Origin of the sequence: Mycolicibacterium lutetiense, from assembly GCF_017876775.1 — a bacterium.
In the GTDB taxonomy this organism is placed as follows: domain Bacteria; phylum Actinomycetota; class Actinomycetes; order Mycobacteriales; family Mycobacteriaceae; genus Mycobacterium; species Mycobacterium lutetiense.
Map to the genome: position 1 here is coordinate 906289 of NZ_JAGIOP010000002.1, position 226166 is coordinate 1132454.

The window sequence follows — 226166 nt, forward strand, 5'->3', positions numbered from 1 at the left end:
GGTGAAATGCCCAGGTCACGGCCGTGTGGCTCAGGAACACCGGTTTGCGTTCAGCTGCGCACATCCGACAGTTCTGTCATTCTGTCGACGGTAAATCCGACGGCCTTCGATACCCGACCGGCGGCCTGACCATCACGCAGTCGTGCTCTCCACACCGAAGAATCGAGGCAACCTGCGATGGCGACAACTCTCACCCGCCCGTTCGTGGTGTACGGAGTCGGGGCGATCGGGGGCGTGATCGCCGCTCGACTGCGGCTGGCCGGGTACGACGTGACGGCCGTCGCCCGTGGTGCGCACCTCAATACGATCCGCACCTGCGGACTCACCCTGGTGACGCAGGCCGGCACCGACAACATCGACCTGCCGGCCGCCGCCGGTGCCGGTGAGGTCGACTGGTCCACCCGGCCGGTGGTGATACTGGCGGTCAAGAGCCACCAAACCGACACGGCACTCGACGATCTCAGCGCCCACGCCCCCATAGAGACACCGGTGTTCGTCGCCGAGAACGGGGTGGCCAACGAGGCCGCCGCACTTCGCAGGTTCGCCAATGTCTACGGCGTCACCGTGATGCTCCCGGCGGCGCACCTCGATCCCGGTGTGGTCATCCAACAGAGTGATCCGGTGGCGGGCATCCTGGACGTCGGCCGCTACCCGGCAGGTCGCGACGAACTGGCCGAACAATTCTCCGCCGCATTACAGGTGGCCCGGTTCGAATCGCAGGTCCGCGACGACGTCATGGCGTGGAAGTACCGCAAGCTGATCGCCAACCTCGGCAACGGCGTGATCGCGGCCTACCGTCCGGGACCCGAGGCCGACACCCTGATCTCCCGCGCCCGCGACGAGGCCGAGCACATCCTCACCGCCGCCGGGATCCCCTTCGTCACCGCAGCGCAGGATGCGCAACGTCGCGGGGATCTGCTGCAGGGCCAGGTTCACGACGACTACTTCAGTTCCACCTGGCAGAGCGTGGCCAGGGGACACACCAAGGTCGAAACCGACTGGTTCAACGGCGAAATCGTGCTGCAGGCCCGCCTGCACCACCAGAACGCTCCCGTCAACGAGTTGATCCAACGCGTCACTGCCGAACACGCACGAGTGGGCCGCCCCGTACGTTCACTGGACGCCGCCGCCGCACTGAAGAAGCTGGCGTCGCATCCGAGCGCGCTAGAGGCTGTCGAGTGCCGCCTGCAGGCGTCGGCCGACCTCGGCAGCGACATCGACCAGCGCAGGCTCGTCGGTCACCTCGGCCATCAGGCTGGGGTTCATCGCCTCGACGACGACCACCGCATCACTGCCACGAGGTGTCCGTAACACCACGTTGCACGGCAACAGCACGCCGATCCGCGGAAACGCGCGGAGCGCCTGCTGAGCGAACTGGGGGTTGCACGCGCCCAGGATCAGGTACTCCCCCAACTCGTCGCCGGCACCATCGCCCAGCTTCGCGTTGAGCGTGGACCGGATGTCTATCTCGGTGAGCACGCCGAACCCCTGCTCGCCCAATGCGTTTCGAGTGCGGGCAACAGCCTCGTCGAACGGTCCTTGCGTGGTGGTCGCTAACGCGATGTCCATCTCGTGGTTCCTTTCATTTCCTCGGCCAAGGCCTCAAACTACCCGCGGCGGCAGAGTGCCACGCGGGTTTGGATCTCACGCCCCGCCGGCCGACACCTTCTGACGAGGCGGCGTCATCGTGCTCCGCCGCAGCGGGCAGCGGGCCATGCGGGCGCACACCGCGTTCGCCAGCGCGGCGAGCACGGTGAGGCCGCCGACCGTGGCGCCGAGTGCCGGGTGCACCTCCTGAGCGAAGATGACCGACGACATCAGCAGGACGAACCAGCCGAAGCCCTTGCGCAGCACATCGGGTTTGATCAGCGCGGTCAACCGGGCACCGATCAATCCACCGACCACCGCCGCGGCGGTCACCATCAGGGCCAACCTCCAGTCGATCTGCACGGTGGACAGGTATCCGGCCAGACCGGCGAACGATTTCATGGCGATCACCACCAACGAGGTGCCCACGGCCGCCGGCATCGAGAGCCCGCCGAGCAGCACCAGAGCCGGCACTACCAGGAAGCCGCCACCGGCACCGACCAGGCCCGTCACCAACCCGACCACCAGGCCCTCGGCCAGGATCTTCACCACCGGCAACTGCCGCTGCCGGCCATCGGCTTCTGCGTTGTCGGTGGCTCTGCGGCCGCGCAGCATGGCCACCGCGGTGGCGACCATCATCAGGGCGAACCCGATCAGCAACACCGTGCCCGGAATGAACCGTGACAGCAGGCCACCCAGATACGCCCCGGCCATGCCGGCCGCACCGAAGATCAGGCCGACCCGCCACTGCACCCGGCCCGCCCGGGCATGCGCGATCACGCCGACGGCACTGGTCACACCCACGACCAGCAATGACGCAGCGATAGCCTGCTTGGCATCCATGCCCGCGACGTAGGCCAGCAGTGGAACCGTGAGGATCGAGCCGCCGCCGCCGAGCACGCCCAGCGTGATCCCGACGACGACAGCCAGTGCCAGCGTCAAGCCGATCATCGTGGCCTAGTGGCCGGGCAGCTGGAGAGTTGGCCGACGACCGACTCGACGTCGCAACTGGCGCCGCGGTTGTAGGGAAGCTTCGACAACAGCATGCCCATGGCACACGTGTTGGACAGTGCCGCAAAGGTCAGCCCGCCACCGATGGCGCCTGCCAGCCATTTGAGCTTGGGGGCGGCAATGCTCCCCAAGATCGAAGTCAACACGATCGATCCGGCCACCAGTCGCACCTGGCGTTCCAGGTCCCACTTCGCAGCACCGCGATTGACCTTGAATCCTTTTGCCTCCCAGTCGACAATGCCGCCCATAAGGATGTGGACATTGGGCAGCCCGTGCTGCCGCAGCGCCTCTTCGGCCTGGGTTGCCCGCTGACCTGAACGGCAGACCAGAACCCACTCGTCGACGCCGTCGGCCTGTGCGGTGTTCGAGATCTCGTCGCGGTGTTCGCGGAGCAGATCCAGCGGCACGTTGTAGGAGCCGGGGATGTGCGCGGTCTCGAACTCCGCGGCGGTACGGACGTCGAGCAGCCTGGGCGGGTTGGCCGTCTGCAGAAGTTCGGCAAGACCGTGGGAATCGATGGTCTTGGGAGTGGCGACGTCAGTCATGGGACACCTTCAGGTCTAGGAGAGACATTGATTTCTATACCCCCTGGGGTATGTTCACAGCCAGGTTACCACATACCGGTAGGGGTATCTGCACGATGGAATAAATACCCCTGGGGGTATGGTTGAATCAGTCGAATGCTTCCCCGCAGTACCCGAGCGCGGCGGAAAGAACCAAGGAGTAGTCCAAATGATCCTCGAGCAGTACTACATCGAATGTCTCTCGCACGCCTCGTATTTGATCGGCGACCCCACATCAGGCCGGGCAATCGTGGTCGACCCCCGCAGAGACATCACCGAGTACCTGGCTGACGCCGATCGCTTCGGGCTGACCATCGAAGGTGTGATCAACACGCACTTCCACGCTGACTTCGTCTCCGGGCACCTCGAGCTCGTCGAAGCCACCGGCGCATGGATCGGATTCGGTGAGGCAGCCGAGACCGACTACCCCATCCGGCGGCTGGCGGCCGGCGAACACATCTCGTTGGGCGCCGTCGACCTGGAGATCCTGACCACCCCGGGCCACACCTGGGAGTCGATCAGTGTGCTGGTCCGCGAACGTTCCGGGGCCGTCCCCACCGCCGTGCTGACCGGTGACTCGATGTTCATCGGCGATGTCGGCCGACCCGATCTGGTCAACCTGGGTAACGGTTCGACCAGCGACCTGGCCCGGGCCATGTACCACACAATCCACGACACACTGCTCACGCTGCCCGACGAGGTGACCGTGATGCCCGCCCACGGCGCCGGCTCCTCCTGCGGCAAGAACCTGTCCACGGAACTGACGTCGACCATCGGCGAGCAACGCCGCACCAACCCGTCGGTGCAGCCGATGAGCGAGACGGATTTCGTCGAGTTGATCACCGACGGTCAACCCGCGGCACCGTCGTACTTCTCGGTGAACGCCGCGATGAACAAGCGGCAGCATCCGCTGCTGGACCAATCCCGGTCCATCCCCGAGTTCAGCCCGGCTCAGGTGCGCGAAGCGCTCGCCGCCGACATGCGGGTGGTCGATGCCCGCAGCGTGGACGATTTCGCCGCCGCCCACCTGCGCGGCTCGGTCAACGTCGGGTTCGACGGCCGCTTCGCCGAGACCGGCGGAATGGTCGCCGAGGTGGGCGAGCAGATCGTGCTCATCGCCTACCCGGGCGAGGAACAGGAGGCCGCGCTGCGGTTGGCCCGCATCGGTTCCGACAACGCCATCGGCTACCTCAACGTGGCCGCCGACGGCACCTTCCCCGCGGAGCTGTCCGACCTCATGGTCGCCGCACCGCGGGTCGGGATCACCGAACTCGACCGCATGCTCGACCAACACGAGGTGACGCTGATCGACATTCGCAACCCGGGTGAGCGCGAATCCGGCGCCATTCCCGGCTCGATCGCAATTCCGTTGGCGCAGTTGCGGACCCGCTTCGCCGACATCCCCACCGATAAGCCCGTCGTGCTGCACTGCGCGGGCGGCTGGCGTTCCAGCGTGGCGGCATCACTGCTACGCGCCGAAGGTTTCGCCGGCGCCGCCGACCTGGTCGGTGGTTACAACGCCTGGGCCGAATCACACATCAGTACCAACTAATCCGTCTCAAACCAAGGAGAACATCATGACCACCCGCAACCTCAGCTACGCGGATTTCGAATCCACCATCCGCGACAACGACATCGTCCTGGTCGACTTCTGGGCCTCATGGTGCGGCCCGTGCCGGGCCTTCGCCCCGACCTTCGAGAAGTCCTCGGCCGCCCACCCCGAGATCGTGCACGCCAAGGTCGACACTCAGGCCGAAAACGAACTTGCCTCCGCCATGGCGATCCAGTCCATCCCGACCATCGCCGCATTCCGCGAGGGAATAATGATCTTCCGCCAGGCCGGGGTCTTGCCGCCGGCGGCCCTGGAGGACCTGATCTCCCAGATCGCGGCCCTCGACATGGACGAGGTCCGGGCCTCGATCGCCGCCGAAACCGCCAGCACCCACTGAAAGGTACGACATGTGCTACCCCGCGAAATGTCCGCGCTGCGCGAAGACCACCTGGGACGGCTGCGGACAGCACGCCGACGAGGTGATGGGGTCGGTGCCACCGGCCCAGCGCTGCAATTGCGCCCACAGCACCGAAAATCCCCGCACAAACCGGTAACTGACGGCCCGCCGAGGTCGCGACGGTAGGGAAGAATCGTGGCCGCCATGACTGACAGCGACGATTCTCCCGGCACCGATCGACGACCGCACATCCTGCGGCTCGTCGCCTTCGCGGCATTCCTGTTCGGACTGTTCTATCTGGTGGCCGTCGCCCGGGTGATCGACGTCGGCGACATCCGGGGCGCGGTGGCCGCCACCGGACCCGCTGCCCCGCTGGCGTACGTGGTGGTCTCGGCCTGCCTGGGTGCGCTGTTCGTCCCCGGCCCGATCCTGGCCGCAGGCAGCGGCGTGTTGTTCGGCCCGGTGTTGGGCACCTTCGTGACCCTGGGCGCGACCGTGGGTACCGCCGTGGTGGCCAGCCTGATCGGCCGACGGGCCGGACGCGACAGCGCCCGGGCCCTGCTGGGGGCGCAACGCGCCGACCGGCTCGACCGCCAGATCCAACGGGGCGGCCTCTGGGCGGTGGTCGGGCAGCGATTCGTCCCCGGCGTGTCCGACGCGCTGGCCTCCTACGCCTTCGGCGCCTTCGGGGTTCCGTTGTGGCAGATGGCCGCCGGCGCATTCATCGGGTCGGTGCCCCGCGCGTTCGTCTACACCGCGCTGGGTGCCTCGATCGGCGACCTGTCAGCGCCGCTGGCCTATACCGCGATCGGCGTGTGGTGTGTCACGGCCGTCATCGGCGCGTTCGCCGCCCACCGCGGCTACCGATCCTGGCGCCGCCATCACCCCGGGGCCGATCAGGCCCCGGAGCAGACGCCGTAACCGCTACTTACCGAACCCGGCGTTGCGCAGCGCGTCGGCCATCGAACCCGACGGCTGACTGGATTCCCGGCGACCAGAGCTGTTGCCGCGCTTCTGGTTCTGATTCTGGTTCTGGTTTTGGTTCCGCCGGTCGCCGCCACGACCCTGATTGCCGCCACCGTCACGACGATTCGGCCCACCCTGACCGCCACGGTCGTTGCGATCGGGCCGCTTGCCCTCCTGCGGGGTGTCGTTGAGCCGCAGCGTCAATCCGATCCGCTGCCGTTCGACGTCGACTTCGACGACCTTGACCTTGACCACCTGTCCCGACTTGACCACCTCGTGCGGGTCGGAGATGAACCGGTCGGCCATCGCCGAGACGTGCACGAGCCCGTCCTGATGCACACCGACATCGACGAAGGCGCCGAAGGCCGCCACGTTGGTCACCACACCCTCGAGCACCATGCCGGGCTTGAGGTCGGCGACCTTCTCGACACCGGCGGCGAAGGTGGCGGTGGAGAACGCCGGTCGCGGGTCACGCCCGGGCTTCTCCAGCTCGGCCAGGATGTCGGTCACCGTGGGCAGACCGAAGCGTTCATCGGCGAAATCAGCGGGCTTCAGCCCCCGCAGGGTGCGCTCGTCACCGATCAACTCGGCCAGCGTCACGCCTGAGCGGTCCAGGATGCGCCGCACCACCGGGTACGACTCGGGGTGCACCCCGGAAGCATCCAGCGGATCCTCACCGTCGCGGATCCGCAGGAAGCCCGCGCACTGTTCGAAGGCCTTGGGACCCAGGCGCGGAACGTCCAGCAGCGCCTTGCGGCTATGGAAGGCCCCGGCGCTCTCCCGGTGCGCCACGATCGCCTCGGCCAGCGACTCGGTCACTCCCGACACCCGGGCCAGCAGCGGCACCGAAGCGGTGTTGAGATCCACCCCCACCGCGTTCACCGCATCTTCGACAACGGCATTGAGACTGCGCGCCAACGAGCCCGGCGTCACGTCGTGCTGGTACTGCCCCACCCCGATCGACTTGGGATCGATCTTCACCAGCTCGGCCAGCGGATCCTGCAGACGACGGGCGATCGAGACCGCACCGCGCAGCGTCACGTCGAGGTTCGGCATCTCTCGCGCCGCGTACTCGGAGGCCGAGTACACCGATGCGCCGGCCTCACTCACCATGGCCTTGGCCGGCGCAGTGGCTCCGGCCGACCGGATATCGGCGATCAGCTCGGCGGCCAACGCATCGGTCTCCCGCGACGCGGTCCCGTTGCCGACCGCGATCAGCTCAACGTCGTGCCGGGCGCACAGCGCCGCCAGGATGGCCTTGGCCTGGCCCCACTGCTTCTGCGGCTGGTGCGGGAAGATCGCGCAGGTGTCGACGACCTTGCCGGTGGCGTCGACGACGGCAACCTTGACCCCGGTGCGGAAACCCGGGTCCAGCCCCAGCGTGGCGCGGGTACCGGCCGGGGCGGCCAACAGCAGGTCCTTGAGGTTGCGGGCGAATACCGCCACCGCCTCCTCCTCGGCCCGCTGACGCAACCGGATGCGCGCGTCGACGGAGGCCGAGATCATCAGTTTGGCGCGCCAGGCCAACCGCACGGTGGTGGTCAACCACGGGGTCGCCGGGGCCTTGGAGCCCATGTCGATGCCGAGCGATTGGGCGATCATCGCCTGATACAGCTCGTCCTCGCCGCCGTCGAAGGTCAGTGACAGCGCCTGTTCCTTCTCGCCGCGCAGCACGGCGAGAACCCGGTGCGACGGCATGTTCTCCAGCGGTTCGGAGAACTCGAAGTAGTCCCGGAACTTCTGCGCAGCCTGACTTTTCGCGGCCTCCTCGGACCACGGGCCGGTGCGCAACGCGCCGTCGGCCCAGAACTTCTCCCGGGTCGCACCGACCAACTCGGCATCCTCGGCGGCACGCTCGATGATGATGTGCCGGGCGCCGTCGAGTGCAGCGGCCGCGTCGGCGACGTCGTCGTTGAGGAACTCGCCGGCCGCCTCGTCGGGCACCAGCGTCGGATCGGTCAGCAGCCGGTCGGCCAACGGCTCCAGGCCGGCTTCCCTGGCGATCTGGGCCTTGGTGCGCCGCTTGGTCTTGTACGGCAGGTAGATGTCCTCGACCCGGGCCTTGGTCTCGGCAGCCATCAAGGCCGCCCGCAGCTCGTCGGTGAGCTTGCCCTGCTCCTGGATCGAGGCCAGCACAGCCTCACGACGCTGGTCGAGCTCACGCAGGTAACCCAGGCGCTCCTCCAGGGTGCGCAGCTGGCCGTCGTCGAGGCTGCCGGTGACCTCCTTGCGGTACCGGGCGATGAACGGGACCGTCGCGCCCTCGTCCAACAGGGCCACCGTGGCCACGACCTGCCCCTCACGCACGGCGAGTTCCTCGGCCAGACGGGCAGTTACGGATTTGATGGTTCCGACGGTCACGCTCTGAGTCACGTCGGAGGACCCTACCGAATCGAACCGACAACACCGGGTCACGGTGAGCTGTGTGTCCCGCCACGAAAAGTGTTCGGCCACGAAAAAACAGCCCCGGATATCTCCGAGGCTGTTTGTGACGATGGTGGTCCCGGCTGGTATCGAACCAGCGACCTTCCGCGTGTGAGGCGGACGCTCTCCCACTGAGCTACGAGACCGTGGGAACGACGTCGAACACTAGCACGCGTCCGCGGTCAGGCCCGAATCGGCGCCCGTCGATCCAACTTGTTTGATTTGCCAAATATGCACCCCGATGCGGGCGTATGGTCACCCGTCATGGTTCACCTGCGGGTCCGCTGGCCAGCCGTCAGTGGCACTGTTTTTGCTGCTAGTGCACTGTTTTCCGGTTGCCACAGCACCCCGGCCCCCGTGACAGAATCAGCTCCGGCCGTAACTCCGAACTTCCGCAGCGTCTCCGAGGTGGTGAACCGGCAGGTCACGGGCCCGACCAGCTTCAGCGCACCGTCGGGCAACGTGCGGTGCTACCTCGATGCCACTACCGCGCGCTGCGACATCGCCGAACGTAACTGGGCCCCACCACTGCGACCGGCCAGTTGCGCGTTCGACTACGGCCACGGGATCACCCTCAACTCGGGACGTCCCGCGCAGTTCGTCTGCGCCGGCGGCACCACACCGAGTGCGGGTGTCCAACTGGGAGACCGCGACTCGGTTACCGCCGGGACGCTGCGCTGCGAGAGCGTTGCGACGGGGATCACATGTCGCGACACGAAGACCCGGCACGGATTCACTCTGTCGCGAGCTGCCTATCACCTGTTCTGAAAGACCGTTTTCAGCCGCACGTTGCCCTCTCGTCATGGGGATTTGTGTCTGCAAGCATCGGTGGACTAATGTTCTGCATCGCGACGGGCGACGATCTCGCTCGTGGCGCGCGGATGTAGCGCAGTTGGTAGCGCATCACCTTGCCAAGGTGAGGGTCGCGGGTTCGAATCCCGTCATCCGCTCGAAGGTGCGATTGTGGCATCAACCCCAGCGGTGGAGTGGCCGAGTGGTGAGGCAACGGCCTGCAAAGCCGTGCACACGGGTTCGATTCCCGTCTCCACCTCCAAGGAATAATTTCGACCCGCGCGATTAGCTCAGCGGGAGAGCGCTTCCCTGACACGGAAGAGGTCGCTGGTTCAATCCCAGTATCGCGCACCATAGTTTTGCGAGGTGAGGCCCGGTTTTTACCGGGCCTTCGCCGTATCCGCGCAATAGGGCTCGCGGGTGGTCACCGAGGAGGCGCACCAGCCGAATGACGCGGGCTTCCGCCCCCCACACAACTTGCCAAGCTGGGCAAGTAATCCACTTTTTGATTCGCCGGGAATCTGCGGGAAGGGTGGTACCCGTAACCGGGTAGCCTGAACATGTAGCTAACACTGCTTGCTGAGGGGGAAGCAATGTCGCAGTCGCTGAAAGTTGATCCGACGCACCTGTTCATGTCCGCTGATCACCTCGATATGCACGAGGCCGACCACACCGAGGCACAGCAATCGGCAAACGCCGATATCGCAGCCGCCGGCTCGGGATGAGTCGGATCATCGGGTGACGCGCTCAAGGGCAAACTGAGCCACCTTCAAACCGTCGCAGACCACATCAGCGCCGAGCTGACCCACCACCGTGACGCGTTCCGTCACATCGGCAACAAGTACGAGACCATCGACCAGGACGCAGCGGTCGACTTGCTCCGCATCCGCCAGAACCTCTGATGCCCCTGACGCTCGCCGACGTCGAACGGTGGAATGCAGGACAGGTCCGGGAAGTATCGACTGCGCTAGACGCCAGCTCCAGTTCGATGGACGGGGTCAAGGACGGTCTCCGAGATCTCCCGATCCTCGGCACCTGGAGCGGCCAGGCCGCGGACGCTGCAAACGACAGCCTGGATAAGCTCGGCGCCTATCTGTCGAGCCACGTCGCTGCCCGCCAGGAGGCATCGAAGGTGATCTCCAAGGCTGCCGATGAGATCGACGGTCTCAAATCGTTTCTGCAGAACGTGCAGGAAATGGCGCGCGGCAAGTTCGGCATCAACCTCGAAACCGGCACCGTTACGCCGCTGACCGATGACGTCAACCAGAACGACCTCGACTACATCACCACCACGCTCAAGCAGCTTCTGGCGTCTGCCGAAATGATCGACCGCGAACTGGCGCACGGCCTCAACCTGCTCGACGGCACGGATGAACCGGGCAATCCGCCCACCATCCCGATCAACCAGAACGACGAGCGGTCGCGCAATCAGATCGAAGCGTTCAAGAGGGTCTACGGTCGTGAGCCGGTCACTGCAAACGATTGGCGGATGGCTGCTGGACTGGACCCCCACAGCTACAACCCGAAGAACCATGGAAAACCTGCCAGGATCGTCGCGGGCAGGTTCACTCCGCAGCCAGGCAAAGGCGTGGTCCGTTCCAATTGGTTCATCCCCTCGGCCGAGGTGCAGAATCTGCCAAAGGACGTGCAGGACCTAATCGACTTGCGGCTGCTTCCGAAGAACTTCGGGGACAATCGCGGCCCTAGTGCCACCATCGATCCCGAACACTCTCGTGTATCACTGTTCGTGGACTACGAGAACGGTGTTGTCGCCATCCGGCAGAACCCCACCACCACTGTCGACGGGGCACGCGGCGGCGCCGACACCGCACCACCACAGATCCACGTCGTCGAAGCTCCTGACGGACGAATGACGATCGACTACAACACCTGGGATGCCTACGAGTTTTCCGGAGCCGTCGCGCTAGATATGACAGTCCACGGCCGGATCACGCTGGACCCGCTAGACAATGGCAAAGTCAACCTCGGCGGTAACACAACGATCTACCCCAGCATGGAGACGTACCAATATCGCGAAGGGATACCACCGGAGGTGCTGCAATGGACTCCCGCGAACTCGGGCAGTGACCTCGGCCCGGCAACCAGCCTGATACGCGAGCACTGGATCGGCGACGCCTCACTCCCACCCGTGCGGCCCGGCATCCCGGACTGGCGGTGGCAGCTAGAGAACGCGATTCCGTTCGCGCCGGACCCGTTCACCCAGCACACCACGAAGCTCACTGATCCCTCAGAAGGCCTGATTCCCAAAGTAAGTGAGGGACGATGATCACATTCTCCAAGCCGACCAAGCGGCGGGTCTTTCGGTCGCTGGCCGCCGTGGTGCTAGCGAGTTGCGTACTGACTGGTATCGCGGTCTGCATCGGGTTCATCGTCAACCACGAGGGCGAGCCGGTATCGGGCGGTGAATATGTGCGCCTGGCACTGCTTAGTCTGACGCTATGGGGACCGATGTACCTCGTCATCGCCTGGCCGCTTAGCGTTCCACTCATCGCCGGCATCACAGCCCTGGTCGCCTACACCCACGTGGGCGACGACGAAGCCAAACTGCCTGATGACTCGAAAGTCACCTTGCCAGAAGACAATCCCGAGCAATAACCGTTCCCCGAGGACTCTTACATCTCGTTATTGGTCCTCGAACTGCTCATCGATCCACTTCTCAACGTCGGATCGCCGGGCCATCACCCGCCGCCCGATACGCGAACTACGGCCCGTACCCGATCTGCCGCCAGTAGCGGACGGTGATGATGGCTGTGCTCAGCGATCCCCCGCGCGATAACGCTGCATGGCCGGCCCCGTCTCGATCCGCACCCTCAGCATCCGCGTGTACCCCCGCATCCACGGCTTCGCGAGGACCAGCGACCGGTCGGCATATGGGTTGCGGTCGCCGGGCTCGGCGAGTGAGCCGGAGTAGAGCGCGAAGGTGTATGCCGCCCGCTTCATCATCGGCCGATCATGCGGGCACGCGGGCCGGGTCCGGCGGATCCCACACCGAGTTCAGCTCGGCGGAGCGACGGGCGGGATGGGGTTCGGCACGATCGGGCCGATTGACGGTGGTGCAGGAGGCGGCGGGGCAGGCGGCGGCGCGAGCGGCGGAGGGCCGGGCGGCAACGGCGGCGCGAGCAGCGGAGGGCCGGGCGGCAGCGGATCGGGAACCGCGGCCGGGTCGGCGACCGGGCTCCCCGGTGGGACGCCTTCGAGTCGGGTGGCGCGCACGGGCACGGTGATCACCGCACCCTGCAGCCCGCACTCGTTGGATTGGATGGTGGTGGTTTGCGCGCCGGCCAACACACCGTCCGGCTGCGGCGCCAGCGCCAACGCTGTATCCATCGCCTGCGCTTGCATGACGTTCGGCGCCTCACAGGGAAGCGAGCCCCCCGCCGGATCACCTTGCCAAGAATCGTTGATGAAGCGGAATACCGCTGTCATGCCGCCACCTTCGATGAAGGGGACGGCATGGTTGCTGCTATCCATGCGCGTCGACGTCGCAACACACCCCGAGGGTTTGCAGGTCGATCGGAATGCCCACCAGTAGCTGGCGATCTGGTTGCCCGCCGCCGGCCAGGGGTTGCCATTGAGGGTGGCGCCGGGGTTGTCGTAGTCGAGGCGGTAGAGGCCGTCAACGACGGGACCGTCGGGTGACGGGACTGCCGCGTTCGTGGCGCTCGCCGTCGCTGTGCTCGGCACTGGGCTCGTCTGCTCACTCGCTGCGGCCTCAGCCGATGGCCGAAGCTGCCACACGCCGACGCTGCCGATGACGGCGACGGCGACGGCGGCCATCGCCGCGACGGGCACCCAGCCCGGCTTCCCGGGCAACCGAAACCCGGGCGTGGGCACCGGTGCGGCCGGTGTCTGCACCGAAGTCAGTGCGGGCACCGGGGTTTCATCGGCCAGGGCATGCGCGAAAGCGCCGCAGCTGACGAATCGGTCAGCCGGGTTCTTGGCGAGGGCTTTGGCCAGCGCCGGATCGAGGTCGCCCAACTCGGGCCGGGCGTCGGCCAATGCCGGCGGTTTGGAGTTGACGTGGCGACTGACCACGACCGCGGGATTGGGGTGCGCGAACAGTTGCGTCCCGGTCAAGAGGTGGTACGCGGTGCATGCCAGGGCGTACTGGTCAGCGCGGCCGTCGACGTCCTCCCCCATCAGTTGTTCAGGTGCGGCATATTCGGGTTTGTCCACGGCCGGCGTATCGCGGGCAATACCAAGGTCGGCGAGAACCGCGCGCAACTCCGCCTCATCCTCGACGTCGGCGACGATGATGTTGGCCGGCCTGACATCGCGATGCAGCAAACCATGCTTGTGTGCGTAGTCGAGCGCACCGGCAACCGCGATGACCATGCGGAAAACCTGTTCGCGCGGTAGGCCGTTCGGGTATCGCTGCTCGAGAAGCCCAGCCAGATCCACACCGTCGACGAAATCCACCGCCATCCAGAGCTGACCGTCGTGTTCACCGCAACCATGGACCCTGGCGATGTTGGGATGCCACAACGTGGCAGCCGCATCGGCTTCGCGGCAAAACCGCTCCCGGTACTCGGGGTCAGCCGAACGATCCTCGGACAGCACCTTGAGCGCGTCGAGTCGGGGTCGCCTGGGATGCTGAGCGAGGTAGACATCCCCCGCCCAGCCTGAGCTCAGCGGTCGAATAATCCGGAACACGGAGAACGTCTCACCGACGTCGAGCGGCATCCAGGAATCCTACGAACTGCCCCCTGACGCCTGACGCCGGCATCCCGATCACCGACACCCTTTCCACGTTGCGCATTGTTTACGTTGCCCCGCAATGCAAATCAGAATGACCGATTTGTGTCTGTGTGCAGCGGTGAACTAGTGTTCTGCATCGCGACGGGCGACGATCTCGCTCGTGGCGCGCGGATGTAGCGCAGTTGGTAGCGCATCACCTTGCCAAGGTGAGGGTCGCGGGTTCGAATCCCGTCATCCGCTCTCAGTCCCGGCTATGGCGTCCTGGATCCTTTGGGTCAGGGCGGGATCCCACCCTCGCGGCGCGAGGATGTCGACCCAGAGGTCGGCGGCATCGGGGCCGAAGGCATGGCCGTACCCGTAGGGCACGTCGGCGGAGAAAATCATGTCGAGCGTCACCTGCCAGAACGTCACGATCGGCAGCCACCGCATCCCCGGATCGACGTCGGGCCCCAGCGGTTCCCGCAACCAGTCCGGCCGGTGCAGCAGCAGATCGAACGACCACCAGGTGATCGGATCGCCGGCATGCTGCCAGAACACCACGCGCGGAAACTCCCAGGGCCCCGAAAGATTCACATCGGAGGTCCGGGACGCGAAGCGGATGTGACGTCCTTCGTCGATTACCGGCAGACGCTCCAGCGAGCCGGGGTCCCGGTCAGCGGTGAGCCTGCCCCAGGGCTGTGCGAAGTTGGGCGTGCCGACCAGCAGCGCCCCGTCGGTACGGGCGACGATGTCCGCGCCGGAGGCAAATGCCGACTGTCCGCCGAAGGAACCCAAGCTCTCCCCGAACACCACCAGTTTCGGCCGCTTGGCCTCCGGAAGTGCCGCCCACACCCGATGCACCGCTTCGAACAGCGCCTGTCCGGCCAACGGCGGAGTCTCCCGATCGGCGATGAAGGACAGCGCGCTGGGCAGGAACGAATACTGCATCGACGCGATCGCAGAGTCGCCGCCGTTGACGTATTCGAAGGCGGCCGCGACATTCGGGTTCACCCAGCCGCGCCCCGTCGTGGTGACCACCGCCAGTACCTTGCGCTCGAAGGCGTGGGTGCGGTGTAGCTCGGCGACCACCTGCTCGGCGATACCTTCGACATTGTCGGCGGAGGTGCGACCGGCGTACACCCGGATCGGGGTACGCGCCGGGGTGCCGGTCACCTTCGAGATCTGTTCGGCGCTGGGGCCACCGGCCACGAAATTCCGACCTTCGCTCCCGAGGGTGTCCCACGCCTGCATCGAGGCCGGCGAACCGGAGCGTTCGGGTGCGCTCGGCTGGGTCACGCCCTCGGCCGTGCTCTTGTCGGCCACCTTCGCAGAACGTTCGGCCATGCTCAGCAGGCCGCGGTGCAATGCACCGTCGAGCCCGGCCACCGCCAGCACCACCACGATCACCACCGCGGCCAGCCGGGCCACCGGACCGGGTACGACCCGACCACCGAGATCGGTCAGGCGATTGGTGGCCCAACGCAATCCGCGCCCGATCGCCACGAGGGCCAACGCGATGGCCACCGCGATCAGCAACACCAGGATGTAGAAGGACCGCTCAGCGCGCGGCATGCCGATCAGGTCGCGCAGGATCTGCTGCCACCAAGATCCGAGCACCAGAAACGTCGGAACGACCACGACGGCGGCACCGGCCAGCGTCCACCACCCGATCCGCCGGACGCGCGCGGACCATTGCGGACGGACGCCGCAACGTCGCACCACCCACGCCGTCGCGCATCCCAACCCGTACCCGATCCCGACGCTGATGCCCGTCGCGACCCCCTGCAGATACCAGGCCCGCGGTAGCAGTGACGGGCTCATCGACCAGGCGAAGAACAGCAGCGCGCCGGACAATCCGACTGGATTCAGAGTGCGCGCGGCAGTTGCCACGCGTCCACCGATGGGTAAGTCCCGCAACGCACGCAGCACGAAGTACCGCCCTTCACTCGGTTGGGTATCGAGACTGTAGTGGAATACGCGGTCACCGCCGGAGCAGCTAAGCCTGCACTAACAGAATCCGCTGGCAGAGCCGGCGTTAGAGTCGGGCGTGCCCAGGATCAACGCCTCATCGGTAGAAGAACACCGCGAGCTGGTCCAACAGCGCATCTTCGAGGCCTTCGCCGCGCTGATGGCCGACCAGAGCTTCGACGCGATCACGATGGCCAAGCTCGCCGCCGAGGCCGGGATCGGGCGCACCGCGATCTATCACCACTTTCCCGACAAGGAGTCGGTGGTGATCGCGTTCGCCTCGCACGAGACGACCCGTTACCTCGACGGATTGCGGGCCGCGCTGTCCGAGATCGACGATCCCGTCGAGCGCCTGAGGGTCTACATCCGGCATCAGTTGGAGGCCGGGCAGGAATTCCATATGGGCATGGGCATGCAGCTCTACGGCGCGCTGTCCACCGAGACGATGCTGGCAATCCGCGACCATGTGGTGGCCGTCGAGGATGTGCTGCGCGAGATCCTGGCCCAGGGTGTGACTTCAGGGCAGTTCGCCGTCGACGACGAGGCCGTCACCATGTCGTTGATACATGCGTGCCTGGCCCCGCGCCATCTTCCGGTTGCGGCAATCGAGGAGTTCGTCCTGCGCGCACTGTCCGCGCGAACGTAGGACCCCACGGCGCGCGACCCGGTGCTAGGTTTCCTGACAGATTGTCGGCATGATGTTGACAACTTGTCGTTAAACACCTGGAGTCAGAGTATGCCGAGCACCATCGCCCCCGAGTCCGTCCGATCGCTGTCCGTCGCAATGCGCGAGGACTCGCGAAGCGAACACACTGCCGCCGAGCAGTCGTCGTTCATGTCGGAGTTGCTCAGTGGGCGGGTCAACGGCCAGGGCTACGTCGATTACCTGCTGCGACTGCGCGCGGTCTACAGCACGCTTGAGGAGACGGTCCGAGCCCGACAGGCCGACCCCCTCGTCGCCGCTTTCTACGACCCGATGCTGGAGCGGTTGGCCACCATCGATGCCGATCTCGAGCACTGGGCCCCCGGTGCAGCGCGCGACGTCGACTCCCCCGCCGCCCGCGCCTACTGCAGCCGGATCGCCGAATCCTCCTGGGGCGGCGCCCTTGTGGCCCACCACTACACCCGTTACCTCGGCGACCTGTCCGGCGGCCAGGCCATCGGCCGGGTGCTCGACCGCGCGTTCGACCTACAGGGCAACGGCCTGTCCTTGTACGAATTCCCGATGCGCGCCAAGCCGTACAAGGATGCCTACCGGGCCCACCTCGACGGCCTCAACCTCGACCACGACGGCATCGACCGCGTCGTCGACGAGGTCAAGGTGGCGTTCGCCCTGAACCAGGCATTGTTCGACGAACTCACCGCCAACCTGTCCGACTACCGGCGCTGATCTCGCCCCTGCCATTTCCCTAGGACGTCTTCCTGGGACGTCCACACCCCAATTCGGTGCTACTTAGCTTATGCTAACCATAGTTAGCCTGTGGGGGAGCACAGCGATCGAGAGGAGACCCGGGCCGCCGGCACGCACTGCATCCCGGATAACGCGATGACCATCTGCACCCCCAGCACGTCGACAAACGACGCCACTTCACCCGACTTCGGCGGTCTGCGATGACCGCCCCGGTGTGGATGGCACTGCCACCCGAAGTGCATTCGGCCCTGCTCAGCAGCGGCCCTGGCGCTGGGCCCCTGCTGGCAGCTGCAGGGGCATGGAGCGCCTTGAGTACCGAATACTCCTCGGCAGCAACCGAATTGACGACGCTGATGGGCACGGTGCAGGCCGGGGCGTGGGAGGGTGCCAGCGCCGAGCGGTATACGGCGGCACACCTCATCTACCTGGCCTGGCTGGGCGCCACGAGTGCGACGAGCGCACAGGTGGCCGCCCAGATCGAGACTGCGGCGGCGTCCTACACCGCCGCCCTGGCAGCCATGCCCACGCTGGCCGAGTTGACCGCCAACCGCATGTCGCTCGGGGTGCTGGTAGCCACCAACTTTTTCGGGATCAACACCGTCCCCATCGCCGTCAACGAGGCCAACTACGTTCGGATGTGGATTCAGGCCGCCACCACGATGACCGTCTACCAGGCGTCCTCCGAAGTCGCGGTGGCGACCGCACCGCCGTCCACGGCGGCACCGATGCTGGTGGCGCCCGGAGTCGGAGAGGCAGGGGCCGCGTCGGCAACGTCGTTGCAGTCCGCAGCCCAGGCTCGGGCCGCCGAGTCGGGCCAGGCCCTCACCTTGAGCAATCCGTTCAAGGACTGGATCGAAGCAAACGATCCGATCGGCAATTGGCTGGCCGGGCAATCTGAGCATTTCTACGGGATGTATGACCAGCTCAGGGAATTCATTCTCGAGCCCTGGAGGATTCCGCAGGTCCTCGGCGAGATTATTGCCGACCCGTCCTTGTTGTTCAGCACCTATATGAATGTGTTCTTCCTCGGCGCATACTCGGCGGTCTTCGCCGCGTTGGGAACACCGTTGTTCGCCGCCGCAGTCGCTGCGGCCTCCCCCGCAATGCTGGGCATGCTCGGGATCGTCGGACTGGCGCAGGCCTACGACATTCCGCTCGACGCGCCCGCCGAGGAGATCGCCCCGCGCGCCGAGCAGCCTGCGGCCGCCGCGCTGCCCGGCTCACCGGCACCGGCATCGGCGGCTGCCGGCGCCGCACCTACGACGGCACCTGCCTCCGCGCCTGCCGCCCCTGCCCCGGCAACCCCCACTCCGATGCCGGCCGGGGCCGAGACCGCGCTCTACGCGGTGCCGGGCGGCGGTGCCGGGTTCGGTTTCGGCGCGACGTCGCGGTACAGCGCCACCGCCAAGGCTTCGGACTCCGTCGGGGCTTCCGCGGCAGCCGCTGCCACCGCGGCAGCGATCAACAAACGACGGGCACAGGCCCGCAAGCGACGCGGCGGAACCGCCAAGGACCGCGGCTACCGCTACGAGTTCATGACGGCCGACGGCACCGCTGCCGAGCTGCCGAACGAGCAACCCGTCACCACGAGCGCCTCCGACAGCGGTGTCGGAAACCTGGGGTTCAGCGGCACCGCGGTGAAGTCCACCCTGGTCGGGCCGGTCGGCATGACCACGTTGGCCGACGACACCTTCGGAAACGGGACGACGATCCCGATGATGCCGGGAAGCTGGCAGGTCGACACGGAAGCCCCGCTCGGAGCCGACCCCGAAGGCGATACCTAACCGATCCGTGTTGAGGCGGTGAACAATTCGTGAGAACCGGCGAAATCGGCCGGCCACGAGGCGCAATCCCCGGGAACTCACCGCAATACTGGTGATTCCGAGCTGAAGGGGGCGCCGGATGGCCAGCGACACCACACCACAGTCCTTCTCCTGGGACAGCACCCTCCCGCACTTCTCCACCGTCGAAAAGCACGGCCGTATCACCGTGCCGATCACCCAGCCGTCGGAAACGCTGCGGCTCTTCGCTGCGCTGACCTTCTTCCTGTGCGTACCGATCGCCGTCGGCGCGGCATTCTGGATTCACGGCATGCAGTCCCAGGAACCGTCGACGTGGCTGGGCATTGCGGTGATCATGGGTTCGTTCCTGCCCACCATCCTTGCGGGCATCGTCGCCGACGAAGCGCGCGATACCTTCGGCCAGCGCAGTACCGGCCACCGGATGGCCGTCATACCCGCTCTGGCCGGCGTCGCGGTCGGCCTACTGGGCGCCGCACTGTGGATCAGGGGCGTTACCGGCGGGGCGCTGGCCCTGACCAGTGTGGTGTGCTCGGCCGGCGCAGCACTGGCCACTGTCACGGCCTGGCGGGGCGTCCGCTACACCCGTCGCCGCCAGGACTGGTTGGCGGCCCTTCGCCGGCACGGTGTGCGCTCGCCCGGGGTGCTGCGCGAGGTGGAGTTCCGGCAACGCTGGACCGGCGACGATCCCGAATTCACCGTCACCGTCGTATTCGAGGGTCCGACCGGGCGCCGGACGGTGACCGCGAACATGGTCGCCAACCGCGCCCGGGTTCCGCTGGCGGGGTCACGCGTCGTCGTCTTCGGCACACCCCACGACGCCGGCGACGTTCTCATCGAGCTCGACCCCGGCACCCCACCCAAGTTCGACCGTGACCCCAGCGGCCGGTACTGCAAGCCGAGCGGGAATTAGCCCTCGCGCTTGGCCAGCTCCCTCAGCACCAGATCGGTTGCGTCCCAATCCATGCACTTGTCGGTGACCGACTGGCCGTAGGTGAGCGGCCGAGCCTCGGGCGACTGTGCGCCCGCGACCAGGAAGCTCTCCAGCATCACACCGCTGATCGGCAATCCGTCACGCACCATTCGAGCGATCTCGGTGGCCACGGACGCCTGCCGGACATGATCCTTGCCGGAATTGGCGTGGCTGCAATCGATCACCACGCGGCCGGGCAGCCCGGCCGCGGTCAACTTGGCCGCCGTTCCCGCCACGGCGTCGGCCCCGTAGTTCGGGCCGTCGGTGCCACCGCGCAGGATGACGTGGCAGTCCTCATTGCCCGCGGTGCTCACCACCGCGCCACGGCCCAGGTCGTCCATGCCGAAGAACACATGTTGGGCCGCAGCGGCTTTCACACCGTCGACCGCGACCTGAATGTTGCCGTCGGTGCCGTTCTTGAATCCGACCGGCATCGACAGACCCGATGCCAACTGGCGATGCACCTGCGACTCGGTGGTCCTGGCCCCGATCGCGCCCCAGGCCACCGCGTCGGCGATGTACTGCGGGCTGGTCGGCTCCAGGAATTCGCACCCGACCGGCAGGCCGATGTCGATGATGTCGAGCAACAACCGGCGGGCGACGCGCAGTCCGCGGGTGACGTCGAACGTCCCGTCCATGCCCGGATCGTTGATCAGGCCCTTCCAGCCGATCGTGGTGCGCGGCTTCTCGAAGTACACCCGCATCACGATCTTGAGCCGATCCTTGAGCTCATCGGCCACCTTGACCAGGAGGCTCGCGTACTCCAGTGCGGCCGCGGGATCGTGCACCGAACAGGGTCCGACGACGACCAGCAGCCGATCGTCACGACCGGCCAGAATGTCGGCGATCTCGTCGCGGTCGCGAGCCACCCGCTCGGCGCGGCGCTCCCCCAACGGGAATTCGGTCAGCACATCGTGCGGGCTGGGGATCGCGCTGAAACTTCGGACGCGCCGGTCCGATGTGGCGGGGGTGTTGGCGATCTGCGCCAAATTCATTGTCAGGTGCCTTCCTGGTGGTGGGCACCTGGCAAGGATTCCGGCGCCCTGTAACGACGAAAGGCAGCGACCGATGGTCACTGCCTGGGCTCCGGGTGGATGCGTGCTTAGTGCTGCGCTTTATCGGCTCCGCCCGGAGCCTCGATAAAGCGCCAATAGCTGGCGCACACGCCGATAGTCACGTCGCCAGGCTACACCACGGCCAGGGCAGCACCCGCAACCGGCACTCACACGTAGCGGCTGCGACCGGCCAGCGCCCCCGCCACCATCTGCACCACGTAGACGACGAGCAGCATGGCGAACGGCGCGGCCCAGCCGGCGGTCATGTTGTGGAGCAGGCCGAAGAAGAACGGACCGACACCGGCCAGCAGATAGCCGAAGCCCTGCACCATCCCGGACAGTCGGGCGGTGTCCTCGGCATTGCGGGCCCGCAGCGCAATCACCGTGAGCGCCAACGAGAAGACGCTCATCCCGATGCCGACGAGGATGCTCCACAGCAACGGCGCGGCCCCCGGATCGACGAGCAGTCCGACGGTGCCGGCCATCCCGATCACGCCCAGCCCCACGATCCAGCCGCTCTGGTTCTTCTGCTTGGCCGCCAGCGGCGGAACGATCAGGCTGATCGGGACGGCAAGGATGGACACCAACCCGAGCAGCAGGCCGGCGTTTGTCTTGCTGACTCCGTTGTCGATGAACACCTCCGGTAGCCACCCCATCACGACATAGGCCAGGAACGACTGGCAGCCGAAGAACAGCGTGACCGTCCAGGCCAGCGGACTGCGCAGCAGCGAGCGGCCGGCAGTCCCCGACGTGGACCGCTCGGTGCGGGCACCGCTGATTCCCCTCGCCCCCACCAACCAGAACAGCAGCGCGACGGTGGACAGCAGCGCCCAGGAGCCCAGCGCTCCCCGCCAGCCGCCGAGCAGTGGCTCCAGTGGCGGCGTGATGGCCGAACCCAGCGCTCCGCCGCCCTGCAGGGCGGCGGTGTAGATACCTGTCATCAGGCCGACCTGCGCCGGAAACGATCCCTTGATCACCACCGGGATCAGCACATTGACCAGCGCGATACCTCCGGTGGCCACCAGCGTTCCACCGATCACCACATACGGCCCGTCGAGCACGCGGATGACCAGGCCGATGCTCAGAATCACCATCGCGATCGAGATCGCCCGCCCCAAACCGACGCGGCGGGCCAGCCACGGGGCCGCCAGCCCCGCCGCCGCAAAGCACAATCCAGGCAGGGTGGTCAGCGCGCCGGCCCACACCGCCGACGCACCCAGCGACTCGCGCATCTCACCGAGGACCGGGCCGATGCTGGTGATCGCGGGGCGCAGGTTCAGGGCGGTCAGGATCACCGCAACGACGAGCAGGGTGCCACCGGCAGCCATCGCTGCAGGACGGATCTCTACGGCACCGTCCAGCTCGAGCTCAAGATCATGCTCGTAACTGTTCAGGGATTTCTTGCCGTCGGTCCGTCTCACCCGGCTATGATGCCATACATCCCATGATTGGATGAAAGGGTTTTTCCGTGCCACTCGCCACAACGCGTCGGACCGGCCTGGTCGACCAGGTGATCGACCAGCTGCGCGCCCTGGTCACCTCGGGCGAATGGCCGGTCGACAGCCGGATTCCCACCGAACCCGAACTGGTCGAGGCGCTCGGCGTGGGCCGCAATACGGTCCGCGAAGCGATCCGCGCGTTGGCGCACAACGGCATTTTCGAAGTACGACAGGGCGCCGGCACCTACGTGCGAGCCACCAGCGAGGTATCAGCAGCCCTGCGCCGACTGTGCGGGTCCGAGATGCGCGACGTGCTACAGGTCCGACGCTGCCTTGAGGTGGAGGGCGCCCGCCTGGCCGCCGGCGCCCGCACCGAAGAGGACCTGGTCGAGCTGCGCGCCCACCTGGCCCACACCGACACCACCGACCACGCGCGATTCACCCACTCCGACACCGAATTCCACCTCGCCGTGGTGCGGGCGTCACACAACCCGGTGCTGATCGAGATCTACCGCGGGCTCCTGGAGGCGATCACCGCCAGCGTCGCGACCGCGAGCGCGGGCCCCGGCGGGATGTTCGCGCACGACGATCTGGTCGAAGCGATCGCAGACGGCGACGTGGACCGCGCCGGCCTGGAGGCCGCGGGGTTCCTCGACGAGATCCTGGCCCGGACGTCACCGGGCACCGCCTCAGAACGGGGCGTCGTCCATCCGGCCCCGGGTCAACGGCAGCCGTAGCAACAGCCGCGCACCCCCCAAGGGGCTCTCCACCAAAGCGGCTGTGCCACCGTGCAATTCCGCCTGCTGAGCCACCAGAGCGAGACCCAGGCCGGAACCTGACCGGGACGCCGTCGATCCACGGGCGAACCGCTCGAACACCTCGGCCCGCTCGGCCTCGGGCACACCCGAGCCGTTGTCATCGACGACGATCTGCACATCGTCGGCCGAACTGACCGCACTGAGCCGGATTTCGGTGGCACCGCCGTGCTTGACGGCATTGGCGATCGCGTTGTCGATCACCAGCCGCAGACCCGCCGGCATGCCCAGCATCAACACGGTCGGCGAGGGCATCAGCGTGGCGCGCAGACCCGGATAGGTCCGCAGAGCATCATGCGCCGCGCGGTCGAGCAGCTCGGTGACATCCATCGGCACGAAATCCTCGACTGTGGTCAACTCCCCCTGAGCCAATCGCTCCAGGGCCGTCAGGGTGCCCTCGATCCGGCTCTGTGTGCGCAGCACGTCCCCGATCACCTCATCGCGCTGCTCGTCGGTCATGTCGAGGGTGGACAGCACTTCCAGGTTGGTGCGCATCGCGGTGAGCGGGGTCCGCAGTTCATGGGACGCCACCGCGGCGAAGTCGCGGGCCGATTCCAGGGCGGCCTTGGTGCGTTCCTGCTCATCGCCGATGCGCGCCAGCATGCCCTCGACCGCCTCGGCGATCTGCACGGCCTCGCGCACACCGCGCACCTGCACCTCGTCGGGCTTGGACTGGGCGTTGATGGCACGAGCCTGCTGTGCCAACAGCCGGAACGGGGTGATCATGACGAGCGAGATCATCCAGCCGACAACGATGGTGCTGCCGATGACGCCACCGCAGATCAGCAATACCCGCAGGTGCAGTTCATCGATGCGGCGCTGCGTCTCGGCCAGCGGCGCCCCCAGCGCGATGACGGCCGGGCCCGCGGTGAACGTGCGGACCCGATACTCGACGCCGTCGATAGTCGTGTTCGTGTAACCGTTCTCCAGCTTCGGCAGCACGATGTCGCTGGGCACCGAGACGCTCACGCCGCCGATGTGCGCGGTGCGGACCAGCCCGCCGTCGTCGGTCAGTGGCTTGTCGGTCGCGCCCTGCCTCGTGGCGGTGAGAAGCGTGCTCACGTCACCGAGGCTGCTCAACGAGTCGAGCCGCCGGTCCAGCTGGCTGTACTGGTCGTTGGTGACGCCGATCCACACCCAGGTCCCGAGCGTGATGACAGTGACCACCACCGATAACGCACCCACGATGACGATCGTGCGCAGCGACAACACGCGCATCACCGGCCGCAGCACCGGGCGCAGCAGTTGAAGGACGCGATCTTCGAGATTCACCGCCGTTATCTTGCCCGATCCGCGCGGGTCGGCTCCTCCAGCACCGCGCCGACGACCCATTCAACGTCAACCCATGGTTGACGATCAGCTACCGTCAACCTACAGTTGACGCATGAGCAAGCCCATCACCATCACCAACCCCGTCCGCCTCGACGACCTCATCGGTGCGATCAAGATGGCTCATACCGAACCGCTCGAGCAGCTGATCGACGCCGTGATCGCCGCCGACGCCCTCGGCGACATCGCCGACCACCTCATCGGACACTTCGTCGATCAGGCCAGGCGCTCGGGCGCATCCTGGACCGAGATCGGCAAGTCCATGGGCGTCACCAAACAGGCCGCCCAGAAACGCTTCGTGCCAAAGGTTCCCGATTTCGACCCGGCCACCCTTGACCCCAATGCCGGATTCGGCCGGTTCACCCCGCGGGCCCGCAACGTCGTCGTGGCCTCCCAGAACACCGCCCACGGAGCGGGCAACGCCGAGATCGCCCCCGAGCACCTGGTCCTGGCACTGTTCACCGAACCCGACGGACTGGCCGCCAAACTCCTTGCCAACCAAGGCATCACCGCCGAGACCGCCCGCGCCACCATCACTCTGCCACCGCCCGCCGAGTCGGTCCCGGCCTTGATCCCGTTCAATCCGGGGGCCAAGAAGGCGCTCGAACTGACCTTCCGCCAAGCCCTGCGGCTGGGACACAACTACGTCGGCACCGAGCACATCCTGCTCGCCCTGGCCGAGGCCGAAGGCGACGACGGCCCGCTACACCGACTCGGCGCCGATCCCGACCGGTTCGAAACCGAGTTGACCGCAGCCCTGGCACAGCTCACCGCCCCGAATCCAGACGACGGCGAGGACTGAGCCGGGAATCCAGATCGACAAGGTCGGCGGCGGCGGGTCCTGGTGTGTCCTGACCCATCCGGCTGTAACACGTTTCACTTTGTGCGATCATGCCTGGCATGCCTCGCTGGTTTGCGCTCATGTTCACGGCCATGGTGGTGGCGGTTACCGCCCTGGTGGCCCCGCCGGCGGCCTCGGCCGAAGGAACCCCGATCGGCAACGTCGGCCAGACGTTGCGGGTGACGACCGCCAACGGCATCGTCGCCGACGTCACTGTGCACGACGTGCTCCCCAGTGACGTTCCGCCCGGCTGGGGCTGGAACGGCTCGCCGCGGTGGCGCGCACAGGGCGGCCCGTGGCGGGTCCCGATCACGGTGACCACCATCGCGGCACCCAACCCCTACGCGATGGCGCTGGCGTTCACCTTCAACGGCGTCACCCCCTACGCCGACGCGTACGCACCCAAGCACACCGATGCGCCCAACCGCCTCGAAGCAGCGCTGCGCAATGCGCCCCCGGGGGCCACCGTCAACGGCGACATCTACTGGGACGTCTACCGCGCACTGGTCACCAATGTGGTGTTGACCGACACCAAGACCGGTGCGCACCTGGGGCAGTGGAATCTGTGGCAGCCGGGCGCACCGCTTCCTTGATAGACCGCGCGACGGCGGCTGACCTTGCGGAACTGGTCGCCGTCGCAGCCATCACCTTTCCGCTGGCATGTCCCCCGTCGGCCACCGACGAGAACATCGCCGCGTTCATCGCTGGGACGCTCTCGGAGGACCGCTTCCGCGAGTACCTCACTGATCCGAACCGGATCGTGCTGGTGGCCCGCGACACCTCGATCACCGGCTACGCCATGCTCATTCACGGCGTCCCCGAGGACGCCGATGTGCAGCGGGCGGTGACGCAACGGCCCGCACTCGAGCTGTCCAAGATCTATGTCCTGCCGGATCGGCACGGCGGCTGGGTGGCCCAGGCCCTCATGACCGAGGCCCTGCAGACCGCGGCCGATTCCGGCGTGGGGTGTGTATGGCTGGGGGTCAACCAGCAGAACCAGCGCGCGCAGCGCTTCTATGCCAAGAACGGTTTCACCGTCAGCGGCACCAAGACATTCCGACTCGGGAACGGTGTGGAGAGCGATTACGTGATGGTGCGGCCGGTCTAGATGGTCTTCTGCGCGGCGGCGGTCAAGGCCAGCAGACGCGAGGTCGCCCGCAGATACTTCTTCCGGAAACCACCGGCCACCATCTCGGGGCTGAAAATGGTGTCCAGCTTGGTCCCCGACGCCAGCACCGGCACACCCGCGTCGTAGAGCCGATCGGTCAGCGCCACCAACCGCAACGCCACACTCTGATCCTCGATCGGGTGCACCCCGGTGATGAACACCTCGGTGACACCCTCGATCAACGCGTGATAGCGCGACGGATGCATGGTCGCGAGATGCGCACACAGCACATCGAAGTCGTCGAGGGTCGCGCCGACGACGCCCTCGGCCCGTTGCGCCACCTCATCATCGGACAGCGGCTCGGGCGCCGGCGGCAGGTCACGATGCCGGTAGTCGGGCCCCTCGATCCGCACCGTGGTGAAGATCTGGCCCAGCGTGTTGATCTCACGCAGGAAGTCCTGGGCGGCGAACCGGCCCTCGCCGAGCTGCTCGGGCAGCGTGTTCGAGGTGGCCGCGACCGACACGCCGCGCTCCACCAACGCCGAGAGCAACCGCGAGATCAGCGTCGTGTTTCCCGGGTCGTCGAGCTCGAACTCGTCGATGCACACCACCGAGTACTCGGAGAGCAGCTCGATGCACTCGTTGTAGCCGAACACACCGGCCAACTGCGTCAGCTCACCGAAGGTGGCGAACGCGGTCGGGGCATCGCCCTGCGACAGCAGGTAATACGTCGAGGCCAGCAGGTGGGTCTTACCGACGCCGAACCCGCCGTCCAGGTACAGACCGACCCCGGGCAGCACCTCGCGCTTCCCGAACAGCTTCTTCTTGCCCGCGCGTCGAATGGCGGCCTGTTCGCAGAAACTGCGGCAGGACTGCACCGCCGCGGCCTGGGACGGTTCGGCCGGGTCCGGCCGGTAGGTGTCGAAGCTGACGTCGGCGAAGGTCGGCGGCGGAACCAACTGTGCGACCAACCGCTCCGGTGTGACGGTGGGATGACGATCGGCGAGATGAGAGACGCCGGTGGACCCATGCATGCAGGCAGCGTAGCCACGTGGTCCAATTCAGTTCATGTCCGATAACACCGCCGGAGCAGATCTGACCGTGCTGGGAAACGTCGACAAAATCGCCGACGGCCAGCTGGCCGACTATTACGCCTACCCCGATGACCTGCAGAAATGTTGGGTGCGAGGCAACATGATCAGCAGCCTGGACGGCGGCGCCACCGAGGACGGCAAGTCCGGCGGACTGGCCGGTCCGGGTGACCGGGCTGTGTTCAATCTCATGCGCCAGACCGCCGACGTCATCCTCATGGGCGCGGCGACGGTACGTATCGAAAACTATTCCGGGGTCCAGCTGTCCGTCGCGCAACGGCAGGAACGCCAGCGTCGCGGGCAGGCCGAAGTTCCACCGATCGCCGTCATCACCGCATCGGCCAAACTCGAATACGACGCCAAGTTCTTCACCCGCACCGAGGTGCCGCCGCTGATCCTCACTGCCACAAAGACAGTGGCCGACGCGCAGCGCCGGTTGGGTGCGGTCGCCGAGGTGCTCGACGCGTCCGGCGCGGACCCGACCCGCGTCGACCCGGCAGTCGCACTGCGAATCCTCGCCGGACGCAAGCTCTTCCGGGTACTGACCGAAGGCGGCCCGTCGCTGCTGAGCCTGTTGATCGAAAACGATCTGCTCGACGAACTGTGTCTGACCGTGGCGCCCGTCCTGGTCGGCGGGGTGGCCCGACGCATCGCCACCGGACCCGGCCAGGCGTTCACCCGGATGCGGCCCGCGCACCTGCTCACCGACGGCGAGGGCTACCTCTACACCCGCTACGTCCGCGGTTAGCACACCAAGCAGGTCGCTACTGTGGTCATCATGCGTCAACAGCTGGTGAAAGCCCTGCGGAGGTCGGCGGTCGCCGCACCCGTCCTGTCACTACTGCTCACCGCATGCGCACCCCTGCTGGCCGCAGATCCGCACTATGCCACCGACTCCGGCGCCCATCCGCAGGGACAGCCTGAAACCACCGTGGCGCTCCCGCCCGGTCCCCCCGGCATCGAAGCACCCAAGAACGACCTGTCGTGGCGGGACTGCACCCCGCGGGTGTTCAACGGCGCAGGCATCCCGCCGCTACCCGACATCACGCTGGACTGCGCGACCTACGATGCCGACCTCGACTCGATCAACGGGGCAACCGGCACGATCAGCATCGGCGTGGTGCGGGCCCGCTCCACGCAGACCCCGGCCGATGCCGGCCCGCTGGTGATGACCACCGGAACCGACATCCCCACCTCGGTGCAGCTGCCGGCCTGGCTGGCGCGCTCGGGAACCGACATCCTCAAAACGCATCCCATCGTCGCGGTGGATCGGCGCGGCATCGGAATGTCGGGCGCGGTGGATTGCCGCGACGCCTATGACCGTCAGGAAATGCTCGACCAGACACAGTTTCAGGCCGGCGACGATCCGGTGGCCAACCTGGGTGCAGTCACCATGACCGCCACCACCAGTTGCACCGACACCATCGCCCCGGGCGACTCGGCCTACGACAATGCGCACACCGCCGAAGATCTGGAGCAGCTGCGCAGCACCTGGGATGTGCCCGCACTTGCACTGCTGGGCGTCGGCAACGGCGCCCAGGTGGCACTGGCCTACGCCGGCTCGCACCCCAACAAGGTGTCCCGGCTGATCCTGGACTCCCCGCTGCCGCTCGCAATCGGTGCCGAGGCCGCGGCCGAACAACGCGTCAAGGGCCAGCAGGCGGCGCTGGACGCGTTCGCCGCGCAGTGCGTGGCGGCGAACTGCCCGCTGGCGCCCGATCCGAAGGCGGCCGTCGACGCGCTGATGGCCGAAGCCCGGGCCGGCCGCGGCCCCGGCGGGGCCTCGGTGGCCTCCCTGGCCGACGCGATCACCACTGGAATGGGCTTCCCGCAAGGTGACCGGGTGGCCGCCACCAACAACCTGGCCGGTGCTCTGGCCGCGGCCCGCGCCGGGGACGCCGGCCCGATCTCGGGCCTCATCACCCAGGCCGACAACCTGCGCCAATCCGACGGCCAGTTCGTCAACTCCTGCAGCGACGCACTCAACCGACCCACCCCGGACCGCGTCCGCGAACTGGTGGTCGCCTGGGGCAAGCTCTACCCGCAATTCGGTGCCGTCGGGGCGCTGAACCTCGTCAAATGCCTCAACTGGCCCAGCGGCTCGGCACCGAAAGACCCGCAGGATCTCAAGATTCCGGTGCTGCTGCTCGGCGTGCGCAACGATCCGATCGTCGGCAACGAGGGCGTCGCGGCCGTCGCGGCGACCATCATCAACGCCGGCGCCAACAACCGGCGGGTGATGTGGCAGGGCATCGGCCACGGCGCCAGCATCTACACCCCGTGTGCGCTCCCGCCGCTGACCGGCTATCTCGAAAGCGGCCAACTGCCCGAGACCGACACGTACTGTCCTGCCTGACGCCGGGCTCGATCGGCGTCGGTGTACGGTTCGCTGGTGGCCGAAGCAGAATCCCCGACCAATTCAGTCAGAGTCGGTCTTCTGAACGTCTTCCGTCCCCGCACCTCAGCGCCGAGCACTGCTTCGGTGCTGCGCTCGGTGCTGTGGCCGATCGCGATCATGTCGATCATCCACCGCAGCTACGTGCTGGCCACCAACGGCTACATCACCGACGACTTCGGTCCGGTGTACCGCGCGGTCTCGAATTTCCGTCGGCACTGGGCCATCTACAACGAGCATTTCAACTTTGTCGACCCGCACTACCTGTACCCACCGGGCGGCACTCTGCTGTTGTCTCCGTTCGGGTTCCTGCCGGAGTTCGCCTCGCGATTCTGGTTCGTCGCGATCAACGCGGTGGCCATCATCATTGCTGCCTGCATTCTGGTACGGCTGTTCAAGTTTTCGCTGACGTCGGTGGCGCTACCGGCCCTACTGCTGGCCATGTTCTGCACCGAATCGGTCACCAACACACTCGTTTTCACCAACATCAACGGCTGCATCCTGCTGGGCGAGGTGTTGTTCTTCTGGTTCCTCCTCAAGGGCGGCACCCGCAACGAACTGCTCGCCGGGGCGGCGATCGGCCTGACGCTGGTACTGAAACCGTCCCTGACGCCCCTCCTGCTGTTGCCGTTGCTCAACCGTCAGTGGCGGACCATGATCACCGCCTTCGGTGTGCCCCTGGTGTTCAATGCGGTGGCGTGGCCACTGTCAGCCGACCCGATGGGCTTCGTGCGCAACACGGTCCCCTACATCCTGGAGACCCGCGACTACTTCAACTCCTCGATCCAGGGCAACGGCGTCTACTACGGCCTGCCGATCTGGCTGATCGTGGCGCTGCGGTTGACGGCGCTCGTACTGGCGGTTGTCAGCCTGTGGCTGCTGTACCGCTACTACCGCCAACGCGATCAACTTTTCTGGATGCTGACCTCATCGGGGGTGCTGCTGATCAGCTCATGGCTGGTCCTCGGACTGGCCCAGGGCTACTACTCGATGATGCTGTTCCCGTTCCTGATGACGGTGGTGCTGCCGAACTCGGTGATCCGCAACTGGCCGGCGTGGCTGGGCATCTACGGGTTCATGACCATGGACCGCTGGCTGATGTGGCGCTGGCCGACGACCGGTCGCTACCTGGAGTACATGAAGATCACCTACGGCTGGTCGCTGCTGCTGGTAGTGGTGTTCTGCGCGTTGTACTTCCGCTACCTGGACGCCAAGCAGGACGGCAGGCTCGACGAGGGCATCGACCCAGCGTGGCTGAGCCCTCCCAAGGAAGCCGCATCAGTCTGAGGTGAACTGCATGACCTGACCCGCCAGCCGGGTTCGGGTCCGCATCGCCAGGCCGTGCCGCGCACAGACCCCGTCGAGTTCATCGGGGTTCACCAGCCGGAACGGTGACCGGTCGAGCCGGTGGATCGCCGTCGCCATCGGCGTACGGGTCAGGTCATATCCGGTGAACACACCGCCGGGCCGCAGCACCCGGGCGATCTCGGCGATCGCCTTCTCCCAGTCCACGATGTGGTGCAGCATCAGGCAGCTCAGCACCGAATCGAACGAGTCGTCGGTGAACGGCAGGTCGGTGGCGTCGGCCCCGCGCACGGTCACATCGCCGAACGACTGCAGCCGCCGGGCCGCGGTGCGCACCATAGCCGGATCGAAGTCGGTCGCGGTGATGGCCAGCTCCGGATTGGCCTGCCGCAGGCGGGCCGCAATATCACCACTGCCTGAACCGATTTCGAGAACATCGCGGCCCAGGCGATCGACCGGAATGCTGCCGAACACGGCCTGCCCGGTTCCGCCCCGCCACAGGGCCGTCTTGCAGAAGGCGCGCTCGATCTGTGACATTGCCGGCATATGGGCTCCCCTGTCGGTGTGTGAGTCGGTGTCCCTGCTTCAACCTCGAGCATCGCGCAAACTCCCGGCTCAGCGCTTGTACGGATCCGTCCGGTCGGCCAATGCGCGCGCCACGTCGCTCGGTGCGACGCCGGTCAACTCGCGGCACACCCGGGTGGCATGAGCGCCGTCGGCAAATCCGGCCAGATGAGCGGCATCGGTGATCGATTCACCGGCGCCAAGGTGCTCCAGAGCGGCCAGAAGTCGCGTCCACCGCGCCGTCGCCGCGAACGAGGTCCCGGTCTGCTTGCGAAACAGCCGGCCCAGATAGTCCGCTGATAGCGCCACTTCACCGGCCACCGAACCGAGATCGGTACGGCCGGGAATCCGGGACGTGACGAGTTCGATCGCCTGGCTCACCTGCGGGTGTGTCGCCGACGCGGTCAGGCCAGCCGCCCTGCCGAGCAGGGCGTCGATCACCAAATCCGTCGCACCGGCGAGGTCCTCGGCCCGCACCGTCGCCGCGACCGCCGCGGCGAGCGACTCGGCACCGTCGACAGACCACAGTCCAGGGTGGGCGCCGCACGCCCGGATCACAGCGTTGAGCGTTGTCGCAGCGCAGGTTTCAGGGCTCAGGTAGATCGACAGTGCCGCACTCGCGCCGTCCGGGCACAGGGCATGGCGGGTGCCGCCGGCCACCGCCGCGATCGTGCACCGCTGACTGGTGCCATCGTCGGCTACGAGCGCCAGCGGGCCATCGATTCCGACCGCGAGCTGCACCGCGGGATGGTGGTGCAGCTCGATGTCCCCGAACGAGCCCGCCACCGCCATCACGCCGGGCCGGGTGATCCAGCTGCCGCGCATAACGCAGGCTACCGCGGGCGCAACGGCCCAACCAGGTCTACATTCTCCTCGAAATAACCATCCCCCGGTCCGAGGGTGTGCACCAAGCTGTTCAGCGCACCCCACCTTTCCCGCACCGCCTCGAATCCTGCCGCAATCGAATCAGCGTCGGTCATGTCGACACTGATGCCGATGGCGGCCGGCGCGCCGGCCGCCAATGTCTCGGCGATCGCCAACCCATACCTTTGCTTCCACCGGTGACGACAGCCGCCGAACCAGCCAGACCCAGGTCCATGTTCTCCCCATCTCGATCTTGGTGGCACGCACCTATTTGGATGCGTTGCTTCTCAACGGTTTCCGCGTCGACCGCTGTTCGTTCACGACAGCTTGGATCGTTTCAGGAGCAACACCGAGACCGCGCAAGCAGAAGCGCTGTACGTGCTGCCGGATTTCCTTGACGTCGCAACCTGGCGTTGCCCATTGGCGTTCGACGCTCGACCACACGACGCCCTGGATCGAAAGGGCCTCGACCTCGGGGACAATGTCGTTGAACAGCCCTGTGTCCCGCCCATTTTCGAGCTGGACGACCAGCGGACGAAGCATTTCGCGGTAAGCGGGGCCGACCAGCTCGGGCGCAGCGAACATCTGTGACTGGGCGTCCATCGACATCTGACGCAGATCCGACCTGAGCTCTACGTTGAACGCCAGGTCCAGTCGACCATCGATCCAAGCGGCCACGGCGCGAACCGCATCGGGGGCGGTCGCCATGTGCGACTCCAGCCGTTGCACCTCGGAACGCGCCATGTCGAGGAACAGAGCAGAGACGAGTTGGTCTTTCGAATCGAAGTGCCGATACAACGCCCTGGTGCCCAGCTGCGACCGATTCAGTACCTGGGCGATGCTCAGCGCACCGACGCCGTCTTCGCGCACGATCTCGTTGGCGGCGGCCAGAATTGCGGTCCGGACCCGTGGATCTGGCTCGAGCTTCTTGCGTCCGCCCGCATTACCGGGCTCCATCAGGCCGTTGCATCGTAGGTCGCCAGATACTCGCCGAACGCCTCCCGGACCTGCCCTTCGGTGAGCCCATAATCGGCCAACTCGTAGCTGTGCATTCCGCGTTGGCCGGGCTTGTGCCCTGTTGCCCATTCCTGCACCTTGGCGCGGGCGGCGTCGGTGAAGGTGAGGCCCAGTTTCTCGTAACTGTTGGCCACCGTCTTCACCGCGTCGGACTGCAGATCCGCGAACGACACGTCGACAAAGCGGTCATCGCCGAATCTCCTGCGAAAATCCATGGCTCGGCCCATGCCCTCGACCCACCATGCCAGCTGCTCCGCGCCGAGCTCCGCCGGGTCCTTGTAGTCGCTGCTCCAGCCGCGGATGTACCCGATCAGGCTGCATACCGACCCCAGGACTTTCGCCGGATCACGGTGGCTCCACAGGAATTTCGCGTCGGGGTACGCATCGACGAAGGCGTCGAGTGCGAACATGTGCACCGGTGTGCGCAGATGCCACAGGTTCGGCTTGCAATGCCACTGCAACAGCTTGAGCACCTGCTTGTGATACTCGTACGTTTCGCGCATATCGGTCTGTAGCAGCCACTCCACGTAACTCGGCACCCGGACCACGCCGTCGAAGTGATAGGTGCGGAAGCTCATCCCCATCAGATCCTGGCACTCGGTCGCAGCCTCGGGCTCGTTGCTCATCATGGTCTGGAACTCGGGGAACATCTGATTGATCATGGCGATGCCCTCGGCGGCCTGGGCGATCCTCGAATCGGTGTGCTGAGTAGCAGCCTCCGGCGGCGGCGTCGGCGCCTGCGATTCCCAGGCACGCAACGATCGGAACTGCGGATCGTTGGCAATCAGCTGACCCAAAGCTGTTGTGCCCGTGCGCGGTAGGCCGAGGATGACGACGGGCCCCTCGATCACCTCGTCATCGATCTCTGGATGTTGTTTGTAAACCTCGATGACCTTCAGCCGTTGAATCAGGGCGTTGCTGATGGTCGCGTGCTGCATCACCCCACCCAGGTCGTTGAGTCGGGCCTCGTTGTTCAACGCGTCCACAGTCCGGTCGAGGCCCTCGCGGTAGTAGGACGTACCGAAGTCGTCCAGACCGGTGGCGGCGCGTGCACCCGCTTCGAGATCGTCGGCGGACAAGCTCATCGGTAGAACCTCTCGTGTACGGCGCGGAGCCGCGCTGCGACGACCCGGGCCCGCTCTACGGAGGTCGTCGTGGTGGTATCGGCCGGTAACGCCGCCACCACCTCGTCGACGTTGATGACGCGCGTCTCGGGTACCGGCGCGGTTTCGGTTCGCACACAACGCAAAAGCATCGCGCCGTTGCTGTGTCCGGCGGTGTCCAGCCAGTTGGCCACGCCGGGATCGGTCGCCGACAGCACAAACCGGACCTTGCCGTCGCCATCTTCGACGGCCTGGTGACCGTTGAGGCTGGACTGGTGCCGTCCGTAGTTGATCGTCTCCAGCCACGGGTTACCAAGGGAGATGCTCCAGTACACGCCCTTAGGTGGTTCGAACTCGAGAATCAGCGCCTGATCGGGATCCAGCTCGAATCGCCCTATGACAGGGCGATTCTCGGCGGCCGCGCCCATCGAGCTCATGTCCATCGGCGGGACGAATCCATTGGCCTCGGCCATCGCACCGAAGTCCAGGAAGAATTTCAGGTTGTCGTAGACGAACTCGCCCAGAGCGAACAGCTGACGCGCAACCGAGACGTCCGGGTCGACCGAACGATCCTCTGGTTCGACTTCGTCACCGATGCGCTCGATCTGCAACGTCGCCAGAGTCTCGGAATCCCAGTCGTAGAGGAAGTTCCGCACCGTCAGCGTGGGGTGGTCGCCGGCGAGTTGCAGCCAGTTTCCCTCGTGTTCGTCGGCCGACAGAATGGCCTCGAAGTTCCCGTCCGCGTCTACCTCGAGTTCGTCGACGAGACGGTTGGCGGTCGCTGCCATCCCGTCCATCGTCTGCAGTCCGACATAGCGCGCCGTGCCCCGGTTGCCGAACAGGCGATAGGTTTCACCAGCGCGGAGGTCGGCGTTCAGGTACACGCAGTCCGGGCACTCCAGCCCCCACGTGACAACGTCGTCCATCCTGGCGCGGGTGACCCTGAGGACCGGATCAGGGTCCACGCGCAACGCCATGTCGATCCCGACGGCCAACAGAATCATCAGGTGGCGCATGCCCGAGGCGTAGTCCAGCCGGTTCTTGTTGACCGGCGTCGACACCACGAGTTGCTCGGCCGCGGACAGACGCTCCTGGAGGTGTTCCCAGGCCGCGGCCATCTCGACATCCTGGCCTCCGATCCCCGAAAGGGCCGCCTCGGCAATCGAGTGCGGTAGCCACGCCATCGGGTTCTTCCACGCCGTCGGCGCCTGCGCATCAGCCACGGGTCCTCCGCCTCCACCGCGCGCGCCGCAGCGGTTTTGAAAACACCATTTTCGATTCGTGCCTAGGACTATCACACCGAGGGTGCGCATTGTCAATGAATCGCTGCCGCTGGCTGATTGGAGCAACCCGCCGCAACGCGTGAGCGTCGACGAACGCAACATCGACCGAGTCAGACGGCGCAGGCGTTCAGGATTCACGCAATGCGGGCAGCGTCACTCCGGTCACTGCAACTCGCATATCCGGATACGCCGCACCCGGCACCTGGCGCGCACCGGCGGACAGCCCGTAATTTGGGGTAATGACGACCGAGGGCCCAAAGCTGGAACTGACCGATGAGCAGTGGCACGAGAAGCTCACCCCCGAGGAGTTCGCGGTGTTGCGCCGGGCGGGCACCGAACGCCCATTCGTCGGGGAGTACACCGATACCAAGACCGAAGGCGTGTACGAGTGCCGGGCCTGCGGCACCGAGTTGTTCCGCAGCACCGAGAAGTTCGAATCCCATTGCGGTTGGCCGTCATTCTTCGACCCGGCTGATTCGGCCGCGGTGATCCTGCGCTCGGATACCTCGCTGGGGATGCGCCGCGTCGAGGTGGTGTGCGCCAACTGCCACAGCCACCTCGGACATGTTTTCGAGGGCGAGGGCTATCCCACGCCGACCGATCAGCGGTACTGCATCAACTCCATCTCACTGAAGCTGGTGCCCAGGGCCGACTGACAAGCCGACCTCCGGCTGACCTGGCCAACCCCGGCCGACCGTGCGTTCGGCCGAGCCGACCTAGTCGACCTAGCCGACCGAATGTCACGCTGGAGTGGCTGTGGACCTCGGGCGCCACTCTGGCGTGACAACGTGAAGGCCGGGGCCCACCTGACAACGTGGGGCCGGGGCAGGGCCGAATAGGAAAACCTAGGGCAGCTTGGCGACCAGATTCTCGACGCTGACCCGCGGGCCGGTGAAGAACGGCGTCTCCTCGCGGGTGTGGCGGCGGGCGTCGGTGGCCCGCAGATCGCGCATCAGGTCGACGATGCGATCGAGTTCGGGAGCCTCGAAGGCCAGGATCCACTCGTAGTCGCCGAGCGCGAACGCCGGCACCGTGTTGGCCCGCACATCCTTGTAGCCGCGGGCGGCCATGCCGTGCTCGGACAGCATCTGGCGGCGCTCCTCGTCGGGCAGCAGGTACCACTCGTAGGACCGCACGAACGGGTACACGCAGATGTAGTCGCCCGGATCCTCACCGGCGATGAATGCCGGAACATGGCTCTTGTTGAACTCGGCCGGGCGGTGCAGCGCCACGCTGCTCCACACCGGGTCGCTGATCCGGCCCAGCGCGGTGGTGCGGCGGAAGTCCGAATAGGTCGCCTGGAGGGCCTCGATGGTCTCGGCGTGGGTCCAGAACATGAAGTCAGCGTCGGCACGCAGGCCCGCCACGTCGTACAGGCCGCGCACGACCACACCACGCTCTTCCTGGGCTTTGAAGAAGGCCGCGGCCTCTTCGGTCACCTCGGCGCGGTCCTCACCCAGCTCCCCCGGGCTCACCGCGAACACCGAGAACATCAGGTAGCGGAGGGTGGAGTTCAGTTCGTCATAGTCGAGCTTGGCCATAGGCCTATCGTGCCACGCCGCTGCGCACCAGTTCCGCGGCCGCCCGAGTGGCGGTGCCCACACATGCCGGCACCCCGATCCCGCCGAGATATGCACCGGCGACCGTCAGGGTCGGGGGCAGTCCGGCGCGCAGTTCGGCGACCAGATCGCCGTGGCCGGGCCCGTACTGCGGCATCGAGTCGATCCAGCGGTGCACATGGCAATCCACCGGATCCACCGAGACGCCGAACAGCGTGTTCAGGTCCCGCAGCGACCACGCCAGCAGATCGTCGTCGCCGATGTTGGTAGCCATGTCATCGCCATACCGGCCGAAGGACAGCCGCACCATCTCGACGTTCCCGCGCCGTCCCCACTTGCGGGACGACATCGTGACCGCCTTGGCGTTGAGGCGCTCCCCCGCGGCTACGAGCACACCCGACTGCTGCGGCAACGGTGTTCCGCCCGGCAGTGCCAGGGCCACCACCGCCGCCGACGCCACCCGGATGCGGCGGGCCGCGGCGGCCGTCTGCGGTGCAATGTGTTCGATCAGCGAGGGCAGGTGCGGCGCCGGAACCGCGAGCAGCACCGCGTCGGCATGCCAGCTCGCGCCCTCGTCGTCGAGCACCGACCAGCCGCGTCCGCGGCGATCCACCCGCACCGCGGCGACCTGGGCCCACCGCACATCGGCCCGCCGCCGCAACTCCTCCAGCAGCACGGTGTAGCCGCCGTCGACCGCGCCGAACACCGGTGCGGTCGACGGCGGCGGCAGCGCCTCGCGCACCGCCTCGGTGAGGCTGCGGGCCCCGCGGTCCAACGCGGCGGCCACCGACGGCACCGCCGAACGCACCCCGATGGTGGCCGATGACCCGGCGTATACGCCGGTGAGCAGGGGGTCGACCGACCGCGTCACCACCTGCGGGCCGAACCGGTCACCGACCAGCTCGGCGACGGACGGATCGGCGCCCGGGGTCCATTTCAGTGGCCGGGCGCGCTCGTCGAGGATGCGCGCCACGGTCTCGTCGTCCACGAGGCCGAGCAGCGACGACGCCTGCGCCGGAATGCCCTGCACGGTGCCCTGCGGCAACTGATGGAGCCGCGCGCCGCTGTAGATCAAGGGGCGGGTGCCGGTGGGACTGAGCCGGCGGCCGGCCAGACCCAGCTCACCGAGCAGGTCGAGCATCTCGGGTCTGCGCACGATGAACGCCTCGGCGCCGACATCGAACGGCTGCCCGCCGACCCGTTCGGTGCGCAGCACGCCGCCTAGCCGGTCAGCCGGATCGAGCAGCGTGATCTGCGCCCGAGGTCCGGCCGCAAGTCTCAACCGATACGCCGCGACGAGCCCTGAAATACCGCCGCCGACAACGCAATAGGAAGCACTCACAGGGAGTGCACCAGGGTCACCGCCTCGGTGATGATGCCGGGGTCGGTCGCCGGCAACACACCGTGGCCCAGATTGAAGACGTGCCCGGCAGCTCCCGCGGCCACGGCCGCCCGCCCGTCGTCGACCACGCGGCGCACCGCCGCCTCGGTCACCGGCCAGCCCGACAGCAGCACCACCGGATCCAGGTTGCCCTGCAGGGCCGTGCCGGGCTTCACCCGGGCGGCGGCATCGACCAGCGAGGTTCGCCAATCCACCCCGACCACGGTGGCCGGTGCGGAACCCAGCGCCTCGGACATGGCCCCGAGCAACTCCGCGGTGCCGACGCCGAAGTGCGTCATCGGCACGCCTGCGGCGGCCATCGTGGCGAACACCCGGGTGGTGTGCGGAAGCACGTAGGTGCGGTAGTCGGCCAGCGACAGCGTCCCGGCCCAGGAGTCGAACACCTGAAGGGCATCGACACCGGCGTCGACCTGGGCCTGCAGGAAGGTGATGGTCAGATCGGTCAGCGTGCTCATCAGGGCGTGCCAGGTGGCCGACTCGCCCAGCATCATCGCCTTGGTGCGTTCGTGGTGACGGCTCGGACCGCCCTCTACCAGGTAAGACGCCAGCGTGAACGGGGCGCCCGCGAAGCCGATCAACGGCACCTCGCCCAGCTCGCGCACCAGCATCGACACCGCTTCGGTGACCGGCGAGACCTGCTCCGGATCAAGCGCTTTCATACCCTCGACATCGGCCTGCGTCCGGATCGGCTGTTCGATCACCGGGCCCACGTCCGGGACGATGTCCAGGCCGATCCCGGCGGCCTTCAACGGCACCACGATGTCGGAGAACAGGATCGCGGCGTCCACGCCGTGCCTGCGTACGGGCTGCAGCGTGATCTCGCAGACCAGTTCGGGGTCGAAGCAGGCCTCGAGCATGCGGTGCTGGGCACGCAGCGCGCGGTATTCGGGCAGCGACCGGCCGGCCTGCCGCATGAACCACACCGGCACGCGGTGCGGGGTGCGGCCGCTGGCGGCGGCTAGGTAGGGGGATTCGGGCAGCTCCCGGCGGGTACTCATCGGGTCCTATGGTGCCATGTGTCCCGTGACGGGGGCCGTTGCCGGTTCGTGACTGCCCCATACCGGCGCGCCTGCGTACCGTGCTGGCCTTATCAGCTAGCGTCAAATCCCGTGACCTCTGCCGAACCGGCCCAGTTCCGGACGGCGGTGGCGGCGATGAGTGCCACCACCGTGCGGCCGGAAATCGAACTGGGTCCGATACGACCGCCCCAGCGGCTGGCGCCCTACAGCTACGCGCTGGGCGCCGAGGTTCGCCATCCTGAGACAACGGTCGTCCCGGAGCGTTCCGAGGGTGACGCCTTCGGGCGGTTGATCCTGCTGCACGACCCCGACGGCGCCGAGGCCTGGGACGGCACCATGCGACTGGTCGCCTACATCCAGGCCGACCTGGACTCCAGCGAAGCCGTCGACCCGCTCCTGCCCGAGGTGGCCTGGAGCTGGCTGGTTGATTCCCTGGAGTCGCGCGCCGAGCACGTCACTGCCCTGGGCGGCACCGTCACCGCCACCACCTCGGTGCGCTACGGCGACATCTCCGGCCCGCCACGAGCGCACCAGCTCGAGCTGCGGGCCTCCTGGACCGCCACCGATCTGGAGTTGGGGCCGCACGTGGAGGCATTCTGCGAAGTTCTCGAGCACGCCGCCGGCTTGCCGCCTACCGGCGTGACCGACCTGAATTCCCGTACCCGCGCGTAAATGATGGACGAGGACCCCGAAGTCTCAGCAGACCTGGACGCCACCGAGCCCGACGAGTCCGAATCGACCCCCCTGCTCTCCCCTGCCGACGGGGTACCCGAGGTTTGCATCACTGCCGGCGAAATATCATCTGCCGCAACATCTCTGGCGAACGGCAGCGGTCCGTTCGCGATCGACGCGGAACGCGCATCGGGCTTCCGCTACTCCAACCGCGCATACCTGGTGCAGATCCGCCGCTCGGGTTCGGGCACCGCACTGATCGACCCGGTCAACCACGGCGGCTCCCCCATCGACGCGATGGCTCCGGTGGCCGATGCCCTGTCCCAGGGCGAATGGGTGCTGCATGCCGCCGACCAGGACCTGCCGTGCCTGTCCGAGATCGGCCTGCGCCCCGGCAAGCTGTACGACACCGAACTGGCCGGGCGCCTGGCCGGTTTCGAGCGGGTCAACCTCGCCGCGATGGTGCAGCGGTTGCTCGGCCTGCAGCTGATGAAGGGCCACGGCGCCGCGGACTGGTCCAAGCGCCCGCTGCCGGCCGAATGGCTCAACTACGCCGCCCTGGACGTCGAGGTGCTGCTGGAATTGCGCGACGCGATCGCCGCGGTACTCGATGATCAGGACAAAACCGATTGGGCGGCACAGGAATTCGAGCACCTGCGCACCTATGTCGCGCAACCCACCCGGCGTGACCGCTGGCGGCGCACCTCCGGTATCCACAAAGTGCGCAACCCTCAGGCACTTTCGGCCGTACGTGAGTTGTGGACCACCCGCGACACCATCGCCCGTGGCCGCGACATCGCACCAGGCCGGATCCTGCCCGATGCCGCGATCATCAACGCCGCCACATCCGACCCCAAGACGGTCGACGAACTGATCGCACTACCGGTCTTCGGCGGCTCCAAGCAGCGCAAGAGCGCGAAAGTCTGGCTGGATGCGCTGGCCAGGGCCAGAGACAACGCCGACCCGCCCGAGGCCAACGACGCCCAGAGCGGCCCGCCACCAGCGGCGCGGTGGGCCAGACGCAAACCGGAAGCCGCGGCCCGCCTCGAAGCCGCCAAGGCCGGCCTGGCCGAACTGTCCCAGCGGGTATCGGTACCCGCCGAGAACCTCATCACCCCGGAAGTGGTGCGCCGGCTGTGCTGGGACTGGCATCCGGTCGGCGATGTGGCCACCGCGGTGGAGGAATTCCTCGTCGACGCCAAGGTCCGACCGTGGCAGCGGGAACTGACGGTGCCGGTGCTGACCGCTGCACTCAAAACCGACTGAATCTCCCACGCCGGCTTCGGAGCTTGACGGTGATTTCGCACGTGGGCCGGGACAGACCGGAATAACGTCAGTGCGGTGGCGCAGTCGAAAGAAACCGAAGCCGAGCAGGAACGCGAGCGCTTCGCCGACCGCGTCCTGAGTATCGCCGAGGACGCGATCTACTGGTCGATCGCCATCCTGCTATTTGCGGGCTCGGTCGTGCTGATCGCCGCGCAGGTCAACCTCATGCTGCAGTTGAGGAGCGCACCCGCCGCGCAGATCATGCTGGAACTACTCGACGGCCTGCTGCTCGTCTTCATCTTGGTAGAGCTGCTCTATGCGGTGCGGACCTCGTTGCGATCCCGTGAGCTCGTTGCCGAACCGTTCCTGATCGTCGGCATCCTGGCCTGCATCAAGGAGATCGTGGTGGTGTCCGTCGATGCGGCCAAACTGCTCGACAAGGGGCCGGAGTTCGCCCGCGCCATTGTTCAGGTCGGCGTGCTGGGCGCCTTGGTGCTCGTCCTGGCGGCCGCCATCTTCATACTGCGGCTACATCCTTTCGCCGCGGACCACATTCGCGACAGACCGGACCCCGACTCCTAGTCGACCTCTTGACTGACTTCCTGCTCACCCACCGGCGCACCGATCGCGGCGATCCACCCGGTGACCTGGCGGGCGATGTGCTGGTCGGTCAGACCGACCGCGGCGAGCACCTCCCCACGCGAGGCGTGCTCCTGAAACACCTGTGGGACACCGAGATCCCGGCACGGCACGTCAATCTCTGCGTGGCGCAGTGCGGCCGACACCGAGGAACCGATGCCGCCGTGTACACCGTTGTCCTCCACCGTGACCACCAGTTTGTGACGGCGGGCCAGCGTACCGACAGCTTCCGGAACCGGTAGCACCCAGCGGGGATCCACCACCGTGACGCCGATGCCCTGATTGCGCAGCCGCTCGGCGACCGCAAGCCCCATCGACGCGAACGACCCCACCGCAACCAGAAGCACGTCCTCGGTCATACCGTCCTCCGGGACGGCGAGCACATCGACACCGCCGAGCCGCTGAAGCGCGGGAATATCTTGGCCTACTTCACCTTTGGGGAACCGCAGCGCCGTCGGGCCGTCATTGACCGTCAGCGCCTCGCCGAGTTCCTCCCGCAGGCTGGCGCCGTCGCGGGGGGCGGCGACCCGAATACCCGGGATGATGCCGAGAACCGACAAGTCCCAGACCCCGTTGTGGCTGGCCCCGTCGGGCCCGGTGACACCGGCCCGGTCCAACACCATGGTGACCGGCAGCTTGTGCAGCGCCACATCCATCATCAGCTGGTCGAACGCCCGGTTGAGGAACGTGGAGTACAGGGCCACGACCGGATGCAGACCACCCATGGCCAGGCCGGCCGCCGACGTCATGGCGTGCTGCTCGGCGATACCCACGTCAAAGAACCTGTCCGGGAACCGATCCCGGAACGGACTCAGCCCCGTCGGCCCGGGCATGGCCGCCGTGATCGCCACGACATCGCGGCGTTTGGCGCCGATCTTCACCAGCTCGTCGGAGAACACCGACGTCCAACCGGGGGCCGAAGCCTTCGTCGGCAGTCCCGTCTCCGGGTCGATGATGCCGCAGGCGTGCATCTGCTCGGCCTCGTCGTTCTCGGCATGCGCGTATCCCATGCCCTTGCGGGTCACCACGTGCACGATCACCGGGGCGTTGAAGACACGGGCGTTGCGCAGTGCGCTCTCCACCGCATGCTCGTCGTGACCGTCGATCGGACCGACGTACTTGATGCCCAGATCGGTGAACATCACCTGCGGGGAGATCGCGTCCTTGATGCCTGCCTTGATGCTGTGCATGCACTGGTAGCAGAACTCACCGACGACCGGTAGCCCGCGGACGGCCTTGCGACCCTCTTCCAGGATCCGCTCATAGCCCGGCTGCAGCCGCAGACCGGCGAGATGGTCGGCGAAGCCGCCGATGGTGGGCGCGTAACTGCGGCCGTTGTCGTTGACGACGATGACCACCGGCCGACCACCCGTGGCGATGTTGTTCAGCGCCTCCCAGCACATGCCGCCGGTCAGGGCGCCGTCACCGACGACCGCCACCACATGGCGATTGCGGTGCCCGGTCAACTCGAAGGCCTTGGCCAGACCGTCGGCATAGGACAGCGCCGTGCTGGCGTGGCTGGACTCCACCCAGTCGTGCTCGCTCTCGCTGCGCGACGGGTACCCCGACAGGCCGTCTTTGCTCCGCAGGGTGTCGAAATCCTGTGCGCGCCCGGTCAGCATCTTGTGGACATAGGCCTGATGGCCGGTGTCGAAGATGATCGGATCATGTGGCGAATCGAACACCCGGTGCAGCGCCAAGGTGAGTTCGACAACACCCAGGTTGGGGCCAAGATGTCCCCCGGTTGCAGCGACCTTGTGGATCAGGAACTGACGGATTTCCTGTGCCAGATCAGTCAACTCGGACTGTGACAGGTGCTGCAGATCAGCGGGACCGCGGACCTGTTCAAGCATCCAGCCAGTGTACGCACGCATGCGGGATCAGTCGTGGCGAGGCTGATACACGTCGGGCACTCCGTCATGGTCGGCATCGACGGTCTCCCGCCGGTGAATCCGGCGGTACGCGGCATTACGCGACACCAGAACCACCGACGCGAGCAGCCCCGCCACCACCGATCCGGTGACCACCGCGATCTTGACGTCATCATCGGCAACGCTGCCCGGCCCGAATGCCAGCTCGCCGATGAGTAGCGACACCGTGAAACCGATCCCGGCCAGCAACGCGACACCGAGCACGTCCCGCCAGGCAAGGTCCTCGTCGAGGCTCGCGTGGGTGAAGCGGGCCATGAGATACGTCGTGCCCAGCACGCCGATGGGTTTGCCGAGTACCAGGCCGGCGATCACCCCGATCGTCACAGGGTGTGACAAGGCGTCGGCGAAGCCCGACCATCCGCCGACCGTCACGCCCGCGGCGAAGAACGCGAACACGGGCACGGCGAACCCTGCCGAGAGCGGCCGTACGAGGTGTTCGAAGTGTTTGGCCGAAGCGTGGCGGCCCAGCACCGGCACGGTGAACCCGAGCACCACCCCGGCCACCGTGGCGTGCACACCACTGGCGTGTACGAGCGCCCAGGCCGCGATGGCCGGCGGCATCAGGATCCACCACTGGCGCACACCCCGCTGCACCGCAAACCCATACAACGCGATCGGGATCAGCGCCCCGGCCAACGGCCCCAGCGCCACGTGATCGGTGAAGAACACGGCGATCACCAAGATGGCCAGCAGATCATCGACGACCGCCAACGTCAGCAGGAAGATCCGCAGCGCAGCAGGCAAATGGGTGGACACCACCGCCAGTACGGCCAGCGCGAAGGCGATATCCGTGGCAATCGGCACCGCCCACCCGTCGATGGTCTCCGGATGGCCCGAGAACAGGTTGATCCCGACGAAGATCGCCGCAGGCACCACCATGCCGCCGACAGCGGCCGCGATGGGCAGCGCGGCGCGGGCCGGGTCCCGCAGATCTCCGGCGACGAACTCACGTTTGAGCTCCACACCGACGACGAAGAAGAAAATCGCCAGGAGGCCGTCGGCGGCCCAGGCCGACAGGCTCAGATCGAGGTGCAGGGACTGCGGGCCGACGACGAATGCCGACAGCCGGTGATAGCCGCCCGACCACGGCGAATTCGCCCATACCAGCGCCGCGCCAGCCGCCGCCAGCAGCAACGCCCCGCCCGTCGTCTCGGTGCGCAGCAGGTTCGAGACCCGCTGCCATTCCAGCCACGATCCCCGCGCCAGCAGGCGCCGGTTGGCGGGTTCACGGCGGTCACGCATTCGGGCTCCTGAAGTCAGCGAGGGATGCACGCCGACCAGACTTCCCGGCACACCTGCGGTTTACGCTAACAGGCCGAGTCCACTGGCAAACGCCGGCAAAATCCGTGGCAGCGCGTCAAACCGGCGGCAGATCCCCCACCGTCATGATTACGTAAGGTGTTGAGGAAGTCGATTACTCCGGGGTGCGGGTTGAGTCCATTCGATAATTACTACGCGCGTACGGCGCTGCTTGCTGCGCAGGGCAAGCGCACCCGGATGCAACGCACGATCGGGGTCACGATCGTCGGGTTGAGCCTCATCCCGCTGCTGGTGTTGACCAGTCCGAAAGGTCCCCACGGCGGCCTCCAGTACGTGGCGGTGGGCGTCAGCATCGGCGGACTGGTCCTGGCGCAGTGGTGGTGGCGTCGGCAGTGGCCCAGCCGCACGCAGTCCTGGATCGTCGTGTCCATCGGCACGGCCTGTATCGCGGCCACCTGCATCCTGCTGGTGGACCCGGTCGTCGGACTCATGGGTTCCAGCGCATTGAGCCTGATCACCGCCTACACCGCATTCCTGCACAGTCGCCGGGTGCTGCGCCTGACCTGGCTGGCCTCCGGTGTGGTGGTGGGATTCCTCGCATACCGGGTGGCGCTGGTCGACGCCTGGCTAGCGATCGCCGGCACGCTGGTGACAGTCCTGGTGATCCTCTGCACCTCGGCGTTGTGCCGGATGGCCGTCGAGTTGATCGAACCCGACCGCGTCCAGCACCCGGGCGAGATCGACCCGCTGACCGGGCTGCTCAACCGGGAAGCATTCGACATGCACACCGCCACCATGCTGGGCTCGCACAGCCGTCACGATGATCAATACCTGGTGGTCGTGGCGGTCGGCATCGATGACATGGCGCTGCTCAGCGACATGGACGGCAACCACAGCACGTTGCACGCCCGCGTCGCCGTCGCGCAGGCGATCCGCGAAACCGTGCGCCACAAGGTTCCGCTCGCCCACGTGTCCGACAGCGAATTCCTGATCGCCGACGTGTTCAAGACCAACGACCCCTCACCGCTGGTCAATCGGATCCGGATGGCCCTGACCACCACGCCCATGCGCCTCACGGCCAGCATCGGCTCGGCCTGCAGCCAGTTGCGCCCACTGACCGAACTGCCCACCCCGCAGATCGTCGACGCCCTGGTGGCATTGGCGGTCACCGCGATGAAGCAATCGAAGGCTGAGGGCGGAAACCGCGCCACCTACGCCCACTTCCCCACCCCGACGGTGGGTCCCGACGCCCAGGAGTGAGGCCGGTGCGACGGCCGCGTCAGCGGGTCAGCACCGCGATGCACTCCACGTGGTGGGTGAGCGGGAAGGAATCGAACACCCGCAATTCCTCCACGGTGTAGCCGTGCCGTAGATACAGCCCCACGTCACGGGCGAATGATGCAGCCTCACAACCGATGTGGATGACTCTCGGCACCTCGGTGGCAGCCAGCGCGTCGATCACCTCGCGGCCGGCACCGGTCCGCGGCGGATCGAGCACCACCACGTCGGCGCGCCCCGACTGGGCGGACAGGGCCCGACGCACCGAATCGGTGACCACCGAAACCCAGGGCAGGTCGGCCAGCGCGCTGCGCGCCGCGCGTGATGCCCCGCGGGACGTGTCGACGGTCAGCACCTGCCCGTCCGGACCGACCTGTTCGGCCAGCGCGGCGGCGAAAACCCCGGCGCCGCCGTACAGATCCCATGCCGTCATGCCCGGCTGCAGCCCGGACCAATCGGCCACCAGCCCGCTGTAGAGGGCCGCCGCGTCGCGGTGGGCCTGCCAGAATGCCGTCACCGGCAGCATCCACTGCCGCCCGCCGATGCGCTGCACCGCCTCGTACTCGCCCTCGACGACGCGCGTGGCATTCTTGGGAGTCCCCCCACGGCTGCCTTTACGGCCGGCCGCCTTGGGACCTGATTGCACGACGTGCCTGCGGCCGTCGGCGTCCAGCACGACATGTACATGCGAGCCCGGCGTCCAGCGCATCTCGGCCAGTCCGTCGATCAGCTCCGCCGGCAGTTGTCCGCAGCGCAGATCGGTGACCAACTCGGCGCTGTGGTAGCGGTGAAATCCGGCCCGACCGTCGGCGGAGGTGTCCAGCCGCACCCGGGTGCGCCAGCCGCGTACCTCACCGGCACCGACCGGTTCGGCCACCGCAGTCTGCTCATCACGCCAGGTGTATCCGCCCAGCCTGGCCAATTGGTTGGCCACCACCGAGCCCTTGAGCCGCCGCGCGGCACCCGGCTCGGCGAATGCCAGATCGCAACACCCGGCACCGTCGACGCCGGCGATCGAGCACAGCGGATCGATACGGTCCGGGGATGCCTCGATGACCTCGACAACCTCGGCGTGCCAATACGATCCGCGTTCGTCGAGCACCTTGGCCCGTACCGTCTCGCCGGGCAGGGCATAGCGGACGAACACCACCCGGCCATCGTGACGGGCCACGCAACTGCCGCCGTTGGCCGCCGGCCCCGTGGTCAGTGTCAGTTCGGTCATTCCAGGAACCCCCGACGTGCGTCGCCCGGGATGGCGCGAGGCTGTAGCGCCTTCAGCCGCTCCGACGAATTCAGTTGCCACGGAACGGATGTCACCATCACGTTGGGGATGAACAGCAGCCGGCCTTTGAGCCGCAGCGCACTCTGGTTGTGTAGCACCTGTTCCCACCAGCGCCCGACCACGTATTCCGGGATGAACACCGTCACCACGGTACGCGGAGATTCCTTGGTCACCCGTTTGACGTAATCGAGAACCGGCCGGGTGATCTCACGGTAAGGCGAGGCGATCACCTTCAACGGCACGCTGATGTCACTGTCCTCCCACTGGTGCACCAGGGCGCGGGTCTCGGCGTCGTCGACGCTGACCGTGATCGCCTCCAGCAGGTCCGGCCGGGTGGCACGGGCGTAGGCCAGCGCCCGCTTGGTCGGCAGATGCAGCTTCGAGACCAGGATCACGGCGTGGTTGCGGCTCGGCAAGACGATGTCACCCGCGTCCTCGTCCTCCTTCTCAAGCTCACGGGACACGGTGTCGTAGTGCTGGTGAATCATCTTCATCACGACAAACATCGCGGCCATCGCCAGGATGGCGATCCAGGCACCGGCGACGAACTTGGTGACCACCACTACCACCAGCACCGTGCCGGTGGCAGTCAGACCGATCGCGTTGATGACCCGGGACCGCATCATGCGCCGCCGCACCGCGGGATCGGTTTCGGTGCGCAACAACCGCGTCCAGTGCCGGACCATCCCGATCTGGCTGAGCGTGAACGATACGAACACCCCGACGATGTAGAGCTGGATCAGCGCGGTCGTCTCCGCGCGGAACGCCACCACGAAGGCGATCGCGGCAAGGGCGAGGAACAGGATGCCGTTCGAGAACGCCAGCCGGTCACCGCGGGTGTGTAGCTGGCGCGGCAGGAACCGGTCCTGGGCCAGGATCGACCCGAGCACCGGGAATCCATTGAAGGCCGTGTTGGCGGCAAGCATCAGGATCAGTGCGGTAACGAGTGCGATGAGAAAGAGACCCGGGCCGAAATTGTGGAAGACCGCATCGGCGAGCTGAGCGATCAAAGTCTTCTGGTGGTAGTCCGCCGGCGCACCGATCAGCTGTTCGTGAGGCCGCTCGGCAATCTGCACCCCGGTCGCCTTCGCCAACAGGATGATGCCCATGAACAACGACACGGCGATGACACCAAGTAGCAACAGGGTGGTGGCAGCGTTGCGCGACTTGGGCTTCCGGAACGCGGGTACACCGTTGCTGATCGCCTCGACACCGGTCAACGCCGCCGAACCGGATGAGAATGCCCGGGCCACCAGGAACACCAGTGCGAAGCCCAGCACCTCGCCGTGCTCGGGACGCATCTCGAAACCGGCGGATTCCGCGCGCAGCGGATGGCCCAGCACGTAGATCTGGAACAGACCCCAGCCCAGCATGATGTACATACCGACCATGAACGCATAGGTGGGGATGGCGAACGCCGTGCCCGACTCCCGCAGCCCGCGGAGGTTGAGCGACGCCAGGACGACGATCGCAATCACCGCGAACATCACCTTGTGCTGGGCGATGAACGGAATCGCCGAACCGATGTTCGACATCGCCGAGGACATCGACACCGCAACGGTCAGCACGTAATCCACCATCAGCGCGCTGGCCACCGTCAACCCCGCCGTGGGCCCGAGGTTTGTGGTGACGACTTCGTAATCGCCACCACCGGACGGATAGGCGTGCACGTTCTGCCGGTAGCTGGCGATCACGATGAACATCACAGCCGCCACCGCCAGGCCGATCCAGGGCGTGAGGGAATAGGCCGTCAGCCCGGCCACCGACAGCACCAGGAAGATCTCCTCCGGTGCGTAGGCCGTCGACGACAACGCATCGGAAGCGAACACCGGCAGGGCGATCCGTTTGGGCAACAGGGTGTGCGACAGCTTGTCGCTGCGGAACGGCCGCCCGAGGACCAGACGGCGCGTCGCCGTCGAAAGCTTGGACACGAGAGCCAAGACTAAGCCCGAAGGGGAAAAGTCGTCACAAAGCTGTAGCGTTCGAGTCCAACGGATGAGCGCAACAGCGCTCGTCTGCCACCGGAAAGGACCGTCGGGTGCGTGTAGTCGTCATGGGATGCGGCCGGGTGGGCGCCTCCCTCGCAGACAGCCTGGCCCACATCGGCCACGAGGTCGCGGTCATCGACCGCGACAGCACCGCGTTCCACCGGCTCTCGCCCGAGTTCACCGGTGAGCGTGTGCTGGGCATGGGCTTCGACCGCGATGTGCTGCTGCGTGCCGGCATCGAGGAGGCCGGTGCGTTCGCCGCGGTGTCCTCCGGTGACAACTCCAACATCATCTCGGCCCGGGTGGCCCGCGAGACGTTCGGTGTCGAGCGCGTGGTCGCGCGTATCTACGACGCCAAGCGTGCCGCGGTCTACGAGCGGCTGGGCATCCCCACCGTGGCCACCGTGCCGTGGACCACCGATCGTCTGCTCAACGTGCTGACCAAGGAGACCGAGACCACCAAGTGGCGGGACCCGTCCGGAAACGTGGGCGTGGCCGAACTTCCGCTGCACCAGGATTGGGCCGGGCATCTCGTCACCGACCTGGAGGCGGCCACCGGCGGCCGGGTGGCCTTCATAATCCGGTTCGGCAGCGGTTACCTGCCCGAGCACAAGACCGTGATCCAAGCCGGCGATCAGGTGTACATCGCCGCGGTATCCGGGCACATCGCCGAGGCGCTGGCCATCGCGGCACTGCCACCGAGCGAAGACCTGGAGTCCCACTGATGAAAGTTGCGATCGCCGGGGCCGGCGCCGTGGGCCGCTCCATTGCCCGCGAACTGCTCGAGAACAACCACGACGTGACGCTGCTGGAGCGCAACCCCGGTCACATCGACGCCGACGCCATTCCGGCCGCGCACTGGCGGCTGGGCGATGCCTGCGAGCTCAGCGTGATGGAGTCGATCAAGCTCGAGGAATTCGATGTGGTGATCGCCGCGACCGGCGACGACAAGGTCAACGTCGTGGTCAGCCTGTTGGCCAAGACCGAATTCACGGTTCCGCGCGTGGTGGCCCGCGTCAACGATCCCCGCAATGAGTGGCTGTTCGACGAGAACTGGGGTGTGGACGTGGCGGTGTCGACGCCGCGCATGCTCGCCTCGCTCGTCGAGGAGGCCGTCGCGGTCGGCGATCTGGTGCGCCTGATGGAGTTCCGCAAGGGACAGGCCAACCTGGTCGAGATCACCCTGCCCGACGACACCCCGTGGGGCGGCAAGCCCGTCAAGCGGCTCGAGCTGCCCCGGGACACCGCACTCGTGACAATCCTGCGCGGAGCCAGGGTGATCGTGCCCGAATCCGACGACCCGCTCGAGGGTGGGGACGAACTGCTGTTCGTTGCCATCACCGAGTCCGAGGACGAACTGCGCGAGCTGCTGCTGCGTCCCGCGCCGCGTTAGATCTCAGTCGGCGCTCTGCGCCGCATCCTGAGCGTGCACGGCGCGCTGGGCGGCCCTGATGGCCAGATACGTCACCAGTGCGGCCACGGCCGTCAGCGGCCAGCCCATCGCGATACGTGCGAAACCCAACCAGCCGGTCTGGTCCGAGTCGTACAAATACTGCTGCACCAGAAACCGAGACCCGAACACCGCAACCCAGGTGAGGGTGGCGATGTCGAATGCCACCACCGCCTGTCGGACGTCGCGCCAGGCCCGGTCGTGCGAATTCACCCAACCCCAGATGTAGCCGACCACCGGGCGCCGGATGATCACCGATACCCCGAACAGCACTGCGTACACCAGCGAGCTCCAGATGCCAAGCAGGAAATAGCCTTTCGACTCCCCCACCACGTACGCGATCAGGGCGCTGACGCCCACCGCGAAGAATCCCGACACCGCGGGCTGGACGGATTCGCGGCGGATCAACCGCCAGATCAGGATCAGTGTCGCCACGCCGAGCGCGGCGGCAATCGCCGGCATCAGGCCGAACGTCGTGGACACCGGAACGAACACCACCACCGGCAACGACGAATAGATCAGGCCGCTGATGCCACCCATCTGGTCCAGCACCGCACGTCCGCCGCCATGGGCAGGGGTCAGCGCCGGGTCATTCTCGGGGGGTTCAGGTGCGTTGCCTGTGTCCTTTTCGGGCTGGCTCACTTCTGAATTTCGTACCGGGGGTTGTAAATCGCCTTGGTGCCGTTCTCCAACTTGCCCACCCGGCCGTGCACCCTCAGGGTGCACCCGGATTCGATACCCGGAATGCGGCGCTGTCCCAGCCACACCAACAACACCGTGTCGGTACCGTCGAACAACTCGGCTTTGATGCCGCCGGAACAGCCCTTGCCGTTACATTCCACGCTGCGCAGAGTGCCGACCATCGTGACTTCTTGGCCACGTCGGGCGTCGATCGCCTTCAGCGCGCCGGTATTGGCGGCCTCGTCGCTGAGCTCTTCGACATCAAGCTGTTCGGGGTCTTCTGTCAGGCGTCGCGTAAGTCGGCGCAGATACCCTTCGGCCGTAGCCATGGCCTCTCCTGACCTTCTGCGGATCCACTGTGAATCCGCCCAACCAACGCCACCGTAGACCTCTTGTGCACCGAATGCCACGTGGGGTGCGGGTCGGCACGCCGACGATTTGACGGGGCAGGCACGATCGTGTGATGAGCGTCATTCTGCGCGGCGTCCCAACCGTTCTCCTGCCTGGCACCGGGTCCGACGACAACTACGTCTACCGGGCATTTTCGGATGCCTTGCATGATGCAGGCGCGCTGGTGGTGACACCGCCGCCGACTCCGGACCGGCTCGTCGAGGGCTATCTGCGGGCACTGGACGACGCCGCCCGGTCGGGCCCCATCGCGGTCGGCGGGGTGTCCATCGGCGCTGTCGTGGCAGCGCGGTGGGCATTGGATCATCCCGGCCGGGCCGTGGCGGTACTGGCCGCCCTGCCGCCCTGGACCGGCAGCTCCCAGCATGCCCCCGCCGCGCTGTTGGCCCGCCAGTCGGCGGATCTGCTGCGCCGCGACGGACTGGCGGCCACAGTGGCGCAGATGCGGGCCTCCAGCCCGCCGTGGCTGGCCGACGAACTGGCCCGTTCCTGGGTCTGTCAGTGGCCCACGCTGCCCGACGCGATGGAGGAAGCGGCCGGTTACCGCGCACCCGGCAGTGGCGAACTCGAACAACTTCGGGTGCCGATGGGTGTCGCGGTGGCGACCGACGATCCCGTGCATCCGGCCGAGGTCGGCTACGAATGGGTGGCCGCAGCGCCGCAGGCAGCGCTGCGCTCGGTCACGCTCGAACAGATGGGGCGTGACACCGGCGTCTTGGGGGCCGCGTGCGTGGCAGCGCTGCTGGAGGCCGCCAGCGATACCGTCGCGACCTGAGGTGCTGCCCTACTAGCCGCCGGTGATGGTGCGCAGCTGCTGCATCGCCGAGCCCTGCACGCTGCGCCGCGCCACCGGCTCGGCCGGCGGCTGGTCCTGCGGTTGGTCCGGCGCCGCAGCGGCGAGCTGCTGGGCAGCCTGCTGCGCCGCGGCCTGTTGCGCCGCGGCGCGAAGTTGGGCTGCCATCGGCTCGGGTAGCTCCACCTGCAGCGGCGTGCGCACCGGCAGCGGAGTTTCCCCGCGACGGATCACGGTGTCGGCCAATGCGGTCCGCGCCTCGGCAGCGAGCGCATCGATGGTTTCGGGAGCACCGTTGACCACACACCGCACCATCCAGCGGTAGCCGTCGACACCGATGAAGCGCACCACGCCGCCGTTACCCGCGCCGACTACCTCGCGACCCCACGGGCCGTCCTGGATGGCCACCGAGCTGGCGTCCTTGCGCAGCGACTCGGCGAGCTCACCGGCCACCTCACGCCACAGGCCGGCGCTCTTGGGTGCGGCGTAGGCGGCGATCGTGAACCGCCCGTTGGGGGTCACCACCCACACCGCGCTCGGGGCCCCGGCCTCGTTGAGCTCAACCTGCACCTGGCCGCCGTCGGGCATGGGAATCAGCACCGAGCCGAGATCGAGCCGACCCTGCACCGCGACGGCGGGGTCGTCGAAGTCCTCGACCTCGAACGGGCCCCGGTCGTCGTCGGCCTTGTCTTCCGGCGCCGACTGCTCAACCTGCTCTTCGTCGTTCTGATCAGCCGTGTCATCAGCTGCATCGTTCTTGCGTTTTCCGAATGCCATCACAAACTCGCATGTCCGCCGGAGGAACCGTGGCCACCGTCGCCACGGGAGGTGTCAGCCAGGCCGGCCTCGTCGAACGAGGTCACCTCAACCAACTCGGGCAGTTCTACCCGCTGAACCAACAGCTGGGCAATCCGGTCACCCCGATTGATCACGATCGGCGTGACCGGATCGAGGTTGATCAGCGAGATCTTGATCTCGCCGCGGTAGCCGGCGTCGACGGTGCCCGGACTGTTGACGATCGAAAGGCCCACGCGTGCAGCCAAACCCGATCGCGGGTGGATCAGGCCCACCATTCCGTGCGGGATGGCCACGGCGAGGCCGGTGGGCACGAGCTCCCGCTGCCCGGGGGCCAGCTCGACATCGCGCGCGCTGTAGAGGTCTACGCCCGCGTCACCATCGTGCGCCCGCGTAGGCATCGGTAGTTCGCGGTCCAATCGGACGACCGCCAGAGAGGTGGACACGACGTCACAGATTACTCTGAGCCCCGTGTCAGACACGCGCGCAACTGCCCAAAACGTTCACTACCGCGAACGTTTGTGGGTTCCGTGGTGGTGGTCGCTGCCCGCTGCGGTGCTGGCAGGGGTGATCGCATTCGAGATCACCCTGGCCGCCCCGGCCATTCCGGCGTGGTTGCCTTACGCGCTGCTCTTCGGCGTGGCGGCGGCCGTGCTGATGTGGTTCAGCAAGACCGAATTGAAGGTGATCCGCGACAGCGGGGGCGACGCCGAGTTGTGGGTCGGTGACGCGCACCTGCCGACGAGCGTCATCTCCCGCACCGCGGAGGTGCCGCGGTCAGCGAAAACGGCCGCGCTGGGGCGCCAGCTCGATCCCGCTGCCTACGTCGTGCACCGGGCCTGGGTGGGCCCGATGATCCTGGTGGTGCTCGAAGATCCGGACGACCCCACCCCGTACTGGTTGATCAGTTCGAGGTATCCGGATCGCGTCCTGGCCGCGATCCGCGGCTGAGCCGCGAATCAGGCGGCGCAGTCCGTGCAGATCATCACGCCGTTCTTCTCGCTTGCCAGCCGGCTCCGGTGGTGCACCAGAAAACAGCTGGAGCACGTGAACTCGTCGGCCTGCTTCGGAACCACCCGGACGGACAGTTCCTCGCCGGACAAGTCTGCCCCCGGCAGCTCGAACGACTCGGCCGATTCCGTTTCGTCAACGTCCACCACGGCGGACTGCGCCTCGTTGCGGCGCGCTTTGAGCTCCTCGAGTGAGTCCTCAGAAACCTCGTCTGCTTCGGAACGCCGCGGGGCGTCGTAGTCGGTAGCCATCGTATGTGTCCCCTCCCTTACCCTGCAGCAGAGCTTTGTACCAGCGTCGAACGCATTCCCCAAATGATTCGTGCCCGTATTGCCACGTGTTTCAGTGTGATTTACATCACACTACCGTCTGAGCTCTGCTGTAACAGCAGACTCGATTGCGCTTAGAGTGCTCGTGTGGTCGCACAAATCACCGATGGCACCGCCTTCGACCGGCACGGTCGACCGTTCCATCGGCGCAGTTTCGTTCCCGGCATTGTGCTGTTCGTCGCACTTGCGGTGGTGACGATGATCGTGTGGATCATCGCGCTCAACCAGCCGACCGATGTGCACGAGGCCGCGGTGTGCAACCCGCCGCCCGCCAGCGATCCGGCAGCCCCCAAACTCGGCGAGCAGGTGGCCTTCTCGGCGATGACCGACGTCACGCCTGCACCACTGGCCGAGACCAGGATCCGGGTGCTCAACGCCAGCGGCCAGGGCGGCCAGGCCGGCGAGGTGGCCGGTGCGCTGCGCGATCTGGGCTTTGCCCAACCCGAGGCCGCGAATGACCCGATCTACGCCAACACACGGCTGGAATGCCACGGCCAGATCCGGTTCGGCCCGTCCGGCCGCACCGCCGCCGCCGCGGTATGGCTGGTGGCTCCGTGCACCGAATTGTTCCAGGACGAAAGGCCCGACGCCACGGTCGATCTGGCACTGGGCACCGAGTTCAGTGAACTCGCCAGCAACGACGACATCAAGGCCGTGCTGGCCAGCCTGCGACCCGACGCCACCGCACCATCGGATTCCGCGCTGCTGTCAAAGATCCATACCGGCGCCTGCTAGCGCGGCACGCAGATCGTCGGCGATGCCCGGCGCCGATGCCGCCGCGTACTCGGCGCCGGGAGCGCTCGGCAACCACACCGTCGCGCCGGCCTCGGCCGCGATCAGGGCCGCCGCAGCCCAATCCCAGACCTGGACACCGTCTTCGTAATAGGCGTCCAACCTGCCGGCAGCAACCATGCACAGGTCGAGCGCACACGAGCCGATGCGGCGCACGTCACGCACGGCGGGCAGAACCCGGGCCAGCACGCCGGCCTGCCGCGCGCGCCGGACGGGGTCATAGGCGAATCCGGTACCCAACAGCGCCATCGACAATTCCCCGACGGCACTGCACCGCAGCGGGGTCCGCACCCCGGCCCGCACCACCTCGGCGCCGTACCCCAGGGCAGCCGAGTACACCTCACCGGCAGGCACATTGGCGACGGCTCCGGCCACCGACCGGCCGTCGTACTGCGCGGCCACCGACACCGCATAGGCCGGGATTCCGTAGACGAAATTCACCGTGCCGTCGATCGGATCGAGCACCCAACTCAGTCCGTCACGGCCCTCCCGCTGACCGCCTTCCTCCTCCCCCAGAATCGCCTCTGACGGCCGCAACCCGGCCAGCCGCTCACGCAGCCACCGTTCGGTTTCGGTGTCGACGATCGTGACGGGATCGGTCGGGGTGCTCTTAGATCTGACAGTCCGCGCATCGTCACGTAGCCGGGCGCCGTCGGAGCTCGCGACGGCGCCGAAAACCTCGGCACGCCGGCGCGCGACGAATTCTGCGGCTTCGGTGGCGAGTTGCTCGGCCACCACCCTCAGAGCGGGCGCATCGAAACGGTTGTCGGTCACGGCTCTATCGCAACACCTTCTGACCGAAAAGTCGCTTCCGGGGGGATGTCGGACCGCAGGCACGAGCGTTGGCGAACTACTAGGGTGGGGGCGCGCCCTGGTTTGTCCCGCACCCTGTCCCGCAAAGGAGCACCCATGACCGCGTCCGATGCGCCCGCGGCAGATCCGGATCGCACCGCAGCCCCCCAGCACCGCGGATTCGGTGTCGACGTCGGGGGCAGCGGCATCAAGGGCGGCATCGTCGACCTCGACACCGGACAACTCGTCGGCGAGCGGTTCAAACTCGACACGCCGCAGCCGGCCACCCCGGAATCCGTGGCGAAGACCGTAGCTGCAGTGGTGGCCGAATTCGGCTGGACCGGCAGCGTGGGCGTCACCTACCCGGGGGTTGTCACCGAAGGAATCGTGCGCACCGCGGCCAATGTCGACAAGGGCTGGATCGGTGTGAACGCCTCTGAGGTGGTCAGCACCGCACTCGGAGGGCTGCCGGTGCGCGTACTCAACGACGCCGACGCGGCAGGTCTGGCCGAGGAACGGTACGGGGCAGGCAAGGACAACTCCGGTGTCGTGGTGCTCCTGACCTTCGGCACCGGCATCGGCTCGGCAGTGATCCACAACGGTGTGCTGTTGCCCAACACCGAGTTCGGCCACCTGCAGGTCGAGGGCAAGGAAGCCGAGCACCGCGCGGCGTCGTCGGTCAAGGAGCGCAAGGACTGGAGTTACGCGCGCTGGAGCGAAGAGGTGAACAAGGTTCTCGTGACGATCGAGAACGCCATCTGGCCGGACCTGTTCATCGCCGGCGGCGGCATCAGCCGCAAGTCGGACAAGTGGCTACCCCTGCTGAAGATCCGCACCCCGATCGTGCCCGCGACGTTGCTCAACACCGCCGGCATCGTCGGCGCGGCGATGGCCAGTGAGCTCCCGGCGACGACCGACCCGCAAGCTACCAACCGGTAACTTCGCCGACCGGTCCGGTCCGTGGGGCAAAATTTGCCGCTCGGCACGGGGAACTCCCGCACTGTCGTTACAATGGTCCTCGGCGGCCGCCTACCGAATAGCGGTGAATATCCCAGCCGATAAGAACGCCAACATTCGATAACAGACGCATTCGGTGGAGTATGCCCATACCCGCCGAGAATTTCGTGAGACCGAAAGGGTGTACGTGGCAGCGACAAAAGCAGCAAGCCCGGCGACCGACGAGCCGGTGAAGCGCACCGCTACCAAGACTCCCGCCAAGAAGGCACCGGCCAAGCGGGCAGCCAAGAGCACCGCGGCCAAGGCCGAGGGCGCCCCGGCCAAGAAGGCCCCCGCCAAGAAGGCGCCTGCCAAGAAGGCCACCAAGGCCGCGGCGAGCAAGCCCGAGGACATCAACGACGATCCGGACAGCACCGACGACCTGGACACAGGTCCGGGCGAGGATCTGGACACCGAAGACACCGACCTCGAGCTCGACGACGATCTTGACACCGACGATGACGTCGAGGAGTCCGGCGACGACGACGATGACGAGGACAGCAAGGAAAGCAAGGGCGCCAAGGCCGCCGCTCCGGCTGCGGGCAAGGCAGGCAAGTCTGACGAGGAGCACCCCGAGCCGTCCGACAAGGACAAGGCCTCCGGCGACTTCGTCTGGGACGAAGAAGAGTCCGAGGCGCTGCGACAGGCACGTAAAGACGCCGAGCTGACGGCCTCGGCCGACTCGGTCCGCGCGTACCTCAAGCAGATCGGCAAGGTGGCACTGCTCAACGCCGAGGAAGAGGTCGAGCTCGCCAAGCGCATCGAGGCCGGCCTGTTCGCCACCCAGAAGATGAGCGAGTTCGCCGCGAAGGGCGAGAAGCTCACCACTCAGGTGCGGCGTGACTTCCAGTGGATCTGCCGTGACGGCGACCGCGCGAAAAACCACCTGCTGGAAGCCAACCTGCGTCTGGTGGTGTCGCTGGCCAAGCGCTACACGGGCCGCGGCATGGCCTTCCTCGATCTGATCCAGGAAGGCAACCTGGGCCTGATCCGCGCCGTGGAGAAGTTCGACTACACCAAGGGCTACAAGTTCTCGACGTACGCCACCTGGTGGATCCGTCAGGCCATCACCCGAGCCATGGCCGACCAGGCCCGCACCATCCGTATCCCGGTGCACATGGTCGAGGTGATCAACAAGCTCGGCCGTATCCAGCGTGAGCTGCTGCAGGACCTGGGTCGCGAGCCCACGCCCGAAGAGCTGGCCAAGGAAATGGACATCACGCCGGAGAAGGTGCTGGAGATCCAGCAGTACGCGCGTGAACCCATCTCGCTGGACCAGACCATCGGCGACGAGGGCGACAGCCAGCTCGGTGACTTCATCGAGGACAGTGAAGCGGTAGTAGCCGTGGATGCCGTGTCCTTCACGCTGCTGCAGGATCAGCTGCAGTCGGTGCTGGAGACGCTGTCCGAGCGCGAAGCCGGTGTGGTCCGGCTGCGGTTCGGCCTCACCGACGGCCAGCCCCGCACGCTCGACGAGATCGGCCAGGTCTACGGCGTCACGCGTGAGCGCATCCGTCAGATCGAGTCCAAGACCATGAGCAAGCTGCGCCACCCCAGCCGCTCGCAGGTCTTGCGCGACTACCTGGACTAGTCCGGTCGCGTAGCCGACAGACAATGAGATCGGCCCCTCCGTCTGACGGAGGGGCCGATCTCGTATTTACCGTCCCTCCCCCAGCGACGGGATTTCCGACGGTCCCGTTGGGTGGAACACGCCCGCCGCCTCGGGGGGCCGGATGTGGTTTCGTTGGGCTGGCCGTATCCGGACGACCCGAACAGGCGGAGATGAACATCGATCCCGAGATCGAGACGCTGCTGCCCGTACTGAATACCGGTTTCCCTGCCGTCGAGACGATGAGCGGTGCCGAGGCGAGGGCCGCCGTGCGGTCCCGGTATCGGGCACCGGATCACCCACAACCGATCGGGGCGGTCGAGGAGCGGACCATACCCGGGCCAGGGGGCGACATCCCGGTCCGGATCTATTGGCCGGCAGCGCCTTCCCACGCGCCGGCCCCGATGGTGGTATTCGCGCACGGCGGCGGGTTCGTGTTCTGTGACCTCGACACCCACGACGATCTGTGCCGATCGCTGTCCAATGGCATCGCGGCGATCGTGGTCTCCGTCGACTATCGGCTGGCACCGGAATCGCGGTGGCCGGCGGCGGTCGAGGACGTGTACGCCGCGGTGTGCTGGGCGGCGGGCGAGGCCGAACGGCTCGGCGGTGACGTGTCGAAGATCGTCGTCGCCGGCGACAGTGCCGGCGGCAATCTCGCCGCGGTGACCGCGATCCTGACCCGTGATCGCGGCGGACCGGACATCGCGTGTCAGGCCCTGCTGTATCCGGTGCTCGCCGCGGACTTCGACACCGAGTCGTACCGGAGATTCGATACCGGGTTCTACAACACCCGGGCCGCCATGACGTGGTACTGGGACCAGTACGTTCCTGAAGCCGGTGACCGCGCACATCCCCATGTCGCGCCGCTTCACGCAGACCTGCGCGGGCTACCGCAGGCGGTGGTCATCACCGCCGGCTTCGACCCGCTGCGCTCCGAAGGCGAAGAGTACGCCGAAGCGCTTGCCGCCCAGGGGGTTCCAGTGGTGCACCACGGTTACGCCGGCGCCATCCACGGGTTCATGACCATGCCGGCACTGACGCTGGCCGGTGAGGCCAAGAAGCGGGTGTGCACGGATATCCTCGCCGTACTGGAGGACTGAGGCCGACCGCTAGGTGGTCAGATCCTGGTGGATGTCGAAGCCCTTGTAGCCGGCTGCAGCGACCTCGGCGATGATCTCGCCGTATACGCCGAAGCCGCCGACGAACGGCATGAACACCCGCGGCTTACCCGGGATGTTTGCCCCGAGATACCACGAATTGGCCTGCGGCATCAGTGTTCCTGCGGCACGTCGGGTGCACTCGGCCACCCACTCGGCCGCGGCGTCCTCCCGGGCCTCGATCGCCGGAGCACCCTGGGCGTCGAGGTAGGCGATCGCATCGGCCACCCAATTCAGGTGCAGCTCCGAATGCAGCACCATGTTGGCCAGCACCGACGGCGCGCCCGGGCCGGCGATGTTGAAGACGTTCGGGAAGCCGGGGACACCCAGACCCAGGTAAGTGGCCGGCCCCTCGGACCACGCTTCGTTGAGGGTCCGACCACCCCGGCCCACCACGTTGAGCTTCTGGACCGAACCGGTCATCGCGTCGAATCCGGTGGCCAGTACCAACGCATCCACGTCGTAGTGTGTATCGGTGGTGTCGATACCCGAGGCGTCGATCCGCTCGATCGGCGTCGCCCGCAGATTCACCAACGCGACGTTGTGCCGGTTGAAGGTCTGGAAGTAGTTGTCGTCGGTGCAGATTCGCTTCGCGCCGATCGGATGATCCTTCGGGATCAGCACGTCGGCCACCGCCGGATCGTCGATCACCGAGCGCACCTTCTGCTCCCAGAACAGCCGGGCGGTGTCGTTGGCCTCGATGGTGACCAACTGGTCCGGGAAGGCCTTGGAGAACAACACCCCGCCCAGTTCCCAGCGCCGCTCGTAGGTCTGCTGCAGTTCGTCGACAGAGACGTCCAGGGCGGACTCGGGGTGGGGCTGATGCGGTGAGCCGCCGCCGCTGCGCATCGAGAGTCTGCGCCGCTCGGCGTATCCGGCCTTCTGCGCGGCCCGCGCCTCGTCATCGAGCGGAATGTTGCCGGCCGGCACGCTGTAGTTCGGGGTGCGCTGAAAGACGATGAGTTGTTCGGCCTGCTTGGCGAGATACGGGATCGCCTGGATACCCGAGGATCCGGTACCGATCACGCCGACCCGCTTGCCGGTGAAATCAACGCCTTCGTGCGGCCAGTGCGCGGTGTGATAAACCCCGCCCGCGAACGAATCGAGACCCTCGATCGCCGGGATGTTGGCATTCGACAGCGGCCCGACCGCCAGGATGCAGAAGCGCGCGGAGACCACGTCGCCCCGGTCGGTGCGAACCTCCCAGCGCATCGCCGACTCATCGAGCACCATGTCGGTCACTCGCGTCTCGAAAGAGATGTCGCGCCGCAGGTCGAACCGGTCGGCCACGTGGTTGAGGTACGCCAGGATCTCGGGCTGGGTGGCGTACTTCTCGGTCCAGTTCCACTCCTGTTCGAGGTCGGAGTCGAACGAGTAGGAGTAGTCGACGCTTTCGACGTCGCAGCGGGCACCCGGATAGCGGTTCCAGTACCAGACACCGCCCACGCCGTCGGCGGCCTCGAACACCCGGACCGAAAGGCCCTGCCCGCGAAGGCGATGCAGTGCGTACAGCCCGGCGAAGCCGGCCCCCACCACGACCACATCCACCGCATCGGTGGTTTGTTCGGCGGTACCCGACCGAGCTGGCTGCGCTGTCACTATCGATGCCTTTCGCTTCAATGTTCGGTGCGTCACGTTACGAACGACCGTGTGAAGCGGACACCAGTTGTCTCACTCACCGGTACAAGCCCCGCGACAACGACCCGAGGGGGTCCGTACCGTCGGATTCGTTCCCGGTTGCGTTCGATTCGCCGGCGGCCCGGATCCAGGGGTCGACGCCGGCACTTGAGGAAAGGAAGTTGTTGGGATGCAGGCAGATTCGGATGGCTTGTCGGATGTCGTAGCGATCGTCACCGGTGGCGCGCGCGGCCTCGGCGCATCCTTCGCCCGGCACATCGTCGCGCGTGGCGGCAAGGTGGTGGTCTCGGACGTGCTCGACGACGACGGCGCCGCGCTGGCGGCCGAGCTGGGCAGCGACGCGCGTTACGTCCACCTCGATGTCACCGACGCGGCGCAGTGGCAGTCCGCTGTCGAGCTCGCCCTGGCGGAGTTCGGCAAGCTGAACGGTCTGGTGAACAATGCCGGCATCTCTACCGGCCAGTTCATCGAGCACGAACCGCTCGCCCATTTCCGCACCGTTCTCGAGGTGAACCTGGTCGGGGTCTTCAACGGGCTGCAGGCGGTCATCGCCCCGATGCGCGCCTCGGGCGGGGGCTCCGTCGTCAACATCTCCTCGGCCGCCGGCCTGATGGGCCTGGCGCTGACGGCCGGCTACGGCGCGTCCAAATGGGGCGTGCGCGGGCTGAGCAAGATCGCCGCCGTCGAACTGGGACCCGACCGCATCCGGGTGAATTCGGTACATCCCGGTATGACCTACACGCCGATGACCGCGCAGATCGGTATTGCCCAGGGCGAGGGCAACTACCCCAACACCCCGATGGGCCGGGTCGGGGAGGCCGATGAGATCGCCGGCGCAGTAGGTTATCTGCTGTCCGGGGCGTCCACCTACGTCACCGGCGCCGAGATCGCCGTCGACGGCGGCTGGACCGCCGGTCCGACCGTGAAATACGTGATGGGACAGTGACAGCCATGAAACGACTTGAGAGCCGCCGGATCCTGGTGACCGGCGCCGGATCCGGCATCGGGCAGGCCACCACGCTGCGACTTCTCGACGAGGGTGCCGCAGTGGTCGGCGCCGACATCGCCTCCGAGGGTCTGGAGGCCACCCGGCAGAGCGCGCAACAGGCCGGCACCTCAGACCGCCTCACCGTGCTGACGATGGACATCGGCGACGAGGCATCGGTGGTCGACGGTGTGCGCACCGCGGTGGAGACGTTGGGCGGCCTCGACTCGGTGGTCAACGCCGCGGGCATCCTGCGCGCGGTGCACACCCACGAGATGAGCCTGGCGGCCTGGAACCAGATCATCGGCGTGAATCTCACCGGTACGTTCCTGGTGATCCGCGAGGCGCTGCCGGCGCTGCTGGAGAATCCGCAGAGTGCGATCGTGAACTTCAGTTCCACGTCGGCGGCGTTCGCCCACCCGTACATGGCGGCCTACGCGGCCAGCAAGGGCGGAATCCAGGCGATGACCCATGCTCTCGCCCTGGAATACGGCAAGCAGGGTCTGCGGGCGGTCTGTGTCGCGCCGGGCAGCATCAAGTCCGGGATCACCGACGCCACACCGGGACTCCTCCCCGCTGACAGCGACTGGTCGTTGTTCGCCAAGTTGTCGCCGATCATGCCGACCGACCTGGCCTCCGGTGGAGCCGGGATGGGTGACCCGTCCGCGGTCGCCGGGGTGATCGCCATGCTGGTGTCCGACGACGGCGCGTTCATCAGCGGCACCGAGATCCGCATCGACGGCGGTACCCACGCCTGATCACCGCGCCGTGAGGCTTGCGGCAGGGTTCCGCTGAGTGAGATTGTGGGGACTCAGTGTTCGACGTCCCAGGGGGCGCAGTGCCGGCATCCACCCGCAACGCATCATCACGACCGCGCGCCGAACCGGGTGACGCGGCCGTATCGATGGTGGATCGGGTCGCGCTGATCCTCAACGCCTTCGATGAACCCGGCAAGCACCTGCGGCTGGATCAGATCGCCGGCCGCACGGGGTTGCCCCGATCCTCGGTGCACCGGATTCTCAAACAGCTGCACAGCGCCGGCCTCCTGCAACATCGCCCCGACGGGTACGCGCTGGCCGCCTCCCCGCTGCCGGTGACCCGGATGATCGATCACTCACAGTTGCGCAGCGTGGCGTCACCGATCCTGTCCCGACTCCACGCCGACACCGGGCTGGTGGTTCACCTCGGGGTGCTCTTCGGCGGTGATGTCGTCTACCTCGACAAGGTGGCCGGACGTCACAGCGCGGTGGTGCCCACCCGCGTCGCGGGGCACTCGCCTGCGCATGCCAGCGCGCTGGGAAAGACGATGCTGGCCGAGCTTCCGGCCGAGGAGGTGGACGCCGTCCTGGGCCCGCGTCTGACCCGGTCCACCCGGTCCACCATCAGCGATCTGGAGACCCTGCACCGCGAACTCGCCCGGATCCGCTCCCGCCACGGGCTCGCCTACGACAACGAGGAGCTGGCGATCGGCCTGACCAGCGTGGCGGCGCCGCTGCGCTCTGCCGACGGTGAGGTGGCGGCGTTGTCGCTGACCGGTGCGGTTCCGTTGCATCGCCTGCAGCGAACCGCCCCGTTCGTGATCCGGGCGGCTCGGCACATCTCCCAGCAACTCGGTGCCGGACGCGGTAGTGCCCCGTCGGTCACCTCGCAGGCTCAGGCGACCGACAACATGCTGTCCCGCGTGCTGCGGACGCTCACCTCCGACGCCTGGGTCTGACGCCCCGCCGACTACCAGACGATCTCGTCGACCTCCATGCCGAACGAGTGACGGCCGACGAGCGCCAGCACCTGCTCCACGTTGCTGGCCACGTGGGTCTGCGCCGTCTGGACGTCGCGCCACACCCGTTCCACCAGCGAGTCGTCGGTGTCGCGGCCGCCGGCGTGCGCCGTGAATGCCCGGATCGCCGCGACGGCGCGCGCGGAGGCCAGCACCTGGTCGCGGCGCGATCGCAGCACCAGGTCGTTGCCCGGGGTCAGATCGGCACGCACACAGTCCATGAGGTCGCCCAGGTTGCGTTCGATCTGCCGGATCGACAACTCGAGATCGCTGCACGCCATGGCCACCGGGTCGACCGACGAACCGGACCGGGGCCGCAACGCGGAGAGAATGTTCTCGGCCGCGCCGAGCAGGGGCACCGTGCCCGTGTGGGTGTACATCGTCGGCTGCGGCAACCGGTACAGCGGAGCCAACGTGCCGAGCTGGTCCCCGCTGACCCAGCCGAACGTGCGGTACCGCGGCACGACCGCACCCGAGACGACGACGTCGTGCGCACCGATACCGCGCAATCCGATGCTGTTCCACGTCGATTCCACGACGTAGTCCCCACGCGGGATCAGTGCCACCAGGAAATCCTGGGCCGCACCGTCGTCACCGACCAGCACCGCGGCGGCCATCAGCCACGACGAATGCAGGATCCCGGTGCACCTGCTCCACCGGCCCGACAACCGGAACGCGTCACCCACGCGTTCGAGCCGACCGGTCGGGGCATACGACTCGCAGACCAGCGTCCGCGGATCCCGGCCCCAGACATCGCGCTGGGCGCGCTGATCGAACAGCGAGAGATGCCAGGTGTTGACACCCAACCACCCGGCCAGCCAGCCCGTGGAGGTACAGGCCGCGGACAGGTCCCGGGTGACCGCCAGGTACTCGGCCGGGTCGGCCTCCATCCCGCCGAAAGCCTTGGGCCGCAGCATCGCAAAGAACCCCGCATCGTGCAGGCCGGTGATCACCGCGGGGTCGATTTCCCCGGTGCGGTCGACATCGGCGGCCGCCGCGGCGATCGCCGGCAGTGCCTGGCGGACCGCGCCGCGCACGTTCTGCGTCATCGTTGCCGCCCTGTCCTGCCCGTCGGGTGTGTCACCATCGTGAATACCATTCGTCGCCCTCCCAGGAGGTCATATGGCCGAGCCGCCCGGCACATCCGGCGTCGAGCCCACCCTCTCGGCCGTTGAATCGATTGCCGTCGTGCGTGATTCGGAATCGAGTCGGTTGCTGCAGCCGGCCCGCTACGGCGGACGGGCGGTACCGCCGGCCGAATTCCTCGCGGCGGTGGGCGACCTCGCCGCGCGCGACGGATCGGCGGGGTGGTGTGCCGCCGCCCTCAACGCCGCGGCCTACGCGGTGGCCGGGCTGGGCGACGGTGCCGCCGAACAGGTGTGGCGTGACGACACCGGCGCATTGGTGACCGCCTGCGCAGCACCGACCGGGCGGTTGACCGCCGGCCGCGGGAAGTTTCGGCTGACCGGTCGCTGGGAATCGGTGACCGCTGCCGATGTCGTGGACTGGCTGCTGCTCGGCGCCCTCGACGGCGATTCGGTCCGGTATGTCCTTCTCCCCCGCGGTGTCGTACACGTGGACGGTGACGTCGGCCGGCGTGGCCTGGATGCGGCGGGTATCGGCGACGTCACGGTGTCCGACGCGGCGCTCGACCGGGGCTCGGTGTTTTCGCCACCACCACCGCCGTACCGGGTCCTTGCCGGGGCCGGTCAGGCCGCCGCCGTCGTCGGCGCCGCATCGGGCGTGTGGCAGGCGCACGTCGATCAGGTCCGCCGGCGGCTGTCCACCTCGTACGGCAGCGAGGACACCACCGAACTGACCGCCTCGGCGGTGCTGGTGGCAGCGGCGGAATCCGATATCGACGCGGCCCGGCTGCAACTCGACTCCGCGCTGACCGCCGATGCCGACGGGGCCGCCACCGCACTGCGTCAGGCCGTCACCCGCGCGCGCAACGCCGCCGACCAACTGCTCAGCAGCGGTAGTCGGCACGCGCTCGACGCGACGGACCCGGTGGCCCGCCGCTGGCTCGACGTCCTAGCCGGATACCGCCTGACGATCCGGAGCGTTCACGAGCCCACCATCGGCTGAACCCGCCCGCGCCGACAACTCGGCCAGGACCTTGGGCACCCGGTCGGCGATACCGTAGGGGTCCGCCACCTGATCACCACAGGTGAGCACACAGATCGCCATCTCGTCGCGGTAGCTCCACCCGGTGAAGTTCAGCCCCATCGGGAACACGATCGGCCCGGACGAGATCAGCTGCTCGATCGGTGCACCACCCCAGTACAGCGTCTCCTGCGGGCCGCGCATGTTGGACGCGATCAGGCTGAACATCGGGCGGCGCTTCATCTTGGCCCCGAGGATCGGCAGCACCCGCGAGTACAACCAGAACAGCGGCCAGTACTCCATCCAGTCATGCTGCAACCACGCGTCCCGCTCGGCCTGCACCTCACGTGCGGCCCGGGTCGCCGCCGCGACCGCCGCCAATCGCTCCACCGGGTCGGCGATGTGCGTGGCGAGCTCGACGTTCCAGCGCGCCACCTTGTTGCCCCACTCGACTTCGGTTTCGGTCGGGCGCATCGAGACGGGCACGACGGCGGTCAAGCTCTCGTCGTTGGCCTGTCCGCTGTCGGCCAGATAGTCGCGCAAGGCGCCGCCGCAGATGGTCAGGAAGACGTCGTTGACGGTGACGCCGAATGCCTTCGACACCTGCTTGATCTCCGTGACGTCGCAGCGCCGGTAGGCGAATCGACGGCTGGCCGAGAACGGTTCGTTGAACGGCATCGCCGGCGGGGTGAAAGCTTCTGCGTAACCGGGCTTTCCGGCCTTCTGTCGACGACGGATCACCCCGGTCACGGCCGCGGTGCGGGTGATGATGCTGGGGAAACGGGCCAACGCTGCGATCTGGTGCCGCAGTACCAGCGGCCACCAGATCCACGGTGCCGGTCGTTGCTCGTCCCGAAGTGGTGTCGACCCCGGCTGCGGGAGCGGGGTCGCCGGATCGGTGCTGTACAGGGTTTCGAGCAGGCGCAGCGATGCGGTGCCGTCCGCGACGGCGTGATGGATCTTGAGCACCAGGGCAACCCGGCCGTCTTTGAGACCCTCGACGTACCAGAGCTGCCAGGCCGGCCGGTCGCGGTCCAGCGCCACCTCGAAGATCTCGCCGATGGTCGCGGCGAGTTCCTCGTCACCGCCGGGTGCGGGCGCGGTGGTCCGCTGGACGTGATGCTCGAGGTCGATCTGCGGCCGCGATACCCACCACGGCCGGCCGAACCCCACCCGCGGAGCCAGCAGTTTCCACTGCATCGGTTCGATCTGATCGACCCAGCCCTGCACGGCGGTCTTGATCCGGTCGAAGGTGAGCGGTTCCGAAACCTGGTTGGGGTCCAGAACCACGGCCTTCATCGTGTGCTGCGGTTGGACCGAGCTCTCCCACGCCAGAAAGCTGTTGTCCTCACCCGTCAAACGCCGCATTTCACCCTCGCTTGTCCGGCCGCCGGTACGGCTCTTTCTGTGGCTGCCATCACTCTTATCCAATCGTGTGGCCCAGTAGACAAGCTGTCCCGCCCAGCGAGACTTCGGGACCCGCCGGCGGCTCGGTGCGACCTACCGTTTGCGGCATGAAGCGAGCCAATCCGCGCACATCCAGCCTCGCCGCCAAGGTCGACCGGGTCCGGGTCATCGCCCGCAGCATCGCCGTGCTGCGCGAGTCCGGCCTCTCCGGCGGAGCGGCCGACGGTATCCGGCAAGCCAAGCTGGTCCGCCAGTTCGGGGGCTTCGCCGCGGTGATCGAAAGCGCCGCCACCCGCGATCCCAACGCGATCGCCCTCACCGACGAATGGGGCGACGTGACGTTCGCCCAGCTCAACGGTCGGGTGAATGCACTTGCCCGGGCCTGGAATTCACGCGGCATCGGTGCGGGCGCGGTCATCGCAGCACTGTGCCGGGACCACCGTGGCCTGGTCACCATCCTGGCCGCGGCAGGCAAGGTCGGGGCACAGCTGCTGTTGATGAACACCGGGTTCGCCAAACCCCAACTCGCCGATGTCGCGGCCCGCGAAAAAGTCAACGTGTTGATCTACGACGAGGAGTTCACCGACCTCGTCAGCGCCGTCGATCTAGGCGTACGCCGCTTCCTGGCGTGGACCGACGAACCCTCGATATCCGATGTCGAGGGTTCCCTGGAAGGCCTGATCGCCGCCACGTCACCGGCCCCGGTCGCCGCACCCGCCAAGCCGGGTGGCATGACGCTGCTGACCAGCGGCACCACCGGCACACCCAAGGGCGCCCCGCGCGGCAAAACCTCTCCCCTGTTCTCCGCTCAGCTGCTGGACCGGGTCCCGCGCCGCCGCGGTCAGACCTGCATGCTCGCCGCACCGATGTTCCACGGCACCGGGCTCGGCCAGGCGGTGCTGTCGCTGGCGCTGGGCAACCGCCTGGTGCTGCGCCGTAAGTTCAACCCGGAAGAGACGCTGCGGGCGATCCAGAACGAGCGCTGTGACGTACTGGTGGTGGTGCCCACGATGCTGCAGCGAATCCTGGCTCTGCCCAAGGATGTTCGCGACAGCTACGATACGTCGTCGCTGAAGATCATCTTCGTGTCGGGCTCGGCCATGCCACCCGACCTGGTCGAGCGCACGCTCGCCGAGTTCGGCCCGGTCCTCTACAACCTCTACGGCTCAACCGAACTCGCGGTCATGACGGTGGCGATGCCCGAGGATCTGAAGCACGATCCGCGCACCGCGGGCCGGGCCCCGGTCGGATGCACTGTCCGCCTGCATGACTCGGAGGGCAACGAGATCACCGAACCGGGTGTGATCGGACGGGTTTTCGCCGGCAGCGACGTGAGCTTCGCCGGCTACACCGACGGCCGCACCAAAGAGTCGATCGGTGGGTTGCAGAGCAGCGGCGACGTCGGCCACTTCGACGACTCCGGAAGGCTCTACATCGACGGTCGCGACGACGACATGGTGATCTGCGGCGGGGAGAACGTCTACCCGCTGGAGGTCGAGAACCTGATCACCGCCCATCCCGAGGTCGACGAAGTGGCGGTGATCGGGGTCAGCGACGAGGATTTCGGTCAACGGCTCAATGCGTATGTGGTGCTGGTCGACGGAGCCACCGTGGGCGCCGATGAGATCAAGGACTACGTACGGGAGAACCTGGCCCGGTACAAGATTCCCCGCGATGTCGAGTTCCTGAACACGTTGCCCCGCAACGCCACCGGCAAGGTGTTGCGCGGCGAACTGACCGGGGGTTCTCGATGAGCGAGGTGAACATCCAGGGCGACACCATGAAGCGTGAGGTCGCCGGCCGGATGGGCGACGCATTCGCCCCGATCCTTCAGGGCGGCAGCGATCCCATCGCGGCGGCAGCCGAGGTGCGGGCCCGGCTCAAGGCCAGCCGCCGTCCGGCCCGGCCCATGCAAGTGGGCAACGTCTACGACCGGGCCATCCCCGGACCCGCCGGTGACATACCCGTGCGGATCTACCAACCCCTGGACCCCGCCGACTCCGGCACCGCTACGGATGCCGGCCTTCCCGTCCTCGTCTACTTCCACGGCGGCGGGTTCGTGCTGTGCGATCTCGACTCACACGACTCGTGTTGTCGCAGGCTCGCCAACGGCATCGGTGCCATCGTGGTGTCGGTCGACTACCGGCTCGCTCCTGAGCACCCCTACCCTGCCGCGGTCGAAGATGCCTGGGCGGCAACCGAATGGGCCGCCGCCCATGCCGTCGAGCTGGGCGGTGACCCGAGCCGGCTGGTGGTCGCAGGCGACAGTGCGGGCGGCAACCTGGCTGCCGTCGTCGCGATGACAGCCCGAGACCGTGGTGGCCCGGACATCGCGTTCCAGGTGCTGATCTATCCGGTGGTGGATCAGCGCCGCAAATCGTCGCTGTCCAGCCCGCACACCAAGAGCGGGGTGCTGACCGCCGAGCACATGCAGTGGTTCACCGCGCAGTATCTCGGCGGCAGCGGCGCCCAGGCCGAGGTGTCGGCATCGCCGATTCTCGGTGACATGACCGGGCTTCCGGATGCGCACGTGCTGACCGGCGCCCTGGATCCGCTGTGCGAGGAAGGCGAGGAGTACGCCCGCATGCTCGCCGCCGGCGGCGCGAACGTGAGCGTCCGGCGCTACGAGCGTGGCTTTCACGGGTTCTTCAACCTCGCCGATCACCTCCCCGCCGCGGCCGAGGCCACCGAAGACGTGTGCACCGTCGTCCGCGACGCCCTGAACAACTGCTCCGAAAACGACTGAAAGGCAACCGATGAAGCTGAGGAATTCCCGCGCTCTGGTCACCGGCGCGAGCCGCGGCCTGGGCAAGAGCATCGCCGAGGCGCTGGCCGCACGCGGCGTCGACGTCGCCGTGGTGGCACGTGACGCCGAATCACTCAACCTGCTCACCAAGGAGATCGGCGGCAAGGCGTACCCGACCGATCTGAGCGACCCGGCGGCCGTGGAGGGCCTCATCGACCGCGTCGAGGCCGACGGCCCCGTGGACATCGTGATCAACAACGCCGGTATCGACCACGTCGGCCGTTTCCACGAGATCCTCCCCGAGCAGATCCGTAACCTGCTGCAGGTCAACCTGGCAGCGCCGATGGACATCTGCCGGCAGGCGATTCCCGGCATGGTGCAGCGCGGGCGCGGCCACATCGTCAACGTGTCGTCGATGGGCGCCATCTCGCAGGGGCCCGGCCTGACCCTGTACGGCACGTCGAAGGCGGGGCTGAGCCACTTCACCGCAGGCATCCGCGGTGAGTTGCGGGGCAAGCCGGTCGGCACCACTCTCGTGCAGATCGGCGAGGTCAAAACCGACATGATCGACCACATCCGCGCATTCGGCCCCGCCCGTCGCACCATCGAGCGATCCATCCGCTGGCGGATGATCCCGCGCGAGTCGTTGGACCCGGTGGACGTTTCGGTAGCCATCGCCGAGGCGATCGAAAACAACCGCCGCCACGTCATCCTGCCGCGCAGCATCGTTCCGATGGCGAAGTTCACCGAGTTCCCCCGCCGCGTCTCCGAACTCATGCTGACCGGTATCGACCAGGACAACGACTGATGGCGGGAGTGGATCTGTCCGGCAAGGTTGCGATCGTCACCGGGGCCGCCCGCGGTCAGGGTGAAGCCGAGGCTCGGTTGTTCGCCGAGCTCGGCGCCCAGGTCGTCTTGACCGACGTCCTTGTCGAGGAGGGTGTGCGGGTCGCCGAATCCATCGGCCCCGCAGCCCGCTTCGTCCGCCACGACGTCAGCAGCGAAAAAGATTGGTACGCCACGGTCGATACCGCGATGACGGAGTTCAGTCGGGTCGACGTGCTGGTCAACAACGCCGCCATCTGCAGGGTGGTGCCGCTGGCCGAACAGACTGCCGAAGACTTCGAGCAGATGCTGCGGGTCAACCTCATCGGCGCGTTCCTCGGCATGCAGGCCGTCACCGGACCGATGAAGACGGCCGGCGGCGGATCGATCGTCAACATCTCGTCTCAGGCGGGTATTCAGGGGCTGGCCGGCTACACGGCGTACGGCGCGTCCAAGTGGGGTTTGCGCGGCATGTCCAAGGTCGCGGCAATCGAGCTGGGTCCGATCGGCATTCGGGTCAACACGGTCTACCCGGGCATGATCGACACCCCGATGATCGCCCATCTCGAGGTGGGACGCGGTCTCGGCGGCCACCCCGGTGCGCCGCTGACCCGGGTCGGCACGCCAGAAGAGGTTGCCGAAGTCGTCGCGTTCCTCGCCTCGGATGCATCGTCGTACATCACCGGCGCCGATCTGACCGTCGACGGTGGCGCCAGTGCGGGCCGGATCCCGGTGACCCCGGTCCACACCGACTGAGCCCGAGCCAGATTTGACGGCTCGGTCCACTGGACCAACAGCGGCCACGTCGGGTTCACCTGGTCGCGGTAAGCGCGGGATCTGGTGGGCCGGCGGTTGCGCACCGCGCTGTGCGCAGAGCAGCGCCGCTAGCCCACCACACCCTCACTGTCCGGGCAGCACCAGGATCTTGACGTGCGCCTCTGGGTCGCGCAGCGCCTCGAACGCATCGCCCAAGCCATCCAGGCCGACCCGACCGGTGATGATCGCGTCGGCGTCGATCTCGCCCGCCGCCAGCCGTGCCAGCACCTTCTCGTAGGCCCGGTCGTAGGGGCCGTGCCCGAAATTGATCGCGATCTGCCGCATCTGCGCGACCACCGGGATGATGGTCTCCTCGGCGAACGGCGAGGCCACCACCTGGATGCGCGAACCCCACGGCAGCGTGTGGGTCAGCGAGTTGAGGGTGCCCACCCGTCCGCTGCACTCGTAGGCGATCAGGAGGCCCTGCGGATCGGCCCGGGCGGTCTTCCCACTGCCCAGCAACTCGTTGTAGAGCGCAATCGGATCCTGCTCATTGGGGTCGACGACGATGTCGGCGCCCATCTTCGCGGCCAGCTCGCGGCGCTTGGGTGACGGCTCCGAGGCGATGACGGTGTGCGCGCCGGCAGCCTTGGCGGCCAGGATCGTGCCCAGACCGATCGATCCGCACCCGATCACCAAGGCGGTGTCCGCCGGCGTCAGACCGGACTGCTGCATGTGCATCTCGCCGACGTGGAGCGGCTCGGCCAGGGCGGCGTGCTCCAGCGACAGGCCGTCGGGCACGTGCCGGACCCAGAAGGCGTCAACGATGATGAATTCGCCGAAGGCCCCGTGGTATTCGTTCGAATAGCCGATGATCGTCGGCATCCCGGTGCCTTGCTCCGTGGTGATGCCAAGCCCGGTGACCCGGTCGCCCTCAGCGAAATCCTCGACACCCGGACCGGTTTCGACGACAGTGCCGGCCCACTCGTGACCGAGCACCACCGGACGGGTGGCATCGAACACCGCGAACGGGTAGCCCGCACCAGCGGCCACCTCGACGAACCGGCACGGATCCTTGGACATGCTCAGATCGCTGCCGCAGATGCCGCAGGCGGCAACCTTGATGCGCAGTTGCCCGGGCCCGGCGACTGGCGGTTCGGCGACATCGGCGACGGTGAATCGACCGTCGAAGTACTCCGCCGCGCGCATCACGCCCCCTGCCCGGCGAGCTGCTCGGCAGGCTGGCCGTAATAGTCGGTGTGCGCCTTGGTGATTGCGCCGATCAGGCCACCGAGGAGGTACTCGCTGTTGTCCTCGGCGAACTGCAGGCTGGCCTGCCGGCCGACATTGCGTTTCTTGAAGTGCGGGACGACTTCCGAGGCGAACAACTCGTAGCTGCGCTTGGTGTCCTCCCAACTGGCCATGTCCACGTGCATGATCAGCAGGGTGCCGAATCCGCCGGTCTTCTCGATGAGGCGCTCGATCTGTGCGATCGCGTCCTCGGGCGTGCCGATGATGATCTGGCCGAACTCGCCCAGATTTTCGGTGCGCCACTGGTTGATGATGCCCTCGGGGGTCTGCGCCCAATCGGGGGTGATGCCCTGCTGCCGGTTGACGTATTCGGCAATGGCATGGATCCGGCGGCTGACGGCCCGTTCGGCCTCAGCCCGGGATTCGGCGATGAACATCGGATTGACCAGGCGCCAGGAGGAGCGGTCCGCCTGATGGCCGTTCTCGGCCGAAACCTTCTCGTACACACCCCAGTTGCGGTCGAGCACGTCGAAACCGCTCGGCGAGCTGGCGGCCAGCGACAGCAGGGACAACCCGTGCGTGCCGGCGAGCACCGACCCGTTCGGCGAGATGGTCGAGGCGGTCGCCACTTCGATGCCCGCAGGATCATAGGTCGGCAGCTGGGCCCGCGCATCGCGCAGGGTGAACCAATCGGTCTCCATGTTGACGACCTCGCCGCGGAGCAGTCGCAGCACCGCCTCCAGTGCCTCGCCCTGCATGCGGCGCTGGTCGATCGGGTTGATCCCCATCATGTGCGCGTCCAGCGGGATCTTGCCCGGCCCGGTGCCGACGATCAGCCGCCCACGGGTCTGCAGATCGAGTTGGGTGATGCGGTCCGCGGTGATCAGCGGATGGTGGTAAGGCAGCGACATCACGCCGGTGCCGAACCGGATGCGCTCGGTGCGCTCGGCCGCTGCCGCGATGAACACGTCTGGCGCAGGAACGATTTCGGACCCGGTCGAGTGGTGCTCGCCCATCCAGGCCTCCTCGAAACCGAGATGGTCGAGGTGCTCCATCAGGTCGATGTCGCGGCGCAGCTGCAGCGCGGGATCAGCGTTGAGGGGGTGGTAGGGCGCCAGGAATGCCCCGAACTTGATCGAACTCGGATTCCACATGTCCGGGACGCTATCCGGATCGGTTGATTGGATCAAGTGATCCAGAAATTTGGCCGCGAAAGCTCCCGCTGGGTAGAACGGTTCAGTTCAGGAACCGAGCAGCCGATCGACCCCGCCGACGACGAAACTCACCAGGTCTTCGTAGAAGTCCCGCAGTTCAGCCTCGTCCAGGCGGCTCCCTTTGCGGCGCCATTCGTCGGCCCGGCTCAGCGCCTGGATGAAGTTCATGATCGAGATGGCCCAGCGCAGTTCCAGGCGCGCCGGGTCCGAGTCGGGAAACGTCCGCTGCACCTGAGCGAACAGTTCGTCGGGCAGGTGCTGCTCGGCGTCGAGCATCACCGGGTGGTTCTCCTGCGAGATCTGGGCGATTATCTTGATCCACCGCATCCCCCGGACCCGGTGGCGGAGCAACAGTTTCAGATAAGGCTCGGTGACCGCGCGGACAAGGGCGTCAGCCCTCGGCGCGACAGGGTCGGACGCGAGCAGCGCCACGTTGGCCGCGATCTCGTCGCGCACCGGCGCACCGACATCGGTGAGTACCGCGCGCAGCAGGTCGTCCTTGGATCCGAAGTGGTAGTGCACCGAGGCCGCGCCGAGCCCCGCGGCCGCGTTGACCGCCCGGACCGACACCGCATCCACCCCCTGGGCGGCGAACAATCGTTCGGCAGCCTTCACCAGGCGCAGCCGCGTGGCCGCGCCCTGCCGATTCTGGGCCGCGACAGACACCCGACGAGCATGTCACGCACCGAGCGGGCTGCTGAGCTGCGCTCTACGACGACGGCGTGTCGCCTGCCAACGGCGCGAACCGCCCCTCGGCGTCGGGCACATAGGCCGTGGTGGTCATCACAGCGTCCACGGGCAGCGGACCGTACAGATGCGGGAACAGCATCGCGTCGGGGTCCGTCGGAACCCCCGGTTCCCAACGCACCGGATCCGTCAGCTTCGCCGGATCGATGTGCAGCAGCACCAGGTCGCCGCGCCCGGAGTAGAGCCGGTTCGCCGGCAGATGCACCTGCTCAGGAGCCGACAGGTGGACGAAGCCCTGCCCGCTCAGCGAGTCCGGACGGTGTTCGCCACTGCGCTGGGCCGTCGCCCAATCCTCGGCACTGCACAAGTGAACCAGGACCCGCGGCGATGGATGCACGGTGTCAGCTTGCCCGGCCAGCAACACGGCGGCCAAGTGAGACACGACACACCGGTGAACCCCTGGGGAACAAGGCCGGAATCCAAAACGTCTGACACAGTAGACATACGCAATCAAGGCGCCTTTGCCGAGATGCGCAGAGCAGAAGACGGAGGAGCCGTGAACGCAACTCTGACCAGTCCAGAGCTAATCAGAGCCGACCGTTGCGATCGTTGCGGTGCGGCCGCGCGCGTGCGTGCGAAGCTGCCCTCGGGGGCCGAGCTGCTCTTCTGCCAGCACCACGCCAACGAGCACGAGGCAAAGCTTGTCGAGCTGGCCGCAGTGCTGGAGACCAGCGCGGCAGACGCCTGACCGCCACCGGCCGACACCACCCGCCTGGGCAGGAGCACGTTCCGTCAGTAATGCTTGACTGGTCATGACTCGCCAGCCACTTCCCGTACCTCCATCACGCCACCACGTCTGGCACATCACTCGACGCACACTGTCGAAGAGCTGGGACGATTCCATCTTCTCGGAGTCGGCGCAGGCGGCGTTCTGGTGCGCGTTGTCATTGCCTCCGCTGCTGCTGGGGATGCTGGGCAGCTTGGCCTACATCGCACCGATGTTCGGGCCGGAAACCCTGCCGACGATCCAGGATCAGCTGATCAACGCGGCGAACAGCTTCTTCTCCCCCAACGTCGTCAACGAGATCATCGAACCGACGATCCGCGACATCGTGAAGGGCGCCCGCGGCGAGGTGGTGTCGGTCGGTTTCGTGATCTCGTTGTGGGCCGGGTCGTCGGCCGTATCGGCCTTCGTGGACTCGATCGTGGAGGCGCACGATCAGACACTGCTGCGGCATCCGGTGCGTCAGCGGTTCTATGCGCTGGGCCTCTACGTGATCATGCTGGTCTCTGCGATCGGGGTGGCTCCGCTTCTGGCGCTCGGGCCGCGGGCGATCTCCGAGCACATCCCCGACACCTGGGACAACGTGCTGCGCTACGGGTACTACCCGGCATTGTTCCTCGCCGTATTCGTCGGCGTGACCGTGCTGTACCGGGTCTCGCTGCCCGCTCCGATTCCGACCCACCGCCTGATGCTCGGCGCCATCCTGGCGACCGTGGTGTTCCTGGTCGCCACGTTCGGGCTGCGGATCTACCTGACCTGGATCACCAGCACGGGTTACACCTATGGCGCGCTGGCGACGCCGATCGCATTCTTGCTGTTCGCGTTCTTCCTGGGATTCGCCATCATGCTCGGCGCCGAACTCAACGCGGCGATCCAAGAGGAGTGGCCGGCGTCGGATACCCACGCCAGGAGACTGCGGGAATGGCTGGGCGACAAAGCTCTCAACGGCAGCGCCCAGGCACCGGACGAAACACCCACTCCCGTGCCGGTACCCGAGGCCGCCGAGCCGCCGCCACGGCCGCCTACTGCTTGAGTGATTCGTAGATCTTCTTGCAATCCGGGCACACCGGGGAGCCGGGCTTGGCTGACTTCGTCACCGGGAACACCTCGCCGCACAGCGCGACCACATGCGTACCCATGACGGCGCTTTCGGCGATCTTGTTCTTCTTGACGTAGTGGAAGAACTTGGGGGTGTCGTCGTCGGTCCCGTCGTCGACGCGTTCGTCGGTGTCCGGGCGCTCGATGGTCTGGGTCTCCATATCCCTATTGTGCCTGGCTGCGATGCATAGGGAAATCCACCTGCCACCATCGGGCGCAGGTGTGGAACAGTAGAAGCATGAAACAAAGCCACGAGCTGAGTTTCGACGACGATTTCGGCGACGATTTCGGCAAGGAAGCCCGCCCGGTTCTCATCACCCAAGCCGCACCCGCCTACGAAGTGCAGCACCGCCAGCGCGTCCGCAAGTACCTCACGCTGATGGCGTTCCGTATCCCGGCGCTGCTCCTGGCCGCTCTCGCCTACAACATCTGGGAGAACGGGCTCATCTCCCTGGCGATCATCGTGGCGTCGATACCGCTGCCGTGGATCGCGGTACTGATCGCCAACGATCGTCCCCCGCGTTCGGCCGAGGAACCGCGGCGTTACGCCGGTCGCCGCGAGCGGATTCCACTGTTCCCCACCGCGGAGCGCCCAGCGTTACAGAGTGACGCGGTTCTGCCACCGCAACCGGACCCCGTGCGGTCCGACCACGATGACCCCAGCTGAGCGGCTTCTTTAGCCATTCTCAGGACATTCTCAGGTCGTTCCGGAAAAACCGCAGCTCAGCGGGCATGAATCCGGGGATCAGCGGGAACTCTCATGGCACCTACGACGTTGTAGTGCATGACAGTTCGAGCTGATCAGGAGGCCGCCATGGCAAATGCCACCACAAGCCGCGTCGACAGTGATCTGGACGCCCAGAGCCCTGCCGCCGACCTCGTGCGCGTGTATCTGAACGGCATTGGCAAAACGGCGTTGCTCAACGCCGCCGATGAAGTAGAACTCGCCAAGCGCATCGAGGCGGGCTTGTACGCCCAGCACGTGCTCAACACCAAGAAGCGCCTGGGCGAGAACCGCAAACGCGACCTGGCCACCGTCGTCCGCGACGGTGAGGCAGCACGCCGGCACCTGCTGGAGGCCAACCTCCGCCTCGTGGTGTCGCTGGCCAAGCGCTACACGGGACGCGGCATGCCACTGCTGGACCTGATCCAGGAAGGAAACCTGGGCCTGATCCGCGCGATGGAGAAGTTCGACTACGCCAAGGGTTTCAAGTTCTCCACCTACGCCACCTGGTGGATCCGGCAGGCCATCACTCGTGGGATGGCGGACCAGAGCCGCACCATCCGCCTGCCCGTCCACCTGGTGGAGCAGGTCAACAAGCTGGCCCGGATCAAGCGGGAGATGCACCAGAACCTCGGCCGCGAGGCCACCGACGAGGAACTGGCCGAGGAGTCGGGGATCCCGGTCGAGAAGATCAACGACCTGCTCGAGCACAGCCGCGACCCGGTGAGCCTGGATATGCCGGTCGGCACCGACGAGGAAGCCCCGCTGGGCGACTTCATCGAGGACGAGAACGCGATGTCGGCCGAGAACGCCGTCATCTCCGAGCTGCTGCACACCGACATCCGCCACGTGCTGGCCACGCTCGACGAGCGTGAGCAGCAGGTGATCCGCCTGCGGTTCGGCCTCGACGATGGCCAGCCCCGCACGCTGGATCAGATCGGCAAGCTGTTCGGTTTGTCTCGCGAGCGGGTCCGCCAGATCGAGCGTGAGGTGATGTCCAAGCTCCGCAACGGCGAGCGGGCCGATCGCCTGCGCTCCTACGCCAGCTAGACCTTTTCCCGATACGCCCCGCCGGTTCTCCGGCGGGGCGTATCGGGCATCCGGGTGTTGCCGGGGCCTCACCAGCCGGTGGCAGGCCGATGTCCTGGGGTTTCACCTTGTTGTGTGAGGTGCCCGACGCCCCGATGTTGCGCCGCAGTTCAAGCGCTGGGAACGGTAGACTGTGCGGTGACGTTTGGGCTGGGGAAGGCGCGCATGAACGATCTGGTCGACACCACCGAGATGTACCTGCGGACGATCTACGACCTCGAAGAAGAGGGCGTGGTGCCGTTGCGTGCCCGCATCGCCGAAAGGCTCGACCAAAGTGGTCCGACGGTCAGCCAGACGGTATCGCGCATGGAACGCGATGGTCTGCTGCATGTCGCGGGCGACCGCCACCTGGAACTGACCGACAAGGGCCGCGCCCTCGCTGTTGCCGTGATGCGCAAGCACCGGCTGGCCGAGCGGTTGCTCGTCGATGTGATCGGGTTGCCGTGGGAGGAAGTCCACGCCGAAGCATGCCGGTGGGAGCACGTGATGAGCGAGGACGTGGAGCGGCGCCTGGTGCAGGTGCTCGACAACCCCACCACCTCGCCGTTCGGCAACCCCATCCCGGGCCTGTCGGACCTCGGCGTCGGCGCGGCGGGCTACGACGATGTCAGCCTGGTCCGGCTCACCGAACTCCCGGTCGGACTGCCGGTCGCCGTGGTGGTCCGCCAGCTCACCGAACACGTGCAGGGCGACACCGAGCTCATCAGTCGACTCAAGGATGCCGGCGTGGTGCCGAATGCGCGGGTCACCGTCGAGGCCAACGACCACGGTGGCGTGATGATCGTGATCCCGGGGCACGAGCAGGTCGAGCTTCCCCATCACATGGCGCACGCGGTTCGCGTCGAGAAGGTCTAGCCACTCACCCGGCCCTGCGCCGCCACGTCCGTCGAGGCGGCAGCTGCACGCCGAGCTGTTCGGCCAGCCGATAGCCGGTGACCGCCAGCTCGCGGATGCGCTCCGGTCGCATGCCCGCCTGCAGCGCGGTGTCGAGCATGCCGGCCATCCGGTGCGTCGGCCGCGCCTCCAACGCGGCGTCGAGCGATACCCCGGCCAGCGGCCCGTCACCCCGTGCATAAGCGGAAAACGCCAGTAGGACAAGCGCTTCGGCGCGCCACGGGTCGGGCAGATTGCGGGCCAACAGCGCCCACAACGCTTCGGCCTGCTCGGCGCACTCCCCGACCGCCAGCGCATAGAGCGTGTCGCGGACCCTGGGATCGGACAACCCCACGGCCAACCGCGCCAACTCGGTACCACCGGGTCGATCTCCCTCGGCGACCTGCACCGCCGCCCGCATCGCGGCCTCGACATCACCGCGCACCTCGACGTCGGGCCGGGTTTCCGGATACCCGGGCCGCTGCGTCACGAGAGCCAACGGGCGCTTCATCGAGTCACGGCCGACCGGATCCGGCCGAATCACCTGCAGCAGCTCATCACGGCTGGCATAGAGCCGACGACCATCCAGCACCGCGGCAGCCGCCAGCGGCGAAGCACCCGGGTCATCCACCCACCCCTGTTCGCCACAACCGTCTGCGCAGTGCCAGAACCCCCCGGCAGCCACTTTGTCCACCACATGCGCGGCGTAGAGCCGGATGCCGTCGGCGGCAAGGGTCTGGTCCAACACCGCTGCCAATTCGCGGTAGCGGTCATCGCACACCCGGCAGTCCCTACTGTCGCCGTCCACCACCACGGCGATCACCGCGTCCGCTCCGGCCGAAGCCGCGAGGTCGACCAGGTGCTCGACGCGTTCGGTCATGTCATCGGCCAGATCGGCACGCATGACGCAGCCCATCTCGCCCCGGTCGACGGTGACCAGGACAAGGCTCTTGTGCGGAACGAAGCCGAGCACCGCGGGCAGCGCGGCGATCAGCGCACCGGGACGGTTGAGGTGGAAGTCGAACTCGGGCGAGGAAGGCGATGGTGTTGTCATGGCCCGACGGTGCCAACGTGCGCCGTCACGAACCGCCGCCCGAACCGGGCGGTTGCGGCCGGTTGGGGATGAATCCCGCGCTGGGGATAGCCCAGGCTACGAGCAGTCGGATCCGGGGGCCGAGGGCGCCGCGTCGCCGGGACCGCCGGCCTCGGCACGGGCCAGCAACCGGGCGATCCGGTCATCGAAATTCGGCGAATAGGACACATCGTCGTCGCAGCCGCCACCGTCGAGCCCGCCGACCAACCCGGTCACCGTTGAATCGGAAACCCATGGGGCACCGCTGAAACCGTCGGTCAGGCCCGCACAGGCCAGAGACGGAAACCCCAGCGGTGACGACTCGGCCGCACCTCGACAGGCCAGCGGGCTGCCGCCTTCACCCATCGGGTAACCGGTCACCGTCACCGGCGTTCCCGTCGCAGGGGCCGACCCGAGGGCCAGTCCACCGCCGGCCGCGGACATCAGGCTTGCCCCGGAATCCCCGGTCACCCGCACGATCGCGTAATCGGCTTCGGGATCCTGTTCGGCGAGCCAACGTGAGTCCAGATAGACCGTGCTGACGTGCCAGGTGTCACCGGCGCCGGCACCGAAACCAGGCACGAAGGTGGTGTCGACGCCGTCGAGCAGGCAGTGCGCGGCCGTCAGGATGAGGTCCGCCGACGCGCTCGCCAAGACCGAGCCGCTGCAGGTGTGCGTCGTGGTGTCGCCCAGGAACAACGCCCCCACCCGCCGATCCGGCGTCACCGATTCGGCACCGGCCTGCGACAACGCGCTGACCGCGGCCGCCGAACTGCTCGGCGCGGCCGACACGGGATGGGCGGCCGCTCCGCTGGTTGTGGTGCCGGGGAACGTGCAGGCCGCGGTCGCGGCAGCCAGCACGACTGCCGCGACGGTGAACTTCGCCATCCGGGTCCCACGCATCATCACGATTTTGCCCGATCGCGGAGATCACCGCCGGGATGCCTGCCCAGGCCCGGCGTGTTCGAACGCACAGGCGGGGCGGAACGAACCCGCCGACCGGGCATGCGGGACACTAGATGACACGGCGGTAGGCCGTCACCGCGTCCTACCGCAGCGAGGAGACAAAGCGAGATGACCGACAGCACCGACACCCCCGATCAGCACTACCAGCCCGACCAGAGCGGCATGTACGAGCTCGAGTTCCCGGCTCCGCAGCTGTCGTCGTCCGATGGCCGCGGCCCGGTGCTGATCCACGCCTTGGAGGGGTTCTCCGATGCCGGCCACGCGATCCGACTGGCCGCCGAGCATCTCAAGGACACCCTCGACACCGAACTGGTGGCCTCCTTCGCCATCGACGAGCTGCTCGACTATCGGTCGCGCCGGCCGCTGATGACGTTCAAGACCGACCATTTCACCAGCTACGAAGAACCCCAGCTGAACCTGTACGCGCTGCACGACGACGTGGGGACACCGTTTCTGCTGTTGGCCGGCCTGGAGCCGGACCTGCGGTGGGAACGGTTCATCACTGCGGTGCGACTGCTCGCCGGACAACTGGGCGTGCGACAGGTGATCGGGCTGGGCACAATTCCGATGGCGGTGCCCCACACCCGCCCGGTCATGCTCACCGCGCACGCCAACAACAAGGACCTGATCGTCGACCACACCCCGTGGGTCGGCGAAGTCCAGGTCCCGGCGAGCGTTTCCAACCTGCTGGAATTCCGCATGGCCCAGCACGGGCATGAGGTGGTGGGCTACACCGTGCACGTGCCGCACTACCTGGCGCAGACGGCCTATCCGCCGGCCGCCGAGGCGCTGCTGGCCGAAGTGGCCCGGACCGGTTCGCTAGAACTGCCGCTGGGCAAACTGTCCGAGGCCGGGGCCGAGGTGTACAGCAAGATCAACGAGCAGGTCGAGGCCAGCGACGAGGTGGCTCAGGTGGTGACCGGCTTGGAGCGCCAGTACGATGCGTTCGTTGCCGCACAGGAAAATCGGTCTCTGCTGGCGCGCGACGAGGAACTGCCCAGCGGTGACGAGTTGGGAGCCGAGTTCGAACGGTTCCTCGCCCAGCAGGCCGGTGACAAGCACAAAGACGACAAGTACAAAGACGGACGGGACGGCTTCGGCGACGGCTTCCCGAACGGCGACAACCACTCATAGGAAGCCCGACGCCGGGCCGAGGGCGAGGTTGACCAGCATGTCCGAGCGCAAACCCCATCTACGGACCGTTCGCGAGCTCACCCCGACGCTCGAATACCGCACGATCCACGGATATCGGCGGGCCTTCCGCGTCGCCGGATCCGGTCCGGCGATCCTGCTGATCCACGGCATCGGTGACAACTCCACCACCTGGCACACCGTGCAATCGGCGCTGGCCCAGCGGTTCACCGTGATCGCCCCGGATCTGCTCGGCCACGGTAGCTCCGACAAGCCCCGAGCGGACTATTCGGTCGCGGCCTACGCCAACGGCATGCGCGACCTACTCAGCGTGCTCGACATCGACCGGGTGACCGTGATCGGTCACTCGCTGGGCGGTGGCGTCGCAATGCAGTTCGCCTATCAATTCCCGCAGTTGCTGGACCGTCTCATCCTCGTGGGCGCCGGTGGAGTCACCAAGGATGTGAATGTGGCGTTGCGGGTCGCCTCACTCCCGATGGGCAGCGAGGCGCTGGCCCTGCTGAGACTCCCCCTGGTGCTACCGGCATTGCAGCTGTTCGGTCGGGCCGCAGGCACATTGTTGGGCTCAGCCGGGCTCGGCCACGACATTCCGGACATGCTGCGGGTCCTGGCCGATCTGCCGGAGCCGACGGCGTCGGCGGCATTCGCCCGGACGTTGCGCGCCGTGGTGGACTGGCGTGGCCAGGTCGTGACGATGCTGGATCGCTGTTACCTGACCGAATCCGTTCCGGTCCAGTTGATCTGGGGTGAACGCGATTCGGTCATCCCCGTCAGCCACGCCCAGATGGCACACGCCGCAATGCCCGGTTCCCGGTTGGAGATCTTCTCCGGAGCCGGGCATTTCCCATTCCACAGCGATCCCGACCGCTTCGTCGAGGTCGTCGAACACTTCATCGACTCGACCGAACCGTCGGTGTACGACCAGGATCGGCTGCGCAGTCTGCTACGCAGCGGCAGAAGCGAATCGGCGATCAGCGGGTCCTTCGACACTCAGCTTGCGGTACTCGACGCGATGGATGCAGACGAGCGCAGCGCAACCTGACCGGCGGATGCGACGTAGCATCGAATCATGGCCATCGGCGTCACCGTCTTGCGAGTATTCACCGACTCAGACGGCAAGTACGGCAATCCGCTGGGCGTGGTGGACAACAGCACGGTCGCTCCGGCCGATCGCCAGCGGATCGCCACCGAATTGGGCTACAGCGAAACGGTATTCATCGATCTTCCGCCGCCGGGCGGCAACTCGGCCACTGCCCACATCTTCACCCCGGTCGCTGAACTGCCCTTCGCCGGGCACCCCACAGTCGGCGCATCGTGGTGGCTGCGGGAGACCGGATCTCCGGTCAACACATTGCAGGTGCCGGCCGGGATCATCCAGGTGGAATACGACGGTGATCGCGCCGTGGTCAATGCCCGCGCCGAGTGGGCACCGGAGTTCGCCATCCACGACTTGTCTTCGGTCGACGAACTAATGGCTGCCGATCCCGATGAATTCGCCGATGCCGACGAGAACTACCTGTGGGCCTGGATCGATGAGGCGCACGGCACGCTGCGAGCCAGGTCGTTCGCCCCGCACCTGGGAATCCCCGAAGACGAGGCCACCGGTGCCGCGGCGGCACGGTTGACGGACTACCTGAGCCGGGATCTGACGATCATCCAGGGGAAGGGTTCGGTGATCGAGACCCGTTGGAGTCCGGAGGGCTGGGTTCGTCTCGCCGGCCACGTCGTCAACGACGGCACCACCCGACTGGATTGATCTACGCCTCGGCGCCGCGATGCGCCCGCAGCGCCTCGATCTCACGTTCGAAGTCCTCAGCCGACGAGAACGACCGGTACACCGAGGCGAATCTCAAGTAGGCGACTTCGTCCAGTTCGCGCAGCGGTCCGAGAATGGCCAGACCGACCTCGTTGCTGGGGATCTCTGGCGTGCCCAGACCACGGACAGCGTCCTCGACCTTCTGCGCCAAAACATTGAGTGCATCGTCGTCGACCTGCCTGCCCTGACAGGACCGGCGCACGCCGCGGATGACTTTCTCCCGACTGAAGGGCTCGGTCACGCCGCTGCGCTTCACCACAGCCAGCACCGCGGTCTCCACGGTGGTGAACCGGCGTCCGCACTCCGGGCATGATCGCCGGCGCCGGATGGCCTGGCCCTCGTCGGCCTCGCGGGAATCGACCACACGCGAATCAGGATGACGGCAGAACGGACAATGCATTACCGCTCCTTCGTCATGCCGCCGGACAACTAGTTCGAGCGTCCTTGAGCGTACCCGCGATGCCCACGGCAGACTCACCGCCGGGTCCAGTGGCATGTAGGTGCTCACTCCGGTGCCGGCCAGTGTGGCTGCCGGCCAGGACGATTCAGCAGACATTGCGCTGCTCAGCCAACCGGCGCGAGCAACGTCTGCCCGGGGTCGACTGCCGCGGATGCGAGTTGGTTGAGGTCACGAATCTGCTCGACGACCCGGGACACCGGGGCATCCGGGGCGACGCGGCGCGCCACCTGCTGCAGCGTCTCCCCCGATTTCACCTGCACCACCGCAAGCTCGGTCGGCTCAGGGCTTTCCATCCCCATCACCCCACCGAACTGGGCCACGAGGCCCAGCCACACCGTGATACCGGCGGCGACCAGGGCCAGCAACACCGTGGTCACCGGCGTGACGGGCCGGCTGCGATGGGATGCACGCGACATCAGCACTCCGGTTCCGCGGTAGCGGACCGCGCCGGCCGCGGGGCGGACCGGGGCCGGCCGCTGCACCCGGCGCACCGGCCTGGCCGCACCGGTACCGAAGGTGGCGCTGCCCCTGGTGCCGGCACCACCCCGAACCCGGGCGCGTTGCGGCGGGGACTGCGGCACGGCCCGAGCCGCGCGGGAACGGCTATCGGCGGGGATATCGATGATCGCCATCTGACTGCCTTTCGGTGGGACGGTTTCGCTCTTGTGTTCGAACATACTCGCTCAGATGTTCGATTGATAGAACATGTGATCGAACTGTTGCCAAACGATAGAACAGGGCACCGACAACCTCGGGCCACCGACCCCTCACGCGACCCGCAACCCGCCGCCACGCGCCCCACCAGCAGACACGCCCGCAACACGCGTCGAACACATGTTTGATTAATGTTCGACCAACGACTACATTCGCCCCATGAGCGACGACCGCAGCAGGGACGGAAACACCGACAGCCCGGCCGGATCGGACGGCGCGGGTCCACGCCGGGCCGAAGGCGGCCTCACCGACCGGCAGCGCACCATTCTCGACGTGATCCGCGCGTCGGTGAACAGTCGCGGCTACCCGCCGAGCATCCGCGAGATCGGCGATGCGGTCGGTTTGACCTCGACCTCGTCGGTCGCCCATCAGTTGCGCACCCTGGAACGCAAGGGCTACCTGCGTAGGGATCCCAACCGGCCACGCGCAGTCGACGTGCGCGCCTCCAACGATCCGACGGCCGCCGCGCTGGTGTCCACCGATGTGGCCGGGTCCGACGCACTACCCGAACCGACCTTCGTGCCGGTACTCGGACGTATCGCCGCCGGCGGCCCCATCCTGGCCGAGCAGGCCGTCGAGGACGTCTTCCCGTTACCCCGCGAACTGGTCGGCGAAGGGTCGCTGTTCATGCTCAAGGTCGTCGGCGACTCGATGGTCGATGCCGCCATCTGCGACGGTGACTGGGTGGTGGTACGCCAGCAGAGTGTGGCCGACAACGGAGACATCGTGGCAGCCATGATCGACGGCGAAGCGACCGTCAAGACGTTCAAGCGGACCCGCGGTCAGGTCTGGCTGATGCCGCACAACCCGGCATACGACCCGATCCCGGGCAACGACGCCGCGGTGCTCGGCAAGATTGTCACCGTCATCCGCAAGATCTGACCGGCAGGCAGGCCCGGCGGCACCGACTGGTTGCCGGGCCCTGCCGCTCAGTCCGTGCGCACGAATCCGTTCGTACGGGCGAATTCCTCACTGGCGAACCAGATCTCGGCCACTGCCTCGTCGTACTCGCTGCTGTCTGGCGACCAGTATCGGCCGGACCTGGTGTCCGCCTTGATCGGATAGCCCTCCGGCGCGCGGTTCGGGTCCTCCAACGGTAGGTGGATGGCGGTGGCACTGGGGATCTCGTCGAGTTCGATGGCGGCATGGCGCCCGCTGTGTGCCTCACTGCTGTAGGCCTCACCGCCGTAGGCCTCCGTGTCGGTGATGACGCGGGTGGGCGCGGTGTCCACGTTGTCCTGATCACCCGGCACACCCAGGCCGCTCAGCGCCGCGAAACCCCCGACTTCGCGCACCCCGCCGACCGGGCCGTTGAGTGACCCGGTATCCGTCAGGTCCTCGTCGACGAGCTCCGCTTCGATGTCATCGACGTCGTCGTCCTCGACGACTTCCTCGAAGTCGGCGTCGATGGGCGTATCGAGGTCTTCGTCGTCGAATTCGTCGTCCTCGAAATCGTCATCTTCGTCGTCATAGTCGGATTCGAAGTCGTCATAGTCGTCAAAACCCTGCTCCGGGTCGGCCAGCTGGGCGGAATCCTCCGGCGGTTCCTCGTCCTCGCCTGGCGCCCCGTGACCGCCGGCCGCTCCGTGCGGGGCGGCCCACTGACTGACCGGGATGGCGATATCGGTGGGCTCGTCGTACGGAGACGCCGCACCCGTCGATTGCTCGCCCGCCCCGACGAACCGCGTGGTCGTCGCCTCGCCGCCATAGGCAGCGCTCGGCCCGTAGCCGTCCGCCGCATCGGAGCCGCGATCATCGCGATACTCGTCGCGGTCGTACCCACCCGATCCGTAACGAGCGTCGGAGTACCGGTCCTCGTCATACGACGAATCCCCGGGGCCGCCGGCGTAGTCGTCGTCGAACGGGTCATGGTCGAAGTCGTCGTCGCCACCGGCGCGACGACGGTGCCACAGCGCGGCCCCCACGATCAGCCCGGCGAGCAGCACGACCGGGACCACCGCGATCAGCCACCACCAGCTCCAATGCCAGGAGAACGGCTTCTCGGTGTCCGTACCGGAGGGCTGCGGCCCCGTGGCCGGGGTCTGCCCGAGTCCAGGAACCTGCAGTCCGGTCAATTCGGAGGCGAGTTTCGACGGCTCGGTGGTGAACGTGTTGGTGTCGCGGTCCCACGAGATCGCTCCCCCGCTGAACCGCTGGGTGATGACACTGCCGTCTTCGGTCTGGTCGGCCATGGGGGCGCCCAGTACGCCCTTTGCACCACCGAGCTTCTCCCAGGCCGCGTTCATCGCGCCCCGCACGATCACCGCGCCGTAATCGGGAGTCCAGAAGATGACGGGATTGTCGGCGGCCGCGAACGTGCTGATCCGGCTGTTCGGGCCCAACCCGCCCTCGGATTCGCTGGTGGTCGGGAAGCCCAGATCACCTTCGGGACCGCCGACACTTTCGTACTTCTCGAGCAGCTGACCGGTGATGGCGTTGGCTCCGGTGGCCGGGCTGTAGAAGACCGTGCCGCCGGCGTATTTCTGTCCGAACCCGCCGTCGCCGATCGGATATTGGTCGCCTTCCTTGGCTCCCAGTGGCCCCATCGCGCCACCTGCCTCGCGACGCGCGGCAGCGATCGCCGAAGCGGGATCCGACGGTACGTCCAGGTCGGCGAGCTGACCGGCCAGTTCGGGCGGCTCCGTGGTGAACGCCTTGGTCTTACGGTTCCAGGAGATCTCTCCGCCGGTGAACTTCTGTGAGATCACATCGCCGTTGAACATCTCGTCGTCAGCGGGGACGCCCAGCACTCCGGCGGAGCCACCGAGCTTGTCCCAAGCGGCATTGATGGCGCCCCGTACCACCCGGGCACCGGTGGACGGAGTCCAGAAGATGACCGGGTGGTCAGGCGCGCTCAGGGTCGAGTTGCGGCTGTCGGCGGCGCGCCCGGCGCCCTCGTCAATGGTGGGGAATCCCAGATCGCCGTCCGCTGCACCACCCAACGACTCGTACTTGTCCAGGATGGCGCCCTGCATGAAATGCGCACCGGTCGCCGGGGTGAAGAACATCTTCCCGCCCGCGAAGTTCTGTGCGAAGCCAGAACCGGCCGCGTACACGCCGCCCTGCCGCGGGCCCAGCGGGCCGCCGTCGCCTCCGGTGGAATCCCAGGCGGCGCTGATCGCGGCATCGGCATCCGCTTCGGGGGTGGCCGAAGCCACCGCCGGCACCATCAAAGTCGCGACGATGAGTGCGAGCAGACCGACCGCCAACCGCAACACGGCGGCATTCAGCCGCACTCCCGGCCTAGTCATGCGCCCTCCCCCACTCGTTCGGCAAAGTTCCCGTAGAAATGTCCCGCCCGACAACTCTGCTTCAGCACGTGACGATAACCAAGGAACGTGGCCGATCATGACCAAAAAAGCCCCAATATCTGGGTCCAACGGCCCAGATTTGGGGTTTTTCGGGGCGTCACGCCGAGTTAGGCGGGTAAATCAGACACCCAAACCGCGTCCGATGATCTCCTTCATGATCTCGGTGGTGCCGCCGTAAATGGTCTGAACGCGGGCATCCAGGTAGGCCCGCGCGACCGGATACTCGCGCATGTAGCCGTATCCGCCGTGCAGCTGCAGGCAGCGGTCGATGAGGCTCACCTGCTTCTCGCTCGAGTACCACTTGGCCATCGCCGCCTGCTCCACGGTGAGCTTCTCGTCGAGGTGCAACCGGATGAACTCGTCGACCATGATCCGCACCACGGTGGCTTCGGTCGCCAATTCGGCCAGTAGGAACCGGCTGTTCTGGAAGCTTCCGATGGGCTTGCCGAACGCCTTGCGCTCCTTGGTGTACTGCACCGTCTGTTCCAGAACCGCCTCCATTGCCGCGGCGGCCATGATCGCGATCGAGATGCGTTCCTGCGGCAGGTTCTGCATCAGGTAGACGAAGCCCTGCCCCTCCTCGCCGAGCAGATTCTCGACGGGCACCTTGACGTCGGTGAACGACAGCTCGGCGGTGTCCTGGGCGTCCAGACCGATCTTGTCCAGATGCCGTCCGCGCTCGAAGCCCTCCATACCCCGCTCGACCACCAACAGCGAGAAGCCCAGGGCTCCCTTCTCCGGGTCGGTCTGGGCCACCACAACCACGAGATCGGCGTGGATGCCGTTGGTGATGAACGTCTTTGACCCGTTGAGCACGTAGTGGTCCCCGTCGCGGACCGCGCGGGTCTTGATGCCCTGCAGGTCGCTGCCCGTGCCGGGTTCGGTCATTGCGATCGCCGTGATCAATTCCCCGGTGCAGAACTTGGGCAGCCAGCGCTGCTTCTGCTCCTCGTTGGTCAGGCGCAACAGGTAGGGCGCGACGACATCGTTGTGCAGGCTGAAGCCGAGGCCGCTGTAGCGGCCCATCGCGGTCTCCTCGCCCATGATGGTGTTGTACCGGAAATCGGACTCGCCGCCGCCGCCGTACTCCTCGGGCACCGCCATCCCCAGAAAGCCCTGCTTACCCGCCTCGATCCAGACCCCGCGGTCGACGATCTTGTCCTTCTCCCACTGGTCGTGGAACGGTGCGACGTGGCGTTCCAGGAACGCCCGGTACGAGTCGCGGAACAACTCGTGTTCGGGCTCGAACAACGTGCGGTCGTACTTCACAACACTGCCCATGGTGGGACCTCCGGTACCGGTTAAGAATGTGGGCCCAACCTATACCAACCGGGTGGTTGGTCAGCCCGGGGTCGGTGGATGCCGCCCGTAAGCTCTGGCCATGCCGGAGTCCCCCATGAGCCTCGCGCACTGGGGCGCCTTCACCGCCGACGTCGCGGCAGGCGATATCGCAGGCGTCACCCCGCTGGCCGGTGACACAGATCCCTCCCCACTATTGGGTAATTTGGCGGGCTCGATCCGGCACCGCTCGCGCATCGCCGGGCCCGCGGTCCGACGCGGTTGGCTGCGCGACGGCCCCGGCCCCAGCACCGAGCGCGGCGCCGACGAGTACGTCGCGGTGCCCTGGGACGAGCTCACCGAATTGTTGGCCGACGAGCTGCGCCGGGTCGTGGACACCCACGGCAACGAGGCGATCTACGGCGGCTCATACGGCTGGGCGAGCGCCGGACGGTTCCACCACGCCCAGAGCCAGGTGCACCGCTTTCTGAAAATGCTCGGCGGCTATACATTTTCCCGCCACTCCTACAGCCTGGGCGCAACCGGAGTGATCATGCCCCGGGTCGTCGGGACCCACGACGACCTGTTCAAACGCTCCACCGACTGGGATGTCATCGCCGAACACACTGACCTGTTGGTGTGCTTCGGCGGTGTCGCGCTGAAGAACACCGGCATCAATCACGGTGGCACCACGGCTCATCCGGCCCGCGACGCACTGCGTCGGATGCGTGAGCGCGGTGGGCAGATCGTGTCGCTGAGCCCACTGCGCGACGATGTCGACGGTGACTGCCGATGGCTGGCTCCGGTACCCGGCACCGACGTCGCGGTGATGCTCGCGCTGGCCCACGTCCTGGCCACCGAAGGCCTGGCCGATCTGGATTTTCTCGACACCTACTGCACCGGATACCAGCGGTTCGAGCGTTACCTGCTGGGCCGCGACGACGGTGTCGCCAAGACCCCGGAGTGGGCGTCTCGACTCAGCGGTCTGGCCGCCGGGGAGCTGAGGGCGCTGGCCCGGCGCATGGCTGCCTCGCGCACCCTGGTCACCGTCAGTTGGTCGCTGCAACGGGTCCGGCACGGCGAGCAGGCTCCGTGGATGGGACTGACGCTGGCAGCCATGTTGGGCCAGGTCGGCATCCCGGGAGGAGGTTTCGGGCACGGCTACGGCTCGATGAACGAGCCGGGGTTGCCGCCGCTACGCTGCGGCCTGCCTGCGCTGCCGCAGGGCCTCAACCCCGTGCAGACGTTCATCCCGGTGGCGGCCGTCACCGACATGCTGCTGCAGCCGGGGCAGCCGTTCGACTACAACGGCTTGCAGCTGACCTACCCCGACATCAGGTGCGTGTACTGGTCCGGCGGCAATCCGTTCCACCATCACCAGAACATTCCGCGACTACGCCGGGCCCTGTCCCGGGTCGACACCATCGTGGTGCATGACCCGTACTGGACGGCGATGGCCAAGCACGCCGACATCGTGGTGCCCTCGACCACGGCCTATGAGCGCGAGGACTACTCGGGTTCGCGGAACGACCCGCTGCTGGTGGCCATGCCCGCATTGACGCAGCCGTATGCCGACTCCCGCGACGACTACGCCACGTTCTCGGCGTTGGCCGCACGGCTCGGGTTCGGCGAGCAGTTCACCGAGGGCCGCACGGCGCGGGAGTGGCTGGTCCACATGTATGAAAAATGGTCTGCCGGGCTGGGTTTCGAGGTTCCTGAATTCGACGATTTCTGGGCTGCCGGGCAACTGCGACTGCCCACCGAACAGGGACTGACACTGCTGTCCGGCTTCCGGGCCGACCCGATCGGGCAGCCGCTGGCCACGCCGAGCGGGCGCATCGAGATCTTCTCGCACACCATCGACGGATTCGGCTACGACGACTGTGTCGGCCATCCCCGGTGGTACGAGCCGACGGAGTGGCTCGGTGGTGAGCGTGCCCGGGCCTACCCGTTGCATCTGCTGGCCAATCAACCCGCGACCCGCCTGCACAGCCAGCTCGATGGCGGCGCCACCAGCCAGTCATCGAAAGTGCAAGGGCGCGAACCGATCCGGATCCACCCGGACGATGCGGCGGCACGCGGGGTCGGCGACGGCGACGTGGTGCGCGTGTTCAACGATCGCGGGGCGTGCCTGGCCGGGGTGGTGATCGATGACCGGCTGCGCCCGGCCGTGGTGCAACTGTCGACCGGGGCATGGTTCGACCCGGCCGATCCGGCGGATCCCGACGCGATGTGCGTGCACGGGAACCCCAACGTGCTGACCGAGGATGTCGGCACGTCCTCGCTGGCGCGCGGCTGCACCGGGGCCCACGTGTTGGTACAGATCGAGAAGTTCGACGGGCCGCTGCCCCCGGTGCGGGCGCACCGACCACCGGTGATCCGGACACGCTGAAACCGTTGGGCGGTAACCACTTCGGCCGTTCGCCCGTGAACCTTTGTGTGCCGGTGCAAAGATCCCTTCAGCGCTGACGAGGGCGTCAGCAGAAGGAGATCCGGGCCGATGCGTTTCTCACCCCGTTCTGCTGCCAGGTCCCTGTTGGTCGGCGCCGTAGCTGTGTCCGGCTCGGTGGTCATCGGCCTGACGCCCATCGGCACGGCAGCAATCGGCCTGGTCGTGGCGGTGACGCCGCTAGTCGTACCCGGGACCGGGACCCCGAAACCGCAGGACTCCAACAACTACATGGCCAATGCCGTCGCCTATTACGTCCAGCCCAGCGGCAGCTGCGGCACCGAAGGCTGCGCGGCCCCGGTGGCAATCCCCTACATCGCCCAGTTCTGGCCGTTCCCGTTCGAGGGCTGGGGCGGTCTGGAGGGCGCGAAATGGAACGTGTCGGTCGGCAGCGGGGTCACCCGACTGACCAGTGAACTCGTCGGCGCCAACAATCCCAGTACGACGCATCCGGTGACGGTGTTCGGCTATTCGCAGGGTGCCACGGTGGCCAGCATCGTCAAGGGCAACCTGGCGGATCTGACCGACGAGCAGAAGCAGAATCTGAGTTTCGTCTTGATCGGTAACCCCAACCGGCCGAACGGCGGCCTCTTCGAGCGGCTGGCGATCCTGGGCACCGTACCGATCCTCGACGCGACGTTCGGTCAACCCACTCCGACGGACACCGGCATCGACACCGACGACATCGCGCTGCAGTACGACGGCGTCGCCGATGCTCCGTCGTGGGTGCTCAACCCCCTGGCGTTACTCAACGCGCTGGCCGGATTCGAATACACCCACCCCACCTATCTGGCCCCCGACGGCAACGACCTTCCGGGCGACACCCCCTACGGTTACACACCCGATCAAGTGAAGGCCGCGATCGAGAACGCCGAGGCCAGTTGCACGGCCGCGACGCACTGCCAGATGCATGGGGACACCCGTTACATCACACTGCCGGCCAAGACCCTGCCGATCATGCAGCCATTCCTGGACCTGGGCGCGGCGACCGGCACCTCCGCGTTGGTGATTCCGCTCGTCGATCTGGTGTCACCGCTGGCGCAGACCCTCATCGAAACCGGCTATGACCGTTCCGATTACGGCAAGGCAATGCCCTTCCAGCTGCTTCCGAGGGTCAATCCGATCAAGCTGGCCTCGGATTTGATCAACGACATCCCCGAGGGCATCAACGCGGCGCTCAACCCCGGGCTCGATCCACTACCCGGATGGACTGATCCGACGCAGTCCGGCGTTACCGTCCGAGTGCCGGACACCGCGGACCAGACTGTTGTCGACACCACGAAAGTCGCTGCCACATCCGATGACAAGCCGCTTCGGCGTCTGAGCACGATCGCGGAAACCGGGACGGCGCTGACCGCACCCGATACTGCCTCCTCCGGCACCACCACCCTGAAGCAACGTCCATCAGTACCGAAGGCCCTGGGCATCAAGGGGCATCCGGCGCGTGACATGGCGAAGTCGATCCGCAGCAGCGTGCGCAAGGCACTGGGCCAGGACAGCGCGAAAGACAAAGACAAGGGTCGGGCCGAGGCAAAGAGCACCAGCGCCAAGGACACCGGCAGTAAGAAGACGAAGCCGGCGGCCTGACGCTCGCGCTCAGAAGGTGGCGAACTCGCTCAGGCTCGCGGCCAGTGCCATGGGCACCCGCGCCTTGATCCGCGTGCCGTCGGCAGTGTGCTCGGTGGCATCCACCCGACCGTCGGCGTGCACCTTTGCCACCAGATCCCCTCGGTCGTAGGGAATCGTCACATCCACGGTGGCGTCGGTGGGGGGGATCATCTCGGCCATCCGGGCGCTCAGCCGATCCAGCCCGTCGCCGGTCTGGGCCGAGACGAACACGGCGTCGGGTAGCGCGCGCCGCAGCGAGGCCAGACCGAGGTCGGTGGCCGCGTCGATCTTGTTGACCACCAATAATTCCGGCGGCGGGGCGATGTCGTACTCGGCGACCACCTCGTTGACCACCTGCCGTACCGCGTTGATCTGGGCCAACGGGTGGTCGTCGGCGCCATCCACCACGTGCACCAGCAGGTCGGCGTCGACAACTTCTTCCAGGGTGGACCGGAATGCCTCGACCAACTGGGTGGGCAGGTGCCGGACGAACCCGACGGTATCGGTCAGCACGAATTGCCGCCCGTCGTCGAATTCCCCACGTCGCGTGGTGGGTTCGAGCGTGGCGAACAGAGTGTTATCCACCAGCACGCCGGCCCCGGTCAAGGCGTTGAGCAGGGTCGACTTGCCGGCGTTGGTGTAGCCGACGATGGTGACCGACGCGGCTTCCGAGCCCAGCCGACGGCTGCGCTGGGTGTCGCGGATCTTCTTCATATCGCGAATCTCGCGACGCAGCTTGGCCATCCGCTCTCGGATGCGGCGGCGGTCGGTTTCGATCTTGGTCTCACCGGGTCCACGGGTGCCGACGCCACCACTCGCGCCGCCGGCGCGGCCGCCGGCCTGGCGGGACATCGATTCACCCCAGCCGCGGAGCCGGGGCAGCATGTACTGCATCTGCGCCAGCGACACCTGCGCCTTGCCCTCCCGACTGGTGGCGTGCTGGGCGAAGATGTCCAGGATCAGCGCGGTGCGGTCGATGACCTTGACCTTGACCACTTTCTCCAGCGAGTTGAGCTGCGCAGGTGAGAGTTCACCGTCGCAGATGACGGTGTCGGCGCCGGTGGCCAGCACGATCTCGCGCAGTTCGATGGCCTTGCCCGAACCGATGTAGGTGGACGGGTCGGGCTTGTCCCGGCGTTGGATGAGCCCCTCGAGTACCTCCGAGCCGGCGGTCTCGGCGAGTGCGGCCAACTCGGCCAGGCTGGCATCGGCGTCGGCCGCGCTGCCGTCGGTCCACACGCCGACCAAGACCACCCGCTCGAGCCTCAGCTGGCGGTATTCGACCTCGGTGACGTCGGTGAGTTCGGTGGACAGCCCGGCGACGCGGCGCAGTGAGGCGCGGTCTTCGAGGGCGAGCTCACCGGTGCTGGGCGTGACGGGGTGTTCTGGATGTGTCATATGTACTTACAGGTTGTCACGTGGATCGGACCGCGCGCATTCCAATTACGCATGGGCCGCGCTCCACCAAGCCGGGCTGAGCTCGCCGCGCGCCACCAGCACCGAGGGCCCGCGCAGATAGCTGGTGGACTCGGTGATCGTCACGGTGACCTGGCCGCCGGGGATGCGCACCCGCAACGTCCCGGTGTCGGCCCCCTGGTGGGCCAGGGCCGCGAGCGTGGCCGCGACGGTGCCGGTACCGCAGGAGCGGGTCTCTCCGACACCCCGCTCGTGCACGCGCATCGACACCGCGCCGTCCACCGGTGCGGTCAGGACCTCGACATTGACGCCGTCGGGGAACAGCTTCGGGTCGAAGGACACCGGCGCCGCGACGTCGAGGGCCGCCAGTTCGTCCTCGGTCAGCCCGACGCAGGCCAGGTGTGGATTGCCCACGTCGACGGCGACTCCGCTGACGCTGCGGCCGCCGACCACGGCGGTGCCCGTACCGAACTGGTTCGCCTTGCCCATCTCGACGGTGACGTCCGCGGTGGTGGCGTCGACCCTGTGCAGCACGACCGGACGGGGCCCGGCCAGCGAGCCGACCACGAACTCATCGGCCGATTCCAGCCCGGAGGCCCGCAGGTAATGCGCGAACACCCGCACTCCGTTGCCGCACATCTGCGCGATCGACCCGTCGGCGTTGCGGTAGTCCATGTACCAGTCGGACGCTGCGACACCGTCGGGAAGTCGTTCGAAAACCCCGGCGGCCTGCGCGGCACCGGCCGTCGTCACCCGCAGTACGCCGTCGGCGCCCAGGCCGCGGCGTCGGTCGCACAGCGCGGCCACCGCGGCCGGCGTCAGCGACAACGCGGCGTCGAGGTCGGGCAGCACCACGAAATCGTTCTGGGTGCCGTGCCCTTTGGCGAAGATCACCTGATCAGGATACGTGCCGCCACGCCCGCAGTGCGTCGTGCACCAGACCGTCGGCCGCACCGTCCAGCCACACCACCCGGTGGTCACGGCGGAACCAGGACCGCTGCCGGCGCACATAGCGCCGGGTACCGATGAACGTCGGCTCGCGGGCCGCCGAGCCGTCTCCCCCGGCATCCAGGTCGGCCAGCACCTGCGCGTACCCGAGCGCCCGCGCCGCGGTGACGCCGTCGCGCAGGCCGCGGCCGCTCAGCGTGCGCACCTCATCGACCAGCCCCTCGTCGAACATCAGGTCTGTCCGCTGCTCCAGACGTTGATCGAGAACGGCTGTGTCCCAGTCCAATCCGATGATCGCCGTGTCCCAGCGGGGGGCACCGATGGTCGGCGCCGAGGCGGCGAACGGTTGACCGGTCAGCTCCACGACCTCCAGGGCCCGCACGATGCGCCGGCCGTCGGTCGGCAGGATCGACGCCCCCGCCGCGGGGTCCACCCGGGTCAGCTCGACGTGCAGGGCGGCCACCCCCACCTCGGCCAGCCGCGCCTCCCACCGCGCCCGCACCACCGGATCGGTGGCCGGGAACGTCCACTCGTCGAGCAGCGACTGGATGTAGAGCATGGACCCGCCCACGATCACCGGGACCGCGCCACGCGCCGCGATGGCCTCCACGTCGGCTGCGGCATCCTGCTGGTAGCGCGCCACCGTCGCGGTCTCGGTGACGTCGAGCACATCGAGCTGATGGTGCGGGATGCCGCGTCGCTCGGCGACCGGCAGCTTCGCGGTGCCGATGTCCATACCGCGGTAGAACTGCATCGCGTCGGCATTCACAATCTCTACGCCGATCTCGCCGCTCAGCTGCTCGGCCACCGCCAGCGCCAGCGCCGACTTCCCCGTGCCGGTCGGGCCGATGATCGCGAGGGGCCGGGTCACGGCAGCCATTCGCCGACGAAGTAGCCGACGCCGTACGGCGCTCCGCGGTAGAGCTCACGCGCCGACCCTGTCTCGGGTTCGGTCAGTCCGGCCAGCACCTGGTAAGCCACCCTGCCGAGCACGGACTCGGGCAGCTCGGCCAGCGCCGAGAGGTCGCCGGTGGCCAGTGCATCGTCGAGTTGCTGTTGGACCGACGGCGAGTCTGGATCATGGCCACCGGGGGCCGCAGGCGTCAGCGTGTTCACCCCATCGGCGACCACCAGGACACCGATCGGTTCCGGGGATTCCTCAAGCTGGGCGCGCAGGGCGCGGCCCCGGGCCAGTGCTCCACCGACCGGGTGTGCGGCAGCGTAGGCGTGTACCTCGATGCCTGCGTCGGGCGTGGCCTGCCCGCGGATCCACCCGGCGACCAGCGCACACAGCGGCAGCTCAACCGGACCCCCAACCGGCCCGGGGCCGAGAGCCACCGGGACGTCGACGCCGTAGCCGGCGAAGGTCCCGACACAGTCGGACCCATACACCGCGTCATCAGGGCCGACCCCGATCGCCAGCCAGCGTGGCGGTAGCGAACCCGCCGCGGCCACGACAGCCTCGCGGAGGTCAGCCACCTCGTCCGCGGCCGCACCCACAAGTTGAGGCACCAGAACCGGCGTGGCGGGAACGATCGCGATGGCGTTCAGCACCTCACCAAACTAGTGCGCGGCCCCTGGTTCAGTGCGCGCCGAGGGCCGGTAGGACGCCCAGAACGGCGCGTCCCGGGCACCGCCCGTTCGAGTTTGTCAGGGCATTGCGCGCAAAGGCGTGGGCACGGCACAGCACGACCTGCTTGAATAGCGGACAAAGCGACAGCATCAGGCGCCGCGTCGCGCGGCAGATGCGCGGGCAACCGTGCGGAGTACGAGGAGCGGATATGACAACCAGTGAGCCAGGCGGAGCCACCCCCCAGCCGACGTCCGGGCCCACACCGAGGCCCACTCCTACGCCTACCCCAAGGCCAGGACCGCCCCGCCCCGTTCCCCACCCCAGCCGGGTCGCCCCGGCAGTTGCGGTGGCGCCGTCCAGCGATCCACACAAATTCGGGCGAGTGGACGACGACGGCACGGTGTGGTTGATCACCGGAGCCAGCGAGCGTGTCATCGGCTCGTGGCAGGCCGGTGACACTGAATCGGCGTTCACCCACTTCGGCCGGCGCTTCGATGATCTGCACACCGAGATCGCGCTGCTGGAACGCCGGCTGACTTCCGGTACCGGGGACGCCCGCAAGATCAAGTCGGCGGCGGCCTCCTTGGCCGAAAGTCTGCCCACCGCAGCAGTTCTCGGCGATGTGGAGGCATTGAGCTCTCGGCTGACCGCGATACTGGAACATGCCGATGCCGCCGCGGCGACCGAGCGGGCCCAGCGTGACGAGCATCGCGGCGCCCAAACGGCACGCAAGGAAGCTCTCGCCGCCGAAGCCGAAGATCTCGCGGCGAACGCCACGCAGTGGAAGTCCGCCGGTGACCGTCTGCGCGAGATCCTCGATGAATGGCGCACGATCACTGGACTGGACCGCAAGCTCGACGATGCCCTGTGGAAGCGCTACTCGTCGGCCCGAGAGACGTTCAACCGCCGTCGCGGCTCGCATTTCGCGGAACTGGACCGTGGCCGGGTTGGCGCCCGTCAGGCCAAAGAGGCGCTGTGCGAGCAGGCCGAGCAACTGTCCGACTCGACAGATTGGGGCGCCACCGGTGCCACCTTCCGTGACCTGCTGACCCAGTGGAAGGCCGCCGGACGGGCCTCCAAGGACGTCGACGACGCGCTGTGGCACCGGTTCAAGACCGCTCAGGACACATTCTTCGGGGCCCGAAATGCCGCCCATGCCGAACGTGACACCGAGTTCAAGGCGAATGCCACCGCCAAGGAAGCACTGCTGGCCGAGGCCGAGAAGATCGACACGACCGATCTGGATGCGGCCCGTGCGGCATTGCGCACGATCGGCGACAAATGGGACGCGATCGGCAAGGTTCCCCGGGAACGCGCCGCCGATCTGGAGCGACGCCTGCGCTCCGTGGAGAAGAAGATCCGCGATACTCCGGCGGGCGGTGTTGATCCTGAGGCCCAGGCTCGCGCCGACCAGTTCCGCTCACGTGCCGAGCAGTTCGAGAAGCAGGCCGAGAAGGCCGAGGCCGCCGGCCGCGCCAAGGATGCGGCCGACGCCAGGGCGAGCGCCGAACAGTGGCGTCAGTGGGCCGACGCCGCGGCCGCCACGCTCGGAGAGCGCAAATAGCACCTGAGGGCTGGGTTGGGATAAGCCCAGCTAGGTCTGATCCGGCTGGTCCGGCTTCTCGCCGGCGGTGCCGGGCTTCGTGACGTCGCTCTCGGTATCGCCGGGCATGGGGATGCCGAGCACGTTGCGCTGCTGATGCTGCGAGGCTTCATGGCGGCGGTCGGCCTCGGCGGCCAACTGCAGTGCGGTCCGCGACCACACCACACGCGCCCAGTGGAAGGTCAGCACGATCACGGCCAGCCACCCGATGATCAGCCCGATTCCGGGGCCGGGATGCCCCGCGGCGGTCTGACGCGACCACACCGCGAGCATTCCGAGCGCACTGGCCACGGCCGAACCGGCCAGGGCCGTCCAGGCCAGCGCCCAACGGCGAGTGATCAGCGCCAGGACCGAGAACCCGACCGAGAACACCAGCGCCAACCAGACGAACACCCGCGACGGCAGTGAGATGCCGTCGTTCAAGGCCGCCGCATCACCGACCAGAACGTCGAATCCTTTGGTGTCACCCGTGTGGGGCAGCACGAACGACAGCAGCACCACGAACACCAGGATGGCCACGACCATCGCCCGTGGACCCGTGTCGAACTCACGGGTGACCCTCCGCTCGACGGCGGCCAGGTCGTCCTTGAACCGGTCGAAGTCGCTTTCGTTGCTCAACAGCCACATCCTTCTGATAACGGCGGGGTTTCCGGTGCACCGATCCGCGGCAAGCCGAGACCGACGCCGGTTCGCGGGCGCCGCCCCGCCTCATGGGCGTCGCCGGCGCGGGTACGCCGATGGGTGGCCAACGCGGCGTCGGCGATCAGATGATGCGGAGCAGCGCCGGTCACGGTCGTGGTGACGACGTCGCCGGGCCGGATGTCGTTGTCCCCGGGACTGAAATGAACCAGCCTGCCGTCACGGGCCCGGCCCGACATGCGGGTGGTGGCCGCGTCCTTGCGCCCCTCGCCGGTGGCGACCAGCAGCTCGACTTCCCGGCCGATCTGAGCCTGGTTTTCCTCCAGCGAGATTCGCTCCTGCAGGTCGATCAGCCGTTGATAACGTTCGCTGACAACCGCTTTGGGCAACTGGTCGGGCATCTCGGCGGCCGGGGTTCCGGGCCGGATGGAGTACTGGAAGGTGAACGCAGTGGCGAAACGGGCCTGCTCGACGACGTCGAGGGTGGCCTGGAAATCTTCCTCGGTCTCGCCGGGGAACCCGACGATGATGTCGGTGGTGATCGCGGCGTCCGGAATCGCCGTCCGGACCTTGTCGATGATGCCCAGGTACCGGTCGGCCCGGTAGGACCGGCGCATTGCCTTGAGAATGCGGTCCGACCCGGACTGCAGCGGCATGTGCAGCGTCGGGCAGACGTTGGGGGTCTGCGCCATCGCCTCGATCACATCGTCGGTGAACTCGGCGGGGTGCGGTGAGGTGAAGCGCACCCGCTCGAGCCCGTCGATGTCACCGCAGGCGCGCAGCAGCTTGGCGAACGCGCTGCGGTCGCGGGGCACGTCCGGGTCGGCAAAGGACACGCCATAGGCGTTGACGTTCTGGCCCAGCAGGGTGACCTCAAGCACGCCCTGTTCGGCCAAGGTCTGCACCTCGGCCAGGATGTCGCCGGGCCGGCGGTCGACCTCCTTGCCGCGCAGCGACGGCACGATACAGAACGTGCAGGTGTTGTTGCAGCCCACCGAGATCGACACCCACGCCGCATAGGCGGACTCCCGCGTCGCAGGCAGGGTGGACGGAAACTCCTGGAGCGCTTCGACGATCTCGACCTGGGCGGTCCGGTTGTGACGGGCCCGCTCCAGCAGCGTGGGCAGGGACCCGATGTTGTGGGTGCCGAAGACCACGTCGACCCAGGGTGCGCGGCGCAGGACCGAATCGCGATCCTTCTGCGCCAGGCAGCCGCCGACGGCGATCTGCATGTTCGGATCGGCCTGTCTCCGCGGGGCCAGGTGGCTGAGGTTGCCGTACAGCTTGTTGTCGGCGTTCTCGCGCACCGCACAGGTGTTGAACACGACGATGTCGGCGTCGGTGCCATCGGGGGCACGCCGGTAGCCGGCGTCCTCCAGCAGGCCGGACAGCCGCTCGGAGTCATGCACGTTCATCTGGCAGCCATACGTGCGGACCTGATAGGTGCGCGCGGCACGCAGCTCGGCCGGCTCGGCCGCCGCTTCCCGGTTCACCATCGTCGTCACGGCCTCAATGGTACGGAGCCCCCGGAAACGGCAACGCGGCGGATTCACGAGATCCGGGCAGGCCGGACCTCCGCTCGGTAAGGTCACCTGCCATGGGTAGCCCCGGCGAGCAGCCGCAGGTCGACGACGCCGCGACACCAGATGTGCCGATGATCTCACTGTCGGGCGTCAACAAACACTTTGGCTCGCTGCACGTACTCAACGACATCAACCTCGAAGTGCGCCGTGGGCAGGTGGTGGTGGTGCTCGGCCCGTCGGGGTCGGGCAAGTCCACGTTGTGCCGCACCATCAACCGGCTGGAGACCATCGATTCCGGCCGCATCGCGATCGACGGTCAGGTGCTGCCCGCCGAGGGCCGCAAGTTGGCCCAGCTGCGTTCGGATGTCGGCATGGTGTTCCAGTCCTTCAACTTGTTCGCACACAAGACAATTCTGGAGAACGTCACGCTCGCCCCGGTGAAGGTGCGCCGCACGTCCAAGGCACAGGCCCGCGAGAGTGCAATGGCGCTGCTGGACCGGGTCGGGGTGGCCAACCAGGCCGACAAGTACCCGGCTCAACTATCGGGTGGTCAGCAGCAGCGTGTCGCCATCGCGCGATCGTTGGCGATGAACCCGAAGGTCATGCTGTTCGACGAGCCCACCAGCGCGCTGGATCCCGAGATGATCAACGAGGTCCTGGCCGTGATGACCGCCCTCGCCGGCGAGGGCATGACGATGGTGGTGGTCACCCACGAGATGGGCTTCGCCCGCCGGGCCTCGGACCGCGTGGTGTTCATGGCCGACGGCGCCATCGTCGAGGACGCAGCACCGGCCGAGTTCTTCGACAACCCGAAATCCGATCGCGCCAAAGATTTTCTCGGCAAGATCCTGCATCACTGACGCTCCGCCGAAAGGACCCCGAACATGCCCTCCGCACCGTTCAAATGGATCGGTACCGTCGCGCTCGCGCTCGCGCTCCCCTTCGCCGCGACCGCCTGCGGCGGCGGTAGCGACTCCAGCAAGATCGTCATCGGCACCAAATACGACCAGCCCGGACTCGGCCAGAAGAAGCCCGACGGCACCATGTCCGGGTTCGACGTCGACGTGGCCAAGTACGTGGCCAATGAACTCGGCTACCCCGAGGACAAGATCGAATGGAAGGAAGCCCCCTCGCCGCAGCGCGAGACGTTGATCCAGAACGGTCAGGTCGAGTACATCGTCGGGACCTACTCGATCAGCCCGGCGCGTCAGGAAAAGGTGGCGTTCGCCGGGCCCTACCTGGTCACCGGGCAGAGCCTGCTGGTCCGCGCCGACGAGAACGCCATCACCGGGCCGGAATCGCTGAGCGACAAGCAGAAGGTCTGCTCGGTGTCCGGTTCGACTCCGGCTCAGCAGATCAAGGAGAAGTATCCCGACGTCCAACTGCAGCTGTACGACACCTACACCCTGTGCGTCGACGCCCTCAGGAACCGCGGAGTCGATGCGGTGACCACCGATGAGGTGATCCTGGCCGGCTACGCCGCGCAGACGCCCGGGGAATTCAAGATCGTCGGTGACCCCTTCTCCGAGGAGCGCTACGGCATCGGTCTCAAGAAGGACGACACCGAGCTGCGCAGCAAGATCAACGATGCGATCGAGAAGATGATCAGCAGCGGGGCGTGGAAAGACGCGTTCGACAAGAACCTCGGGCCGGCCGGCATCCAGGCGCCGACACCGCCGACCGTCGACCGCTGAGTCGAAGAAGCAACTCCCCCGTGGAGATATTCACCGAGTACCGCGATCAGATCTTCGCGGCATTCTGGATCACCATCCGGCTGACGATGTACTCCGCCGTCGGCGCATTGATCCTGGGCACGTTACTGGCGGCGATGCGGCTGGCACCGGTGCCGGTGCTGAACTGGCTCGGCACCATCTACGTGAACATCGTCCGTAACACCCCACTGACGCTGATCATCATCTTCTGCTCACTCGGGGTGGGGCAGACGTTGCGGATCACGCTGGCCGCGTCGGACTCGCCCACCTTCATCGTGGACAGCAACTTCCGCCTGGCCGTACTCGGATTGACGGTCTACACAGCATCTTTCGTGTGCGAGACGGTGCGGGCAGGGGTCAACACCGTGCCGATCGGCCAGGCCGAGGCGGCCCGTTCCCTTGGTCTGTCGTTCGCACAGAACCTGCGGTTGATCCTGCTACCACAAGCCTTTCGCGCGGTGATCCTGCCGTTGGGTTCAGTACTGATCGCCCTGACCAAGAACACCACCATCGCGTCGGCCATCGGTGTCGTTGAGGCGGCGTGGTTGATGAAGACGATGACAGAGAACACCGCCGCACTGCTGACCGTCGGCATCATCTTCGCCGCCGGATTCGTCATCCTGACATTGCCGTTGGGTCTGCTGTTCGGTTGGCTCGGCAAGAGATTGGCGGTGCAGCGCTAGATGTCCAGCGCTTCGGTTCTCTTCGATGTACCAGGCCCCCGTGCCCGGGTGCGGAACTTTATCGTGGCCGTCCTGACCGTTGCGGTGACCGCAGTCATCATCGGCGTCGTGCTGTGGCGCTTCAACGAGAAGGGGCAACTCGACTGGGCCAAGTGGCAACCGTTCCTCACGGCCGATCTGTGGCGGACCTATCTACTGCCTGGCCTCCAAGGCACGCTGACCGCGGCTGCCCTGTCGATCGTGCTGGCACTCGCGCTGGGGTTCTTGCTCGGTGTCGGGCGGATGACGCCGGTGGCGTTCATCCGTTGGCCCTGCGCGGTGTTCGTCGAGTTCTTCCGCGCAGTACCAGTGCTGATCATGATGATCTTCAGCTTCGCGGCGTATGGGCTCGTCGACGGCGTGCCGTCGGAGTATCAGGCGCTGGCCGGCGTTGTCACCGGCCTGACTCTCTACAACGGCGCGGTGATCGCCGAGATCATCCGGGCCGGGGTCCACTCTCTGCCACGGGGTCAGGTCGAGGCTGCGGCGTCACTCGGTCTGCGTTGGGGTTCGACGATGAGGCTCATCCAGCTGCCGCAGGCCATCACCTCGATGCTGCCGGTTCTGGTCTCACAGATGGTCGTGATCCTCAAGGACACCGCGATCGGCTATCAGATCACCTTTCTGGAGGTGGTGCGCCAGACCACCAACCTGGGCTCGACCTACCGCAACTATCTACCCGCGCTCATCGTCGTCGCATTGCTGTTGATCACGATCAACTTCGCGCTGTCTTCATTCGCCACCTGGTTGGAACGACGAATGCGTCGTTCCAGCCGTGGACCCGCGCCGCTGGAACCAGAGGCCGTCGAGCAGGAAGGCGCACCGGGCGCGCAGGTGCTGCACACCCAACGGGACTGAGAACCGGTTCTGAACGCGGACTCGTGCCTCAAATGTCCTTCAGGATAATGACCCGCGCGAACTGCTTCTCCTTCTCGTTCTCGCGGTAGGTCCCGAATGCCAATTTCTTGCCGTCGGAGGTGAAGGCAACATCGCCCGACGCATCGACTGGCGTTGACAGCGGAGGGAGTTGCCTACCGGTGCGGACATCCCAGAGATAGAAACCGTCGAACTGTCCGGCCGTGGCGAGCGTCCTGCCGTCCGGACTAAAGGCCGCGGACGTCGGCCCAGCGGGATGCTGCAGCGCAGGACCAATCTGCTGCCGCGAGGCGACTTCCCAAATTCGCACTGTCCCATCAAGACTCGCGGTGGCATACATTGATCCGTCAGAGCTGACCGCAGCGCCGAGCATGTTCTCATCCTGCCCGGTGTCGATGCGCCCGATCGACTCCCTGGTGTGGATGTTCCACAGGTCGACCGACGACCTCAGGTGTGCGCCCAGAACGGTACCGTCGGATGTCACGTCGATCAGGTTGTAGTTGTACGAGCGATTGCCCGGGATTTCCAACTGCCCGACGGACGCGCAGGTGTTGGCATCCCAGAGCGTGACCGCGTCGGCATATCCCGCGATGAGCAGTGTGTTACCCGCGGGGTCGAATTCAATGTCGTCGGCAAGGTCAGCTTGATCGATCTTGCACGTCATACGTGCGGATGCCACCTCGTAGAGACGTATCCGTGCGCCCTTCCCCCCCAACTCCACCATCGGGTCGCAAGGTTCACTGGTTGCCAGACAACCGGAGTCGAGCACCCCGAGCCGCTGGCCGTCCATGCTCAGCACGACGTGCTCCGGGCTCGGATCATTGATCGCAGTACCGACTTCCTGCGCTGTTGCGATGTTCCAGAATCTGATTTGACTGTGCTCACCGTCGATCGCAACTAGTTTGCCATCAGGCCGGAACCCAACCAGCACCCCGGGAATCTCACCCGGCCTGATCAACCCGGTGTCTGAGGTAGAGCGCTGGATGAACACGACGAGGCCGACGACGACGATCAGGACGGCCAGCAGTCCCGCACCGACCAAGATGATGCGGTTCCGCCCCCGCTGTGCTGCCGGAGTTCGAAGGCCCCTCGATTCACGTTGGCCTGGAAGTTCGCGATCGGGCACCCAGAATTGCCAGCCCGACGGGGCCGGTGGCCACGACGGATCAGGCCGCCAACCCTCAGGCGGATCCCAACCATCCGGAGGCACCGGCCAACCGGGTGGTGCGTTGAATCCCACAGTCGGATAGTCCCACGGAGTTTGCCGCAAGGCGCGCCATCCGCAAAAATTAGCGACACAATGCGGCCGCTATACCCGGCGCCGCTCCCGCTCGCCGGCGAGCTCGTCCCTGACCACGTCGAGGGCCATCGACTGGTGGTAGCCGCGACGAGCCAGCATGCCGACGAGCCGGCGGGTCACCTTCACGTCGCCGTCATCGGCGTCGAGGCGCTCCCGACGCAGCTTGTCGCGGACCAACTGCTCAGCCCGTTGCCGTTCGGCGGCCGGGTCGAGGTCGGCCAGCGCGGCGTCGATGACCTCGTTGTCCACACCCTTCTTGCGAAGCTCGACAGCCAAGGCGCGCTTGCCTTTTCCTGCGTTGGCATGGCGGGACCGCACCCATTGCTCGGCGAAGTCCTCATCATCGATCAGGCCTACTTCGGCAAGCCTGTTGAGGACCTTGGCGCTGAGATCTTCTTCGTAACCCCGTTTGGTGAGCTGTTCGGTCAACTCGGCGCGGGTGCGGGCCCGCACGGTGAGCAGGCGCAGGCAGACATTCTTGGCCTGCTCCTCGCGTTTGCGAGGATCCTGCGTCTGCTCCCCCTCGGGCTTACCCGACGGCTCAGAAGTCAACCGGGGCGGGAAGGACGTCATCAGCCTTCACCTCGGCGGTCACGACAGCACCGATGCCGAGCTTTTCCTTGATCTTCTTCTCGATCTCGTTCGCGGCATCGGGGTTCTCCAGCAGGAACTTGCGGGCGTTCTCCTTGCCCTGACCCAGCTGCTCACCCTCATAGGTGAACCAGGAGCCGGACTTGCGGATGAAGCCGTGCTCGACACCCATATCAATCAGCGAGCCTTCGCGGCTGATGCCGTGGCCGTACAGGATGTCGAACTCGGCCTGCTTGAACGGCGGCGACACCTTGTTCTTGACGACCTTGACGCGGGTCCGGTTACCGACCGCGTCGGTGCCGTCCTTGAGCGTCTCGATGCGGCGGACATCGAGGCGGACCGAAGCGTAGAACTTCAAAGCCTTACCGCCCGTGGTGGTTTCGGGTGAGCCGAACATCACGCCGATCTTCTCGCGGAGCTGGTTGATGAAGATCGCGGTGGTGCCCGAGTTGTTCAGCGCACCGGTCATCTTGCGCAGCGCCTGGCTCATCAGGCGGGCCTGCAGACCGACGTGGCTGTCACCCATCTCACCCTCGATCTCGGCGCGGGGCACCAGGGCCGCCACCGAGTCGATCACCAGGATGTCCAGTGCACCCGAGCGCACCAGCATGTCGGCGATCTCCAGCGCCTGCTCACCGGTGTCGGGCTGGCTCACCAGCAGTGAATCGGTGTCCACACCGAGCTTCTTGGCGTAGTCGGGATCGAGCGCATGCTCGGCGTCGATGAACGCCGCGATGCCGCCGGCAGCCTGGGCGTTGGCCACCGCGTGCAACGCGACAGTCGTCTTACCCGAGGATTCCGGGCCGTAGATCTCGACCACGCGGCCGCGCGGCAGGCCGCCGATGCCGAGGGCCACGTCCAGGGAGATCGAACCCGTGGGAATGACGGAGATCGGCTGGCGCACCTCTTCGCCGAGGCGCATCACCGAACCTTTACCGAAGTTCTTGTCGATCTGGGCCATCGCCAGTTCGAGCGCTTTTTCGCGATCAGGTGCCTGTTGCGCCATGATGGTGCCTCTCCGAGTAGTCGTGTTGACCGGTGTTCCGATCGGTTGGCCGTGACGCTAGAACAGGCCACCGACAAGTCGGTCGAACACCACCCACAGTAGACGAACATCTGTTCGATTCAAGTAGACACGCCGTGCCCGCGGCGAGACGGGCCTATCGTGAGAGCATCTGGCCCGCGCAGCCCATAGCGGGGGTAGCGATGCACGAGATGGCGATCACCCAGAGCGTTGTCGACGCGGTGTGCGAGCACGCCGCAGGCCGGCGTGTGCACAGCGTGAAGCTCGAGGTGGGCGCCTTGTGCGCGGTCGTCCCGGACTCCATGCTCTTCTGCTTCGACCTGGTCACCCAGGGCACGGTGGCCGACGGCGCCCGCCTCGACCTCGACATCCATCCCGGCGCGGCACACTGCCGCAGCTGCGGGGCACGGTTCGACCTGCCCGATCTCATCCTGCTGTGCCCGTGCGGAAGCGCCGACGTCGAGGTGACCGCCGGCCGGGAACTGCGGATTCTCTCGATGGAAGTGAGCTGACATGTGCGCAACCTGCGGCTGCGGCCAGGACGGGGCCATCATCACCCTCGCCGGTCACGATCACCCGCACCAGCATTCCCACCCGCATCCCCACGACCACTCCCACGAGGCCCACGAACACGAGGGCCATGAGCAGGGCCACGAACACCAGGCGTCCGTTCAGACCATCTCCCTGGAACAGAAAGTGCTGGCCAAGAACGATCTTATCGCCGAACAGAACCGGCAGTGGCTGGCCGAGCGCGGCATCGCGGCCTTCAACGTCACCAGCTCGCCCGGCGCGGGTAAGACCACTCTGCTCGAACGCACGATCCGCGACCTGCACCGCACCCGGCCGATCGCGGTTATCGAAGGCGACCAGGAGACCCTGCTCGACGCCGAACGGATCCGGGCTGCCGGCGCTCGAGCGGTCCAGGTCAACACCGGGGCCGGCTGTCATCTGGATGCGGCCATGGTCAGGCGTGCCCTGGAGACGCTCGATCCCGCGCCCGGGACTCTGCTGTTCATCGAAAATGTCGGCAATCTGGTTTGCCCCGCATTGTTCGACCTGGGTGAGCGCAGCAAGGTCGTGGTCGTCTCGGTGACCGAAGGCGCGGACAAGCCGCTGAAGTACCCGCACATGTTCGCGGCCGCGGGTCTGGTGATCCTCAACAAGACCGACCTGCTGCCCTATGTCGATTTCGAAATCGAAACCTGTTGCAGCCATGCCCGATCCGTCAATCCCGGGGTGACGATCGTGGCGACTTCGGCCACCAGGGGGGATGGACTGCCAGCCTGGTACCGCTGGCTTGACTCAGCCGTCGAGGTCCCACCCGTTGACAACGCTAGCCACCCGGAGTAAACCCAAATTTCAGCGCCGGAAAAAATGGCGTGCGTCTGAATCGAGACGTTGGGGCTCACAGCCCGGGCCCCGGAAAGCTGTGACCTATGCCAACCGAGGCAGCAGTCAAAGCAGAAGAGACGCTGATCCACGTGCTGTGGATCAACGCCGGTCTGAGTTGTGATGGCGATTCGGTGGCGTTGACTGCCGCCACCCAGCCGAGCATCGAGGAGATCGCCCTGGGGGCGCTCCCCGGCCTGCCCAAGATCGCCATCCATTGGCCCCTGATCGACTTCGAGTGCGGGCCCACCGGAGGTGCCGACGATTTTCTCGCCTGGTTCTTCAAAGCCGACCGCGGCGAACTGGATCCGTTCGTCCTGGTCGTCGAGGGATCGATTCCGAACGAGCAACTCAAGAGCGAAGGCTATTGGTGCGGATTCGGTAACAACCCCGCCACCAATCAGCCGATGACCACCAGCGAATGGCTGGATCGGCTCACCCCCAAAGCCACGGCCGTGGTGGCCGTGGGCACCTGCGCCACCTACGGCGGGATTCACGCCATGGCAGGCAATCCGACCGGAGCCATGGGGGTGCCCGACTATCTGGGTTGGGACTGGAAGAGCAAGGCGGGCATTCCGATCGTCTGTGTCCCGGGTTGCCCCATCCAGCCCGACAATCTCTCCGAGACGTTGACCTACCTGCTCTACATGGCTACCGACCAGGCGCCGATGATCCCCCTCGACGAGGCGTTGCGGCCCCGATGGCTGTTCGGCAACACCGTGCACGAAGGCTGTGACCGGGCCGGTTACTACGAGCAGGGCGACTTCGCGACCGAGTACGGATCACCGAAATGCATCGTGAAACTGGGTTGTTGGGGCCCGGTAGTGAAATGCAATGTGCCCAAGCGGGGTTGGATCAACGGCATCGGCGGCTGCCCGAACGTCGGCGGCATCTGCATCGGATGCACGATGCCCGGGTTTCCGGACAAGTTCATGCCGTTCATGGATGAGCCTCCGGGCGGCAAGGTGTCCACCACGGCGTCGATGATGTACGGGTCGGTGATCCGCAACCTGCGCCGCGTCACCGGACAAACCGTCGACAAAGAGCCCAAATGGCGCCACCGCGGGACGAAGCTGGAGACCGGAGCCACCCGCACCTGGTAGCCCCAGTCCCCCTGCCGCCCAACACTGTCGACACACCGGACATCGACACCTTCGGTATCGCAGCGCATTCCATGAAAGAGAAGTTCGATGACGACCACAATTCCCGGACCCGCACAGGCGAAGCGCCAACCAGGTCAGCTGGTGGAGATGTCGTGGGATCCGATCACCCGAATCGTCGGCAGCCTCGGGATCTACACCAAGATCGACTTCGACAACCGCGAGGTCGTCGAATGCCACAGCACGTCCTCGATCTTCCGTGGCTATTCGATCTTCATGAAGGGCAAGGACCCGCGCGACGCGCACTTCATCACCAGTCGCATCTGCGGGATCTGCGGCGACAATCACGCCACCTGCTCGTGCTACTGCCAGAACATGGCCTACGGGGTCAAGCCCCCGCACCTCGGTGAGTGGCTGATCAATCTCGGTGAGGCCGCCGAGTACATGTTCGACCACAACATCTTCCAGGAGAACCTGGTCAGCGTGGACTACTGCGAGAAGATGGTGGCCGAGACCAATCCGAGCGTCCTGGCCAAGGCGGAGAACACCGCCGCGCCCCACGCCGACGCCCACGGATACCGCACGATCGCCGACATCATGCGTGCCCTCAACCCGTTCACCGGCGAGTTCTACCGGGAGGCGCTACAGGTCAGCCGTTGGACCCGCGAGATGTTCTGTCTGATGGAAGGTCGCCATGTCCATCCGTCCACGTTGTACCCCGGTGGCATCGGCACCAGCGCCACCGTGCAGTTGATGACGGACTACATGACGCGGCTGATGCGCTACATCGAGTTCATGAAGAAGGTCGTGCCGATGCATGACGACCTGTTCGACTTCTTCTACGAGGCGCTCCCCGGCTATGACAAGGTCGGCCTGCGCAGGACCCTGCTCGGCTGCTGGGGCTCGTTCCAGGACCCCGCGGTGTGCAACTTCGCCTACAAGGACATGGAGCGCTGGGGCGACGCCATGTTCGTCACCCCGGGCGTCGTCGTGGACGGCAAGCTGCTCACCCATTCCTTGGTGGACATCAATTTGGGAATCCGAATTCTGTTGGGCCACAGTTATTACGAGGACTGGTCAGATCAGGAGATGTTCGTCAGGACTGATCCGCTGGGCAATCCGATCGACCGGCGGCACCCGTGGAACCAGCACACCAACCCCCGGCCGCAGAAGCGGGACTTCGACGAGAGCTACAGCTGGGTGATGTCGCCGCGGTGGTACGACGGCAAGGACCACCTGGCACTGGACACCGGTGGTGGCGCGCTGGCCCGGATGTGGTCCACCGCGCTGGCCGGGCTCGTCGACATCGGCTACGTGAAAGCCACCGGCAGCAGTGTGCAGATCAACCTGCCGAAGACCGCCCTGCGGGGACCCGTCGAGTTCGAATGGAAGATTCCGCCCCAGGGCAGCAACACTATCGAACGCAATCGGGCCCGCACCTACTTCCAGGCCTACGCCGCGGCGTGTGCACTGCACTTCGCCGAGCAGGCCCTGGGCGAGATCCGGGCCGGCCGCACCAAGACCTGGGAGCGCTTCGAGGTTCCCGACGAGGGCATCGGGTGCGGGTTCACCGAGGCGGTGCGTGGTGTGCTCAGCCATCACATGGTGATCCGGGACGGCAAGATCGCCAACTACCACCCGTATCCGCCGACCCCGTGGAACGCCAGTCCCCGCGACTCTTACGGCACGCCCGGGCCGTACGAGGATGCGGTACAGGGCCAGCCGATCTTCGAGGAGAACGACCGGGAGCACTTCAAGGGCATCGACGTGATGCGCACGGTGCGCAGTTTCGACCCGTGCCTGCCGTGTGGCGTCCACATGTATCTGGGCGAGGGAAAATCACTGGAACTGTTGCACTCCCCCACCCAAGCAGCCACCGGGGAATGACGCATGCCGCCCGCTCAGACGCCGGTCCCGGACCATCCGGAAGACGACACGCGATGGCGCACAGCGGGTGATCGGATCGAGGCCCTGCTGGACGCCAGCGCGGCCGGCGGTCCCGGCGCGCTGCAGAACGCCGAACAACTCATCCGGGAGCTCACCGACCTCTACGGCGCGGCACTGGCGCGGCTGCTGCGCATCGCCACCAACCACTCCGCCGAGCTCGCTGAGGTGGCGGCCGCCGACAGTCTCGTCGCCAGTCTGCTTTTGGTGCACGGGCTGCATCCGCATCCCGTGCACCGTCGGATCGCTGACGCCCTCGACAAGGTCCGCCCCTACCTCGGATCCCACGGTGGCGATGTCGATCTGATCGAGGTTGACGGCCCCGTCGTGCGGTTGCGGTTCACCGGGAGCTGCAGGGGCTGCCCATCGTCGGCCGCCACGCTCGAGTTGACGATCGAGGATGCGATCCGGGCGGCCGCACCGGAAATCACGTCGATCGACGTCGTGGCCGACAGCCCGGCGCCGAATCTGATCCCGGCGCAGTCCCTGCTGGCCCGGGTGCATCCCGAGGGGCATCGCCCAGCCGCCTGGCAGCCGGTTCCCGCGATCGACGAGTTGACTGCCGGTGAGGTCGGCGGATTCGCGGTCGCCGGCAGCGCGGTGCTGGCCTGCCGGATCGGTGCGCAGCTGTTCGTCTACCGGGATCGCTGCCCGAAGTGCACCCGCGGGCTGGCCGGCGCCACGCTGGCCGGCGCCGTACTGCACTGTCCGTATTGCGGTTCCGGTTTCGACGTGGTGCATGCCGGGGCCGGCTGCGGCGGCGAGCATCTGGAGCCTGTTCCGCTGCTGGTGCGCGACGGCGTGTACTCGATCGCGCTGGCCGAGGAGGTCGCGTCGTGACCGGCCCCATCGATGTGCTGGCCCGCATCCGCGCCACGACGACTGCACCCGAGCGGAACGGCGAGAGCTGCGACATGTGCGCCGAACCGATCACCGAACCTCATCAGCATGTGGTCAATGTCGCAGGCCGCCAACTGATGTGCGTGTGTCGCGGCTGCTATCTGCTGTTCACCGACAGCCACGCCCAGCTGCACTACCGCGCCATTCCGGACCGCTACCTGAGGTTCGACGACTTCGCCCTCGGGCGACCCCTTTGGGAGACCCTCCAGATCCCGGTCGGCCTGGCCTTCTTCTTCGTCAACTCGGCACTGGGACGCGTGGTCGCGTTCTATCCGGGCCCCGCCGGGGCCACCGAATCCGAACTGCCACTGGATGCTTGGGCCACCGTAAAACGGTCCGATCCGAGAGTGGACCTGATCGCCGAGGACACCGAGGCGTTGCTGGTGCGTGTCCCCGACGACGAAACCCAGCCACCGACATGCCATGTGGTGCCGATCGACGCCTGCTACGAGTTCGTGGGACGGCTGCGGTTGTTGTGGCGCGGATTCGACGGTGGCCAGGAGTCGCGTAACTACATCGACGAGTTCTTCGCAGGCCTCATCGACCGCAGCGCGGTGGTGACGCGATGAGCGATCTCACGTTCACGGTCCTCGACATGGCGCCCGAACCGTACGCGGTGACCCCGATCCTGACCGCCCGAATCGCCATCACCACCGCCGGTGCCATCCCGGTGCATGCGGTAGCGCTGCGCTGCCAGGTCCGTATCGAACCGGGCCGGCGCAACTACACCGACGAAGAAGCCGCCGGACTGCTCGACTTGTTCGGCCCCCGCAACCGCTGGGGTATGACGCAACACACCTTCTTGTGGCAGCACAGCACCGCGATGGTGCCCGGATTCACCGGCAGCACCCAGGTCGAACTCCCGCTGACCGGCACCTATGACTTCGATGTCGCGGCGGCGAAGTATCTGCACGCGCTGCGCGGCGGGTCGGTGCCGCTGCGATTCCTGTTCAGCGGCACCGTCTTCACACCGGGGACCCACGGGTTCGCGGTCGAGCAGATCCCGTGGGACCGGGAGGACGTGTACGACATGCCGGTGACCGTGTGGCGACAGCTGATGGCACAGCATTTTCCGAACACCGGGTGGCTGCGACTCGGCCAGGACACGCTCGACGAGCTGGTCTCCTACAAGACCCGGTGGGGCATGCTGTCGTTCGACGAGGCGATCGACACGCTGCTGGCAAAGCAGGAGATCCGATGAGCGCCGATCTGGATCGGGTCCGCGCGGTGGCCGACGCGGTCCTCTACGAGGGCTATCTGCTCTACCCGTACCGGGCGAACTCGGCCAAGAATCAGTGCCGTTGGCAGTTCGGTGTACTCGGTCCGACCGATGCCGAGCGCAACGGCGTCGGTGAGGAAAGTTTGATGTCGGCACAGCTTTTGGTCCGCGGTGCCGGGAACCCACAGATCTCGGTGACGGTCCGGTTCCTGCAGCTGCAACGCCGGTCTGCCGAACGTCGCCGCGGCGACGGCACCTTCGAGCCCGTCGGAGAACTCGTCGCGGCGGGGCGGTCCTGGTTGAGCTGGGACGAGGCGGTGGAACAGCAGATCACGTTCGGCCCCTTCGACATCCGTGACCTGAGGGCTCCGCAGCTGCTGCCCATCGTCATCGATGCGGGCACCGATATCGAGAACGTCGAGGGTGGCCGGATCGTTCGCCACCGTCGCGGTCTGCGTGGCGAGCTCACGGTCCGTGCCGAATCCGACGACGGCCTGGTCCGGCTCACGATGTCGGTATGCAACTGTGCCGCACCGGTGTACGACAGGGACGACGCGATCGCGGTGTCACTGATCGGTGCCCACCTCATCACAGAGGTGACCGGCGGCGAATTCGTCTCGCTGCTGGAGCCGGACGAGTCGGCGGCCGCGGCCGCATCGCGCTGCCGGCAGCACCGGTGTTTCCCGGTGCTCGCCGGGCGGCCGGGCACACACGATCTGATGCTCGTCTCGCCGATCATCCTCTACGACCATCCGGAGATCGCCGAGCAGAGCCAGGGCGAGCTGTTCGACTCGTGCGAGATCGACGAGATCCTCACCCTGCGGGTCATGACGATGACCGATGAGGAGAAGGCCAGTGCCCGGGCCACCGATTCCCGCGCGGCGGCGATCATCGACCGGTGTGACTCGATGTCGCCGGAGGCGATGCTCGATCTGCACGGCGTCCTACGCGACCCGCACGCCGCGAGTCCGGGCCTGATTCCCGAGATACCTGACGGCATCGACTGGTGGGACCCCTCGGCCGACAACGCTGTTGATCCCGGCATCGACGCGGTGCTGATCAACGGGGTGCGGGTGTCCCGCGGCAGCCGGGTGCGGTTGCACCCGTCCCGACGCGCCGACGCGCAGGACATCTTCTTCGCCGACCGCACCGCACAGGTGGCCTCGGTTCACGAGGACGTCGACGGCGAGCGGCATATCGGCGTCGTGCTCGATGACGACCCCGCCGCTGATCTGCACGAGTGGTATGGCCGCTACCTGTACTTCGCCGCCGACGAAGTCGAGCCACTGCCACAGTGAGAGGAGTTCGAGATGGAAGTTGTGGGTTGGATCGCTGTCATCGCCGTCGCGGCGGTGGTGGTCGCCGGGGTCATGGTCGGAGTTCGGTCTATCCCCGATGCCAAGCGCTACCTGAAGATGCGCCGGATGTAGGCAGGAGCGCGATCACGTCCTCAGTTCTGGTGGCCGGCATCGGCAATATCTTTCTCGGTGACGACGGATTCGGTCCCGAGGTGATGAGTCGTCTGCCACCGAACCTCGCCGGTCCGGATGTCCGGCTGTGCGACTACGGGATTCGCGGTGTGCACCTGGCCTACGACCTGCTCGACGGCTGGGACTCCCTCGTCCTTGTCGACGCCTTGCCCTGCCGGGACCGGCCCGGCGCACTGCACGTGTTCGAGGCCGACCAGGAAAGTCTGTCGAGCACTTCGGGTCTGGACGCACATGCGATGGACCCGGCGGCGGTGTTCGCCAGTGTGCGGGCACTGGGCGGCAGCCCGCCCTACACCGTCGTCGTCGGTTGCGAGGTGGCCACGGTGACCGACGGTATCGGGCTCTCGGAACCCGTTGCGGCCGCAGTCCCGGGTGCCGTCGCAGCGGTCGAAGCCGCGGTGGCCCGGTTGTCGGCCCCGGTCAGGGAGGGCTGAGTCATGTGTCTGGGAATCCCCGGCCAGGTGGTCCGGATGCTGCCGGGATACGGCGGCCAGCTCGCGCTCGTCGACGTCGCGGGCGAGCACCGCAAGGTCAACGTCGGCATGCTGCCCGAGGAGACGTTCGTCCCCGGCGATTGGGTGATCATCCATATGGGTTTCGCGGTCGAGAAGACCGACCACGCCGGCGCCGACGCCGCGATGCAAGGCCTGGAGCTGCTGGGCAGGGGCCGCGACGCCGAGGCGCCACCGTGACCGCGCGGCGCCGGTTGCGCATCGGCGTGCACGGAGTCGTCCAGGGCGTGGGTTTTCGGCCGTTCGTCTACACCACCGCGGCCGCGCTCGGGCTGACCGGCTGTGTCCGCAACGACTGTTCCGGCGCCGTGATCGAGATCGAAGGTGCAACCGGCGATCTCGAGACGTTCCTGCACCGGCTGCGCACCGACCCCCCTGTCCTGGCCGTGATCGAATCCATCGAAACCCGGCCGATGCCCGTAGCCGGCGGGACCGGATTCACGATCGCCGATACCTCCAGGGCCGGCGGCGGCCGCACGCTGGCCTCTCCTGACGTGGCGATGTGCGCCGAATGCGCTGCCGAACAACGTGATCCGTCGAACCGCCGGTACCGCCACCCGTTCATCAACTGCACCAACTGCGGGCCCCGGTTCACCATCATCGCCACGCTGCCCTACGACCGCGACGCGACCACGATGGCGAGATTCGCGATGTGCGCCGAATGCGCGCGTGAGTACGCCGACCCGGCCGACCGCCGGTTCCACGCGCAGCCCGTGTGTTGCCCGGCCTGCGGCCCGAGCCTGCGATGGCGGGACGACTCCGGAACGCTCGTGGGTGAGGCCGCGCTGCGGCGCGCCAGGCGGCTACTCGCCGACGGTGCGACCCTCGCGGTCAAAGGTATCGGCGGCTACCACCTCGCGTGCGATGCGCAGAACACCGCCGCGGTCACCGAACTTCGCCGGCGGAAGCGCCGCGGCGACAAACCGTTCGCGGTGATGGTTCCGGACCTGGCCACCGCCCGTGAGATCACCGAGATCGATCACACCGCGGCCCGTGTGCTGTGCGGACCGCAGCGGCCGATCGTGCTCGTACCCAGGCTGTCGGCCGCCCGGGTCTCCGAAGCGGTCGCACCCCGCAACCCGGACCTGGGCATCCTGCTCGCCTACACGCCGCTGCACGCCCTGCTGTTCGGGCTCCCCGGTGACACTCCCGGCCCCACTGTGCTGGTGATGACGTCGGCCAACCTCAGCGGTGAACCGATCTGCTTCTCCGATGACGATGCAGTGGCGCGACTGTCATTGATCGCCGACGGATGGCTGATGCACGACCGCGAGATCCTGGTGCCCTGTGACGATTCGGTGGTCCGAGTCGCCGGCGGCGACGAGCTGGCCATCCGCAGGTCCCGGGGGTACGCGCCGCTGCCGGTCGCCCTGCCGGCCGCGGTGCCGCCGACCCTGGCGGTCGGCGCCGATCTGAAGAACACGATCGCCGTGGCCGAGGCCGAGTACGCCTGGCTGAGCGCCTACATCGGTGATATGGACAGCCTCGCCACGCTGTCGGCATTCGAGCGCGCGGTCCGCCATCTGGAGGCACTGACGGGCGTCGAACCCGAAACCCTGGTCTGCGACGCACATCCGGGGTACCGGTCCAGCGACTGGGCGCATCGCCAAGCCCGGTCCCACTCGGTACGCACGGTGCAGCACCATCACGCCCATATCGCCGCGGTGATGGCCGAACACGGCCTGGACGGTACGCAGCAGGTGCTCGGATTCGCCTTCGACGGAACCGGATATGGCCCCGACGGCACGGTGTGGGGTGGCGAGGTGATGCTCGCCGACTACAAGGGCTTCACCCGGGTCGCCCACCTCGCCCAGGTACCGCTGGCCGGTGGCGACGTGAGCGTGCTGCGCCCCTACCGGATGGCGCTCTCACATCTGTGGGCGGCGGGGCTGCCATGGGATGCCGACCTGCCGCCGGTCCGCGCGTGCCCCGCTGCCGAACGCCGCGCCCTGACACATCAACTGGCGACCGGAGCCGGGTGCGTTGCGACGTCGAGCATGGGCCGATTGTTCGATGCGGTGTCCGCATTGATCGGGGTACGGCAGACGGTGGTCTACGAGGCGCAGGCCGCGATCGAGCTGGAAGGGATCTCACGGCACACCGCGACGGGCGCATGCCAGTACGAGTTCGCGCGGGACAGCGCCGCGGCACCCATCATCATCGACCCGGCTCCGGTGCTCGCGGCGATCATCGGCGACCTGCGGGACGGCGTGCCACCGGCGGTGATCGGCGCTCGATTCCACCGCGCCGTCGCCGCACTCATCGTCGGGTTGACGCTCGAACTGTCGGAGACGCACGGTTACCCGGGTCAGCCGGTGGCGTTGTCGGGCGGGGTTTTCCAGAACGTGCTGCTGCTGGGCCTCACCCTGGCCGGGCTACGCGAACACGGCCTCCGGGTGATCACCCACCGCCGGGTGCCGCCGAATGACGGCGGAATCGCGCTGGGCCAACTGCTGGTCGGGAATGCGGGGTGACGCCATGACCGCACCGCCGACCCGGCACCTGCCCGCGGGATACCAGCTGTTCGCCCGGTATGCGTTCCCGCCCAACGAGCTCGGCTACTGCGGCCCCGCAGACACCGCGGCCCGGCCCGGGGACGACCCGGACGAGCTCGCCTCACGGGCACGCGAATTCGACGGGGCCTGGCCGTATCTACATTCCATCGCCGAGGCAACCGGCGCCGACCCGTTGGACGCGGACGTCGTTCGCAGCTATTGGGTGGGCGGGCCTCTGCTGGCGCGGGCGGATCCGAGCGTCCTGCTCACCCAACTGCGCAAGGCGTTCCAAGGGCAGGTGACCGGCCGGCTCGCCACCGTGACCACAGCCGGTCCCGGTGATGTGCTGGCACATCACAGCTTCCACGTGTTCGTCGTCTATCCGTGGATTCGGTTCCTGGACCGGGATCCGGACACGGCGCTGCGGGTGCTGCAGAACTGCCGGATCCGATGGGGCACGGTCAGATCGGTCGAAGCGGAGCACGTGGTGGTCGAGTCCGGCCCGTTGATACTGGACAACGACGTGCTCACGATCGGTGAGCCGGTCGCCGAACGGATCCGGTGGAGCCGCGACGGGAAATCCCTCACCGGCGTGCCCAGGCCGGGCGATACCGTTTCCGCGCACTGGGATTGGGTGTGCGACACGCTGACCCTCGACGAGACCTCGGCGCTGGCCGATGCCACCCGCGCCACCCTCAACCTGGTGAACACAGGAGGTCGACCATGAGTACGACGACACCGACCATCACCACCCCCACCGGGCCGCCGGGTGCCCATCTCGTCGACCAGGATCTGGCCGCCGATATCGCCGCAGCAGCGCTCGACGTGGCCCGGAAGTTCCACGACGGTGCCACGCTCTGGGTGATTGCGCCCCAATGGGAGCCGCACGCCCATCACGTGGCCGTCGAGTTCGTCCATCCGGTGATCGTCGGCAAGCGCGCGCTGCCCTCGGTCGCTCTGGTCGAGCCCGATCCGGTGGCCCAGGTGCGGGTGGCCAGTCAGCGGGGAGACCTGCTCCTGGCCGTGGCGTCGGCCGATCAGCCGGCCGCGGTCGACGCGATGCGGCGGGCCGGCGCCTGGGGTGTCACGACGTTGTGGATCGGCTGCGGCCCGCGCCCACCGGCCGGCGCCGCCCACCACATTCTGTGGGTGGACTCCGATGACCCGATGGTCCCGGCCACCGGCCGGTTCGTCCTGATCTACCACCTGCTCTGGGAACTCACCCACGTGTGCTTCGAACATCCCGGTCTGCTCACGGCCGAGCCCGAAGACACCGGGCAATCCTGTGTCACCTGCAGCGACGAAGGCCGCCAGGCCGAAGTCGTGATCCCACCCGCCGAACGGGGTGGGCGGGCACTGGTACGCAGTGCTGCCGGAGAGGAATGGGTGGAAAGCGCGATGCTCGATCGGGTCAGCGTCAACGACCTGATCCTGGTGCACGCGGGTACCGCGATCGCGCGGATGACGGAAGGCAGGTGAACCATGAGCCACAATGCACCTGAGAGCACCGGATTCCTCTACCCGTTCATCGAATCCGAAGAAACCGACGTCCGCGCGTTGCTTGACGACCTCGCCGCCTCGGCACGCGCAAAAGCAGCTGAAAGTGCCCGGCTACAACAGGACTCACTGCAGGAGTACGACGAGGGGCTGACCGCCGCGGGAGCCCTGATGGCCGACCGGTTCCTGCGGGGCGGTCGGCTCTACACCCTGGGAAACGGCGGCAGCTCGACCGATGCGGCCACGCTGGCCTCCCTGTTCAGCCGGCCCGCGCTGGGTAGGCCGGTGGCGGCCTGGTCGCTGGCCGCCGACGAGGCGGTGGTCACCGCGCTGGGCAATGACGTGGGTTTCGAGCTGATCTTCAAACGCCAGATCATCGCCCACGGCCGCGATCGTGATGTCGCCATCGCACTGTCGACGTCGGGCAATTCCGAAGACCTCATGACCGCGATCACCGAGGCCAAGCGGCGCGGTGTGCTCACCATCGGATTCTCCGGGCACGACGGCGGACGCATGGCGATCGAATCCGGCGAATCCGGTGATCTGGACTTCTGTTTCACCGTGCACAGCCAGAGCATCCATCGCATCCAGGAAAGCCACGCGATGCTCGGGTATCGGCTGTGGTCAGTGGTGCAGGACCAGATGTCGCGGGCGTACACATCATGAGCACCATCGAGACCTCGACTGCGGCCCAACGTGAGGATCGCGTGCTGGAGCGGATCGAGAAGTTCCGGCAGCGACGCCCCCGGCTCATCGACGAGGTCGTCACACTCGCGCACGGCGCAGGCGGAAAATCCTCTGCCGCACTGGTCGACGCAGTCTTCGTCGAGGCGTTCCGCAACCCCGAACTCGAGCAACTCGGCGATGCGGCCGTGCTGCGCACCCCGTCCGGTGACATGCTGGCGTTCTCCACCGACTCGTATGTGGTTGCTCCACACCGTTTCCCGGGCGGCTCGATCGGGCACGTCGCGGTGCACGGAACCATCAACGACCTCGCGGTGTCCGGCGCCCGCCCGCAATGGCTGTCGGCGGGCTTCGTCATCGAGGAGGGGTTCCCGATCACCGAACTGCGCGAGATCGTCGCCGACATGAGCGAGGCGGCGGCCCGCGCCGGGGTCCAGATCGTCACGGGCGACACGAAAGTCGTGGGCAAAGGCGCGGCCGACGGCATGTACATCTGCACGGCCGGAGTCGGAGTCATCCCCGCGGGCCGGCGCCTGTCCCGCGAGAACGTGCGCCCCGGGGACCGGGTTTTGCTGTCCGGCACGATCGGCGACCACGGAATGGCGGTCATGCTGGCCCGCGGCGACCTGGCCATCGACGCCGACATCATCTCCGACACCGCACCTGTGCACGAACTCGTCGAGATCCTGCTGGCCGCCGCACCGGCGACCCGGTGGATGCGGGACGCCACCCGCGGCGGTATCGGCACGGTGTGCAACGAGCTGGCCAAGGATTCACCGTTCGCGGTGATCCTCGACGAGAACCGCATTCCCGTCGAGCCGCAGGTGGCGGGGGCCTGTGACCTGCTCGGCATCGACCCGCTCTACGTGGCGAACGAGGGCAAGTTCCTCGCGATCGTCACCGCCGACGAGGCCGATGCCGCCGTCGCCGCGCTGCGCACACATCCGCAGGGCGCCCAAGCCGCGGTGGTCGGCGAGATCGTCGCCGAGCCGCCCGGGATCGTCGCGCTGCGAACCGCTTTCGGCGGCAGCCGGATCGTCGACATGCTCGTCGGCGATCCGCTCCCCCGGATCTGCTAGCTGAAAGGAGCCCTCCCATGTGTCTGGGCATTCCCGGCCAGGTGGTCGACATCGTCGACGCCGAGGCCCATCTCGCCAAGGTCGATGTGAATGGTGTCCGCCGGACCATCAGTGTGCGGCTGCTGGCCGATGACAACCTGCGGGTCGGCGACTGGGTGCTGGTGCACGTGGGTTTCGCGATGGCCAAGATCGACGAGCGCGAGGCGACACTCACGCTCGACCAGGTACAGAAAATGGGCGCCGACTACACGATGGAGATCGACGCCTTCAATTCCTCCGAAATCGCCTGAGGAAAAGGGGTTTTCGCATGAAGTTCGTCGACGAATTCCGCGACCCGGCGGCGGCCCGCGCCCTGGTGAAAGCCATCACCGAACTTGCCGCCGGTGACGAGTTCAAATTCATGGAGGTGTGTGGCGGCCACACCCACACCATTTACCGGCACGGGATCGAACATCTGCTCCCGGAGTCGATCGAGTTGGTGCACGGCCCCGGCTGCCCGGTGTGTGTGATCCCGATGGGCCGGGTGGATGACGCGATGTGGCTGGCCGAACAACCCGGTGTCATCTTCACCACGTTCGGCGACATGATGCGGGTACCCGGGTCGCGCGGCAACCTGATCGAAGCCAAGGCTCGCGGGGCCGACGTCCGGTTCGTCTACTCACCGCTCGACGCCCTCAAGATCGCCCGTGACAATCCCGAACGCCGCGTGGTGTTCTTCGCCGTCGGGTTCGAGACGACGGCGCCGTCGACGGCCGTGACCCTGGTGCGGGCCCGCGCGCTCGGTGTCGACAACTTCAGCGTGTTCTGCAACCACGTCACCATCGTGCCGCCGATCAAGGCCATCTTGGAGTCACCTGACCTGCGACTTTCAGGTTTTCTGGGCCCCGGGCACGTCTCGACGGTGGTGGGTCTGCGGCCCTACCGGTTCGTGCCGGCCGTCTATCACAAGCCGATCGTGGTGGCGGGATTCGAGCCGCTCGACATCCTGGCCTCAGTGCACATGCTGCTGCGCCAGATCCGTGCTGGCCGCTGCGAGGTCGAGAACCAGTACACGCGGGTGGTGCGGCCCGAAGGCAACACTGCGGCTCTCAAACTGATGGCCGAGACCTTCGAGCTACGGCCGCACTTCGAATGGCGCGGGCTCGGGTTCATCTCGCAGAGTGCGCTCAAGATCCACCCCGACTATGCCGACCACGACGCCGAGCTTATCTTCGACATGCCCGGGGTGCGGGTTGCCGATCCCAAGGCCTGCCAGTGCGGCGAGGTGCTCAAGGGCGTCATCAAGCCGTGGGAGTGCAAGGTGTTCGGGACTGCCTGCACACCGGAAACGCCGATCGGCACCTGCATGGTGTCCCCGGAGGGAGCGTGCGCGGCGTATTACAACTTCGGCAGATTGCACCGCGAAACCGCGCAGCTGCTACTGCGCCATTAGCGGTAGTTCGAGCTCAACGACGCCAGTTCGGAAAATTGTCGAGATCCCGCAGCGTCATGACGAACCCGAATGCGCCGACGGCGAGGACGAACAAATATCCGAGGGCCGCCTGCCACCCCGACAGAGTTGACGCAACCAACCAGCACAGCAGAACTGCTGCGATAACAAGCAGAACACCGTAGAAGGGTGTTCGCATCGGGTGGTCACCGAGACCCATAACTCCGGTATACGCCGAATCTGCGACGGGGAAAAGACCCGTCAGCTCACCAGTTGCTGTTCACCACTGATCGCGCGGGACATCGAAGTCCGCACACAACGCCCGCCACACACTGCGCGGCTCCACCCCGTCCTCGATGGCCTGCGCGGCGGTACGGCCGTGAAGAGCACCGAGCACGTGGTCGACGATCAGCGAACGACCCCGCATCGCGCCGAACTGGCCGTCTACGAGCTCATTGAATTCCGTCAACCGCACAGGCCCAACCTACCCAGCATCAGCCAAGGCGTCATGGCACACCCGTACCGGATCTGCCACCTCGGCCGCCGAGGCGCCGGCGCGCTGCGCGGCCGCACGGTAGGAGGAGGACCCGAGCACCGCGCCGACCGCCGCGGCCAGCGCATCCCCGGACAGTGGCCGCACCAGCTGCGCACTACCTTGGCGCACAACGCGATTGGCGAGCTCCCATTGATCACCGCCGCCCGGCACCACCACCATCGGCACACCGGACAACAGGGTCTTGGACACTATGCCGTGCCCGCCGCCGCAGATCACCAGGTCGGCATGCGACAGCAACTCGTCCTGGCGACCGAGCCCCACCGCCGCCCACGGCGGCACCTCCACGTCGGCCCCGCCGAGTCGCGACACCACCACGCGGGCCCCCTCCGGCAGCGTCTGGCCCGGGCGCAACGACTCCAACGCCAGTTCCGCCATTCCCTGCGTCCCGGTGGTCGCGGTGGACGGCGCCACCATTACGACCGGACCCGAACCCGGTGGCACGGCCAGTACCGCCTCGGTGGGCTCGAAATGCAGCGGACCCACCACCACAGCCTCGGCCGGCCAATCCGGTCGCGGCACCTCCAACGCCGGCAGGGTGGCAATCAACCGGCGCAACGGCCCGGGGTCCTGCACCGACAGACCGATGTCGGCCCGAACAGCGGCGCGCTCCACCAGGCCGGCCCGGAACGACCGCGCGGTCAGCGCGCGCATGACGGTGTCGCGCAACCGGCCACTCAGGCCGACACCCGGGGCCAGACCGCTGCCGAGCGGTGGCAACCCCTTCGACGGCAGGTACAGCGGATGCGGGCTGAGCTCGACCCACGGCAGACCGAGCAACTCGGCAGCCAGTCCGCCACAGGCGGTGATCACATCGGAGACCACCAGATCCGGCCGCAGTTCGCCCAACCCGGGCACGTTGAGCTGCGCCATCCGCCCGGCGCGCTGGTGGATCTTCGCCCCGGCATCGGCATCGTCGTCACCGTCGGCCGGATCGAGTCCGACGAGTTCGATCGCGTCGACACCGGCGGCCCGTGCGGTGTCGAGCCATTCCACCCCGGTCAGCAGCGTCGGGATATCCCCCGCGGCCAGGAACTTCAGGCACAACGCAAGGGCCGGGAAAGCATGTCCGGGATCGGGTCCGGCGACCACAGCTACGCGCACCGGCCTACCCTGCCACAGCCGTGCCCACTAGGCTTCGGGCATGGCTGACCAATCCACCACCGCAACGCAGACCCCGACCGCGACGGTCGAGAGGTTCCTCAATGCGCTGCAGGAGCAGGACATCGACACAGCCGAGGGCACACTGGCGCAGAACCTGGTCTACCAGAACGTCGGTTTTCCGACCGTCTACGGGCGCAACCGCACCATCAAGCTGTTCCGCTCGATGCCGAAGTGGATGGGCTTCGAGGTCAAGATCCATCGAATCGCCGCCGACGGTGCCGCCGTGCTCACCGAGCGCACCGATGTCCTGGCATTCGGCCCGCTGCGCGTGCAGTTCTGGGTATGCGGCGTGTTCGAGGTGCACGAAGGCCGCATCACCCTGTGGCGGGATTACTTCGACATGCTCGACATGGTCAAGGCAACGGTGCGCGGCCTCGTCGGTGTGGTCGTCCCGTCCCTGCGCACATCCCTGTAACGGCGGTTCAGGCGCGGCGCAGCTGACCGAGTTCGTCGAACGCCTGCGCCCAGCCGACCAGACGATCGGTGGCACCGGTCAACTCATTGCGATAACGCTGCTGTGACAACGGTGACGCCACGGCCTGGCCGCTGTTCACCGTTGACACCAGTTGGGCTGCAGCAGTGACCATTTCGTTGTACTGCCGCACACCCTGACCGAGCTGGGCGGTGAAGGCGTTGATGGTCGGTACCAGATGCTGGCGCGCCTGCGGAGCGCTACCCATCGCGCGCTCCATCGAGACCACCTCGGTCGCGGTGGCCGCCATCGTCCGTGCGGTCTGGTTGGCCACCACGGTCAGCTCCCGCAGTTCGCCGGCCGGCAACATCCGCCCGCGCTCCAGAACACCGAGCAGCGAGAACATGCCCCGCTCAGAGGCCATCAGCGCCGCCATCGGCTGACGGGCAGCCGAGCCCCAGGGCGGCAACCGACGTCCCGAGACCGGCCGCTCCACCGGGAGCGGCTCGGCACGCAGCCACCGGTAACGCAACCAGAACAACGTCGCCGGGAACGCCGCACCCGCCGCGATCGCGCCGGCGATGATCAGACCCCAGACCGGTGTGCTCCACGACGCCAGCAGCGCCGTCACGAGCACCCAGAACCCACTGGACAGGGTGAAGAACACCGCGAAGCGCACCGCCCACCGCCGCTTGCGCAGCAATTTTGCGCGCGGATCAGCGGCGGCACTGAGCTTCTCGGTGAGAGCCCCCGACAGGTCTGCCGCGGTATCGATCCCCCGTTGCACCAACGACTTCCAGGCGTCGGTTCGACCGGTCTTGGTAGCCATGATCTAGGACACTCGAATCTCTACTGGCCGAGCGGTTTTTCCGGGGCGGCCGGGGTCTGGTTGGCGGCCGGGGTGGCCGGCGTGGCCTGGGAAGCACCTCCGCTGGGCAGCGCATCGCCGCGCATCGAGGCACGGATCTGCTCGAGCCGGGAGTGACCGGCCATCTGGACGCTGGCCTGCTGCACCTCCATCATGCGGCCCTGCACAGAGTTCTGCGCCAGCTCGGCCTCACCCATGGCGTTGGCGTAACGACGTTCGATCTTCTGGCGCACCTCATCGAGACTCGGGGTGGTACCCGGTGCGGCAACCTCACTCATCGAGCGCAGCGAGGCACTGACCTGCTCCTGCATCTTGGCCTGCTCGAGCTGGGACAGCAGCTTGGTGCGTTCGCCGATCTTCTGCTGCAGCATCATCGCGTTCTGCTCGACGGCTTTCTTGGCCTGCGCGGCGGCCTGCAGGGCCTGGTCGTGCAGCGCCTTGAGATCCTCGACGCTCTGCTCACCGGTGACCAGCTGGGCGGCGAACGCCTCGGCGGCGTTGGTGTACTCGGTCGCCTTGGCCGCGTCACCGGCGGCGGTCGCCTGGTCGGCCAGCGTCAGTGCCTGCCGGACGTTGGCCTGCAGCTTCTCGATGTCGGCGAGCTGGCGGCTGAGCCGCATCTCCAGCTGGCGCTGGTTGCCGATGACCTGGGCGGCCTGCTGGGTGAGTGCCTGGTGCTGACGCTGCGCGTCCTCGATCGCCTGCTGGATCTGCACCTTCGGATCGGCGTACTCGTCAACCTTGGAGCTGAACAGCGCCATCAGGTACTTCCACGCCTTGACGAACGGATTGGCCATGGGTTCGTTCCGCCTTATCTGGTCGGGCTTGTCGGTCAGGCTTGTCTAGCAAGCCCGTGCTCGGGTCCTACTGCTCTTCAGGTTGCCGCACTTCCTCTGATGCCAACTTATCGGTTATGGGCAGACAGCCACAGCCCCGCGGGCTGTTCGCCTGGGTGTTTCTACGAAAATTCGCACAGTCACCGACGAGCAGCGCGACCGATCCGGCATCGCGGCGTGGTCTCAGGCCAAGATCACGCGACGGCCATGACCGCGGCCTGCGGAATGACCATCTTGGTGGCGGCGTCGATGTGGGCGACATTCGCGTGGGCCGGCACCTTGGTGGCTGCACTGACGTGTTCACGCTCGGCCATGTTCTCGCCTGCATCGGTGAGTACCCGCGAGAGCGGGACATCCAGGGCGTCGCAGATGGCACCCAGCAGTTCGCTGGAGGCCTCCTTGCGACCGCGCTCGACTTCGGAGAGGTAGCCAAGGCTCACCCGCGCCGCGTCGGATACTTCGCGCAGGGTGCGTCCCTGCTCAGTGCGGGCATGACGCAGCACGTCGCCAATCACCTCGCGCAGCAATGTCGTCATCGCGCTCTCCTTCGCTTCGCCTGTCGCAGGTTCGCTAACTGACCAACGCCGCCGGTCGCTGCTTGGTTCCCGAAGGAAACCAGGATCTGGAGTTACTGGTTCTCGACCAGGAAACGCAACCGGGCGATCGCCTCGTCGACTGCGGCGCGGCGGATGTCCCAGCGTGAACCGGGTAGGGACAACTCCACGACTTCGGTGTCGACCGGGCCGGCCAGGCCGATGAACACCGTGCCCACCGGGTGTCCGCCGTGCGGTTCCGGCCCCGCCACGCCGGTGAGGCCGATACCCCAGGTCGCTGAGCAGCGCTGCCGGGCGCCGACCGCCAGCGCCCGCGCCGTCGGCGCCGCGACCGGACCGACCGCGTCGAGCACCTGGGGAGCCACTCCGGCCAGCCAGATCTTGGTGTCTTCGTTGTAGGTGATCAGGCCGCCCTGCAGCACCGCGCTGGCCCCGGTCACCCCGGCCAGCGTCGCCGCGAGCAGTCCGCCGGTCAGCGACTCGGCGGTGGCCACGCTCTGCGCGCGCACCGTCAGGTCGGCGACCAGCACCCTGGCGTCCTCAGTGAGCAGCGGATCGTCCACGCGAATCCCTCATCGCAGATATGACGTAGTCGGCGCCGGTGAGCACGGTCAGCACCACAGCGGCCCACATGATCAGCCAGGCGATGTTGAGCCACACATCGGGCCACGCGTGCAGCGGCAGCACGAACAGCCCGATCGCCACGGCCTGCACCAACGTCTTGAGCTTGCCGCCGCGACTGGCCGGGATCACGCCGTGCCGCAGCACCGCGAAACGCAGCACCGTGATCCCGATCTCACGGGTCAGCACCACCGCGGTGATCCACCACGGCAGGTCGCCCAGCATCGAGAGGCCGATCAGCGCCGCCCCGATAAGGGCTTTGTCGGCGATCGGATCGGCCAAAGTGCCGAACTCGGTGATCATCCCGTAGCTGCGAGCCAAGGCCCCGTCGAAATGGTCGGTGATCACCGCGATCGCGAACACCGCGAAAGCGGCTATTCGCCAGCTGGTTTCATGCCCGTCACCGACGAACAGAAATACGAGGAACACCGGAACGAGCACCATCCTCACACCGGTGAGCATGTTGGCGAGGTTGGCCACGCGCGCGCGCGGGACCACCGGATCGGTAGAAGGTTGGCCCGGCACCGCAACAGAATATCGGTTGCCGGAACCGATACTCTTGCGGCTGTGAACCCAGGCAGTGTCGAGTCGCGCCAGCGCCCTGTGGTCCGCCGCGCCCGCACGTCCGATGTTCCGGCGATCAAGACCCTGGTCGATGTCTATGCGGGCAAGATCCTGCTGGAAAAAAACCTGGTGACGCTGTACGAGGCGGTCCAGGAATTCTGGGTGGTCGAACTCGACGGCGAGCTCGTCGGATGTGGCGCACTCCATGTGCTGTGGGCCGATCTCGGCGAGGTACGCACCGTGGCCGTGCACCCGAAGGTTCGCGGTACCGGTGTCGGGCATGTGCTCGTCGAGCAGTTGCTCGACGTGGCCCGCGATTTGCACCTACGCCGGATCTTCGTGCTGACCTTCGAGGTCGACTTCTTCGGTAAGCACGGTTTCGAGGAGATCGAGGGGACTCCGGTGACCGCCGAGGTGTACGAGGAAATGTGCCGCTCGTATGACACCGGTGTGGCGGAGTTCCTCGACCTGTCCTACGTCAAGCCCAACACCTTGGGCAACACCCGGATGCTGCTCACGCTGTAAACCTGCGTCAATTCAAGGGGGGATTGTGCGGAGATCGACAGCGGCGGTGCTGCCGAAAACGTTGGCGCTGGCCGTCATCGGCGTGTCCGTCGGGACCGGCGCGTCCGGTTGCGGTCTGCTCGGGGACCTCCTCGGCGGGCACAAATCCGCCGTGGAGGCAATCGCCGGCCAGTTGAAGTCGATGCCGGGCATATCCAGCGTCGACCTCGGCTACACCAACAACATCAGCAGCGGGGAGCAGATCCGACTCACGGCGGAGGTGGCTTCCTCGGCAACACCGGAGCAAGCCGGCGCGGCGGCCAGGATGTTCGCCGAACAGGGCCTGCATCGGCGCCTCGACCGCGCCAACTCCGCCGAGTTGGCGCTGACCTACCCGCTCGGCCTTACCCGTCCCAACTACTACCTGCGCAGCGACTCCAGCGCGAATATCAGTGTGGAGTCCGGGCTGGATGGAATGTTGGTCGCCGACACCGTCGCCACCTGGTTGAGCGCGGCACGCGCACCGATCGTCGAGTCGGTGCTGACCACCCCGACCTGGGGTGAGACCGATTCCTTCGACACCACAGTCGCGTTGCGCCCGGAGACGACCGCCGCGCAGGCCGAGGCGCTGCAACAACAGTTGCCCGGCCTGAGTGACGCGACCTGGGAAATCAACGCGTTCGACGAGCCCAACACGCGGCCCAACATCTTTCGCACCAATCCCGGACCGCCGACGGCAAAAGTTCTGACGCTGTGGCAGCAGGTCAGCGACGCCGTTGCTCCGTATGGCCACGTGAGCGGCGTCAGCAATGGGCCCGGGCAACGAGTCCCGGGAACCTCAGTGGAGGTCGAGTTGCCTACCGGTCGCGGCGCCGAACCCGACCAGCAGCGCATTGCGCACGCCGTGGCCGCGCTGCTGAGCCAGTTCGGTCAACCAGTCACGCTGGAGTCGCATGCCGGTGCGGGTCCGATCGAGGTGCAGATCGGCGGCTGTTTCCAGCATGAACCCCAACACCGACGCCTCGCACTCGAACTGGAGCTAGCTGCCCAGTACGAGAAGTGCTGATCAGAACCCGTCCTGATGATCGTCGGCGTCGGCCCCGTTGGCGTCCGAGCCGCCCTGGATCAGCATCAGCGTGCCGGCCAACTCGTCGGGCTTGACGAGCACCTCCCGCGCCTTGGAACCCTCGGACGGACCGACGATGCCGCGGGTCTCCATCAGGTCCATCAGGCGGCCGGCCTTGGCGAACCCGACCCGCAGCTTCCGCTGCAGCATCGAGGTGGACCCGAACTGGCTCGACACGACCAGTTCCACGGCCTGCAGGAAGACGTCCATGTCGTCGCCGATGTCGCTGTCGATGTCGCGCTTCTCGACGGTCTTGACCGTGACGCCGTCGATGAACTCGGGCTGGGCCTGCTGTTTGGTGAATGCCACCACGGCCTGGATTTCGTCGTCGCTGACGAAGGCGCCCTGCACGCGGATCGGCTTGGGCGCTTCCGACGGCTGGAACAGCGCGTCACCCTTACCGGTGAGCTTTTCGGCGCCGATCTGGTCGAGGATGACGCGCGAGTTGGTGGCGTTGGTCACCCCGAACGCCATGCGGGACGGCACGTTGGCCTTGATCAGGCCGGTCACCACCGACACCACCGGCTGCTGGGTCGCGAGCACCAGGTGAATACCCGCGGCGCGGGCCTTCTGGGTGATGCGCACGATGGCGTCCTCGACGTCACGCGGTGCCTGCATCATCAGGTCGGCGAGCTCGTCGACGACGCAGAGGATGTACGGATAGGTCTTGTAAACCCGCTCACTGCCCAGCGGTGTGGTGATCTCGCCCGAGCGCACCTTCTTGTTGAAGTCGTCGATGTGCCGGACACCGCTGGCGCTCATGTCCTGGTAGCGCTGCTCCATCTCCTCGACCAGCCAGGCCAGCGCCGCGGCGGCCTTCTTCGGGTCGATGATCACCGGCGTGATCAGGTGGGGAATCCCCTGGTACGGCGGGAACTCCACCATCTTCGGGTCGATGAGGATCATCCGGACCTCGTCCGGAGTGGCCCGCTGCAGCACGGACACCAGCATCGAGTTGATGAAGCTCGACTTACCCGAACCGGTGGAGCCGGCGACCAGAAGGTGCGGCATCTTGGCCAGGTTGTAGCTGATGAAGTGGCCTTCGACGTCCTTGCCGATGCCGAACACCATCGGGTGGTGGTCCTTGCGGGTGCTGGGCGCGCTCAACACATCCTTGAGCCGCACCATCTCGCGGTCGCTGTTCGGCACCTCGACGCCGACCGCGGACTTGCCGGGGATCGGGGCCAGCAGGCGGATGTGCTCGTTGGCCACCGCGTAGGCCAGGTTGCGCTGCAATTGGGTGAATCGCTCGACGCGGACACCGGGCCCGAGCTCGATCTCGTACCGGGTGACGGTCGGGCCGCGCTGGAAACCGGTGACGGTGGCGTCGACCTTGAACTGCTCCATCACCTCGGTGATGGCGTTCACGATGCGGTCGTTGTCCCGGCCGACCCGCTTCGGTGGGTCACCGTCGGCCAGCAGGTCCAGCGGCGGCAGGGTGTAGTCGCCCTCGACCACCCGGTCGATCACCAGGGTGTCGTCGTTCTTGGGTTTGGCCTCCGAGCTGGTACCAGCCTTGGCCTCGACCTTCTTGCGACGCGGCTTGACCGCGGGCTCTGGGACGGTCGGCGCATCGGCGTCGTCGGGCAGCGGGTAGTTGTCCATCGGGGTGCCGGTCGGCGCCTTGGGCGCCTCGATCGCGGCTGTTGGCCAGGTCTGGGCCTGCGTATCGCCTCGCGCGGTGTCGTCGTCGTAGTAACCGTCGGACAGATCGTCGTCTTCGTCGTACTCGTCGACGTAGTCCCCGTCGTACTCGTCGTCGTAGTCATCGTCGTGGAATGCCCGCGTGCTGAACATCGTCTGCAGGGTCGAGGGCACCTCGCGGATGGTCGTGCCCGTGATGAGCAACAGACCGAACAGCGTGCCCATGAACAGCAGCGGTGCGGCGATCCACGCGGTCAGGCCGTCGGACAGGGGCCCACCGATGGCGAAGCCGACGAATCCGGCAGCGTGCTGACGCGCGAGGGGATCCTGCGGAGATCCCGACCACAAGTGCCACAGGCCGAGCAGCGGCAGCGCGATCATGGCCGATCCCAGGATCAGCCGGGGGCGCGACTCCGGATCCGGCTCGGTGCGCATCAGTACAACGGCGATGCCGCCGAGGATGACGGGCGCGAGCACCACCGGCCCACCGATCAGGGTGCGCAGGGCGGTGTCGATCCACTGCCCCACCGGGCCGGCCGCGTGGAACCACGAGCTGGCGGCGACGACGACGGCGATTCCGAGCAGTGCCAGGGCCAGACCGTCGCGACGATGACCGGGTTCGATGTCGCGGGCGCGGCCCACCGAGCGGGCGGTCGAACCTGCGCCCTTGGCGAGCATCAGCCAGCCCGCGCGAGCCCCCTGGCCGAGCTTCTGGCCGGCGGCGGAGACGGGCGAGGTCTGTGGCCGGCGTGCGGGCTTACGCCGTGGCGCAGCCGGGCGGCCCTTGCGGGCCGGTGCCTGACGCCGCGAACCGCCCCGCGAGCTGGCATTCGACCTGCTCGAACGCGCTCCGGACCGGCCGGCGGTCTTGTTAGCCATGCCCGCAAGCCTAGTCGCATGTGCCCCACAATCAACATCTGCAACACGGGTCACAAGACGGTATCGAATGACACTTAGCCATACGAACCGAATTTGCCGGCTCATCACCTAGGGTGGACACTCGTCCAGTTTCGGCACTCATCGAGGAGTTCTGCACCTATGCCTGTTGTCGTCGTCGCCACCATGAAGGCCAAGCCCGAGTCCGTCGACGCGGTCCGCGAGGCCTGCACCAACGCGATCGCAGCCGTACACGACGAGCCGGGCTGCCAGCTGTATTCACTGCACGAGGCGGACGGCACGTTCGTCTTCGTCGAGCAGTGGGCCGACGCCGATGCCCTCAAGGCTCACAGCACCGCGCCGGCCATCGGCACGCTGTTCGGCTCGATCGGCGAGCTGCTCGACGGCGCTCCCGATATCAAAATGTTGCAGCCCGTGGTGGCGGGTGATCCCGCCAAGGGACAGCTGCGCGCGTAATGACCACCGACGCTCCCCTGGCCGGCAAGGTCGCCTTCATCACCGGCGCCGCGCGCGGCCAGGGGCGGGCCGAGGCCCTGCGACTGGCCGCCGACGGGGCCGACATCATCGCGGTGGATCTGTGCGAGCAGATCGAGTCGGTGCCCTATCCCCTGGCCACTCCCGATGATCTGACCACCACGGTCAAGCTGGTCGAGGAGACCGGCGCGCGGATCGTGGCGCTGCAGGCCGATGTCCGTGACGAGCAGGCCCTGCAGGCGGCGCTGCAGACGGGTGTGGACCAGCTCGGCCGACTCGACATCGTCGTCGCCAATGCCGGCATCGCTCCGATGCAGTCGGGCCCAGATGGCTGGCGCGACGTGATCGACGTGAACCTGACCGGCACGCACCACACCGTCGAGGTGGCCATTCCGATCATGGTCTCCCAGGGCGACGGCGGGTCGATCGTGTTGATCAGCTCGGCGGCCGGACTGATCGGGGTGGGCGGCGGCGACCGCGGCTCGCTGGGCTACACCGCGGCCAAACACGGGGTGGTCGGACTGATGCGGGCCTACGCCAACTTCCTCGCCCCCCACAGCATCCGGGTCAACTCCGTCCACCCCACCGGGGTAGACACCCCGATGATCAACAACGAGTTCACCCGCGGGTGGCTGAAGCACATCGCCGAGGAGCTGAACGCACCGACCGATTTCAGCAATGCGCTACCGGTGCAGGTCATCCAGTCGGAGGACGTCGCGAATGCGGTGGCCTGGCTCGTGTCGGATCAGGCGCGCTACATCACCGGGGTGACACTTCCGGTGGATGCCGGCATCGTCAACAAGCGATGAGCAACCCCGTCGCTGCCACGGCCGTGGGCCCGATGGTGCTGGCCGCCGTCGAGCAGTACGAACCGGTGGAGCGGCGGTTGGTCGACGACGATATGGCGCTCTCATTCCTGCCGGCCGGGGTGCGCGCCTTCACCCGGACCACACGCTGGTCGGTTGCCCGCAGGCTTCTGGTCCAGGCCACCGAACGCTCGGGCCCGGGGCTGTGGGCGAATCTGACCTGCCGGAAGCGCTACCTCGGCGACAAACTCACACAGGCGTTGTCGGACATCGATGCCGTGGTGATTCTCGGCGCCGGCCTCGATACCAAGGCCTACCGACTGGCACGGCACAGTGCGATCCCGGTGTTCGAGGTGGACCTGCCGGTCAACATCGAGCGCAAACGTTCAGTGGTGCACGGCGCGCTGGGAACCGTGCCGGACTCGGTACACCTGGTACCGGTGGATTTCGAACACGACGATCTGGCCACCGAACTCGCCAGGCATGGCCACCGCGGTGAACACCGAACCTTTTTCGTCTGGGAAGGCGTGACGCAGTATCTGACCGCCGACGGTGTCAGGTCGACGTTCGAGTTCCTGCGTTCGGCGGCACCGGGCAGCCGGTTGGCATTCACGTATGTCCGCAGTGATTTCATCGACGGCACCCACCGCTACGGGGCCGAATCGTTGTATCGCCGGTTCCGGGTTCGCAGCCAACTGTGGCAGTTCGGGCTCGAACCAGACCGGGTGGCAGCGTTCATCGAGCCCTACGGCTGGCAGCTGACCGAGCAGGCCGGGCCCGACTACCTCACCGAGCACTACATTTCGCCGGCCGGGCGGAAACTGACCGCCTCGCAGGTGGAATGGATCGCCTACGCCGAAAAGTGTTAACAGGCAACCAGCGCGTCGAGCTCGGCGGCATCGGCACCGGCCAGTCGCCGGTGCATGGCCTTGGCGATGCGCCCGGCCTGGAGCTTGGCCCGCTCGGCATACGGGCCTTCGAACAGCTCGTCGACGGTATCGGTCCACAAGGTCAGCCAACGTACGAAATGCTGCGCCGCCAACCGATGACGGGCGTGCAGTTCACGGTGCACGGTCAGGGCGCTGCCCCGGTAGAGCCCGGCACGGAACAGCACGGTCTCCCAGAAGTCCCCCATGACCGGGATGTGGGACCGCAGGCCTTTGACGCGTAGCTCGGTGAACGGCTCGGCAAGCACGGGATCGGAAAGTGCCTTGCTGTAGAACCGCCACAGCAACAGCTCCACGTCGTCGCGTCCCGCCAGGTCTTCAGCCATCGGACAGATCCCTTTCCGGGCCGGCCACACGCCTGGCCCTAGTTTTTACAATCACTGCTTGTATAAACTCTAGCCATGATCACCGCGCCGATCCACCTCGGATTGATGCACGGGTCTTTGGCAAGCTGGCAGGCATCCGTTGGCCCGAAAATCGGCCGGAAAACTGGCCGAGAAATCGGCCCGATGGGAGATATGTGATGAATGCCGGTCTGGCTGTCGCGGTTGCGGTCGCCTTCTGCTGGCTGGGCATGGTGCTGGCGATCTCGTTCATCGAGGCGCCGCTGAAGTTCCAGGCCCCGGGTGTGACGCTGCAGATCGGACTCGGCATCGGGCGCAGGGTTTTCCGCGCGCTCAACGCGGTGGAGACCGCATTCGCCGTCGTCCTCATTGCCATCTTCGCCATGGACCGTCCGGCACCCGCCGTGATCGCGGCCCTCGCCACTGCCATCGTGGCGCTTGCGGTGCAGTTGATCGCGGTGCGGCCCAAGCTGATCCAACGTTCTAACGCCGTACTGGCCGTCGCCCCGGGCGAAGAGGCGGATTCACGTTCGCAGGCGCACTACTACTACGTCGGGTTCGAGCTCATCAAGGTGATCGCCCTGCTCGTCGGCGGGGCCCTGCTACTGGCCGGCTGACTCCAGGCTCGGCGTATTGACCTGAACCACAACACCGTTCGAGTACGGCCGAAGCGGGTCGCGCGGATTCGTCTCGGGAAGTATCAGGCGCCACCCCTGGTCCGGGTTCTTGTCCCGGGCCACCAGGAACCCGCCCCGCGCGCCCGGGCCGGCGAGCTCGTCGGCACTGCGGATCGGGCCGTCGGCGAACAGACCGCCGGCCTGAGCCTGCACCGCCGGGTCCGCGGCTGACCGCCCGAGCCAGGTGGCGATCGCGTCGTGGACATACGCCGCCTGCGCGTCGGACAACCGGGTGTCGATCAGGATCGCGGCTTGGGCATCGGGAAAACCTGCCGGGTATACGTCGCACAGCACGCCACCCCGCATCACCCGGTCATAGAAGCGACGTATCAGGATAGGGGGCATGAGCCTTGACCCCACCACGACAGTGGCGAGCGCCACCACGAACACGATGGTGACGATTGTGTCGGGACCCCGCTCTCGGACGACGACCGCATACAGCGCCCAAGGGAAAACGACCGCGAACAGGACAGCACCTACGACGAGCAGATACCGAAGAAAGTACGGGTACTCCACAACCCGCTTGATTTCGTCGACCGACCTGAACGGCGGGATCGGGCGGCGGCGTACGGGCACCTCGGGTGCGGGTCGGCTCACCGACTCAATCTAACCGGCCGGGCGGGTCGCCCAGTGCACCAATTCGGCTAGATCTCGATGACGGTCGGGACGATCATCGGCTGACGCCGGTACGTCTCGCCCACCCACTTGCCCACGGTGCGCCGGACGGCCTGGGCGATCCGGTTCGGGTCGGTGATGTTATCGGCGGCAAGGCTTTCCAGCTCCCGCTCGACATTGTGGGCGACCGCCTCCAGCGCCTTCGGATCCTCGGAGAACCCCCGGGAATACAGATGCGCCGGAGCGGCGGGCTTTCCGGTCTCGCGGTGGATGACCACCGTCACCGCCACGAAACCCGAGGACAGGATGAGGCGTTCACCGAGCGTGGCGTCACCGACGTCCCCGGTGATCAGTCCGTCGACGAACATCTTGCCGACGGGCACCGCACCGGAGATGGCGGCCTTACCGGCCACCAGATCCACACTCACGCCGTTCTCGGCCAGCACGATGTTCTCCGGCGGCACCCCGGTGCTGGCGGCCAGCGCCGCATTGGCACGCATGTGACGCCAGGTGCCGTGCACCGGCATCACGTTCCGGGGCCGCACCCCGTTGTAGAGGAACAGCAGCTCACCCGCGTAGGCGTGGCCGGAAATGTGAACGCGCGCTTGGGCGTTGGTGACGACACGGGCGCCGATCTTGGCCAGCGCGTCGATGACTCCGTAGACCGCTTCCTCATTGCCCGGGATCAGCGACGAGGACAGGATGATCAGATCACCCGCGGTCAGCGTGATGCTGCGATGCTCGCCGCGCGACATCCGCGACAGCGCGGCCATCGGCTCACCCTGGGTGCCGGTGGTGATCAGTACGACCTTCTCGGCCGGCATCATCTCGGCCGCGCCGATGTCGAGGATGTCGTCGTCGGCGACGCGCAGGTAGCCCAGCTCGCGGGCAATGCCCATGTTGCGCACCATCGACCGTCCGACGTACGAAACCTTCCGGCCCAGTGCCACGGCCGCATCGGTGATCTGTTGCACGCGATCGACATTCGAGGCGAAGCAGGCCACGATCACGCGGCCCTCGGCACCGCGGATCAGCCGGTGCAACGTCGGGCCGACCTCGCTCTCCGACGGGCTGACACCCGGGTGTTCGGAATTGGTCGAGTCACACAGGAACAGGTCGACACCGGCATCGCCGAGCCGCGACATGCCCGGCAGATCCGTCGGGCGACCGTCGAGCGGCTGCTGGTCGAGCTTGATGTCACCGGTGTGCAGCACGGTGCCGGCGCCGGTGTGGATCGCGACGGCCAGACATCCCGGGATCGAATGGTTGACGGCGAAGTACTCGCATTCGAAGACGCCGTGCTGGCTGCTCTGCCGCTCGCCGACCTCGACGAACACCGGCTTGATCCGGTGTTCGCGGCACTTCTCGCGGATCAGCGCGATGGTGAACTTCGAACCGACCACCGGGATGTCCGGACGCAGCTTGAGCAGGAACGGGATCGCCCCGATGTGATCCTCGTGGGCATGGGTGACGACGAGCGCCTCGACATCGTCGAGACGGTCCTCGACGTGGCGCAGGTCCGGCAGGATCAGGTCGACGCCCGGTTCGTCGTGCCCGGGAAAGAGCACCCCGCAGTCCACGATGAGCAGTCGGCCCAGGTGCTCGAAGACCGTCATATTGCGGCCTATTTCACTGATTCCGCCCAGCGCGGTAACTCGCAGACCGCCGGCGGCAAGAGGCTTGGGGGGCGCGAGTTCGGTGCTCACTATCGCAACACCGCTGCCGCACGCATATCGGCGGCCAGCGCCTCGATTTCCGCGGGGGTCGCCGGGATCTGCGGCAACCGTGGCAGACCTGCATCGAATCCCTGCAACCTCAGGCCCTCCTTGGACATGGTGACCCCGCCGAGATGAGCCTGGGCGCGGGCCAGCGGGGCCAACGACACGTTGATCTTGCGGGCCGTGGCGACGTCGCCAGAATTGAACGCGGTCAACATATCCCGCAACTGACCTGCGGCCAGGTGTCCCCAGACGCTGACGAAGCCGACCGCGCCCATCGCCAACCAGGGCAGGTTCAACGTGTCGTCGCCGGAGTAGTACGCCAGTCCGGTCTCGGCGAGGATCTGACCGCCGCCGTGTAGATCACCCTTGGCGTCCTTGATGCCCACGATGTTGGGGTGGCCGGCCAATGCGCGGATTGTCTCCCAGGCGATCGGAATCGAGGACCGCGGCGGGATGTCGTAGAGCAGGTTCGGCAGGTCGGTGGCGTCGGCCACGGCGGAGAAGTGCGCGAGAAGGCCGGCCTGCGGAGGCCGCGAGTAGTACGGGGTCACCACGAGCAGGCCGTGCGCCCCCTCGGCGGCGCAGGCCTTGGCCAGGTGCACGCTGTGTGCGGTGTCGTAGCTGCCGGCGCCGGCAACGATGCGGGCCCGGTCCCCCACGGCCTCCAGCACGGTGCGCAGCAACGCGAGCTTCTCGTCATCGGTGGTGGTAGGCGATTCGCCGGTGGTGCCCGAGAGCACCAGTCCGTCGCAGCCGGCGTCCACCAGGTGGTGGGCCAGTCGGGCGGCCGCGTCGAGATCGAGCGAGCCGTCGGGCTTGAACGGTGTCACCATTGCGGTCAACACCGTGCCCAACTGCGCCGTTACATCGATTCCGCTCGTACTCACGCGCCAAAGATTACCCGGTGGTCTCAAGCCTCCGTCGCCAGCGGGGAGGTAGCCACCTCACTACCATCTGCGAGCGTCGAAATCTCGAAATCGGAGAACACCGCGGGAGCCGCCTCCACGAGCTCGCGCAGACAGGCGATCGCCAGCCTGCGGATCTCCACATCGGCGTGTTCGCTGGCGCGCATCGCGATGAAGTGACGCCAGGCGCGGTAGTTTCCGGTGACCACGATGCGGGTTTCGGTGGCGTTCGGCAGCACCGCCCGGGCGGCCTGTCTGGCCTGCTTACGTCGCAGTACGGCGTTGGGCTGGTCGGCGAACTTGGCTTCCAGCCGTGCCAGCAGTTCGGTGTAGGTGGCCCGGCTGGCGTCGGCCGCTGCGGTGAAGAGCTCCACCAGCTCCGGGTCGTCCTCGAACCCGGGTGGCACCACCACCTCGGCGTCGTTCTCCGGCACATAGCGCTGCGAGAGCTGCGAGTAGGAGAAATGCCGGTGCCGGATCAGCTCGTGGGTGGCCGACCGGGAGATACCGCTGATGTAGAAGGACACCGATGCGTGTTCGAGCACCGAGAAATGGCCCACGTCGATGATGTGGCGCAGGTAGCTCGCGTTGGTCGCCGTCCGCGGATTGGGCTTCGACCAACTCTGGTAACAGGCCCGGCCGGCGAACTCGGTGAGCGCAGGCCCACCGTCGGCGTCGGTGCTCCACGGCACGTCAGGCGGTGCCTGGAATTCCGTCTTGGCGATCAGCTGCACGCGCAGCGGCGCGATCTCGGCCACTCGCCCACCCTACTGTCGAGCCGTCAACGGGCCGAAGCAGCGCGCCGACTTCGTCCCCTCCAGACCCCCCACGCTCCTACAATCGCCTGATGTCCGGCGCCGTCCCGTTCGCACCGCTACCCCGCACCGGTTCGCAGTGCTGATCGGCGTGGCCGCCGCACTGCTGGCGTGTCTCGGTTACGGGACCGCGTCCGTGCTGCAGTCCTATGCCGCGGGCCATTCCGTCGACGGCAGCACCCCCGAGCACGGCCCCACCGTGCGCTCGACGGTCACCGCGATGCTCGCCCCGATCTTCATCGCGGGAATTGCGCTGGACCTTCTCGGCTTCGTGGGCAGCCTGGTCTCGGCCCGGTTGATTCCGCTGTTCCTGTCGCAGACGATCATGAGCGCCAATCTGGTGGTGACCGCCGTGTTGAGCATCTTCGTGCTCCGTGTCCGGCTACATCGGCGTGATTGGACCGCGATCGCCATAGTTCTTGCGGCGCTGTGCATCCTGGGAGCCACTGCCGGTCGGCTGGGCGACCACGATCCCGGCGCGCTCATGCATTGGGGTGTGCTGGCGGGGTCGGTGATCATTCTGGGCCTGGGTGTGGCGCTGGTCCGCCTCCTCGGGAGGAAGGCTGCCGTACCTGCGGGTCTGATCGCCGGCGTGCTCTATGGGGCGATGGCCGTGGCAATTCGCGTCGTCGACGGCCTCGACCCGCTGAAGGTGGGTGTCCTGATCGCTGACCCGGCGACGTGGGCCGTCCTCGTCGCAGGCCTCGGTGGCTTCTACCTGTTCACCGTTGCCCTGCAGGTGGGGTCGGTGAACGGTGTCGCCGCGGCATTGGTGGTCGGCGAAACCGTGGTCCCCGGCATCGTGGGCGTGGTGCTATTGGGCGATGCTTCGCGGCCGGGCTACGGCTGGCTTGTCGTGATCGCCTTCATCGCTGCCGTCGGCGGCGCCGTGGCACTCGCGTTCTCCAGCGCCGCCGAGTACGAGCGGGCGACGGCTGCCGCCGGGAGTTGACGGGCCGCCCCGGCCACTGGCCGGGGCTCCCCCGCGACAATTTTTGGGCAACCCAATCGGCGCGAACTAGATGTTTCGGCACATCGTCAACTAGCCGCAAGCAGGCCACTCTGCCGCCATTTGCGTTTGACCAAGACGGCCGGGACATCGTTTGACTTAGAATGCGACTATGAGACGGCATCCCTTCATCGTCGGCGCTATCGCCGCAGGCTTAACGGTGGCCGGATGTTCAAGCTCAATACCGCAAAGTCCCCAGACTTCATTCGAACCTACTCCCGCGATTGCGGCGACTCAGCTTGCGGACTTGTTTCTGAACGGTGACGAGGTCCGATCCGCGACCGGAGTGGACGCAAATGGCGACCCAATAGTTGAGGGGATGCCGCAGAAGCGTGGGGGCGACCGCACATATCCATGCGCACCAATGGTTGCCGGACCACGTGACGCGGCCGTCATCGGGGGGGGCTATTTGGCATATCGCACAGTCGAATCCTCAAATGCGATAAAGCCAAGGATCACGCAGACGATCGCACTGTACCCACAGGATGCCATCGCGATTGATGTCTTCAAGCGGATCACGACGAAGCTGAATGAGTGCCGTGCAACACCGGATACCGGGGGCATCATCGGCCCCATGGAAGCGTCTGCGACGCAAGTTCAGTGGAGCTACTCGATGGCAGGCGGATCTGGAGTGTGCGGGATAGATATACGCCGGGTAGACAACGTCATCCTCGGCACCGAAGTATGCGGGACCGGGCAAGATGCCGTCGGCGCATCGAATGTGGCGGACCGAATCGTGTCAAAAATTCGAGCTTCTTAGCTCATCAGCAGCAGTAGTAGCATCGCGGTCCCGACAAATACAGATAACCCGAGGGCAGCCGCTATGAAGCCAATGCCGACCGCGCGTGTCTTCCGAGGCATATAAAGCGCAAATCCGAGCAACAGAGGTGGGATAAACGAATACCCCCAGTAGAATGCTCCAAATGGATTAGCCGCTGTGGCAATTCCTAGCAGCAGGCCCAAGAGAATTTGCCACGGATCCCGATTACTGACGTCTGACTTACCTCCGGCGGCGGTGGAGTCGTCCATGTCCATTCAATGTCCTTGGGCTATACAACGATATAAATGAGAATCGCGACCCATCCAGTCAACGGTGCGAGAATAATAGCGGCAGCTGCTGTGCGCCAGTGACTGAACTTGAATACCAGTCCACCGACACCGACGGTGGCCAGCGCAACTATGGCAACGATACCCAACATCCTCGCGCTCGAAGGTCCATCGTCGGCGACGATGCACCTCATGACAATCGCCCAGAAAGCACCACCAAGAGCAGCACCCCACATCGTTGCGCGTACCCAATTGATGGACGCTGCGGTCGGTTCGGTCATTTGGGTATGTGGACCGGGGTGCGAACCGGAATATCCGGAATGTCGCTGATCGGACCGAGTGGCGTCAGGGTCGGTGGCACGATCGTAAGCGGCGGAGCAACAGGAACCGCGCCCGGCAAGTGCGCTGACCCCAGTGGGGTCGTCAGACCGCTCTGCAGGGAGGGGAAGTAGCTGTTGAATTCGCCTACTAGCCCAATGTCGCCCACCGCCTTGGTTGGAGGCAACAGCCCGACCATAGGACCGAACTCACTGTCCGTGAAACTCGGCGCAGACTGGAGCAAAGAAGTCACCTGCCCATCCACGGACGTATGGGCGACTTCAAACGAGGGGAATGTCGTAATGTTCCCGCCGACCGAAGGCCCGGAGGCACCCGGCTGCACTGCGATTTCACCGTTGACGCTGTAATTCAGTGCTTTGGCAAGATCTTGACCACCCGGGGAGAACGGGTCGGCGGCGTTGTACTGAACCAAGACCCCGCCATCGGCCTTCTGCGTTACAGCGATATCGGGTTTACCTGCTTGAGTCTCACCGGTGGTGAGGTTCACCGAGGGGTTCTGACGGGCTGTCACCAAACCGTTTTCGTAATCAACGGTGATCTGCACTCGGTTGGCTTCGGATCCTACCTCTGGATCGAAACCTCGGTTATCGCCAGCATTGAATTCTCCGTGGGGGAAAAGCGGTCGATTCGGTTCAATCGACGGCGCCACAGCATCCTCACCCGGAATGAACAGATTGCCTTGGACGACGCCCTGCCCAGGAACCGGTTTAACCTTGCCCACAACGATGTTCGGTGGTGCGCCTTTGACCATGCGACCGTAGCTATGTGGGTCGAGCGCCTCAGCGGTCTTCCAATCAGCCGGGGACTTTGGTGCCCGGCCAAAGACTCCTCGGAACGCTTCGACCTGATTCTTCTTTTGTTCTATCTGCTCTGGGGTGAGCGCGCTCGGTGAACCGGCCGGTACGGGCTGAATTTTGTCAGAGTCGCCAACCACGGCACGCAGCGCGTTCGCAACCTCGACATCAGTGGCAGTCGCCTTGACCAACAACGCTTTCAACCGCGTCTCAGTGTCAGCTTGAACCATCTGGCGCGTCAGTGCGGTTTGCACGTCGTACTCTTTACTCGCTTCAGGGTCGAAGACCGTACCGTCAGCCTGAATCTTCATGCCCATCCGCTCCGCCTCTGCCCGAGAGTCGCGGAGTTCGTTGACACACCAGCGCACATCCTCAATCGCTACATTGATCGCGGAGGCCACCTTTTCCGTCTGCCCATGCTGATCGCTGATGTCAGCTAGGATCTTGCCGTGCTCGGACCGCCACGCCTCGGCCGTCTCACCCTGCCATTTATCAAGATTCGACTTGGCGTTGTCGAGTCCGTCGCCCAGCCGCTGGAGACTATGCCCGGAGTTCTTGGCCGCATCGAGAACCTGTTGCAGGACAGCGACATCCCACTTCTCGATATCGGGGATGGAGACCATGGCCTACAAAGCCTCGGCAGTCCGATCGATAACCGTCTCGGACGATTTATCGGCGGCACAATATTGGATAGCCGCTTCAGACATGCCCACACCTAGTTTGCTGACCCTTTGATGCAGAGCGGCGCGATTCTGCGCCCAAGCGTCCGCAACATGCGCCAGTGCGCCGGCAATCTCCCCGTTCCATTTTTCGGCCACCTCTAGCAAGTCATCATCATGTGTGGAGTGCTCACGACGCGACACATCGGAGTGGTCGAGCACGGCGTTCGCCTCGCGATCCAGCGAACTGGGATCAACGCGCAATTCAGACACCAAAACAGCCCCCCTGGACAGATACATCTTCTACCAATGTAGCAAGCCGCCAGTAATCAGCATCTCCGTTCCCGACTGCCACGCGCGTACAGTTTCACGCCCTCGACGGGTCACAACTGCCGGCCCACACCCGGAGGTCCGATCAGGACATCCCGTGGATCCTGATAGGTAGTGGCAACCTCGACGGCTTGTTCGAAGTAGCACTCGCGGGACAACTCCCGGCCTTCGTGGTCGAACGCGATTACGTTGATACGCAACATGGTTGTCCACCTCCATTCCGCCATCGCTTCCACATCATCGCCGCCGTCCTCAACGTGGGCTTCGCATGGCTCGAACCCGGACTCGTGCACGCTGCCCGGGTCGTAGAGATGCGCGACGGGCGGCCACTCCAGATCGAACCACTGCCCCGGTTCAATTCCGTAGACGCCAATCGCCGCTTCGAGCGCTGCCTTCTTGTTCACATCGGTCCAGTGCATCTGTGGAGCCAGTGCTACATCCTCGATCGGATCGTGCCCTCGATAGTCACCCGGATTACCCACCGGCTCAGGCAAGTCCACGGTCGCCGCGGCTGCACGGTCATGCCAGTGCCGGGTGCTCAACTCATCGTGGCGCACCGTCGCAGGATCCACCGGATCGGCGACCTCGGCTTCCAAGTACGCCCACCGGTGGCGACGCTCGTGCACCACACGCGGCGGCAGCGCACCGATGATCTCGCGCCCGATCACCAGATCTTCGGCGGCCTCCCACGCGTGATCGGCGGCACCTTCCTCCACCAACTGTCGCGCAATGGCCTCCTGCCGCGTGCGCAGCCATTCCACGTGTCGCGTCCGCGCTTCCGGATCGGCGAATGCCGGGTCGTGCAGGTAGCAGTCTTGCACCCCATCGAACGCCCGCGCCAATCGATCAATCATTCTCTCCCCCTGAAGTTCTCCGTCGAGCAGCGTCGGCATACTGCGGCGCCAACGCCTCCATCTGATCGATGACCTGCTTGATGGCCGCCAGCTGCTTGTCGGGTGGGTACTTGTACCTGACCAGCAGCCGCTTGATCGATGACCGCAGTTTGGCCCGCACATCGTCGCGCACGGTCCAGTCGGTCTTCGTATCGCGCTGCATCACCGTAACCAGTTCGCGCGCAATCTGTGCCAGCACGTCCTCGCCCTGGAATTCAAGGGCCGACTCGTTGTCGGCCACCGCGTCATAGAAGGCCAGCTCGTCGTGGGACAGCGGCGGTGAAAAGCGCCTTCCTCGATCGCCTTCGGCAGCGACCTCTTTGGCCATCGCGATCAGCTCGGCGATCACCTCGGCGGAGGTGATCTGCTGGTTGGTGTATTTGCGCATCAGCTCCCCGACGCGGTCAGAGAATGAGCGTTGCCGCACGAGGTTGTTTCGGGTGGCCACCCCCATCTCCTCGGTGATCAGCGCCCGCAGCGCCTCGATCGCCAAGTGCGGGTTGTCCGAACGCTTGGTCTTGGCCTCGAATTCAGGTGTCAGCTCCGAAAGCGACGGCTTCGACAATCCCGCGGCTTCGTAGATGTCGACAATGCCGCCGGAGGCGGTTGACTCGTCGACGAGCACCGACAGCAGTCGCTTGATGTCCTCCGGTATCGGTTTGCCCTCGGCTTGACGCTGTTGGGCATCGAGCTTGCCCATCACCACGCGGACCTGCTCGTAGAACTTGACCGTCTGGCGCAGCTCGTCCAAAGTTTGGTTCCCGGCACATAGTGACCAGGCCCGCGCTAATTGGGCCGACAACGTCCGGAACCGGTCCCCCAGGGTCGGCTCAGTCTGGTTTCCCGGGGTGCTGGGGTCGCGCAGGCGCCCCGCAAGATTGACCGCCGTCTTCAGCCAACTTCCGTGCTGGGCATCGATTTTCGACCGCCAGTCATACACAGCGCACAGCTCGTCGAGTTGACCAACCAGCGCGGTCGTCAGCGCCACCGCCTCGTCGACATCCTTGCCGAGTGGCTGTTCCTTGCGGTCGGTTTCGGTGTACTCGGCGAGCGCCTCGGCCAGATTGTCGATCAACGGCGCGTAAGCGACCAGCAGGCCGGAGGGCTTGCCTCGGAAGGTGCGGTTGACCCGCGCCAAGGTCTGCATCAGCAATGCACCCTTGAGCGGGCGGTCCAGATACAGCGTGTGCAGCGGCGGCGCGTCGAACCCGGTGAGCATCATGTCTTTGACGATGACGATCTGAAGTTCGTCGTCAGCGTCCCGCAGGCGTTTTTGGATGGTCTTGTTCTGGCCCTCGCGACGAACGTGTTTGGCGACTAGCCCCTGGTCCTGCGCCGAGCCGGAGTAGACGACCTTGATGACGCCCTTGTCGATGGACTCGTCATGCCACTCGGGTCGCAGTCTGACGATCTCTTCATAGAGGCGCGCGCAGATTTCACGAGTCGCACCGACGATGAAGGCCTTGCCCGGCGATTCGATGAACGGACGCATCGCTTCTGAGCGGGCATCCCAGTGCGTGACGATGTCCTGAGCCAACTTGGCCAACCGCTCCGGCGCACCGTAGATGGCATTGATGACGGCGACGGACTTCTCGATCTGGTTGCGTTCCACGTCGTCGAGGCCGAGGGTCGCTTCGTCGACGGCGTGGTCGAGGTCGACTTCGTTGAAGTCTTTCGACCAGCCGACCTTGGCCAGTCGCGGCTCGAAAAAGACCGGCACCGTGGCCTTGTCCTTGACAGCGCGGGTCAGGTCATAGACATCGATATCCGGACCGAACACGTCACGGGTGTCGCGGTCGATCCCCGAGATGGGCGTCCCGGTGAAAGCGATGAACACCGCGTTGGGCAGCGCATCACGAATGTGGCGGGCATAGCCGTCGAGTTGGTCATAGTGGCTGCGGTGGGCTTCGTCGACGATGACGATAATGTTCCGTCGGTCGCTGAGCAGCGGATGGTCGGCGCCCGACTCACGTTCCTGCTTGGTCAGGTCGAACTTCTGCAGTGTGGTGAAGTAGATGCCACCAGTGGTCCGGTTGGAAAGTTCGTCACGCAACTCCGACCGCTTGGCCACCTTGACCGGCGATTCGGCGAGAAGCCGGGACCGGTTGAACGTTTCGTACAGCTGCGAGTCGAGCTCTTTGCGGTCGGTGACGACGACGATGGTCGGGTTCTTGAGCTTGGCCTGTTGGGCGACCAGGTGAGCGTAGAGCTCCATTTCCATCGACTTGCCCGAACCCTGAGTATGCCAGACAACGCCGGCCTTCCCGTTGGTTTCGGCCGCTTGCACCGTGGAACCAACGGCCTTGGTCACCGCAAAGTACTGGTGCGGCTTGGCGATTCGCTTGGTCAGCCCATCGCCGTCTTCGTCGAACGCAGTGAAGTTGCGCAGCAGTTGCAGAAAGCGTTCGGTGTTGAACAGTCCGTCGATGAGGGTTTCCAGTTCGATCGGGACATCTTCGTCGACGGCCAGGTCACTGAAGGTGACAAGCTTGCCGTCATCATCGACGTTCCAGGGAGCGAAATGCTCCAGTGGCGTGAACGGGGTGCCGTAGCGGGCGTTGATGCCGTCACTGATCACGGTGAGCACCGCGAACCGGAACGCCACGGGAAATTCGCGCAGGTACGTCCGCAACTGGGCGTGCGCGCCGGCGATGTCGGCGTGTTTGGCGCCGGCCTGTTTAAGTTCGATGATCCCGACCGGCATGCCGTTGAGGTAGAGAACGATGTCGAAGCGCCGGTGCTTTTCCTGGGTGCGGACCGTAACCTGCTGCACGGCAAGGAATTCATTCTCATCGGGCTTGTGGCTGACCAGACGGATCGTCGGGTTCTGCTCGATCCCGTCGGCGTCGATATAGCTGATACCGCGGTAACCCGCGACGAGATACTGTTGCAGTCGGTAGTTTTCGGCGAGCGCGTCTTGGGACTGCGGCTGGATGATCGCGGCGCGGGCCTGATCGAGGTATTCGGCGGGGACATCAGGGTTCAGGTCACGCATCTTGGCCAGCATGCGCCCGGGCAGCACGATGTCGTCCCACGATTCCCGGCCGTCGTCGGTGCCCGGGGCGATCTGGGTGCCGGTGGCCGTCTCCCACTCATGCTCACCGAGGGTGTCGAGCGCGACCAATTCCCAATCGGCTTCGCTGAATCCGGTCACGGCGAATCTCCTTTGGTCATGTCGCCTTCGAGTTCGGCTTCGAGTTCTTCGACTGTGGGCAGGCCGGCCTGTAGTTCTTCCGGCAGGTTGGCGGTGATCGCGGTCTTCCACTCCGCGACACCAATCGGCGCTGCGTAGCCACGCAATGCGTACTCAGCCACGACGTTGTTCTTGCTCTTGCACAGCATCAGACCAATGGTCGGCTTGTCCTCAGCATGGCGCAGTAGATCGTCGACAGCGGCCATATACATTCCGAGCTGCCCCAAGTAGCTGGGATCAAAGTCTCCCGCTTTGAGCTCGATCACCACGAAGCATCGCAGCCTCAAGTGATAGAACAGCAGGTCGGCGTAAAAGTCAGCATCACCGATTTCGAGGTGCACTTGGCGGCCGACGAACGCGAAGCCCTGCCCGAGTTCGAGAAGGAACTTCTCGACGTGGTCGGTCAGCACACGTTCCAGGTCGTATTCACGGCGGATGTCGGCAATGCCGACGAAATCGAACAGGTACGGATCTCGGGTGGCCTGTTGGGCGAGATCAGAATCGGCCGGGGGCAACGTTCGAGCGAAGTTGGTGATCGCCCGCCCTGCGCGCCGATGGAACCCCGTCTCGATGTGGTGGACGAGGATGCTCCGGCTCCAACCGTCGTCCACTGCAGCTTGCGCATACCAAAGTCGCAGGTCAGAGGTGTTCAACTTTTCCAGCAGGGCGATGTGGTGGTACCACGGCAATTGTGCAAGTCTCGCTTGCACAATTGCAGCGTCCGGCCACGCGGCCGCAAAGGCACGCATGTACTTGAGGTTCCGCGCCGAGAATCCCTTCGCATCGGGGAAACGTTCACGCAGGTCAGCTGACAGGCGATCGATTACCCGGGCACCCCAGCCCTGAGCCTCCTGGCGGGCGAGGATCTCGCTACCTACAGCCCAATACGTGGTCAGGAGTTCCTTGTTGGCAGCCGCAACGGCCCGCTGACGCCCAATCTGGACATGGCCGGCGACGGCGTCCAGCAATTCGGGATACCAAGCGGGCACGGCGGCTGCGGTGGTTGCCAGACGCGATCCTGTGCTCGGAGAACTGGACTTCTGCTGATTGGTCATAGCGCCAACTCTCCGCGCGTGGACCGACAAAACCTGCGGCGACCGCGGCACCTACGCGGACTATTGCGAGACCGTCCCTTGCGCTGCCGCAAGACTGCAAGAGAAGCGCAAGAGTTCCGCAAGAGGATGGGGACAATTGACGGGCGCCTGGTTTCCTCACCATGGGCGTTAGGCAATCTCCGACTTTGCCGGTTCATCCGTCACCCCCTCGGGCGCACCCACGACGGTCAGCTCCGCCTTGTCCTTAGGGCCAGGAGGAAATCCCACATCGACAGCGCTTCCCGCCCGTACCCGCGGTTCGTTTGCGACCCCGTAAGGAATGTGCACACCGGCGATGTGTTCGGCAGCCGTATCGAGATGACCCTGCTGGTCGTCGAAAAAGATGTGAGGGCGAAGGACTTGAAGTACCGTCGACTTCTCGATCCCACCAAGGAAAAATGCGTCATTCACGTTGACGCCCCAGGCCCGGAGCGAATTCACCGCACGTTCGTGAGCAGGCGCGTTTCGTGCGGTGACCAACGAAACCCGCAATCTCGGTTGGTATGACCGGTCCTGCAACCGCCGTTCATCTTCAATCGTCTGGATTCTGTTGAGGTCCTCCAGAAGTGGCTTCAGGAGTCCAGGCGCAAGTGGAACGTCCCGCTTGCTGGACTCATGTTCCAGGTAGTCCTCAAGACCGTCGGCAGACTTGTAAATCTGCTCGGATTCATCGCTTGCCACAACGCCGTCGAAGTCGAACGCGACGCGGAGCGACGCGTCGGCGGGATCGTACTTTGCGGAGGACGGAAGGACATGTCCGGCGGGCAACCCCAAGGCAATCGCCGCATCCACATCCTGCCGGTTCGCCGACAAGAACAACGACATTCTGAACGCCCGAATATAGGCGTACGGGGACTGCCCCTGAGTGAAGACCGCGCGGCTCACCGCCAGTCCATGAGCCTTGACCGAACGCATCACTCTGAGCCCCGTCATCGGGTCGTTGTGCGACAGGATGATGACCTCGACGAGGGGATCGCCAGGCCGAAGATCATTGAGTGCCAACAATCGCTGAATGAATGGGAACGCAACACCGGGCTGCAACGTCTTGTCGAGCCGCTTATCTTGGTACACGCGGTATTTCGCCTCGCCGTGTTTCTTGAAGTAGGCGTCGGACTTCGCGAGATCAAAGAGCGCGCTTGACGCCACCCCGACGACTAATCGGTCTTCCAACCCGTACGCCATTACAGCACCTCCGAAGCGGCTGCCTCAGCGTCCTTCACGCTGGCCTTGCCCGACATGAGAAGTGGGAGGAGTTCGTCGCGGACGCGAGCGAGCACGGCTGACTCGTCGGTGACCGCTCTGGTAACCGCGGCGAAGTCCGTCGATATTTCATCGAACTCCGCCGACTGGGCGGGTAGCTGAAGGGTTAAATTCCTCAGGTTTCCCATGCTGATCTTGGGTTGGACGGCGCCGGTGACGAGATGCGCCACATTCGACCGCTTCAGTGCACAGCGAAGAGTCTCCGTCGCGATCCCATTGCCAATCAGCACATGCGCATGATTGTTCACCCAAGATGGTCCCCAGATGTACTGCAGGACCGGAGCCCCATTGTTGGTGATGACAGAGCCATCTTCACCCACGAGAACCAGTGATTCGTCGAATATGGGTTCATCCACAAAGTCCAACCTCCCCGCTGCGCCGTAGTACGGCACAGTCCCTCGGCGCTCCTCGCGTTCTCGAGACGAGAGTGGAATCCGCTGCCGGTTTCGAAACGCAGCGACCTCGCCGAGTGCCGCTTCTCTGCATCCTGCCTTCAATGCGGACTCGTACTTAGCGGCCAGCAAGCGATCGATGCTATCGAGCGCCTGTTCGTTGGTGGCAATCTTGTCGTCGAGCGCGCCGAGCACGTCCGCGATCGCCTGTTGCTGCGCGAAATCGGGCGCAGGTATCTTCACCTTCAGAAGTTCAGGCTGCCGAATGCCGAGAACCGTCGATCCCGTAGCCCGAGATGCTAGGTCCGCCTGGACAGGTGCAGATTGCAGTGCGTAATAAAGAAACCTGCAATCCAATACGCCCTTCCGTCCGCGCAATCCGAACACACGTTGACCGATGAGCATTGGCTCATCGGTTCGTACTAGCGCCACGCGGCCAAGAGGAGCTTCGCTCGTCATGATCACGTCATCGCGCTGAGTGGGATTCGGCATCCACTGCTTCCACGTGTCCCGAGATGCACGTTTGGAATCCCTAAGATCAAGACCGTCTTGTCGCACTGACATGCCAGATACGACCGGAATACCTGATGCTGCGTAGGGCGGGTTCTTTCCTCGATTGTCGATGAGGAGCTCGAGTGATTCGCCCAGCACCAGGGGCTCAAGTCTCATGCCAACCGCTCCAACTGCTCCCGCACAACTGTCTCCAGCCGTGCCGACTCGTCGAACGCGTCCCGCAGTTCCTTTGTCAGCCGCGCAATCTTCTCGTCGATGGGCTCACCGTCGTCCTCGATGTCGGCCGCTCCCACATACCGCCCCGGCGTCAAAGCATAGTCAGCAGCTTTGAGCTCCGATAATGTCGCAGACTTGCAGAATCCAGGAACATCTTCGTAAGTCAGCTTTTTCGCCTTGGCCGAAGCAGACCCGCGCCATGCATGGTAGGTATCACCAATCCGCACGATGTCCTCGTTAGACAGTGCACGCTCGGCCCGGTCCACCATGTAGCCCAGTTCCCGAGCATCTATGAACAGCATCTGCCCGGACCGATCCTCAGATCCTTGCTTGCCTGCAGACTTGTCCTTGGCGAAAAACCAAACACATACCGGAATCCCAGTGCTGCGGAACAACTGGGTCGGAAGGGTGATCATGCACGACACCAGATCGGCCTCGACGATCTGGGCCCGAATATCGCCTTCCCCGCTGGAGCTCGACGACATCGACCCGTTGGCCATCACCACGCCGGCTTTCCCGCCTGCGGCCAGCTTGGACAGGATGTGCTGAATCCAGGCGTAGTTGGCGTTGTTGGCCGGCGGCACACCGAAGCGCCACCGCGGATCTTCCTCGTTGCGGGTCCAATCCTTGATGTTGAAGGGCGGATTGGCCATCACATAGTCCATCTGGACATCGGCGTGCTGGTCCCGGGCGAAGGTGTCACCCCACCGGGCACCGAGGCCCTTGTTGTCGATGCCGTGGATAGCCAGGTTCATCTTCGCCATCCGCCAGGTTTCCTCGATGCTCTCCTGACCGTATATGGCAACATCTTTCGCGTCACCGTCATGTTCGGCGATGAACTTCTCGGTCTGCACGAACATGCCGCCCGACCCACAGCACGGGTCATATACCCGCCCCTTAGTGGGCTCCAGCACCTCCACGATCACCTTGACCACGCTGGGTGGGGTGAAGAACTCGCCACCCCGTTTCCCCTCTGCCCGAGCAAAATTCCCGAGGAAGTACTCGTAGACCTCCCCCATCAGGTCCCGCGCCCGGTGCTCACCCTGACGGCTGAACCGAGCACTGTTGAACAGGTCGATGAGCTCACCGAGGCGCCGCTGGTCGATGTTGTCGCGGTTGTACAGCCGCGGCAGGGTGCCGACGAGGGTGGGATTGGCCTTCATCACCGCGTCCATCGCCTCGTCGATGAGCTGGCCGATGTTCTTGGCCACCTCGCCGTCGGTGGCCGGTTTGCCTTTGGCGTTCTCGGCCAGGAAGTCCCATTGCGCGTTGGGCGGGACCACGAACACGTTGTAGCCGTGGTATTCCTCGGAATCGTCGATCAGATCCTCGATCTGCGACTCGTCCATCCCGTCGGCGGCCAACTCAGCGCGGATCGTCTCACGCCGCTCGTCGAACGCATCGGACACGTACTTGAGGAACACCAGGCCCAGGATCACGTCCTTGTACTGGCTGGCCGAGAGTGAGCCACGCAGTTTGTCGGCGGCCTTCCAGAGTGTGTCCTTGAGCTCCTTCATGGTCGAAGGCGCCTGCGGCTCTTGTTTTTTGCGGGGCGGCATCGCTACCGGTCCTTTCCTATTCCTCTATCGATCACCGCGGCAACGCCGGGCGTGGTGGCTTGCGCGTCGAGGGTCAGGGCACCGGAGGCCACCCCGTCGATCAACGCGGCCTTCAAGTCGACTGCAGCCTGGGCACGGCGACGCGCCTGGCGTTCATAGTCATCGGCTTCCCGCAGCGCCGCCTCGAGATGTTCGGTCTCCTCGCGGCCCAGGACCGGCACACTCCAGGTCTCCCATTCGCTACCTGGCGGAGCCTTCTCATTGATGAGGGTGGCCAACACCAGAGGGCCGACCTCCGCAGCGTCGGACAGCCGGAGAATCCGTGCCGGCGAGGCGACCATCGCCCCGCCGACAGGATCGACCCATGCGCGGGGTTGTGGCTTCTCGATAAAGATCACGTCACCGGGCTCGGTGCGGGCTGCGTGCCGGTACTTCAATTCGGCGTCAAAGGGATCCAGCGCAATCGGCCCGACCAGCTCCGCCGGCAGCACCGCGACGGTGCCGCCCGGTGACGCGTCGGCGGGATCGATCCGACGTCCTCGCTTGATGATGAGCCGCTTGTGCACGTGCAACTCCCCCAGCGAACGGTGCTGCAGCCGGATGTTGCCTGGCGCCGGTGCGATCAGCACGTCGAGCGGCTGCAAAGGCGTCGTCGTCACCAGGGTTGCCCGGTGAACGTCGTCAATGTGCTTCGCGGCGGCCTCACCACCCACCCGCACGGCCCGCACACCCCGAGGTACCACCGGACCGCCCGCGCGCATCTTCGACACCGCCATGCTGCGGGCATAACGGAAGGCACGGTTCTCGGTCTGGGCCAACGCGCCGGCAACATCGGCGGCCAGGTCGGTCAACTCGATCTCCTCGACCGCCCCAAGATCGGCAACCCAGGGCAGTTCAGCCTGCGCCCCACCCACGCACACCCACACCGCCACAGCCTGCCGGTGCGCTTCACGCCACAACCCCCGCGGCAGCCTCAGTGCCGCGACAAGGTTATCGACGCGCAATGCGGCGGCCCTTCGGGCCTGCAACGGCCCGGCCAACTCATCGGCCAGCGCAGTGGCCGAGCCGACCAGCACCGCAACGTCCCCGGGCTCAAGTCCGAGCACCACCTCATCCAGGCGGTCGAGCGTTTCGGCGATACCGAAGCCCACCGTCGAGACGGCTGAAACACGCTTTCCTGCAGTACTTTCCCGCGCCTCAATACCGCGGATCAGCGCGCGTCGCCGCAGCGCGCGATCAGTGGTTGTGATGCTCACGCCGCATGCCTCAGCGACATCGAGGACGGCCGCCGATCCCCGCGCCCGCAGCACTACCCGGTCCTGTTCCAGATGGACGGTGGCCGCCTCGAGAACGCAGTGCAGCAGCTCCACGCCGCGCGGAGTCAGCTCACGCAATCCGAGATCACGCTTGAGACGCCCAGTTTCCAAACGAGCCAGGGCATCTCCCGGGCCATGCGATGCCTCAACCAGATCATCGACATAGGCAAGGACGTCGGCAGACACCGCCATACGCCGGATCTCACTGGCAATCATGACGTCGTCAGGGTCGAATTCCTCGGCAGCGTGCATGCGTTCGGTTGCCGACGTGCCGGCCAAGTCTTCACCAGTGAGCACATGCCAGCACAACAGCGCGACAACATCCTCCAGCTGCGCTTCGTCAGGCACGGCGATCGCGGGTGCGTCATAGCTGTGCTCGGTGTTATTGCCGCGGCCAGTCCGGGTCAGCCAATCCACGACGTCGGCGCGGTCAAACCGCGCGACGCCATTGACGGTCTCCACCGGATCAGGAAATGGCAGCGACACGCCACGCACCGTCCGCCGTTTTCGCCACATGCTGACGACCGGCCGGCGTACCTTGGCGAGGTCGGCCACGTCTTGCAGCGTCAACGTGCTCATGTGGCCCCCTTCCGAGGTCCTCCCCAAATTAGACCCAGGTACTGACAACTTCAATCGCTAATACTGATAAGCCCCCTTATCAGTATTCAACGTTGTGATTGTCACTCAATCTGGCCATTCTGCCTACATACGGCCCCGCACTTCCGCGGTGGCCCCAGATGCCAGGAGGCAGAGATGACCGACACCACACCACAAGCCCAGTTCAACAGCAGCCTCGACGGGGTCGACGTCGAGCGACTCACCGTGCAGGACAAGGACGTTGTCCGCGAAGCGCAGCGGTGGACCACCGGGGAACGCGGTCCCATCGTCGAAGATCCCACAGTCTTGTCAGCCGCCGACCTCACCGAGTTCGTCACCGAAGCCGTCAAGATCGGCGCACACGCACTGTCGGCCGTTGGCCAGGCGCAGGACGCGAAGGCACTGCAGCAGATGCTCAAGCACGTCGGCGATAAGGCTGCAGATTCGACCACCAAGCTGACCGAGAGCACCCAACGAGCCACCCAGGCAGCGTCCGACGTCATGGCGAAGGCCGCCAACGACGCCAAGAAGGCGATCGTCGAGGCCGATGCCACCAGCCGGAAGGAGTTCACCCAAGCCGTCGCCGCCGCGAAGAAGGACGTCGCCGCCGAATTGCAGAAGATCTTCGGCGGCACCAACCCCGAGCTGATGGACAAGCTGCAGCCCATCCTCGACAAGTTCGGCACCTCCATCGACGCCACATTGAAGGCCGGCACCGCTGAGCTGATCACCAAGGCCGCCAAGCAGTTCGACCCCAGCGACCCGACGTCACCCATCGCCAAGCACACCGCCGCTCTCGATGCCCAGCAACGCAAGCTCACCGAGCTGATCGCCAACAACCACACGGACCTCGCCAAGAAGGTCGACGACGTGGTGGTCGCCTTGAAGGTCCAGGAGGGCAAGAAGGCAGTTGCCACCCGCACTCCCGAGAAGGGCTTCCAGTACGAGGACGCGATGGGTGGCCTCCTGCAGGACATCGCGGCCGGACTAGGCGACGAATACGTCGACACCCGCACCACCACAGGTGTCATCTCCCGCTGCCAGAAGGGCGACGGCGTGCTCGTCGTCGATGGCGGCAAGGCGCAGGTTGTGGTGGAGATGACCGACTCAGGTGATCGCAAGTGGGGCCCCTACTTCGATGAGGCCGAGCGGAACCGGGAAGCCAACGCCTCGCTCGGGATCGTTCCCACCGCAGAGCAGAACACTGGCCAGTCCATCCGAGTGTTGGGCACTCGACGCATCGTGCTGGCCTTCGATCCGCAGTCCGGTGATCCGGACCTGCTCCGCACCGTGATCATGTTGCTGCGGGCCAGCGCACTGATGGCGTCGAGCCGTCGTGGCTCCGAGGAGATCTCCACCGCTGAGGAGAAGATCAATGCGGCGATCGCTCAACTCGGCTTGATCGACAAGGTCAAGAAGATGGCGAGCACGATCCAGAAGAACGCCACCAAGATCGAGAACGATTGCACCGGTATCAACGCCGGCATTCAGCGCTTGTTGACCGATGCCCTGACGGCGCTGTCCGAGGTGCCCGACGAGGAGCTCCACGACCCAGCTGTCGCGTCCTGAGCGGACTTGTCGGACCGTTCCTCTTTACTGTCCTGTTCCCCGAACACCGGGCGGCGGGTTCACAGCTTGGACCCTGCCCCGCCGCCCAGCCCCACCCACCGCAATGGAAGGTCTTTCGATGCTACGCACGACCGTTCGCGCAGCTCTAGCTGCGACACTCCTCACCGCGCCCATCGCCGCTGCCATCCCGGCCCACGCCGCCGGCGACCGAGTCCGCTACGAGATCGAGTCCAATGGGCCAGTCTCACTGGTCACCTACATCGACGGTATCGGCGATATCCAACAGGATTCGCCAGCCAGTGCGACGTACTGGCGCGAGTTCACCAACGTCGCGACGTTTCCGTTCTACAGCGTGAGTGCGCAGACCAACGGCACCTCCGTTGCCTGCCGTCTCTTCGTCAACGGGAAACTCGTCGACTCGAACAGCTCGCTCGGCCGGTACACCATCGCCGACTGCAGCTACGCCCCTTAGCCAACAGACCTCGAACAGTCTGAGAAAGAACAGCATCATGAACATCACTACGCACCGAAACACTCTGGCCCTGTGCACGCTTGGCGTAGCGCTCACGCTCGCGGGCTGCGCCTCGCCAGATCGTGTCTCCTCGAATCCCGCGGACGCACCGACGTGGGACGCCGGGTTGTCGTCGTCTACGACACCGTCCCCCGTGGCATCGCCGCCGACGGCTGCCGATTTCGTCATCGGCGTGGTCGTCACCGAGCAGAAGTGTTTCGGCTCGGCGGGCTGTAACTACCGGTACACCATCAACCCGCAATACGTGAGCTCAAAACCGCTGCCGGAGAAGACGACCGTGGTCTTCAAGGTGACCGGTGGCGATCAGGATCAGGTCGGCAATTTCACCATCGACGCCGACGGAACGGCGACCTTCGACCGGGAGACCGGCATTTCCGGCCCCGAGGGCGCCGACCTGCACGCCACCGTCACCCAGGTCCTGTCCGGGCGCTGACATTCACCTGCCCACGAGGGGAGCCACCATGAGTTACCAGGTAATCGATCTGGTGCGGGAACGGGCCGATGAGCACCACTGGGAGTTGGTGTTCGACAGTGACCCGAACCGGGACCTGCGCACCACCGTCTGGGAGCACCGGCACCCTGCCGAAACGGGTCAGCCGATCGAGTTGGAGACTGCATTCAGCCCGGACGGCCGGATCGTATCCTCCGAGCGACGACGGGGCGGCATCACCCACAAGTGCATCAAGTCCACCGATGCATTCGGTTCGACCGAGGTCTATCTCGAAGCGCTGCAGATGATCTGAGCCACCCAGGCCGACGAAATGGACGCTGATCGAGGGGTAGTGACCATTTCGTCCACCTCACCGTCCCCCGATCGGTGGATAGACAGTTCGTCCGACCGTAGACCGATCAGCGGACAGACGACGGATGCCGCTTGAACCACGCTTGACCTACCCACAGTCAGGTACGCACCTCAACGAGACAGAGGAACGCTATGCACTACGAGATGCTGGATCTGGTCCGCGAACGCGCCAACGAGAAAGACTGGGACCTGATCTTCGACAGCGGCCCCAATGCGGAGTACCGGACCATGGTGTGGGAGCACCCCATGCTCAGCGCAACCGGCGTGGTGACGGAACTGGAAATCGGGTTCAGCCCGGACGGTCGCATCATCTTCTCCGAGCGGCGACGCGGCGGCGTCCCCCACAAACGCGTCAAGCCCGCCCACGCCTTCGCCTCGACCGATGTCTGCCTGGCCGCCCTGCAGATGATCTGACCCCCATTCACGGCGCCGTTTTCGACCCTGGGGCGACTGCTCGACGACGACCACGACCCGGTGTCGAAAACGGCGAGAAAAGCGAGCGCCAACCCAGCCCTTGACCTCATTACGTGACGTATCGTAACGTAATCGTGTGTCCTCGCTCACAGGCCCCGGACGGCCGCGTGACCCCAAAACCCAACGCGACATCATGAGCGCCACGCGTCGCCTGCTGGCTCGTGACGGCTATGACCAGCTGTCCATCGAGGCCGTCGCCCGTGAGGCCGGCGTCAGCCGGCCCACCATCTACCGGCGTTGGCCGTCGAAAACCCATCTGGTCTTCGACGCCGCATTCGGCCAGCCACCCGGCGGTGAACTCCTCCCGGTCTCCGAAGATTTCGAGACCGACCTGCGTGGCTTCATCTCAGCGGTGCTCACCTTCTGGCGTGATCCCGTGGTCGAGGCCGCCGCACTCGGCATCCTCACCGAACGTCGCCGCGACCCGGAACTGCACATCCGGACCCAGCAACTACTCGACGAGCAGACCAAGGGCGCCTTCCGATCCCTGGTCTCCTCCGGCGTGGAGCAGGGCCGGATCCGCCCGGATGTCGACGTCGACATGGTCTACCAAGCATTGATCGGCACCGCGTTCTACACCGCCCACATGGAGCCGGACATCGACGTCGAGGACACCGCAGATCGATTGTGCTCCTTGCTGATCGAAGGAGCAGGACGTATCCACCCACCAAGGAAGGACCAACCATGACCGACAAGGCCGAACTGTCGGAGGCGTTCAACGCGCTTCTCGACGCGGTGCGCGCCATCGAGCAGAAGTTGCTCACCGCCGAACCCACGCTGAGCGAACCCGACCTGCTCGACGGGTACCGCCTGGCGTTCAGCGTGCTGCGGGTCAGCGTCGACGCCTACGTGTGGGGCGACCGCGACAAGCCGATCCTGGTCGACGCCACCAGCCCGTATCTCAAATGGGGCGGCGACAACGCGGACGCCTTCTATCAGCTCGCCCCGCTGAATCCGGCCCGCACCTACCGCGTCACCGGTAACCGCGGCGACGCGGTGTACATGTCGATGACCGTCTACGGCGGGCCGGGTGAGGGCCGCTACAGCGACCGCATCGTGGGCACCATCAACAATCGCGACCTGGAGTTCGACGAGGATGGGAACTTCGAGTTCATCATGAGCCCCGACCCCCACCCGGGTACCTGGCTCAAACTGGATGCCGACGCCGAATTCGCTTTGACCCGTAACTATATGAACGATTCCGCGACCGAACGCCGGCCGGAGTGGCGGATCGAGACGGTCAATCCGCCCGCCCGGCGCTCGGACAGTGCCGCGGAGCTGGCCCGCCGCTTCCGCTACGCGAAGAACTGGCTGCAGGAACAGGTTTCCTTCCTGCCCACCAAGGTGGAGCCCGCCAACCAGCTGCACCCGCCGTTCCCGGTGCCCCAGAATGCCTACGGGTGGTCCGCCGGCGATGCGGCATACGCCATGGGCTCCTACGATCTGACGTCGGATCAGGCCCTGATCATCGAGGGCACCTCACCGGAGTGCGTGTTCTGGAACCTCTGCCTGTGGAATCCGTTCCTGCACACCTTCGACTACACCCACGAGCGTGTCACCATCAACGGCGCACACGTCACCTACGAATCGGACGGGTCCTGGCGGATCGTCGTCAGCGAGAAGGACCCGGGCCACCCGAACTGGGTCTCGACGGCTGGGCGGTCCACGGGCCTGATGTGGCTGCGCTGGTTCCTGCCCGAGGAGACTCCCGCGCAGCCGCAGTGCCGCGTCGTCCACGTGGCCGAGGTCGGTGCCCTGTGACCACCAACGTGCAGCGTCCGGCACCGATCCGGTTCGACGACCTGGCAAACCCGGTGTATCCCCCGGCCGCCCAGCCGATTCGCGATGGACTCGCCGCCTACGGCGCGAACCTGGACCTCAACCCGAACGCGTTGCTGACGGCTGCAACCGAGCGGTCCGGGCTGGACGATTTCGGCGACCCGGCGTTCCGGGAACGTCTCGACGTGCTGTGTACCGCACTGCGTGACGAAGCGGGCCTGTCCGATACGGGGGTGGGGATCGTGTTCGAGCAGCTGGTGGGCAACCTGGTCAACCGGCTGCGGTTGGAGGCGCTGATCGCCGACCATCCCGAGATCGAGGGCATCGAGATCGAGCGGCCGATCATCATCTGCGGTCTCCCCCGTACCGGCACCACGCATCTGCACAATCTGCTCGCCGCGGACCCTGCACTGCGCTATCTGCCCTACTGGGAGAGCCTCGAGCCGGTGCCCGGCCCCGGCGAGGACACACCGGCACCGCGTCGGGACCGCTGCGCCGCCGGCCTGGAACTGGTGAACACCTCGATCCCGGAGTTTCGCCGGATGCACGACATGACCGTCGAGCACGCCCACGAGGAGATCCAGCTCCTGGCCAACGACATCTCCGGCATGCTGTTCGAAACCGCCTATTACGTGCCGAGTTTCACCGCCCACTACCAGGCGCACGACCAGGCGCCGTCATACGCCTACGTCAAGCGCAGCCTGCAGGCGATGCAATGGCTCCGTGGCGGAACCCGCTGGGTACTCAAGTCACCGCAGCATCTGGAGCAGTTCCCGACCCTGGCCGCCACATTCCCGGACGCGACTTTCGTTGTCACCCATCGTGATCCAGTCGACGTGACGCTGTCGATGATGACCATGATCTGCTACGCCATGCGGATGGGCGTGTCTGCGCCCGATGTGGCCAAGATTACCGGGCACTGGCTGGGGCGCATCGACGATCTGCTGGCGGGCTGCATCCGCGATCGCGACGCGCTGCCCGCCGGGCAGTCCATCGACGTCCGATTCGACGACTTCATGGCGGACGAGCAGGGCACCCTGGCCGAGATCTACCGACTCGCCGACCAGCCGTTCGGCGACGATGTACGCGCGGCGATGACCGGCTTCCTCGCCGAGCACCCCCGCGGGCGTTATGGGGGCGTCATCTACGACGCGGCGGACGTTCACGTCGATCGGGCTGCCCTGGCCGAGCGGTTCCGCGCCTACCGGGAACGCTTTCTCACCACCACGGAGGGCAAGTGAATCAAACTGCACCACAGCCCATCTCGGCGGAGGCGTGGGTGGCCACCGCGCTCGGTGAGCCCACCGACGTACTGGAACGCCAAACGGTGGAGGTGCGGGCACCCGGCCCCAACGAAGTCCGGGTGGCGGTCCGCGCGTTCTGCCTGAACTTCAACGACATCGACATCATCAAGGGGCGCTACACCACACTGCCGCTGCAGCCGCCGTTCGTGCCGGGAATGGAATCTGTCGGGGTGGTCGAAAGCGCGGGCCTGGGCGCCGAACACCTGGTCGGCCGCCGCATCGTCGGGATTCCGGTGATGGCGTTCGGCGGGTATGCGTCCTACGCCATCGTCGACGCCGCGACAGTGCTCGATCTGCCGGACTGGGTCAGCGACGTCGACGGCGCCGCCCTGCACTACCCGTTCCATCTGGGCTGGTTCGCACTACGCGAACGCGGCCGGTTGAAGCCCGGCGAGACGCTGCTGGTGCACGCGGCGGCCGGCGGCACCGGGTCAGGCGCCCTGGTTCTCGGAAAGGCACTGGGTGCCAGGGTGATCGCCACCGCCGGCAGCGACGAGAAGCTCGAGCTCTGCCGGAAGCTGGGTGCCGACCATGTCGTCAACTACCGCAACAGCGGCTGGGTCGATGAAGTCATGGACCTCACCTACGGCCGCGGCGTAGACGTCGCGTTCGACGCGGTGGGCGGCAGCGTGACGACGGATACGTTCCGTTGCATGGGATTCAACGGCCGCCACCTGATGGCCGGGTTCGCCGAGGACATCGCACTGGAGGACGGCGACTACATCTCGCCGCGGCCGATCGCCTACGGCAACTTCGACGTATGCGGAGTGTGTCTGGTCTACGTGACCGATCCCCTGGCCGTCCGCCGCACCCTCGGGTTCAACTGGCCGGCCCGCTCCGAGGGCCTCGACGCCCACGTCCGGATTCTCGAGCTGATGCGTACCGGCCGGCTACAGACTGTGGTGGGCGACAACGTGGCATGGGATCAACTGCCACAGGCATTGGCACGGATGGCCGCCCGCGAGACCACCGGACGTTTGGTGGTGAGTACCGGCGCACACGACTGACCCCGCGTTACCGCTGCGCCGCCGCTCATCCCAGTGCGCGGCGCAGCGCGCCGGCGAGATCTCCTCGCTGCCCGACCGTGACGTCGTCCACCCCGAGCCACGCGGCCATCGCCCGCAACTCCCCTGCCAACGCGTCGGCCACCCGAAAACGGTCCTGGCCGTCCTCGGTATACGCACCCAACACCTGCAGCGCTCCGTCGGTGCGTTTCAGGTCCACCCGCGCCACCAACTCCCCGTCGAGCAGGAACGGCCATACGTAGTAACCGAATTGGCGCTTGGGTGCGGGCGTGTAGATCTCGATGCGGTAGTGAAAGTCGAACCACCGCTCAACCCGGGGACGGAAGAAGATCAACGGGTCGAACGGACACAACAGGGCCGTCCCCCGGTCACGGCGCGGCACGGTCTGACCCGTTCGCAGGTAGGCCGGGGTGCCCTCGACGTCGACAGGCTCAAGCTCGCCGTCGGCCACGAGCTTGGCGATCGCGGGCTTGACCTGTTTGGCGCCCATCCGGAAGTAGTCGCGGATGTCGGCCTCAGTGCCGACGCCCAGCGCGGTGGCCGCGCGTAGGGCCAACTCCCGAACCGCTTCCTCGTCGTCGACCGTTCGGGCCACCACCGCCGGTGGCAGCACCCGTTCGGTGAGGTCGTAGTGCCGGGCGAAGCCGACACGCGTCGCCGTCGTCAGGACTCCCGAGGACCACAACGCCTCGGCCACCCACTTGGTTTCGCTGCGGTCCCACCACGGTCCCTTGCGGCCGCGCGGCTCGGATTCCAGGTGGGCTTCGATCTGGCCGGCTGTGGACGGCCCGAGCTCGGCGACCGCAGCCACGATGTCCTCAGCCAGCTTGGGGTTCTTCCGGACGATCTCGGTGCCCCACCGGCCGTGGGTGTACTCCCGCATCCGCCACCGCAGCAGCGGCCAATCCTCGACCGCCATCAACGCAGCCTCATGTGCCCAGTACTCCACCAGAAGTCGCGGTGAACGCGCGCTGTGCGACCACGCGGCCCGGTCCAGGGCGTCGCGGTCGTAGGGTCCCAGCCGACTGAATACCGGCGCGTAGTGCGCCCGCACCGCCACCGATACCGAGTCGAGCTGCAGCACCTGAATCCGGGAGATCAACTTCCGCAGGTGCGCACGGGTGACCGGGCCGCGGGGTTTGGGGTCGTGAAACCCTTGTGCGGCGACGGCGATGCGGCGGGCCTGCGCGGTCGTGAGGGTAGCCACCTGGCCATCGTTCCCTACGGCACCGACAAGTAGCGGAGCGGATTGGAGCGAGAGACCGACAAGTAGCGGAGCGGATTAGAGCGATACTGGTCCGCGTGGCATTGGACTGGGATGCGTTCGAGACCGAGTTGACCCTGGCCGCTGGGGAATCAGTACGCGCGCTGGTCGCTGCCGCCGCCTCGGAGAGGCCGTATGCCGTGGCGTTCAGCGAGTTCTATGCCGAGACCACCGGGGTGATCTACCTACCTAACCTGGCGCTGGCCACCGAGGAGTCGGTCGAGGATCCGGATTGCCGATTCAGTCCACCGGACTGGGAGCACCAGGACTATGAGTGGGGCGAAACCGATTCACAGTGGGGTGATCGGCTGAGCGCCGCCGTGACGGGCCTTCCCCGCGCACAGTGGGAGCAGGAGTGGGACCGGTTCGCCCAGGCGATGCTGAACATCGCCGCCCGGACGCGGGCCGCCTTGGTCGCCGACGGCACCCTGCCCGGCGATGCGGTGGTCTACCTCGATGACGAGGACGCCGATCTGCTGGTTCGTTCGCTGACCGCCGACGAACTGCGGCGTCACTTCCCCGAGTACCTCGCCGCAGCCGAGACTGAACGCGACCTGCTGGCCATGCCGGTCGAGCAGCGGGTGGCCGCACTCGCCGCGGCCGCCGGTCTGATCGCCGGGCCGGTCAGCGAACTCGGCCGGGAACGCGCGACCGAACTCCTGCTCGACACCGGCGCCGCTGCGGTACCGGCCGCCATTGCGGCACTCGGGAATCCCGAGACCGCCTGGACGGGCGCCAAACTCCTCGCCGACCTGAACATCGCGACGCCAGAGGTGATGGACGCGCTGTGGACGGCCCTACCGCTGCGCGGCAACGCTCACGACTGGGTGGCCACGGCACTCGGTCGCCTCGGTGCCGGGTCGGAGGTGCTGGCCCGCGCCGATCTTCCGGCCGATAGCAGATCGGCCGCCGTCGCCGCACCGTACCGTTCGTTTCGCGATCATGGGCGCGGGCACCTGCCGCTGGACTACACGCTGCTGGCCGCCGGGCTTGCCGATCCGGGAGTCGCGGGGGCGGTCGCAAAGGATCTGAAGCCTGGAACCGGGTATTGCACTCTGGACCGGGCCGATCTACCGGGTGTCCGGACCGGGCTCGACCATTCCGAGCCGGTGATCCGCCGTCACGCGGTCATCGTTCTCAGCGATCTGATCGGACCGATGGGCCCCGGAGATCTCGACCGTCATGTGGTCAAGGATCTGGAGCGACGGATCGACGAGCTGGCCACAGACGATCCCGACAGTGAGGTGCGCAGACTGGCCGGCTACAGCGTGCGCACGTAGCTGCAGAACCGGTACCGCAGCCCTGAGCTGCTGGTCAGCCAGTCCCCCGGGACCCGGGTCCAGGAATCGTCGAGCGTCGGCGCCATCGCGTCGCCCTCGGCGGTCGGCAGATCGATGTCGATCTCGGTGACCTCACAGCGGTCGGCGAACGGGAGGGCCTGGGCATAGATCTGCGCTCCGCCGATCACCCAACCCCGGAATACGTCGTCAAGTCCGGTCAGTACCTCGGCGCCTTCTGCGACATACCCGGGGTTGCGGGTGATGACGACGTTGCGCCGCCCCGGCAACGGACGGACCTTGGCCGGCAGTGACTCCCAGGTCCGCCGGCCCATCACCACGGTCTGTCCGAGGGTGAGTTGCTTGAATCGGGCCTGATCCTCCGGCAGCCGCCAGGGAATGCCATTGTCGCGGCCGATGACGCCCGTGCTCGACTGCGCCCAGATCAGCGCCAGCCGTCGAAGATCACCGGTCATACAGCGACGGGTGCCTTGATCGCCGGATGTGGGTCGTAGTTCAGAATCGCGATATCCTCGTACTCGTAGTCGAAAATTGAATCACGCTGAGCCAGAACGAGTTCCGGGTATGGCCTGGGCTCCCTGCTGAGCTGCAGGGCCACCTGCTCGACGTGGTTGTCGTAGATGTGGCAATCCCCGCCGGTCCAGACGAACTCGCCGACGCCGAGCCCGGCCTGCGCGGCCATCATGTGGGTCAGCAGGGCGTAGCTGGCGATGTTGAACGGCACGCCGAGGAACAGGTCTGCGCTGCGCTGATACAGCTGGCAGGACAGCTTGCCGTCTGCGACATAGAACTGGAAGAAGGCGTGGCACGGGGGCAGCGCCATCTGCGGGATCTCGCCGACATTCCACGCCGAGACGATGTTGCGCCGCGAATCGGGGTCCCGCTTGAGCAGATCCAGCGCGTTCGAGATCTGGTCGATGTGCTCACCCGACGGCGTCGGCCACGACCGCCACTGAACGCCGTAGACCGGTCCCAGATCGCCTGTCTCACTGGCCCATTCATCCCAGATCGTTACGCCATGATCCTGCAGCCACCGCACGTTCGAATCGCCGCGCAGGAACCACAGCAACTCGTAGATCACCGATTTGGTGTGCACCTTCTTGGTGGTGAGCAACGGAAATCCGGCGGCCAGGTCGTAGCGCAGCTGATGTCCGAACAGGCTGCGGGTGCCGGTGCCGGTGCGATCGGATTTCGGCACGCCCTGCTCGGTCACCTTCCGCAGGAGGTCCTCGTAGGGCGTCTGGATCGGCACACGGCCAGCTTACGTGGCGCCACGAGGAGTAGAACGGAAGCCATGCCGACCACCCAGGACACCATCACCACAGCCGACGGCACCTGCCGCGTCACCGTCGCGACCCCGGACGGCGACGGTCCCTGGCCTGGGGTTGTGCTGTTTCCCGACGCCGGCGGCCTACGCCCGGCCATGGAAGAGATGGCGGCCGAGTTGGCCGGATTGGGTTATGTCGTGCTGGTGCCCGACGTCTATTACCGCAATCCGGGCTGGGGCCCGTTCGACCTCAACACCGTGTTCAGCGACCAGGAGCAGCGCAAGCAACTCTTCGGGTTGATGAGCACTCTCACCCCGGAGATCTTCGCCGCGGACGCCGAGGCGTTCTTCGACTATCTGGCCGCCCGGCCCGACGTCACCGGCGAGAAGTTCGGCACCACCGGCTACTGCATGGGTGGCCGGGCCTCGCTGATCGTCGCCACCCGGGTGCCGGAGCGGGTCGCGGCCGCACTGTCCTTCCACGGCGGCCGGCTGGCGGTCGAAGACGATCCGGACAGCCCCCACCTGCTGGCCGACAAGATCCAGGCGACGGTCTATGTGGCCGCGGCCGAGAACGACGCCTCCTTCACCGAGGACGACGGCAAGAGGTTGGAGGACGCACTGTCCGGCGCAGCCGTCGACCACACCATCGAGTTCTATCCCGCGACGCACGGCTTCGCGGTGCCGGATCACAAGGCGGTGTACGACGAGGCAGCTGCAAAGCGGCACTGGGAGAACACGCAGCGGGTGTTCGGGGCCGCTTTTGCCACGGCATAGGCGGTAGGCGACGATTGACGGCGTGTATGACCAGCCCTTCTCCGACGAGTCCCACCCCACCGAGCCCGGATTCCGGATCGACCCGGTACTGGCGCGGAGCTGGTTGCTGGTAAACGGCGCGCAGTACGAGCGGTTCGCCCCGGCGGCCCGCTCCCGCGCCGACATCGTCGTCCTCGACATCGAGGATGCGGTGGCCCCCAAAGACAAGGTCGCCGCGCGCGAGAAGGTGACCCGCTGGCTGGCCGAGGGCAACAGTGACTGGGTCCGGATCAATGGCTTCGGCACCCCGTGGTGGGCTGATGACCTGGAGATGTTGGCCGGCAGCGCGGTGGGCGGCGTCATGCTGGCCATGGTCGAGTCCGTGGACCATGTCACCGAGACCGCCCGACGCCTGCCGGACGTGCCCATCGTCGCGCTGGTGGAGACCGCCCGCGGCCTTGAGCGGATCACCGAGATCGCGTCGGCCAAGGGCGCATTCCGACTTGCCTTCGGCATCGGCGATTTTCGGCGCGACACCGGCTTCGGAGACAACCCGGCAACGCTGGCGTACGCGCGCTCACGCTTCACCATCGCCGCGAAGGCCGCCGGACTGCCCGGCGCCATCGACGGACCCACCGTGGGGTCCAGCGCGCTGCGACTGTCGGAGGCCACCGCGGTCTCGGCCGAGTTCGGTATGACCGGCAAGATCTGTCTGACACCCGATCAGTGCCCGACGGTCAACGAGGGCCTGGCCCCCTCCCAGGACGAGATCAGTTGGGCAAAGGAGTTTTTCGCCGAATTCCAGCGTGATGGCGGCGAGATCCGCAACGGGTCAGACCTGCCCCGTATCGCCCGGGCCAACAAGATCCTGGATCTGGCGAGGGCATACGGCATCCACGAACCCGAGTACAGCGACGATCCGGATCACGTGCCTGCCCCCTCCGACACGTATCACTACTGAGGTTCGCTCAGGCCTGCTGTTCGTCGTCGTTGCGGTGCAGGAAGCTGTTGACCGCGCGGACCACTCCGCGGCCCGCGTAGATACCCGCGGCGACCGACACGACGATCATCGCGATGAACATCACCAGCCAGTTGGACCGGCTGTGACTGACGTTCCACCAGATGATGGTGAACAGCACGGCGCACACGAAAACGACGATGTCCCGCCAATTCCCGCGGTAGGACATCGCGGCTTCACGGATCTCGCGACTGCGGTCACTCGCGTCGATCAAGCCGTCGATACGTTCGTCGATGCTGGCCTTCAGTCGTGCCTTCCGTTCGACGTCTTCGGCGGGCAACCGGTCCAACAGATCGAGATCCTTGGTGATCATGCCCCGCAGGTCCGGCGGTTTGAGGTTGCCCGCGATGACACCCAGCATCGCGCCACCGGCGATGGGAGCGGCTCCGAGAGCAAGGTCGGCGATCCCCGGCATAGCTGTCCTCTCGTCATTCCATCAGCGTGGCAGCCAACGTGCCGCCCAATTCGTAGGCCCGTTCCCGGACGGCTCCGTCCACCACTCCCGCAACTTCAAGCACGTCAGCCGCTTTGACCAACGCCAGCCCGGTCACAATCTTGTCGACCGCGTTCGCCGCACCGACCGTGTCGTTGTTGCCGTGCACCCACAACCCATAGGGGCGCCCGGCCACATGGTCGAGGCTCGGGTAGTACACCGTATCGAAAAAGTGCTTAAGGGCACCGCTCATATAGCCGAAATTCGCTGTGGTGCCGAACAAGTAGCCGTCGGCGGCCAACATGTCGGTGACAGTCGCCGCCAACGCCGGCTTGGCCTGCACCTCGACACCGGAGATGTCCGGATCGTGCGCGCCTGCCAGTATCGCTTCCAGAAGTTCTCGCGTTGCCGGAGACGGCGTGTGATGCACCACCAGCAGCGTCCTGGTCATGACGCCTGTTGTTCCTGCATCTGTACGGCGGTGCGCATGGTCTCCCGGGCGCGGGAGCGATCGCCGGCGAAGTCGTAGGCGCGGGCCAGCCGGTACCAGCGAACCCAGTTATCCGGGTCGGCTTCCAGTTCGGCCTTGACCGTCACGAACAGTGCGTCGGCAGCGTCGCGCTCGATACGACCCGACGGCCGCGTCGGCAGTGTGCTGACATCCAGTTCCATGTCTTGTTCGCGGGCCAGGCGCGCCAACCGTTGATGCGCCAGGCCGGCCCGCAGCGTGGTGACGAGCACCCAGATGCCGATCAACGGGAACGCGAGCAGTGCCACACCCAGCCCGATTGCGGCGGCTTCACCCGAGGTGATGAAGATCCACGCGGTACGCCCGAGCATGAGGAAGTAGGCGATCAGCGCCAGGCACATGAAGCCGATCACCAATTGAATGCGCAGCGACCGCGCGCCGTCGTTCACGACAGTGCGAGCAGCGGTTCAATGCCGATGGTCAGACCCGGCCGCTCGCCGACCTTGCGCACGGCCAGGAGCACGCCCGGCACGAACGAGGACCGGTCCAGGCTGTCGTGCCGGATCGTCAGGGTCTCCCCCTGCGTTCCGAACAGCACCTCCTGGTGTGCGACCAGTCCGGCCACCCGCACCGAGTGCACCGGCACGCCGTCCACATCGGCGCCGCGGGCTCCCTCCAGGCCGGTGCTGGTGGCGTCCGGGTTGGGCGGCATGCCCTTGCGCGCCTCGGCGATGAGCTTCGCGGTCCGAGCGGCCGTGCCGGACGGTGCGTCGGCCTTGTGCGGATGGTGCAGTTCGATGATCTCGACCGATTCGAAATAGCGCGCCGCCTGCTGGGCGAAGTGCATCGAGAGCACGGCGCCGATGGCGAAGTTCGGCGCGATGAGCACCGCGGACTCGGGCTTCTCCTTGAGCCAGGCTTCCACCTGTTCGATGCGCTCCCAGGTGAATCCGGTGGTCCCGACAACGGCGTGAATACCGTTGTCGATGAGGAACTTCAGGTTGTCCATCACCACGTCGGGATGGGTGAAGTCGATGACCACGTCAGTCTTGCTGTCGGTGAGCAACGTCAGCGGATCGCCGACGTCGACACCGGTCGAGAACGTCAGATCCTCCGCGGATTCGACCGCGTGCACCATGGTCGCGCCGACTTTGCCCTTAGCCCCGAGAACGCCAACTCGCATGGTGGGGAGCCTACTGCCCGTGCTTGCCGGCGGTATTGGGGCCGGTCCGAGAAACTTTGGCCCCTTTTGTCACTACAGCCTCAAACCGGCCAAACCTGTCACGGTATCGAACTAGTGTTCGAATCATGGACAATGCGGTGGCCGGCAAGCTCGCCGCGTTGGCCGACGCGGTGACCGCGTTGCGGGAGTTGCCCGTCGCTTCCCTATCCCCCGCGGAGTTGCTGGACGTGTGCTCGGGCCTGCAGGAGACCCGCAACCTGATCCCGACGATCGAGCACGCCGCCGTCACGGCACTGGCCGAGCAGAGCACCGCCGCTCAGATCGGTGCGAAGTCCTGGCCCGAAGCCTTGCGGATCCGGTTACGGATCTCGGCGACCGAGGCCCGTCGCCGCTACCGCGACGCGGTGAATCTGGGACCCCGGACGTCGGTCACCGGGCAACCGTTGGAACCTCAACGGGCCGCGACGGCCGCTGCCCAAGCCGGCGGCTGGGTCACCCAGGAGCACATCGAAATCCTGGAGACTTTCTTCCAGCGCTGCCCGGCCTGGATCAGCACCGCCGCCCGGACCCGGTTCGAAGAGAAACTGGTCGCCGTTGCCGCCACCAACGCACCCGAGACGCTGCGCCAGACGGTCAACGAAGCCTTGTATCTGTTGAACCAGGACGGTCCCGAACCGGTCGAGGACCGCTGCGCGCGGCGCCGCGGCATCGTCATGGGGCCGCAAGAACCCGACGGCACCTCGCGCATTTCGGGATGGCTCACCCCTGAACTGCGCGCCGGGCTGGATGCCGTGTTCGCGAAAACGGCCGCACCGGGCATGTGCAACCCGGCCGACCACAACCCCTGCACCAACGGCACCCCCACCGAAGAACAGATCCACGCCGACACCCGCCTGCCGGCCCAACGCACCCACGACGCCCTGCTCGCCCTGACCCGCTCGGCGATGATGTCCGGACAGTTGGGCCAGCACAACGGACTGCCAGTCTCCATCGTGGTCACCACCACCCTGCAGGAACTGCAAGCCGGCGCCGGGGTCGCGGTCACCACCGGCGGAACCAGACTTCCGATCCCCGACGTGATCCGACTGGCCGCCCACGCCTGGCACTACCTGGCCGTCTTCGACAAACACACGAATCTGCCGTTGCATCTTGGCCGCGCTCGCCGCATCGCCTCACCCGGGCAACGCCTGATGCTGTTCGCCCGTGACCGCGGCTGCACCGCCCCCGCGAACCGGTCCCAGGTCCACCACGCCCAACGCGACTACGCCAAAGGTGGACGCACCAACATCGACGAACTGGCCCTGGGCTGTGGCCCCGACCAACGCCTGGTGAGCCCCGGCAAATGGACCACCCGCATCAACCACCACGGCAAGTGTGAGTGGATCCCGCCCAAACTGCTGGACACCGGCCAAGCTCGGATAAACACCCACCACCACCCTCAGCTCTACCTCACCGACGGTGGCGACGACGAAACCGACTGTCAGTCAAACTGATTGCGCGCACTAGGGGCCACACCGACCACCGGCCTCTAAGGTGGAACCATGCGTCTGATCTCGCTGGCACCTTTCGCCGTCGCCGTTCTCGCGTTCGTGGGGTGTTCCGACAACGCGGCCGCCGACGATGTCGACCTCACCGGGCGCACGTTCGTATCGGTGCAGGTCGAGGGTGACCAGATCCCCGGCGGCGGACCGCTGACGGTCGGTTTCGAGGGAGACCAGATCAGTACTTTCGCGGGCTGCAACCACGGTTCGGGCACCGCCGATCTGACCGATGGCCGGATCACCACCGAACTAGCGATGACCATGATGGCGTGTCCCCCGCCGGTCGGCGATGCGGACGCCTGGGTGTCGGCGTTCTTCGGGGCCAAGCCGGCCTGGTCACTGTCCGGGGATGACCTCACGTTGCGCACAGATGCCACCACTGTCACGTTGCGCGACAAGAAGGTGGTCGACCCCGACCGTCCGCTCACCGGCACCACCTGGCAGGTGACCAGCCTGGTATCGACACAGACGATCACCACCTCGGTCGCGCTCGAACAGTCCAAGCCCACATTGACCATCGCCGACGACGGTGCGGTCAGCGGTTCGACCGGCTGCAACCGGATCACCGGCCACGCAACCGTTTCGGAGTCCAGCATCGAGTTCGGTCCACTGGCCACCACCAGGATGGCTTGCCCTCCAGAGGTCACCGAGGTCGAACAGGCAGTGCTGCGCGTCCTCAAGGGCACGGTGCAGACCACCCGCGACGCGGATCAACTGAAGCTCTCCGGCGCGGACGGCAACGGGTTGGTGCTGCGCGCGCAGTGACCTCAGAGCGGTGACGCTCCGCGCAGGTGCTCGAAGATCAGCGAGGTCTGCGTTCCGGCGACATCGGCGTCGGCGTTGAGGTTCTCCACCACGAAGGCTCGTAGGTCATCGGTGTCACGCGCGGCCACATGCAAGATGAAGTCGTCTCCCCCGGCCAGGAAGTAGACGTCCATCACTTGCGGCCGGGTGCGGATGTGGGCGATGAAATTGCGGATCTTGCCCCGCGCGTTCGATTGCAGGCTCACCGAGATCATGGCCTGCAGACTGAGCCCCACGGCCGCCGGATCGATGTCGGTGTAGAAGCCCCGGATCACCCCGCTCTCCTGCAGCCTGCGCACCCGACCGTGGCAGGTCGACGCGGCGATACCGACCGCGTCGGCCAGTGCACTGTTGGACATGCGGGCATCGGTATGCAGCGCCAGCAGGATACGACGGTCCACTTCGTCGAGATCCGGCCGAACATCCTTCGGTGAACTGGTCACGCGCTCCGGCTGACGTGATGATCCTTCTACCATTTGCCGATTCTAGCGAATCTTCAACGGAGATATTGCCCGCCTATCGAAGGTTCTTCACAATGGTTTTCAGCACCCCAACCTCGAAGGAGCGGTCATGCTCGTCGGTATCCCGGCCGAGATCAAGAACAACGAGTACCGCGTGGCGATCACCCCGGCGGGTGTGGCCGAGCTGACCCGACGCGGCCATGACGTGATCATCCAGGCAGGTGCGGGCGAAGGTTCGGCCATCTCCGACAACGACTTCAAGGCCGCCGGCGCCGAGATCGTCGCCACGGCCGACCAGGTGTGGACCGAGGCCGAGTTGCTCCTCAAGGTCAAAGAGCCCATCGCGGCCGAGTACTCGCGCATGCGCAAGGGCCAGACGCTGTTCACCTATCTGCACCTGGCGGCATCCAAGGAATGCACCGACGCACTGCTGGCCTCGGGTACCACCTCGATCGCATATGAGACGGTTCAAACCGCCGACGGGGCGCTCCCCCTTCTCGCCCCGATGAGCGAGGTCGCGGGCCGACTTTCCGCGCAGGTCGGTGCCTACCACCTGATGCGGAGCCACGGTGGGCGAGGCGTCCTGATGGGCGGTGTGCCCGGCGTCGCCCCGGCCGAGGTCGTCGTCATCGGCGGTGGCGTCGCCGGCTACAACGCGGCCCGCATCGCCAAGGGCATGGGCGCCCACGTCACGGTGTTCGACCTGAACATCAACACGCTGCGCAAGATCGACAACGAGACCAACGCCGGCATCGAGACCCGTTACGCGTCGTCACTGGAACTCGAAGAGGCCGTCAAGAAGGCCGACCTGGTGATCGGCGCGGTCCTGATCCCGGGCGCCAAGGCCCCCAAGTTGGTCACCAACTCGACTGTGGCGCACATGAAACCCGGCGCGGTCCTGGTGGACATCGCCATCGACCAGGGTGGGTGTTTCGAGGATTCACGGCCCACCACCCACGACGATCCGACGTTCGCCGTCCATGACACCGTCTTCTACTGCGTGGCAAACATGCCCGGCGCGGTGCCGCGCACGTCGACGTTCGCACTGACCAACGCGACCATGCCGTACGTGCTCACGTTGGCCGACAAGGGCTGGAAGGCCGCTTGCAACGCCGATCAGGCACTGGCCAAGGGCCTCTCGACGCACGAGGGTGCGCTGCTGTCGGAGCAGGTCGCCGCGGACCTCGACATGCCGTTCACCGACCCGGCAGCGTTGCTGGCGTAGCGGTTCCATCACACATTCGCCAAAACTTGACAGGTGTCAAGTACGGTGGGTGTCGTGCTGAACCAACTGTTCCCCACCGTTCCGACGACAACTGCTGAGACTCTGGATATCTTCGACGCCTCCGAGGCCGTCGAGCCGCAGTTCATGCTCGGCACCTGGCACGGTGCCGAATTGCCCACCGGACATCCGATGGACGGCCTGCTGGCGGCCAGCGGATGGTGGGGCAAACAGTTCATCGACGGCGAGTCCGTTCACCCGCTGCTGTTCCCCTCGGGTGACGGCGCATCGCTATGGGCCCTCAACCCGATGCTGGCATTCGGCGGCCTAGCGGTATCGAACAAGATTCCGCTACTTCGGAATCGGTCGATGGTGGCGCCGATCGCCGCCCTGCGACCCGTACTGCAAACCCGGGCACCCAAGGCCAGGTTGCGCACCACCCGCTACCGCGGCGTGGACACCGCGACGATGATCTACGACCAGCTGCCCATCAACGACGTGTTCCGGCGACTGGCCGACGATGCCGTGATCGGGGCGATGGACCTGCGGAACTCCCCCAACCCGTACTTCTTCGTCCTGCAGCGCGACGACTCGCTGCAGGTGACCTAGCAGCCGCACGTACCCGAGCTGTTCACCACACATTCGACCGGTGGCTCCACAGCGGTGCTTGGATCGAAAGAGCAAGCGCTGCAAGGACTTTTCCAGGACCTACTTTCCAGGACTTAGGAGTCACCCATGGTTAACCTGCCCGTCGCGCACCAGCCCCGTCCGCTGCTGCCCGAGCTCTCGGAGTTCTTCGCCGGAATCACGCCGTTCGCCGGCCTGCGGCCGATCTTCGAGCGCAACCTGATGCGCATCGAGGACGAGGTCACCGAGGACCACTACGAACTGCGTGCCGAGATCCCCGGTATCGATCCGGCCAGCGACGTTCAGATCACCGTGGCCGACGGCCAGCTGAGTGTGAAGGCCGAGCGGTCCGAACGTGCCGAAACCACCGCCCGCTCGGAGTTCTCCTACGGCTCCTTCCTGCGCACCGTGACGCTGCCCGCCGAGGCCGACGAGGAGAACATCACCGCCGGCTACGAGCGCGGCATCCTGACCGTGCGCGTGCCGCTGTCGCAGAGCCCCGCAGGGGCCCGACAGATCGCGATCCAGGGCACCGAGAACGGCTCGACCGCAATCGAATCCGCCGAGCACTCAGAGTAACGACGGCAGCACCAGCGCCGTCAGCTCACCGATGAGCGGGCGCAGGTTGTCGGCCTTAGGGTCATCAGCCTGCGACCGCGTCATCATCACCAACAGCAACCGTTGCCCGTCGGGTCCAAAGGCGATCCCGGCGTCGTTGGTGCTGCCGTAATCCCCGCTACCGGTCTTGTCAGCGGTGGTCCAGCCTTCCGGAAGTCCGGCACGCATGCTCGAGGTCTGGTTGGCCCGCATCCAGTCCTCCAACTGGCGCCGCTGCGGCGGGCTCAAAGCGTCACCGGCCAGGATCGCGCGGTATCCGCCAGCCAGTGCCGCAGGGGTGCTGGTATCCCGCGGGTCCCCCGGTATCGCCGCGTTCAGCTCAACCTCCCAGCGGTCCAAGCGGGTGCGCTCGTCTCCGACGCTGCGGGCGAACGCCGTGATAGCGGCCGGCCCGCCAATCGTTTTCAGCAGCAGGTTGGCCGCGGTGTTATCGCTGCGCTGCAGCGCAGCCTGGCACAACTGCGCCAGCGTCATCTCGGCACCGGCATGGGTCTCGGTCACCGGTGAGTTCGGCACGATCGCCTCCGGGTCGACGAACACCCGGTTGTCCAGCGACAGCCGCCCGCTCCCGACCAGCTGAAGCACGCGCGCGGCCGCATAGCCTTTGAACGTCGAACACATCGCGAACATCTCATCGGACCGATGTGTGAGTGTCCGCCCGGAGTCCAGATTGGCCGCATACAGCCCGATCAGGGCGTTGTGACGACCTTCCAGTTCGGCGATCCGGTCATCAACCGGGGCGGCAAAAACCGGTGCGGCACTACCCACACCGGTACCAACTGCCGCAGCCGCCACCAGCGAACCGATCAGAACATTGCGCCGCGAGAGTCCAGTCATCGGACCCAGCCTAGCGGCTCAGCCGGCGATAGATTGAAGTTGTTGCGGCAGAGTCTTTTTCGACCGATGCGGGCCGAGCACGGCGGCACCGTAGTCGCGGGACAGCAACTGATGCGCCACCGCATTGACCTCTTCGAGGGTTACGGCCTCGATCTGCGCCAGCGTGTGATCGATGGTCCGGTGTTCACCGTAATTGAGCTCGCTGCGCCCGATCCGGTGCATGCGCGAACCCGAATCCTCCAGACCCAGTACCAGCCCACCACGCAACGAGCCCTTGGCGATCCGGCATTCGTCGGCGGTGATCCCGTCTCGGGCAACACCTTCCAAAACCTCGGTGGTCACCCGGATCACCTCGTCGAACCGTTCCGGCTGGCACCCGGCGTACACCGAGAGCGCACCGCTGTCGGAGAAGGTGTCCACCGTCGAGTACACCGAGTACGCCAGGCCGCGGGATTCCCGAATCTGCTGGAACAGACGGGAACTCAGGCCTCCGCCGAGTGCGGTGTTGAGCACCGACAGCGCCCACCGGTGTCCCCAGTGCCGGCCGGGTGTGCGAACACCCAGCGACACGTGGGTCTGCTCGCCATCGCGGTCGACAACGAGCAACGACGGCTTGCCCCCGACCCGTCCCGCGCCCTTGCGCGGCGCCACCGCGCTACGCCCGGTTTCAAGCCGCGGGCCGAAATGCTGCCGGACCAACGACACGACCACGTCGTGATCGATGTTGCCCGCGACCGCCACGATCATCCGTTCGGGCGTGTAACGACGGACATGGAACGAGTGCAGCTGCGCCCGCGTCATCGTCTCGATCGACTCGACGCTGCCGATCACCGGCCGTCCGACCGGGTGATCGCCGAACATCGCGGTGAGGAAGACGTCGCCGAGACTGTCCTCGGGATCGTCGTCGCGCATGGCGAGCTCTTCGAGGACGACATCGCGTTCCACCTCGACATCCTCGGTGGCGCACCGGCCGCGCAGCACGACGTCGGCCACCAGGTCGACTGCAAGCTCGAGGTCGGTGTCGAGCACATGCGCGTAATAACAGGTGTGCTCGCGCGTGGTGAACGCGTTCAACTCACCGCCGACGGCATCGACAGCCTGCGCGATGTCGACTGCGGTACGCGTCGGGGTGGCCTTGAACAGCAAGTGTTCCAGGAAATGTGCGGCACCCGCGACGCTTCGTCCTTCGTCGCGGGAACCGACACCCACCCAGACCCCGACGGATGCCGAACGCACCGACGGGATGTACTCGGTGACCACCCGGAGTCCGCCGGGCAGATCTGTCCGGCGGACCTCAGTGGTATTCAGTGCAAACGCCTTGTGCCGAGCTGAGGCGATCAGGACTCGGCAGCCGGAGCAGCTTCGGCCGGCACCGGGGCACCGTCCACCGCACCGGCCTGCTCCGCCGACTCTTCGGCGACGAGCACCAGCGAGATCTTGCCGCGGTTGTCGATATCGGCGATCTCGACCCGAAGCTTGTCGCCGACCTTGGCCACGTCCTCGACCTTGTTGATCCGCTTGCCACGGCCCAGCTTCGAGATGTGGACCAGGCCGTCACGACCCGGCAGCAGCGACACGAACGCGCCGAAATCGGTGGTCTTGACGACAGTTCCGAGGAACCGCTCACCGATCTTGGGCAGCTGCGGGTTGGCGATCGCGTTGATCTTGTCGATCGCGGCCTGGGCCGCTTCGCCGTTGGAGGCGCCGACGAACACGGTGCCGTCGTCCTCGATCGAGATCGACGCGCCGGTCTCCTCGGTGATCGAGTTGATCATCTTGCCCTTGGGCCCGATGACCTCGCCGATCTTGTCGACCGGGACCTTGATCGTGGTGATCCGCGGTGCGTACGGGCTCATCTCGTCCGGCGCGTCGATGGCCTCGGCCATCACGTCCAGGATCGTCAGCCGGGCATCCTTGGCCTGCGCCAGCGCACCGGCCAGCACCTGCGAGGGGATGCCGTCGAGCTTGGTGTCGAGCTGCAGCGCGGTGACGAAGTCCTTGGTGCCTGCACACTTGAAGTCCATGTCGCCGAAGGCATCCTCGGCGCCGAGGATGTCGGTCAGCGTCACGTAACGGGTCTCACCGTCGACCTGGTCGGAGACCAGTCCCATGGCGATGCCGGCCACCGGGGCCTTCAGCGGCACACCCGCATTGAGCAACGACAGGGTCGAGGCACAGACCGAGCCCATCGACGTGGAGCCGTTCGAGCTCAGCGCCTCGGACACCTGGCGGATGGCGTAGGGGAACTCCTCCACGCTGGGCAGAACCGGAACCAGGGCGCGCTCGGCGAGCGCGCCGTGGCCGATCTCACGACGCTTGGGCGAGCCGACACGGCCGGTCTCACCGGTCGAGAACGGCGGGAAGTTGTAGTGGTGCATGTAGCGCTTGGAGGTCTCGGGTCCCAGCGAGTCGATCTGCTGAGCCATCTTGACCATGTCCAGCGTGGTGACACCCATGATCTGGGTCTCGCCGCGCTCGAACAACGCGCTGCCGTGCGCCCGCGGAATGATGGCCACCTCGGCCGAAAGGGCGCGGATGTCGGTGACACCGCGGCCGTCGATGCGGAAATGGTCGGTCAGGATGCGCTGGCGCACAAGCTTCTTGGTCAGCGAGCGGTAGGCCGCGCCGATTTCCTTCTCGCGGCCCGCGAAGGTCTCGCCGAGACGGTCGAGAACCTCGACCTTGATCTCGTTGGTGCGGTCATCGCGCTCGTGCTTGCCGGCGATGGTCAACGCCTCGGTAAGCGCGTCGGTGGCCACCGAGGCGACGGCTTCGAAGACGTCGTCGGCGTAGTCCGGGAACAACGGGTACTCGGCGATCTCCTTGGCGGCCTTCTCTGCCAACGCGGCCTGGGCGTCGCACAGCGCCGCGATGAACGGCTTGGCGGCCTCCAGGCCCTCGGCCACGACGGTCTCGGTCGGCGCACCGGCGCCGCCCGCGACGAGCTCGATCACGTTCTCGGTGGCCTCGGCCTCGACCATCATGATGGCCACGTCGTCGGCGACCTTACGGCCGGCGACGACCATGTCGAAGACAGCCCGCTCGAGCTGCTCGACGGTCGGGAATGCCACCCACTGGCCGTCGATCAGCGCGACACGCACGCCGCCTACCGGTCCGGAGAACGGCAGGCCGGAGATCTGCGTCGACGCCGAGGCGGCGTTGATGGCGAGCACGTCGTAGAGATCCTTGGGATCCAGGCTCAGCACGGTCACCACGACCTGGATCTCGTTACGCAGGCCGCTGACGAACGACGGGCGCAGCGGCCGGTCGATCAGGCGACAGGTCAGGATCGCATCGGTGGAGGGACGGCCCTCACGGCGGAAGAACGAGCCGGGGATACGGCCCGCGGCGTACATCCGCTCCTCGACGTCGATGGTCAGCGGGAAGAAGTCGAAGTGATCCTTCGGCGTCTTGCTGGCGGTGGTCGCGCTCAGCAGCATGGTCTCGTCGTCGAGGTAGGCGACGACGGCGCCGGCGGCCTGCTGGGCCAGCCGGCCGGTCTCAAAACGGATGGTGCGGGTGCCGAAGCTCCCGTTATCGATGGTTGCGGTGGATTCGAACACACCGTCTTCAAGTTCAACTACAGACATAGGAGTCCGTCGGCCTCTTTCGAAATCGTTCAACTGTTTTCGCGGCGTCACGGTGGCGATACGCCACGGGCCCTGGTTACGGCTACGGCCGTCGATCGAAGCGGCCGGAAGTGCCCCCAGGGATAGACCCTGCGACGGGGTTCCGACAGCCACTACCGAAGACCGCCCGACCAGGCGGGCCCGATATGACTCGCAGGAACAGCGCCCACAGTTCGCGGGTGCCGCACCTGTGTTCAGCGCAGACTTCTGCCGCTGAACGCCCTCATGCTACACGGCAGCAACGGCCCGACAGCCATCCGTGCCAGCTAGGACACGTCCTCCACACATACGGTGAACTGGCGTTCCGAGTAGGCGTAGCCCACTCCGCTGACGCACTGATCGACGTTCGACACTCCGCGAAGAACCTCGGTGGCCCGTTGCCGGTGCGGCGCAGACGAATCCGCGCAGTCCACCCGATACGGGTCTTTGTCGTTCTCCGGATCGATGCTCATGCAACCGCCGGTGATCCAGTCGATGTCCAGACAGAGGGTCTGAGTCTCCTCGCTGAATGCACTGCGCACCGAGTAGTAGGTGTCGACGTCGACCGGGCACTGGTCAGAGTCGGTAAGCACCGAGATCACTTTGTAGTTCGACGCGTTGCTGCCGCACTCCGCCCGGTTGGCGTCCGGGCGCTCGTACGTACCGCTCATCTTCAGGCAGTCCCCTGCCTTCATGTCCGCGGCCGCAGCGGATGCGCATGCGGTCAATCCGCCGATGAAAAGTATCGCGGCTGCCCCCAAAGAGGCAGCCGCGGAAAGTTTTGGCACCGACGCCGCGTCAGCGACGCAGCCCGAGGCGCTCGATCAGCGAGCGGTAGCGCGCCACGTCAACCTGGGCGACGTACTTCAGCAACCGGCGACGACGGCCGACCAGCAGCAGCAGACCGCGCCGCGAGTGGTGGTCGTGCTTGTGCTGCTTGAGGTGCTCGGTCAGATCCGAGATCCGCTTGGTCAGCATGGCGACCTGAGCCTCCGGCGAACCGGTGTCGGTCTCGTGCAGACCGTAGCTGGCCAGGATTTCTTTTTTCTGCTCGGTAGAAAGCGCCACGAAGTAACTCCATCATTTTCAGTCCCGCGAACATATTCTCGGCACAGCCACCGCGGACTGCAGCATGCACCGGATCGGGGCAAAGTCTATCAGTCGCTAGTGCGCAGCCAGAATCGCGCGGGCCCGGTCGGTATCGGCCTCCATGGCCACCACCAGATCCTTCACCGAATCGAACTTCTCCTGCCCGCGGATCCGGGAGACGAAATCGACTGCGACGTGCTGCCCGTACAGGTCGGCATTGGTGTCGAGCACGAATGCCTCGACGGTGCGGGTGCGCCCGGAGAAGGTCGGGTTGGTGCCCACCGACACGGCAGCCTGATACCGCTCGCCCGGCGTCACGGTGCCCATCATCGGGCCGTGGCCCAGCACGGTGAACCAGGCGGCATAGACCCCGTCGGCGGGAATCGCCGAGTACATCGGCGGCGCCACGTTGGCGGTCGGGAAGCCCAGCACCCGGCCCCGCCCTTCGCCGCGCACCACCACGCCCTCGACGCGGTGCGGTCGGCCCAGTGCTTCTGCCGCCGCCACCACGTCACCGGCGTCGACGCAGGACCGGATGTAGGTCGAGGAGAAGGTGACGCGCTCGTCCCGATGCTCTGCATCGAGCGATTCGGTGACCAGCGACATGCTCTCGACCGCGAAACCGAAACGTTCCCCGGCCGTGCGGAGCATCGCGACGTTGCCTGCCGCCTTCTTGCCGAAGGTGAAGTTCTCGCCCACCACGACCTCGACCACATGCAGGTCTTCCACCAGCAACTCGTGGATGTAGCGCTCAGGGGTGAGCTTCATGAAGTCCGAGGTGAACGGCATGACCAGAAAGACGTCGACACCGAGCTCCTCGACGAGCTCGGCACGACGGGTCAGCGTCGTCAACTGCGCCGGGTGACTCCCCGGAAACACCACTTCCATCGGATGGGGGTCGAAGGTCATGAGCACCACCGGCACCCCGCGTGATCGGCCTGCCTTGACGGCATGGCTGATCAACTCCGCGTGTCCACGGTGAACACCATCGAACACCCCGATGGTGACTACACACCTGCCCCAGTCCGTGGGGATCTCGTCCTGCCCACGCCAGCGCTGCACGCGATCAGCCTACGACCCGAACGCCACGCGGTCTGCTTTAGATCCCCCGATCAGGTGATGATTGCCTAAACTTTCCTACTGTGAGTCCAGACGGTAACCATCAAGACCTCTCCACGGTTGCGCAGGACTATCTGAAAGTCATCTGGACAGCCCAGGAGTGGTCTCGCGAGAAGGTCAGCACAAAACTGCTGGCCGAGCGGATCGGTGTGTCTGCATCCACGGCCTCGGAATCCATCCGCAAACTCGCCGACCAGGGCCTGGTCGACCACGAGAAGTACGGCGCGGTGACGCTGACCGACGCGGGCCGGCGCGCGGCGCTGGCGATGGTCCGCCGGCACCGGCTGATGGAGACCTTCCTGGTGCAGGAGCTGGGCTACAGCTGGGACGAGGTGCACGACGAGGCCGAGATCCTCGAACATGCGGTGTCGGACCGGATGCTCGACCGGATCGACGCCAAGCTGGGCCACCCCACCCGCGATCCGCACGGCGATCCGATCCCGGCCGCCGACGGCCAGGTGCCCACCCCACCGGCCCGCCAGCTGTCGGACTGTCAGGACGGCGACGCCGGCACGGTGGCCCGCATCTCGGATGCCGATCCGGAGATGTTGCGCTATTTCGACCGTGTCGGCATCAGCCTGGATTCCCGGGTCCGGGTGCTCGCGCGACGTGATTTCGCCGGCGTGATCTCGGTATCCATAGAAAGCCCGGTGAATCCGGCCTCTCCCTCGGCCGGCGATCCCTCGACCGGGGACGACGCCGGCATCCAGGTCGAGCTGGGCAATCCGGCCGCCGAGGCGATCTGGGTCGTCGCGAGCTGACGACACGCCGGAGGGGATCACGGCGATTTTTACCCGTGCGCAATCGCCGATTCGGTACCAGCATGTCCTGTTCGTGACTGTCTCTCTGCACTGGTTCCTACCCACCTACGGCGACAGCCGGCTCATCGTCGGCGGTGGCCACGGCACGCCCGCCGGTTCTGCCGGTGGCGACCGTGAAGCCTCGATCGACTATCTGGCGTCGATCGTCCGCTCGGCCGAGCGGTTCGGGTTCACCGGTGCGCTCATTCCGACCGGGGCCTGGTGCGAGGACGCGTTCATCACCGCAGCGCTGCTGGCCCGCGAGACCACCTCGCTGGCGTTCCTGGTGGCGTTCCGTCCGGGGCTGGTGAGCCCGACGCTGTCGACGCTGTCGGCGCAGATGGCCGCGACGTTCGCGCGGCACGCGCCGGGCCGGATCCTGCTCAACGTCGTCGTCGGCGGCGAAGCGCACGAACAGCGGGCCTTCGGCGACCACCTGGACAAGGACGCCCGGTATGCGCGTTGCGACGAGTTCCTCGACGTGGTCCGCCGACTGTGGGCCGGCGAGACCGTGACCCACAAGGGCGAGTACATCGACGTCGAAGAAGCGTCCCTGGCCCTGCCCCCGACCCCGGTGCCACCGCTGTACTTCGGCGGCAGCTCGCAGGCGGCCGGCCCGGTGGCCGCACGGCACTCCGATGTCTACCTGACCTGGGGCGAGCCGCCCGCGGCGGTACGAGAGAAGATCGAATGGATCCGCGCGCTCGGCGAGGAGCAGGGACGCAAGCTGCGCTTCGGCATCCGCCTGCACACCATTTCGCGGGACACCTCCGAGGAGGCGTGGGCGCAGGCCGACCGCCTGGTCGCCGCGCTGGACGAGGAGACGGTCGCCGCGGCGCAGGCCGGGCTGTCCCGCAGCCAGTCCGAAGGCCAGAAACGCATGCGAGCCTTGCACGAGGCCAACCGTCTGAACGGCACCTGGAGTGACGCCCGCAGCCTGGAGATCGCCCCGAACCTGTGGTCGGGCGTCGGATTGGTGCGCGGCGGTGCCGGCACCGCTCTGGTGGGCAGCCACACCGAGGTGGCCGACCGGATCGCCGAGTACGCCGAGATCGGCATCGACGAGTTCATCTTCTCCGGCTATCCGCACCTGGAGGAGCTGTTCTGGTTCGGCGAGGGGGTGGTGCCGATCCTGCGCGAACGCGGTCTGTTCGGTGGCGGCGACCAGGCCGCCACCCCGACCTCGATACCGTTCGTCGGTACGCCGCGATGACCGATCTGGCCGGTGCCACCCGCATCTCGTCGACGGAAGCGGCGCTGGCCGCCGCGGCGCAGCTGTCGAGATCGTTCGCCGAGGGGGCCGGTGCCCGCGACGCGCACCGGATCCTGCCGCACGAGCAGGTGCAAACGCTCAAGGAATCCGGCCTGCTGGCACTGACCGTGCCCGCCGAGCACGGCGGGCTCGACGTACCCGTCGCCGTCCTCGCCGAGGTGTTCCGCCTGCTGGCGCACGGTGATCCGTCCATCGGCCAGATCCCGCACTCGCATTTCACGTTCCTGGAGGCGCTGCGCCTGCAGGGCACACCTGCGCAGCAGGCGTACTTCTACGGCCTGGTGCTGGATGGGGCGTTGTTCGCCAATGCCCAATCCGAACGGGGTCCGCATCCCGTCGACGTGGACACCACGACGCTCACCGCCTCGGGCCCGGGCTATCTACTCGACGGCCGCAAGTACTACTCGACCGGAGCGTTGTTCGCCGACTGGCTGATCGTGCGGGCGTCGCACTCCGATGGTTCGGGCCAGGTGCCGACGGCCGCCACGCCCAAGGCCATCGCCTTCGTTCCACACGATGCCCATGGGCTCGAGGTTGTCGACGACTGGGATGGCATGGGCCAGCGGACCACGGCCTCTGGCACCGTCACGCTCGATGCCGTCGAGGTGCCCGCGGAGCACGTCGTCGAGTTCAGCCCGATCTTCACGCGGCCCACGGTCTACGGGGCGCGGGCTCAGCTGCTGCACGCGGCCCTGGACGTGGGCATCGCGACAGCCGCACTGGAGGAAGGGGTGCGTCAGGCGGCCAACGCCCGTCCGCATTTCGAGGCGTCGGTGTCCAGCGCCGTCGAGGACCCGACCCTCGTACAGGTCGCCGGTGAGCTGGCGGTGACGGTGCGGGGCGCTCAGGCGTTGCTCGCCGAGGCGGGCCGGCAGGTCGACGCGGCCCGTGCCGATCTCACCGAGGACAGCGCGGCGGCGGCCTCGATCGCGGTGGCGATCGCGAAGGTGGCCGCCGCCCGGTCTGCGGTGGAGACCGGCAGCGCACTGTTCGAATTCGGCGGCACCCGCAGCGCCTCGGCTTCGGGCAACCTGTCGAGGTACTGGCGTGACGCGCGCACCCACACGCTGCACGACGCCACGCGGTGGAAGATACGGCATATCGGCAACTACACCCTTTTGGGCACGAAACCGCCTCGCCACGGACAGCTTTGAGTCAAGGCGGCTACGCGGCTATAAGGTGGCCGGGCGCAACACCACGACGTTCTTGGTGCGAGACGAGCCGTCCTGCAGCAGGGCGATGACGCGACCGTCGGGTGCGGTGGCGGCGTAGATCCCGTCGATCCCGGCCGGAGCCAACGCCCGGCCGTGCCGGGTGTCCTCGGTTTCCGCGTCGCTCAGATCGCGGCGCGGAAACCCGACCAGGCAGGCCTCGTCGAGCGTGTAGCTCAACCGCGCATCCTCGGCGAGGGCGTCCAGCGTGCGGGCCTCGTCGAGGCCGTACCGGCCGACCTTGGTGCGGCGCAAGGCCGTCAGGTGCCCACCCACGCCCAGCGCCACACCCACGTCGCGGGCCAGGGCCCGGATATACGTGCCCGAGGAACAGTCCACATCGACGTCCACGTCGACGAATTCGTCCACCCGACGGACGGCCAGAACGTCGAACCGGCCGATGCGCACGGGCCGGGCGGCCAGCTCGACGGTCTGCCCTTCGCGGGCCAGCTTGTAGGCGCGCTGGCCGGCGACCTTGATGGCGCTCACGGACGAGGGCACCTGCTCGATGTCCCCGCGCAGCGCCGCGACGGCGGACTCTATCTGCTCATCGGTCACGTGCGCAGCCGAGACCGACTGCAGCACTTCACCTTCGGCGTCCTCGGTGGTGGTGGTCTGACCGAGCCGGATGGTCGCGGCATACGACTTGTCGGTGGTGGTGAGCAGGCCGAGGATCTTGGTGGCGCGTTCGATCCCGATCACCAGCACCCCGGTCGCCATCGGATCGAGGGTGCCGGCATGGCCGACCTTGCGGGTGCCGAACAACCGCCGGCACCGCCCCACCACGTCATGGCTGGTCATCCCGGCCGGTTTGTCGACGATCACCAGGCCGGGTTCTGGGCTGCTCACAGCACGATCGCCGTCAACGTGACGCCGTCGCGCACCGACCAGCGGCCGTCCAGTGCGGTCAGCGGCGGCCCGTGTTCGGCGGCCGGGTCGATGAGGATCTGGGATCGGAAGGTTCCGGCCGTGCCCGACCCGTCCACCCCGAAGGTGATGTGGGCATCCTCGAAACCGAGCCAGCGGTGCGTCAGCGGATACCAGGCCTTGTAGGTGGCCTCCTTGGCGCAGAACAGGATTCGGTCCCAGTGCAGTCCGTCGGGCAGTCCGCCGAGTTCGGAACGCTCCAGGGGCAGCGAGATGGCGCCCAGCACGCCGTCGGGCAGTACATCGTGCGGTTCGGCGTCGATGCCGACCGATCGCACCCCACCCACGCGGCCGACCACGGCGCCACGAAAGCCCTGACAGTGCGTCAGGCTGCCGACGATCCCGTCGGGCCAGCACGGCTCGCCCATGTCCCCCTTGAGGATCGGCACCGGGCCCACCCCCAGTTCGCCCAACGCCTGGCGGGCGCAGTAGCGCACCGTGGTGAACTCGTTGCGCCGCTTGGCCACTGCGCGTGCCACCAGTGCGGCCTCCTCGGGCAGCGCCGTCAGGTCCGGCGGGTCGTCGTACAACTCGGCCGCGGCGAGTTTGTCCGGCATGTCGGGCAGCACCTGCCCCAGCAACGTGCCGCTCATGCGCGCCGCGCCTTGATTCGCTCCTGCATCTGCTGGGCGTGGGCGCGCATCTCGTCCGTGATCTGGAAATGTCCGCCGAACTCGTTGAGATACCCGGGCGTGTAATTGGGGTCGGGCAGGATCTGGCGCAGCCAACGGAAGGGCTTGCGGCGGCGCCACTCCCGCGGATAGCCGACCGACACCTCTTCGAAGCGCACGTCGTCGTACCAGGTGGTCCGCGGAATATGGAGGTGGCCGTACACCGAGCAGATCGCGTTGTAGCGCGTGTGCCAGTCCTTGGTGGCCGTCGTACCGCACCACAGCGAGAACTCCGGGTAGAACATCGCATCGCAGGGTTCGCGGACCAACGGAAAGTGGTTGACCTGAACCGTCGGGGTCATCCAGTCCAGGTCTTCGAGTCGCTTGCGGGTGGCCGCCACCCGGTCACGACACCAGGCGTCGCGCGTCGCATAGGGCTCACTGGACAACAGGAACTCATCGGAGCCGACGATGTTGCGGTCCCGGGCGATGGCCAACCCCTCGGCCTTGTTCGAGGCCCCCTCGGGCAGGAACGTGTAGTCGTAGAGCAGGAACATCGGCACGATCGTCGCCGGACCGCCCTGTTCGGTCCACACCGGGAACGGATGCTCGGGGGTGATGACGCCCATCTGGTCGCACATGTCGACCAGATAGTCGTAACGGGACCGGCCGAAGATCTGCATCGGGTCCTTGTTCGTGGTCCACAGTTCGTGGTTACCCGGAACCCAGATGACCTTCGCGAACCGCTTGCGCAGCAGGTCCAGCGCCCATCGGATCTCATCGGTGCGCTCCCCGACATCACCGGCGACGATCAGCCAATCGTCCGGCGAAGCCGGGTACAGCGACTCGGTCACCGGCTTGTTCCCGTTGTGCCCGGTATGCAGATCGCTGATCGCCCACAGCACCGGTTGCCGGTCCCTTGACTCGTGATCAATCATCACAGTTGCACCACCACAACGGACCAGCCTAACCGGGCGGCGCGACCGCGCGCCGTTGACAACTAGAACAGGTTCTCGTTTATGGTCGAGTCCGTTGCGCCGGACCGCTACACTCCCCGCAAGTCGGGAACGTTTAGCCACCAAACTACGAGGGAGTGTGATGGCCGCCAAGATGCGCCTACTTTCGGCTTCGACAGGGCTGGTTGCGGCGCTGGTTGCAGCGGTGATCGTGGTGTGGCCGTCAGGCCCGATCCAGGGTGTCGGGGCAGGTCCGCTCAACGTCGACGTCACGGATCTCCCGATGACCAACGTGTCCACGACGATCAAGTGGCCGATCGTCGACACCACCGATCCCTCACCGTTCGATCCGTGCAATGACATCCCGTTCGATGCGATCCAGCGGATCGGCCTGGCCTTCACCCCGCCGGAGCCCGAGGACAGCCTGCGCTGCCACTACGACGCCGGCGACTACCAGATGGCCGTCGAGGCGTTCGTCTGGCGGACCTACGAGCAGACCATCCCGGCCGATGCGGTCGAGCTGAACATCGACGGTCACCGGGCCGCCCAGTACTGGATCATGAAGCCCACCGACTGGAACGACCGGTGGTGGGTCACCTGCATGATCGCGTTCAAGACCAGCTACGGCCTCATCCAGCAGTCGCTGTTCTACTCGCCGGTCCACTCCCCGTCCCGGCCCGACTGCCTGGCGGTCAACTTGCAGCGCGCCCACGAATTGGCGCCGTACTACAAGTTCTGAGCCACACCCGACCGATCCGTAGCCTGGTCAGCGTGACCAGATTGCGCCGCTACACCGGCAAGGCCGTCAGCAGGGTGCTGGGCTTACCGATGCCCACAACCGACTTCACCGTGCGGCACGGGCTGCGGGTGCCGATGCGCGACGGTGTCGAGCTGATCGCCGACCACTACTCACCCGTCACCAACCGTCCCGCGGGCACCCTGCTGGTGCGCGGACCATACGGCCGTCGCTTCCCGTTCTCACCCCTGTTCGCGCAGGTGTATGCGGCGCGCGGCTATCACGTGGTGTTGCAGAGTGTGCGCGGCACGTTCGGCTCGGGCGGTCAGTTCACCCCGATGGTCCACGAGATGGCCGACGGCGCCGACACCGTGGCCTGGCTGCGGGACGAGCCGTGGTTCACCGGCACCTTCGCCACCGTGGGCCTGTCCTATCTCGGCTTCACCCAGTGGGCGCTGCTGGCCGATCCTCCGCCGGAGATGAAGGCCGCCGTCATCACGGTCGGTCCGCACGACTTCAGTGCCTCATCCTGGGGCACGGGTGCGTTCTCCCTCAATGACTTCCTCGGGTGGAGCGCGATGGTGGCCCGCCAGGAAGATCCCGGCCTGGTGCAGGCCCTGACCCGGCAGCTGCGAGGGCCCGCCGAGCTGTCCAAGGCGACCGCCGGCCTGCCGATGGGTGCGGCCGGCCGTCAGCTGCTGGGCACCGGCGCTCCGTGGTTCGAATCCTGGCTGGAACATCCCGAACGCGACGATCCGTTCTGGGACCGGCTGCGGTTCGACGAGGCACTGCAGCACGTCGAGGTACCCATCCTGTTGCTCAGTGGATGGCAGGACCTGTTTGTGGATCAGACGCTGGAGCAGTACGCGCAGCTGCACCGGCGAGGTGTCTCGGTGGCGTTGACAGTCGGTCCGTGGACGCACACCCAGCTGATGACCAAGGGACTCACCACCGTGGTCGGCGAGTCGCTGGATTGGCTGGGCGCTCACCTGGCCGACCACGGCGAGACCACCCGCAGCACCGTACGCATCCATGTCAACGGGCACGGCTGGGTGGAGCTGACCGACTGGCCGCCGGTCATGCCGGAGCACGAGTTGTTCCTGCAGCCGGCGGGCCGGCTGGCGGCGACCCCGCCGTCACAGTCCGCAGCACCGGCAGACGACAGCTCATCGACCTTCACCTACGACCCCGCCCACCCCACCCCCACCGTCGGCGGCCGGCTGCTGGCCTCAGCCGGCGGATACCGCGACGACTCTCGACTGGCCCGACGGAACGACGTGCTGACGTTCACCGGCGATCCCCTTCCGGCCGATCTGTATATGGCAGGCAACCCGGTCGTCGAACTGGCGCACACCTGCGACAACCCGCATCACGACATCTTCGTCCGGCTCAGTGAGGTGGACGCAAAAGGCCGGTCCCGCAACGTATCCGACGGATTCCTCCGGTTGGATGATCACACCGGGCCGGTTCGGCTCGAGCTCGATGCCGTCGCGCACCGGTTCAGGGCCGGATCGCAGATCCGGGTGCTCATCGCCGGCGGCTCACATCCACGGTTCGCCCGCAACCTGGGCACCGGCGAGCCACCGATCTCCGGTTCCCAGCTGGTGCGGGCCACCCACACCGTGCATCACGGTGAAGGCGGGGTGTCCCGGGTGGTGCTACCGGCCGGCCCGAAGCCGCCGTCAGCCCACTGAGCGACGCACCCGCTCGGCGACGTCGTGCAGCGTCGCATCGTCGTGCACCGCTGGGCCCCAATCCCCCTGGACCGGCACGTCGACCCAGCTCTTGCAGCCGGCGAACTCGGGCGTTCGAGCCAACCGCATCGGCGTGCGCAGCCGGCTGACCTGGACCACCATCACCGTCAGTCGGTGTCTGGGACGAAAATCGAGCCGGTCGGTCTTGATCGAATCGGCCGTCCAGATGTGCAGATCGGCGAGTTCATCGATCGACTCGGGACGGTTGACCTCCACAGCGGCAACAACTTTCGCCCCCGCTCGAAGGATCACGGCGTCGTCGGTGCTGTCCCGCCCGGCGGCCTCGAGCAGGTCGTGATGTTGGGACCGCACCCGTTCGGCATGGCTGTGTGCGACTGTCGGGAACAGGAGGAACTCGGGTGCGGCCACCGAGAACCGCTTCTCATGGATGCCGCCCTTGCGCAGCAGCACGGTCTGGCGGCCGTCGAGCAGGGCGTGTACCGCCGCGCTCCACTCCTTCAGTGCAGGGGTCGGCGTCACTGTGCGGCCAGGCGGGCCCGGACCTCTGGACGCCGCAGCGGCGGAACGGTCTTGGGCGGCTGACGGCGCGGGGCCAGCCCGTCGAGCAGCCGGGTGGTGGTCGCCGTGACTTCGGCGACGGCAGCCTCGAACGCCTCGATATTGGCCCCGGTCGGACGGGTGATTCCGCTGACCTTGCGCACGTACTGGCGCGCCGCGGCCTCGATCTCTTCGTCGGTAGCGGCGGGATCCAGCCCCCGCAGCTCGGTGATGTTGCGGCACATGACACCCACGATAGGCGCGTTTGGTGCGCCGGATACCGTGGGCAGATGACCGTACTGCTCGTCGACACCACCGACCGGGTTCGCACGCTGACCCTGAATCGGCCCGAGTCGCGCAATGCGCTCTCGACGCAGCTGCGCACGGAGTTCTACGGTGCGCTGCGCACCGCGCAGGCCGATGACGATGTCGACGTCGTGATCCTCACCGGAGCCGATCCGGTGTTCTGCGCGGGTCTGGACCTCAAGGAACTGGGCGACACCACCGAGTTGCCCGACATCTCCCCCAAATGGCCAGCCATGACCAAGCCGGTGATCGGGGCCATCAACGGTGCCGCGGTCACCGGGGGCCTGGAATTGGCGCTGTACTGCGACATCCTGATCGCCTCCGAGCAGGCCAAGTTCGCCGACACCCACGCCCGCGTCGGGCTGCTGCCGACCTGGGGTCTGAGCGTGCGGTTGCCGCAGAAGGTCGGCGTGGGTCTGGCCCGGCGGATGAGCCTCACCGGCGACTATCTCTGCGCCGACGACGCGCTGCGCGCCGGACTCGTCACCGAGGTAGTACCCCACGACGAGCTGCTGCCGACTGCCCGGCGGGTGGCCGCCTCGATCGTCGCGAACAATCAGGCCGCCGTCCGGGCCCTACTCGCCTCGTATCACCGCATCGACGCATCCCAGACCGATCAGGGCCTCTGGATCGAAGCGGCCTCGGCGCGCGAGTGGATGGCAACGGCTACCGGTGACGACATCGCCGCCAACCGCGGCGCCGTGATGGAGCGGGGACGTTCCCAGGTGGGCAAGGTTGAACCATGAAAGACGCCTCCGCCGCGATCAATCACCATGCCGACCACCCCGGCTTCTCCGGTGTCACCGGGGTGTTGTGCGGGCTGGCCTTCCTCCTGGTCGGCCGGGGAAAAGCCAGGTTGGCCGCCGACACCGCGCAAGTCTCGCCCGAAGACCACGTCGTGGACGTGGGGTGCGGACCGGGCACCGCTGCCCGGGTGGCGGCCCGCCGCGGGGCGCGAGTGACGGGCGTCGACCCCTCGTCGACCATGCTGCGCATCGCGCGCCTGATCACGCCGAGCCGCGCCCCGATCACCTGGAGTGAGGGCACCGCCGAAACCCTGCCTGCGACGGAAGGTTCGGCGACGGTCGTGTGGGCGTTGGCCACGGTGCACCATTGGCAGGACGTCGGCAAAGCGGTTGCCGAGGCCCGCCGTGTGCTGGCGCCGGGCGGGCGGCTGATCGCAATCGAACGCCAATCACCCGACGGGGCCACCGGATTGGCCAGCCACGGCTGGACCCGGCAGCAGGCCGAGTCGTTTGCGACGTTGTGCCGCGGTACCGGATTCGACGACGTTTCCGTGGCCGAGCACGGCAGCGGCAAGCAGGCCGCCTGGGTGGTCAGCGGTACGCGCCGATGACCTAAGCGCTGCCCGGCACCAGCCAACGGCCCGAGAACGCCCGCCAGCCGACGAAGATCAGCCGCAGCACCATGAACATGCTCAGCCCCGACCAGATGCCGAACAGGCCCCAGCCGTAGATGAGCGACAACCAGATCAGCGGCAGGAAGCCGACCAGCGCGCTGGCCAGAGTGGCATTGCGCATGAATTTGGCGTCGCCCGCACCCAACAGCACACCGTCGAGGGCGAAGACGATTCCCGCCACGGGCAATTGGGCCACCAGGAACCACCACGGCACCCTGATCGCCGCCAGCACCGATTGATCATCGGTGAACACCGACGGCAGTACCGAGGAACCGACGGCGAACACCAGTGCCAGCACCACACCGGCCATCGTGGAGAACAGCGTCACCCGCCAGGCCACGCTCTTGGCATGGGCCAGTTGGCCCGCACCCAACGCCGCACCGACGAGGGACTGCGCGGCGATCGCGAGCGAATCCAGCACCAGCGCAAGGAAACTCCACACCTGTAAAACCACCTGATGGGCCGCCACGGCCGCCGCACCGAACCGTGCCGCGACGGCCCCGGCCGACAGGAAGCACGCCTGGAACGCCATCGATCGCAACAGCAGATCGCGCCCCATCGTCAACTGGGCGCGCAGCACCGCGGGCTGGACCCGTAGCGACACCTTCTCGATCACGAGGGCACGCAGAAACAGCAGTGCCGCCACCCACTGCCCCACCACGTTCGCCACCGCCGAACCGGCCAGCTCCATCCGTGGCAGGCCCAGCCAGCCGTAGACCAGCAGCGGACACAGCACCGCCGACAAGGCGAACCCGAACACCACATAGCGCAGCGGCCGGATGGTGTCCTGCACCCCGCGCATCCAGCCGTTGCCGGCCAGCGACACCAGGATCGCCGGGGCGGCCAGGATGGCAACGCGAAGCCAGGGCAGTGCGGCGTCCGCGATATCGGAGTGCCCGGCGATCACCGACAACAGCGGCACTGCCGCAGCCTGCACCACCGCGATGATCAGGAGCCCCAAGCCGAGGGCCAACCAGGTGGCCTGCACGCCTTCTCCGACCGCGGACTGTCGGTCACCCGCCCCGAACATCCGGGCCGAGCGTGCGGTGGTGCCGTAGGAAAGGAAGGTTCCCTGCGAGTTGACGAGGCCGAGGATCAGACCACCGATGGCCAGTCCGGCCAGGCTGAGTGCACCCAACCGCCCGACGATCGCGATGTCGAAGAGTAGGTACAGGGGCTCGGCGGCCAACACACCCAACGCCGGAAATGCCAGGCCGGCGATGCGACGGGTGGTGGCCGGCGTGACCGGAGTGTCCCCTTCCGGCTCAACCATGGGACCGGTTAGGCAAGCGCCTGAACGAGCGCCTGAACGACGTCGGCGGTGGGCCCGGCCGCCGAGTAACCGGCCGCATGCGGGTGGCCGCCGCCGCCGAATGAGCTGGCCACTGTAGCCAGATTCAGCGACTTCGCCCGCATCGATACCGACCAGTGTTGCGGTTCAATCTCTTTGAACACTGCGGCGACTTCGGCCTGTTCAGTGGTGCGCACGATGTCGACGATGCTCTCCACTTCCTCAGCTCGGGCAGTAGACCATACATCGTGCGGCACAACGGCGTAGACCAGCCCGCGGCCTGCCACGGCGTCGGGAAGCAGCCGCGCCGAATCCAGGACCCGCGACAGCATCGGCAGCCATGCGAATGGGTGGGTGTCGAGCAGGGCACGGCTGATCGAGGCGTTGTCCACCCCGAGTTCGACCAGTCGGGCCGCCAACCGGTGCGCCCGCGCGGTCGCCCAGCGGAACGAACCCGTGTCGGTGGTCAGCCCGGCGTACAAACAGTGCGCGACACGTTTGTCGATGGGCTTGTCCCAGGCGTCGAGGAGTTCTGCCACCAGCATCGTGGTGGAATCCGCCGTCGGGTCGACGTAGTTGGCGGTGCCGAACAGCTGATTCGACGCGTGGTGGTCGATGACCAGAACCGCACGGCCATCCTCCGCCAATTCAGCCAGCGCGCCGAGTCGATTGACGCTCGGGATATCCACTGTCACAACTAGATCCGCATCGCGACGGATGTCGTTCGGCGGAACCAGCAGATGACCGCCCGGCAAGGTCTGCAGGGACTCGGGCAGCTGGGCCGGGGCCGCGAAAGCTACCTCGACCTGTTTGCCTGCATCGTCGAGCACCTGCGCCAGTGCCAGCCCGGCGCCGATGGTGTCGGCGTCGGGATAGACATGGCACACGACGCTGATGCTCGCCGCGTCGGACAGGAGGTCGGCGGCCGCACGCGCGTCGACACGCAAACCCGAAGGGCACCCGTTGGGAGCCCCCGAATGAGCAGTATCAGTCATCCGTTCGATCGCGGTCACCGGCATCCTCTGTGTCTGCCCCGTCGACAAGCCCGTCAGTCTCCTCAGCCCCGCTCACACGGTACGGGTCTGCGTCGCCGGCGTGCTTGGCGCCTTGCCGAACTCTCGCCAAATCTTCGTCGGCGGCCCGCGCCTGGGCCAACAGTTCCGTCATCCGGTGCGCAACGTCGGGCACGGTGTCGCGGACGAACGCCAGGGTCGGGGTGAATCGCACCCCGGTCCCGGCGCCCACCTTGGTCCGCAATACGCCCTTGGCCTTCTCCAGCGCCGCCGCCGCACCGGCATAGTCCGGTTCGTCGTCGAGCGTCGACCCCAACACCGTGTAGTACAGCGTGGCGTCGTGCAGATCGCCCGACACCTTCGCATCGGTGATGGTGATCCCCGCGAGGCGGGGATCCTTGATCTCGTACTCGATCGCCGAGGCGACGATGGTGGAGATCCGTTTGGCGAGCTTCTTGGCCCGTGCGGGATCAGCCACGATGCTCCTCACGCAAGCGTTCGGTCACATGCTCCTCACGCAAGCGCTCGTCGGTGGCCATCATCTAGGTACGTGCCTTTTCCACGAGCTCGTACGTCTCGATGACGTCGCCTTCCTTGATGTCGGAGTAGGTCAGCGTCAGACCGCACTCGTAGCCTTCGCGCACCTCGGTGGCGTCGTCCTTCTCGCGCTTGAGCGAGGACACCGTGAGGTTCTGCGCGACGACCACGTTGTCCCGCAGCAACCGGGCCTTGGCGTTACGCCGCATGATGCCCGACTGTACGAGGCAACCGGCGATGTTGCCGATCTTCGACGACCGGAAGATCGCGCGGATCTCGGCGCGGCCGAGCTCCTTCTCCTCGTAGACCGGCTTGAGCATGCCCTTGAGCGCGCTCTCGATCTCGTCGATGGCCTGGTAGATCACCGAGTAGTAGCGGATCTCCACACCCTCGCGGTTCGCCAGCTCGGTGGCCTTGCCCTCGGCACGCACGTTGAACCCGATGATGATCGCGTCCGACGCCGACGCCAGGTTGACGTTGGTCTCGGTGACGCCACCGACGCCGCGGTCGATGACGCGCAGTTCCACCTCGTCGTCGATCTGGATTCCCATCAGGGCCTCCTCGAGCGCCTCGACGGTGCCCGAGTTGTCGCCCTTGAGGATCAGGTTCAGCTGGCTGGTTTCCTTCAGTGCCGAATCCAGGTCTTCCAGGCTGATCCGCTTGCGGCTGCGTGCCGCCAGCGCGTTGCGCTTGCGCGCACTGCGCCGGTCAGCGATCTGGCGGGCGATCCGGTCCTCGTCGACAACCAACAGGTTGTCGCCGGCACCTGGCACCGACGTGAAGCCGATGACCTGCACCGGACGCGACGGCAATGCCTCGTGGACATCCTCGCCGTGTTCGTCGACCATGCGGCGCACACGGCCGTAGGCGTCGCCGGCCACCACCGAGTCGCCGACCCGCAAGGTGCCGCGCTGGATGAGCACCGTGGCGACCGGACCGCGACCGCGGTCCAGGTGCGCCTCGATCGCCACACCCTGGGCCTCCATGTCGGGGTTGGCCCGCAGGTCCAGGGAGGCATCGGCGGTCAGCAGCACCGCTTCGAGCAGGGCGTCGATATTGGTGCCCTGCTTGGCGGAGATGTCGACGAACATGGTGTCGCCACCGAAGTCCTCGGCCACCAGGTTGTACTCGGTCAGCTGGGCCCGAATCTTCTGCGGGTCAGCGCCTTCCTTGTCGATCTTGTTGACCGCGACCACGATCGGCACGTCAGCGGCCTGCGCGTGGTTGATGGCCTCCACCGTCTGCGGCATGACGCCGTCGTCGGCCGCGACCACCAGGATCGCGATGTCGGTGGCCTTCGCACCGCGGGCACGCATGGCGGTGAACGCCTCGTGACCCGGGGTGTCGATGAAGGTGATCGGCCGGACGTTGCCGTCCAGATCGACCTCGACCTGGTAGGCGCCGATGTGCTGCGTGATACCGCCGGCCTCGCCCTCGCGGACGGTGGCGTTGCGGATGGTGTCCAGCAGTCGGGTCTTGCCGTGGTCGACGTGACCCATGACTGTGACCACCGGCGGGCGGAATTCGAGATCGTCCTCGCCGCCCTCGTCCTCGCCGTAGGTGAGGTCGAAGGACTGCAGCAGTTCACGGTCCTCGTCCTCGGGCGAGACGACCTGAACCTTGAAGTTCATCTCGCTGCCGAGCAGCTCCAGGGTGTCGTCACCGACCGACTGGGTCGCGGTGACCATCTCGCCGAGGTTGAACAGTGCCTGGACCAGTGCGGCCGGGTTGGCGTCGATCTTCTCGGCGAAGTCGCTCAGCGACGCGCCGCGGGCCAGCCGGATGGTCTCGCCGTTGCCCTTGGGCAACCGGACACCACCGACGACGGGCGCCTGCATGTTCTCGTATTCGGCGCGTTTCGCCCGCTTCGACTTACGGCCACGCTTGGGAGCACCGCCGGGACGACCGAACGCACCCGCGGCACCGCCGCGCTGGCCGGGACGGCCACCGCCGCCACCACCACCGGGACGACCGCGGAATCCACCGGCCGCTGCACCACCGGCACCGGCACCTGCACCGGCGCCGCCGCCAGCGCCGCCGCCGCGGTAGTTACCGCCGCCGCCACCGGGACGAGCACCCTGACCGGCACCGCCGGGACGGGGGCCGCCACCGGGACGCGGACCGGGGCGTGGGCCGCCACGACCGGGAGCACCGGCACCCGCCGCCGGACGCGGCGGCATGTTGCCGGGCGACGGGCGTGGGCCGCCGCCGGGGCGCGGAGCGCCGGGGCGGGGCTGCGGACGCGGGGCGGGTCGTTCTACGGGCTGCTGCGTGGAGAACGGGTTGTTGCCGACACGCGGGGCCCGCGGAGCCGGCTTCGGGGCACCCGGACGCGGGCCGGGGGTGGCACCGGTGGCCGGAGCGGAACCGGGCGTCGCGTCCGGAGCGGGCGCTGCCGGGGCGCTGGGCGCAGCGGCAGCCGGTTCACTGGGCGCAGCCGGCGGCTGCGGGGCAGCCGGCTTGGGTGCGGCCGGACGGGCCGGAGCAGCCGGAGCTGCCTCGGCTGCCGGAGCCTGCGGTTCGACCGCCGGGGCCGCCGGGGCCGCGGGTGCGGCGGGCTTGGCCGGTGCCGGTTTGGCTGCCGTCGCGGGGCTTGCAGCCGGAGCGCCGGGCTTGGGTGCCGCGGGCGCTGCAGCGTTGCCCTGCGGGCGGGGCTTGTCTTCGGGCTTCTTACCGCCGGCCTTGGTGCCGAACGATTCGCGCAATCTGCGCGCTACCGGTGCCTCCACAGTGGAGGACGCCGACTTGACGAATTCGCCTTGCTCCTTGAGCTTGGCCAAGAGGTCCTTACTGGTGACACCGAGTTCCTTCGCCAACTCGTGCACACGGGCCTTACCTGCTGCCACTACATCTCCTCGTCTGGAGGCAACAGCGGTGGTAGGCGCCGCGCCTCGGGTTTAGCTATGACGCATGGTCATCGGGACTTCACGGTGTGCTCATGTTCTTCGCTACCTGTTCTGTTGCCGGGTGTCCGAGTCCTGCAAGAGCTTCGGTTGATCTTCACCGATGTTCTCGACGTACCCGGTCACCGCGGATGTATCCGGCGAACCGGCGAGTCGCAACGCTCGGACGAAAGCTCGCCGCTTCACTGCCATCTGTGCGCACTGCTGGTCGGGGTGCAGCCACGCACCACGCCCAGGCAGGCTAGCCGCGGTATCAACGGTTACGGAACTCGTCCCGTTCCCGTCGGTTACCGCAACCACTCGGAGCAACTCGGCGGCCAACTCTCGCTTCCGGCATCCGATGCAGGTCCGCACTGGTCCGACAGATGTGTCGGAGGTGCTTCGATGCGTCAGAGCCGGAGTCTCGCGCTGGATCACGGCTGAGTCTACCGCCCCGAGGCCTGTGGTCCGAAACGCCGGTCACTACTGTCAGTCGCGTACCGCCCCGGGCTGGCCATCGTGGTCCGGTTGCGGCGCCACATCGCTGCGAATATCGATCCGCCAACCGGTCAGCCGGGCCGCCAACCTGGCGTTCTGTCCTTCCTTGCCGATCGCCAGGGAAAGCTGGAAGTCCGGCACGATCACCCGCGCCGCGCGCGCAGCCTCGTCGATCACCGATACCGAGACGACCTTCGCCGGCGAAAGTGCGTTCGCGACGAACCGGGCGGGGTCCTCGTCGTAATCGATGATGTCGATCTTCTCGCCGGACAGTTCGCTCATCACATTGCGCACGCGCTGGCCCATGGGGCCGATACACGCGCCTTTCGCGTTCAGCCCGGAGACCCGCGAGGCGACCGCGATCTTGGACCGGTGGCCGGCCTCCCGGGCGACCGCCACGATCTCCACCGACCCGTCGGCGATCTCGGGTACCTCCAACGAGAACAGCTTGCGGACCAGGTTCGGGTGGGTGCGTGACAGCGTGATCAGCGGCTCACGGGCGCCTCGGGAGACGCCGACGACATAGCAACGCAGCCGGTCGCCGTGCTCGTAGCGCTCCCCCGGCACCTGCTCGGCGCTGGGGATCACCCCTTCAGATCCCTTGGTCTCGCTGCCTATCCGAACGATGACCAGGCCGCGGGCGTTGGCCCGGGCATCGCGTTGGATGACCCCGGCGACGATATCGCCCTCGTGCGCCGCGAACTCCCCGTAGGTCTTCTCGTTCTCCGCGTCACGCAACCGCTGCAAGATCACCTGACGGGCCGTCGTCGCCGCGATCCTGCCGAATCCCTCGGGCGTGTCATCCCACTCGTGCAGGACATTGCCGTCGGCGTCGGTCTGACGGGCCATCACCTTGACCACACCGGTCTTACGGTCGATGTCGATGTGCGCGTCGGGCTCATGCCCCTCGGTATGGCGATACGCGGTGAGCAACGCCGATTTGATGGTCTCGACGACCACATCGACCGTGATGCCCTTGTCGGCCTCGATGGCATGCAGCGCCGCCATGTCGATGTTCATTCGCCGGCCCCCTTCTCAGTTTCGCCCGACAGTTCCAACTCACGTCGGTTTGGAGGTGAAAATTCCACCTGGACAACAGCTTTGGCGATATCAGTAAGAGCAACCTCGCGGATGGCCAGATCGCGACCCTCCGGCACCACGACTTTGAGTACCGTGCCGTCGGTTTCCCCGACCCTGCCGGTGAACACCGAACCGTCGGTGAGCGTGACCTCGGCCTTGCGCCCGCGGGCGCGACGGAAATGCTTGGCCTGGGTCAGCGGCCGGTCCACACCCGGAGACGTGACGTCGAGCACATACGGCGTGTCGCCCTGCACAATCTCGTCGAGCAACTCAGAAGCCTTCCGCGACAACGCGGCCAGGACATCGAGATCGAGACCCTTGTCGCCGTCGGCGATCACGGTGATGCGGGGCGGACGGGTCGATGCGTCGATGACGACGTCGTCGATGTCATATCCAGCGCGCGCAAATTCGCTGCCGAGCAGCTCGATCACCTGCGTCTGCGATGGCAAGTCCGCAGACCGCAACTTTGGATCCGGTGCCACGGCGAGCTCCTCATCTTGAATTGTCTCCGACACAAATCCCAGGGCCAGCCACCTGGATCAGCCCCGGAATCGCCTATCAACGATACGCCAGGCCATCGGCAGCAACCGCCAATCGAAGTCCGGTGCGTGGCGGACGTCATCGCACCGGCACCGGGTGGCCGGTCGGCGTCGGGTCAGGCGAGTACCTGAGCAATGGCAGGATGTTCACGTGCCGAGCGCCCATGCAGACATCAGCCGGCGGCGCGTACTGCTCTCGGCCGCGGCCCTTGCCCTGCTGGGCGCCACCGCCGCCGCGTGCAGTACGACGCCTCAACCCGACGTGGACGACCTGACCGCACAGTGGGATCGGGCACGCGCCGACAGTGCGCTGGCCGCCGACGCGGCGGCCGCCCAGCCTCCGCAGGCACCGGCCACCCGGGCACTGGACACGGTGGCGACCGACCGCACCGCACACGCCAAGGCCCTCTCCGACGAGTTGACCCGGATGACGGGCACAGCCCCAGCGGGCGCCGCCACCGCCACCAGCAGCACCACCAAGGCCGCCCCTGGCGCCGCGCCAGCCGCGTCGGCGCCCAGTGTCGATGACGTGGTCGCCGCGCTCAAAGAGTCCGCCGACCGGGCCTCCGGCCTGGCCCGCAGACTGTCCGGCTATCGCGCGGGCCTGCTCGGATCCATCGCCGCCTCGTGTACCGCCGGGTACACCGTCGCGCTGGGAGGTGCGCAGTGACCTCACCGGGACCGACCTCACCAGGACCACGGTCGACCACCTCACCCGCCCGGCCCAACACGGCCGCCGATGCCGCGCTGTTCGACGCGGTGGCCGTCGAACACGGCGCCATCTACGGCTACGGGCTGGTATCGGCCCACTCGACAGCCGAGGACAACGCCCTGGTGGCCGTGGCGATGGCCGAGCACCGGGCCCGGCGTGAGGCCGCCATGGCGATGCTCATCGCACGTTCGGTGACCCCGCCACTGCCCGCAGCCGGATATCAGGTACCCACATCGGTGACCGATCCGACCGACGCCGCCAACCTCGCGATTCGCATGGAAGAAGACACGTCGGTGGCCTGGCGCGCGGTGCTCGAACAGGCGACCAGCACTGACGACCGCACCTTCGCGGTGACCGCGCTGACCCAGACGGCCGTCACCGCGGCCAAGTGGCGCGCCATCATCGATGCCTGGCCGGTGACGGTCCCTTTCCCCGGCGGCGGCGAATAGCGCTGCGCCCGTAGGTATCGCCGCGTTCCACACCAGGGCTGTGACCCGACAAGGGCCAGCAGCCCTGGTGCAGAAATCGGTGAACTCAGGAGCCGGAAATGGCCGCTGAGATCTCGGTCGCCGCGTCGTCGACGGCGATCTCGCGGTTCTCGCCGGTGAACCGGTTGCGCAGTTCCACCACACCTTCGGCGAAACCACGGCCGACCACCACGATCCACGGCATGCCCAGCAACTCGGCATCCTTGAATTTCACTCCGGGTGAGGCCTTGCGGTCGTCGAACAGCACCTCGTGGCCGAGCCGGTCCAGCGCGGCGACGAGTTCGGTCGCTCCGGTCCGCGCGGCGTCGTCCTTGTTGGCCACGACAACGTGTACGTCAAAGGGTGCGACGGCGCTCGGCCAGCGCAATCCCAGCTCGTCGTGCTGCTGCTCGGCGATCACCGCGACCATGCGAGACACCCCGATGCCGTAGGAGCCCATCGTGAGCCGCACCGGCTTGCCGTCCTCACCGAGCACGTCGGCGTTGAATGCGTCCGCGTATTTGCGGCCCAACTGGAAGATGTGGCCGATCTCGATACCGCGCGCCGACGTCAGCACGCCGGCACCGTCCGGAGACGCGTCGCCGTCACGGACCTCAGCGGCCTCGATGGTGCCGTCCGGAGTGAAGTCACGGCCGGCGACCAGGCCGACCACGTGCTTGTTCGGCGCGTCAGCACCGGTGATCCAGGCGGTGCCGTCCACCACGCGCGGATCCACCAGGTAGCGAACTCCATTGTCCAGCAGAGCCTTCGGCCCGACGTAGCCTTTGACCAGGAACGGGTTCTTGGCGAAGTCGGCTTCCTCGAGTAGGGCGAACTCAGCCGGCTCCAACCCGGCGCCCAGGCGCTTCTCGTCGACCTCACGGTCGCCGGGCACGCCGACTGCCAGCAACTCCCACTCTCCGCCGGGCTCGCGGATCTTGAGCAGGACGTTCTTCAAGGTGTCGGCAGCGGTGACCTCTCGGCCCGAGAATTGTTCCAGGTCAGCCGAATTGGCCCAGTCGACCAGGGTCGCGATGGTCGGTGCGTCCGGGGTGTCGTGCACCTGCGCCGCGGGCTGCCCCGCAATGGGCAGCGGTGCCGGTGCCCGGGTGACCACCGCTTCGACGTTGGCGGCGTACCCCGAGTCCAGGCAGCGCACGAAGGTGTCCTCACCGACCTCGCTCTCGGCCAGGAACTCCTCCGAGGCACTACCGCCCATGGCACCCGACACCGCCGACACGATCACGTAGCGCACACCCAGGCGTCCGAAGATCTTCTGGTAGGCCTCGCGGTGGGCGTGGTAGGCGTTCTTGAGGCCGTCGTCGTCGACGTCGAAGGAATACGAGTCCTTCATCACGAACTCGCGGCCGCGCAGGATGCCGGCGCGCGGCCGTGCCTCGTCGCGGTACTTCGTCTGGACCTGGTACAGGATCGCCGGGAAGTCCTTGTAAGAGGAGTACTCCCCCTTCACCGTCAGCGTGAAGATCTCCTCGTGCGTCGGCCCGAGCAGATAGTCGTTGCCGCGTCGGTCCTGCAACCGGAACAGGGTGTCGCCATATTCGGTCCACCGACTGGTGGTCTCGTAGGGGCCACGGGGCAGCAGCGCGGGCAGCAGGATCTCCTGGCCGCCGATCGCGTTCATCTCGTCCCGCACGATGTTCTCGATCCGACGGAGCACGCGCAGGCCCAGCGGCAGCCAGCTGTAGATACCAGGGCCGACCGGGCGGACATAGCCGGCCCGGATCAGCAGCTTGTGGCTGGGCACTTCGGCGTCAGCGGGGTCGTCGCGCAGAGTTCGCAGGAACAGCTCGGACATGCGGGTAATCACAGGTGACAACCTTAAGGCGTGCCCTCGGTCACGGCCCTGCCAGGTACAGATGCAGGCCCCGTCGACGTCAGTCGAGTTCGATCTCTCCGGCGTCGATGGCGTCCTTGACGTCCTGGGCGTGGGCCACCTGTTGGGAGGTATAGCCGATGAACAACGCCGCGATACCCACCAGGACCGCCACTGCGGCCACCCACAGCAACCCGTAGGTATAGCCCGCGTCGAGCGCCGCCAGCTGTGGCCCGTTCATCTCCTTGACCGGGCCGGTGATCCCACCGAGGTACAAAGTGCGCGAGGTGATCACGGCCTGGATGATGGCCAGCACCAGCGGGCCGCCCAGGCTCTGCAGCATCAGTGCAATCGCCGAGGCCGGGCCGATCCGGTCGAAGCCCACACCGGCGATCGCCGAAAGCGTCAGCGGCACCACGATCATGCCGATGCCGATGCCGCCGACCGTGATGGGCAGCACCAGGTTCGGGAAGTACGGGATGCCGGCGTGCAGCGTCGAGCCGTACAGCATCGCGCCGAGCACCAGGACGCCGCCCGCGATCACCACGATGCGCGGTTGGAAGAACCGCACGATCTGCGACGAGGCCCCGAGACCGATACCCATGCCGATCACGAAGGGAATGAAGCCGACACCTGCGCGTAGGGCGCTGTAGCCGAGGATGTCCTGCACGTACAGGCCGATCAGCACGGTCAGGGTGAAGAGCACACCACCGGCCAGGAAGATCGCCACGAACGTGGCGACCCGGTTGCGCTCGTGGAAGAGGTCGAACGGCACCACCGGGTTCTCGGCGCTGCGTTCGGCTATCAGGAATGCGATACCGCAGACGGCGGCGACCGCGCCGGAGCCCAGCGTGACCGGGGACAGCCAGCCGGTCTCCGGACCCTGGGTGAAGGCGAACACCGCGGCCGTGCAGGCCAGGGTGGCCAGCAGGGCGCCGGCAGCGTCCAGCTTCATCCGCTCGCGGTTGGTCTCTTTCAGTGACGTACGGGCCAGGTACAGCATCACCAGGCCGATCGGCACGTTGACCAGGAACGCGTACCGCCAGGAGAACTCGGTGAGGGCACCGCCGACCACCAGACCCATCACCGAACCGATGGCGGTCATGGCGCCGAACACCGCGGTGGCGGCGTTACGCGCCGGGCCCTTGGGGAAGGTGGTCGCGACGAGCGCAAGCCCGGTTGGCGAGGCGATGGCCGCGCCGACGCCCTGCAGCAGCCGGGCGATCACCAGCGTGGCCTCGTTCCAGGCAATGCCGCACAGGATCGAGGCGATGATGAACAACGCGACGCCGACGATGAAGGTGCGCTTGCGACCGATGGTGTCGCCGAGCCGTCCGCCCAGGAGCATCAGTCCGCCGAAGGTCAGGACGTAGGCGGTGATGACCCAGCTACGTCCGGCGTCGGATAGGCCGAGTTCGTCCTGGATCTGCGGCAACGCCACGATCGCGACTGTGCTGTCCATGGTGGCCAGCAGCTGCATGCCGCCGATCGCGATGACCGCGGAAAGGAAGCCCCAGGACGGGAACCAGGACGGGAGGCGGGCAGCGAGGCCCTGGCGCTCGGCGTCGTTGAGAGCCGTCATAACGGGTCACCTTACCGGAATCTTAAGAATCCTTTAACCGGCGAAGGCCGCCACGGGACCGATCACGATGATCGCGGGAGGTCGAATGCCGTCAGCGCGGATCCGCTCGGGCGCGTCACCGAGCGTGGCCCGCAGGGTGCGCTGCGCGACCGTGGTGCCGTGCTGCACCACCAGAACCGGTGTATCAGCAGGTCGGCCGCCATCCAGGAGCGCCTTGGTGAAAAGCTCGATGCGTTCGACGGCCATCAGCAGCACGATGGTGCCGGTCATCGCCGCCAGCGCATTCCAATTGACTAACGATTCGGGGTGGTCGGGCGCAACATGGCCGCTGACCACCACGAACTCGTGGGTCATGCCGCGGTGCGTGACCGGAACCCCGGCCAGTGCGGGTACGGATATGGCACTGGTCACACCGGGGACGACGGTGACCGGGACGCCGGCCTCGGTGCACGCCAAGACCTCTTCGTAGCCGCGTGCGAAGACGAACGGATCGCCGCCTTTGAGGCGGACGACGAACTTTCCGGCACGGGCCCGGTCCACCAGGATCTGGTTGATCGCGTCCTGAGCCATCGCCCGCCCGTACGGGATCTTGGCCGCGTCGATCACCTCGACGTGGGGCCCGAGTTCGGCCAGCAACTCCTGAGGGGCCAGCCGGTCGGCTACCACCACATCGGCGCGGGCCAGCAGGCGTCGTCCGCGCACGGTGATCAGCTCGGGGTCTCCGGGACCGCCGCCGACGAGGGCCACCCCCGTGGGCGCCTCCCCCGGCTCCTGGCCGGAGTCAGCGGTGAGAAGGCCGCGCTGGAGCGCTTCGTGGATCGCGGTGCGGATGGCCGCCGAGCGGCGGTGCGCACCGCCGGCGAGGACGCCCACCGACAGGCCGTCGGAGTCGAATGTCGCCGGGGTCACCGCGGACCCTTCGCGAGCCACGTCGGCACGAACGCAGAAGATGCGCCGCTCGTCGGCTTCGGCGGCGATGGCGGCATTGACCTCGGAGTCGTCGGTGGCGGCTAGTACGTACCAGGCACCGTCGAGATCCCCGGCGCGGAAGTCGCGCAGCTGCAGGGTGATCCCCGGTTCGTCGTGCGACAGCGCCTCCACGGCGGGGCTGGCGGCCCGGGCGATGACGTGTACGTCGGCGCCGTGGGCGATCAGCAGGGGCAGCCGACGTTGCGCGACGGTTCCGCCGCCGACAACGACGACCTTCTTGCCCGACAGGCGCAGGCCGACGAGGTAGGCATTCTCGGAAGTCACATTCCTCCTCGCGTCCGGATCACCCGCCGATCTTAGTGGTTGCTGCCACCGGCCCGTTGGGTCGGCACCGCCGACGTGACGAAGCGGGTGATGGCCTGCGGGTGCGCGGCGGGGTGGGTGTGCAGGTACCCGGCGTGCACTCCGCCCCGGACGATGCCGTCGCGTCGGGCTACGTTCCCGGGGCCGGCGAATGCCCAGGCGGCCGGCTGATCTTCAGCGAATTCCACTGCGGTTCGGTGGAATTCGTGGCCGGTGACCCGATCGCCTGCGGCGTGCATGCTGGAGTCGACCACCGCAACGGCGTCGCGGTAACCCAGCGTGAGGCGTTCGGTGAACCGCGCCGAACCGGCCAGCACACCGCACATGGGCACGCCGTCGAGATCGTCGACCAGATACGTCAGGCCCGCACACTCGGCATGCACCGGGGCGCCGCGAGTGGCCAGATCCCTGATCTGCTGGCGGACAAGATCGTTGGCTGACAGTTCGGCGGTGAACTGTTCGGGAAATCCCCCGGGCAGCACCAGCGCGTCCGCACCGGCGGGCAGGGGCTCCGACAGCGGGTCGAATTCGGCGACCTCCGCCCCGGCGCCGCGCAGCAGCTCGGCGTGCTCGGCGTAGCTGAAGCTGAACGCCTTACCGGCGGCCAGGGCCACCGTGACATTGGTCACCGAGTCGGCGACCGGGCTCCACGGCTCGGCGGTGACGTGCGCCGCAGATGCCGACACCAGGGCCCCGAGATCGACGTGGCGGGCTACCAGCGCGGTCATCGCGGCCACCGCGTCCCGTGCCTGGCGGCCGTGCTCGACGGCGGTGATGAGACCGAGATGTCTGGACGGGACCGATAATTCGTCGGCCCGCGGAATCGCACCGAGCACCGCCACCCCGGCGTGCTCACACGCCTGGCGCAACACCGCCTCGTGCCGGTCCGAGCCGACCCGGTTGAGGATCACCCCGGCGATCCGCACCGCCGGGTCGAAGGTGACGAAGCCGTGGATCAGGGCAGCGATGCTGTGGCTCTGGCCGCGGGTGTCGACCACCAGCACCACCGGAGCCCCCAGCAGCCCGGCAACCTGGGCCGCCGAACCTCGCGGGATACCGGTCATCTGCCCTTCGATGCGGCCGTCGAACAGGCCCATGACGCCCTCAACCACCGCGATGTCGGCACCGGCGCAGCCATGGCGGTACAGCGGACCGATCAGATCCTCACCGACGAGCACCGGGTCGAGGTTGCGGCCCGGGCGGCCGGCGGCCAACGCGTGGTAGCCGGGGTCGATAAAGTCCGGGCCCACCTTGAACGGCGCAGGAGTGTGACCGGCCTGGCGTAGCGCACCGACCAATCCCGTTGCCACCGTGGTCTTGCCGCTGCCCGACGCCGGTGCAGCGATCACCACCGCCGGGGTGGTCACCTGTGCACGACCCTCACCACGCCCCGCCTACCATTCGATGCCCTTCTGGCCCTTACGGCCGGCATCCATCGGATGCTTGATCTTGGTCATCTCGGTCACCAGGTCCGCGGCGTCGATCAGGGCCTGCGGGGCATCACGCCCGGTGATCACCACATGCTGGGTTCCAGGGCGGTCGGCCAGCACCTCGATCACCTCGTTGACGTCAACCCAGCCCCACTTGAGCGGATAGGTGAACTCGTCGAGCACGTAGAAGTCATGACGTTCGTCGGCCAACCGACGTTTGATCTCGGCCCAGCCGTCAGCAGCGGCCGCCGCATGGTCGACGTCATCGCCGTGCTTGCGTGTCCAGGACCAGCCCGAGCCCATCTTGTGCCACTCGACCGGGCCGCCGGCCCCGTGCTCGTCGTGCAGACGACCGAGCTGGCCGAACACGGCCTCCTCCCCGACCTTCCACTTCGCACTCTTGACGAACTGGAACACCGCCACCGAAAAGCCCTGGTTCCAGGCCCGCAGCGCCATCCCGAAGGCCGCGGTCGACTTGCCCTTCCCCGGCCCGGTGTGCACCGCGAGCAGCGGTGCGTTTCGTCGCGCCTTGGTCGTGAGGCCGTCGTCGGGAACGGTCACTGGCTGTCCCTGTGGCATGAGCGGTCCTTCCTGCGCAGTATCTCGGGCCGCGCTAGGCGGCGGTCTGGTGCTGGACGAGCCGGGTCAGTTCGGCTGCACGTAACTGCTCGAGCCGGACTGCCGGCGACCCCAGCTGCTCGGCCAGTTGCCCGGCCAATCCCAGTCGCACAAAAGATGTTTCACAATCGACCACCACGGCGGCGGTGCCCTCGGCCACCAACGCTGCCGCGGCCTGCCGGGTCCGGCCCAGCGGATCGGGGCCACCGGTGGCGCGACCGTCGGTGAGCACCACCACCAGGCTGCGCCTGGCGCGGTCCCGGGCCTTCTCCCGGATCACCAGGTCGCGGGCCGCCAGCAGACCCTGGGCCAACGGGGTCTTGCCTCCGGTGTCGAACCGGGCCAGCCGCCGACCGGCGATGTGCACCGAGGTGGTGGGCGGGAGCAGCACCCGCGCGTCCTGTTGGCGGAACGTGATCACCGCGACCTTGTCCCGACGTTGATAGGCGTCGCGCAGCAGCGACAGAGCCGCGCCGGTGACCGCCGACATGCGGTCGCGGGCGGCCATCGACCCGGAGGCGTCGACGACGAAGATCACCAGATTGCCTTCGCGGCCTTCACGTACCGCACGCCGGATGTCTTCTGGGCGGGGGCGCGGCAGGCCGGCACCCGGTTGGCTGCCTGCGGTGGCGAGCAAGGTGGCGAACATGTGCAGCCCGTGCCCGACACCGGGCTCAGCGGTGGCCGCGATGGGGGTACCGGTGCGGTTGCGTGCGCGCGAGCGGCGACCGGGCGCGCCCTCGCCGACCCCGGGAACCACCAGCGCCTTGGTCCGGAACACCGCCGACGGTGGGGCACTCGGCCGCGTTGCCGATTTCGTCGAGTCACTCTGCTTCGAATTGCCCTGCGGCCCGGCACTTTCCGAACCGGCATCGGCACCGCCACCCGGCGGGTCGAAGTCGGGGTCGAAGTCCGGATCTGGCGGCTCGCTGTCCTGTCCGGCCTGCGCGGCCGACTCCCCCGCCTGCTGCATCGCCTCTTCGAGGCGTTCGGGGTCCAGACCCGGATCATCGAACGGATCACGACGACGCCGGTGCGGCAAGGCCAGTTCAGCGGCCACCCGAATGTCCTCTTCGGCCACCGTGGTGGCACCGCGCCAGGCGGCATGGGCGACGGCGGTGCGCGCCACCACCAGATCGGCGCGCATTCCGTCGACGTCGAACGCCGCGCACAGCGCGGCGATACGCCGTAATTCGCTGTCGGGCAGGACCACCGACCCGATCGCGGCCCGGGCCGCGGTGATCCGGTCGGCCAACTCGGCATCGGCGGCCGCATAGCGATCGACGAAAGTCCGCGAGTCGGCCTCGAACGCCATCCGGGCTCGGATCACTTCGACGCGGACGTCGACGTCGCGTGAGGCAGCGACGTCCACGGTCAGACCGAATCGGTCCAGCAGCTGGGGGCGCAGCTCGCCTTCCTCGGGGTTCATGGTGCCGATCAGGACGAATCGGGACTCGTGTGAGTGCGAAATCCCGTCCCGCTCAACATGAACCCGGCCCATGGCGGCGGCGTCGAGCAGCACGTCGACCAGATGGTCGTGCAGCAGGTTGACCTCGTCGACGTACAGGACGCCGCCGTGAGCGCGGGCCAGCAGGCCCGGCGAGAAAGCATGCTCGCCGTCACGGAGTACCTTCTGCAGGTCCAGCGATCCGACCACCCGGTCCTCGGTCGCACCGATCGGCAGTTCCACCAGGCGGGCATCGTCGTCGACCGCGGACAACACGGCGGCCAGTCCGCGGACCGCGGTGGATTTCGCGGTCCCCTTCTCGCCGCGGATCAGCACACCACCGATCTCGGGGTGAACCGCGCACAGCAGCAGCGCCAGGCGCAGCCGGTCCTGCCCCACCAGCGCGCTGAAGGGATAGGGGTGGGTCTCCGCCGTCATCAGGAGGGCTCGCTCTCGGTCACATCAGCTCCTCGCGCAAGCGCTCGTCGGTGCGGCCCCCGGGCCGCGCCATCGGCACATGCGGGATCCCGTCATCAAGGAATTCGTCGCCGTCACGGACGAATCCGTGCCTGCCGTACATGTCGACCAGGTAGGTCTGGGCGTCGATACGGCACGGGTAGTCGCCGACCTCGGCCAAAGCGGCCTGCATGAGCCGGGTGGTGTGCCCGCTGCCCCGAGCGCTGCGTTTGGTGCACACCCGGCCGATCCGGAATGCCTTCTCGCCGCCGGCGTGCTCCTCCATCAACCGCAACGTCGAAATGACCTCACCGTCAGGGCTTTCCAACCAGAAATGGCGGGTCTCGGCGAGCAGATCCCGGCCGTCGAGCTCCGGATACGGAGTCGCCTGCTCCACGACGAACACCTCGACACGGAGCTTCAGCAGCTCGTAGAGCGTGGGTACGTCGAGGTCTTTGGCCCAGCTGCGGCGTAGTGCGACCGTCATCCGCCGGCCCCGGTCACGCAGTCACAGGTGCGTCCAGTAGGAGCGCCTTGCTACCCCACGCCCAAACTTCCTCGAACAGGCCGGGTTCATCGGACAGCTTGGCGCCGAGCGAGGGCACCATCTCCTTGAGCTTGGGCACCCAGCCCTGGTAACGATCGGCGAAGCAGCGCTCCAGCACGTCGAGCATGGCCGGCACCGCGGTGGACGCGCCGGGCGAGGCGCCGAGCAGACCGGCGATGCTGCCGTCGGCAGCCGTGAGCACGGTGGTGCCGAACTCCAGCACGCCGCCCGCGCCCTTGCGCCGGATCACCTGCACGCGCTGCCCGGCGATGTCGAGCTCCCAGTCGGAATCGACTGCGCTGGGCGCAAATTCGCGCAAGGTCTCGACCCGTGCGGCCTCACTCAGCAGCAGCTGGCCGACCAGGTAGTTGACCAGACCCACCTCGGTGAGTCCGACACCGAGCATGGACATGAGGTTGTTGGGCTTGACCGACAACGGCAGGTCGGTGAACTTGCCCTGCTTGAGGAACTTCGGCGTCCAGCCCGCGAACGGACCGAACAACAGCCACGACTTGCTGTTGATCACGCGGGTGTCCAGGTGCGGCACCGACATGGGTGGGGCACCCAGCGGCGGCAACCCGTACACCTTGGCCTGGTGGCCTGCGGTCAGCGCCTGGTTGTTGGTCCGCAGGAACGCGCCGCCGACCGGGAAACCGCCGAAACCGTTGGCCTCCGGGATACCCGCCTTCTGCAGCAGCGGCAGTGCACCACCGCCGGCACCGACGAACACGAACTTGGCATTGATCTTGCGCTTGAGGCCGGTGCGCCGATTGGTCACCTTGACGGTCCAGCTGCCGTCCGATTCCTTGTGCAGATTGCGCACCTCGTGGCCGAACAAGGTGTCCATCCCGCGCTGCGCGGTGTAACCGATCAGCTGGCGAGACAGCGCACCGAAGTCGACGTCGGTGCCGTGCTGCGACCAGTTCAGCCCGACCGGATCGGAGAAATCACGCTTGGCGGCCATGAACGGCAGCCGGCGGGCGAATTCGTCCTTGTCGTCGATGAACTCCATCGACGCGAACAACGGATTGCCGACCAGGGCCTCGCGACGGCGCCTGAGGTAGTCGACGTTGCCGGCGCCGTGCACGAAACTGACGTGTGGGATCGGGTTGAGGAAGCCGCGCACGTCGGGCAGCACGCCGTTCTCGGCCGCGTAGGCCCAGAACTGCCGCGACACCTGGAACTGCTCGTTGACGTTGATCGCCTTGGTGGTGTCGATCGAACCATCGGACAGCTCGGGGGTGTAGTTGAGCTCACACAGCGCCGAGTGCCCGGTGCCCGCGTTGTTCCAAGGATCGCTACTCTCGGCGGCCGCGCCGTCGAGCCGCTCGATCATGGTGATGGACCAGTCGGGCTCCAGCAGGCGGATCAAAGCGCCAAGGGTTGCGCTCATGATGCCGGCCCCAACCAGCACGACGTCCGTCTTCATGGTCGTACCCACGTTTGCCTCAGACACGCTGATCGATCGTCCTTTGTATTGCGCGCCCGACGCCGTCGACGGGCTTTCTGTTGTCCCAAGGTTATCGCGCGACGAATCGCAGTTGGCCAGGCATCGTAGTGCGATCCGTCACCCGTCCGGCCTCGTCAGCCCGATAATGACCGCCACCCACCCCCGGATCATTCGCGGCGTCCAGCAACTCCGCAGGTCCTCGGGTCGGCAACAGACTCCCCTCCTTCAACACGACGCCGGTTTCCGGTGCGCGGCTAGGCTGCAACCGTGACGTCACGGGAGCCCGCCTGGGAGCCGGATGTATTGCCGGGGTTCTGGCAGCAGACCATCGATGCAGGACCCGATCCCGATGGCGAAGGTGATCTGGTCGCCACGCTGGTGCGCCGTGGACCCGGGGACGCGGCAGGGCGATCCGCCCACGCCGTGCTGGCCTTGCACGGTTACACCGACTACTTCTTCCACACCGAACTGGCCGATCGATTCGCCGACCGCGGGTTCGCCTTCTATGCGCTGGACCTGCCCAAGTGCGGACGCTCGCGCCACGAGGGCCAGACCGCACATTTCACCACCGATCTGGCGCGGTACGACCACGAGCTGCAGCGGGCGCTGGAGGTGATCGCCGCCGACACCGGCGACGCTACGGTGTGCCTGTACGGGCACTCGGCCGGCGGTTTGATCCTCACCTTGTTCGCCGACCGGCTGCGGCGCAGTGGCGGTCTGTCCACTCATCATGTCGGCGGGCTGGTACTCAACAGTCCGTTCTTCGATCTGCACGGACCGGCGGTCCTGCGCACGGCGCCCACGTCGGCGGCCCTGATCGCCCTGGCGCGGCTACGGAAGCTGTCGGTGATCCGCAAACCCACCGAAGGGGGTTACGGCACCACGCTGCATCGCGACTACGGCGGTGAGTTCGACTACAACCTGGAGTGGAAACCGTTGGGCGGCTTCCCCGTCACGCTCGGCTGGATCAACGCGATCCGCCGTGGGCAGGCCCGCCTGCACCGCGGCCTCGACGTTGGCGTGCCGAATCTGATCCTGCGGTCAGACCGCAGTATCACCGAATCTTCCGATCCGGCAGCCATGCAACGCGGTGACGCGGTGCTGGATGTCAGTCAGATCGCCCGATGGTCCGGTTGTGTCGGTAACCGCACCACGGTCGCCCCGATCTCCGACGCCAAACACGATGTATTCCTGTCGATGGCCGACGCGCGGGAGGCGGCGTACCTCGAGTTGAACCAGTGGCTGGATTACTACCTCAGTCTGCACACCAGGCCGAGCACCACATCTTCCGGATAGGGACAGCGCATGGAGCACTACGACCTGACCATCATCGGTACCGGCTCGGGCAACAGCATTCTCGACGAGCGCTATGCCGGGATGAAGATCGCGATCTGTGAGCAGGGCACCTTCGGGGGCACCTGCCTGAACGTCGGCTGCATCCCCACCAAGATGTTCGTCTACGCCGCCGATGTGGCGGACACGGTGGCGGACTCCGCCCGGTTCGGGGTCGACGCGCACATCGACAAAGTGCGCTGGCCCGACATCGTCTCCCGGGTGTTCGGCCGAATCGACCCGATCGCGGCCGGCGGCGAGGATTACCGTCGCAATGATTCCCACATCACGGTGTACGCCAGCCACACCCGGTTCGGCCCCACAACCGCCGACGGCCGCTACACGCTGCGCACCGAGGACGGTGAAGAATTCAGCAGCGATCAGGTGGTGATCGCTGCGGGCTCACGTGCGTACATCCCGCCGGCCATCGTGGACTGCGGTGTCAAGTACTACACCAGCGACGACATCATGCGGATCCCCGAACTGCCCGAGCATCTGGTGATCGTGGGCGGCGGTTTCGTCTCGGCCGAGTTCGCCCACGTGTTCTCGGCGCTGGGAGTGCGGGTCACCATCGTGGTGCGTGGTGACTGCCTGCTCAGCCATTGCGACGAGACGATCTGCCACCGCTTCAGCGAACTGGCCGCCGAGAAGTGGGATCTGCGTAGGCATGAGAACGTGATCGGCTCCCATCAGGACGGCGACAAGGTCGTCCTCGAGCTCGACGACGGCAAGACCGTGAACGCCGACATGCTGCTGGTGGCCACCGGCCGGATTCCCAACGGGGATCTACTCGACGCCGAACTCGCCGGAGTCGAGGTGGACGAGGACGGCTTGGTGATCGTCGACGAGTACCAACGCACCACGGCGCGTGGCATTTTCGCGCTCGGCGATGTGTCATCGGACTATCAGCTCAAGCACGTGGCCAACCACGAGTCGCGGGTGGTCAAGGAGAACCTGCTGTGCGACTGGGACGACGTCGAGGCGATGGTGCGCAGCGACCACCGGTTCGTACCGTCGGCGGTGTTCACCGAACCGCAGATCGCCACGGTCGGACTGACCGAGGCACAGGCGCGGGAAGACGGGTACGACATCGTCACCAAGGTCCAGGCCTACGGCGACACCGCGTACGGCTGGGCCATGGAGGACACCACCGGCATCGCCAAGTTGATCGGTGATCGCGAGACCGGGAAGATCCTGGGCGCACACGTCATGGGCCATCAGGCATCCTCGATCATCCAGCCGCTGATCCAGGCGATGAGTTTCGGGCAGACCGCCGAAGAGGTTGCCCGTGGCCAGTATTGGATTCATCCGGCATTGCCCGAAGTGATCGAGAATGCGTTGTTGGGCCTGGTCGACTAGGCCCGCGCCGACCAGCGCTGCTCGATCCGGCCGAACCGCCAAATCCCCAGGGCCACACCCCAGCTCAGTGCGAAAAGGCCGACGATCGCGTAGCCGACGAACTCCAGGTCCGCCGACCCGACGAAGGCCAGAGGCCCCGCGGCGATATCGAGGCGCTCCACCAGCAGGCCGGTCAGCACGATCACACCGATCCCCAGAGCCACGATCACCGACAGCACCGTGACGGTCAGGTTGTAGTAGACCTTGCGAACCGGCTGCAGGAACGCCCAGCCGTAGGCCCGCGCCATGAAGATGCCGTCGACGCTGTCGAAGAGGCTCATGCCCGCCGCGAACAACACCGGCAGTACCAGCATGGCGTACCACGGGAGCGTGAAGGCCGCCGTCCCTGCCGCCAGCACCAGCAACGCCACCTGGCTGGCGGTGTCGAACCCCAGCCCCATCAGGAACCCCACCGGGTACAGGTGCCAGGGCTTGTTGACCCGCCGCATGACCCGGCCGAGCAACCTGGCCACGAATCCCCGGCTGTTGAGCTGCCGCTCAAGCTCCGCCTCGTCGAAATCGCCGGTACGCATCGCGCGGAAAACCTTGGCGATGCCCACTGCGGCAACCAAATTCGTCAGTCCGATCAAGATCAGGAATGTGCCGGCCACCAGCGAGCCGATCAACCCCAGCGTCTGAAGCGTCGCCGAGTTCTCGTCCTGGACCGGCCCCACGAGCGCCCGTACACCCAGCGCCAGCAGCAGCGCGAGCCCGAACACCACGCTGGAATGGCCCAGGGAGAACCAGAAGCCCGCCGACACCGACCGGGTGCCCTCACCGACCAGCTTTCGCGTGGTGTTGTCGATGACGGCGATGTGGTCGGCGTCGAATGCGTGCCGCACGCCAAGCAGATAGGCCGTGACGCCGAGGCCCACCCCGAACACGCCGGCCGAGCCCAGCGAGATGTGTTGGGGTGCAACACTGAAAATCAGTACACCCCAACCGATGACGTGGAGCACCAGCACCACTGAGGTGACCGCGGCAATCGACGTCCAGTCAGCGCGACCAAAACTGGTGGCCGGTCGGGGAGATCGGACGGTGGTCGGCGGTACACCGATGGTCATCGATCGAGCGTAAGACCAGCACTGTTATCTGTCCAGGTGAACAGATGAGAACGTCGCTTCAGCCGTGCCGCGCCCCGATCCAGTGCAGCAGATCATGCACGGTCTCGTCCTCAAGTCGGTAGTTGACCGTACGGCCGACCCGTGTGGAGGTGACCCACCCCTGCTCGCGGAGCACCCGCAACGCCTGGGAGACGGCGTTCTCCGAACGGCCCAGAGCCGCGGCCAGGTCACTCACACAGATGCCGGGTGCCCGGTGCAGGCCGAGCAGGATCTCCAGCCGGTGCGGGTCGGACAGCAGGTCGAAGCGCTGCGCCCATCCCGGGGTGTCGACATCGGCCAGGGCTGACGATGCGCGTTCGACCTGGACCTCTTTACCGTGCTGGTGCACAGATCAAATCTAGTCCAGAAAGCCGTGCAGTAGCGCCGACGAGCCCCCGACGGGGGCAGGCATGGCCGGCTACCCGGGTGTCACAGCGGCGTCACGTACGCGGAGCTGATGCCGCCGTCGACCAGGAACGTGGAACCCGTGATGAACGACGCGTCGTCGCTCGCCAGGAACGCCACCGCAGCGGCCAACTCCTCGGGCTCGGCGAAGCGGCCGACCGGGACGTGCACCAGGCGCCGCGCGGCACGCTCGGGATCCTTGGCGAACAACTCCTGCAGCAGCGGGGTGTTCACCGGGCCGGGGCACAGCGCGTTGACCCGGATACCCTGTCGCGCGTACTGCACCCCGAGCTCGCGCGACATCGCCAGCACTCCGCCCTTGGACGCGGTGTAGGAGATCTGGGAGGTCGCCGAACCCATCACCGCGACGAACGAAGCGGTGTTGATGATCGAGCCCCTGCCTGCCGGAACCATGTGCCGCAGCGCTGCCCGGCACGACAGGTACACCGATTTCAGGTTGATGTCCTGCACCTGCTGCCAGACCGGCAGCTCGGTGGTCTCGATCAGGTCGTCCTCGGGCGGCGAGATCCCGGCGTTGTTGAACGCGATGTCGACCGAGCCGAATGTCGCTGCTGCGGTGTCGAAGAGATGGTCGACGGCGTCCTGGTCGGATACGTCGACACCGACGAACAGCCCGTCGAGTTCCTCGGCGGCGGCCTCGCCCGCGGCCAGGTCGATGTCACCGACCACGATCGTGGCGCCCTCGGCCCGCAGCCGCCGCCCGGTGGCCAGGCCGATGCCACCGGCGCCTCCGGTGATGACGGCAACCTTGCCGGCCAGGCGTTGGGTCAGATCCATCTACAACTCCTCTACTGCGAAAAAGACATTCTTGGTTTCGGTGAAAGACAGCGGTGCGTCGGGTCCCAACTCGCGCCCCAGACCCGACTGCTTGAACCCGCCGAACGGCGTGTTGTAGCGCACCGAGGAATGTGAGTTGACGCTGAGATTGCCCGATTCCACCGCCCTCGACACCCGCATCGCGCGCGAGAGATTGTCGGTCCAAATCGAGCCGGACAAACCATAGGGGGTGTCGTTGGCGAGGGAGACGGCGTCGGCCTCGTCCTCGAACGGCAGCACCGTCACCACCGGACCGAAGATCTCGTCGGTCACCGTGCGGTCGGTGCGCTGCGGGGTCAACACCGTCGGCGGGAACCAGAACCCGGGCCCCTCGGGGGCCGAGCCCCGGAATGCCACCGGGGCACCGTCGGGAACATAGGACGACACCGATTCCCAGTGCGGACGCGACACCAACGGCCCCATCTCGGTCTCGCGCGCCGTGGGATCCCCGACAACCACGCCCTGGACCGCGGGTTCGAGCAACTCCATGAACCGGTCGTAGACGCTGCGCTGCACCAGAATCCGGCTGCGCGCACAGCAGTCCTGGCCCGCGTTGTCGAAAACCCCGTAAGGTGCGGTGGCCGCGGCCTTCGCCAGATCGCAGTCGTCGAACACGATATTGGCGCTCTTGCCGCCCAACTCCAGGGTGACGCGCTTGACCTGAGCCGCGGCCCCGGCCATCACCCGCGTCCCCACCGCGGTGGACCCGGTGAACACCACCTTGCGCACGCCGGGATGGGTGACGAACCGCTCCCCGACCACCGAACCCTTGCCGGGCAGCACCTGGAAGAGCCCGGCCGGCAAACCCGATTCGACGGCGAGTTCACCGAGCCGGATCGAGGTGAGCGGCGTCCATTCCGCGGGCTTGAGCAGCACAGCATTACCTGCGGCCAGTGCGGGTGCAAAACCCCAGGCGGCGATCGTCATCGGGAAGTTCCACGGGGTGATCAGCCCGACCGTGCCCAGCGGCTCGTTGAACGTGACGTCGAGGCCGCCGGCCACCGGGATCTGCTTGCCGCTCAACCGCTCCGGAGTGGCCGAGTAGAACTGCAGGACGTCGCGGACGTCCCCGGCCTCCCATTCGGCCTGGCCGATCGGATGCCCGGAATTGGCCACCTCCAGGGCGGCAAGCTCATCGATGTGGGCATCGACGACGGCGGCGAAGGCACGCAGTGCGGCGGCCCTATCGGCCGGCGCCAACCTGGCCCAGGCGCGTTGCGCCACGGCCGCGCGTGCCACCGCATCGTCGACGCCGGCCACGTCACAGAGTTGGACCGAGGTCAGCACCTCCTCGGTGGCCGGGTTGATGACCTGGCTGGACGTCATGAAATTCTTTCTGTCGCATAGGTTCTGGCGGCATCCACCACGGCGGTGAACAACCGCACGTCGTCGAGGCTTTCCTCCGGGTGCCATTGCACCCCCAGCACGAACGCTTCGCCGGACAGCGCCGGGTCGCGTTCGACGGCCTCGATCACGCCGTCGCTGTCGCGGGCGCTGACCACCAGGCCCTCACCGAGCCGGTCGATGGCCTGGTGGTGATAGCACTGCGCATCCGACGTCTCGCCGATCAGGGCGGCCAGCAACGTGTCGGGCACGGTGCGTACCGCCGATGTGCCGAACACCGCGTTGCCCTTCTGATGATGACTGTGCCCGATCACCTCGGGCAGGTGCTGGTGCAGGGTGCCGCCGAGCGCCGTGTTGAGGACCTGCGCCCCGCGGCACACGCCGAGCACCGGAATACCGCGTCGTAGAGCGGCTTCCAGCAGGACGAACTCCCAGGCATCGCGCTCGGTAGGCGGCTCGTTGGTGGCCGAATGGGGCTGCTGCCCATAACGTGCCGGATCCACGTCCGGGCCGCCGGTGATGACCAGCCCGTCGACGCGGTCGAGCACCCGGTCGGCGATCTCACGATCCACCGGCTGCGGCGGTAACAGCAGTGCGATACCACCGGCGCGGGTGACGCCTTCGAAATAGACCTGCGGCAGGAAACTCGCCGGCACGTCCCAGACTCCCGTCTGCGCCTGCTGCAGATAGGTCGTCATGCCGATCACCGGCCAGGCGCTCGCACCGCCCGTCTCAGAGCCGCTCAAAACCGCGAACCCTTTCCCAGTCGGTCACCGCAGAGTTGAACGCGGCCAGTTCGACCCGCGCGTTGTTCAGGTAGTGCTCGACGACGTCGTCCCCGAAGGCCGCGCGCGCCACCTCGGACTTCTCGAACAACTCGGCCGCCTCTGCCAAGGTGGTGGGCAACCGTTGCGCCTCAACGGCATAGGCGTTGCCCGGCAGCGCCTCGGGCAGTTCCAGCTCGTGATCGATGCCGTGCAGTCCCCCGGCGATCAGTGCCGACACCGCCAGATACTGGTTGACATCGCCCCCGGGCGCCCGACATTCCACCCGCATACCGGACCCGTGGCCGACCACCCGCAACGCACAGGTACGGTTGTCCAGGCCCCAGGCAATGACGGTGGGCGCAAAGCTGCCGTCGGAAAACCTCTTGTAGGAGTTGATGTTCGGCGCATGGAAAAGGGTCAGCTCGCGCAGAGTGGCCAGTTGACCGGCAATGAAACTGCGGAACATCGACGACATCCCGTGCGGCCCGGACTCGTCGGTGAATACGAGTGCCCCGTCGTCGCCGCGAAGCGAGATGTGGATGTGACAGCTGTTCCCTTCGCGCTCATCGAATTTCGCCATGAACGTCAGGCTCTTGCCGTGCTGGTCGGCAATCTCCTTTGCGCCGTTCTTGTAGATGGTGTGGTTGTCGCACGTGTTGCGGGCGTGGTCGTAGCGGAAGGCGATCTCCTGCTGACCCAGGTTGCACTCCCCCTTGACGCCCTCGCAGTACAGCCCGGCACCCTCCATGCCGAGGCGGATGTCGCGCAGCAGCGGTTCCATCCGGGTGGACGCCAGCATCGAGTAGTCGACGTTGTAGTCGCTGGCCGGTGTCAGGTCGCGATAGCCCGCCGCCCACGCCTCGCGGAATGTGTTGTCGAAGACCATGAATTCAAGCTCGGTGCCGACGTAGGGCACCAGCTTCCGCTCGGCCAGACGGTCGATCTGCCGGTTGAGGATGCTCCGCGGCGCCTGCTCGACAGGGCTACCGTCGAGCCGCGACAGGTCAGCCATCACCAGCGCGGTGCCGGGCAGCCACGGGACCACCCGCAGGGTGCTGAAATCCGCGGTCATCACCATGTCCCCGTACCCGGTGTCCCAACTCGACATCGAGTAGCCATCGACGGTGTTCATCTCGACATCGACTGCGAGCAGGTAGTTGCAGCACTCCGCGCCGTGCGCGGCAACCTGCTCCAAGAACAGCCGACCGGAAACCCGCTTGCCCGTGAGCCGGCCCTGCATATCGCAGAAGGCGACGATCACGGTGTCGATCTCACCTGCGGTCACCATCCGCTCCAGGTCGGCCTGGGCCAGCATGCCGGGGTTCTGGCTCATTGCGCTCCCTCCTGCCCGTAGCGGACTTGCCGGCCAACCCGCGGGCCAGCCGACCATTGCCTCGTCGATGACGTCACGATCGTGCACTGAACTAGCATGATTGTCACCTGTAAAAGGTAGGACAACAGACCCAAAAGGTTCTATTGTCGTGTGGCGTTTCTACGCGGTGGTCTCGATCGTCGAGATCATCAGGTCGACACCTCCGCTACCGCAGTATCCCGGTGATCAGGCGAGTAGTTCGCGGATGTCGGAGGCGGAGATGGTCGAGCCGAACAGCTCACCGTCGTCGACCACCGCGGCGAACAGGGCCCGCTTGCGGTCCTGCAATGCCACCACTTTCTCCTCGATGGTGTTCTCCGCGACCAGGCGGTAGACGCTGACCGGGCGGGCCTGCCCGATCCGGTGGGCCCGGTCGACGGCCTGAGCCTCGGCCGCCGGGCTCCACCACGGGTCACACAGGAAGCAGTAGTCGGCGGCAGTGAGGTTGAGACCGAATCCACCCGCTTTCAGGCTGATCAGAAACACCTGCTTGGCGCCGGCACCGAATTCCTCGATGGCTCTGGCCCTTCCGTCAGAGTCGACGGAACCGTCGAGGTAGCTGTAGGCGATACCCGCCGAATCCAGATGCGCCCGGACGATGGCGAGGAATCCGGTGAACTGGCTGAACACCAGCGCACTGTGCCCCTCTGCCACCAGCTGATCGAGCTGTTCGACCAGGAAGTCGATTTTGGCCGACCCCACTGAGCGGGCAGAGTCGTCGACCAATCCCGGATGCAGGCTCAGCTGACGCAGCAGGGTCAGCGACCGGAAGATCTGGAACCGGTTCTTTTCCCAGTCCCCCAGCAGTCCCAACACCTTCTGACGCTCCCGGGCCAGCCGCGTGTCGTAGATCTTGCGATGCTTGGCACTCAGGCCGATGGTCAGCACCTGCTCACTCTTCGGTGGCAGCTCGGTGAGCACCTGACTTTTCGTCCGGCGCAACAGCACCGGTTTGATCCGCCTGCGTAACACCGGTAGCAGATCGTCGGCAGTTCCCGATTCGATCGGCTTACGAAAATAGGTCTCGAACACCTTCGGTGACGGGAACAGCCCGGGCACCGTGATCGACAGCAGCGACCACAACTCCATCAGGTTGTTCTCCATTGGTGTGCCGGTGATCGCCAACTTGAACGGCACGTCGAGGAGCCGAGCGGCCTGATGCGTCTTGCTGTGATGGTTCTTGACGAACTGGGCTTCATCGAGAATCATTCCGGCCCACGGAATTTGCGAGTAGGCCGCCACGTCCATGCGCAGCAGCGTGTAGGAGGTGACGACGATGTCCGCCGCGGCCACCTGTTCGGCCAGGTCCACGGCTGCCCGGGCAGCGGTGGAGGTCACGACCACCGCGTTCAGACCAGGGGTGAACTTGCTGCATTCTGACACCCAGTTGCGGGCAACGCTGGTGGGCGCCACCACCAGAAACTTCCCGGCGCCACCGCTCACGGCACGCGCGAGGAGTGCCAGGGTCTGCACGGTCTTGCCCAGACCCATGTCATCGGCGAGGATGCCGCCGATTCCGTTGTCCCAGAGGAAGGAAAGCCAGTCCAGGCCGTCACGTTGGTAGTCGCGCAGTTCGGCATCAAGGCCCGCCGGCAGTTCGATCGGCACCGGCGGACGAGCGGAGGCCAAGCGCGCCAGATTGGCCCGCCACCGCGCGAGCTGCTCGTCGACGACGCCGAGCTCAAGCAATTCGTCCCACAACGTGATGTTGAGTGATGCGGCGTTGACCCGGTCCCCGTCGATCTCGCCGAGCGCGCGCGCCTCGTCCAGCAGTGCCCTCAGCCGGACCAGTTCCGGGGTGTCGAGCCGGAAGTAGATACCCGACGGCAGCAGCATATGCGTTGCCCCAGAGGATAATTCACGAATGACCTCGGGCAGTGCCACCGTCTCGCCGTCCACACTCACCGTGACGTTCAGGCTGAACCAGTCACCCGGAACGGAGGTGTCCCCGGAGAACGACAGCACCGGGTCGGCACCGGCAGCACGGTAGCGGTCATTGGCGTCAACGATCAGATCCGAGAAAAAGTCCAATTGCGGCAGGGTCTGGTCACACAACACTGCGGCCTCCACCGCGGTGAGGTTCACCCCGCCCAGCAGCGTGCGTCGGGACGCCACCGTGGCCGCGTCCAGGGCGCTCGCAGCGTTGACGATGGCCCGCAACTCGTGGACG

The 226166-nt window shown here is 66.6% G+C and carries 229 protein-coding genes, 5 tRNA genes and 2 pseudogenes (1 of these 236 running past the window's edge); 116 read left to right on the plus strand and 120 right to left on the minus strand.

From position 1 onward, the window contains the following. Positions 1-177: 177 nt before the first annotated feature. Positions 178-1068, plus strand: a pseudogene (locus JOF57_RS13630) (ketopantoate reductase family protein); the annotation flags it as partial. 96 nt (positions 1069-1164) lie between these two features. Here JOF57_RS13630 and JOF57_RS13635 read toward each other — a convergent pair. The 3 genes from JOF57_RS13635 to JOF57_RS13645 all read right to left on the minus strand — a co-directional run bounded on the left by JOF57_RS13635 (position 1165) and on the right by JOF57_RS13645 (position 3143). Next, the gene (locus tag JOF57_RS13635) at positions 1165-1569 is read right to left on the minus strand and encodes a DUF302 domain-containing protein (protein WP_209917243.1); all 405 of its coding nucleotides are present in this window, start codon (positions 1567-1569) and stop codon (positions 1165-1167) included. A 75-nt stretch (positions 1570-1644) separates the two neighbouring features. Further along, positions 1645-2538: a sulfite exporter TauE/SafE family protein gene (locus tag JOF57_RS13640; protein ID WP_209917245.1), complete on the minus strand. Its 894-nt coding sequence runs from the start codon at positions 2536-2538 to the stop codon at positions 1645-1647. Next, positions 2535-3143 carry a rhodanese-like domain-containing protein gene (locus tag JOF57_RS13645; RefSeq protein ID WP_209917247.1) on the minus strand — a complete coding sequence of 203 codons (609 nt, stop codon included), beginning with the start codon at positions 3141-3143 and terminating at the stop codon, positions 2535-2537. The genes JOF57_RS13640 and JOF57_RS13645 overlap by 4 nt, the downstream gene beginning before the upstream one ends. 187 nt (positions 3144-3330) lie before the next feature. Between JOF57_RS13645 and JOF57_RS13650 the strand changes: the two genes are divergently transcribed. The 3 genes from JOF57_RS13650 (at position 3331) to JOF57_RS13660 (ending at position 6031) form a co-directional block, all read left to right on the plus strand. Next, complete coding sequence (locus JOF57_RS13650; protein ID WP_209917249.1) at positions 3331-4713, plus strand: MBL fold metallo-hydrolase; 1383 nt, start codon at positions 3331-3333, stop codon at positions 4711-4713. A gap of 25 nt (positions 4714-4738) precedes the next feature. Next, positions 4739-5110: a thioredoxin gene (trxA, locus tag JOF57_RS13655; protein ID WP_209917251.1), complete on the plus strand. Its 372-nt coding sequence runs from the start codon at positions 4739-4741 to the stop codon at positions 5108-5110. A 204-nt stretch (positions 5111-5314) separates the two neighbouring features. Then, complete coding sequence (locus JOF57_RS13660; protein ID WP_209917253.1) at positions 5315-6031, plus strand: TVP38/TMEM64 family protein; 717 nt, start codon at positions 5315-5317, stop codon at positions 6029-6031. A 3-nt stretch (positions 6032-6034) separates the two neighbouring features. On the opposite strand, the gene JOF57_RS13665 is transcribed toward JOF57_RS13660, so the two are convergent. Next, entirely contained in the window at positions 6035-8449 is a 2415-nt protein-coding gene (locus JOF57_RS13665; protein ID WP_209917255.1) for a Tex family protein, read from the minus strand. Positions 8450-8571: 122 nt separating this feature from the next. Further along, positions 8572-8646, minus strand: a tRNA-Val gene (locus tag JOF57_RS13670). A 211-nt stretch (positions 8647-8857) separates the two neighbouring features. On the opposite strand from JOF57_RS13670, the gene JOF57_RS13675 reads away from it, so the two are divergent. The 7 genes from JOF57_RS13675 (at position 8858) to JOF57_RS13700 (ending at position 11908) form a co-directional block, all read left to right on the plus strand. Beyond that, entirely contained in the window at positions 8858-9268 is a 411-nt protein-coding gene (locus JOF57_RS13675) for a hypothetical protein (RefSeq protein ID WP_209917257.1), read from the plus strand. Positions 9269-9377: 109 nt separating this feature from the next. Then, positions 9378-9450: transfer RNA gene (locus JOF57_RS13680), tRNA-Gly, on the plus strand. Between the two features lie 30 nt (positions 9451-9480). Continuing rightward, a tRNA-Cys gene (locus JOF57_RS13685) sits at positions 9481-9554 on the plus strand. Between the two features lie 17 nt (positions 9555-9571). Continuing rightward, positions 9572-9646: transfer RNA gene (locus JOF57_RS13690), tRNA-Val, on the plus strand. A gap of 239 nt (positions 9647-9885) precedes the next feature. Continuing rightward, positions 9886-10017: a hypothetical protein gene (locus JOF57_RS31240; protein ID WP_273544671.1), complete on the plus strand. Its 132-nt coding sequence runs from the start codon at positions 9886-9888 to the stop codon at positions 10015-10017. A 176-nt stretch (positions 10018-10193) separates the two neighbouring features. Then, on the plus strand, positions 10194-11579 hold the full coding sequence (locus JOF57_RS13695) for a WXG100 family type VII secretion target (RefSeq protein WP_209917260.1): 1386 nt from the start codon (positions 10194-10196) through the stop codon (positions 11577-11579). Then, a complete protein-coding gene (locus JOF57_RS13700) occupies positions 11576-11908 on the plus strand; it encodes a hypothetical protein (protein ID WP_209917262.1) in 333 nt (110 codons plus the stop codon). Before JOF57_RS13695 ends, JOF57_RS13700 begins: the two co-directional genes overlap by 4 nt. Positions 11909-12067: 159 nt before the next feature. On the opposite strand, the gene JOF57_RS13705 is transcribed toward JOF57_RS13700, so the two are convergent. Continuing rightward, the gene (locus JOF57_RS13705) at positions 12068-12256 is read right to left on the minus strand and encodes a ribosome modulation factor (protein WP_209917264.1); all 189 of its coding nucleotides are present in this window, start codon (positions 12254-12256) and stop codon (positions 12068-12070) included. A 51-nt stretch (positions 12257-12307) separates the two neighbouring features. Next, complete coding sequence (locus JOF57_RS13710) at positions 12308-13996, minus strand: serine/threonine-protein kinase (protein WP_209917266.1); 1689 nt, start codon at positions 13994-13996, stop codon at positions 12308-12310. Between the two features lie 182 nt (positions 13997-14178). Between JOF57_RS13710 and JOF57_RS13715 the strand changes: the two genes are divergently transcribed. Beyond that, a tRNA-Gly gene (locus tag JOF57_RS13715) sits at positions 14179-14251 on the plus strand. On the opposite strand, the gene JOF57_RS13720 is transcribed toward JOF57_RS13715, so the two are convergent. Next, a complete protein-coding gene (locus tag JOF57_RS13720) occupies positions 14243-15880 on the minus strand; it encodes an alpha/beta hydrolase (RefSeq protein WP_307870016.1) in 1638 nt (545 codons plus the stop codon). The two genes, JOF57_RS13715 and JOF57_RS13720, sit on opposite strands and share 9 nt — an antisense overlap. 157 nt (positions 15881-16037) lie before the next feature. Here JOF57_RS13720 and JOF57_RS13725 point away from each other — a divergent pair, with 157 nt between their 5' ends. The 4 genes from JOF57_RS13725 to JOF57_RS13740 all read left to right on the plus strand — a co-directional run bounded on the left by JOF57_RS13725 (position 16038) and on the right by JOF57_RS13740 (position 20081). Beyond that, positions 16038-16604, plus strand: coding sequence for a TetR/AcrR family transcriptional regulator (locus tag JOF57_RS13725; protein ID WP_209917268.1), 567 nt, complete (start codon positions 16038-16040; stop codon positions 16602-16604). Positions 16605-16694: 90 nt separating this feature from the next. Further along, positions 16695-17348: a biliverdin-producing heme oxygenase gene (locus JOF57_RS13730; protein WP_209917270.1), complete on the plus strand. Its 654-nt coding sequence runs from the start codon at positions 16695-16697 to the stop codon at positions 17346-17348. A 221-nt stretch (positions 17349-17569) separates the two neighbouring features. Then, positions 17570-19153 carry a PPE family protein gene (locus tag JOF57_RS13735; protein ID WP_209917272.1) on the plus strand — a complete coding sequence of 528 codons (1584 nt, stop codon included), beginning with the start codon at positions 17570-17572 and terminating at the stop codon, positions 19151-19153. 118 nt (positions 19154-19271) lie between these two features. After that, positions 19272-20081 carry a DUF3592 domain-containing protein gene (locus JOF57_RS13740; RefSeq protein WP_209917274.1) on the plus strand — a complete coding sequence of 270 codons (810 nt, stop codon included), beginning with the start codon at positions 19272-19274 and terminating at the stop codon, positions 20079-20081. Here JOF57_RS13740 and JOF57_RS13745 read toward each other — a convergent pair. Both JOF57_RS13745 and JOF57_RS13750 read right to left on the minus strand, forming a co-directional pair. Further along, entirely contained in the window at positions 20078-21136 is a 1059-nt protein-coding gene (locus JOF57_RS13745; protein WP_209917276.1) for a 3-deoxy-7-phosphoheptulonate synthase, read from the minus strand. The two genes, JOF57_RS13740 and JOF57_RS13745, sit on opposite strands and share 4 nt — an antisense overlap. Before the next feature lie 227 nt (positions 21137-21363). Continuing rightward, positions 21364-22524 carry a CynX/NimT family MFS transporter gene (locus JOF57_RS13750; RefSeq protein WP_209923337.1) on the minus strand — a complete coding sequence of 387 codons (1161 nt, stop codon included), beginning with the start codon at positions 22522-22524 and terminating at the stop codon, positions 21364-21366. 140 nt (positions 22525-22664) lie between these two features. Here JOF57_RS13750 and JOF57_RS13755 point away from each other — a divergent pair, with 140 nt between their 5' ends. Then, positions 22665-23372 carry a FadR/GntR family transcriptional regulator gene (locus JOF57_RS13755; protein WP_209917278.1) on the plus strand — a complete coding sequence of 236 codons (708 nt, stop codon included), beginning with the start codon at positions 22665-22667 and terminating at the stop codon, positions 23370-23372. On the opposite strand, the gene JOF57_RS13760 is transcribed toward JOF57_RS13755, so the two are convergent. Further along, a complete protein-coding gene (locus JOF57_RS13760; protein WP_209923339.1) occupies positions 23325-24668 on the minus strand; it encodes a sensor histidine kinase in 1344 nt (447 codons plus the stop codon). The two genes, JOF57_RS13755 and JOF57_RS13760, sit on opposite strands and share 48 nt — an antisense overlap. A gap of 166 nt (positions 24669-24834) precedes the next feature. Here JOF57_RS13760 and JOF57_RS13765 point away from each other — a divergent pair, with 166 nt between their 5' ends. From JOF57_RS13765 to JOF57_RS13775, 3 genes are all read left to right on the plus strand, one after another. Beyond that, complete coding sequence (locus JOF57_RS13765; RefSeq protein WP_209917280.1) at positions 24835-25581, plus strand: Clp protease N-terminal domain-containing protein; 747 nt, start codon at positions 24835-24837, stop codon at positions 25579-25581. Between the two features lie 98 nt (positions 25582-25679). After that, a complete protein-coding gene (locus JOF57_RS13770; protein WP_209917282.1) occupies positions 25680-26213 on the plus strand; it encodes a hypothetical protein in 534 nt (177 codons plus the stop codon). Beyond that, positions 26177-26728 carry a GNAT family N-acetyltransferase gene (locus tag JOF57_RS13775; RefSeq protein WP_307870017.1) on the plus strand — a complete coding sequence of 184 codons (552 nt, stop codon included), beginning with the start codon at positions 26177-26179 and terminating at the stop codon, positions 26726-26728. The genes JOF57_RS13770 and JOF57_RS13775 overlap by 37 nt, the downstream gene beginning before the upstream one ends. Here the strand turns inward: JOF57_RS13775 and zapE are convergent. After that, the gene (gene zapE, locus JOF57_RS13780) at positions 26725-27762 is read right to left on the minus strand and encodes a cell division protein ZapE (RefSeq protein WP_209917284.1); all 1038 of its coding nucleotides are present in this window, start codon (positions 27760-27762) and stop codon (positions 26725-26727) included. The genes JOF57_RS13775 and zapE overlap by 4 nt on opposite strands. Positions 27763-27796: 34 nt before the next feature. Here zapE and JOF57_RS13785 point away from each other — a divergent pair, with 34 nt between their 5' ends. Genes JOF57_RS13785 through aftC form a run of 3 tightly spaced genes read left to right on the plus strand, consistent with a single transcriptional unit; the run spans position 27797 to position 31501 of the window. Further along, entirely contained in the window at positions 27797-28567 is a 771-nt protein-coding gene (locus tag JOF57_RS13785) for a pyrimidine reductase family protein (RefSeq protein ID WP_209917286.1), read from the plus strand. A gap of 30 nt (positions 28568-28597) precedes the next feature. After that, positions 28598-30175, plus strand: a complete 1578-nt coding sequence (locus JOF57_RS13790) for an alpha/beta hydrolase (RefSeq protein ID WP_209917288.1) — start codon at positions 28598-28600, stop codon at positions 30173-30175. A gap of 33 nt (positions 30176-30208) precedes the next feature. Further along, positions 30209-31501 carry an arabinofuranan 3-O-arabinosyltransferase gene (gene aftC / locus JOF57_RS13795; protein ID WP_234938449.1) on the plus strand — a complete coding sequence of 431 codons (1293 nt, stop codon included), beginning with the start codon at positions 30209-30211 and terminating at the stop codon, positions 31499-31501. Here aftC and JOF57_RS13800 read toward each other — a convergent pair. The 6 genes and pseudogenes from JOF57_RS13800 to JOF57_RS13825 form a co-directional block, all read right to left on the minus strand. Then, a complete protein-coding gene (locus JOF57_RS13800; protein WP_209917292.1) occupies positions 31493-32065 on the minus strand; it encodes a class I SAM-dependent methyltransferase in 573 nt (190 codons plus the stop codon). The genes aftC and JOF57_RS13800 overlap by 9 nt on opposite strands. A 69-nt stretch (positions 32066-32134) precedes the next feature. Then, positions 32135-32908, minus strand: coding sequence for a helix-turn-helix transcriptional regulator (locus JOF57_RS13805; protein ID WP_209917294.1), 774 nt, complete (start codon positions 32906-32908; stop codon positions 32135-32137). 44 nt (positions 32909-32952) lie between these two features. Next, positions 32953-33182: pseudogene (locus tag JOF57_RS13810) on the minus strand (SDR family oxidoreductase); the annotation flags it as partial. Between the two features lie 32 nt (positions 33183-33214). Further along, on the minus strand, positions 33215-33904 hold the full coding sequence (locus JOF57_RS13815; RefSeq protein WP_209917296.1) for a TetR/AcrR family transcriptional regulator: 690 nt from the start codon (positions 33902-33904) through the stop codon (positions 33215-33217). Continuing rightward, positions 33904-35049 (minus strand): sulfotransferase family protein, encoded by a 1146-nt coding sequence (locus tag JOF57_RS13820; protein WP_209917298.1) that lies wholly within the window; start codon positions 35047-35049, stop codon positions 33904-33906. Before JOF57_RS13820 ends, JOF57_RS13815 begins: the two co-directional genes overlap by 1 nt. Next, entirely contained in the window at positions 35046-36251 is a 1206-nt protein-coding gene (locus JOF57_RS13825) for a DUF1214 domain-containing protein (RefSeq protein WP_209923344.1), read from the minus strand. Before JOF57_RS13825 ends, JOF57_RS13820 begins: the two co-directional genes overlap by 4 nt. A gap of 338 nt (positions 36252-36589) precedes the next feature. Here JOF57_RS13825 and msrB point away from each other — a divergent pair, with 338 nt between their 5' ends. Then, positions 36590-37006, plus strand: coding sequence for a peptide-methionine (R)-S-oxide reductase MsrB (gene msrB, locus JOF57_RS13830; protein WP_209917300.1), 417 nt, complete (start codon positions 36590-36592; stop codon positions 37004-37006). Positions 37007-37195: 189 nt separating this feature from the next. Here msrB and hemQ read toward each other — a convergent pair whose 3' ends face one another. Genes hemQ through hemE form a run of 3 tightly spaced genes read right to left on the minus strand, consistent with a single transcriptional unit; the run spans position 37196 to position 40309 of the window. Continuing rightward, positions 37196-37891 (minus strand): hydrogen peroxide-dependent heme synthase, encoded by a 696-nt coding sequence (hemQ, locus tag JOF57_RS13835; RefSeq protein ID WP_209917302.1) that lies wholly within the window; start codon positions 37889-37891, stop codon positions 37196-37198. Between the two features lie 4 nt (positions 37892-37895). After that, entirely contained in the window at positions 37896-39251 is a 1356-nt protein-coding gene (locus JOF57_RS13840) for a protoporphyrinogen oxidase (RefSeq protein WP_209917304.1), read from the minus strand. Beyond that, positions 39248-40309: a uroporphyrinogen decarboxylase gene (gene hemE, locus JOF57_RS13845; RefSeq protein WP_209917306.1), complete on the minus strand. Its 1062-nt coding sequence runs from the start codon at positions 40307-40309 to the stop codon at positions 39248-39250. The genes JOF57_RS13840 and hemE overlap by 4 nt, the downstream gene beginning before the upstream one ends. Before the next feature lie 111 nt (positions 40310-40420). Between hemE and JOF57_RS13850 the strand changes: the two genes are divergently transcribed. The 3 genes from JOF57_RS13850 (at position 40421) to JOF57_RS13860 (ending at position 42850) form a co-directional block, all read left to right on the plus strand. Then, positions 40421-41002, plus strand: a complete 582-nt coding sequence (locus JOF57_RS13850; protein ID WP_209917308.1) for a DUF3000 domain-containing protein — start codon at positions 40421-40423, stop codon at positions 41000-41002. A 3-nt stretch (positions 41003-41005) separates the two neighbouring features. Next, positions 41006-42268: an HRDC domain-containing protein gene (locus tag JOF57_RS13855; RefSeq protein WP_209923346.1), complete on the plus strand. Its 1263-nt coding sequence runs from the start codon at positions 41006-41008 to the stop codon at positions 42266-42268. A gap of 75 nt (positions 42269-42343) precedes the next feature. Continuing rightward, a complete protein-coding gene (locus JOF57_RS13860) occupies positions 42344-42850 on the plus strand; it encodes a phosphate-starvation-inducible PsiE family protein (protein WP_209917310.1) in 507 nt (168 codons plus the stop codon). Here JOF57_RS13860 and dxs read toward each other — a convergent pair. Then, complete coding sequence (gene dxs, locus JOF57_RS13865; protein WP_209917312.1) at positions 42847-44760, minus strand: 1-deoxy-D-xylulose-5-phosphate synthase; 1914 nt, start codon at positions 44758-44760, stop codon at positions 42847-42849. The genes JOF57_RS13860 and dxs overlap by 4 nt on opposite strands. Before the next feature lie 27 nt (positions 44761-44787). Beyond that, on the minus strand, positions 44788-46080 hold the full coding sequence (nhaA, locus tag JOF57_RS13870; protein WP_209917314.1) for a Na+/H+ antiporter NhaA: 1293 nt from the start codon (positions 46078-46080) through the stop codon (positions 44788-44790). Positions 46081-46269: 189 nt separating this feature from the next. On the opposite strand from nhaA, the gene JOF57_RS13875 reads away from it, so the two are divergent. Further along, positions 46270-47358 carry a diguanylate cyclase domain-containing protein gene (locus tag JOF57_RS13875; protein ID WP_209917315.1) on the plus strand — a complete coding sequence of 363 codons (1089 nt, stop codon included), beginning with the start codon at positions 46270-46272 and terminating at the stop codon, positions 47356-47358. 19 nt (positions 47359-47377) lie between these two features. Here the strand turns inward: JOF57_RS13875 and JOF57_RS13880 are convergent, their stop codons facing one another. Both JOF57_RS13880 and JOF57_RS13885 read right to left on the minus strand, forming a co-directional pair. Next, positions 47378-48598 carry a class I SAM-dependent RNA methyltransferase gene (locus JOF57_RS13880; RefSeq protein ID WP_209917318.1) on the minus strand — a complete coding sequence of 407 codons (1221 nt, stop codon included), beginning with the start codon at positions 48596-48598 and terminating at the stop codon, positions 47378-47380. Beyond that, a complete protein-coding gene (locus tag JOF57_RS13885) occupies positions 48595-50598 on the minus strand; it encodes an APC family permease (RefSeq protein WP_209917320.1) in 2004 nt (667 codons plus the stop codon). The genes JOF57_RS13880 and JOF57_RS13885 overlap by 4 nt, the downstream gene beginning before the upstream one ends. Before the next feature lie 98 nt (positions 50599-50696). Here JOF57_RS13885 and JOF57_RS13890 point away from each other — a divergent pair, with 98 nt between their 5' ends. Both JOF57_RS13890 and JOF57_RS13895 read left to right on the plus strand, forming a co-directional pair. Beyond that, positions 50697-51371 (plus strand): potassium channel family protein, encoded by a 675-nt coding sequence (locus tag JOF57_RS13890; RefSeq protein ID WP_209917322.1) that lies wholly within the window; start codon positions 50697-50699, stop codon positions 51369-51371. Beyond that, positions 51371-52039, plus strand: a complete 669-nt coding sequence (locus JOF57_RS13895) for a potassium channel family protein (RefSeq protein ID WP_209917324.1) — start codon at positions 51371-51373, stop codon at positions 52037-52039. The genes JOF57_RS13890 and JOF57_RS13895 overlap by 1 nt, the downstream gene beginning before the upstream one ends. Before the next feature lie 3 nt (positions 52040-52042). On the opposite strand, the gene JOF57_RS13900 is transcribed toward JOF57_RS13895, so the two are convergent. After that, positions 52043-52678: a DUF3159 domain-containing protein gene (locus tag JOF57_RS13900; RefSeq protein ID WP_234938454.1), complete on the minus strand. Its 636-nt coding sequence runs from the start codon at positions 52676-52678 to the stop codon at positions 52043-52045. 56 nt (positions 52679-52734) lie between these two features. Continuing rightward, positions 52735-53106, minus strand: coding sequence for an OB-fold nucleic acid binding domain-containing protein (locus tag JOF57_RS13905; protein ID WP_209917326.1), 372 nt, complete (start codon positions 53104-53106; stop codon positions 52735-52737). 134 nt (positions 53107-53240) lie between these two features. Here JOF57_RS13905 and JOF57_RS13910 point away from each other — a divergent pair, with 134 nt between their 5' ends. Next, the gene (locus tag JOF57_RS13910) at positions 53241-53960 is read left to right on the plus strand and encodes an alpha/beta fold hydrolase (protein WP_209917328.1); all 720 of its coding nucleotides are present in this window, start codon (positions 53241-53243) and stop codon (positions 53958-53960) included. A gap of 12 nt (positions 53961-53972) precedes the next feature. Here the strand turns inward: JOF57_RS13910 and JOF57_RS13915 are convergent, their stop codons facing one another. Then, positions 53973-54755, minus strand: coding sequence for a DUF3710 domain-containing protein (locus JOF57_RS13915; protein WP_209917330.1), 783 nt, complete (start codon positions 54753-54755; stop codon positions 53973-53975). Beyond that, positions 54755-55219 (minus strand): dUTP diphosphatase, encoded by a 465-nt coding sequence (dut, locus tag JOF57_RS13920; protein WP_209917332.1) that lies wholly within the window; start codon positions 55217-55219, stop codon positions 54755-54757. Before dut ends, JOF57_RS13915 begins: the two co-directional genes overlap by 1 nt. A 25-nt stretch (positions 55220-55244) precedes the next feature. Here dut and JOF57_RS13925 point away from each other — a divergent pair, with 25 nt between their 5' ends. Further along, positions 55245-55724: a DUF3093 domain-containing protein gene (locus tag JOF57_RS13925; protein ID WP_209917334.1), complete on the plus strand. Its 480-nt coding sequence runs from the start codon at positions 55245-55247 to the stop codon at positions 55722-55724. An 8-nt stretch (positions 55725-55732) separates the two neighbouring features. Here the strand turns inward: JOF57_RS13925 and JOF57_RS13930 are convergent, their stop codons facing one another. After that, entirely contained in the window at positions 55733-56035 is a 303-nt protein-coding gene (locus tag JOF57_RS13930; RefSeq protein ID WP_209917335.1) for a DUF4193 domain-containing protein, read from the minus strand. 165 nt (positions 56036-56200) lie between these two features. Here JOF57_RS13930 and cei point away from each other — a divergent pair, with 165 nt between their 5' ends. Beyond that, a complete protein-coding gene (cei, locus tag JOF57_RS13935) occupies positions 56201-56848 on the plus strand; it encodes an envelope integrity protein Cei (protein ID WP_209917337.1) in 648 nt (215 codons plus the stop codon). On the opposite strand, the gene JOF57_RS13940 is transcribed toward cei, so the two are convergent. Then, positions 56822-57679 carry an inositol monophosphatase family protein gene (locus JOF57_RS13940; protein WP_209917340.1) on the minus strand — a complete coding sequence of 286 codons (858 nt, stop codon included), beginning with the start codon at positions 57677-57679 and terminating at the stop codon, positions 56822-56824. The two genes, cei and JOF57_RS13940, sit on opposite strands and share 27 nt — an antisense overlap. Positions 57680-57814: 135 nt before the next feature. On the opposite strand from JOF57_RS13940, the gene ppgK reads away from it, so the two are divergent. The 3 genes from ppgK (at position 57815) to JOF57_RS13955 (ending at position 61405) form a co-directional block, all read left to right on the plus strand. Continuing rightward, entirely contained in the window at positions 57815-58636 is an 822-nt protein-coding gene (ppgK, locus tag JOF57_RS13945) for a polyphosphate--glucose phosphotransferase (RefSeq protein ID WP_209917342.1), read from the plus strand. 205 nt (positions 58637-58841) lie between these two features. Next, entirely contained in the window at positions 58842-60284 is a 1443-nt protein-coding gene (locus tag JOF57_RS13950) for an RNA polymerase sigma factor (RefSeq protein WP_407666568.1), read from the plus strand. Between the two features lie 191 nt (positions 60285-60475). Continuing rightward, the gene (locus JOF57_RS13955; protein ID WP_209917346.1) at positions 60476-61405 is read left to right on the plus strand and encodes a LipP1 family hormone-sensitive lipase; all 930 of its coding nucleotides are present in this window, start codon (positions 60476-60478) and stop codon (positions 61403-61405) included. A 9-nt stretch (positions 61406-61414) separates the two neighbouring features. On the opposite strand, the gene JOF57_RS13960 is transcribed toward JOF57_RS13955, so the two are convergent. Beyond that, positions 61415-63061, minus strand: coding sequence for a flavin-containing monooxygenase (locus tag JOF57_RS13960; protein ID WP_307870018.1), 1647 nt, complete (start codon positions 63059-63061; stop codon positions 61415-61417). A gap of 208 nt (positions 63062-63269) precedes the next feature. Here JOF57_RS13960 and JOF57_RS13965 point away from each other — a divergent pair, with 208 nt between their 5' ends. From JOF57_RS13965 to JOF57_RS13975, 3 genes are all read left to right on the plus strand, one after another. Beyond that, complete coding sequence (locus JOF57_RS13965; protein ID WP_209917347.1) at positions 63270-64046, plus strand: SDR family oxidoreductase; 777 nt, start codon at positions 63270-63272, stop codon at positions 64044-64046. 5 nt (positions 64047-64051) lie between these two features. Next, on the plus strand, positions 64052-64843 hold the full coding sequence (locus JOF57_RS13970) for an SDR family NAD(P)-dependent oxidoreductase (RefSeq protein ID WP_209917349.1): 792 nt from the start codon (positions 64052-64054) through the stop codon (positions 64841-64843). 80 nt (positions 64844-64923) lie between these two features. Then, positions 64924-65802 carry an IclR family transcriptional regulator gene (locus JOF57_RS13975; RefSeq protein WP_307870019.1) on the plus strand — a complete coding sequence of 293 codons (879 nt, stop codon included), beginning with the start codon at positions 64924-64926 and terminating at the stop codon, positions 65800-65802. A gap of 11 nt (positions 65803-65813) precedes the next feature. Here JOF57_RS13975 and JOF57_RS13980 read toward each other — a convergent pair whose 3' ends face one another. Continuing rightward, positions 65814-66911, minus strand: a complete 1098-nt coding sequence (locus tag JOF57_RS13980; protein ID WP_209917350.1) for an acyl-CoA dehydrogenase family protein — start codon at positions 66909-66911, stop codon at positions 65814-65816. 73 nt (positions 66912-66984) lie between these two features. Here JOF57_RS13980 and JOF57_RS13985 point away from each other — a divergent pair, with 73 nt between their 5' ends. After that, positions 66985-67950: an acyl-CoA dehydrogenase family protein gene (locus JOF57_RS13985; RefSeq protein ID WP_209917352.1), complete on the plus strand. Its 966-nt coding sequence runs from the start codon at positions 66985-66987 to the stop codon at positions 67948-67950. Here the strand turns inward: JOF57_RS13985 and JOF57_RS13990 are convergent. Further along, positions 67897-69336, minus strand: a complete 1440-nt coding sequence (locus JOF57_RS13990; RefSeq protein ID WP_209917355.1) for a wax ester/triacylglycerol synthase family O-acyltransferase — start codon at positions 69334-69336, stop codon at positions 67897-67899. The genes JOF57_RS13985 and JOF57_RS13990 overlap by 54 nt on opposite strands. A 146-nt stretch (positions 69337-69482) precedes the next feature. Here JOF57_RS13990 and JOF57_RS13995 point away from each other — a divergent pair, with 146 nt between their 5' ends. The 4 genes from JOF57_RS13995 to JOF57_RS14010 are packed head-to-tail and all read left to right on the plus strand — an operon-like array spanning position 69483 to position 73702. Further along, positions 69483-71129 carry an AMP-binding protein gene (locus JOF57_RS13995; protein ID WP_209917356.1) on the plus strand — a complete coding sequence of 549 codons (1647 nt, stop codon included), beginning with the start codon at positions 69483-69485 and terminating at the stop codon, positions 71127-71129. Next, a complete protein-coding gene (locus JOF57_RS14000) occupies positions 71126-72121 on the plus strand; it encodes an alpha/beta hydrolase (protein WP_209917358.1) in 996 nt (331 codons plus the stop codon). The genes JOF57_RS13995 and JOF57_RS14000 overlap by 4 nt, the downstream gene beginning before the upstream one ends. 10 nt (positions 72122-72131) lie before the next feature. After that, positions 72132-72929: an SDR family NAD(P)-dependent oxidoreductase gene (locus tag JOF57_RS14005; RefSeq protein ID WP_209917360.1), complete on the plus strand. Its 798-nt coding sequence runs from the start codon at positions 72132-72134 to the stop codon at positions 72927-72929. Beyond that, complete coding sequence (locus tag JOF57_RS14010; protein WP_209917362.1) at positions 72929-73702, plus strand: glucose 1-dehydrogenase; 774 nt, start codon at positions 72929-72931, stop codon at positions 73700-73702. Before JOF57_RS14005 ends, JOF57_RS14010 begins: the two co-directional genes overlap by 1 nt. Positions 73703-73846: 144 nt before the next feature. Here the strand turns inward: JOF57_RS14010 and JOF57_RS14015 are convergent, their stop codons facing one another. The 4 genes from JOF57_RS14015 to JOF57_RS14030 form a co-directional block, all read right to left on the minus strand. Next, on the minus strand, positions 73847-74911 hold the full coding sequence (locus JOF57_RS14015; protein WP_209923354.1) for an alcohol dehydrogenase catalytic domain-containing protein: 1065 nt from the start codon (positions 74909-74911) through the stop codon (positions 73847-73849). Further along, positions 74911-76107, minus strand: a complete 1197-nt coding sequence (locus JOF57_RS14020; protein ID WP_209917365.1) for an LLM class flavin-dependent oxidoreductase — start codon at positions 76105-76107, stop codon at positions 74911-74913. Before JOF57_RS14020 ends, JOF57_RS14015 begins: the two co-directional genes overlap by 1 nt. Positions 76108-76194: 87 nt before the next feature. Beyond that, complete coding sequence (locus JOF57_RS14025; RefSeq protein ID WP_209917367.1) at positions 76195-76833, minus strand: TetR/AcrR family transcriptional regulator; 639 nt, start codon at positions 76831-76833, stop codon at positions 76195-76197. A gap of 43 nt (positions 76834-76876) precedes the next feature. Continuing rightward, entirely contained in the window at positions 76877-77296 is a 420-nt protein-coding gene (locus tag JOF57_RS14030; protein WP_407666570.1) for a DUF952 domain-containing protein, read from the minus strand. Positions 77297-77410: 114 nt separating this feature from the next. Here JOF57_RS14030 and JOF57_RS14035 point away from each other — a divergent pair, with 114 nt between their 5' ends. Beyond that, positions 77411-77602 carry a DUF7455 domain-containing protein gene (locus JOF57_RS14035; RefSeq protein WP_209917369.1) on the plus strand — a complete coding sequence of 64 codons (192 nt, stop codon included), beginning with the start codon at positions 77411-77413 and terminating at the stop codon, positions 77600-77602. 64 nt (positions 77603-77666) lie between these two features. Next, entirely contained in the window at positions 77667-78671 is a 1005-nt protein-coding gene (locus JOF57_RS14040) for a YihY/virulence factor BrkB family protein (protein ID WP_209917371.1), read from the plus strand. Here the strand turns inward: JOF57_RS14040 and JOF57_RS14045 are convergent. Beyond that, entirely contained in the window at positions 78661-78897 is a 237-nt protein-coding gene (locus tag JOF57_RS14045; RefSeq protein ID WP_209917373.1) for a DUF3039 domain-containing protein, read from the minus strand. The genes JOF57_RS14040 and JOF57_RS14045 overlap by 11 nt on opposite strands. Positions 78898-78974: 77 nt before the next feature. On the opposite strand from JOF57_RS14045, the gene JOF57_RS14050 reads away from it, so the two are divergent. The 3 genes from JOF57_RS14050 (at position 78975) to JOF57_RS14060 (ending at position 81404) form a co-directional block, all read left to right on the plus strand. Next, entirely contained in the window at positions 78975-79403 is a 429-nt protein-coding gene (locus tag JOF57_RS14050) for a DUF3099 domain-containing protein (RefSeq protein WP_209917375.1), read from the plus strand. A 117-nt stretch (positions 79404-79520) separates the two neighbouring features. After that, complete coding sequence (locus JOF57_RS14055) at positions 79521-80510, plus strand: sigma-70 family RNA polymerase sigma factor (protein WP_264032965.1); 990 nt, start codon at positions 79521-79523, stop codon at positions 80508-80510. Positions 80511-80714: 204 nt separating this feature from the next. Continuing rightward, a complete protein-coding gene (locus tag JOF57_RS14060) occupies positions 80715-81404 on the plus strand; it encodes an iron-dependent transcriptional repressor DtxR (RefSeq protein ID WP_209917377.1) in 690 nt (229 codons plus the stop codon). Positions 81405-81408: 4 nt separating this feature from the next. Here the strand turns inward: JOF57_RS14060 and JOF57_RS14065 are convergent, their stop codons facing one another. Both JOF57_RS14065 and JOF57_RS14070 read right to left on the minus strand, forming a co-directional pair. Beyond that, the gene (locus JOF57_RS14065; protein ID WP_209917379.1) at positions 81409-82476 is read right to left on the minus strand and encodes a DUF4192 domain-containing protein; all 1068 of its coding nucleotides are present in this window, start codon (positions 82474-82476) and stop codon (positions 81409-81411) included. Between the two features lie 96 nt (positions 82477-82572). After that, entirely contained in the window at positions 82573-83400 is an 828-nt protein-coding gene (locus JOF57_RS14070; RefSeq protein WP_209917381.1) for a trypsin-like serine peptidase, read from the minus strand. Between the two features lie 168 nt (positions 83401-83568). Between JOF57_RS14070 and JOF57_RS14075 the strand changes: the two genes are divergently transcribed. From JOF57_RS14075 to JOF57_RS14085, 3 genes are read left to right on the plus strand one after another with little or no spacing between them, the layout of a single operon-like run. Further along, entirely contained in the window at positions 83569-84594 is a 1026-nt protein-coding gene (locus JOF57_RS14075) for a proteasome assembly chaperone family protein (RefSeq protein ID WP_209917383.1), read from the plus strand. A 37-nt stretch (positions 84595-84631) separates the two neighbouring features. Continuing rightward, entirely contained in the window at positions 84632-85654 is a 1023-nt protein-coding gene (locus JOF57_RS14080) for an alpha/beta fold hydrolase (protein ID WP_209917385.1), read from the plus strand. A gap of 27 nt (positions 85655-85681) precedes the next feature. Further along, positions 85682-86368: a PhzF family protein gene (locus JOF57_RS14085; RefSeq protein WP_209917387.1), complete on the plus strand. Its 687-nt coding sequence runs from the start codon at positions 85682-85684 to the stop codon at positions 86366-86368. A 1-nt stretch (position 86369) separates the two neighbouring features. Here the strand turns inward: JOF57_RS14085 and nrdR are convergent, their stop codons facing one another. Together nrdR and JOF57_RS14095 are read right to left on the minus strand one after the other, a co-directional pair. Then, positions 86370-86828 carry a transcriptional regulator NrdR gene (gene nrdR / locus JOF57_RS14090; protein WP_163662061.1) on the minus strand — a complete coding sequence of 153 codons (459 nt, stop codon included), beginning with the start codon at positions 86826-86828 and terminating at the stop codon, positions 86370-86372. Positions 86829-86992: 164 nt separating this feature from the next. Then, on the minus strand, positions 86993-87520 hold the full coding sequence (locus JOF57_RS14095; protein WP_234938140.1) for a LysM peptidoglycan-binding domain-containing protein: 528 nt from the start codon (positions 87518-87520) through the stop codon (positions 86993-86995). A 241-nt stretch (positions 87521-87761) separates the two neighbouring features. On the opposite strand from JOF57_RS14095, the gene lexA reads away from it, so the two are divergent. Beyond that, complete coding sequence (gene lexA, locus JOF57_RS14100) at positions 87762-88484, plus strand: transcriptional repressor LexA (RefSeq protein ID WP_209917391.1); 723 nt, start codon at positions 87762-87764, stop codon at positions 88482-88484. 47 nt (positions 88485-88531) lie between these two features. Here the strand turns inward: lexA and JOF57_RS14105 are convergent, their stop codons facing one another. Together JOF57_RS14105 and JOF57_RS14110 are read right to left on the minus strand one after the other, a co-directional pair. Next, positions 88532-90853 carry an LGFP repeat-containing protein gene (locus JOF57_RS14105; RefSeq protein ID WP_209917394.1) on the minus strand — a complete coding sequence of 774 codons (2322 nt, stop codon included), beginning with the start codon at positions 90851-90853 and terminating at the stop codon, positions 88532-88534. A 180-nt stretch (positions 90854-91033) separates the two neighbouring features. Further along, entirely contained in the window at positions 91034-92194 is a 1161-nt protein-coding gene (locus JOF57_RS14110) for an acyl-CoA dehydrogenase family protein (protein ID WP_209917395.1), read from the minus strand. A 100-nt stretch (positions 92195-92294) separates the two neighbouring features. Between JOF57_RS14110 and JOF57_RS14115 the strand changes: the two genes are divergently transcribed. Together JOF57_RS14115 and JOF57_RS14120 are read left to right on the plus strand one after the other, a co-directional pair. After that, positions 92295-94583, plus strand: a complete 2289-nt coding sequence (locus JOF57_RS14115) for a molybdopterin guanine dinucleotide-containing S/N-oxide reductase (RefSeq protein ID WP_209917397.1) — start codon at positions 92295-92297, stop codon at positions 94581-94583. A 108-nt stretch (positions 94584-94691) separates the two neighbouring features. Next, positions 94692-96227 (plus strand): PE-PPE domain-containing protein, encoded by a 1536-nt coding sequence (locus tag JOF57_RS14120; RefSeq protein WP_209917399.1) that lies wholly within the window; start codon positions 94692-94694, stop codon positions 96225-96227. 9 nt (positions 96228-96236) lie between these two features. Here the strand turns inward: JOF57_RS14120 and hflX are convergent, their stop codons facing one another. From hflX to JOF57_RS14140, 4 genes are read right to left on the minus strand one after another with little or no spacing between them, the layout of a single operon-like run. After that, a complete protein-coding gene (gene hflX, locus JOF57_RS14125) occupies positions 96237-97646 on the minus strand; it encodes a GTPase HflX (RefSeq protein ID WP_209917401.1) in 1410 nt (469 codons plus the stop codon). Positions 97647-97691: 45 nt separating this feature from the next. Continuing rightward, complete coding sequence (dapF, locus tag JOF57_RS14130) at positions 97692-98558, minus strand: diaminopimelate epimerase (RefSeq protein ID WP_209917403.1); 867 nt, start codon at positions 98556-98558, stop codon at positions 97692-97694. A gap of 4 nt (positions 98559-98562) precedes the next feature. After that, on the minus strand, positions 98563-99483 hold the full coding sequence (miaA, locus tag JOF57_RS14135) for a tRNA (adenosine(37)-N6)-dimethylallyltransferase MiaA (protein WP_407666571.1): 921 nt from the start codon (positions 99481-99483) through the stop codon (positions 98563-98565). After that, a complete protein-coding gene (locus JOF57_RS14140) occupies positions 99480-100166 on the minus strand; it encodes a class III extradiol ring-cleavage dioxygenase family protein (protein WP_209917407.1) in 687 nt (228 codons plus the stop codon). Before JOF57_RS14140 ends, miaA begins: the two co-directional genes overlap by 4 nt. Before the next feature lie 227 nt (positions 100167-100393). Here JOF57_RS14140 and JOF57_RS14145 point away from each other — a divergent pair, with 227 nt between their 5' ends. Beyond that, complete coding sequence (locus JOF57_RS14145; RefSeq protein ID WP_209917409.1) at positions 100394-101749, plus strand: DUF349 domain-containing protein; 1356 nt, start codon at positions 100394-100396, stop codon at positions 101747-101749. A 30-nt stretch (positions 101750-101779) separates the two neighbouring features. Here the strand turns inward: JOF57_RS14145 and JOF57_RS14150 are convergent, their stop codons facing one another. Together JOF57_RS14150 and miaB are read right to left on the minus strand one after the other, a co-directional pair. Next, a complete protein-coding gene (locus JOF57_RS14150; protein WP_209917411.1) occupies positions 101780-102415 on the minus strand; it encodes an Rv2732c family membrane protein in 636 nt (211 codons plus the stop codon). Continuing rightward, the gene (gene miaB / locus JOF57_RS14155; protein WP_209923358.1) at positions 102403-103923 is read right to left on the minus strand and encodes a tRNA (N6-isopentenyl adenosine(37)-C2)-methylthiotransferase MiaB; all 1521 of its coding nucleotides are present in this window, start codon (positions 103921-103923) and stop codon (positions 102403-102405) included. Before miaB ends, JOF57_RS14150 begins: the two co-directional genes overlap by 13 nt. A gap of 158 nt (positions 103924-104081) precedes the next feature. On the opposite strand from miaB, the gene JOF57_RS14160 reads away from it, so the two are divergent. Genes JOF57_RS14160 through JOF57_RS14175 form a run of 4 tightly spaced genes read left to right on the plus strand, consistent with a single transcriptional unit; the run spans position 104082 to position 107242 of the window. Then, the gene (locus JOF57_RS14160) at positions 104082-104810 is read left to right on the plus strand and encodes an amino acid ABC transporter ATP-binding protein (protein ID WP_209923360.1); all 729 of its coding nucleotides are present in this window, start codon (positions 104082-104084) and stop codon (positions 104808-104810) included. A gap of 24 nt (positions 104811-104834) precedes the next feature. Continuing rightward, complete coding sequence (locus JOF57_RS14165) at positions 104835-105644, plus strand: glutamate ABC transporter substrate-binding protein (RefSeq protein WP_209917412.1); 810 nt, start codon at positions 104835-104837, stop codon at positions 105642-105644. Between the two features lie 20 nt (positions 105645-105664). Then, positions 105665-106345, plus strand: coding sequence for an amino acid ABC transporter permease (locus tag JOF57_RS14170; RefSeq protein WP_209917414.1), 681 nt, complete (start codon positions 105665-105667; stop codon positions 106343-106345). Then, positions 106346-107242, plus strand: a complete 897-nt coding sequence (locus tag JOF57_RS14175) for an amino acid ABC transporter permease (protein WP_209917417.1) — start codon at positions 106346-106348, stop codon at positions 107240-107242. A 28-nt stretch (positions 107243-107270) separates the two neighbouring features. Here the strand turns inward: JOF57_RS14175 and JOF57_RS14180 are convergent, their stop codons facing one another. From JOF57_RS14180 to recA, 3 genes are all read right to left on the minus strand, one after another. Then, complete coding sequence (locus tag JOF57_RS14180) at positions 107271-108302, minus strand: WD40 repeat domain-containing protein (protein ID WP_209917419.1); 1032 nt, start codon at positions 108300-108302, stop codon at positions 107271-107273. Positions 108303-108569: 267 nt separating this feature from the next. Continuing rightward, complete coding sequence (gene recX / locus JOF57_RS14185) at positions 108570-109133, minus strand: recombination regulator RecX (RefSeq protein ID WP_209917421.1); 564 nt, start codon at positions 109131-109133, stop codon at positions 108570-108572. Further along, entirely contained in the window at positions 109102-110157 is a 1056-nt protein-coding gene (recA, locus tag JOF57_RS14190) for a recombinase RecA (protein ID WP_209917423.1), read from the minus strand. The genes recX and recA overlap by 32 nt, the downstream gene beginning before the upstream one ends. Positions 110158-110357: 200 nt before the next feature. Between recA and JOF57_RS14195 the strand changes: the two genes are divergently transcribed. From JOF57_RS14195 to hypD, 18 genes are all read left to right on the plus strand, one after another. After that, positions 110358-110687: a hydrogenase maturation nickel metallochaperone HypA/HybF gene (locus JOF57_RS14195; protein WP_209923362.1), complete on the plus strand. Its 330-nt coding sequence runs from the start codon at positions 110358-110360 to the stop codon at positions 110685-110687. A 1-nt stretch (position 110688) separates the two neighbouring features. After that, entirely contained in the window at positions 110689-111525 is an 837-nt protein-coding gene (gene hypB, locus JOF57_RS14200; RefSeq protein ID WP_209917425.1) for a hydrogenase nickel incorporation protein HypB, read from the plus strand. An 86-nt stretch (positions 111526-111611) separates the two neighbouring features. Beyond that, positions 111612-112667 carry an NADH-quinone oxidoreductase subunit B family protein gene (locus JOF57_RS14205; protein ID WP_209917427.1) on the plus strand — a complete coding sequence of 352 codons (1056 nt, stop codon included), beginning with the start codon at positions 111612-111614 and terminating at the stop codon, positions 112665-112667. An 87-nt stretch (positions 112668-112754) separates the two neighbouring features. Then, the gene (locus JOF57_RS14210; protein WP_209917429.1) at positions 112755-114551 is read left to right on the plus strand and encodes a nickel-dependent hydrogenase large subunit; all 1797 of its coding nucleotides are present in this window, start codon (positions 112755-112757) and stop codon (positions 114549-114551) included. A gap of 3 nt (positions 114552-114554) precedes the next feature. After that, on the plus strand, positions 114555-115448 hold the full coding sequence (locus tag JOF57_RS14215) for a NifU family protein (protein ID WP_209917431.1): 894 nt from the start codon (positions 114555-114557) through the stop codon (positions 115446-115448). Next, positions 115445-116077 carry a DUF5947 family protein gene (locus tag JOF57_RS14220; protein WP_209917433.1) on the plus strand — a complete coding sequence of 211 codons (633 nt, stop codon included), beginning with the start codon at positions 115445-115447 and terminating at the stop codon, positions 116075-116077. The genes JOF57_RS14215 and JOF57_RS14220 overlap by 4 nt, the downstream gene beginning before the upstream one ends. Next, positions 116074-116709, plus strand: coding sequence for a DUF6084 family protein (locus JOF57_RS14225; protein ID WP_209917435.1), 636 nt, complete (start codon positions 116074-116076; stop codon positions 116707-116709). The genes JOF57_RS14220 and JOF57_RS14225 overlap by 4 nt, the downstream gene beginning before the upstream one ends. Further along, a complete protein-coding gene (locus JOF57_RS14230; RefSeq protein ID WP_209917437.1) occupies positions 116706-118025 on the plus strand; it encodes a hypothetical protein in 1320 nt (439 codons plus the stop codon). The genes JOF57_RS14225 and JOF57_RS14230 overlap by 4 nt, the downstream gene beginning before the upstream one ends. A 12-nt stretch (positions 118026-118037) precedes the next feature. Then, a complete protein-coding gene (locus tag JOF57_RS31425; protein WP_407666572.1) occupies positions 118038-118157 on the plus strand; it encodes a DUF6893 family small protein in 120 nt (39 codons plus the stop codon). A gap of 11 nt (positions 118158-118168) precedes the next feature. Continuing rightward, a complete protein-coding gene (locus tag JOF57_RS14235; RefSeq protein WP_209923364.1) occupies positions 118169-118651 on the plus strand; it encodes a hydrogenase maturation protease in 483 nt (160 codons plus the stop codon). Between the two features lie 3 nt (positions 118652-118654). Further along, positions 118655-118909: a HypC/HybG/HupF family hydrogenase formation chaperone gene (locus tag JOF57_RS14240; protein ID WP_209917438.1), complete on the plus strand. Its 255-nt coding sequence runs from the start codon at positions 118655-118657 to the stop codon at positions 118907-118909. Beyond that, a complete protein-coding gene (hypF, locus tag JOF57_RS14245; RefSeq protein ID WP_209917439.1) occupies positions 118906-121203 on the plus strand; it encodes a carbamoyltransferase HypF in 2298 nt (765 codons plus the stop codon). Before JOF57_RS14240 ends, hypF begins: the two co-directional genes overlap by 4 nt. A gap of 4 nt (positions 121204-121207) precedes the next feature. Then, entirely contained in the window at positions 121208-121951 is a 744-nt protein-coding gene (locus JOF57_RS14250) for a DUF6390 family protein (protein WP_209917440.1), read from the plus strand. After that, positions 121948-122703 (plus strand): phosphoheptose isomerase family protein, encoded by a 756-nt coding sequence (locus JOF57_RS14255; protein WP_209917441.1) that lies wholly within the window; start codon positions 121948-121950, stop codon positions 122701-122703. Before JOF57_RS14250 ends, JOF57_RS14255 begins: the two co-directional genes overlap by 4 nt. A 3-nt stretch (positions 122704-122706) precedes the next feature. Next, positions 122707-123387, plus strand: a complete 681-nt coding sequence (locus JOF57_RS14260) for a D-sedoheptulose-7-phosphate isomerase (protein WP_209917442.1) — start codon at positions 122707-122709, stop codon at positions 123385-123387. Further along, a complete protein-coding gene (gene hypE / locus JOF57_RS14265; RefSeq protein WP_209917443.1) occupies positions 123384-124484 on the plus strand; it encodes a hydrogenase expression/formation protein HypE in 1101 nt (366 codons plus the stop codon). The genes JOF57_RS14260 and hypE overlap by 4 nt, the downstream gene beginning before the upstream one ends. A gap of 17 nt (positions 124485-124501) precedes the next feature. Beyond that, positions 124502-124774 carry a HypC/HybG/HupF family hydrogenase formation chaperone gene (locus JOF57_RS14270; RefSeq protein ID WP_155918855.1) on the plus strand — a complete coding sequence of 91 codons (273 nt, stop codon included), beginning with the start codon at positions 124502-124504 and terminating at the stop codon, positions 124772-124774. Positions 124775-124791: 17 nt separating this feature from the next. Further along, positions 124792-125916, plus strand: a complete 1125-nt coding sequence (gene hypD / locus JOF57_RS14275) for a hydrogenase formation protein HypD (RefSeq protein ID WP_209917444.1) — start codon at positions 124792-124794, stop codon at positions 125914-125916. Between the two features lie 13 nt (positions 125917-125929). On the opposite strand, the gene JOF57_RS14280 is transcribed toward hypD, so the two are convergent. The 3 genes from JOF57_RS14280 to JOF57_RS14290 form a co-directional block, all read right to left on the minus strand. Next, the gene (locus JOF57_RS14280; RefSeq protein ID WP_234938141.1) at positions 125930-126112 is read right to left on the minus strand and encodes a hypothetical protein; all 183 of its coding nucleotides are present in this window, start codon (positions 126110-126112) and stop codon (positions 125930-125932) included. An 81-nt stretch (positions 126113-126193) separates the two neighbouring features. Beyond that, positions 126194-126388 carry a DUF3046 domain-containing protein gene (locus tag JOF57_RS14285; protein ID WP_209917447.1) on the minus strand — a complete coding sequence of 65 codons (195 nt, stop codon included), beginning with the start codon at positions 126386-126388 and terminating at the stop codon, positions 126194-126196. 9 nt (positions 126389-126397) lie between these two features. After that, positions 126398-127570: a glycosyltransferase gene (locus JOF57_RS14290; RefSeq protein ID WP_209917449.1), complete on the minus strand. Its 1173-nt coding sequence runs from the start codon at positions 127568-127570 to the stop codon at positions 126398-126400. Between the two features lie 40 nt (positions 127571-127610). Here JOF57_RS14290 and JOF57_RS14295 point away from each other — a divergent pair, with 40 nt between their 5' ends. After that, positions 127611-128045, plus strand: coding sequence for a limonene-1,2-epoxide hydrolase family protein (locus tag JOF57_RS14295; protein ID WP_209917451.1), 435 nt, complete (start codon positions 127611-127613; stop codon positions 128043-128045). Between the two features lie 7 nt (positions 128046-128052). On the opposite strand, the gene pspM is transcribed toward JOF57_RS14295, so the two are convergent. The 5 genes from pspM to pgsA all read right to left on the minus strand — a co-directional run bounded on the left by pspM (position 128053) and on the right by pgsA (position 131446). After that, positions 128053-128871 carry a phage shock envelope stress response protein PspM gene (gene pspM, locus JOF57_RS14300; RefSeq protein ID WP_209917453.1) on the minus strand — a complete coding sequence of 273 codons (819 nt, stop codon included), beginning with the start codon at positions 128869-128871 and terminating at the stop codon, positions 128053-128055. 20 nt (positions 128872-128891) lie between these two features. Then, the gene (pspA, locus tag JOF57_RS14305) at positions 128892-129707 is read right to left on the minus strand and encodes a phage shock protein PspA (protein ID WP_209917455.1); all 816 of its coding nucleotides are present in this window, start codon (positions 129705-129707) and stop codon (positions 128892-128894) included. A gap of 233 nt (positions 129708-129940) precedes the next feature. Next, positions 129941-130282, minus strand: coding sequence for a transcriptional regulator ClgR (gene clgR, locus JOF57_RS14310; RefSeq protein ID WP_209917457.1), 342 nt, complete (start codon positions 130280-130282; stop codon positions 129941-129943). Positions 130283-130374: 92 nt separating this feature from the next. Then, positions 130375-130863 (minus strand): CinA family protein, encoded by a 489-nt coding sequence (locus tag JOF57_RS14315; RefSeq protein WP_209917460.1) that lies wholly within the window; start codon positions 130861-130863, stop codon positions 130375-130377. After that, complete coding sequence (gene pgsA, locus JOF57_RS14320; RefSeq protein ID WP_209917464.1) at positions 130841-131446, minus strand: CDP-diacylglycerol--glycerol-3-phosphate 3-phosphatidyltransferase; 606 nt, start codon at positions 131444-131446, stop codon at positions 130841-130843. The genes JOF57_RS14315 and pgsA overlap by 23 nt, the downstream gene beginning before the upstream one ends. Before the next feature lie 42 nt (positions 131447-131488). Here pgsA and JOF57_RS14325 point away from each other — a divergent pair, with 42 nt between their 5' ends. Beyond that, positions 131489-132010, plus strand: coding sequence for an amino-acid N-acetyltransferase (locus JOF57_RS14325; protein WP_209917466.1), 522 nt, complete (start codon positions 131489-131491; stop codon positions 132008-132010). 25 nt (positions 132011-132035) lie between these two features. Next, positions 132036-133055 carry a hypothetical protein gene (locus JOF57_RS14330; RefSeq protein WP_209917468.1) on the plus strand — a complete coding sequence of 340 codons (1020 nt, stop codon included), beginning with the start codon at positions 132036-132038 and terminating at the stop codon, positions 133053-133055. On the opposite strand, the gene JOF57_RS14335 is transcribed toward JOF57_RS14330, so the two are convergent. Beyond that, on the minus strand, positions 133056-135638 hold the full coding sequence (locus JOF57_RS14335; RefSeq protein ID WP_209917470.1) for an FtsK/SpoIIIE family DNA translocase: 2583 nt from the start codon (positions 135636-135638) through the stop codon (positions 133056-133058). It lies immediately after the preceding gene. Positions 135639-135797: 159 nt separating this feature from the next. Here JOF57_RS14335 and JOF57_RS14340 point away from each other — a divergent pair, with 159 nt between their 5' ends. Genes JOF57_RS14340 through JOF57_RS14350 form a run of 3 tightly spaced genes read left to right on the plus strand, consistent with a single transcriptional unit; the run spans position 135798 to position 137805 of the window. Further along, entirely contained in the window at positions 135798-136112 is a 315-nt protein-coding gene (locus JOF57_RS14340) for a putative quinol monooxygenase (protein WP_209917472.1), read from the plus strand. Then, positions 136112-136939 carry a mycofactocin-coupled SDR family oxidoreductase gene (locus tag JOF57_RS14345; protein WP_209917474.1) on the plus strand — a complete coding sequence of 276 codons (828 nt, stop codon included), beginning with the start codon at positions 136112-136114 and terminating at the stop codon, positions 136937-136939. The genes JOF57_RS14340 and JOF57_RS14345 overlap by 1 nt, the downstream gene beginning before the upstream one ends. After that, positions 136936-137805 carry an SAM-dependent methyltransferase gene (locus tag JOF57_RS14350; protein ID WP_209917476.1) on the plus strand — a complete coding sequence of 290 codons (870 nt, stop codon included), beginning with the start codon at positions 136936-136938 and terminating at the stop codon, positions 137803-137805. Before JOF57_RS14345 ends, JOF57_RS14350 begins: the two co-directional genes overlap by 4 nt. Here JOF57_RS14350 and JOF57_RS14355 read toward each other — a convergent pair. Beyond that, entirely contained in the window at positions 137802-138209 is a 408-nt protein-coding gene (locus JOF57_RS14355) for a group III truncated hemoglobin (protein ID WP_209917478.1), read from the minus strand. The genes JOF57_RS14350 and JOF57_RS14355 overlap by 4 nt on opposite strands. Before the next feature lie 75 nt (positions 138210-138284). On the opposite strand from JOF57_RS14355, the gene JOF57_RS31245 reads away from it, so the two are divergent. Together JOF57_RS31245 and JOF57_RS14360 are read left to right on the plus strand one after the other, a co-directional pair. Continuing rightward, positions 138285-138407: a hypothetical protein gene (locus JOF57_RS31245; protein WP_273544675.1), complete on the plus strand. Its 123-nt coding sequence runs from the start codon at positions 138285-138287 to the stop codon at positions 138405-138407. Further along, the gene (locus tag JOF57_RS14360; protein ID WP_209917479.1) at positions 138407-138844 is read left to right on the plus strand and encodes a hypothetical protein; all 438 of its coding nucleotides are present in this window, start codon (positions 138407-138409) and stop codon (positions 138842-138844) included. Before JOF57_RS31245 ends, JOF57_RS14360 begins: the two co-directional genes overlap by 1 nt. Here the strand turns inward: JOF57_RS14360 and JOF57_RS14365 are convergent. The 4 genes from JOF57_RS14365 to thyX all read right to left on the minus strand — a co-directional run bounded on the left by JOF57_RS14365 (position 138830) and on the right by thyX (position 142903). Further along, the gene (locus tag JOF57_RS14365) at positions 138830-139501 is read right to left on the minus strand and encodes a hypothetical protein (RefSeq protein WP_209917481.1); all 672 of its coding nucleotides are present in this window, start codon (positions 139499-139501) and stop codon (positions 138830-138832) included. The two genes, JOF57_RS14360 and JOF57_RS14365, sit on opposite strands and share 15 nt — an antisense overlap. A 47-nt stretch (positions 139502-139548) precedes the next feature. Continuing rightward, positions 139549-141225, minus strand: a complete 1677-nt coding sequence (locus tag JOF57_RS14370) for a ribonuclease J (protein ID WP_209917483.1) — start codon at positions 141223-141225, stop codon at positions 139549-139551. Further along, positions 141225-142073: a 4-hydroxy-tetrahydrodipicolinate synthase gene (dapA, locus tag JOF57_RS14375; protein WP_234938473.1), complete on the minus strand. Its 849-nt coding sequence runs from the start codon at positions 142071-142073 to the stop codon at positions 141225-141227. Before dapA ends, JOF57_RS14370 begins: the two co-directional genes overlap by 1 nt. A gap of 77 nt (positions 142074-142150) precedes the next feature. Beyond that, positions 142151-142903, minus strand: coding sequence for an FAD-dependent thymidylate synthase (gene thyX / locus JOF57_RS14380; RefSeq protein WP_209917487.1), 753 nt, complete (start codon positions 142901-142903; stop codon positions 142151-142153). A 136-nt stretch (positions 142904-143039) separates the two neighbouring features. On the opposite strand from thyX, the gene JOF57_RS14385 reads away from it, so the two are divergent. Beyond that, complete coding sequence (locus JOF57_RS14385; protein ID WP_209917489.1) at positions 143040-143912, plus strand: DMT family transporter; 873 nt, start codon at positions 143040-143042, stop codon at positions 143910-143912. Positions 143913-144081: 169 nt separating this feature from the next. Next, positions 144082-144729, plus strand: a complete 648-nt coding sequence (locus tag JOF57_RS31430; protein WP_209917491.1) for a sensor domain-containing protein — start codon at positions 144082-144084, stop codon at positions 144727-144729. Here JOF57_RS31430 and JOF57_RS14395 read toward each other — a convergent pair. From JOF57_RS14395 to JOF57_RS14445, 11 genes are all read right to left on the minus strand, one after another. Then, the gene (locus tag JOF57_RS14395) at positions 144726-145004 is read right to left on the minus strand and encodes a hypothetical protein (RefSeq protein WP_209917493.1); all 279 of its coding nucleotides are present in this window, start codon (positions 145002-145004) and stop codon (positions 144726-144728) included. The two genes, JOF57_RS31430 and JOF57_RS14395, sit on opposite strands and share 4 nt — an antisense overlap. Before the next feature lie 14 nt (positions 145005-145018). Next, positions 145019-145297, minus strand: a complete 279-nt coding sequence (locus JOF57_RS14400; RefSeq protein WP_209917494.1) for a hypothetical protein — start codon at positions 145295-145297, stop codon at positions 145019-145021. Further along, positions 145294-146772, minus strand: a complete 1479-nt coding sequence (locus tag JOF57_RS14405) for an Rv0964c family protein (RefSeq protein ID WP_209917497.1) — start codon at positions 146770-146772, stop codon at positions 145294-145296. Before JOF57_RS14405 ends, JOF57_RS14400 begins: the two co-directional genes overlap by 4 nt. Positions 146773-146775: 3 nt before the next feature. Next, positions 146776-147081, minus strand: a complete 306-nt coding sequence (locus JOF57_RS14410) for a hypothetical protein (RefSeq protein WP_209917499.1) — start codon at positions 147079-147081, stop codon at positions 146776-146778. A gap of 110 nt (positions 147082-147191) precedes the next feature. After that, complete coding sequence (locus JOF57_RS14415; protein ID WP_209917501.1) at positions 147192-147992, minus strand: hypothetical protein; 801 nt, start codon at positions 147990-147992, stop codon at positions 147192-147194. Further along, positions 147985-151185 carry a type I restriction endonuclease subunit R gene (locus JOF57_RS14420; protein WP_209917503.1) on the minus strand — a complete coding sequence of 1067 codons (3201 nt, stop codon included), beginning with the start codon at positions 151183-151185 and terminating at the stop codon, positions 147985-147987. Before JOF57_RS14420 ends, JOF57_RS14415 begins: the two co-directional genes overlap by 8 nt. Next, positions 151182-152279, minus strand: a complete 1098-nt coding sequence (locus JOF57_RS14425; RefSeq protein ID WP_209917505.1) for a PDDEXK nuclease domain-containing protein — start codon at positions 152277-152279, stop codon at positions 151182-151184. The genes JOF57_RS14420 and JOF57_RS14425 overlap by 4 nt, the downstream gene beginning before the upstream one ends. Before the next feature lie 168 nt (positions 152280-152447). Further along, complete coding sequence (locus JOF57_RS14430; protein ID WP_209917507.1) at positions 152448-153500, minus strand: 5'-nucleotidase; 1053 nt, start codon at positions 153498-153500, stop codon at positions 152448-152450. Continuing rightward, complete coding sequence (locus tag JOF57_RS14435; protein ID WP_209917508.1) at positions 153500-154462, minus strand: restriction endonuclease subunit S; 963 nt, start codon at positions 154460-154462, stop codon at positions 153500-153502. Before JOF57_RS14435 ends, JOF57_RS14430 begins: the two co-directional genes overlap by 1 nt. Before the next feature lie 173 nt (positions 154463-154635). Then, the gene (locus JOF57_RS14440; protein ID WP_209917509.1) at positions 154636-156258 is read right to left on the minus strand and encodes a class I SAM-dependent DNA methyltransferase; all 1623 of its coding nucleotides are present in this window, start codon (positions 156256-156258) and stop codon (positions 154636-154638) included. 2 nt (positions 156259-156260) lie between these two features. Then, positions 156261-158153 carry a hypothetical protein gene (locus JOF57_RS14445; RefSeq protein WP_209917510.1) on the minus strand — a complete coding sequence of 631 codons (1893 nt, stop codon included), beginning with the start codon at positions 158151-158153 and terminating at the stop codon, positions 156261-156263. Between the two features lie 174 nt (positions 158154-158327). On the opposite strand from JOF57_RS14445, the gene JOF57_RS14450 reads away from it, so the two are divergent. The 9 genes from JOF57_RS14450 (at position 158328) to JOF57_RS14490 (ending at position 165638) form a co-directional block, all read left to right on the plus strand. After that, the gene (locus JOF57_RS14450; RefSeq protein ID WP_209917511.1) at positions 158328-159740 is read left to right on the plus strand and encodes a Fis family transcriptional regulator; all 1413 of its coding nucleotides are present in this window, start codon (positions 158328-158330) and stop codon (positions 159738-159740) included. A gap of 118 nt (positions 159741-159858) precedes the next feature. Continuing rightward, positions 159859-160212 (plus strand): MmpS family transport accessory protein, encoded by a 354-nt coding sequence (locus tag JOF57_RS14455; RefSeq protein WP_209917512.1) that lies wholly within the window; start codon positions 159859-159861, stop codon positions 160210-160212. Positions 160213-160249: 37 nt separating this feature from the next. Continuing rightward, positions 160250-160705: a hypothetical protein gene (locus JOF57_RS14460; protein WP_209917513.1), complete on the plus strand. Its 456-nt coding sequence runs from the start codon at positions 160250-160252 to the stop codon at positions 160703-160705. A 28-nt stretch (positions 160706-160733) separates the two neighbouring features. After that, a complete protein-coding gene (locus JOF57_RS14465) occupies positions 160734-161015 on the plus strand; it encodes a hypothetical protein (RefSeq protein ID WP_209917515.1) in 282 nt (93 codons plus the stop codon). Between the two features lie 191 nt (positions 161016-161206). Continuing rightward, positions 161207-161488: a hypothetical protein gene (locus JOF57_RS14470; RefSeq protein WP_209917517.1), complete on the plus strand. Its 282-nt coding sequence runs from the start codon at positions 161207-161209 to the stop codon at positions 161486-161488. A gap of 136 nt (positions 161489-161624) precedes the next feature. Next, on the plus strand, positions 161625-162236 hold the full coding sequence (locus JOF57_RS14475; protein WP_209917519.1) for a TetR/AcrR family transcriptional regulator: 612 nt from the start codon (positions 161625-161627) through the stop codon (positions 162234-162236). After that, positions 162233-163309 carry a DUF1214 domain-containing protein gene (locus tag JOF57_RS14480; RefSeq protein ID WP_209917521.1) on the plus strand — a complete coding sequence of 359 codons (1077 nt, stop codon included), beginning with the start codon at positions 162233-162235 and terminating at the stop codon, positions 163307-163309. Before JOF57_RS14475 ends, JOF57_RS14480 begins: the two co-directional genes overlap by 4 nt. Then, the gene (locus tag JOF57_RS14485; RefSeq protein WP_209917523.1) at positions 163306-164568 is read left to right on the plus strand and encodes a sulfotransferase family protein; all 1263 of its coding nucleotides are present in this window, start codon (positions 163306-163308) and stop codon (positions 164566-164568) included. The genes JOF57_RS14480 and JOF57_RS14485 overlap by 4 nt, the downstream gene beginning before the upstream one ends. Continuing rightward, a complete protein-coding gene (locus tag JOF57_RS14490; protein WP_209917525.1) occupies positions 164565-165638 on the plus strand; it encodes a zinc-binding dehydrogenase in 1074 nt (357 codons plus the stop codon). Before JOF57_RS14485 ends, JOF57_RS14490 begins: the two co-directional genes overlap by 4 nt. A 25-nt stretch (positions 165639-165663) precedes the next feature. Here JOF57_RS14490 and JOF57_RS14495 read toward each other — a convergent pair whose 3' ends face one another. After that, positions 165664-166863, minus strand: coding sequence for a winged helix-turn-helix domain-containing protein (locus JOF57_RS14495; protein WP_209917527.1), 1200 nt, complete (start codon positions 166861-166863; stop codon positions 165664-165666). A 95-nt stretch (positions 166864-166958) separates the two neighbouring features. Here JOF57_RS14495 and JOF57_RS14500 point away from each other — a divergent pair, with 95 nt between their 5' ends. Then, positions 166959-168200, plus strand: coding sequence for a DUF4303 domain-containing protein (locus JOF57_RS14500; RefSeq protein ID WP_209917528.1), 1242 nt, complete (start codon positions 166959-166961; stop codon positions 168198-168200). Here JOF57_RS14500 and JOF57_RS14505 read toward each other — a convergent pair. Together JOF57_RS14505 and JOF57_RS14510 are read right to left on the minus strand one after the other, a co-directional pair. Further along, on the minus strand, positions 168182-168673 hold the full coding sequence (locus tag JOF57_RS14505; protein WP_209917531.1) for a dihydrofolate reductase: 492 nt from the start codon (positions 168671-168673) through the stop codon (positions 168182-168184). The genes JOF57_RS14500 and JOF57_RS14505 overlap by 19 nt on opposite strands. After that, positions 168670-169470 (minus strand): thymidylate synthase, encoded by an 801-nt coding sequence (locus JOF57_RS14510; protein WP_209917532.1) that lies wholly within the window; start codon positions 169468-169470, stop codon positions 168670-168672. Before JOF57_RS14510 ends, JOF57_RS14505 begins: the two co-directional genes overlap by 4 nt. A gap of 42 nt (positions 169471-169512) precedes the next feature. Between JOF57_RS14510 and JOF57_RS14515 the strand changes: the two genes are divergently transcribed. Both JOF57_RS14515 and JOF57_RS14520 read left to right on the plus strand, forming a co-directional pair. Continuing rightward, positions 169513-170262 (plus strand): dienelactone hydrolase family protein, encoded by a 750-nt coding sequence (locus tag JOF57_RS14515; protein WP_209917534.1) that lies wholly within the window; start codon positions 169513-169515, stop codon positions 170260-170262. Positions 170263-170284: 22 nt separating this feature from the next. Further along, positions 170285-171202: an HpcH/HpaI aldolase/citrate lyase family protein gene (locus JOF57_RS14520; protein WP_209917536.1), complete on the plus strand. Its 918-nt coding sequence runs from the start codon at positions 170285-170287 to the stop codon at positions 171200-171202. Positions 171203-171209: 7 nt separating this feature from the next. Here JOF57_RS14520 and JOF57_RS14525 read toward each other — a convergent pair whose 3' ends face one another. Genes JOF57_RS14525 through dapB form a run of 4 tightly spaced genes read right to left on the minus strand, consistent with a single transcriptional unit; the run spans position 171210 to position 173344 of the window. Continuing rightward, positions 171210-171674, minus strand: coding sequence for a hypothetical protein (locus JOF57_RS14525; protein ID WP_209917538.1), 465 nt, complete (start codon positions 171672-171674; stop codon positions 171210-171212). Between the two features lie 13 nt (positions 171675-171687). After that, entirely contained in the window at positions 171688-172143 is a 456-nt protein-coding gene (locus JOF57_RS14530; RefSeq protein WP_209917540.1) for a flavodoxin family protein, read from the minus strand. Beyond that, the gene (locus JOF57_RS14535) at positions 172140-172610 is read right to left on the minus strand and encodes a hypothetical protein (RefSeq protein WP_209917542.1); all 471 of its coding nucleotides are present in this window, start codon (positions 172608-172610) and stop codon (positions 172140-172142) included. The genes JOF57_RS14530 and JOF57_RS14535 overlap by 4 nt, the downstream gene beginning before the upstream one ends. After that, positions 172607-173344: a 4-hydroxy-tetrahydrodipicolinate reductase gene (gene dapB / locus JOF57_RS14540; RefSeq protein ID WP_209917544.1), complete on the minus strand. Its 738-nt coding sequence runs from the start codon at positions 173342-173344 to the stop codon at positions 172607-172609. Before dapB ends, JOF57_RS14535 begins: the two co-directional genes overlap by 4 nt. A gap of 125 nt (positions 173345-173469) precedes the next feature. On the opposite strand from dapB, the gene JOF57_RS14545 reads away from it, so the two are divergent. Further along, positions 173470-174837, plus strand: coding sequence for a 13E12 repeat family protein (locus JOF57_RS14545; RefSeq protein ID WP_209917546.1), 1368 nt, complete (start codon positions 173470-173472; stop codon positions 174835-174837). Between the two features lie 48 nt (positions 174838-174885). Then, positions 174886-175650 (plus strand): META domain-containing protein, encoded by a 765-nt coding sequence (locus JOF57_RS14550; RefSeq protein WP_209917548.1) that lies wholly within the window; start codon positions 174886-174888, stop codon positions 175648-175650. 2 nt (positions 175651-175652) lie between these two features. Here the strand turns inward: JOF57_RS14550 and JOF57_RS14555 are convergent, their stop codons facing one another. After that, positions 175653-176165, minus strand: a complete 513-nt coding sequence (locus JOF57_RS14555) for an HTH-type transcriptional regulator AldR (RefSeq protein ID WP_209917550.1) — start codon at positions 176163-176165, stop codon at positions 175653-175655. 94 nt (positions 176166-176259) lie between these two features. On the opposite strand from JOF57_RS14555, the gene ald reads away from it, so the two are divergent. The 3 genes from ald to JOF57_RS14570 all read left to right on the plus strand — a co-directional run bounded on the left by ald (position 176260) and on the right by JOF57_RS14570 (position 178578). Continuing rightward, positions 176260-177375 (plus strand): alanine dehydrogenase, encoded by a 1116-nt coding sequence (ald, locus tag JOF57_RS14560; protein WP_209917552.1) that lies wholly within the window; start codon positions 176260-176262, stop codon positions 177373-177375. A gap of 45 nt (positions 177376-177420) precedes the next feature. Further along, positions 177421-177981, plus strand: coding sequence for a DUF4334 domain-containing protein (locus JOF57_RS14565; protein ID WP_209923366.1), 561 nt, complete (start codon positions 177421-177423; stop codon positions 177979-177981). A 126-nt stretch (positions 177982-178107) separates the two neighbouring features. Beyond that, positions 178108-178578, plus strand: a complete 471-nt coding sequence (locus JOF57_RS14570) for an Hsp20/alpha crystallin family protein (RefSeq protein WP_209917553.1) — start codon at positions 178108-178110, stop codon at positions 178576-178578. On the opposite strand, the gene bla is transcribed toward JOF57_RS14570, so the two are convergent. The 6 genes from bla to JOF57_RS14600 all read right to left on the minus strand — a co-directional run bounded on the left by bla (position 178570) and on the right by JOF57_RS14600 (position 185213). Beyond that, a complete protein-coding gene (bla, locus tag JOF57_RS14575; protein WP_209917555.1) occupies positions 178570-179454 on the minus strand; it encodes a class A beta-lactamase in 885 nt (294 codons plus the stop codon). The two genes, JOF57_RS14570 and bla, sit on opposite strands and share 9 nt — an antisense overlap. An 18-nt stretch (positions 179455-179472) precedes the next feature. Then, on the minus strand, positions 179473-180792 hold the full coding sequence (locus tag JOF57_RS14580) for a M16 family metallopeptidase (RefSeq protein ID WP_407666633.1): 1320 nt from the start codon (positions 180790-180792) through the stop codon (positions 179473-179475). Next, entirely contained in the window at positions 180792-183044 is a 2253-nt protein-coding gene (locus JOF57_RS14585; protein ID WP_209917557.1) for a polyribonucleotide nucleotidyltransferase, read from the minus strand. Before JOF57_RS14585 ends, JOF57_RS14580 begins: the two co-directional genes overlap by 1 nt. A 305-nt stretch (positions 183045-183349) precedes the next feature. Beyond that, positions 183350-183850: an LppU family putative lipoprotein gene (gene lppU, locus JOF57_RS14590; RefSeq protein WP_456094038.1), complete on the minus strand. Its 501-nt coding sequence runs from the start codon at positions 183848-183850 to the stop codon at positions 183350-183352. A gap of 10 nt (positions 183851-183860) precedes the next feature. After that, positions 183861-184130, minus strand: coding sequence for a 30S ribosomal protein S15 (gene rpsO, locus JOF57_RS14595; RefSeq protein ID WP_209917561.1), 270 nt, complete (start codon positions 184128-184130; stop codon positions 183861-183863). A gap of 96 nt (positions 184131-184226) precedes the next feature. Then, entirely contained in the window at positions 184227-185213 is a 987-nt protein-coding gene (locus tag JOF57_RS14600; protein WP_209917564.1) for a bifunctional riboflavin kinase/FAD synthetase, read from the minus strand. 80 nt (positions 185214-185293) lie between these two features. Here JOF57_RS14600 and mntR point away from each other — a divergent pair, with 80 nt between their 5' ends. The 3 genes from mntR (at position 185294) to JOF57_RS14615 (ending at position 188497) form a co-directional block, all read left to right on the plus strand. Then, positions 185294-186031, plus strand: a complete 738-nt coding sequence (mntR, locus tag JOF57_RS14605; protein WP_209917566.1) for a manganese-binding transcriptional regulator MntR — start codon at positions 185294-185296, stop codon at positions 186029-186031. Between the two features lie 73 nt (positions 186032-186104). Beyond that, positions 186105-187283 carry an LLM class flavin-dependent oxidoreductase gene (locus JOF57_RS14610; RefSeq protein WP_209917568.1) on the plus strand — a complete coding sequence of 393 codons (1179 nt, stop codon included), beginning with the start codon at positions 186105-186107 and terminating at the stop codon, positions 187281-187283. Further along, entirely contained in the window at positions 187280-188497 is a 1218-nt protein-coding gene (locus JOF57_RS14615; RefSeq protein ID WP_209917570.1) for an SfnB family sulfur acquisition oxidoreductase, read from the plus strand. The genes JOF57_RS14610 and JOF57_RS14615 overlap by 4 nt, the downstream gene beginning before the upstream one ends. 18 nt (positions 188498-188515) lie before the next feature. On the opposite strand, the gene truB is transcribed toward JOF57_RS14615, so the two are convergent. Genes truB through JOF57_RS14630 form a run of 3 tightly spaced genes read right to left on the minus strand, consistent with a single transcriptional unit; the run spans position 188516 to position 191030 of the window. Beyond that, complete coding sequence (gene truB, locus JOF57_RS14620) at positions 188516-189403, minus strand: tRNA pseudouridine(55) synthase TruB (RefSeq protein WP_209917572.1); 888 nt, start codon at positions 189401-189403, stop codon at positions 188516-188518. Continuing rightward, entirely contained in the window at positions 189400-190074 is a 675-nt protein-coding gene (gene pptT, locus JOF57_RS14625) for a 4'-phosphopantetheinyl transferase PptT (protein ID WP_209917574.1), read from the minus strand. Before pptT ends, truB begins: the two co-directional genes overlap by 4 nt. Beyond that, on the minus strand, positions 190071-191030 hold the full coding sequence (locus JOF57_RS14630) for an ACP phosphodiesterase PptH (RefSeq protein ID WP_209917576.1): 960 nt from the start codon (positions 191028-191030) through the stop codon (positions 190071-190073). Before JOF57_RS14630 ends, pptT begins: the two co-directional genes overlap by 4 nt. 160 nt (positions 191031-191190) lie before the next feature. On the opposite strand from JOF57_RS14630, the gene JOF57_RS14635 reads away from it, so the two are divergent. Next, positions 191191-191787, plus strand: coding sequence for a DUF3558 domain-containing protein (locus JOF57_RS14635; RefSeq protein ID WP_209917577.1), 597 nt, complete (start codon positions 191191-191193; stop codon positions 191785-191787). Positions 191788-191876: 89 nt separating this feature from the next. Continuing rightward, the gene (locus tag JOF57_RS14640) at positions 191877-193478 is read left to right on the plus strand and encodes a CocE/NonD family hydrolase (protein WP_209923368.1); all 1602 of its coding nucleotides are present in this window, start codon (positions 191877-191879) and stop codon (positions 193476-193478) included. On the opposite strand, the gene JOF57_RS14645 is transcribed toward JOF57_RS14640, so the two are convergent. Both JOF57_RS14645 and JOF57_RS14650 read right to left on the minus strand, forming a co-directional pair. Further along, the gene (locus tag JOF57_RS14645) at positions 193467-194018 is read right to left on the minus strand and encodes a DUF1802 family protein (protein WP_209917578.1); all 552 of its coding nucleotides are present in this window, start codon (positions 194016-194018) and stop codon (positions 193467-193469) included. The genes JOF57_RS14640 and JOF57_RS14645 overlap by 12 nt on opposite strands. Beyond that, positions 194015-194281 carry a DUF2277 domain-containing protein gene (locus JOF57_RS14650; RefSeq protein WP_163662275.1) on the minus strand — a complete coding sequence of 89 codons (267 nt, stop codon included), beginning with the start codon at positions 194279-194281 and terminating at the stop codon, positions 194015-194017. The genes JOF57_RS14645 and JOF57_RS14650 overlap by 4 nt, the downstream gene beginning before the upstream one ends. Positions 194282-194326: 45 nt before the next feature. On the opposite strand from JOF57_RS14650, the gene JOF57_RS14655 reads away from it, so the two are divergent. Both JOF57_RS14655 and JOF57_RS14660 read left to right on the plus strand, forming a co-directional pair. After that, on the plus strand, positions 194327-195088 hold the full coding sequence (locus tag JOF57_RS14655) for an enoyl-CoA hydratase (protein ID WP_209917579.1): 762 nt from the start codon (positions 194327-194329) through the stop codon (positions 195086-195088). Then, positions 195085-195699, plus strand: coding sequence for a class I SAM-dependent methyltransferase (locus tag JOF57_RS14660; RefSeq protein WP_209917580.1), 615 nt, complete (start codon positions 195085-195087; stop codon positions 195697-195699). The genes JOF57_RS14655 and JOF57_RS14660 overlap by 4 nt, the downstream gene beginning before the upstream one ends. A 1-nt stretch (position 195700) precedes the next feature. On the opposite strand, the gene JOF57_RS14665 is transcribed toward JOF57_RS14660, so the two are convergent. The 7 genes from JOF57_RS14665 to rimP form a co-directional block, all read right to left on the minus strand. Further along, positions 195701-197035 (minus strand): MATE family efflux transporter, encoded by a 1335-nt coding sequence (locus JOF57_RS14665; protein WP_209917581.1) that lies wholly within the window; start codon positions 197033-197035, stop codon positions 195701-195703. Positions 197036-197043: 8 nt separating this feature from the next. Then, the gene (locus tag JOF57_RS14670) at positions 197044-198048 is read right to left on the minus strand and encodes a DHH family phosphoesterase (RefSeq protein WP_209917582.1); all 1005 of its coding nucleotides are present in this window, start codon (positions 198046-198048) and stop codon (positions 197044-197046) included. Next, complete coding sequence (rbfA, locus tag JOF57_RS14675; RefSeq protein WP_209917583.1) at positions 198041-198544, minus strand: 30S ribosome-binding factor RbfA; 504 nt, start codon at positions 198542-198544, stop codon at positions 198041-198043. The genes JOF57_RS14670 and rbfA overlap by 8 nt, the downstream gene beginning before the upstream one ends. A 64-nt stretch (positions 198545-198608) precedes the next feature. Beyond that, a complete protein-coding gene (gene infB / locus JOF57_RS14680) occupies positions 198609-201449 on the minus strand; it encodes a translation initiation factor IF-2 (protein WP_209917584.1) in 2841 nt (946 codons plus the stop codon). A gap of 102 nt (positions 201450-201551) precedes the next feature. Beyond that, positions 201552-201923 (minus strand): YlxR family protein, encoded by a 372-nt coding sequence (locus JOF57_RS14685; protein ID WP_209917585.1) that lies wholly within the window; start codon positions 201921-201923, stop codon positions 201552-201554. A gap of 51 nt (positions 201924-201974) precedes the next feature. Beyond that, a complete protein-coding gene (gene nusA, locus JOF57_RS14690; RefSeq protein WP_209917586.1) occupies positions 201975-203003 on the minus strand; it encodes a transcription termination factor NusA in 1029 nt (342 codons plus the stop codon). Then, positions 203000-203545 (minus strand): ribosome maturation factor RimP, encoded by a 546-nt coding sequence (rimP, locus tag JOF57_RS14695; RefSeq protein WP_209917587.1) that lies wholly within the window; start codon positions 203543-203545, stop codon positions 203000-203002. The genes nusA and rimP overlap by 4 nt, the downstream gene beginning before the upstream one ends. 208 nt (positions 203546-203753) lie before the next feature. Here rimP and JOF57_RS14700 point away from each other — a divergent pair, with 208 nt between their 5' ends. Both JOF57_RS14700 and JOF57_RS14705 read left to right on the plus strand, forming a co-directional pair. Beyond that, complete coding sequence (locus JOF57_RS14700) at positions 203754-204272, plus strand: hypothetical protein (RefSeq protein ID WP_209917589.1); 519 nt, start codon at positions 203754-203756, stop codon at positions 204270-204272. Beyond that, on the plus strand, positions 204269-204763 hold the full coding sequence (locus JOF57_RS14705) for a ferritin-like domain-containing protein (RefSeq protein WP_209917591.1): 495 nt from the start codon (positions 204269-204271) through the stop codon (positions 204761-204763). Before JOF57_RS14700 ends, JOF57_RS14705 begins: the two co-directional genes overlap by 4 nt. A gap of 85 nt (positions 204764-204848) precedes the next feature. Here JOF57_RS14705 and JOF57_RS14710 read toward each other — a convergent pair whose 3' ends face one another. The 8 genes from JOF57_RS14710 to mqo all read right to left on the minus strand — a co-directional run bounded on the left by JOF57_RS14710 (position 204849) and on the right by mqo (position 215417). Continuing rightward, entirely contained in the window at positions 204849-206609 is a 1761-nt protein-coding gene (locus JOF57_RS14710) for a proline--tRNA ligase (protein ID WP_209917593.1), read from the minus strand. Positions 206610-206676: 67 nt separating this feature from the next. Then, positions 206677-208197, minus strand: coding sequence for an MFS transporter (locus tag JOF57_RS14715; RefSeq protein WP_209917595.1), 1521 nt, complete (start codon positions 208195-208197; stop codon positions 206677-206679). Positions 208198-208230: 33 nt separating this feature from the next. Then, the gene (gene cobA / locus JOF57_RS14720) at positions 208231-209451 is read right to left on the minus strand and encodes a uroporphyrinogen-III C-methyltransferase (RefSeq protein ID WP_209917597.1); all 1221 of its coding nucleotides are present in this window, start codon (positions 209449-209451) and stop codon (positions 208231-208233) included. Positions 209452-209483: 32 nt separating this feature from the next. After that, positions 209484-210857, minus strand: coding sequence for a cobyrinic acid a,c-diamide synthase CobB (locus JOF57_RS14725; protein ID WP_209917598.1), 1374 nt, complete (start codon positions 210855-210857; stop codon positions 209484-209486). 27 nt (positions 210858-210884) lie between these two features. Beyond that, positions 210885-211499, minus strand: a complete 615-nt coding sequence (gene cobO, locus JOF57_RS14730; protein WP_209917601.1) for a cob(I)yrinic acid a,c-diamide adenosyltransferase — start codon at positions 211497-211499, stop codon at positions 210885-210887. 34 nt (positions 211500-211533) lie between these two features. Then, the gene (locus tag JOF57_RS14735; RefSeq protein WP_209917603.1) at positions 211534-213423 is read right to left on the minus strand and encodes a magnesium chelatase subunit D family protein; all 1890 of its coding nucleotides are present in this window, start codon (positions 213421-213423) and stop codon (positions 211534-211536) included. A gap of 19 nt (positions 213424-213442) precedes the next feature. Further along, positions 213443-213928: a GNAT family N-acetyltransferase gene (locus tag JOF57_RS14740; RefSeq protein WP_209917606.1), complete on the minus strand. Its 486-nt coding sequence runs from the start codon at positions 213926-213928 to the stop codon at positions 213443-213445. A gap of 13 nt (positions 213929-213941) precedes the next feature. After that, positions 213942-215417 (minus strand): malate dehydrogenase (quinone), encoded by a 1476-nt coding sequence (mqo, locus tag JOF57_RS14745; protein WP_234938142.1) that lies wholly within the window; start codon positions 215415-215417, stop codon positions 213942-213944. A 288-nt stretch (positions 215418-215705) separates the two neighbouring features. On the opposite strand from mqo, the gene JOF57_RS14750 reads away from it, so the two are divergent. Next, positions 215706-216734 carry an alpha/beta hydrolase gene (locus tag JOF57_RS14750; RefSeq protein WP_209917609.1) on the plus strand — a complete coding sequence of 343 codons (1029 nt, stop codon included), beginning with the start codon at positions 215706-215708 and terminating at the stop codon, positions 216732-216734. A 9-nt stretch (positions 216735-216743) separates the two neighbouring features. Next, positions 216744-218129, plus strand: coding sequence for a mycothione reductase (mtr, locus tag JOF57_RS14755; RefSeq protein ID WP_209917612.1), 1386 nt, complete (start codon positions 216744-216746; stop codon positions 218127-218129). Here the strand turns inward: mtr and nicT are convergent. From nicT to JOF57_RS14790, 7 genes are all read right to left on the minus strand, one after another. Further along, complete coding sequence (gene nicT, locus JOF57_RS14760; RefSeq protein WP_209917614.1) at positions 218126-219232, minus strand: Nickel transporter NicT; 1107 nt, start codon at positions 219230-219232, stop codon at positions 218126-218128. The genes mtr and nicT overlap by 4 nt on opposite strands. Positions 219233-219290: 58 nt before the next feature. Further along, the gene (locus JOF57_RS14765; RefSeq protein ID WP_209917616.1) at positions 219291-219620 is read right to left on the minus strand and encodes an ArsR/SmtB family transcription factor; all 330 of its coding nucleotides are present in this window, start codon (positions 219618-219620) and stop codon (positions 219291-219293) included. Between the two features lie 80 nt (positions 219621-219700). After that, positions 219701-220474, minus strand: a complete 774-nt coding sequence (locus JOF57_RS14770) for a 3-oxoacyl-ACP reductase (RefSeq protein WP_209917618.1) — start codon at positions 220472-220474, stop codon at positions 219701-219703. Next, positions 220475-221839, minus strand: a complete 1365-nt coding sequence (locus JOF57_RS14775; protein WP_209917620.1) for an aldehyde dehydrogenase family protein — start codon at positions 221837-221839, stop codon at positions 220475-220477. After that, positions 221836-222555, minus strand: a complete 720-nt coding sequence (locus JOF57_RS14780; protein WP_209923369.1) for a gamma-glutamyl-gamma-aminobutyrate hydrolase family protein — start codon at positions 222553-222555, stop codon at positions 221836-221838. The genes JOF57_RS14775 and JOF57_RS14780 overlap by 4 nt, the downstream gene beginning before the upstream one ends. Before the next feature lie 34 nt (positions 222556-222589). Continuing rightward, on the minus strand, positions 222590-223957 hold the full coding sequence (locus JOF57_RS14785) for a glutamine synthetase family protein (RefSeq protein ID WP_209917621.1): 1368 nt from the start codon (positions 223955-223957) through the stop codon (positions 222590-222592). A gap of 225 nt (positions 223958-224182) precedes the next feature. Then, a protein-coding gene (locus tag JOF57_RS14790; protein WP_209917622.1) for a DEAD/DEAH box helicase crosses the window boundary here: on the minus strand, positions 224183-226166 show its 3' portion. Its footprint extends 1343 nt past the window's final position; only the last 1984 of its 3327 coding nucleotides appear in the window; its start codon lies beyond the right edge, outside the window; its stop codon occupies positions 224183-224185.

Bases quoted from the DNA above. Each gene is read 5' to 3' on its own strand.
- JOF57_RS13635 (WP_209917243.1), bottom strand. From the start codon at position 1,569: ATGGACATCGCGTTAGCGACCACCACGCAAGGACCGTTCGACGAGGCT.
- JOF57_RS13640 (WP_209917245.1), bottom strand. From the start codon at position 2,538: ATGATCGGCTTGACGCTGGCACTGGCTGTCGTCGTCGGGATCACGCTG.
- JOF57_RS13645 (WP_209917247.1), bottom strand. From the start codon at position 3,143: ATGACTGACGTCGCCACTCCCAAGACCATCGATTCCCACGGTCTTGCC.
- JOF57_RS13650 (WP_209917249.1), top strand. From the start codon at position 3,331: ATGATCCTCGAGCAGTACTACATCGAATGTCTCTCGCACGCCTCGTAT.
- trxA (WP_209917251.1), top strand. From the start codon at position 4,739: ATGACCACCCGCAACCTCAGCTACGCGGATTTCGAATCCACCATCCGC.
- JOF57_RS13660 (WP_209917253.1), top strand. From the start codon at position 5,315: ATGACTGACAGCGACGATTCTCCCGGCACCGATCGACGACCGCACATC.
- JOF57_RS31240 (WP_273544671.1), top strand. From the start codon at position 9,886: ATGTCGCAGTCGCTGAAAGTTGATCCGACGCACCTGTTCATGTCCGCT.
- JOF57_RS13695 (WP_209917260.1), top strand. From the start codon at position 10,194: ATGCCCCTGACGCTCGCCGACGTCGAACGGTGGAATGCAGGACAGGTC.
- JOF57_RS13700 (WP_209917262.1), top strand. From the start codon at position 11,576: ATGATCACATTCTCCAAGCCGACCAAGCGGCGGGTCTTTCGGTCGCTG.
- JOF57_RS13705 (WP_209917264.1), bottom strand. From the start codon at position 12,256: ATGATGAAGCGGGCGGCATACACCTTCGCGCTCTACTCCGGCTCACTC.
- JOF57_RS13710 (WP_209917266.1), bottom strand. From the start codon at position 13,996: ATGCCGCTCGACGTCGGTGAGACGTTCTCCGTGTTCCGGATTATTCGA.
- JOF57_RS13730 (WP_209917270.1), top strand. From the start codon at position 16,695: ATGCCGAGCACCATCGCCCCCGAGTCCGTCCGATCGCTGTCCGTCGCA.
- JOF57_RS13735 (WP_209917272.1), top strand. From the start codon at position 17,570: ATGACCGCCCCGGTGTGGATGGCACTGCCACCCGAAGTGCATTCGGCC.
- JOF57_RS13740 (WP_209917274.1), top strand. From the start codon at position 19,272: ATGGCCAGCGACACCACACCACAGTCCTTCTCCTGGGACAGCACCCTC.
- JOF57_RS13745 (WP_209917276.1), bottom strand. From the start codon at position 21,136: ATGAATTTGGCGCAGATCGCCAACACCCCCGCCACATCGGACCGGCGC.
- JOF57_RS13750 (WP_209923337.1), bottom strand. From the start codon at position 22,524: ATGGCTGCCGGTGGCACCCTGCTCGTCGTTGCGGTGATCCTGACCGCC.
- JOF57_RS13760 (WP_209923339.1), bottom strand. From the start codon at position 24,668: ATGCGCGTGTTGTCGCTGCGCACGATCGTCATCGTGGGTGCGTTATCG.
- JOF57_RS13765 (WP_209917280.1), top strand. From the start codon at position 24,835: ATGAGCAAGCCCATCACCATCACCAACCCCGTCCGCCTCGACGACCTC.
- JOF57_RS13770 (WP_209917282.1), top strand. From the start codon at position 25,680: ATGCCTCGCTGGTTTGCGCTCATGTTCACGGCCATGGTGGTGGCGGTT.
- zapE (WP_209917284.1), bottom strand. From the start codon at position 27,762: ATGCATGGGTCCACCGGCGTCTCTCATCTCGCCGATCGTCATCCCACC.
- JOF57_RS13785 (WP_209917286.1), top strand. From the start codon at position 27,797: ATGTCCGATAACACCGCCGGAGCAGATCTGACCGTGCTGGGAAACGTC.
- JOF57_RS13790 (WP_209917288.1), top strand. From the start codon at position 28,598: ATGCGTCAACAGCTGGTGAAAGCCCTGCGGAGGTCGGCGGTCGCCGCA.
- JOF57_RS13800 (WP_209917292.1), bottom strand. From the start codon at position 32,065: ATGCCGGCAATGTCACAGATCGAGCGCGCCTTCTGCAAGACGGCCCTG.
- JOF57_RS13805 (WP_209917294.1), bottom strand. From the start codon at position 32,908: ATGCGCGGCAGCTGGATCACCCGGCCCGGCGTGATGGCGGTGGCGGGC.
- JOF57_RS13815 (WP_209917296.1), bottom strand. From the start codon at position 33,904: ATGGAGCCCGGTAATGCGGGCGGACGCAAGAAGCTCGAGCCAGATCCA.
- JOF57_RS13820 (WP_209917298.1), bottom strand. From the start codon at position 35,049: ATGAGCTTGTCCGCCGACGATCTCGAAGCGGGTGCACGCGCCGCCACC.
- JOF57_RS13825 (WP_209923344.1), bottom strand. From the start codon at position 36,251: ATGGCGTGGCTACCGCACTCGATTGCCGAGGCGGCCCTTTCGGGGATC.
- msrB (WP_209917300.1), top strand. From the start codon at position 36,590: ATGACGACCGAGGGCCCAAAGCTGGAACTGACCGATGAGCAGTGGCAC.
- hemQ (WP_209917302.1), bottom strand. From the start codon at position 37,891: ATGGCCAAGCTCGACTATGACGAACTGAACTCCACCCTCCGCTACCTG.
- hemE (WP_209917306.1), bottom strand. From the start codon at position 40,309: ATGAGTACCCGCCGGGAGCTGCCCGAATCCCCCTACCTAGCCGCCGCC.
- JOF57_RS13855 (WP_209923346.1), top strand. From the start codon at position 41,006: ATGGACGAGGACCCCGAAGTCTCAGCAGACCTGGACGCCACCGAGCCC.
- dxs (WP_209917312.1), bottom strand. From the start codon at position 44,760: ATGCTTGAACAGGTCCGCGGTCCCGCTGATCTGCAGCACCTGTCACAG.
- nhaA (WP_209917314.1), bottom strand. From the start codon at position 46,080: ATGCGTGACCGCCGTGAACCCGCCAACCGGCGCCTGCTGGCGCGGGGA.
- JOF57_RS13880 (WP_209917318.1), bottom strand. From the start codon at position 48,598: ATGACCGAACTGACACTGACCACGGGGCCGGCGGCCAACGGCGGCAGT.
- JOF57_RS13895 (WP_209917324.1), top strand. From the start codon at position 51,371: ATGAAAGTTGCGATCGCCGGGGCCGGCGCCGTGGGCCGCTCCATTGCC.
- JOF57_RS13905 (WP_209917326.1), bottom strand. From the start codon at position 53,106: ATGGCTACGGCCGAAGGGTATCTGCGCCGACTTACGCGACGCCTGACA.
- JOF57_RS13910 (WP_209917328.1), top strand. From the start codon at position 53,241: ATGAGCGTCATTCTGCGCGGCGTCCCAACCGTTCTCCTGCCTGGCACC.
- JOF57_RS13915 (WP_209917330.1), bottom strand. From the start codon at position 54,755: ATGGCATTCGGAAAACGCAAGAACGATGCAGCTGATGACACGGCTGAT.
- JOF57_RS13930 (WP_209917335.1), bottom strand. From the start codon at position 56,035: ATGGCTACCGACTACGACGCCCCGCGGCGTTCCGAAGCAGACGAGGTT.
- ppgK (WP_209917342.1), top strand. From the start codon at position 57,815: ATGACCGCGTCCGATGCGCCCGCGGCAGATCCGGATCGCACCGCAGCC.
- JOF57_RS13955 (WP_209917346.1), top strand. From the start codon at position 60,476: ATGAACATCGATCCCGAGATCGAGACGCTGCTGCCCGTACTGAATACC.
- JOF57_RS13965 (WP_209917347.1), top strand. From the start codon at position 63,270: ATGCAGGCAGATTCGGATGGCTTGTCGGATGTCGTAGCGATCGTCACC.
- JOF57_RS13970 (WP_209917349.1), top strand. From the start codon at position 64,052: ATGAAACGACTTGAGAGCCGCCGGATCCTGGTGACCGGCGCCGGATCC.
- JOF57_RS13980 (WP_209917350.1), bottom strand. From the start codon at position 66,911: ATGACGCAGAACGTGCGCGGCGCGGTCCGCCAGGCACTGCCGGCGATC.
- JOF57_RS13985 (WP_209917352.1), top strand. From the start codon at position 66,985: ATGGCCGAGCCGCCCGGCACATCCGGCGTCGAGCCCACCCTCTCGGCC.
- JOF57_RS13990 (WP_209917355.1), bottom strand. From the start codon at position 69,336: ATGCGGCGTTTGACGGGTGAGGACAACAGCTTTCTGGCGTGGGAGAGC.
- JOF57_RS13995 (WP_209917356.1), top strand. From the start codon at position 69,483: ATGAAGCGAGCCAATCCGCGCACATCCAGCCTCGCCGCCAAGGTCGAC.
- JOF57_RS14000 (WP_209917358.1), top strand. From the start codon at position 71,126: ATGAGCGAGGTGAACATCCAGGGCGACACCATGAAGCGTGAGGTCGCC.
- JOF57_RS14005 (WP_209917360.1), top strand. From the start codon at position 72,132: ATGAAGCTGAGGAATTCCCGCGCTCTGGTCACCGGCGCGAGCCGCGGC.
- JOF57_RS14010 (WP_209917362.1), top strand. From the start codon at position 72,929: ATGGCGGGAGTGGATCTGTCCGGCAAGGTTGCGATCGTCACCGGGGCC.
- JOF57_RS14015 (WP_209923354.1), bottom strand. From the start codon at position 74,911: ATGCGCGCGGCGGAGTACTTCGACGGTCGATTCACCGTCGCCGATGTC.
- JOF57_RS14020 (WP_209917365.1), bottom strand. From the start codon at position 76,107: ATGTGGAATCCGAGTTCGATCAAGTTCGGGGCATTCCTGGCGCCCTAC.
- JOF57_RS14040 (WP_209917371.1), top strand. From the start codon at position 77,667: ATGACTCGCCAGCCACTTCCCGTACCTCCATCACGCCACCACGTCTGG.
- JOF57_RS14045 (WP_209917373.1), bottom strand. From the start codon at position 78,897: ATGGAGACCCAGACCATCGAGCGCCCGGACACCGACGAACGCGTCGAC.
- JOF57_RS14050 (WP_209917375.1), top strand. From the start codon at position 78,975: ATGAAACAAAGCCACGAGCTGAGTTTCGACGACGATTTCGGCGACGAT.
- JOF57_RS14055 (WP_264032965.1), top strand. From the start codon at position 79,521: ATGACAGTTCGAGCTGATCAGGAGGCCGCCATGGCAAATGCCACCACA.
- JOF57_RS14060 (WP_209917377.1), top strand. From the start codon at position 80,715: ATGAACGATCTGGTCGACACCACCGAGATGTACCTGCGGACGATCTAC.
- JOF57_RS14065 (WP_209917379.1), bottom strand. From the start codon at position 82,476: ATGACAACACCATCGCCTTCCTCGCCCGAGTTCGACTTCCACCTCAAC.
- JOF57_RS14070 (WP_209917381.1), bottom strand. From the start codon at position 83,400: ATGATGCGTGGGACCCGGATGGCGAAGTTCACCGTCGCGGCAGTCGTG.
- JOF57_RS14075 (WP_209917383.1), top strand. From the start codon at position 83,569: ATGACCGACAGCACCGACACCCCCGATCAGCACTACCAGCCCGACCAG.
- JOF57_RS14080 (WP_209917385.1), top strand. From the start codon at position 84,632: ATGTCCGAGCGCAAACCCCATCTACGGACCGTTCGCGAGCTCACCCCG.
- JOF57_RS14085 (WP_209917387.1), top strand. From the start codon at position 85,682: ATGGCCATCGGCGTCACCGTCTTGCGAGTATTCACCGACTCAGACGGC.
- nrdR (WP_163662061.1), bottom strand. From the start codon at position 86,828: ATGCATTGTCCGTTCTGCCGTCATCCTGATTCGCGTGTGGTCGATTCC.
- JOF57_RS14095 (WP_234938140.1), bottom strand. From the start codon at position 87,520: ATGGCGATCATCGATATCCCCGCCGATAGCCGTTCCCGCGCGGCTCGG.
- lexA (WP_209917391.1), top strand. From the start codon at position 87,762: ATGAGCGACGACCGCAGCAGGGACGGAAACACCGACAGCCCGGCCGGA.
- JOF57_RS14105 (WP_209917394.1), bottom strand. From the start codon at position 90,853: ATGACTAGGCCGGGAGTGCGGCTGAATGCCGCCGTGTTGCGGTTGGCG.
- JOF57_RS14110 (WP_209917395.1), bottom strand. From the start codon at position 92,194: ATGGGCAGTGTTGTGAAGTACGACCGCACGTTGTTCGAGCCCGAACAC.
- JOF57_RS14115 (WP_209917397.1), top strand. From the start codon at position 92,295: ATGCCGGAGTCCCCCATGAGCCTCGCGCACTGGGGCGCCTTCACCGCC.
- JOF57_RS14120 (WP_209917399.1), top strand. From the start codon at position 94,692: ATGCGTTTCTCACCCCGTTCTGCTGCCAGGTCCCTGTTGGTCGGCGCC.
- hflX (WP_209917401.1), bottom strand. From the start codon at position 97,646: ATGACACATCCAGAACACCCCGTCACGCCCAGCACCGGTGAGCTCGCC.
- JOF57_RS14145 (WP_209917409.1), top strand. From the start codon at position 100,394: ATGACAACCAGTGAGCCAGGCGGAGCCACCCCCCAGCCGACGTCCGGG.
- JOF57_RS14150 (WP_209917411.1), bottom strand. From the start codon at position 102,415: ATGTGGCTGTTGAGCAACGAAAGCGACTTCGACCGGTTCAAGGACGAC.
- miaB (WP_209923358.1), bottom strand. From the start codon at position 103,923: ATGGTGAACCGGGAAGCGGCGGCCGAGCCGGCCGAGCTGCGTGCCGCG.
- JOF57_RS14160 (WP_209923360.1), top strand. From the start codon at position 104,082: ATGATCTCACTGTCGGGCGTCAACAAACACTTTGGCTCGCTGCACGTA.
- JOF57_RS14165 (WP_209917412.1), top strand. From the start codon at position 104,835: ATGCCCTCCGCACCGTTCAAATGGATCGGTACCGTCGCGCTCGCGCTC.
- JOF57_RS14175 (WP_209917417.1), top strand. From the start codon at position 106,346: ATGTCCAGCGCTTCGGTTCTCTTCGATGTACCAGGCCCCCGTGCCCGG.
- recX (WP_209917421.1), bottom strand. From the start codon at position 109,133: ATGACGTCCTTCCCGCCCCGGTTGACTTCTGAGCCGTCGGGTAAGCCC.
- recA (WP_209917423.1), bottom strand. From the start codon at position 110,157: ATGGCGCAACAGGCACCTGATCGCGAAAAAGCGCTCGAACTGGCGATG.
- JOF57_RS14195 (WP_209923362.1), top strand. From the start codon at position 110,358: ATGCACGAGATGGCGATCACCCAGAGCGTTGTCGACGCGGTGTGCGAG.
- hypB (WP_209917425.1), top strand. From the start codon at position 110,689: ATGTGCGCAACCTGCGGCTGCGGCCAGGACGGGGCCATCATCACCCTC.
- JOF57_RS14205 (WP_209917427.1), top strand. From the start codon at position 111,612: ATGCCAACCGAGGCAGCAGTCAAAGCAGAAGAGACGCTGATCCACGTG.
- JOF57_RS14210 (WP_209917429.1), top strand. From the start codon at position 112,755: ATGACGACCACAATTCCCGGACCCGCACAGGCGAAGCGCCAACCAGGT.
- JOF57_RS14215 (WP_209917431.1), top strand. From the start codon at position 114,555: ATGCCGCCCGCTCAGACGCCGGTCCCGGACCATCCGGAAGACGACACG.
- JOF57_RS14225 (WP_209917435.1), top strand. From the start codon at position 116,074: ATGAGCGATCTCACGTTCACGGTCCTCGACATGGCGCCCGAACCGTAC.
- JOF57_RS14230 (WP_209917437.1), top strand. From the start codon at position 116,706: ATGAGCGCCGATCTGGATCGGGTCCGCGCGGTGGCCGACGCGGTCCTC.
- JOF57_RS31425 (WP_407666572.1), top strand. From the start codon at position 118,038: ATGGAAGTTGTGGGTTGGATCGCTGTCATCGCCGTCGCGGCGGTGGTG.
- JOF57_RS14240 (WP_209917438.1), top strand. From the start codon at position 118,655: ATGTGTCTGGGAATCCCCGGCCAGGTGGTCCGGATGCTGCCGGGATAC.
- JOF57_RS14250 (WP_209917440.1), top strand. From the start codon at position 121,208: ATGACCGCACCGCCGACCCGGCACCTGCCCGCGGGATACCAGCTGTTC.
- JOF57_RS14255 (WP_209917441.1), top strand. From the start codon at position 121,948: ATGAGTACGACGACACCGACCATCACCACCCCCACCGGGCCGCCGGGT.
- JOF57_RS14260 (WP_209917442.1), top strand. From the start codon at position 122,707: ATGAGCCACAATGCACCTGAGAGCACCGGATTCCTCTACCCGTTCATC.
- hypE (WP_209917443.1), top strand. From the start codon at position 123,384: ATGAGCACCATCGAGACCTCGACTGCGGCCCAACGTGAGGATCGCGTG.
- JOF57_RS14270 (WP_155918855.1), top strand. From the start codon at position 124,502: ATGTGTCTGGGCATTCCCGGCCAGGTGGTCGACATCGTCGACGCCGAG.
- hypD (WP_209917444.1), top strand. From the start codon at position 124,792: ATGAAGTTCGTCGACGAATTCCGCGACCCGGCGGCGGCCCGCGCCCTG.
- JOF57_RS14280 (WP_234938141.1), bottom strand. From the start codon at position 126,112: ATGCGAACACCCTTCTACGGTGTTCTGCTTGTTATCGCAGCAGTTCTG.
- JOF57_RS14295 (WP_209917451.1), top strand. From the start codon at position 127,611: ATGGCTGACCAATCCACCACCGCAACGCAGACCCCGACCGCGACGGTC.
- pspM (WP_209917453.1), bottom strand. From the start codon at position 128,871: ATGGCTACCAAGACCGGTCGAACCGACGCCTGGAAGTCGTTGGTGCAA.
- pspA (WP_209917455.1), bottom strand. From the start codon at position 129,707: ATGGCCAATCCGTTCGTCAAGGCGTGGAAGTACCTGATGGCGCTGTTC.
- clgR (WP_209917457.1), bottom strand. From the start codon at position 130,282: ATGACGACATTGCTGCGCGAGGTGATTGGCGACGTGCTGCGTCATGCC.
- JOF57_RS14335 (WP_209917470.1), bottom strand. From the start codon at position 135,638: ATGGCTAACAAGACCGCCGGCCGGTCCGGAGCGCGTTCGAGCAGGTCG.
- JOF57_RS14340 (WP_209917472.1), top strand. From the start codon at position 135,798: ATGCCTGTTGTCGTCGTCGCCACCATGAAGGCCAAGCCCGAGTCCGTC.
- JOF57_RS14345 (WP_209917474.1), top strand. From the start codon at position 136,112: ATGACCACCGACGCTCCCCTGGCCGGCAAGGTCGCCTTCATCACCGGC.
- JOF57_RS14350 (WP_209917476.1), top strand. From the start codon at position 136,936: ATGAGCAACCCCGTCGCTGCCACGGCCGTGGGCCCGATGGTGCTGGCC.
- JOF57_RS14355 (WP_209917478.1), bottom strand. From the start codon at position 138,209: ATGGCTGAAGACCTGGCGGGACGCGACGACGTGGAGCTGTTGCTGTGG.
- JOF57_RS31245 (WP_273544675.1), top strand. From the start codon at position 138,285: ATGATCACCGCGCCGATCCACCTCGGATTGATGCACGGGTCTTTGGCA.
- JOF57_RS14360 (WP_209917479.1), top strand. From the start codon at position 138,407: ATGAATGCCGGTCTGGCTGTCGCGGTTGCGGTCGCCTTCTGCTGGCTG.
- dapA (WP_234938473.1), bottom strand. From the start codon at position 142,073: ATGGTGACACCGTTCAAGCCCGACGGCTCGCTCGATCTCGACGCGGCC.
- JOF57_RS31430 (WP_209917491.1), top strand. From the start codon at position 144,082: ATGAGACGGCATCCCTTCATCGTCGGCGCTATCGCCGCAGGCTTAACG.
- JOF57_RS14395 (WP_209917493.1), bottom strand. From the start codon at position 145,004: ATGGACATGGACGACTCCACCGCCGCCGGAGGTAAGTCAGACGTCAGT.
- JOF57_RS14400 (WP_209917494.1), bottom strand. From the start codon at position 145,297: ATGACCGAACCGACCGCAGCGTCCATCAATTGGGTACGCGCAACGATG.
- JOF57_RS14405 (WP_209917497.1), bottom strand. From the start codon at position 146,772: ATGGTCTCCATCCCCGATATCGAGAAGTGGGATGTCGCTGTCCTGCAA.
- JOF57_RS14415 (WP_209917501.1), bottom strand. From the start codon at position 147,992: ATGATTGATCGATTGGCGCGGGCGTTCGATGGGGTGCAAGACTGCTAC.
- JOF57_RS14425 (WP_209917505.1), bottom strand. From the start codon at position 152,279: ATGACCAATCAGCAGAAGTCCAGTTCTCCGAGCACAGGATCGCGTCTG.
- JOF57_RS14430 (WP_209917507.1), bottom strand. From the start codon at position 153,500: ATGGCGTACGGGTTGGAAGACCGATTAGTCGTCGGGGTGGCGTCAAGC.
- JOF57_RS14435 (WP_209917508.1), bottom strand. From the start codon at position 154,462: ATGCCGAATCCCACTCAGCGCGATGACGTGATCATGACGAGCGAAGCT.
- JOF57_RS14440 (WP_209917509.1), bottom strand. From the start codon at position 156,258: ATGCCGCCCCGCAAAAAACAAGAGCCGCAGGCGCCTTCGACCATGAAG.
- JOF57_RS14445 (WP_209917510.1), bottom strand. From the start codon at position 158,153: ATGAGCACGTTGACGCTGCAAGACGTGGCCGACCTCGCCAAGGTACGC.
- JOF57_RS14450 (WP_209917511.1), top strand. From the start codon at position 158,328: ATGACCGACACCACACCACAAGCCCAGTTCAACAGCAGCCTCGACGGG.
- JOF57_RS14455 (WP_209917512.1), top strand. From the start codon at position 159,859: ATGCTACGCACGACCGTTCGCGCAGCTCTAGCTGCGACACTCCTCACC.
- JOF57_RS14460 (WP_209917513.1), top strand. From the start codon at position 160,250: ATGAACATCACTACGCACCGAAACACTCTGGCCCTGTGCACGCTTGGC.
- JOF57_RS14465 (WP_209917515.1), top strand. From the start codon at position 160,734: ATGAGTTACCAGGTAATCGATCTGGTGCGGGAACGGGCCGATGAGCAC.
- JOF57_RS14470 (WP_209917517.1), top strand. From the start codon at position 161,207: ATGCACTACGAGATGCTGGATCTGGTCCGCGAACGCGCCAACGAGAAA.
- JOF57_RS14480 (WP_209917521.1), top strand. From the start codon at position 162,233: ATGACCGACAAGGCCGAACTGTCGGAGGCGTTCAACGCGCTTCTCGAC.
- JOF57_RS14505 (WP_209917531.1), bottom strand. From the start codon at position 168,673: ATGACCGGTGATCTTCGACGGCTGGCGCTGATCTGGGCGCAGTCGAGC.
- JOF57_RS14515 (WP_209917534.1), top strand. From the start codon at position 169,513: ATGCCGACCACCCAGGACACCATCACCACAGCCGACGGCACCTGCCGC.
- JOF57_RS14525 (WP_209917538.1), bottom strand. From the start codon at position 171,674: ATGCCGGGGATCGCCGACCTTGCTCTCGGAGCCGCTCCCATCGCCGGT.
- JOF57_RS14530 (WP_209917540.1), bottom strand. From the start codon at position 172,143: ATGACCAGGACGCTGCTGGTGGTGCATCACACGCCGTCTCCGGCAACG.
- dapB (WP_209917544.1), bottom strand. From the start codon at position 173,344: ATGCGAGTTGGCGTTCTCGGGGCTAAGGGCAAAGTCGGCGCGACCATG.
- JOF57_RS14545 (WP_209917546.1), top strand. From the start codon at position 173,470: ATGGACAATGCGGTGGCCGGCAAGCTCGCCGCGTTGGCCGACGCGGTG.
- JOF57_RS14550 (WP_209917548.1), top strand. From the start codon at position 174,886: ATGCGTCTGATCTCGCTGGCACCTTTCGCCGTCGCCGTTCTCGCGTTC.
- JOF57_RS14555 (WP_209917550.1), bottom strand. From the start codon at position 176,165: ATGGTAGAAGGATCATCACGTCAGCCGGAGCGCGTGACCAGTTCACCG.
- ald (WP_209917552.1), top strand. From the start codon at position 176,260: ATGCTCGTCGGTATCCCGGCCGAGATCAAGAACAACGAGTACCGCGTG.
- JOF57_RS14570 (WP_209917553.1), top strand. From the start codon at position 178,108: ATGGTTAACCTGCCCGTCGCGCACCAGCCCCGTCCGCTGCTGCCCGAG.
- bla (WP_209917555.1), bottom strand. From the start codon at position 179,454: ATGACTGGACTCTCGCGGCGCAATGTTCTGATCGGTTCGCTGGTGGCG.
- JOF57_RS14585 (WP_209917557.1), bottom strand. From the start codon at position 183,044: ATGTCTGTAGTTGAACTTGAAGACGGTGTGTTCGAATCCACCGCAACC.
- JOF57_RS14615 (WP_209917570.1), top strand. From the start codon at position 187,280: ATGACCGATCTGGCCGGTGCCACCCGCATCTCGTCGACGGAAGCGGCG.
- pptT (WP_209917574.1), bottom strand. From the start codon at position 190,074: ATGAGCGGCACGTTGCTGGGGCAGGTGCTGCCCGACATGCCGGACAAA.
- JOF57_RS14630 (WP_209917576.1), bottom strand. From the start codon at position 191,030: ATGATTGATCACGAGTCAAGGGACCGGCAACCGGTGCTGTGGGCGATC.
- JOF57_RS14635 (WP_209917577.1), top strand. From the start codon at position 191,191: ATGGCCGCCAAGATGCGCCTACTTTCGGCTTCGACAGGGCTGGTTGCG.
- JOF57_RS14640 (WP_209923368.1), top strand. From the start codon at position 191,877: ATGCCCACAACCGACTTCACCGTGCGGCACGGGCTGCGGGTGCCGATG.
- JOF57_RS14650 (WP_163662275.1), bottom strand. From the start codon at position 194,281: ATGTGCCGCAACATCACCGAGCTGCGGGGGCTGGATCCCGCCGCTACC.
- JOF57_RS14655 (WP_209917579.1), top strand. From the start codon at position 194,327: ATGACCGTACTGCTCGTCGACACCACCGACCGGGTTCGCACGCTGACC.
- JOF57_RS14660 (WP_209917580.1), top strand. From the start codon at position 195,085: ATGAAAGACGCCTCCGCCGCGATCAATCACCATGCCGACCACCCCGGC.
- JOF57_RS14665 (WP_209917581.1), bottom strand. From the start codon at position 197,035: ATGGTTGAGCCGGAAGGGGACACTCCGGTCACGCCGGCCACCACCCGT.
- JOF57_RS14670 (WP_209917582.1), bottom strand. From the start codon at position 198,048: ATGACTGATACTGCTCATTCGGGGGCTCCCAACGGGTGCCCTTCGGGT.
- nusA (WP_209917586.1), bottom strand. From the start codon at position 203,003: ATGAACATCGACATGGCGGCGCTGCATGCCATCGAGGCCGACAAGGGC.
- JOF57_RS14715 (WP_209917595.1), bottom strand. From the start codon at position 208,197: ATGACGGCTCTCAACGACGCCGAGCGCCAGGGCCTCGCTGCCCGCCTC.
- cobO (WP_209917601.1), bottom strand. From the start codon at position 211,499: ATGCCACAGGGACAGCCAGTGACCGTTCCCGACGACGGCCTCACGACC.
- JOF57_RS14735 (WP_209917603.1), bottom strand. From the start codon at position 213,423: ATGACGGCGGAGACCCACCCCTATCCCTTCAGCGCGCTGGTGGGGCAG.
- JOF57_RS14740 (WP_209917606.1), bottom strand. From the start codon at position 213,928: ATGACGGTCGCACTACGCCGCAGCTGGGCCAAAGACCTCGACGTACCC.
- mqo (WP_234938142.1), bottom strand. From the start codon at position 215,417: ATGAAGACGGACGTCGTGCTGGTTGGGGCCGGCATCATGAGCGCAACC.
- mtr (WP_209917612.1), top strand. From the start codon at position 216,744: ATGGAGCACTACGACCTGACCATCATCGGTACCGGCTCGGGCAACAGC.
- nicT (WP_209917614.1), bottom strand. From the start codon at position 219,232: ATGACCATCGGTGTACCGCCGACCACCGTCCGATCTCCCCGACCGGCC.
- JOF57_RS14770 (WP_209917618.1), bottom strand. From the start codon at position 220,474: ATGGATCTGACCCAACGCCTGGCCGGCAAGGTTGCCGTCATCACCGGA.
- JOF57_RS14775 (WP_209917620.1), bottom strand. From the start codon at position 221,839: ATGACGTCCAGCCAGGTCATCAACCCGGCCACCGAGGAGGTGCTGACC.
- JOF57_RS14780 (WP_209923369.1), bottom strand. From the start codon at position 222,555: ATGACGACCTATCTGCAGCAGGCGCAGACGGGAGTCTGGGACGTGCCG.
- JOF57_RS14785 (WP_209917621.1), bottom strand. From the start codon at position 223,957: ATGAGCCAGAACCCCGGCATGCTGGCCCAGGCCGACCTGGAGCGGATG.